General features: G+C 44.9%; 225 protein-coding genes, 5 tRNA genes, 1 rRNA gene, 1 other RNA gene, 1 riboswitch and 1 other annotated feature (1 of these 234 cut by a window edge). Of the genes, 173 read left to right on the top strand and 59 right to left on the bottom strand.

Features of this window, described 5'->3' with window-relative positions:
* The first annotated feature begins 225 nt into the window (after window positions 1-225).
* Together rrf and DRW07_RS16350 are read left to right on the top strand one after the other, a co-directional pair.
* Window positions 226-341 (top strand): 5S ribosomal RNA (gene rrf / locus DRW07_RS16345).
* Window positions 342-591: 250 nt separating this feature from the next.
* On the top strand, window positions 592-987 hold the full coding sequence (locus DRW07_RS16350; RefSeq protein WP_124029028.1) for a DUF3718 domain-containing protein: 396 nt from the start codon (window positions 592-594) through the stop codon (window positions 985-987).
* 94 nt (window positions 988-1,081) lie between these two features.
* Here the strand turns inward: DRW07_RS16350 and DRW07_RS16355 are convergent, their stop codons facing one another.
* Window positions 1,082-1,543 (bottom strand): energy transducer TonB, encoded by a 462-nt coding sequence (locus DRW07_RS16355; RefSeq protein ID WP_124029029.1) that lies wholly within the window; start codon window positions 1,541-1,543, stop codon window positions 1,082-1,084.
* Between the two features lie 213 nt (window positions 1,544-1,756).
* Here DRW07_RS16355 and DRW07_RS16360 point away from each other — a divergent pair, with 213 nt between their 5' ends.
* The 10 genes from DRW07_RS16360 to DRW07_RS16400 all read left to right on the top strand — a co-directional run bounded on the left by DRW07_RS16360 (window position 1,757) and on the right by DRW07_RS16400 (window position 12,719).
* The gene (locus DRW07_RS16360; protein ID WP_124029030.1) at window positions 1,757-2,626 is read left to right on the top strand and encodes a class I SAM-dependent methyltransferase; all 870 of its coding nucleotides are present in this window, start codon (window positions 1,757-1,759) and stop codon (window positions 2,624-2,626) included.
* 129 nt (window positions 2,627-2,755) lie between these two features.
* Window positions 2,756-2,884: a hypothetical protein gene (locus DRW07_RS18555; RefSeq protein WP_276310724.1), complete on the top strand. Its 129-nt coding sequence runs from the start codon at window positions 2,756-2,758 to the stop codon at window positions 2,882-2,884.
* 14 nt (window positions 2,885-2,898) lie between these two features.
* The gene (gene apt / locus DRW07_RS16365; RefSeq protein ID WP_124029031.1) at window positions 2,899-3,435 is read left to right on the top strand and encodes an adenine phosphoribosyltransferase; all 537 of its coding nucleotides are present in this window, start codon (window positions 2,899-2,901) and stop codon (window positions 3,433-3,435) included.
* 9 nt (window positions 3,436-3,444) lie between these two features.
* Window positions 3,445-5,493: a DNA polymerase III subunit gamma/tau gene (dnaX, locus tag DRW07_RS16370; RefSeq protein ID WP_124029032.1), complete on the top strand. Its 2,049-nt coding sequence runs from the start codon at window positions 3,445-3,447 to the stop codon at window positions 5,491-5,493.
* Window positions 5,494-5,520: 27 nt separating this feature from the next.
* A complete protein-coding gene (locus DRW07_RS16375) occupies window positions 5,521-5,847 on the top strand; it encodes a YbaB/EbfC family nucleoid-associated protein (protein WP_124029033.1) in 327 nt (108 codons plus the stop codon).
* 2 nt (window positions 5,848-5,849) lie between these two features.
* Complete coding sequence (recR, locus tag DRW07_RS16380; protein ID WP_124029034.1) at window positions 5,850-6,449, top strand: recombination mediator RecR; 600 nt, start codon at window positions 5,850-5,852, stop codon at window positions 6,447-6,449.
* Window positions 6,450-6,532: 83 nt separating this feature from the next.
* Window positions 6,533-8,455, top strand: coding sequence for a molecular chaperone HtpG (htpG, locus tag DRW07_RS16385; protein ID WP_124029035.1), 1,923 nt, complete (start codon window positions 6,533-6,535; stop codon window positions 8,453-8,455).
* Window positions 8,456-8,589: 134 nt separating this feature from the next.
* Complete coding sequence (locus DRW07_RS16390; protein ID WP_124029036.1) at window positions 8,590-9,381, top strand: crotonase/enoyl-CoA hydratase family protein; 792 nt, start codon at window positions 8,590-8,592, stop codon at window positions 9,379-9,381.
* 117 nt (window positions 9,382-9,498) lie between these two features.
* Window positions 9,499-11,826: a PAS domain-containing protein gene (locus DRW07_RS16395; RefSeq protein ID WP_124029037.1), complete on the top strand. Its 2,328-nt coding sequence runs from the start codon at window positions 9,499-9,501 to the stop codon at window positions 11,824-11,826.
* Between the two features lie 62 nt (window positions 11,827-11,888).
* Window positions 11,889-12,719 carry an HAD family hydrolase gene (locus DRW07_RS16400; RefSeq protein ID WP_124029038.1) on the top strand — a complete coding sequence of 277 codons (831 nt, stop codon included), beginning with the start codon at window positions 11,889-11,891 and terminating at the stop codon, window positions 12,717-12,719.
* Window positions 12,720-12,776: 57 nt separating this feature from the next.
* Here the strand turns inward: DRW07_RS16400 and DRW07_RS16405 are convergent, their stop codons facing one another.
* Window positions 12,777-13,259: a BamJ family beta-barrel-assembly machinery protein gene (locus DRW07_RS16405; protein ID WP_124029039.1), complete on the bottom strand. Its 483-nt coding sequence runs from the start codon at window positions 13,257-13,259 to the stop codon at window positions 12,777-12,779.
* Between the two features lie 179 nt (window positions 13,260-13,438).
* On the opposite strand from DRW07_RS16405, the gene DRW07_RS16410 reads away from it, so the two are divergent.
* Both DRW07_RS16410 and DRW07_RS16415 read left to right on the top strand, forming a co-directional pair.
* Window positions 13,439-14,473: an efflux RND transporter periplasmic adaptor subunit gene (locus DRW07_RS16410; protein WP_240630694.1), complete on the top strand. Its 1,035-nt coding sequence runs from the start codon at window positions 13,439-13,441 to the stop codon at window positions 14,471-14,473.
* Window positions 14,474-14,475: 2 nt separating this feature from the next.
* Window positions 14,476-17,541: an efflux RND transporter permease subunit gene (locus DRW07_RS16415; RefSeq protein ID WP_124029040.1), complete on the top strand. Its 3,066-nt coding sequence runs from the start codon at window positions 14,476-14,478 to the stop codon at window positions 17,539-17,541.
* Between the two features lie 7 nt (window positions 17,542-17,548).
* Here the strand turns inward: DRW07_RS16415 and DRW07_RS16420 are convergent, their stop codons facing one another.
* From DRW07_RS16420 to DRW07_RS16430, 3 genes are all read right to left on the bottom strand, one after another.
* On the bottom strand, window positions 17,549-20,413 hold the full coding sequence (locus tag DRW07_RS16420) for a hybrid sensor histidine kinase/response regulator (RefSeq protein ID WP_124029041.1): 2,865 nt from the start codon (window positions 20,411-20,413) through the stop codon (window positions 17,549-17,551).
* A complete protein-coding gene (locus DRW07_RS16425) occupies window positions 20,410-21,609 on the bottom strand; it encodes an ABC transporter substrate-binding protein (RefSeq protein ID WP_124029042.1) in 1,200 nt (399 codons plus the stop codon). The genes DRW07_RS16420 and DRW07_RS16425 overlap by 4 nt, the downstream gene beginning before the upstream one ends.
* A gap of 110 nt (window positions 21,610-21,719) precedes the next feature.
* Window positions 21,720-22,355 carry a hypothetical protein gene (locus DRW07_RS16430; protein WP_124029043.1) on the bottom strand — a complete coding sequence of 212 codons (636 nt, stop codon included), beginning with the start codon at window positions 22,353-22,355 and terminating at the stop codon, window positions 21,720-21,722.
* A 343-nt stretch (window positions 22,356-22,698) separates the two neighbouring features.
* Between DRW07_RS16430 and adk the strand changes: the two genes are divergently transcribed.
* Both adk and DRW07_RS16440 read left to right on the top strand, forming a co-directional pair.
* On the top strand, window positions 22,699-23,343 hold the full coding sequence (gene adk, locus DRW07_RS16435; protein ID WP_124029044.1) for an adenylate kinase: 645 nt from the start codon (window positions 22,699-22,701) through the stop codon (window positions 23,341-23,343).
* A gap of 89 nt (window positions 23,344-23,432) precedes the next feature.
* Window positions 23,433-23,834 carry an MAPEG family protein gene (locus tag DRW07_RS16440; RefSeq protein ID WP_124029045.1) on the top strand — a complete coding sequence of 134 codons (402 nt, stop codon included), beginning with the start codon at window positions 23,433-23,435 and terminating at the stop codon, window positions 23,832-23,834.
* A 39-nt stretch (window positions 23,835-23,873) separates the two neighbouring features.
* Here the strand turns inward: DRW07_RS16440 and hisIE are convergent, their stop codons facing one another.
* From hisIE to hisG, 8 genes are read right to left on the bottom strand one after another with little or no spacing between them, the layout of a single operon-like run.
* Complete coding sequence (gene hisIE / locus DRW07_RS16445) at window positions 23,874-24,491, bottom strand: bifunctional phosphoribosyl-AMP cyclohydrolase/phosphoribosyl-ATP diphosphatase HisIE (protein ID WP_124029046.1); 618 nt, start codon at window positions 24,489-24,491, stop codon at window positions 23,874-23,876.
* A gap of 1 nt (window position 24,492) precedes the next feature.
* On the bottom strand, window positions 24,493-25,281 hold the full coding sequence (gene hisF, locus DRW07_RS16450) for an imidazole glycerol phosphate synthase subunit HisF (protein ID WP_124029047.1): 789 nt from the start codon (window positions 25,279-25,281) through the stop codon (window positions 24,493-24,495).
* Window positions 25,263-26,000 (bottom strand): 1-(5-phosphoribosyl)-5-[(5-phosphoribosylamino)methylideneamino]imidazole-4-carboxamide isomerase, encoded by a 738-nt coding sequence (gene hisA / locus DRW07_RS16455; RefSeq protein WP_124029048.1) that lies wholly within the window; start codon window positions 25,998-26,000, stop codon window positions 25,263-25,265. The genes hisF (DRW07_RS16450) and hisA overlap by 19 nt, the downstream gene beginning before the upstream one ends.
* A complete protein-coding gene (gene hisH, locus DRW07_RS16460) occupies window positions 25,997-26,605 on the bottom strand; it encodes an imidazole glycerol phosphate synthase subunit HisH (protein ID WP_124029049.1) in 609 nt (202 codons plus the stop codon). Before hisH (DRW07_RS16460) ends, hisA begins: the two co-directional genes overlap by 4 nt.
* A complete protein-coding gene (gene hisB / locus DRW07_RS16465; protein WP_124029050.1) occupies window positions 26,605-27,675 on the bottom strand; it encodes a bifunctional histidinol-phosphatase/imidazoleglycerol-phosphate dehydratase HisB in 1,071 nt (356 codons plus the stop codon). Before hisB ends, hisH (DRW07_RS16460) begins: the two co-directional genes overlap by 1 nt.
* Window positions 27,672-28,751 carry a histidinol-phosphate transaminase gene (gene hisC / locus DRW07_RS16470; RefSeq protein ID WP_124029051.1) on the bottom strand — a complete coding sequence of 360 codons (1,080 nt, stop codon included), beginning with the start codon at window positions 28,749-28,751 and terminating at the stop codon, window positions 27,672-27,674. Before hisC ends, hisB begins: the two co-directional genes overlap by 4 nt.
* Window positions 28,735-30,057 carry a histidinol dehydrogenase gene (gene hisD, locus DRW07_RS16475; protein ID WP_124029052.1) on the bottom strand — a complete coding sequence of 441 codons (1,323 nt, stop codon included), beginning with the start codon at window positions 30,055-30,057 and terminating at the stop codon, window positions 28,735-28,737. Before hisD ends, hisC begins: the two co-directional genes overlap by 17 nt.
* Window positions 30,058-30,059: 2 nt before the next feature.
* Window positions 30,060-30,962 (bottom strand): ATP phosphoribosyltransferase, encoded by a 903-nt coding sequence (hisG, locus tag DRW07_RS16480; protein ID WP_124029053.1) that lies wholly within the window; start codon window positions 30,960-30,962, stop codon window positions 30,060-30,062.
* Between the two features lie 33 nt (window positions 30,963-30,995).
* Window positions 30,996-31,115 (bottom strand) — a sequence feature (His leader region).
* A 176-nt stretch (window positions 31,116-31,291) separates the two neighbouring features.
* On the opposite strand from hisG, the gene DRW07_RS16485 reads away from it, so the two are divergent.
* Window positions 31,292-31,540, top strand: coding sequence for a hypothetical protein (locus DRW07_RS16485; RefSeq protein WP_124029054.1), 249 nt, complete (start codon window positions 31,292-31,294; stop codon window positions 31,538-31,540).
* A gap of 33 nt (window positions 31,541-31,573) precedes the next feature.
* Complete coding sequence (locus DRW07_RS16490; RefSeq protein WP_124029055.1) at window positions 31,574-31,852, top strand: peptidylprolyl isomerase; 279 nt, start codon at window positions 31,574-31,576, stop codon at window positions 31,850-31,852.
* A 21-nt stretch (window positions 31,853-31,873) separates the two neighbouring features.
* Here the strand turns inward: DRW07_RS16490 and DRW07_RS16495 are convergent, their stop codons facing one another.
* The 6 genes from DRW07_RS16495 to DRW07_RS16520 form a co-directional block, all read right to left on the bottom strand.
* Window positions 31,874-32,272: a hypothetical protein gene (locus DRW07_RS16495; protein ID WP_124029056.1), complete on the bottom strand. Its 399-nt coding sequence runs from the start codon at window positions 32,270-32,272 to the stop codon at window positions 31,874-31,876.
* Between the two features lie 51 nt (window positions 32,273-32,323).
* Window positions 32,324-32,551 carry a DUF4177 domain-containing protein gene (locus tag DRW07_RS16500; RefSeq protein ID WP_124029057.1) on the bottom strand — a complete coding sequence of 76 codons (228 nt, stop codon included), beginning with the start codon at window positions 32,549-32,551 and terminating at the stop codon, window positions 32,324-32,326.
* A 108-nt stretch (window positions 32,552-32,659) separates the two neighbouring features.
* Window positions 32,660-32,950, bottom strand: a complete 291-nt coding sequence (locus DRW07_RS16505; protein ID WP_124029058.1) for a hypothetical protein — start codon at window positions 32,948-32,950, stop codon at window positions 32,660-32,662.
* A 242-nt stretch (window positions 32,951-33,192) separates the two neighbouring features.
* Window positions 33,193-35,925 (bottom strand): M16 family metallopeptidase, encoded by a 2,733-nt coding sequence (locus tag DRW07_RS16510; protein WP_124029059.1) that lies wholly within the window; start codon window positions 35,923-35,925, stop codon window positions 33,193-33,195.
* A 178-nt stretch (window positions 35,926-36,103) separates the two neighbouring features.
* Complete coding sequence (locus DRW07_RS16515) at window positions 36,104-37,033, bottom strand: glycoside hydrolase family 17 protein (protein WP_240630695.1); 930 nt, start codon at window positions 37,031-37,033, stop codon at window positions 36,104-36,106.
* Between the two features lie 228 nt (window positions 37,034-37,261).
* Entirely contained in the window at window positions 37,262-38,173 is a 912-nt protein-coding gene (locus DRW07_RS16520; protein WP_165870536.1) for a GGDEF domain-containing protein, read from the bottom strand.
* Window positions 38,174-38,279: 106 nt separating this feature from the next.
* Here DRW07_RS16520 and DRW07_RS16525 point away from each other — a divergent pair, with 106 nt between their 5' ends.
* Entirely contained in the window at window positions 38,280-40,247 is a 1,968-nt protein-coding gene (locus DRW07_RS16525; protein WP_476692363.1) for a monovalent cation:proton antiporter family protein, read from the top strand.
* A gap of 18 nt (window positions 40,248-40,265) precedes the next feature.
* On the opposite strand, the gene DRW07_RS16530 is transcribed toward DRW07_RS16525, so the two are convergent.
* Entirely contained in the window at window positions 40,266-40,499 is a 234-nt protein-coding gene (locus DRW07_RS16530) for a hypothetical protein (protein WP_124029061.1), read from the bottom strand.
* 217 nt (window positions 40,500-40,716) lie between these two features.
* Here DRW07_RS16530 and tadA point away from each other — a divergent pair, with 217 nt between their 5' ends.
* A complete protein-coding gene (gene tadA, locus DRW07_RS16535) occupies window positions 40,717-41,244 on the top strand; it encodes a tRNA adenosine(34) deaminase TadA (protein ID WP_124029062.1) in 528 nt (175 codons plus the stop codon).
* A gap of 252 nt (window positions 41,245-41,496) precedes the next feature.
* Here tadA and mltF read toward each other — a convergent pair whose 3' ends face one another.
* Window positions 41,497-42,921 carry a membrane-bound lytic murein transglycosylase MltF gene (gene mltF / locus DRW07_RS16540; protein ID WP_124029063.1) on the bottom strand — a complete coding sequence of 475 codons (1,425 nt, stop codon included), beginning with the start codon at window positions 42,919-42,921 and terminating at the stop codon, window positions 41,497-41,499.
* A 60-nt stretch (window positions 42,922-42,981) separates the two neighbouring features.
* Between mltF and purL the strand changes: the two genes are divergently transcribed.
* A complete protein-coding gene (gene purL / locus DRW07_RS16545) occupies window positions 42,982-46,875 on the top strand; it encodes a phosphoribosylformylglycinamidine synthase (protein WP_124029064.1) in 3,894 nt (1,297 codons plus the stop codon).
* Between the two features lie 319 nt (window positions 46,876-47,194).
* On the opposite strand, the gene smrA is transcribed toward purL, so the two are convergent.
* Entirely contained in the window at window positions 47,195-47,773 is a 579-nt protein-coding gene (gene smrA, locus DRW07_RS16550) for a DNA endonuclease SmrA (RefSeq protein ID WP_124029065.1), read from the bottom strand.
* Between the two features lie 317 nt (window positions 47,774-48,090).
* Here smrA and hppD point away from each other — a divergent pair, with 317 nt between their 5' ends.
* From hppD to DRW07_RS16565, 3 genes are read left to right on the top strand one after another with little or no spacing between them, the layout of a single operon-like run.
* Complete coding sequence (gene hppD, locus DRW07_RS16555) at window positions 48,091-49,182, top strand: 4-hydroxyphenylpyruvate dioxygenase (RefSeq protein WP_124029066.1); 1,092 nt, start codon at window positions 48,091-48,093, stop codon at window positions 49,180-49,182.
* Window positions 49,179-49,727: a VOC family protein gene (locus DRW07_RS16560; RefSeq protein ID WP_124029067.1), complete on the top strand. Its 549-nt coding sequence runs from the start codon at window positions 49,179-49,181 to the stop codon at window positions 49,725-49,727. Before hppD ends, DRW07_RS16560 begins: the two co-directional genes overlap by 4 nt.
* Window positions 49,724-50,734 (top strand): fumarylacetoacetate hydrolase family protein, encoded by a 1,011-nt coding sequence (locus tag DRW07_RS16565; RefSeq protein WP_124029068.1) that lies wholly within the window; start codon window positions 49,724-49,726, stop codon window positions 50,732-50,734. Before DRW07_RS16560 ends, DRW07_RS16565 begins: the two co-directional genes overlap by 4 nt.
* 4 nt (window positions 50,735-50,738) lie before the next feature.
* On the opposite strand, the gene DRW07_RS16570 is transcribed toward DRW07_RS16565, so the two are convergent.
* Complete coding sequence (locus DRW07_RS16570) at window positions 50,739-51,215, bottom strand: Lrp/AsnC family transcriptional regulator (RefSeq protein WP_165870537.1); 477 nt, start codon at window positions 51,213-51,215, stop codon at window positions 50,739-50,741.
* Between the two features lie 213 nt (window positions 51,216-51,428).
* On the opposite strand from DRW07_RS16570, the gene DRW07_RS16575 reads away from it, so the two are divergent.
* The 4 genes from DRW07_RS16575 (at window position 51,429) to DRW07_RS16590 (ending at window position 55,788) form a co-directional block, all read left to right on the top strand.
* Complete coding sequence (locus DRW07_RS16575; protein ID WP_205665414.1) at window positions 51,429-53,189, top strand: aromatic amino acid hydroxylase; 1,761 nt, start codon at window positions 51,429-51,431, stop codon at window positions 53,187-53,189.
* Window positions 53,190-53,191: 2 nt separating this feature from the next.
* Window positions 53,192-53,794: an NADPH-dependent FMN reductase gene (locus tag DRW07_RS16580; protein ID WP_124029070.1), complete on the top strand. Its 603-nt coding sequence runs from the start codon at window positions 53,192-53,194 to the stop codon at window positions 53,792-53,794.
* A gap of 38 nt (window positions 53,795-53,832) precedes the next feature.
* A complete protein-coding gene (locus DRW07_RS16585) occupies window positions 53,833-54,750 on the top strand; it encodes a substrate-binding periplasmic protein (protein WP_124029071.1) in 918 nt (305 codons plus the stop codon).
* Between the two features lie 171 nt (window positions 54,751-54,921).
* The gene (locus tag DRW07_RS16590) at window positions 54,922-55,788 is read left to right on the top strand and encodes a delta-class carbonic anhydrase (protein ID WP_377923173.1); all 867 of its coding nucleotides are present in this window, start codon (window positions 54,922-54,924) and stop codon (window positions 55,786-55,788) included.
* 77 nt (window positions 55,789-55,865) lie between these two features.
* Here the strand turns inward: DRW07_RS16590 and DRW07_RS16595 are convergent.
* Together DRW07_RS16595 and DRW07_RS16600 are read right to left on the bottom strand one after the other, a co-directional pair.
* Window positions 55,866-55,941, bottom strand: a tRNA-Arg gene (locus DRW07_RS16595).
* Window positions 55,942-55,988: 47 nt separating this feature from the next.
* Complete coding sequence (locus tag DRW07_RS16600; protein WP_124029072.1) at window positions 55,989-57,149, bottom strand: flagellar assembly protein T N-terminal domain-containing protein; 1,161 nt, start codon at window positions 57,147-57,149, stop codon at window positions 55,989-55,991.
* Between the two features lie 178 nt (window positions 57,150-57,327).
* On the opposite strand from DRW07_RS16600, the gene DRW07_RS16605 reads away from it, so the two are divergent.
* On the top strand, window positions 57,328-57,786 hold the full coding sequence (locus tag DRW07_RS16605) for an LPP20 family lipoprotein (protein ID WP_124029073.1): 459 nt from the start codon (window positions 57,328-57,330) through the stop codon (window positions 57,784-57,786).
* On the opposite strand, the gene flgN is transcribed toward DRW07_RS16605, so the two are convergent.
* The 3 genes from flgN to flgA form a co-directional block, all read right to left on the bottom strand.
* Complete coding sequence (gene flgN, locus DRW07_RS16610) at window positions 57,783-58,220, bottom strand: flagellar export chaperone FlgN (RefSeq protein WP_124029074.1); 438 nt, start codon at window positions 58,218-58,220, stop codon at window positions 57,783-57,785. The genes DRW07_RS16605 and flgN overlap by 4 nt on opposite strands.
* A 9-nt stretch (window positions 58,221-58,229) precedes the next feature.
* A complete protein-coding gene (gene flgM / locus DRW07_RS16615; protein WP_124029075.1) occupies window positions 58,230-58,571 on the bottom strand; it encodes a flagellar biosynthesis anti-sigma factor FlgM in 342 nt (113 codons plus the stop codon).
* 70 nt (window positions 58,572-58,641) lie between these two features.
* Window positions 58,642-59,358, bottom strand: coding sequence for a flagellar basal body P-ring formation chaperone FlgA (gene flgA / locus DRW07_RS16620; protein WP_124029076.1), 717 nt, complete (start codon window positions 59,356-59,358; stop codon window positions 58,642-58,644).
* A gap of 147 nt (window positions 59,359-59,505) precedes the next feature.
* On the opposite strand from flgA, the gene DRW07_RS16625 reads away from it, so the two are divergent.
* The 13 genes from DRW07_RS16625 to flgL all read left to right on the top strand — a co-directional run bounded on the left by DRW07_RS16625 (window position 59,506) and on the right by flgL (window position 72,085).
* A complete protein-coding gene (locus DRW07_RS16625) occupies window positions 59,506-60,429 on the top strand; it encodes a chemotaxis protein CheV (protein WP_124029077.1) in 924 nt (307 codons plus the stop codon).
* 12 nt (window positions 60,430-60,441) lie between these two features.
* Window positions 60,442-61,272, top strand: coding sequence for a CheR family methyltransferase (locus tag DRW07_RS16630; RefSeq protein WP_124029078.1), 831 nt, complete (start codon window positions 60,442-60,444; stop codon window positions 61,270-61,272).
* Window positions 61,273-61,367: 95 nt separating this feature from the next.
* A complete protein-coding gene (flgB, locus tag DRW07_RS16635; RefSeq protein WP_124029079.1) occupies window positions 61,368-61,769 on the top strand; it encodes a flagellar basal body rod protein FlgB in 402 nt (133 codons plus the stop codon).
* Window positions 61,769-62,191, top strand: a complete 423-nt coding sequence (flgC, locus tag DRW07_RS16640) for a flagellar basal body rod protein FlgC (RefSeq protein WP_124029080.1) — start codon at window positions 61,769-61,771, stop codon at window positions 62,189-62,191. Before flgB ends, flgC begins: the two co-directional genes overlap by 1 nt.
* 26 nt (window positions 62,192-62,217) lie before the next feature.
* Window positions 62,218-62,907 (top strand): flagellar hook assembly protein FlgD, encoded by a 690-nt coding sequence (locus DRW07_RS16645; RefSeq protein WP_124029081.1) that lies wholly within the window; start codon window positions 62,218-62,220, stop codon window positions 62,905-62,907.
* A gap of 14 nt (window positions 62,908-62,921) precedes the next feature.
* Window positions 62,922-64,295 carry a flagellar hook protein FlgE gene (gene flgE, locus DRW07_RS16650; protein WP_124029082.1) on the top strand — a complete coding sequence of 458 codons (1,374 nt, stop codon included), beginning with the start codon at window positions 62,922-62,924 and terminating at the stop codon, window positions 64,293-64,295.
* Between the two features lie 138 nt (window positions 64,296-64,433).
* A complete protein-coding gene (gene flgF / locus DRW07_RS16655; RefSeq protein ID WP_124029083.1) occupies window positions 64,434-65,177 on the top strand; it encodes a flagellar basal-body rod protein FlgF in 744 nt (247 codons plus the stop codon).
* 33 nt (window positions 65,178-65,210) lie between these two features.
* Window positions 65,211-65,999 (top strand): flagellar basal-body rod protein FlgG, encoded by a 789-nt coding sequence (gene flgG, locus DRW07_RS16660; protein WP_124029084.1) that lies wholly within the window; start codon window positions 65,211-65,213, stop codon window positions 65,997-65,999.
* 5 nt (window positions 66,000-66,004) lie between these two features.
* On the top strand, window positions 66,005-66,691 hold the full coding sequence (gene flgH, locus DRW07_RS16665; protein WP_377923172.1) for a flagellar basal body L-ring protein FlgH: 687 nt from the start codon (window positions 66,005-66,007) through the stop codon (window positions 66,689-66,691).
* 11 nt (window positions 66,692-66,702) lie between these two features.
* Window positions 66,703-67,821: a flagellar basal body P-ring protein FlgI gene (locus DRW07_RS16670; RefSeq protein ID WP_124029282.1), complete on the top strand. Its 1,119-nt coding sequence runs from the start codon at window positions 66,703-66,705 to the stop codon at window positions 67,819-67,821.
* A complete protein-coding gene (gene flgJ, locus DRW07_RS16675; protein WP_124029086.1) occupies window positions 67,821-68,723 on the top strand; it encodes a flagellar assembly peptidoglycan hydrolase FlgJ in 903 nt (300 codons plus the stop codon). The genes DRW07_RS16670 and flgJ overlap by 1 nt, the downstream gene beginning before the upstream one ends.
* Window positions 68,720-70,858: a flagellar hook-associated protein FlgK gene (flgK, locus tag DRW07_RS16680; protein WP_124029087.1), complete on the top strand. Its 2,139-nt coding sequence runs from the start codon at window positions 68,720-68,722 to the stop codon at window positions 70,856-70,858. Before flgJ ends, flgK begins: the two co-directional genes overlap by 4 nt.
* Before the next feature lie 6 nt (window positions 70,859-70,864).
* The gene (gene flgL / locus DRW07_RS16685) at window positions 70,865-72,085 is read left to right on the top strand and encodes a flagellar hook-associated protein FlgL (RefSeq protein ID WP_124029088.1); all 1,221 of its coding nucleotides are present in this window, start codon (window positions 70,865-70,867) and stop codon (window positions 72,083-72,085) included.
* 3 nt (window positions 72,086-72,088) lie between these two features.
* On the opposite strand, the gene DRW07_RS16690 is transcribed toward flgL, so the two are convergent.
* Entirely contained in the window at window positions 72,089-73,027 is a 939-nt protein-coding gene (locus tag DRW07_RS16690; protein ID WP_124029089.1) for a hypothetical protein, read from the bottom strand.
* Between the two features lie 230 nt (window positions 73,028-73,257).
* Between DRW07_RS16690 and DRW07_RS16695 the strand changes: the two genes are divergently transcribed.
* The 32 genes from DRW07_RS16695 (at window position 73,258) to DRW07_RS16850 (ending at window position 106,630) form a co-directional block, all read left to right on the top strand.
* The gene (locus DRW07_RS16695; RefSeq protein ID WP_124029090.1) at window positions 73,258-74,088 is read left to right on the top strand and encodes a flagellin N-terminal helical domain-containing protein; all 831 of its coding nucleotides are present in this window, start codon (window positions 73,258-73,260) and stop codon (window positions 74,086-74,088) included.
* Between the two features lie 350 nt (window positions 74,089-74,438).
* On the top strand, window positions 74,439-75,272 hold the full coding sequence (locus DRW07_RS16700) for a flagellin N-terminal helical domain-containing protein (protein WP_124029091.1): 834 nt from the start codon (window positions 74,439-74,441) through the stop codon (window positions 75,270-75,272).
* A 408-nt stretch (window positions 75,273-75,680) separates the two neighbouring features.
* Entirely contained in the window at window positions 75,681-76,517 is an 837-nt protein-coding gene (locus DRW07_RS16705; RefSeq protein ID WP_124029092.1) for a flagellin N-terminal helical domain-containing protein, read from the top strand.
* Window positions 76,518-77,109: 592 nt separating this feature from the next.
* Window positions 77,110-77,940, top strand: coding sequence for a flagellin N-terminal helical domain-containing protein (locus DRW07_RS16710; protein ID WP_124029093.1), 831 nt, complete (start codon window positions 77,110-77,112; stop codon window positions 77,938-77,940).
* Window positions 77,941-78,027: 87 nt separating this feature from the next.
* Window positions 78,028-78,453: a flagellar protein FlaG gene (locus DRW07_RS16715; protein WP_124029094.1), complete on the top strand. Its 426-nt coding sequence runs from the start codon at window positions 78,028-78,030 to the stop codon at window positions 78,451-78,453.
* 12 nt (window positions 78,454-78,465) lie between these two features.
* Window positions 78,466-79,914: a flagellar filament capping protein FliD gene (gene fliD / locus DRW07_RS16720; RefSeq protein WP_124029095.1), complete on the top strand. Its 1,449-nt coding sequence runs from the start codon at window positions 78,466-78,468 to the stop codon at window positions 79,912-79,914.
* Window positions 79,915-79,928: 14 nt separating this feature from the next.
* A complete protein-coding gene (gene fliS / locus DRW07_RS16725) occupies window positions 79,929-80,357 on the top strand; it encodes a flagellar export chaperone FliS (RefSeq protein ID WP_124029096.1) in 429 nt (142 codons plus the stop codon).
* Window positions 80,354-80,671 (top strand): hypothetical protein, encoded by a 318-nt coding sequence (locus DRW07_RS16730; protein ID WP_124029097.1) that lies wholly within the window; start codon window positions 80,354-80,356, stop codon window positions 80,669-80,671. The genes fliS and DRW07_RS16730 overlap by 4 nt, the downstream gene beginning before the upstream one ends.
* Before the next feature lie 2 nt (window positions 80,672-80,673).
* Entirely contained in the window at window positions 80,674-84,135 is a 3,462-nt protein-coding gene (locus tag DRW07_RS16735; RefSeq protein WP_124029098.1) for a 6-hydroxymethylpterin diphosphokinase MptE-like protein, read from the top strand.
* Window positions 84,136-84,145: 10 nt separating this feature from the next.
* Complete coding sequence (gene pseB, locus DRW07_RS16740; RefSeq protein ID WP_124029099.1) at window positions 84,146-85,150, top strand: UDP-N-acetylglucosamine 4,6-dehydratase (inverting); 1,005 nt, start codon at window positions 84,146-84,148, stop codon at window positions 85,148-85,150.
* Window positions 85,147-86,292 carry a UDP-4-amino-4,6-dideoxy-N-acetyl-beta-L-altrosamine transaminase gene (gene pseC, locus DRW07_RS16745; RefSeq protein WP_124029100.1) on the top strand — a complete coding sequence of 382 codons (1,146 nt, stop codon included), beginning with the start codon at window positions 85,147-85,149 and terminating at the stop codon, window positions 86,290-86,292. The genes pseB and pseC overlap by 4 nt, the downstream gene beginning before the upstream one ends.
* A complete protein-coding gene (gene pseF, locus DRW07_RS16750) occupies window positions 86,285-86,983 on the top strand; it encodes a pseudaminic acid cytidylyltransferase (protein WP_240630701.1) in 699 nt (232 codons plus the stop codon). Before pseC ends, pseF begins: the two co-directional genes overlap by 8 nt.
* Complete coding sequence (gene pseI, locus DRW07_RS16755) at window positions 86,980-88,032, top strand: pseudaminic acid synthase (RefSeq protein WP_124029102.1); 1,053 nt, start codon at window positions 86,980-86,982, stop codon at window positions 88,030-88,032. The genes pseF and pseI overlap by 4 nt, the downstream gene beginning before the upstream one ends.
* On the top strand, window positions 88,032-89,042 hold the full coding sequence (gene pseG, locus DRW07_RS16760) for a UDP-2,4-diacetamido-2,4,6-trideoxy-beta-L-altropyranose hydrolase (RefSeq protein WP_124029103.1): 1,011 nt from the start codon (window positions 88,032-88,034) through the stop codon (window positions 89,040-89,042). Before pseI ends, pseG begins: the two co-directional genes overlap by 1 nt.
* A gap of 83 nt (window positions 89,043-89,125) precedes the next feature.
* Entirely contained in the window at window positions 89,126-89,422 is a 297-nt protein-coding gene (locus DRW07_RS16765) for a hypothetical protein (protein WP_124029104.1), read from the top strand.
* Window positions 89,423-90,130 carry an SDR family NAD(P)-dependent oxidoreductase gene (locus DRW07_RS16770; protein WP_124029105.1) on the top strand — a complete coding sequence of 236 codons (708 nt, stop codon included), beginning with the start codon at window positions 89,423-89,425 and terminating at the stop codon, window positions 90,128-90,130. It abuts the gene before it with no gap.
* Window positions 90,130-91,488 (top strand): ANL family adenylate-forming protein, encoded by a 1,359-nt coding sequence (locus DRW07_RS16775; protein WP_124029106.1) that lies wholly within the window; start codon window positions 90,130-90,132, stop codon window positions 91,486-91,488. Before DRW07_RS16770 ends, DRW07_RS16775 begins: the two co-directional genes overlap by 1 nt.
* A 22-nt stretch (window positions 91,489-91,510) precedes the next feature.
* Window positions 91,511-92,068 (top strand): UDP-4-amino-4,6-dideoxy-N-acetyl-beta-L-altrosamine N-acetyltransferase, encoded by a 558-nt coding sequence (gene pseH, locus DRW07_RS16780; RefSeq protein WP_124029107.1) that lies wholly within the window; start codon window positions 91,511-91,513, stop codon window positions 92,066-92,068.
* A 346-nt stretch (window positions 92,069-92,414) separates the two neighbouring features.
* Window positions 92,415-93,359 carry a glycosyltransferase family 2 protein gene (locus DRW07_RS16785; protein ID WP_124029108.1) on the top strand — a complete coding sequence of 315 codons (945 nt, stop codon included), beginning with the start codon at window positions 92,415-92,417 and terminating at the stop codon, window positions 93,357-93,359.
* A gap of 26 nt (window positions 93,360-93,385) precedes the next feature.
* Window positions 93,386-94,522: a hypothetical protein gene (locus DRW07_RS16790; protein WP_124029109.1), complete on the top strand. Its 1,137-nt coding sequence runs from the start codon at window positions 93,386-93,388 to the stop codon at window positions 94,520-94,522.
* Between the two features lie 3 nt (window positions 94,523-94,525).
* Window positions 94,526-95,653 carry a glycosyltransferase family 4 protein gene (locus tag DRW07_RS16795; RefSeq protein WP_124029110.1) on the top strand — a complete coding sequence of 376 codons (1,128 nt, stop codon included), beginning with the start codon at window positions 94,526-94,528 and terminating at the stop codon, window positions 95,651-95,653.
* A gap of 5 nt (window positions 95,654-95,658) precedes the next feature.
* Window positions 95,659-96,732 (top strand): glycosyltransferase, encoded by a 1,074-nt coding sequence (locus DRW07_RS16800; protein ID WP_124029111.1) that lies wholly within the window; start codon window positions 95,659-95,661, stop codon window positions 96,730-96,732.
* 114 nt (window positions 96,733-96,846) lie between these two features.
* Window positions 96,847-97,884 carry an N-acetylneuraminate synthase family protein gene (locus DRW07_RS16805; protein ID WP_124029112.1) on the top strand — a complete coding sequence of 346 codons (1,038 nt, stop codon included), beginning with the start codon at window positions 96,847-96,849 and terminating at the stop codon, window positions 97,882-97,884.
* Window positions 97,881-99,017, top strand: coding sequence for a UDP-N-acetylglucosamine 2-epimerase (gene neuC, locus DRW07_RS16810; RefSeq protein ID WP_124029113.1), 1,137 nt, complete (start codon window positions 97,881-97,883; stop codon window positions 99,015-99,017). The genes DRW07_RS16805 and neuC overlap by 4 nt, the downstream gene beginning before the upstream one ends.
* Window positions 99,014-99,775, top strand: coding sequence for an imidazole glycerol phosphate synthase subunit HisF (gene hisF, locus DRW07_RS16815; protein ID WP_124029114.1), 762 nt, complete (start codon window positions 99,014-99,016; stop codon window positions 99,773-99,775). Before neuC ends, hisF (DRW07_RS16815) begins: the two co-directional genes overlap by 4 nt.
* Window positions 99,772-100,410 (top strand): imidazole glycerol phosphate synthase subunit HisH, encoded by a 639-nt coding sequence (hisH, locus tag DRW07_RS16820; RefSeq protein WP_165870539.1) that lies wholly within the window; start codon window positions 99,772-99,774, stop codon window positions 100,408-100,410. Before hisF (DRW07_RS16815) ends, hisH (DRW07_RS16820) begins: the two co-directional genes overlap by 4 nt.
* Entirely contained in the window at window positions 100,407-101,633 is a 1,227-nt protein-coding gene (locus DRW07_RS16825) for an N-acetyl sugar amidotransferase (protein WP_124029116.1), read from the top strand. The genes hisH (DRW07_RS16820) and DRW07_RS16825 overlap by 4 nt, the downstream gene beginning before the upstream one ends.
* On the top strand, window positions 101,617-102,315 hold the full coding sequence (locus DRW07_RS16830; protein WP_124029117.1) for an acylneuraminate cytidylyltransferase family protein: 699 nt from the start codon (window positions 101,617-101,619) through the stop codon (window positions 102,313-102,315). Before DRW07_RS16825 ends, DRW07_RS16830 begins: the two co-directional genes overlap by 17 nt.
* Before the next feature lie 99 nt (window positions 102,316-102,414).
* On the top strand, window positions 102,415-103,311 hold the full coding sequence (locus DRW07_RS16835) for an FkbM family methyltransferase (protein ID WP_165870540.1): 897 nt from the start codon (window positions 102,415-102,417) through the stop codon (window positions 103,309-103,311).
* 49 nt (window positions 103,312-103,360) lie between these two features.
* Window positions 103,361-104,350: a class I SAM-dependent methyltransferase gene (locus DRW07_RS16840; protein ID WP_124029119.1), complete on the top strand. Its 990-nt coding sequence runs from the start codon at window positions 103,361-103,363 to the stop codon at window positions 104,348-104,350.
* Window positions 104,351-104,384: 34 nt separating this feature from the next.
* Complete coding sequence (locus DRW07_RS16845) at window positions 104,385-105,209, top strand: phytanoyl-CoA dioxygenase family protein (protein ID WP_124029120.1); 825 nt, start codon at window positions 104,385-104,387, stop codon at window positions 105,207-105,209.
* 71 nt (window positions 105,210-105,280) lie between these two features.
* On the top strand, window positions 105,281-106,630 hold the full coding sequence (locus DRW07_RS16850) for a class I SAM-dependent methyltransferase (protein WP_165870541.1): 1,350 nt from the start codon (window positions 105,281-105,283) through the stop codon (window positions 106,628-106,630).
* On the opposite strand, the gene DRW07_RS16855 is transcribed toward DRW07_RS16850, so the two are convergent.
* From DRW07_RS16855 to DRW07_RS16865, 3 genes are read right to left on the bottom strand one after another with little or no spacing between them, the layout of a single operon-like run.
* Entirely contained in the window at window positions 106,617-107,693 is a 1,077-nt protein-coding gene (locus tag DRW07_RS16855; RefSeq protein WP_124029122.1) for a polysialyltransferase family glycosyltransferase, read from the bottom strand. The genes DRW07_RS16850 and DRW07_RS16855 overlap by 14 nt on opposite strands.
* Before the next feature lie 21 nt (window positions 107,694-107,714).
* A complete protein-coding gene (locus DRW07_RS16860; protein WP_124029123.1) occupies window positions 107,715-108,479 on the bottom strand; it encodes a phytanoyl-CoA dioxygenase family protein in 765 nt (254 codons plus the stop codon).
* Between the two features lie 2 nt (window positions 108,480-108,481).
* Window positions 108,482-109,303 carry a class I SAM-dependent methyltransferase gene (locus DRW07_RS16865; protein WP_165870542.1) on the bottom strand — a complete coding sequence of 274 codons (822 nt, stop codon included), beginning with the start codon at window positions 109,301-109,303 and terminating at the stop codon, window positions 108,482-108,484.
* 440 nt (window positions 109,304-109,743) lie between these two features.
* Between DRW07_RS16865 and DRW07_RS16870 the strand changes: the two genes are divergently transcribed.
* The 34 genes from DRW07_RS16870 to metH all read left to right on the top strand — a co-directional run bounded on the left by DRW07_RS16870 (window position 109,744) and on the right by metH (window position 144,941).
* Window positions 109,744-110,541: a flagellin N-terminal helical domain-containing protein gene (locus DRW07_RS16870; protein ID WP_124029125.1), complete on the top strand. Its 798-nt coding sequence runs from the start codon at window positions 109,744-109,746 to the stop codon at window positions 110,539-110,541.
* 144 nt (window positions 110,542-110,685) lie between these two features.
* A complete protein-coding gene (locus DRW07_RS16875; protein ID WP_124029126.1) occupies window positions 110,686-112,134 on the top strand; it encodes a sigma-54 dependent transcriptional regulator in 1,449 nt (482 codons plus the stop codon).
* Between the two features lie 120 nt (window positions 112,135-112,254).
* Window positions 112,255-113,277, top strand: coding sequence for a sensor histidine kinase (locus tag DRW07_RS16880; protein WP_240630702.1), 1,023 nt, complete (start codon window positions 112,255-112,257; stop codon window positions 113,275-113,277).
* Between the two features lie 3 nt (window positions 113,278-113,280).
* Window positions 113,281-114,624 (top strand): sigma-54-dependent transcriptional regulator, encoded by a 1,344-nt coding sequence (locus DRW07_RS16885; protein ID WP_124029127.1) that lies wholly within the window; start codon window positions 113,281-113,283, stop codon window positions 114,622-114,624.
* A gap of 102 nt (window positions 114,625-114,726) precedes the next feature.
* Window positions 114,727-115,065, top strand: coding sequence for a flagellar hook-basal body complex protein FliE (gene fliE / locus DRW07_RS16890; protein ID WP_124029128.1), 339 nt, complete (start codon window positions 114,727-114,729; stop codon window positions 115,063-115,065).
* Between the two features lie 12 nt (window positions 115,066-115,077).
* Window positions 115,078-116,775 (top strand): flagellar basal-body MS-ring/collar protein FliF, encoded by a 1,698-nt coding sequence (fliF, locus tag DRW07_RS16895; RefSeq protein WP_124029129.1) that lies wholly within the window; start codon window positions 115,078-115,080, stop codon window positions 116,773-116,775.
* A gap of 12 nt (window positions 116,776-116,787) precedes the next feature.
* A complete protein-coding gene (gene fliG, locus DRW07_RS16900; protein ID WP_124029130.1) occupies window positions 116,788-117,825 on the top strand; it encodes a flagellar motor switch protein FliG in 1,038 nt (345 codons plus the stop codon).
* On the top strand, window positions 117,825-118,607 hold the full coding sequence (fliH, locus tag DRW07_RS16905; RefSeq protein WP_124029131.1) for a flagellar assembly protein FliH: 783 nt from the start codon (window positions 117,825-117,827) through the stop codon (window positions 118,605-118,607). The genes fliG and fliH overlap by 1 nt, the downstream gene beginning before the upstream one ends.
* Window positions 118,600-119,943 (top strand): flagellar protein export ATPase FliI, encoded by a 1,344-nt coding sequence (gene fliI / locus DRW07_RS16910; RefSeq protein WP_124029132.1) that lies wholly within the window; start codon window positions 118,600-118,602, stop codon window positions 119,941-119,943. The genes fliH and fliI overlap by 8 nt, the downstream gene beginning before the upstream one ends.
* A complete protein-coding gene (gene fliJ / locus DRW07_RS16915) occupies window positions 119,936-120,370 on the top strand; it encodes a flagellar export protein FliJ (RefSeq protein WP_124029133.1) in 435 nt (144 codons plus the stop codon). Before fliI ends, fliJ begins: the two co-directional genes overlap by 8 nt.
* Before the next feature lie 135 nt (window positions 120,371-120,505).
* Window positions 120,506-122,371, top strand: coding sequence for a flagellar hook-length control protein FliK (locus DRW07_RS16920; protein WP_124029134.1), 1,866 nt, complete (start codon window positions 120,506-120,508; stop codon window positions 122,369-122,371).
* Window positions 122,372-122,432: 61 nt separating this feature from the next.
* Window positions 122,433-122,966, top strand: a complete 534-nt coding sequence (gene fliL / locus DRW07_RS16925) for a flagellar basal body-associated protein FliL (protein WP_124029135.1) — start codon at window positions 122,433-122,435, stop codon at window positions 122,964-122,966.
* 12 nt (window positions 122,967-122,978) lie between these two features.
* Window positions 122,979-124,037, top strand: a complete 1,059-nt coding sequence (gene fliM, locus DRW07_RS16930) for a flagellar motor switch protein FliM (RefSeq protein WP_124029136.1) — start codon at window positions 122,979-122,981, stop codon at window positions 124,035-124,037.
* Window positions 124,038-124,053: 16 nt separating this feature from the next.
* On the top strand, window positions 124,054-124,476 hold the full coding sequence (gene fliN, locus DRW07_RS16935; RefSeq protein ID WP_124029137.1) for a flagellar motor switch protein FliN: 423 nt from the start codon (window positions 124,054-124,056) through the stop codon (window positions 124,474-124,476).
* Window positions 124,477-124,588: 112 nt separating this feature from the next.
* Entirely contained in the window at window positions 124,589-124,921 is a 333-nt protein-coding gene (gene fliO, locus DRW07_RS16940; protein ID WP_240630704.1) for a flagellar biosynthetic protein FliO, read from the top strand.
* On the top strand, window positions 124,914-125,660 hold the full coding sequence (fliP, locus tag DRW07_RS16945) for a flagellar type III secretion system pore protein FliP (RefSeq protein ID WP_124029139.1): 747 nt from the start codon (window positions 124,914-124,916) through the stop codon (window positions 125,658-125,660). Before fliO ends, fliP begins: the two co-directional genes overlap by 8 nt.
* A 2-nt stretch (window positions 125,661-125,662) precedes the next feature.
* Window positions 125,663-125,932 carry a flagellar biosynthesis protein FliQ gene (gene fliQ, locus DRW07_RS16950; RefSeq protein WP_124029140.1) on the top strand — a complete coding sequence of 90 codons (270 nt, stop codon included), beginning with the start codon at window positions 125,663-125,665 and terminating at the stop codon, window positions 125,930-125,932.
* 2 nt (window positions 125,933-125,934) lie between these two features.
* Complete coding sequence (gene fliR / locus DRW07_RS16955; RefSeq protein WP_124029141.1) at window positions 125,935-126,720, top strand: flagellar biosynthetic protein FliR; 786 nt, start codon at window positions 125,935-125,937, stop codon at window positions 126,718-126,720.
* 9 nt (window positions 126,721-126,729) lie between these two features.
* Entirely contained in the window at window positions 126,730-127,854 is a 1,125-nt protein-coding gene (gene flhB / locus DRW07_RS16960) for a flagellar biosynthesis protein FlhB (RefSeq protein ID WP_124029142.1), read from the top strand.
* Window positions 127,855-128,092: 238 nt separating this feature from the next.
* On the top strand, window positions 128,093-130,192 hold the full coding sequence (gene flhA / locus DRW07_RS16965) for a flagellar biosynthesis protein FlhA (RefSeq protein ID WP_124029143.1): 2,100 nt from the start codon (window positions 128,093-128,095) through the stop codon (window positions 130,190-130,192).
* Window positions 130,193-130,202: 10 nt separating this feature from the next.
* Window positions 130,203-131,528 carry a flagellar biosynthesis GTPase FlhF gene (gene flhF, locus DRW07_RS16970; protein ID WP_124029144.1) on the top strand — a complete coding sequence of 442 codons (1,326 nt, stop codon included), beginning with the start codon at window positions 130,203-130,205 and terminating at the stop codon, window positions 131,526-131,528.
* Window positions 131,525-132,388, top strand: a complete 864-nt coding sequence (locus tag DRW07_RS16975; protein ID WP_124029145.1) for a MinD/ParA family protein — start codon at window positions 131,525-131,527, stop codon at window positions 132,386-132,388. Before flhF ends, DRW07_RS16975 begins: the two co-directional genes overlap by 4 nt.
* Window positions 132,388-133,116 carry an RNA polymerase sigma factor FliA gene (locus DRW07_RS16980; RefSeq protein WP_124029146.1) on the top strand — a complete coding sequence of 243 codons (729 nt, stop codon included), beginning with the start codon at window positions 132,388-132,390 and terminating at the stop codon, window positions 133,114-133,116. Before DRW07_RS16975 ends, DRW07_RS16980 begins: the two co-directional genes overlap by 1 nt.
* A 51-nt stretch (window positions 133,117-133,167) precedes the next feature.
* Window positions 133,168-133,551: a chemotaxis response regulator CheY gene (gene cheY / locus DRW07_RS16985; RefSeq protein WP_108567833.1), complete on the top strand. Its 384-nt coding sequence runs from the start codon at window positions 133,168-133,170 to the stop codon at window positions 133,549-133,551.
* Window positions 133,552-133,584: 33 nt separating this feature from the next.
* Window positions 133,585-134,328, top strand: coding sequence for a protein phosphatase CheZ (locus DRW07_RS16990; RefSeq protein ID WP_124029147.1), 744 nt, complete (start codon window positions 133,585-133,587; stop codon window positions 134,326-134,328).
* A gap of 12 nt (window positions 134,329-134,340) precedes the next feature.
* Complete coding sequence (locus DRW07_RS16995) at window positions 134,341-136,611, top strand: chemotaxis protein CheA (RefSeq protein ID WP_124029148.1); 2,271 nt, start codon at window positions 134,341-134,343, stop codon at window positions 136,609-136,611.
* A gap of 18 nt (window positions 136,612-136,629) precedes the next feature.
* Window positions 136,630-137,775, top strand: a complete 1,146-nt coding sequence (locus DRW07_RS17000; protein ID WP_124029149.1) for a protein-glutamate methylesterase/protein-glutamine glutaminase — start codon at window positions 136,630-136,632, stop codon at window positions 137,773-137,775.
* A gap of 4 nt (window positions 137,776-137,779) precedes the next feature.
* Window positions 137,780-138,541 (top strand): ParA family protein, encoded by a 762-nt coding sequence (locus DRW07_RS17005; RefSeq protein ID WP_124029150.1) that lies wholly within the window; start codon window positions 137,780-137,782, stop codon window positions 138,539-138,541.
* Between the two features lie 7 nt (window positions 138,542-138,548).
* On the top strand, window positions 138,549-139,286 hold the full coding sequence (locus DRW07_RS17010; RefSeq protein WP_124029151.1) for a chemotaxis protein CheW: 738 nt from the start codon (window positions 138,549-138,551) through the stop codon (window positions 139,284-139,286).
* Window positions 139,287-139,301: 15 nt separating this feature from the next.
* Window positions 139,302-139,793: a chemotaxis protein CheW gene (locus DRW07_RS17015; protein ID WP_124029152.1), complete on the top strand. Its 492-nt coding sequence runs from the start codon at window positions 139,302-139,304 to the stop codon at window positions 139,791-139,793.
* Window positions 139,790-140,212, top strand: coding sequence for a DUF2802 domain-containing protein (locus tag DRW07_RS17020; RefSeq protein ID WP_124029153.1), 423 nt, complete (start codon window positions 139,790-139,792; stop codon window positions 140,210-140,212). The genes DRW07_RS17015 and DRW07_RS17020 overlap by 4 nt, the downstream gene beginning before the upstream one ends.
* Window positions 140,213-140,308: 96 nt before the next feature.
* Entirely contained in the window at window positions 140,309-141,265 is a 957-nt protein-coding gene (gene metA / locus DRW07_RS17025; protein WP_124029154.1) for a homoserine O-acetyltransferase MetA, read from the top strand.
* A complete protein-coding gene (locus DRW07_RS17030) occupies window positions 141,237-142,307 on the top strand; it encodes a homocysteine S-methyltransferase family protein (protein ID WP_124029155.1) in 1,071 nt (356 codons plus the stop codon). The genes metA and DRW07_RS17030 overlap by 29 nt, the downstream gene beginning before the upstream one ends.
* Before the next feature lie 9 nt (window positions 142,308-142,316).
* Entirely contained in the window at window positions 142,317-144,941 is a 2,625-nt protein-coding gene (metH, locus tag DRW07_RS17035; protein ID WP_124029156.1) for a methionine synthase, read from the top strand.
* A gap of 40 nt (window positions 144,942-144,981) precedes the next feature.
* On the opposite strand, the gene DRW07_RS17040 is transcribed toward metH, so the two are convergent.
* The 3 genes from DRW07_RS17040 to DRW07_RS17050 all read right to left on the bottom strand — a co-directional run bounded on the left by DRW07_RS17040 (window position 144,982) and on the right by DRW07_RS17050 (window position 149,493).
* The gene (locus DRW07_RS17040; protein ID WP_165870543.1) at window positions 144,982-146,091 is read right to left on the bottom strand and encodes an ABC transporter substrate-binding protein; all 1,110 of its coding nucleotides are present in this window, start codon (window positions 146,089-146,091) and stop codon (window positions 144,982-144,984) included.
* A gap of 112 nt (window positions 146,092-146,203) precedes the next feature.
* Window positions 146,204-148,282 (bottom strand): M13 family metallopeptidase, encoded by a 2,079-nt coding sequence (locus DRW07_RS17045; protein ID WP_124029158.1) that lies wholly within the window; start codon window positions 148,280-148,282, stop codon window positions 146,204-146,206.
* Window positions 148,279-149,493, bottom strand: coding sequence for a GNAT family N-acetyltransferase (locus DRW07_RS17050; protein ID WP_124029159.1), 1,215 nt, complete (start codon window positions 149,491-149,493; stop codon window positions 148,279-148,281). The genes DRW07_RS17045 and DRW07_RS17050 overlap by 4 nt, the downstream gene beginning before the upstream one ends.
* 50 nt (window positions 149,494-149,543) lie before the next feature.
* Between DRW07_RS17050 and DRW07_RS17055 the strand changes: the two genes are divergently transcribed.
* The 9 genes from DRW07_RS17055 (at window position 149,544) to DRW07_RS17095 (ending at window position 156,899) form a co-directional block, all read left to right on the top strand.
* Window positions 149,544-149,996 carry a regulatory protein RecX gene (locus DRW07_RS17055; RefSeq protein ID WP_124029160.1) on the top strand — a complete coding sequence of 151 codons (453 nt, stop codon included), beginning with the start codon at window positions 149,544-149,546 and terminating at the stop codon, window positions 149,994-149,996.
* A 59-nt stretch (window positions 149,997-150,055) separates the two neighbouring features.
* Window positions 150,056-152,653, top strand: a complete 2,598-nt coding sequence (gene alaS, locus DRW07_RS17060) for an alanine--tRNA ligase (protein ID WP_124029161.1) — start codon at window positions 150,056-150,058, stop codon at window positions 152,651-152,653.
* A 131-nt stretch (window positions 152,654-152,784) separates the two neighbouring features.
* Window positions 152,785-152,988, top strand: coding sequence for a carbon storage regulator CsrA (gene csrA, locus DRW07_RS17065; RefSeq protein ID WP_124029162.1), 204 nt, complete (start codon window positions 152,785-152,787; stop codon window positions 152,986-152,988).
* Between the two features lie 132 nt (window positions 152,989-153,120).
* Window positions 153,121-153,211 (top strand) — tRNA-Ser (locus DRW07_RS17070).
* Between the two features lie 14 nt (window positions 153,212-153,225).
* Window positions 153,226-153,302 (top strand) — tRNA-Arg (locus DRW07_RS17075).
* Window positions 153,303-153,328: 26 nt separating this feature from the next.
* Window positions 153,329-153,405 (top strand) — tRNA-Arg (locus tag DRW07_RS17080).
* A 273-nt stretch (window positions 153,406-153,678) separates the two neighbouring features.
* Entirely contained in the window at window positions 153,679-153,945 is a 267-nt protein-coding gene (locus tag DRW07_RS17085) for an OadG family transporter subunit (protein WP_124029163.1), read from the top strand.
* A 16-nt stretch (window positions 153,946-153,961) separates the two neighbouring features.
* Window positions 153,962-155,764, top strand: a complete 1,803-nt coding sequence (gene oadA / locus DRW07_RS17090; protein ID WP_124029164.1) for a sodium-extruding oxaloacetate decarboxylase subunit alpha — start codon at window positions 153,962-153,964, stop codon at window positions 155,762-155,764.
* A gap of 4 nt (window positions 155,765-155,768) precedes the next feature.
* Complete coding sequence (locus tag DRW07_RS17095; RefSeq protein ID WP_124029165.1) at window positions 155,769-156,899, top strand: sodium ion-translocating decarboxylase subunit beta; 1,131 nt, start codon at window positions 155,769-155,771, stop codon at window positions 156,897-156,899.
* A 37-nt stretch (window positions 156,900-156,936) separates the two neighbouring features.
* On the opposite strand, the gene DRW07_RS17100 is transcribed toward DRW07_RS17095, so the two are convergent.
* The 6 genes from DRW07_RS17100 to pspF are packed head-to-tail and all read right to left on the bottom strand — an operon-like array spanning window position 156,937 to window position 163,324.
* The gene (locus DRW07_RS17100; protein WP_124029166.1) at window positions 156,937-157,692 is read right to left on the bottom strand and encodes an ATP-binding cassette domain-containing protein; all 756 of its coding nucleotides are present in this window, start codon (window positions 157,690-157,692) and stop codon (window positions 156,937-156,939) included.
* The gene (locus DRW07_RS17105) at window positions 157,689-158,684 is read right to left on the bottom strand and encodes an oligopeptide/dipeptide ABC transporter ATP-binding protein (protein ID WP_124029167.1); all 996 of its coding nucleotides are present in this window, start codon (window positions 158,682-158,684) and stop codon (window positions 157,689-157,691) included. The genes DRW07_RS17100 and DRW07_RS17105 overlap by 4 nt, the downstream gene beginning before the upstream one ends.
* Window positions 158,684-159,577, bottom strand: a complete 894-nt coding sequence (locus tag DRW07_RS17110) for an ABC transporter permease subunit (protein WP_124029168.1) — start codon at window positions 159,575-159,577, stop codon at window positions 158,684-158,686. Before DRW07_RS17110 ends, DRW07_RS17105 begins: the two co-directional genes overlap by 1 nt.
* A complete protein-coding gene (locus DRW07_RS17115; RefSeq protein ID WP_124029169.1) occupies window positions 159,564-160,595 on the bottom strand; it encodes an ABC transporter permease in 1,032 nt (343 codons plus the stop codon). The genes DRW07_RS17110 and DRW07_RS17115 overlap by 14 nt, the downstream gene beginning before the upstream one ends.
* Entirely contained in the window at window positions 160,592-162,199 is a 1,608-nt protein-coding gene (locus tag DRW07_RS17120) for an ABC transporter substrate-binding protein (RefSeq protein WP_124029170.1), read from the bottom strand. Before DRW07_RS17120 ends, DRW07_RS17115 begins: the two co-directional genes overlap by 4 nt.
* 6 nt (window positions 162,200-162,205) lie before the next feature.
* Window positions 162,206-163,324 (bottom strand): phage shock protein operon transcriptional activator, encoded by a 1,119-nt coding sequence (gene pspF / locus DRW07_RS17125; protein ID WP_124029171.1) that lies wholly within the window; start codon window positions 163,322-163,324, stop codon window positions 162,206-162,208.
* A 192-nt stretch (window positions 163,325-163,516) separates the two neighbouring features.
* Between pspF and pspA the strand changes: the two genes are divergently transcribed.
* The 5 genes from pspA (at window position 163,517) to maiA (ending at window position 167,470) form a co-directional block, all read left to right on the top strand.
* Complete coding sequence (gene pspA, locus DRW07_RS17130; RefSeq protein ID WP_124029172.1) at window positions 163,517-164,227, top strand: phage shock protein PspA; 711 nt, start codon at window positions 163,517-163,519, stop codon at window positions 164,225-164,227.
* A gap of 55 nt (window positions 164,228-164,282) precedes the next feature.
* Window positions 164,283-164,525, top strand: a complete 243-nt coding sequence (pspB, locus tag DRW07_RS17135; RefSeq protein WP_124029173.1) for an envelope stress response membrane protein PspB — start codon at window positions 164,283-164,285, stop codon at window positions 164,523-164,525.
* Window positions 164,522-164,971: an envelope stress response membrane protein PspC gene (gene pspC / locus DRW07_RS17140; RefSeq protein ID WP_124029174.1), complete on the top strand. Its 450-nt coding sequence runs from the start codon at window positions 164,522-164,524 to the stop codon at window positions 164,969-164,971. The genes pspB and pspC overlap by 4 nt, the downstream gene beginning before the upstream one ends.
* 216 nt (window positions 164,972-165,187) lie before the next feature.
* The gene (tyrR, locus tag DRW07_RS17145; protein WP_124029175.1) at window positions 165,188-166,744 is read left to right on the top strand and encodes a transcriptional regulator TyrR; all 1,557 of its coding nucleotides are present in this window, start codon (window positions 165,188-165,190) and stop codon (window positions 166,742-166,744) included.
* A 72-nt stretch (window positions 166,745-166,816) separates the two neighbouring features.
* Window positions 166,817-167,470 carry a maleylacetoacetate isomerase gene (maiA, locus tag DRW07_RS17150; RefSeq protein ID WP_124029176.1) on the top strand — a complete coding sequence of 218 codons (654 nt, stop codon included), beginning with the start codon at window positions 166,817-166,819 and terminating at the stop codon, window positions 167,468-167,470.
* 5 nt (window positions 167,471-167,475) lie between these two features.
* On the opposite strand, the gene DRW07_RS17155 is transcribed toward maiA, so the two are convergent.
* Entirely contained in the window at window positions 167,476-167,943 is a 468-nt protein-coding gene (locus DRW07_RS17155) for an Lrp/AsnC family transcriptional regulator (protein ID WP_124029177.1), read from the bottom strand.
* A gap of 172 nt (window positions 167,944-168,115) precedes the next feature.
* Between DRW07_RS17155 and DRW07_RS17160 the strand changes: the two genes are divergently transcribed.
* Both DRW07_RS17160 and ffs read left to right on the top strand, forming a co-directional pair.
* On the top strand, window positions 168,116-169,165 hold the full coding sequence (locus DRW07_RS17160; RefSeq protein ID WP_124029178.1) for a Glu/Leu/Phe/Val dehydrogenase dimerization domain-containing protein: 1,050 nt from the start codon (window positions 168,116-168,118) through the stop codon (window positions 169,163-169,165).
* A gap of 78 nt (window positions 169,166-169,243) precedes the next feature.
* Window positions 169,244-169,340, top strand: an RNA gene (gene ffs, locus DRW07_RS17165) — signal recognition particle sRNA small type.
* Window positions 169,341-169,368: 28 nt separating this feature from the next.
* On the opposite strand, the gene DRW07_RS17170 is transcribed toward ffs, so the two are convergent.
* Window positions 169,369-169,647: a late competence development ComFB family protein gene (locus tag DRW07_RS17170; RefSeq protein WP_124029179.1), complete on the bottom strand. Its 279-nt coding sequence runs from the start codon at window positions 169,645-169,647 to the stop codon at window positions 169,369-169,371.
* A gap of 510 nt (window positions 169,648-170,157) precedes the next feature.
* Between DRW07_RS17170 and DRW07_RS17175 the strand changes: the two genes are divergently transcribed.
* The 6 genes from DRW07_RS17175 to DRW07_RS17200 are packed head-to-tail and all read left to right on the top strand — an operon-like array spanning window position 170,158 to window position 175,124.
* Complete coding sequence (locus DRW07_RS17175; protein ID WP_124029180.1) at window positions 170,158-170,922, top strand: DUF3450 domain-containing protein; 765 nt, start codon at window positions 170,158-170,160, stop codon at window positions 170,920-170,922.
* A gap of 6 nt (window positions 170,923-170,928) precedes the next feature.
* Complete coding sequence (locus tag DRW07_RS17180; protein WP_124029181.1) at window positions 170,929-172,287, top strand: MotA/TolQ/ExbB proton channel family protein; 1,359 nt, start codon at window positions 170,929-170,931, stop codon at window positions 172,285-172,287.
* Window position 172,288: 1 nt separating this feature from the next.
* Window positions 172,289-172,813 carry a MotA/TolQ/ExbB proton channel family protein gene (locus DRW07_RS17185; RefSeq protein ID WP_124029182.1) on the top strand — a complete coding sequence of 175 codons (525 nt, stop codon included), beginning with the start codon at window positions 172,289-172,291 and terminating at the stop codon, window positions 172,811-172,813.
* Window positions 172,814-172,824: 11 nt separating this feature from the next.
* Entirely contained in the window at window positions 172,825-173,223 is a 399-nt protein-coding gene (locus DRW07_RS17190; RefSeq protein ID WP_124029183.1) for an ExbD/TolR family protein, read from the top strand.
* Window positions 173,224-173,229: 6 nt separating this feature from the next.
* Complete coding sequence (locus tag DRW07_RS17195; RefSeq protein ID WP_240630705.1) at window positions 173,230-173,838, top strand: energy transducer TonB; 609 nt, start codon at window positions 173,230-173,232, stop codon at window positions 173,836-173,838.
* A gap of 2 nt (window positions 173,839-173,840) precedes the next feature.
* A complete protein-coding gene (locus tag DRW07_RS17200; protein ID WP_124029184.1) occupies window positions 173,841-175,124 on the top strand; it encodes a tetratricopeptide repeat protein in 1,284 nt (427 codons plus the stop codon).
* 48 nt (window positions 175,125-175,172) lie between these two features.
* Here the strand turns inward: DRW07_RS17200 and DRW07_RS17205 are convergent, their stop codons facing one another.
* Window positions 175,173-177,188 (bottom strand): GNAT family N-acetyltransferase, encoded by a 2,016-nt coding sequence (locus DRW07_RS17205; protein WP_476692364.1) that lies wholly within the window; start codon window positions 177,186-177,188, stop codon window positions 175,173-175,175.
* A gap of 52 nt (window positions 177,189-177,240) precedes the next feature.
* On the opposite strand from DRW07_RS17205, the gene DRW07_RS17210 reads away from it, so the two are divergent.
* The 11 genes from DRW07_RS17210 (at window position 177,241) to DRW07_RS17260 (ending at window position 186,812) form a co-directional block, all read left to right on the top strand.
* Window positions 177,241-177,660: an acyl-CoA thioesterase gene (locus DRW07_RS17210; protein WP_124029186.1), complete on the top strand. Its 420-nt coding sequence runs from the start codon at window positions 177,241-177,243 to the stop codon at window positions 177,658-177,660.
* 37 nt (window positions 177,661-177,697) lie between these two features.
* A riboswitch (TPP riboswitch) is annotated at window positions 177,698-177,807 on the top strand.
* 53 nt (window positions 177,808-177,860) lie between these two features.
* Window positions 177,861-180,014 (top strand): TonB-dependent receptor, encoded by a 2,154-nt coding sequence (locus DRW07_RS17215; RefSeq protein ID WP_124029187.1) that lies wholly within the window; start codon window positions 177,861-177,863, stop codon window positions 180,012-180,014.
* Window positions 180,015-180,024: 10 nt separating this feature from the next.
* Entirely contained in the window at window positions 180,025-180,291 is a 267-nt protein-coding gene (locus DRW07_RS17220; protein WP_124029188.1) for a YkoF family thiamine/hydroxymethylpyrimidine-binding protein, read from the top strand.
* Window positions 180,291-180,896, top strand: coding sequence for a nicotinamide riboside transporter PnuC (gene pnuC / locus DRW07_RS17225; protein WP_124029189.1), 606 nt, complete (start codon window positions 180,291-180,293; stop codon window positions 180,894-180,896). The genes DRW07_RS17220 and pnuC overlap by 1 nt, the downstream gene beginning before the upstream one ends.
* Complete coding sequence (locus DRW07_RS17230; protein WP_124029190.1) at window positions 180,838-181,662, top strand: phosphotransferase; 825 nt, start codon at window positions 180,838-180,840, stop codon at window positions 181,660-181,662. Before pnuC ends, DRW07_RS17230 begins: the two co-directional genes overlap by 59 nt.
* Window positions 181,663-181,690: 28 nt before the next feature.
* Window positions 181,691-181,767, top strand: a tRNA-Trp gene (locus DRW07_RS17235).
* Window positions 181,768-181,938: 171 nt separating this feature from the next.
* Window positions 181,939-182,334 carry a hypothetical protein gene (locus DRW07_RS17240; RefSeq protein WP_124029191.1) on the top strand — a complete coding sequence of 132 codons (396 nt, stop codon included), beginning with the start codon at window positions 181,939-181,941 and terminating at the stop codon, window positions 182,332-182,334.
* 3 nt (window positions 182,335-182,337) lie between these two features.
* Window positions 182,338-182,805, top strand: coding sequence for a ribosomal protein S18-alanine N-acetyltransferase (gene rimI, locus DRW07_RS17245; protein ID WP_124029192.1), 468 nt, complete (start codon window positions 182,338-182,340; stop codon window positions 182,803-182,805).
* A gap of 74 nt (window positions 182,806-182,879) precedes the next feature.
* On the top strand, window positions 182,880-184,466 hold the full coding sequence (prfC, locus tag DRW07_RS17250) for a peptide chain release factor 3 (protein ID WP_124029193.1): 1,587 nt from the start codon (window positions 182,880-182,882) through the stop codon (window positions 184,464-184,466).
* A gap of 12 nt (window positions 184,467-184,478) precedes the next feature.
* Window positions 184,479-186,212, top strand: coding sequence for an arginine--tRNA ligase (gene argS, locus DRW07_RS17255; RefSeq protein WP_124029194.1), 1,734 nt, complete (start codon window positions 184,479-184,481; stop codon window positions 186,210-186,212).
* A 24-nt stretch (window positions 186,213-186,236) separates the two neighbouring features.
* Window positions 186,237-186,812, top strand: coding sequence for an NADPH-dependent FMN reductase (locus tag DRW07_RS17260; RefSeq protein WP_124029195.1), 576 nt, complete (start codon window positions 186,237-186,239; stop codon window positions 186,810-186,812).
* Between the two features lie 422 nt (window positions 186,813-187,234).
* Here the strand turns inward: DRW07_RS17260 and DRW07_RS17265 are convergent, their stop codons facing one another.
* The 4 genes from DRW07_RS17265 to DRW07_RS17280 form a co-directional block, all read right to left on the bottom strand.
* On the bottom strand, window positions 187,235-188,101 hold the full coding sequence (locus DRW07_RS17265; protein WP_165870544.1) for a TraB/GumN family protein: 867 nt from the start codon (window positions 188,099-188,101) through the stop codon (window positions 187,235-187,237).
* A gap of 96 nt (window positions 188,102-188,197) precedes the next feature.
* Window positions 188,198-188,446: a DUF6482 family protein gene (locus tag DRW07_RS17270; RefSeq protein ID WP_124029197.1), complete on the bottom strand. Its 249-nt coding sequence runs from the start codon at window positions 188,444-188,446 to the stop codon at window positions 188,198-188,200.
* A gap of 70 nt (window positions 188,447-188,516) precedes the next feature.
* Window positions 188,517-189,737, bottom strand: a complete 1,221-nt coding sequence (locus tag DRW07_RS17275) for a saccharopine dehydrogenase family protein (protein ID WP_124029198.1) — start codon at window positions 189,735-189,737, stop codon at window positions 188,517-188,519.
* Window positions 189,738-189,748: 11 nt separating this feature from the next.
* Entirely contained in the window at window positions 189,749-190,252 is a 504-nt protein-coding gene (locus DRW07_RS17280) for a DUF2244 domain-containing protein (protein ID WP_124029199.1), read from the bottom strand.
* 86 nt (window positions 190,253-190,338) lie between these two features.
* Here DRW07_RS17280 and DRW07_RS17285 point away from each other — a divergent pair, with 86 nt between their 5' ends.
* The 13 genes from DRW07_RS17285 (at window position 190,339) to DRW07_RS17345 (ending at window position 202,620) form a co-directional block, all read left to right on the top strand.
* Window positions 190,339-191,229, top strand: a complete 891-nt coding sequence (locus DRW07_RS17285; protein WP_124029200.1) for a sulfite exporter TauE/SafE family protein — start codon at window positions 190,339-190,341, stop codon at window positions 191,227-191,229.
* A 68-nt stretch (window positions 191,230-191,297) separates the two neighbouring features.
* Window positions 191,298-192,605 (top strand): alpha-amylase family glycosyl hydrolase, encoded by a 1,308-nt coding sequence (locus tag DRW07_RS17290; RefSeq protein WP_124029201.1) that lies wholly within the window; start codon window positions 191,298-191,300, stop codon window positions 192,603-192,605.
* A 43-nt stretch (window positions 192,606-192,648) separates the two neighbouring features.
* Window positions 192,649-194,568 (top strand): DNA repair helicase YoaA, encoded by a 1,920-nt coding sequence (locus DRW07_RS17295; protein ID WP_124029202.1) that lies wholly within the window; start codon window positions 192,649-192,651, stop codon window positions 194,566-194,568.
* Entirely contained in the window at window positions 194,565-195,245 is a 681-nt protein-coding gene (gene tsaB, locus DRW07_RS17300) for a tRNA (adenosine(37)-N6)-threonylcarbamoyltransferase complex dimerization subunit type 1 TsaB (RefSeq protein WP_124029203.1), read from the top strand. Before DRW07_RS17295 ends, tsaB begins: the two co-directional genes overlap by 4 nt.
* A gap of 59 nt (window positions 195,246-195,304) precedes the next feature.
* A complete protein-coding gene (locus DRW07_RS17305; RefSeq protein ID WP_124029204.1) occupies window positions 195,305-195,574 on the top strand; it encodes a hypothetical protein in 270 nt (89 codons plus the stop codon).
* A gap of 97 nt (window positions 195,575-195,671) precedes the next feature.
* Window positions 195,672-196,325, top strand: a complete 654-nt coding sequence (locus DRW07_RS17310) for a Slp family lipoprotein (protein WP_124029205.1) — start codon at window positions 195,672-195,674, stop codon at window positions 196,323-196,325.
* Window positions 196,326-196,412: 87 nt separating this feature from the next.
* Window positions 196,413-197,282, top strand: coding sequence for an alpha/beta fold hydrolase (locus DRW07_RS17315; protein WP_124029206.1), 870 nt, complete (start codon window positions 196,413-196,415; stop codon window positions 197,280-197,282).
* Window positions 197,283-197,396: 114 nt separating this feature from the next.
* Window positions 197,397-199,049: a long-chain-fatty-acid--CoA ligase FadD gene (gene fadD / locus DRW07_RS17320; RefSeq protein WP_124029207.1), complete on the top strand. Its 1,653-nt coding sequence runs from the start codon at window positions 197,397-197,399 to the stop codon at window positions 199,047-199,049.
* Complete coding sequence (rnd, locus tag DRW07_RS17325) at window positions 199,042-200,193, top strand: ribonuclease D (RefSeq protein ID WP_240630707.1); 1,152 nt, start codon at window positions 199,042-199,044, stop codon at window positions 200,191-200,193. Before fadD ends, rnd begins: the two co-directional genes overlap by 8 nt.
* Complete coding sequence (locus DRW07_RS17330; protein ID WP_124029209.1) at window positions 200,193-200,495, top strand: YcgL domain-containing protein; 303 nt, start codon at window positions 200,193-200,195, stop codon at window positions 200,493-200,495. Before rnd ends, DRW07_RS17330 begins: the two co-directional genes overlap by 1 nt.
* A 4-nt stretch (window positions 200,496-200,499) precedes the next feature.
* A complete protein-coding gene (locus tag DRW07_RS17335) occupies window positions 200,500-201,465 on the top strand; it encodes a lytic murein transglycosylase (RefSeq protein ID WP_124029210.1) in 966 nt (321 codons plus the stop codon).
* 4 nt (window positions 201,466-201,469) lie between these two features.
* A complete protein-coding gene (locus tag DRW07_RS17340) occupies window positions 201,470-202,132 on the top strand; it encodes a fumarylacetoacetate hydrolase family protein (protein WP_124029211.1) in 663 nt (220 codons plus the stop codon).
* Window positions 202,123-202,620, top strand: a complete 498-nt coding sequence (locus DRW07_RS17345; protein WP_124029212.1) for a YcgN family cysteine cluster protein — start codon at window positions 202,123-202,125, stop codon at window positions 202,618-202,620. Before DRW07_RS17340 ends, DRW07_RS17345 begins: the two co-directional genes overlap by 10 nt.
* Here DRW07_RS17345 and DRW07_RS17350 read toward each other — a convergent pair.
* A complete protein-coding gene (locus tag DRW07_RS17350) occupies window positions 202,617-203,168 on the bottom strand; it encodes a GNAT family N-acetyltransferase (protein WP_240630709.1) in 552 nt (183 codons plus the stop codon). The genes DRW07_RS17345 and DRW07_RS17350 overlap by 4 nt on opposite strands.
* A 3-nt stretch (window positions 203,169-203,171) precedes the next feature.
* Window positions 203,172-203,693 carry a disulfide bond formation protein DsbB gene (dsbB, locus tag DRW07_RS17355; protein WP_124029213.1) on the bottom strand — a complete coding sequence of 174 codons (522 nt, stop codon included), beginning with the start codon at window positions 203,691-203,693 and terminating at the stop codon, window positions 203,172-203,174.
* A gap of 234 nt (window positions 203,694-203,927) precedes the next feature.
* Between dsbB and DRW07_RS17360 the strand changes: the two genes are divergently transcribed.
* The 5 genes from DRW07_RS17360 (at window position 203,928) to DRW07_RS17380 (ending at window position 208,081) form a co-directional block, all read left to right on the top strand.
* On the top strand, window positions 203,928-205,469 hold the full coding sequence (locus DRW07_RS17360; RefSeq protein WP_124029214.1) for a response regulator: 1,542 nt from the start codon (window positions 203,928-203,930) through the stop codon (window positions 205,467-205,469).
* Between the two features lie 143 nt (window positions 205,470-205,612).
* Entirely contained in the window at window positions 205,613-206,185 is a 573-nt protein-coding gene (locus DRW07_RS17365; protein ID WP_124029215.1) for a substrate-binding periplasmic protein, read from the top strand.
* Between the two features lie 120 nt (window positions 206,186-206,305).
* A complete protein-coding gene (gene fadR / locus DRW07_RS17370) occupies window positions 206,306-207,016 on the top strand; it encodes a fatty acid metabolism transcriptional regulator FadR (protein ID WP_124029216.1) in 711 nt (236 codons plus the stop codon).
* Between the two features lie 110 nt (window positions 207,017-207,126).
* Window positions 207,127-207,480: a phasin-related domain-containing protein gene (locus tag DRW07_RS17375; protein WP_124029217.1), complete on the top strand. Its 354-nt coding sequence runs from the start codon at window positions 207,127-207,129 to the stop codon at window positions 207,478-207,480.
* Window positions 207,481-207,541: 61 nt separating this feature from the next.
* Window positions 207,542-208,081: a hypothetical protein gene (locus DRW07_RS17380; protein WP_124029218.1), complete on the top strand. Its 540-nt coding sequence runs from the start codon at window positions 207,542-207,544 to the stop codon at window positions 208,079-208,081.
* Window positions 208,082-208,097: 16 nt separating this feature from the next.
* Here the strand turns inward: DRW07_RS17380 and DRW07_RS17385 are convergent, their stop codons facing one another.
* Complete coding sequence (locus tag DRW07_RS17385) at window positions 208,098-208,295, bottom strand: type II toxin-antitoxin system antitoxin (RefSeq protein WP_124029219.1); 198 nt, start codon at window positions 208,293-208,295, stop codon at window positions 208,098-208,100.
* Window positions 208,296-209,165 (bottom strand): SPFH domain-containing protein, encoded by an 870-nt coding sequence (locus DRW07_RS17390; protein ID WP_377923171.1) that lies wholly within the window; start codon window positions 209,163-209,165, stop codon window positions 208,296-208,298.
* Between the two features lie 111 nt (window positions 209,166-209,276).
* Here DRW07_RS17390 and DRW07_RS17395 point away from each other — a divergent pair, with 111 nt between their 5' ends.
* On the top strand, window positions 209,277-209,891 hold the full coding sequence (locus DRW07_RS17395) for a sugar O-acetyltransferase (protein WP_124029220.1): 615 nt from the start codon (window positions 209,277-209,279) through the stop codon (window positions 209,889-209,891).
* On the opposite strand, the gene DRW07_RS17400 is transcribed toward DRW07_RS17395, so the two are convergent.
* Both DRW07_RS17400 and DRW07_RS17405 read right to left on the bottom strand, forming a co-directional pair.
* Window positions 209,815-211,221 carry a hypothetical protein gene (locus DRW07_RS17400; RefSeq protein WP_124029221.1) on the bottom strand — a complete coding sequence of 469 codons (1,407 nt, stop codon included), beginning with the start codon at window positions 211,219-211,221 and terminating at the stop codon, window positions 209,815-209,817. The two genes, DRW07_RS17395 and DRW07_RS17400, sit on opposite strands and share 77 nt — an antisense overlap.
* Window positions 211,222-211,248: 27 nt before the next feature.
* On the bottom strand, window positions 211,249-212,721 hold the full coding sequence (locus tag DRW07_RS17405; protein WP_124029222.1) for a DUF3336 domain-containing protein: 1,473 nt from the start codon (window positions 212,719-212,721) through the stop codon (window positions 211,249-211,251).
* A 143-nt stretch (window positions 212,722-212,864) separates the two neighbouring features.
* On the opposite strand from DRW07_RS17405, the gene DRW07_RS17410 reads away from it, so the two are divergent.
* Genes DRW07_RS17410 through DRW07_RS17420 form a run of 3 tightly spaced genes read left to right on the top strand, consistent with a single transcriptional unit; the run spans window position 212,865 to window position 216,203 of the window.
* On the top strand, window positions 212,865-214,073 hold the full coding sequence (locus tag DRW07_RS17410; RefSeq protein WP_124029223.1) for a DUF445 domain-containing protein: 1,209 nt from the start codon (window positions 212,865-212,867) through the stop codon (window positions 214,071-214,073).
* Window positions 214,070-214,729 (top strand): TetR/AcrR family transcriptional regulator, encoded by a 660-nt coding sequence (locus DRW07_RS17415; RefSeq protein ID WP_124029224.1) that lies wholly within the window; start codon window positions 214,070-214,072, stop codon window positions 214,727-214,729. The genes DRW07_RS17410 and DRW07_RS17415 overlap by 4 nt, the downstream gene beginning before the upstream one ends.
* A gap of 1 nt (window position 214,730) precedes the next feature.
* Entirely contained in the window at window positions 214,731-216,203 is a 1,473-nt protein-coding gene (locus tag DRW07_RS17420) for a wax ester/triacylglycerol synthase domain-containing protein (protein ID WP_124029225.1), read from the top strand.
* Here DRW07_RS17420 and DRW07_RS17425 read toward each other — a convergent pair.
* Complete coding sequence (locus tag DRW07_RS17425; protein WP_124029226.1) at window positions 216,176-216,895, bottom strand: YceB family lipoprotein; 720 nt, start codon at window positions 216,893-216,895, stop codon at window positions 216,176-216,178. The two genes, DRW07_RS17420 and DRW07_RS17425, sit on opposite strands and share 28 nt — an antisense overlap.
* A gap of 110 nt (window positions 216,896-217,005) precedes the next feature.
* Between DRW07_RS17425 and DRW07_RS17430 the strand changes: the two genes are divergently transcribed.
* Both DRW07_RS17430 and DRW07_RS17435 read left to right on the top strand, forming a co-directional pair.
* A complete protein-coding gene (locus DRW07_RS17430) occupies window positions 217,006-218,619 on the top strand; it encodes a GMC family oxidoreductase (RefSeq protein ID WP_124029227.1) in 1,614 nt (537 codons plus the stop codon).
* A 120-nt stretch (window positions 218,620-218,739) separates the two neighbouring features.
* The gene (locus DRW07_RS17435; RefSeq protein ID WP_240630711.1) at window positions 218,740-219,960 is read left to right on the top strand and encodes a LysM peptidoglycan-binding domain-containing protein; all 1,221 of its coding nucleotides are present in this window, start codon (window positions 218,740-218,742) and stop codon (window positions 219,958-219,960) included.
* Between the two features lie 8 nt (window positions 219,961-219,968).
* On the opposite strand, the gene DRW07_RS17440 is transcribed toward DRW07_RS17435, so the two are convergent.
* Genes DRW07_RS17440 through DRW07_RS17450 form a run of 3 tightly spaced genes read right to left on the bottom strand, consistent with a single transcriptional unit; the run spans window position 219,969 to window position 222,198 of the window.
* On the bottom strand, window positions 219,969-221,051 hold the full coding sequence (locus DRW07_RS17440) for a retropepsin-like aspartic protease (protein WP_124029228.1): 1,083 nt from the start codon (window positions 221,049-221,051) through the stop codon (window positions 219,969-219,971).
* Entirely contained in the window at window positions 221,048-221,488 is a 441-nt protein-coding gene (locus tag DRW07_RS17445) for an acyl-CoA thioesterase (protein WP_124029229.1), read from the bottom strand. Before DRW07_RS17445 ends, DRW07_RS17440 begins: the two co-directional genes overlap by 4 nt.
* Before the next feature lie 5 nt (window positions 221,489-221,493).
* A complete protein-coding gene (locus DRW07_RS17450; protein WP_338067775.1) occupies window positions 221,494-222,198 on the bottom strand; it encodes a DUF8198 family protein in 705 nt (234 codons plus the stop codon).
* A gap of 114 nt (window positions 222,199-222,312) precedes the next feature.
* On the opposite strand from DRW07_RS17450, the gene DRW07_RS17455 reads away from it, so the two are divergent.
* The 6 genes from DRW07_RS17455 (at window position 222,313) to DRW07_RS17480 (ending at window position 226,510) form a co-directional block, all read left to right on the top strand.
* The gene (locus tag DRW07_RS17455) at window positions 222,313-222,849 is read left to right on the top strand and encodes an elongation factor P hydroxylase (RefSeq protein ID WP_124029230.1); all 537 of its coding nucleotides are present in this window, start codon (window positions 222,313-222,315) and stop codon (window positions 222,847-222,849) included.
* Window positions 222,846-223,982, top strand: a complete 1,137-nt coding sequence (locus DRW07_RS17460; protein ID WP_124029231.1) for an ATP-NAD kinase family protein — start codon at window positions 222,846-222,848, stop codon at window positions 223,980-223,982. The genes DRW07_RS17455 and DRW07_RS17460 overlap by 4 nt, the downstream gene beginning before the upstream one ends.
* 9 nt (window positions 223,983-223,991) lie before the next feature.
* Complete coding sequence (locus tag DRW07_RS17465) at window positions 223,992-224,300, top strand: YfcL family protein (RefSeq protein ID WP_240630713.1); 309 nt, start codon at window positions 223,992-223,994, stop codon at window positions 224,298-224,300.
* Between the two features lie 121 nt (window positions 224,301-224,421).
* Window positions 224,422-225,066 carry a FlgO family outer membrane protein gene (locus tag DRW07_RS17470; protein WP_124029232.1) on the top strand — a complete coding sequence of 215 codons (645 nt, stop codon included), beginning with the start codon at window positions 224,422-224,424 and terminating at the stop codon, window positions 225,064-225,066.
* A gap of 18 nt (window positions 225,067-225,084) precedes the next feature.
* The gene (locus DRW07_RS17475) at window positions 225,085-225,831 is read left to right on the top strand and encodes a FlgO family outer membrane protein (RefSeq protein WP_124029233.1); all 747 of its coding nucleotides are present in this window, start codon (window positions 225,085-225,087) and stop codon (window positions 225,829-225,831) included.
* Between the two features lies 1 nt (window position 225,832).
* Window positions 225,833-226,510 (top strand): FlgO family outer membrane protein, encoded by a 678-nt coding sequence (locus DRW07_RS17480; RefSeq protein ID WP_124029234.1) that lies wholly within the window; start codon window positions 225,833-225,835, stop codon window positions 226,508-226,510.
* On the opposite strand, the gene mnmC is transcribed toward DRW07_RS17480, so the two are convergent.
* Window positions 226,507-228,396: a bifunctional tRNA (5-methylaminomethyl-2-thiouridine)(34)-methyltransferase MnmC2/FAD-dependent 5-carboxymethylaminomethyl-2-thiouridine(34) oxidoreductase MnmC1 gene (mnmC, locus tag DRW07_RS17485; protein ID WP_240630715.1), complete on the bottom strand. Its 1,890-nt coding sequence runs from the start codon at window positions 228,394-228,396 to the stop codon at window positions 226,507-226,509. The two genes, DRW07_RS17480 and mnmC, sit on opposite strands and share 4 nt — an antisense overlap.
* Window positions 228,397-228,527: 131 nt before the next feature.
* On the opposite strand from mnmC, the gene fabB reads away from it, so the two are divergent.
* Together fabB and DRW07_RS17495 are read left to right on the top strand one after the other, a co-directional pair.
* Window positions 228,528-229,742 (top strand): beta-ketoacyl-ACP synthase I, encoded by a 1,215-nt coding sequence (gene fabB, locus DRW07_RS17490; protein ID WP_124029235.1) that lies wholly within the window; start codon window positions 228,528-228,530, stop codon window positions 229,740-229,742.
* A 23-nt stretch (window positions 229,743-229,765) separates the two neighbouring features.
* Window positions 229,766-230,686, top strand: the 5' portion of a protein-coding gene (locus tag DRW07_RS17495; protein WP_240630717.1) for a 4-phosphoerythronate dehydrogenase. Its footprint extends 189 nt past the window's final position; the window shows 921 of its 1,110 coding nt (coding positions 1-921); the start codon lies at window positions 229,766-229,768; the stop codon falls past the right edge of the window.

Genomic DNA, 230,686 nt, shown 5'->3' on the forward strand with positions numbered 1-230,686 from the left:
CTAAGACGTTGATAGGCAGGGTGTGGACGCGTTGTAAGGCGTTAAGCTAACCTGTACTAATTGCCCGAGAGGCTTAACCATACAACGCCTAAATGGCTTTGTATGCTGACAAGCTAATCAAAAAGATTGGATCAAAATATAGAGTAGCGTTACTCAAAGATTGAGCACGGTATCAGACTTTCCTAAATTGTTATTACTCCCCAAAGGGGATTGAAAAAGTTTATGTCTGGCGACAATAGCGACGTGGTACCACCTGAATCCATTCCGAACTCAGAAGTGAAACACGTTAGCGGCGATGGTAGTGTGGGGTTTCCCCATGTGAGAGTAGCACATCGCCAGGCTCCTATTCGAAGAACCCCGGTCTTATGGCCGGGGTTTTTTACTTTCTGGCTACGCGTATACAGGGTTTCCTCTTGTGAGCGTAGGGCATTGTCCCTGCCGGCTACGGGCGTCTTATTAGTTATCATCCCACATACCTAAGTATTACCTCTGCTGTTTTTTTAGTCACCTCTGTGCGCTTTAATACATCCAACGACAACGCACACCGCGTTACCAAATTTAACTTAATTAACTACTACAGAGGACTTAACCATGTTGAAAATAGTTAAAGCTTCACTAATCGTTACCGCCGCTACTGTTGGATTCGCTATGCCTGCACAAGCAGACATTAACGAGGCCCTTGCTAACATCTGTACCATTGTACAAGCTGATGACAAAGGTGAGCTTCGCAAGAAAATGCGTACAGTACAGTCTGACTACAAACTGAAATTACGCGACTACTACGACGGTATTACGTGTAACGGTCAAAGCCTTATCCGCACAGCGCTATTGAGCAACGCGGTAGAAACTGGCACCTTGATGGTTAAGAAAATGCCCAGCAAAGCCTTAGGCAACCCAGAGCAAGACGGCAAAACATTGAGTGCCTGGATTGCTGAGCAAGGCCTAGATTCAAGTCCAATCGCTGCTGAACTTCAAGAGCGTTTGTAAGAGAACTGACAACAACCAGTTCAACATGGTTGCAGAGTGAACGCTCTGCATAAAGAAAAAGGGGCAGTGTTATTTACACTGCCCTTTTTTTCGTTCAAAGTGAAAATGTTAACTCAACGGTTGTTGTAAGATCAGATAAGGGTTGCGGGGCATATTTCCACTGTTCCAAAGCGTCTTTAGCGGAATCATCAAAAACGCCTTTAGGATAAGCATCTAAGATTCGAATATTTTTTACCGTACCGTCCATCGCTCGGCTAAATTCAAGAATGACCCAGCCCTCTATGCCTTTCGCCTTTGCTTCTTTAGGGTAGGTTGGTTCGACTCTGGTTATCGGTTGTGCTAGCTTTTGGAGTTTGCGTGTTGCGAGTTCTTCTTTAGTGTAGAAGGTTATATTGTCAAAAGCTTTTTCTTTTTTGTTTGAAGATAATGAAACGGGTTTGTCGGAAGCCAAGTTTGCGTAGGCTGTTCCACCATAAGCCAACAAAAACACACACAGTGAACGAGCAAAATGTAATGATAAAGCCTTGTTATTTTCGCCTTTGATCCGTTTAATCATGTCACTGTCCTTTTTTTAAGCGTCATTAAGTCATAGCACTGCAAGTTTGGGACGTAGCATAGTTCATCGTTTCCAATAATGACATACATCCGTTCACATCCTCTTTCTGTTAAATAGTCCCTTAAAAAAGTCCGGTCGTCTCAAAGTGTCTATTTTTATTTACATCTCTGGTACTGTTCGTTAGAACATTGTAAACCTACACAGGACAAAACTATGCTTATGCGTCACCTAAGTGTTGTACTCGGTTCTACCTTATTAGCAATAACTCTTTCTTCGTATGCTGGTCATCATGACATGCAAGTCGATAAAAACGCTTTGAAACAGGTTGTTGAATCACGAAGTGCTGATGATAAAGCGCGCGATAAATTTAGGCACCCAGCTGAAACTTTGGCATTTTTTAAGGTAACTCCAGGTATGACAGTTGCAGAAGCACTTCCTGGTGGTGGGTGGTATAGCAAGATTATCGTTAACTACTTAGGTGAATCCGGGACCATTTACGGGGTAAATTATGCTGACGATATGTGGGCGCGGTTTGGATTTTTTACGGAAGAAGGCATCAAAGAAAGAATCGCAAGTACTAATGCATTTCCTACAAAAGTCGCAGAGTTGACCAATAATGGCATTTCTGCGAGAGGGTTTACGTTTGCTGATGTGCCTGATGAGCTTGCAGGTACAGCCGATCGTGTCTTGTTTATTCGGGCGTTACACAATCTCAGTCGCTTTGAATCTGAGGCCGGAAAGTTAACTGAGGCGCTGGCATCAACACATAAATTGCTGAAGAAAGGTGGCATGGTCGGGGTTGTTCAACATCGTATTCCTGAATCGGCCACTGAAGAAAGTGCGTCTGGTGATCGTGGCTACCTTAAACAGTCTTTCGTTATAGACGTTTTCGAAAAAGCAGGGTTTACATTAGTAAATTCGTCTGAAATTAATGCAAATCCTAAAGATCAACCCGCGGATACTGATTTGGTCTGGCGTTTACCGCCGACGTATTTCCAGACCAGAGAAGATACAGAAAAAAAGGCTGCTGTAGATGCGATAGGGGAGTCGGATAGAATGACTCTGTTATTTAAAAAGAAATAGTACATTACTCTTTGATTGAGGTGGGTTAAGCCCACCTTCTTTTCATGCAATTCTCTTAAATCCTGTTATTCTGACGGGCTTTCTATTACCATTCGGGTTTGTTTTAAATGGTTACCTTTGGAGCTCAATATGGCAGATAATTCCGAATTCAAAGAAGTGTACAATGTATGGTATTTTCTCGCAGCCGTCGTAACATTACTTGCATTGCCATTAATGCACATTGTTCTTGGTTGGTATACGTTCGTTATTAGTCAGTAAGCAAGGACGAGTTAGTGTCTTCGGATTATATAAAATCAGTTGTAAAAACTGTACCTGATTATCCCAAACCAGGGATCATGTTTCGCGATGTCACCAGTGTATTGGAGGATCACAAGGCTTTCAGCAGCACTATTGATATTCTATTAAGTCAATACGGCAATATGGGTTTTGATAAGATAGCCGGTACAGAGGCACGTGGGTTCTTATTTGGTGCACCACTTGCCATTCAGATGGGGGTGGGTTTTATCCCGGTGCGCAAACCAAACAAGTTGCCCAGAGCAGTGATCAGTGAGAGCTATCAGTTAGAGTACGGTACTGACACCTTGGAAGTACATAAAGATGCCATAGATAAAGGCGACAAGGTGCTTTTGATAGACGATTTACTGGCAACCGGTGGGACAATTTCAGCCACTGCGAACCTGATCCGCAACCTAGGTGGTGTGGTAGAGCACGCAGGGTTTATTATTGACCTTCCAGATTTAGGCGGAGCAGCTCGTCTGAGAGATAACGGTATTACACCCTTTGCTATTTGTGAATTCGAAGGTGATTAATTAGGTCCTATGAGTTATCAGGTTCTTGCACGTAAGTGGCGACCTCAGCGGTTTGCCGAATTAGTAGGGCAGCATCATGTTGTGTCGGCAATTACGCATGCATTGAACAATGACCGTTTGCACCATGCATATTTGTTCACAGGAACGCGTGGTGTGGGAAAAACCACCATTGCGCGTATTTTCTCAAAAAGCTTAAATTGTGATGTGGGGCAGTCAGCTGACCCATGCGGCAAGTGTGATACATGTGTTTCTATCGAACAAGGCAACTACGTCGATTTGCTTGAGATAGACGCAGCATCGCGCACCAAAGTCGAAGACACTAGAGAGCTGTTAGACAATGTGCAGTATAAGCCAACACGAGGTCGGTTTAAGGTTTATCTCATTGACGAAGTGCACATGTTGTCAAAGCACAGTTTCAATGCTTTGCTCAAAACACTGGAAGAACCTCCTCCACACGTTAAGTTCTTATTGGCCACAACCGACCCACAAAAGTTACCTATCACCATATTGTCGCGCTGCCTTCAATTCAATTTAAAGGCGCTTTCTCGGGAACAAATTACTGACCAGCTTACGCGGGTACTTAATCATGAGAATATAGACGCTGAACCTCAGGGTATAGAGCTACTAGCACGGGCAGCAAACGGCAGTATGCGTGATGCACTGAGTCTTACTGATCAGGCAGTGGCACAAGGGAATAATAGTATTAAGGCCGCAGTGGTTTCTGACATGCTTGGGCTGATGGATAAGCAAATTCTACTGAAACTATTAAATGCCGTGGTTAGTGGGGATAAAGACGGTATTCAAGCTTATATCCAGGCTATTTCAGAGCAGGCTCCTGATTACACGCAAGTGCTTGGAGAACTGAGTAGCTTGTTACATCAGGTCGCACTGACACAGTGGAACCCCGAATCTTGCAAGCTTGAGACAACCAGTGCGAGAGCCATATACGCATTAGCAAAAAAGCTGACGCCGGAACATGTACAATTACTGTATAAGTTTGTTTTAGAGGGTAAAAAGGAGCTGCCTTTTTCTGTCGACGGTAATACTTGTCTGCAAATGACAGTGATGCGAATGACGCATTTTGCGCCTGATACAAGTAATATTGATACTTACAATGTTATACGTAATCCTCAGGATCACGTTACTTCGCCTATCAAAGACGCATCGCAGGCGCATGACATTAATGTCGAAACTACGCAGACGAGCGACGGGGCGGACGACCTCAATCCACCGCCTAATTATGACGACCATGATGTTGCCGCTATGCACAGTGAGCAATCTATGCTCGAAGCGCAACGACATGATAGCTTAGACGCAGAGGCTTCTCCTGAAAGTCCCGCAGAAGCGCCTAACACATTGGCAAAAACACAAGCTTTACTGGCGTTAAAAGAAAAGCTTAACGCTGAGCGCTCGTCTGAGGAGGGCGCGCAAAAAGCAAAAAAGTCTGAGTCTGCTCAGCACAATGACGTTCCGCCTCCGTGGATCACCGAGCCCGCGGATGAGCCTGTGATCAATACAATGTTTTCACCTGATTTATCAGAGCCTGACATTGACGATGAACGAGTTACTGAAGAAGTAGCCGATGAAAACTGTGAACGTAACTCTGAAGCTGACCTTGTAGAAGTGGCGGTAGTTTCAGAATTACGCGCCTACCTCGACAATGGTGAAAAACTCGTCCATGCCAAGCAAATTGACCACTGGGCGAGTCTTATTGAGGCGACCGGCCTCAGTGGTTTAACCAAGCAGATAGCTTTGCACTCAGACTACAACCGAAAAGAAAATCAAATTACGCTACTGATGGACGAGTCACAGGCTCACCTGTTAAATGATGCTGCGGTGTCGCAAATACGCAGTGAGCTAACAGGTGTATTGGGAAAAGACATCAGTATTGACGTAGCTATAGGAAAACCACAACAAACCCCCTATATTATTCAACAACAGGTGAATGAGATGCGTGAGGCTCATGCAAAGCATATCGTGAGTAGCAACTCAGATATCCAAACCCTTATGACTACGTTTGAGGCGCATGCTGACGAGGCATCGATCAAACCCCGTTAATTCAATTGAAAGTAGAGAGAAAATATTATGTTTAAAGGCGGCATGGGAAATATCATGAAGCAAGCGCAGCAAATGCAGGAGCGTATGGAAAAGACGCAGGCAGAGCTCGCGAACTTAGAAGTTACCGGCGAGGCAGGCGCAGGTATGGTAAAAGTTATCATGACTTGTAACCACAATGTTCGTCGCGTAGAAATTGATGAAAGCTTAATGGATGATGATAAAGAAATGGTTGAAGATTTGGTTGCCGCTGCCATCAATGATGCCGCGCGTCGAGTTCAGGAAACCAGCAAAGAAAAAATGTCAGAAGTGACCGGTGGTATGGCAATGCCTCCAGGTTTCAAGATGCCATTTTAATCATGCAGTTCAGCCCATTACTAAGTAGATTGATTGAAACGCTCACCTACTTACCTGGCATTGGTAAAAAGGGCGCGACACGTATAGCGTTTCAAATGTTAGAGCGCAATCGCGAGGGAGCAATGGCATTAAGTCATGCACTCCACGACGCAATGGAGCACATTAAACATTGTAGAATGTGTCGCACATTTACCGAAGATGAAATATGTGCAATCTGTGCCAACACAAGGCGAGTGGATAGCGGTGTTCTGTGCATAGTAGAAAGCCCGCAAGATGTTGTTGCGATTGAACAAACGGCGTCTTTTGAGGGCACCTATTTTGTCCTGATGGGGCACCTTTCTCCCATAGACGGTATAGGCCCTGAAGACTTAGGGCTGGATGAGCTGGAAGCGCGGCTCGCAAATGGCAAGCTACAGGAAGTGATTCTAGCTACTAATCCTACGGTAGAAGGCGAAGCAACCGCACACTATATTTCTCAGTTATGCCAGAAGCATAATGTTGCCGCTAGTCGCATCGCCCACGGTGTGCCAGTAGGTGGTGAATTAGAATATATAGACGGCAATACGCTCATGCATGCCTTTTCAGGGAGAAAAACACTATAAATTTGGTAGGCAGCGCTTGAATTTTGACGCGCTGCCCTTACTTCCTAGCACATAGAGTCAATAGTGATTAGGAGTACTGCGTTATGGCCGAAGCCGTACAGACAGAAAAACACGGTTTTCAGACTGAAGTGAAGCAATTGCTTCAGTTGATGATCCACTCATTATATTCAAACAAAGAAATTTTTCTGCGTGAGCTGGTGTCCAATGCTGCAGACGCGGCGGATAAACTTCGCTTCAAAGCCCTCGAAAACAATGCCCTGTATGAAAATGATGGGGAACTTCACGTTAAGATTAGTACTGATCAAGACGCGGGCACAATTACCATTGTAGACAACGGCATTGGTATGACTCGCGACGAGGTAATTGAAAACCTCGGCACAATCGCAAAGTCAGGTACCAAAGACTTTTTTAGTAAGCTGTCGGGGGATCAGGCAAAAGATTCTCAGTTGATTGGTCAATTTGGTGTTGGCTTTTACTCTGCGTTTATTGTTGCAGACAAAGTGACCGTGAAAACCAGAGCTGCAGGCTCAGAAGCAAGTCAGGGCGTATTGTGGGAGTCTGAAGGCGAAGGTGAATTTTCTTTAGGTGAAATTGAAAAAACACAACGCGGTACCGAAATCACATTGCATTTACGCGATGATGAGAAAGAGTTTTTGGATGCCTGGAAGTTGCGTTCAATCATTGGTAAATACTCTGACCATATTAGTATTCCGGTAAGGATGTGGAAGGATGAGATCCCCGAATCAGAAGGACCTGACGGTGAGAAAACGCCAGCCCAACCAGGTGAATGGGAAACCGTAAACAAAGCAACAGCATTGTGGACCCGTGATAAATCTGATGTATCTGACGACGAGTACAAAGAGTTCTACAAACATGTATCTCACGACTTTGCCGATCCTCTTATGTGGTCTCACAACCGTGTAGAAGGCAAAAACGAATACACCAGTTTGTTGTACATTCCGAGTAAAGCACCGTTTGATTTGTGGAATCGCGATCAGAAACACGGGTTAAAGCTTTATGTTCAGCGGGTTTTCATTATGGATGATGCTGAGCAGTTCATGCCAACCTATCTGCGCTTTGTCAAAGGGTTACTTGACTCTAATGACTTGCCGCTAAATGTTTCACGCGAAATTCTCCAGGACAACAAGGTAACCCAGTCTCTTCGTACAGGCTGTACCAAACGTGTTCTGCAGATGCTTGAACGCATGGCCAAAAATGATACAGACAAATACCAGTCGTTTTGGACTGAGTTTGGTAATGTATTAAAAGAAGGCCCTGCCGAAGATTTTGCCAACAAAGACAAAATTGCTGGCCTATTGCGTTTTGCTTCAACACACAATGACGGCGACGCGCAAACGGTGTCACTGGCTGACTATATTTCTCGAATGAATGAGGGACAGGACAAAATTTATTACGTGACTGCAGACAGTTACGAAGCTGCCAAAAACAGCCCTCACCTGGAAATCTTTAAGAAGAAAGGTATTGAAGTGCTGCTGATGGGTGAGCGCATTGATGAATGGCTAATGTCACACCTTACCGAGTTTGAAGAGAAATCATTCCAGTCAATCGCCAGTGCAGATATTGACTTGAGTGAGCTAGATGACGAGGACACGAAAAAAGCGCAGGAAGAGGCGAAGAAGCAAGTCGAAGGTGTTGAAGCTCGGGTAAAAGAGGCGCTTGGCGATAAAGTCATCGATGTTAAATTTACGCACAGATTAACAGATTCGCCTGCAGTTATAGTGGCTGATAACAATGGCATGACAACGCAAATGATGAAGTTAATGCAAGCGGCAGGGCAACCTGTGCCAGACGTTAAGTATCACTTTGAGTTAAATCCAGAGCATGCATTGATTAAAACTTTAGCTGATTTGCAGGACGAAGACACCTTTAAGAAATGGTCAGAAGTGTTGTTTGACCAAGCTGCACTTTCAGAACAGGGCAGCCTAAAAGATCCCGCTCAATTCGTAAAAAACCTAAACGGGTTGTTGATGACCTTAGTGAAGTAATCCATCACATAAATTATCCTTGAAAGCCCGTCACTTTGTGCGGGCTTTTTTATTGATACTTTGATCTGCGAAGCTTGTCTGAAACCCTAAGTTGCTGTTAAATTGGTAAGACCAGTAGTCAAGAAACCTTGTTTATGACAACCCAAATCGTCACGCTACACACAGACACCGACGGGATTGCGCACGTGAAATTGAACCGGCCAGAAAAGCATAACGCGCTCAACATGGAGATGTTTTTTGCTATTGATAAGGTTATTAGGCAAATAAAAAAAGATCCTGCTATCAGAGTAGTCATACTATCTGGAGAAGGTCCTAGCTTTTGTTCGGGTTTGGATGTGCAAGGTGTGCTAACGAAACCTGCAAATGCCTTAAAGCTGCTATGGAAATGGCTACCTGGAAACGCAAATTTAGCCCAGCGCGTAAGTATAGGGTGGCGGCGACTTAATGTTCCAGTGATCGCTGTTCTACACGGAAACTGTTGGGGTGGTGGTATGCAAATCGCACTAGGCAGTGACTACCGCATCGCGTCGCCGGATTGTCAGTTAGCGATCATGGAAGCCCGGTGGGGCCTTATTCCTGATATGGGCGGAACACCGGGATTGTTAGCTTGTGTATCTGGCGATCACGCTATGCGTTTAGCCATGACTGCTGAATCTATTTCTGCTCAACAAGCAGAAAAAATTGGGTTGATTTCACAGGTTTCAAACACGCCACTTGATGACGCACAGGCAATGGCGAAACAGCTTGTAGCGCGCTCACCAGATACCAACGGGGTGATTAAACGGGTTTATCATGGTTTATGGGCTGGGAATGAAAGACGGATCCTGGCAAAGGAAACACTCAATCAAATTAAGATTTTGTTTGGCAAAAACCAGCGTATTGCCGTAAAACGGGAACTAGGAAAAACTGATATACCTTTTCAGTAATAAAATCTATTTAGAACGTCAGCGCTTCTTTAATCTCTCTGCTATGCTTATTTAAAGTGCCCGTTTGTCGCAATTTTGGGCGCTTAGGTTTATGGATGTGTGCGTTGAGAATTCCAAATGAAATTGAACCACTCTGTCTCTGCAGACTTAGGTCTGGCTATCGCTGAAGCATCATCTGTCCTTGTTTGGCTGTCAGATAAAGAAAAACAATGTATCTATTTTAACAATGCTTGGCTCCAATACCGTGGAAGAACATTAGAACAAGAATTTGGGTTCGGCTGGGCTGAAGGGGTACATGCTGACGACTATGACAGGTGTGTGCAGATTTACGAACAGGCGTTTGATGCCAGACAGCCATTTTCTATGGAGTATCGCCTGCAAAAAGCCAATGGCGAATACGGCTGGATTCAAGACGACGGCGCGCCTTATTATGATAATAATGGAGAATTTAAAGGGTACATTGGCTCTTGTTATGACATCACTCAGACGAAATCTTTACTCGATGAACTTGCCCAGCAAAAAAATAAACTTGAGAGCAGTAATCTTAGGCTAACGACGTCGATTAAAGCTGGTCAAGTAGGGATCTGGGATTGGGATATCGTCTCAGACGAATTGTTTTGGGATGAGCAAATGTTCAACATCTATGGTTTGCAACCTTCTACCAAAACGAACACTGTAGAACTCTGGGAAAGTGCATTACATCCTGAAGACAAAGCCAGTGCGACACGAGCCTTACAAGATGCGCTTAACGATATAAAGCCGTATGACATTAAATTCAGAATAATTAGACCTACTGATGATGTTCGTATTGTAAAAGCCAGCGCAATTGTCATGCGTGATGAATCTGGCCGTCCGTTGCGTATGTTGGGAACGAACCTAGATGTCACTGCACAACATCAAGCTGACGAGAAGATACGCCATCTAGAGAAACGGAATCGGGCATTACTCGATTATTCGCCTGTTTGTCATAAGATTGTTGATCTAGATTTCAACTTGCGCTTCATGAATGCCAATGGTTTTAACATGTTATCTTTACCACAAGATGATTCATGGTTTGGCAAACCTTACCCATTTAGCTTTTTTCCAACGGATGCAAAAGCACAGATGCAGGAAAAGCTCGAGTGGGTCAAACAAACTAAACAACGAACCAGCTTTGAATCGATAACCTGCGACAGCATGGGCACAGAGGTGTGGTTATTTCACACTATAATCCCTGTGTTTAAAGACGACAATAAAGCATTGGATTACCTAACGGTAGTATCTGCAGATATTACTGAGCAAAAAGAAGTACAAGAGCAGTTGCAACACAGAGAAAAAATGGATGCAATTGGACAGCTTGCCGGCGGTGTTGCCCATGATTTTAACAATCAATTGGCGAGCATATTGGGCTATACAGAGTTATTGGCAAATGAAATAGTTAGTGAAAAAGGACAAAAATATCTATCAAAAATCATATCATCGGCAGAACGGTCCAGTACCCTCACCAAGCAATTGCTCACGTTTTCACGCAAACAAAAATTGATAAAAGAACCGGTAGATATTCATGAAGAATTACATGAAACAGTTGATCTATTGTTGCATGCCGTCGATAAGCGAATCACAGTTGAGCAGGCGCTTGACGCCACAAATCCGATTGTTCAAGGTGACAAGTCACACTTGCAAAGTGCCTTTTTAAATTTGGCGATCAATGCGGCAGATGCCATGAATGATGGTGGTATTCTGCAAATATCAACCCAAGATGTGCTAGCCGAAGACGACGAGCAACTGAAAGAAGCTGACGACTTAACCGCCGACGAATATGTGAAAGTGACATTTAGGGATAATGGCGAAGGTATTGATGAATCGACCATTTCAAAGATTTTTGACCCCTTCTTTTCTACAAAGCTGCCAGGAAAAGGCACTGGTATGGGACTGGCGTCTGTATACGGTGCAGTTAAACACCACTCAGGCTATATTTTTGTTCAAAGCAAAGTCGATAAAGGAACTGTGTTTACTTTGTATTTTCCCGCTGTCAGAAAACAGGAGCAGGTGAACAATAAAACGGTGCAGAAAACATCTGAGATAGGTACAACAGTTACAAACAGGACAGTATTGGTCGTTGATGACGAACCGCTTATCAGAGAACTGTGTCATGATGTATTAACTGCAAATGGCTATCAAGTCTTGCTGGCAACTAATGGTCAAGAGGCCGTAGATATGTACGCACAGCAGGGCAAGGAAATCGATGTAGTTATACTGGATTTGATGATGCCTGTGCTAAACGGTGATGATGCGTTTAAAAAGTTAAAAGCGCTGAATCCAGCGATAAACGTCATTATCAGCTCTGGCTACGACAGTAATGCTTCAATGGGAGACCTGCTTAATATGGGGGTTGCTGGTGTACTGGAAAAGCCCTATAAGTTGGACAAAATGTTGACAACACTTGCTGAAATAGTGAGTCAGTAGAGGCCCTTTAGCATTAGACTATGCGTACAAATTAAGAAAATCACAATACGCAGTGGAATACGATGGAACTAATCGTTTTTGATTTAGATGGTACGCTTTTAAACGAATCTTCAGAGTTGAGCGCCTACACAGTCGAAACACTCAACCTTCTGAGGGAACAAGGTATCGCCCATACTGTGGCGACTGGCCGAACGATGCTTTCGGCAAGGCGAGTTATTGGAGATCATGGTTTTGAGCTACCTCATATCTACAGCAATGGCGTTACCATGTGGGACCCAAGAAATAATGCTCTTAAGGTCGATAATCAGCTTGATAACAAAGAAGTAACCTATACTGTTGAATGTGCGCTAAAGCATGGTTTGGCGCCATTTATAAATACGGTATTACTGGATAATCTCACTCATTATCATGCGATTTTCCACGGTAACCTTGCCCACAGTATTGAGCGCGATTTATTGGATAATTTTTTCTGTAAAGCAGATGTTGAGATCCTACCCCTGGCGGCACTGACACCCGAATATCATGTCACGAATATCAGTATGATTGGCGAGACACAGGCTATTCAGCGTGTTCATCAGGAAATAGGGCTTGCAGACAGCTTGATGGCCTACTCGGGCTATACTATGGAGGGCAAGGCATTTAGCTGGATTGATATTCACCATAAAAAGGCAAACAAAGGTAGCGCAGTTGATTACCTTAAAACCCAACTTGGCGCGAGCAATGTGATTTGTTTTGGTGATAGCGATAATGACCTGAGTATGTTTGCCTTGTCGGATGAATGTTACGCACCAGCCAATGCCAACGACCGAATCAAATCAGCAGCCAGTGCTGTTATTGGGCACCACCACGAAGAGGGGGTTGCCCGCTTTTTGAGAGAAAGGTTTTCACTTTAAGATGCTTTAGTGGCAAGTTCCCCAAGAGTTAGTCAAATACAAGTACCAAGTAGACAATTACGGGTTGATTTGAATAAGCTCAACGTCGAATATTAGCGCTGAACCCGGTTCAATCTTGCCTGCACCGCGATTGCCATAGGCAAGATCAGCAGGGATAAAAAATCGGAATTTATCACCGGGTGACATTAACTGGAGTCCTTCAGTCCATCCTTTTATCACTCTGTTTAGCGGGAAACTAATGGGTTCTCCGCGCTGTACGGAACTATCAAATACCTCGCCATTTAACAAGGTACCATGATAATGCACAAGCACGACGTCTGTCGCCTTGGGCTTCTCGGTATTGCCGCTCTCTTCGAGTATTTTGTACTGTAACCCTGAATCGGTAGTTTTTACGTCAGGTTTTAATTTATTTTCAGTTAAAAAGGCGTAGCTGATCGCAAGATTTGTACTTGCAGCATCACGTTGTACTTTGGATTTGTAAAAATAATAGCCAATACCCAATACCAGAATAATCAGTAATATAATTTTGCCTGCGCTCATTTTTTGTCTAACTCTAGGTTGCCGATTGTGTTCCGGTGCAGTATACCAACCAGGTGAGAATTCTGAGCACATTATTGCGTTAAATCTGAGACAAATAGTACAGATTGCTAGGTGAATTGCTGATCTGTCAACGCAGCTATACAGTAAAAAACGCTAGCGTTACAGATGGAGTATCCCCTTTGAGACCATTGATTTATTGCCTGCTAGTGGCGGTGGGAATGTATTCAGCTCTGGCACAAGGCCAGTCGCGTGGAAACGAACGTCCTGCTAATGTTGTTGTTCAGCCATTAACATTTAGTCCAATTACCTTATCCATTGAGACAGTGGGAAGTGCAGAAGCATTTCGGTCGGTGTCTCTTTATGCCGCTGTTGGCGATCGCGTCGAGCAGGTTTATTTTACACCCGGTCAACGTGTTTCAAAAGGTGACGTGTTAGTGGCATTAGATGCAAGAAGACAGGAAATTGCCGTCAAGCGGGCAGAAATAGAATTGGCTGACAAAGAGCGCACCCTAAAGCGTGTAAAAAATAGTCTTAAAAAAGACGCTGTAACACAAAGTCAGCTAGACGATGCGCTTACACAGCGCGATTTGGCTCTGGTTGCATTGGAAGAAGCGATCGCTAACCTTGAAGATAGACGCGTTGTGGCTCCTTTCGACGGAATAGTCGGATTAACTAATGTTGAGCCTGGCGATAGAATTGACACCAATACACTCATCACCACTCTGGATGACAGGCAAACGCTTTTTGTTAATTTTGATGCACCAGAATCGGCGTTATCCATGCTAGAAATTGATAATCCTGTTGAGTTACAGCCATGGAATAACCGCGATATTAGCCTCAACGCAGTGATCAAAGAAATGGATTCAAGGGTCAACCTCGACGATCGCACGATACGAGTGAGGGCTTTGTTAGACAACGATGCAGATTTATTCAGGCCTGGGTTAAGTTTTAGAGTGACGCTGACACTTGAGGGTGAATCTTATCCTATGATCCCCGAAGCGGCTCTCAGTTGGGGCGCAACCAGTGCTCATGTGTGGGTGGAAAGGGAGCAAAAAGCGGCCAGAGAAGCGGTCACTATCAAACAAAGACGCAGAGGTTACATTCTGGTTGAAGGCAATATTTCAGAGCAAGACAATTTAATTATTGAAGGGATTCAACAGTTAAGGGCTGGTCAGGCGGTTAGCACATCAACAATGATGAGTCAGGTGCGTTGAGCATGAACGATTTACCCTCCCTTTCAATACGTCGTCCCATTTTAATTGTTGTCATAAACTTGCTTATCATTATTGCGGGTATGTCTGCGATTCTAGGTTTAGAAGTAAGAGAATTACCCGACGTCGACCGACCCATTGTGACTATTCGAGCAAGTTTCCCCGGGGCTGCCCCCGAAACTGTTGATACTGAAGTGACCAGTCGCCTAGAAGGTGCAGCGGCCAGAGTCAGTGGCGTAGCGTCGATAAGAGCACAAAGTGAAGAAGGGTTTTCACGGATCGTAGTGGAGTTTCGTCCTGGCATTGATTTAGAAGACGCCGCGAATGAAACACGCGAAGCAGTAAGTGCGATACAACGAGACCTGCCAAGCGATGTTGAACGCCTCGCCATTGTGAAAGCCGACAATGACGCTGGCACTGTGGTTGATTTAGCTATTTCCAGCAGTGCTGTTGAAACAGAACAACTTACTGAAATGATTCAGACCGACATTGCCCCCTTATTCTTGTCAATTCCTGGAGTGGCTGACGTCAGAATCAATGGTGACAGAGAACGAGTCTTGCGCGTCACTGTTGACCCAGCAAGATTAGTGAGTTTTGGCTTATCGTTTAGCGATGTTGCAGCGGCATTGAGGCTCGCGCCATTTGATGTGCCTGCTGGTAGTTTGCGTTCAACTGATCAACAAGTCATCGTGCGGGCTGATGCCACATCGGTCACTGCTGAAGAAGTGAAAAACATATTGATAGATGGAAACACCCGGGTTGGCGATGTGGCGAGTGTCTACTTTGGGCCAGCTGATGCACGTAGTTTTGTCAGGCTTAATGGCACACCGGTAATCAGTCTTGGTGTAATCAGACAGGCGGGGTCGAATACCATCGAAATTTCCAATGAGGTAATGCGCATGATCGACGACCTCAGGAAACGTTTCCCCGACTTGAACATGACGATAACTGCTGATGATGCACGTTTTATACGAAGTTCAGTCAATGAAGTATTGCTCTCACTGTCGTTTACCATTGGGCTTGTTATTTTAACGTTGTGGTTGTTCTTAGGGTCATTCAAGGCCACATTAATTCCGGCAATATCAATTCCTGTTTCTATCATTGGGGCGTTGGCGTGCATGTGGATGTTAGGGTTTTCAATCAATATCCTCACTCTGCTCGCACTAGTATTAGCCACGGGATTAATCGTTGACGATGCAATTGTCGTATCGGAAAACATTCAAAGGCGAAAAGGAATGGGATTGGGGGCGAAAGCCGCCGCGGTTATTGGGACGCGGGAAGTCTTTTTTGCCGTTGTTGCGACCACCGCAGTCTTGGTAGCTGTCTTTCTGCCTATTGCATTTTTACCCTCGACAGCAGGGCGTCTATTCCGGGAATTTGGCGGGGTGTTAGCTGCTGCAGTGATCATTTCATCTTTGGTCGCATTAACCTTGGTACCAGCATTGAAAGCCAAAATAAAATCAACATCAGCCCATAGCGGGACGCTGGAGAAGCTGGGCAATGTTATTAATCAAGGCTATGTGGGCGCGTTGGGCTGGTGTCTTCGTTTTGGCTGGTTGGTATTGTTGCTTTGCGTGGTTGCCGCAGGTACCGCTTTCCAATTCTACAATCAAATAGAGAAAGAGCTGTTGCCCCCAGAAGACCGCGGCGTGGTAAGGGTCTTTGCACGAGGGCCTGATGGTGTTGATATTTCATTTATGGATCGCCAAGCCAGAAAGATGGAAGATGTTCTGTTGCCTTATATGGCAGACGGCAATATTGATACTATTAATACTGTAGTGGGTCAGTGGGATCCCAATATTGTATTCCTGACGATCAACTTAAATGACTGGGAAGTGAGGAATAAATCGCAGCAGGAGATAATCGACGAAGTTCGGCCTGAACTAGCAGCAATACCCGGTGCACCGGGTAGGGCATTTGGCTCGAACAGTCTCAACCTGCGCGGGCAGGGGGGCGGTATGGAATTTGCCATTACCGGTGAAAATTACGCAGACATGTTCAATGTGGCACAAGAATTCTCCGCATTAGTTGAGCAGGAAATTCCCGACGTCGGGCGCGTGAGAATATCTTATCAACCGTCTCAGCCCCAAATGCGTGTGCACATAGACAGGCGCCAGGCGCAGGAGTTGGGCGTGTCATTTAACGATATAAACGCGACACTTCGGGCCGCTATCGGCGGTAATGATCTGGGCGACTTATATGTGGGAGACCAGGCAATCCCTATTATCTTGCAATCGACATATAAAAATAATGCCGCACCATCAGAACTGACTAACCTGTATGTATCAGCAAGAGACGGGAATCTGGTTCCCTTGTCGAGCCTGGCTTATATCACAGAAGAAGGCATTGCTGCTGAGTTGGAAAGGCATGCCCAACGGCGCGCCATCGAGGTGGATGTTGATCTACCCGACAGTGTCAGTATGCAGCAGGCGGTAGATACTATTCGAACGCTTGCCCAGGACGCATTACCCGATGGTTATGGTTTGGTTTTTCTAGGTGAGGCGAAGACATTCAGGGAAACCGACCAACAGGTGAATATCACGTATCTGGTTGCTTTCTTGATTGTATTGTTGGTATTGGCCGCCCAATTTGAAAGTTTTAACAGTGCCATTGTGGTGATGCTCACTGTGCCCTTTGGTATCGCAGCAGCACTATTCGCTGCGTTCATTACGGGAACCTCAATTAACATCTATTCACAGATTGGTCTTGTTATGTTGATTGGTTTGTTGGCTAAAAATGCAATTTTGCTGGTGGAGTTTGCCGATCAGTTAAGAGACAAAGGGGCCAGCGTTTCAGAAGCGATCATAGAAGCTGGCAAAGTGCGCTTAAGACCTATAATGATGACGTTGATGTCAACCCTTTTGGGCGGGTTACCGCTAATATTGTCAACAGGCGCCGGGGCCGAGGCCAGAAATGCCATAGGTTGGGTAGTATTTGGTGGGCTTGGGATCGCTGTAATATTTACGCTATTTTTGACCCCAGTACTCTATTACTGGCTTGCGCGTTTCGTCAAACCACGAGCCGACCAAGCTAAGCAACTTGAATCAGAACTGGAGCATTTCAACCAATAAATGGACCTCATTGTCGCTTTATGGATGCCCATTTGTTAACTGCAGATAACAGCTCAGAAGACTCGAATGGTTTGCTAATGTAGTCATCCATGCCTGCCGCGACACACAAGTCCCGGTCGCCCTTCATGGCATTTGCTGTAAGGGCGATAATGGGGATTTGTCTTGCTGCGTCTCCTGCCGAACCATTGCGAATGTTTTTGGTTGCTTCAAAGCCATCCATAATCGGCATTTGGCAATCCATGAGAACGACATCAAAATGTGAACCACTGGTTGCGAGAATATCGATTGCAGCCTGGCCATTGTCGCACACCGTCACTTGATAACCATCAAGATGAGACTTTGCAACAGTCTGGTTAATTTCATTATCTTCAACTAAAAGCACATGAATGGTTGCCTTATTGATGATTGAAGAAGTGCCCTTAGGGTTGCTCGACTGTGCTATGACCTGCGGGTTAGAAGCAATATGAACAGGAATTGTAACAGCAAAGACACTACCTTGACCTTTTTGACTCACTGTCTTAACTGAGCCTCCCATGAGCTCGCAAAGCTGTTTGGTAATGGCTAGGCCTAAGCCTGTTCCGCCAAATTGGCGGGTTGTTGACAAGTCTTCCTGAGAAAAATGGTCGAATATATGCTGTATTTTTTCTTCAGAAATACCAACCCCTGTGTCTTTTACAGAAAAGATAAGGGCACCATCACCGCTATCCATTGATAGAGATACGTACACTTCAATTTGCCCTGAACTAGTAAATTTTATCGCATTACTGAGTAAATTCTCAAGAACCTGACGAATACGTGTTGGGTCACCACAGACATAAGTATCAACAGGTAACCTGATATGAGATTCGAACACTAGGCCTTTCTCTTTGGCTAATAAAGCATAAGTATCACCGATTTCTTCAAAGAAGGGCTCAGGAACAAAATAGACTTTTTCGATGTCGAGCTTTCCTGCTTCAATTTTTGATAAATCCAAAATGTCATTCACGATATGCAAAAGGCTCTTTGTACTGCGTATCGCCATTTGCACAAAACCACTTTGTTTATCATTTAGCTTGGTTGCCTCTAAAAGTTGCAATACACCATAAACCCCATTTATGGGTGTTCGAATTTCATGACTCATATTGGCCAGAAAAGACGCTTTCATGCGAGAAGATTCCTCTGCCTTGTTTTTTGCGTCCTGTAAGTATTGAGCAGCTTGTGTGCTCGCCGTGACGTCTTGTTGAATACCGAGATAATGAGTGCATGAACCATCGTCATTTTTAATTGGCGTTAGAGAAAGGTGATTGTAGAACTCAGTGCCGTCTTTTCTGTAATTCAGCAAGGTAACGTCAACCGGTTCACGTTTGTTGATAGCGCTGCGAATATTTTGCACTACCTCGGGATTAGTCTCTGGGCCCTGTAAAAAGCGACAGTTTTTACCAATGAACTCGTCCTCACTATAACCGGTAAGTGTTTCACAGGCCTTGTTGACATAAATAATGGGTTCGTCTTTTTTCGTCAAATCAGAAATTAGGATTGAGGCGCTGGCGCGATCTACAGCCTGTGTTTTGAGTAATAAGTCTGACTCTAGTGATTTGCGAACTGTGACGTCCTCGCCAACTATCACTTGTCCCCGAGTCTTGCCATTCTCATCAATAAGGGGCGTGACGTACCATTCAATAATCTTTCTTTCTTGAGGGCTGTTCAAGGCATAACACTTTTCCAGTTTATCAGCATTGTCTTGTTGACTGAGATTTGAAAATTCAACTGCAATATCAATAAGGTACTGCTCTTCGATATGTGCATTTTGCATAAATTCTCGGCATGCACGGTTGCTCAAAACCAACTTGTTGTCATTGTCAATTACTAGCATCAATTCCAGTAGTGCATCTATTACACCAGTAACACGGTCATTGGTTAACGACAGAGACATGACCTCGTCTTTTAGATGTTCAAATGCCTCATTTATACTGATGAGCTCTTTTATGGCATACCTGTTAGTATTTTGTTTATCGTCGAAACCACTTTTAATTCGTAATTGTAAACGTGATAGAGTTTCTGCTCCCATTTTGGCAACCGACAGGGTGCTTGAAAGGTTGGATACAAGGGCAAAGAAGAGGGTCAGTAACAAAAATGGCAATAAGTAAACAACGGCTGTATAAGCTTGCGCATAAGATTCAAAGCTGACTAATCGAAGGTCATTAGTGGTTTTGATTCGACTGATATTATCTTCTAGAACTCCGCTTTCCAGCTTTTTGCCTATCGTCAAATCTGCATTCTCAGTTGCAAAAAGAACATAGCCTTCACTATCAACAATTGCTTGCTTAGTCGTACCTTGCTCAAACCGGATTAGATTGCCGACATAGGGCGAATAAAATATCAATGCACCTTCAACCAAGTTTTCTGATAAGAAAACAGGTACCGCTAAGGTTACCCCTTTCCCATTAATTAAAATCAGTTCACTGCCAGCCTCAAGCACATCTTTTTTCCAGTGAGTTGTGTTGAGCACCTGATTAAGAGGAGCCACATTTTTTGAGGCAATGATCTCTCCTTCAAAGTTAAAAAAACCGATACTCGCAGTATCATCATTATTGATGCGTAAAGACTGGAAAAACAGTGTGAGGTAGTATTGTTGCTGGTCCATGTCAACCAGGCTATTGACCACAAAATCATTGGCGGCAAGGTTGCGCATTTGGTTGAGCGTTGCTTGCAAACCTGCTTCAAGTGCTTTATCCAGTCGTACTAAATCCTGTTGATGTCGTGCTTCAATTTGCGGTTGGGAATAGAAGTAAAACAGGGTACCTAAGAGGACAAACAGCGCAAACAGGATAGTGGCTTGTCGTGGCAGAGCCGTTTTTAGTAAATATTGTTGTAGACTAACTTCCCCGCTCATGGACTGTCCACAATCGGTGTCAAGAAGCCCGACTGATTATATTCTGTTAGTAGATAGTCTTGGGACCAAAGCGCATCCTGAACGTCAGCGAAAGGCGTTTTGTAAGATTTCACTAGCCCCTTGTAAGCAGTGAGCATCTTTAGTCCCTGCCTGACACTATCAGCGTCGATAGCCTGCGCCTTGATTATTGCTAGCCGCAACATGTGTACAAGGTCATAGGCATGGGCTAATCCGACCGCGCCGGGGATATTGTGACTGGTAGCATCATCATCGAACTGCGCTCGGTAGCTTTCCAGCACACGTTCAGCCAATACGGGATCAGAAGCGTTGGAAAAGTGAAAGGTTTGTAAAACGCGTAAGTCTAGCGACTGAAGAGCTGGAAGGCCCAGCGTCTCCACGAAACTGCCAGCGGCAATGCCCCAATGAGAAACAACGGGAAGAGAGCGCGTTGCATTATTTTGTAATAGGGCGCTAACAGCTACTGCGCCTTCAGGTGCATTTGTTACTAACACCACTGCATCAGGTGCAGACTGCGCAATTAAATGCATTTCATCCTCAAATGTCTTTTGACGCCAGTTAATCCAGCTTACATGCACAATCTCGATATTTAGTTGCTTTGCTATTTGAGTCATAGAGGCTTGGTTAGAACGACCCCAACCTGTTCGCTCCAGAATGAGTGCGACCCGTGATAACCCTCGGGTTTTTATACTATTGAGAATAATTGTGGCTGCTTCTGAATCTCTTATTGAAGCGCGAAAGACAAAATTGGGTGTGTGGCCATTATCAACAATTGCAGTGCCCGCAGCCCAAGGTACCAGCATCAGCATGGATTGTTGGTGAAGGAAGTCCAGTTCTTGCAAAATAACGGGTGTGTGAACACCACCTAGAACAGCAACAAGATTATCCGTTTCAGAAAACGCCTTTAGATTGCGTAAGCCCCTGGCCGGGTTACCTCTGTGGTCCTTGATTTCAAGGCGAAGCGGGCGACCGAGAACGCCGCCACTACGATTAATTTCGTCTACGGCTATTTTCGCCCCTCGGTAGATGGCTTTTCCACCATCAGACGCTGAACCAGACATATCAGCGTCAATACCAATTACGATAGGGGGGCTATCCTCCGCCTGAGATGTGTTAACAAAAGTACACAACCCCAAGCACAAAAACATCAGACCAACAGCTGCTGTAATTTTGCTCACGAACCCGCGTTCCTTTTACTGTCAACATTAACTACGCATGCTGTTAGTGTGGTGCAATAAGTACGATTTGTCATCTTCATGATGACATTCTTTGAGCAAATTTTTTTGCTTTATTCAGCCCAGCGATTTTTCACTTTGTTTTTGACAACCGGGTCTGCAATATCCAGTTTTACCTTGCGATATAGAACAATATCACCTCCTACATTACTACCATTTTTGATGGTGAGTGTTGGTGTATGGCGATGGTTACTGCGCGCTTTTTCGAAAACAATATTACCTGAAACAAATGTATTGCCCTGAAGGGTAATGTCTCCATTCTGAGTAATAACATGCTCGCCTATTTGAGTGCTAGTAAGCTGAATATCACCATTGACTGAGTCGATGCTGCCCTCAATACGGCTGCTGTCGTTAATAGTAATATTGCCGTTTACCGACTCAATATGAGTCGCTACTTTCAATCTTTCCCCAGCAACAATGTCGCCATTGACAACGTCAATACTAAAAACACTGACATCATTAGCCATATCAATATTGCCATTCACTGTGTCTACTTCTTGTGCAGAAACAAATTCCAGAAGCTCAACATTGCCATTAACACTGCTCACATCACCCACAGACTTATGCGCTGAAACAGAAACATTACCAAGAATACTAGACACCCCCGAACTGTCATTTATGTGAATGACGCAGCCTGAAAGCGATAGTGAAAGAAATAAAGAGGCTGCTGCAAGTCTTTTTTTGTACATAATGGTTTTTCTATATTTTCATTAATTTCCATACAGGAAGCAAATCGAGTGCCATTGTTTTACTTTATTTAAAACAAAGAGTTATGTTTTTCGTATTGGTTACAAGGTGGTGAGATTGGCAAACTCTTTGTGTTTTTAACAAAAAGAGAGCGAAATGTGTTACCCAACTGGCTTCATTTAGCGCCTACTTAATTTCTCAGGCTATGACTTCTATTTATTGTTGATCATATTATCTACATCATTAGTCGTAAGCTTGCGTGTATGTTGTGCCATTAGCTTGCCTATAAGAATATGAGTGTGTAAAGTGCCGTCAGACAATTTTTAAAGAATGGAGAACGCCTACATGCGAATCATACTTCTTGGTGCTCCTGGTGCAGGCAAAGGCACTCAAGCGCAATTTCTAATGAAAAAGTTTGGCATCCCACAAATATCAACGGGCGATATGCTTCGCTCCGCCATAAAAGCGGGTACTGAAATGGGCTTAGCAGCCAAAAAAGTAATGGATGCGGGGCAGTTGGTTTCGGATGACATCATCATTGGTTTGGTAAAAGAACGCATTGCCCAAGACGATTGTGCAAATGGTTTTCTGCTTGACGGGTTTCCAAGAACCATACCTCAGGCTGATGCAATGAAAGAGGCGTCAATAGATATTGACCATGTGATCGAATTTGATGTGCCCGATGAAGTGATTGTTGAACGTATGGGGGGGAGACGTGTTCACCCTGCGTCGGGCCGTGTTTACCATGTTGTTTACAACCCCCCAAAAGTTGCCGATGTAGACGACGAGTCTGGTGAAGCCCTTATCATCAGAGATGACGACAAGGAAGAAACAGTAAGAAACCGCCTTGGTATTTATCATGAACAAACCAAACCGCTGGTGGATTATTATCAGGCAGAAGCCGATGAAGATCGCTGCCAGTACCACAAATTAGACGGTACACAAGCCGTGGATGCGGTCAGTGAGCAGCTAGGCGCGTTGTTGAGCTAGCCACATATCAAATGTCATTCTTGTTTAAAAAAGTCGCCCTAGTGGCGACTTTTTTGATACGGTAAAGAAAAAATAACGGGAGATGCGCTATGTCCCTCATGATCACCTCATTTTATGCTGGACTCCTAGGCCTATGTTATTTGTATTTATCAGGTCTAGTGATACACGGTCGAATAAAAGGTAAAGTCAGTTTAGGCGATGGTGGTGATTGCAGTCTTAACAGACTCATTCGCGCCCACAGCAACTTTAGTGAATATGTACCCATTACTCTCATATTACTGGCTTGTCTTGAAGTAAACAGTGCTTACACCTGGCCTTTGCATGTCAGTGCATTATTACTATTGTTTGGACGGATTTTACACGCGTTTGGCTTACGTCATCATGTCGGACCGTCGTGGCAGCGGTTGTGGGGAATGCTTATGACGTTTTTTGCATTGGCGTTCTTGTCTATTGGTAACCTGACGTTGCTTTATTGGGGAAGCGTTATATAGGGTGCGGTGAGGGCTCACCACACCCCATACAATGTGCAATTACTTGTGTCTTTCCCGTAAGATAGATACTACATCAGACAAATTTAGGTCGCTTGCCTGCAACAACACAGTAAGATGGTAAAGTAAATCAGCGGCCTCATTTTTCAGCTCATCAATATCCTTAACCGTGGCCGCAAGGGCCGTCTCTACGCCTTCTTCGCCGACTTTCTGTGCAATACGTTTTATACCTTTGGCATACAGTGATGCAGTATAACTGGAGTCGGGGTCAGCCCCTTTTCGCACCGCAATGAGCGTTTCGAGATCAGCAATAAAGGTCATATCTGACTGCTCACCATCGAACCAGCAGCTCTCGGCGCCTGTATGACATGTAGGCCCCACGGGGTTTGCCAATACAAGCAGTGAATCCAGATCACAGTCGGCACTTACGCTCTGAAGATTGAGCGTATTGCCACTGCTCTCTCCCTTGGTCCATATGCGTGCTTTAGAGCGACTGAAGAAGGTCACATGGCCTGTGTCCAGCGTCGCCAATAACGCCTCTTTATTCATATAACCCTGCATGAGCACTTTGCCGCTAACCGCATTTTGCACTATGGCAGGTAATAGACCTGACATCTTTTCCCAGGCCAGTTTGTCAATTGAATGTTGTGTTACCTGCATATTATGCTCTCTCTAAGATTGGGCGTGTTGCAACTTGAGCGTCAATCAATGCTGCTTTTAAATCAGACATATCAATAATGGCTTTGTGAAACACGGATGCCGCAAGTGCACCGTCAACATCAGCTTGTTTAAACACGTCGATAAAGTGTGTGATGTCACCCGCGCCGCCTGAAGCAATTAACGGCACGCTGCAGATATCTCTTACTGCTTTGAGCTGAGCAATGTCATAACCCTTGCGAACACCGTCCTGATTCATACAATTCAAAACAATCTCTCCAGCGCCGCGTTGTTGCACTTCTTTCACCCAATCCAGCGTATTCCATTGCGTTTGTTGGGTACGACTTTCATCACCGGTAAATTTAAACACTTCGTACTGATTGGTTTTTGCATTGAAGTGGCTGTCTATACCAATGACCACACATTGTTGACCATAGACATCATGGAGTTGATTAATTAAGTCTGGATTCGTCAGTGCTGGCGAGTTTACGGAAATTTTATCCGCCCCCATTTCCAATATACGACCAGCATCTTCCACCGACTTGATGCCACCTGCTACGCAGAAAGGAATGTCAATAACCTCTGCTATTCGGCTAACCCAGCTTTTATCAACAACCCTTGCATCACTGCTGGCGGTAATATCATAAAATACCAGTTCATCCGCACCGATTTGTGCATAACGCTGTGCTAACGGTACTATATCGCCCACAATTTCGTGATTGCGAAACTGTACACCCTTGACTACCTTTCCGTCCCTTACGTCTAGGCAGGGAATTATGCGTTTTGCCAACATGCGATAGCCTCTGATAGTGTGAATTTACCCTCGAGCAATGCTCGCCCCAGAATAACGCCCGATACCTTGGTAGGTTTAAGCGCTGATATGTCGGTCAAAGACCCTATACCGCCAGAGGCTTGCCACTGTACGGTGGGAAACTGCGATGCTACATCTGTATACATCTCGACATTGCTACCTTGTAGGGTGCCGTCTCTACTAATGTCGGTACACAGCACATGTTTAGCCCCACTCTCCAATAAGGTGTTAAGCAGACCTTCAAGGGCCACGCCGCTGTCTTGTTGCCAGCCATGGGTGGCAATCATGCGCTGGCCGTCTGGATTAATGTTCACGTCTAGTGCAAGCACGATGCGATCGCCTCCATAGGTGTTAAGCCATTCAGCAACGCGTTCAGGTTGTTTGGCAGCAAGCGAACCGATGACGACGCGTGAAACACCAGACTCCAATAGCTGTGCAACTTCTCGCTCTGTTCGAATACCACCGCCAGCCTGAAATTGCATGCGCTTGGTATCAACCATTTGTTTTATTAGCGGGAGTTGTCTTTTGGCTGGATCTTTTGCGCCAGTTAAGTCAACAATGTGGAGCCAGCTGGCCCCTGCATCAGCGTAGGCGTGAACCACATCTACAGGGTTCAGTTTGTATTCTGTCTTTTGCGCATAGTCACCTTGGAAAAGGCGAACTACTGCACCGTCTATTAAATCGATAGCAGGAATGATCATACGTAATCTACAAAATTCTTAAGTAATCGGGCGCCCGCATCACCAGAGCGTTCCGGATGAAATTGCACGCCATAAAAGTTGTTGTGATGAATAGCCGCAGAAAATGACTTGCCATAATCACAGGTTGCCAGCGTTTGCTCGCCGACTGCGATACAAAAGCTGTGTACAAAGTAAAAATAGCTCTGACTTGGTATGCCTTTAAAAAGAGGGTTATCATCAACCGGAGCCACTGTGTTCCATCCCATATGCGGCAAGCGCAAATCACCAACCTGCATACGCTCAACTTGTCCAGGCATTAGTTTTAAGCAGTCGATATTACCGCTCTGGCTTTCCTGGGAGGTGTTTACCATGAGTTGCATGCCTAAACACACGCCTAATACAGGTTGAGTTAATCCTTGTACAACTTCAATTAACCCTTTATTGGTAATGCTTTGCATTGCAGCGGCGGCTGTACCTACACCAGGCAGGAATACTTTGTCAGCGCTCTGAATAACCATGGCGTCATCCGATATAGTCACTTGCACACCCAAGCGTTCCAGAGCAAACCGGACTGATGAAATATTTGCGCAACCTGTATTGACGATGACGATATGTTGCTGAGCCATCAAAGTGCTCCTTTACTGCTTGGCAGGTCATCACCTTTAACCGTGATCGCCTGACGTAAAGCGCGTCCAAAGACCTTGTATAAGCTTTCTACTTGATGATGCGCGTTACCTTCTGTGGTTGATAAATGTAATGACAAGCCCATGGACTGCGCCATCGAATAGAAGAAGTGCTCGACCATTTCTGTTGCCATACCACCCACTTTTTCTCTGGAGAAAGGCGCATTGAACTTAAGTGCAGGACGATTGGAGATATCCATAATGCACTCTGCGCGGCACTCATCCATGGGCAGTGCAAAACCGAAGCGCCCGATACCCCGTTTATTGCCTAACGCCTTTTTAAGTGCTTCACCTAACGCTAAAGCTGTATCTTCTACACTGTGGTGATCGTCAATGTGCAGGTCTCCGTCCACTTTCAACGACAAATACAGGCCACCGTGTGTCGCAATTTGGTCGAGCATGTGATCAAAAAATCCAATGCCTGTATGAATATCTGACTTTTCGGTGGAGTCTAAATTCACCATTACCCGTATGTCTGTTTCAGAGGTCTTTCTTACCACACTTGCTATACGCGGTGAGGTTAACAGTTCTGTGGCAATGTGCTGCCAGTTCATGGTGTCGGGATGATACTTTATACCCTTGATACCCATGTTTTCGGCGAGTTGTACATCGGTATCTCTGTCACCAATTACCACTGATTTGGCAAAGTCTACCCGACCTGCCTGAAGGTAAGGTTTTACTAAACCCAAGTGTGGCTTTCGGCAGGCGCAACCCGCGTCAGGAAAGTGGGGGCAGATCAGCACATCATCAAATTTTACGCCCTGGCTTTCAAATATCTGCATCATCAAGTTATGTGGTGCGTCAAAGTCTTCCTGTGGAAAACTGTCGGTACCCAAGCCATCTTGATTTGTCACCATCACCAGCTTGTAACCTGCTTGCTGAAACTTGAGCAGAGTAGGGATGACATTAGGCTCGAACGCCAACTTGTCCAACCGATCCAATTGTTTGTCTACGGGCGGCTCTTCCACTAAAGTGCCATCACGGTCAATAAATAAAATTGCCTCACTCATCAAGCGGCTCTCCGGTCAGTAAAAAAAGTAGTAATTAAATCGATTAGTCGTTTTTGCTGTGCGTCATTGCCCACTGTTGCGCGTAAGCAATTGGATAGACCAGGTTGTTTTGATTGATCTCTAATCAGCATGCCATTTTCAACCAGGTACTGCATCAGGGCATCCTTTTGCTCACAGCGAAACAAAATAAAATTAGCATTGGCACTACCAATAATTTCAAGTTCAGCGTTTTCCTCAATGGCGGATGCGAGGGAGGCGCGTTGCTGGTTGAGTTGAGCAACTTGTGATTGTACCAATTCTATTCCTCTAGAGCTCAAGGCTTGGGAAGCAATCTGTGCGACCGGTGCGGGTACCGGGTAAGGGGCAATCACCTTCATGAGAAAGGCAATAATATTTTCATTAGCCAGAGTAAACCCACATCGAATGCCAGCCAACGCAAAGGCCTTAGAAAGGGTCCTTAATACAACCAGGTTAGGGTAGTTATCAATTTCTCTTGCCCAGCCAACATCACTGGCAAATTCGATATAAGCTTCGTCAACGACCACAATGGCCTTGTCGCGAAAGTGCGTGAGGATCTGACGGATATCATCGGCGTCAACAAGGGTGCCTGTAGGGTTATTGGGTGAGCAAATAAATACCAGGTTTACATCGTCTTGTTGACAAATTGCGTTTACATCTAGAGAAAAATCGGCCTTTAACGGCACGGATTTTATCCCAACGTTACACGTTTCTGCACTAATGGCATACATACCGTAAGTCGGTGGGCAGATAAGGATATTGTCCTCTCCTGGCGTACAAAACGTTCTAATGAGTAACTCAATGCCTTCGTCTGCACCACGGGTAGTGATAACCTGCTCTTTCTTCACACCCGCATAGTTTGCGTAGCCGTTGATGACGGCCTCGGGCTGGCAGTCAGGGTAGCGATTAAAGGTTGAAGCATCTAGATCATAAGTGTTGGCATAAGGTGACTCATTGGCATTGAGCCAATCCTGCCCACCAGAAAACAATCGTCTTGCAGACTCATAGGGCCTTAAGGCGTGCAGGTGACGGTTTAATAAAGTTTCAATCATATTTGCCACTCCAACTGTCTTTGTTGTCTAGTGCGTCAAGCCGCACCTTTACCGCATTTTCGTGTGCAGTCAGACCTTCAGACTTTGCTAGTGTCATAATGGTCGGCCCTAGGTAGCGAATGCCGGTTTGGCTCAGTGTCTGCACCGTATACCGGCGCATAAAATCAACCAAGCCCAAGCTGGAATGGTTTTTGGAATACCCGTAAGTCGGCAATACGTGATTTGTGCCACTGGCATAATCCCCTGCGGACTCAGGCGACCAGGGCCCGACAAAAATAGATCCAGCATTTTTAATGCTGGGCAATAATGCCACCGCATCGTCCAATTGCACGATTAGGTGTTCAGGGGCATAGCGATTACTGACATCAATAGCCTTAGCTACCGAATCGGTAAGTATATAGCGTGCGTGCTGCATGGCCTTGGCGGTTATCTCAGCGCGAGCGAGTTTAGCAAGCTGATTGTCTACTTCTCGTTTAACAGCTCCGATTAATGCTGAGCTGTTAGTAACCAGCACGGCTTGCGAGTCGTGACCATGTTCTGCCTGCGATAAAAGGTCGGCAGCAACAAATACAGGATTAGCGTTTTCATCTGCCAATACAAGCACCTCAGAGGGGCCGGCAGGCATATCGATGGCTGCACCTTCAGGCGTTTGGCTGACTTGTTGTTTGGCTTCGGTAACAAAGCTGTTTCCAGGACCGAATAGCTTATCTGCTTTCGGTATGCTTTGGGTGCCATACGCCATTCCTGCGATAGCCTGAGCGCCGCCGCAAAGGAATATTTTCTGCACCCCGCACAGCTTGGCTGCATAGGCAATCTCTGGTGCAATCAATCCAGAATTATTAGGTGGTGTACACAAAATGCGACGTGGACAGCCGGCAACAGTGGCGGGGATGCCTAACATCAATACGGTTGAGGGCAGTGGTGCTGTGCCACCTGGAACATAAAGACCAACAGATTCCAGAGCGGTGTAGTGCTGTTCGCACACAACGCCTTGTGTAGTATCCATCACCACTGAGTCTGGCATCTGGGCACTGTGAAACGCTTTGATATTATCGTATGCCTCGATGAGGGCCTGTTTGACGGATTCATCAACCTGTGCCGCAAGCTTGTCCCAGTCTGAATCAGAGAGCACAAGATTTTGTAGTGTTGGGCAATCGAACTTTCTGGTGTATTCGAGAATAGCCTCATCACCACGTGCTTTGACCGCTTCAACAATATTGGCGACTGTTGCAGATAAGCCTGCAGCATCGGCATTGGCAGGACGCGCCAGCGCTGCCTGTTGTTCATTTGCTGAGAGTGAAGACCAGTTGATCATGTCTACCCCATCATTTTTTCAATGGGCATAACCAAAATCGAGCTGCAGCCAAGGGCCTTCAGCTTTTCCATGGTTTCCCAGAACAAGGTTTCAGAGCTAACCACGTGAACAGCAACCGTGTCAGGATTGCCTGAAAGTGGCAGTACAGTGGGATTTTCTGCGCCTGGCAAAAGACTCTTTACCTGCTCTATATATTCAGTAGGCGCATGCAACATAATATATTTACTTTCTTTTGCCTGCATCACACCATCGATTCGCGGCACTAAACGGTTTATCAAGGCCCGCTTTTCGTCATCTAATTCCCCGTCGGCACGCTGAATGAGTGCGGCTTTTGATTTAAATATGACGTCTTTTTCTACCAGGCCGTTTGCTTCAAGTGTCGCACCTGTCGAAACTAGGTCACAAATCGCGTCTGCCACACCCGCACGAGGGGCAACCTCTACTGAGCCTGTTAACATGACCGCCTTTGCATTAACGCCGTTCTCTTTGAAGAAGCGTTCCAACAAATATGGATAGGTGGTCGCCACTTTTTTATTTTGCAGACTAGCTACGCCCTCGTAATCCATTTCACTGGGAACGGCAAGGGACAGTCTGCAGCCACCATAGTCAAGTCTTCTCAACGTAATGAAGTTACTCGGTTTTGACGATGCCTGACGCTCAAGCATTTTTTCTTCAAGCTCATTTTCACCAATAAAACCCAAGTCAACGACGCCGTCCATCACTAGGCCCGGAATGTCATCATCACGGACGCGCAACAGGTCGATAGGCATGTTGGTACTATGTGCAATTAATAATCGGTCACGGATTTGCAGTTTGATGCCGATAGCCTTTAATAAGGCAATACTATCATCACTCAAGCGGCCTGATTTTTGAACGGCAATACGAAGCCTGTTTTTATCACTCATTTACATGGTCCTTGATGGTTAAAACGGCACAAAACGAAAAACCCCCCGGAAGTTTCCTTCCGAGGGGTTAGCAAAACTGAGTGCGCCACTGGAAGGAAACAATACCCTTCCAGCACAAACCTGAAAGGCTATGCTTTGTGATGGTGGTGATGAATTGTGGCGCAGTTTTTAGTCATAATTAGTATAAGAATCTTTATCTGCCGAAGAAGGTAACGAAAGTTGAGTGACAATGCAAGCCTTTTGCAAAAGTGTGATTGAGAACAAATGTACGCAAAGATTGTCAATATATTATGAGGTCTGCTGTTTAAGTTGATTGGAGGGATACAAGCATGAGTAATGATTTATTATTTTCAGTGATACCACGACGAGGTACAGTGCCGGTTAAGGATGCATCAGGGGTAACACGCGTTGCTAAAGATGGCGTATCAGAGCGGGTTAACGAGAAAGACCAGGAACAAAAAAATGAAAAAAAACACGCTGATCAGGAAGCGATGCAAAAACGCCATGGCAAAGTAATAAAACCAGAAGAGCCCGAAGAAAAAAAGGACGATGATGGGCATCTCGATACTTACGCCTGATCCTTAGCCGTTTATTACATAAAAGAGAATATTATGCCCAGAGCCAGTGCTTATCACATTCTGGTAAAAACTAAAGAAGAAGCCGCTAAGGTTAAGCAACAGCTAGACAAAGGGGCCAACTTTCAGCAGTTAGCCAAGAAGCATTCGATCTGCCCCTCGCGAAAACGTGGAGGTGATTTAGGAGAGTTTAGTCGTGGTGATATGGTCAAAGCCTTTGACGATGTTGTTTTCAAAAAGGCGCTGTTTGAAGTACATGGACCAATAAAAACCAAGTTTGGTTTTCATTTGATTAAGACGGTTTATCGGAGCTAGGCGTTGTTTACTTATTAACAGCTAAGTAGTTGTTTTACCTGAACCAGGTTTATTCATTATTATGAAAAGCGCGACAAGTAGCGTCACACTAAGTACTGTTCCTATTGGAAAGAGAAATATAACAAAGCTTGAAACGACTACAGAAAACCAAAATATCCATCTAGGTCGATATTGCAGGGCAGTGACAGATACGATTAATAACGCGATGCTAGGAACAGTTAAGCCCATACCCAAGATGGTGAGCGTTCTCCCAATTGATCGTTCATTAGCATTCGCTGGCGCTTCTGACGTTTCAAAAAGGGAGATAGCCTGAAAGTCCGAATACATGGAGAACATAGTACTCGCAAGTCCAACGGGCAATACCAAAAACAATAATACCGCTGTGATGGCAACATATTTTCCAATGGCTTCTTTTTTCATAACTACAATCCTTTATTAGTTAAGTAGCAATATGCTAAGGGTACAAAAGCACTACGCAAAAATGCTGGAACCGCTTATTTTTTTTTGCCTTTTTGCTACACCATGAAAGTGTGTTGGTCCACCGGGCATGGTCGGATCCATTTGAAAATCTAAATCAATCACTTCCCAACCCTCGGCGCCTAATTGATTTAAATATTCCTCAGCACTTTCGATAGTGACACCTTTCAGAAATCCACTTTTTTCAGCTTTTGCAGAATCTATAATTCTATATTCCCACATAAATACTCCTTTTCATTTTGACGCTCACAACACAATGTTCAGTCGGCACTTGTTTATGTCCCTGAAAACGAAGTCAGTGGTATGAGCACTTTATTGTGTAAATTCAACCTATGACCTTATCGGGTTATAAGAGCTTGCTGCATTGCAAAATTTCTTCGTCGCGAGTTTTGACAGGTTTTTCTTTCTGTAAATATGACACTGTTGCTTAAAATAGTTTTTGGCGGCAGACCTGCACCCACGATAATCTAACGAGCCTTTCTGATAGGAGAAGCAAACAGTACTGTTTACTATCTTACCTGAATCTTCTTTCCATTTGATGTCATATTGTTCTCTCTGTTTGTAGGCATGAGCAGAAACAGAAAAAGAAATTGCGATGATATAGGTCAGTGTTTTTTTCATAGTCTTCCCTGAGTACACAACAACTTAATACCTTCCTGAGCCTTCTAAAAAAACGGCTTTAGTTATTTTATTGCTGTGCTTATTAACAACGTCCTTCCTTTTAATAAAAACACACATTGCAGACAATGAAAAGTGCAGTTTTTCTGTGTTTGCGGATCAAGTGGACTGGTGAGGTTTATCATCTGTATTCGGGCAATAAAAAAGGCACCTAAAGGTGCCTTCTTATCGTGAACTTAAAAGTGTTATTCAGCTTTCGCTTTATTCATATCGCCCGCTGAGATGATAGTGAACTTCTCTATATCTAAATGAGCGCGAACCACTTTATTAAGATCTTCAACCGTGAGATTTGCTAAACGCGAATCATAATCCTCATACCATTGCATAGTACGATCGAGGAATAGGTTTCTGCGCAGAGTACCCACTAACTCACCGTCCTGAGAACGGCTCACTTTTTTCTGTTGTAACAGACCCGCTTTAGCACTTTCCACCTCTTCTGCGGTAAAGCCATCTTGGACTAGTCTGGCAAGTTCTTCTCTGAAACCCTGCTCAACTTTTGCAAGGTTTTGAGGCGCTGCTATAGCGTATGCCCCCATAGTGGCTTTTTCGTCTTTTGACTCAAAGCTAATGAAGGATCCAGCGCCATAACTCAAGCCATCTTCTTGGCGTAATCTGGTTGCCAAGCGACTACTTAAGAAGCCACCACCAAATATGTAATTGGCCAGCTCAAGTGCGGGTGCATCAGCATGATTTTCACCGACAGGCAGCATAAGTGCGGCTACAAAAGTCGCGTTTTCCTTGTCTGGCGTATCAAAGGTAAGCACAGAAGGCTTCACCTTAGTGAATGGCTTTTCGATGTTTTCAAATGTAGTGGGGCTCTTCCAGTCAGTGAAGTGCTGCTTGAAGATATCCGTCACCTGAGCTACATCAAAGTCACCAATTACACCCACTTCCATGTTACTTGTGCCATAGAAATCATTGTAAAAGGCCTTAACTTGATCCAGTGTCACACTCTCTAGTGCAGCCAACGACTCTTCAAACGTATTGACATAGAAAGGGTGACCTTTCGGATAGGGGTTTTGAACACGAGAATAGGCATTAAACGCGAGACGCTGTGGGTCTTGCATATTCTGCTCGATATCTACTTTACGTGTTGCTTTTAGCTGCTCGAATTCTTCTTTGCTGAAGCTGGGCTTCTTCAGAATTTTTGACAACAATTGCAACGTAGCAGGTAGGTTTTCGCGAGTCGTTGTGATGCGGGTAAAGCCAAAGTCTACGCCACCGAAAACAGAAACTTGCGCTTTTAATTTGTCAAACTCGTCTTGTATTTGCTGGCGCGTAAGGCCTGCACCACCACGCAGCAACATTGAGCCGGTGATACCTGCGATATCAGCTTTGCCATTCAGCGCTGATTCATTACCGAAGCGCATCAGCAGATTAACGGAAACCGATTCACCACGAGTCTTTTTCGACAGCAGTGACAACTCGGTCCCATTTTCAAGAGAGACGGTCTCTGTACGCGCATCGATATTGTCATAGGAAGGCTCAAACACCTCGCCCTGTGCTATGCTTTCTCTGCCTTTATAGCCTTCAAGCATATTGGCTACATCATCAACTTTAGGAATTTCAACACGCTCAGGTTGCTCTGAAGGCACGAATTTACCCAAGGTACGATTATTGCGAACAAGATAGGCTTCTGCCACACGCTGAACATCTTCAATCTTCACCGCCTCAACACGGTCTCTGTTTAAGAAATATAAGCGCCAGTCACCCATTCCAACCCACTCGCTAAGTCCAAGAGCGATACGTTGTGAGGAGTTGAAACTCAATTCGATATTCTTAAGAATGTTACGCTTGGCACGTTCAACTTCTTCTTCGGTTACTGGTGTACCTGCGATACCTTCAACAGTTGAGAGTAACGCCTCTTGTGTTGCTGTGATATCGGCTGCTTTGTCCACTTCAGCAAAGAATAGGGCAAATCCGGGTTCTTCCCATTGGAAGTTAAACCCATAGGTGCGACTGGCTAATCCTGCTTCCACAAGGTTTTTGTACAGTCGGCCATTTGGTGTATTACCAATGATTTGGTTGAGTACAGAGATAGCCGCAAAGTCGGTGTGTGAACCGGCTGGGATGTGATAACCCGCTCCAATAAACTGCGCATCGCCAACACGTCTGACAATTACACTTTTTTCACCCGCTTGAGCAGGTTCTTGCGTGTATACTTCAGGTAACACTCTTTCAGGTTTAGGTATTGGACCAAAATAGTTCACCACGCGTTTAAGCATGTCTTCTTCTTCAAACTTTCCCGCGACGATCAAAGTGGCATTGTCAGGTTGATAATACTTGGTGTAGAAAGCTTTCAACCGGTCAATTGGCACATTCTCAATGTCACTTCTTGCACCAATCGTTGATTTACCGTAATTGTGCCATTCGTATGCAGCCGCCAGCATTTTTTGCAGAGTGACACGAAATGGGCTGTTTTCGCCGCGCTCAAACTCATTTCTCACTACTGTCATCTCGCTGTCTAAATCTTCCTTGCGGATGAATGAATTCACCATGCGGTCAGATTCCATCGACAGCGCCCACTCAATATTGTCTTCGGTCGCGTTGAAGGTTTCAAAGTAGTTGGTTCTGTCGGTCCAGGTGGTACCGTTCGGTCTGGCACCTCGTTCTGTCAACTCTGCCGTGATATTGGGGTGCTTGGTCGAGCCCTTGAACACTAAGTGCTCTAGCAAGTGAGCCATACCCGTCTCGCCATAGTTTTCGTGCTTAGAGCCAACTCTGTAGGTCACGTTAACGGTAACGGTTTCCTGAGTCTGGTCAGGAAATAACAACACTTGGAGGCCATTATCGAGCCTGTATTCGCTGATGCCTTCAACATGGTGTATTCGTTCAGGCAACTTGTCTGCATGCACAGTAACGCTCAATAATAGAGAGCTGCACAGCAGAAGTAGGGAAGTGACTTTTACTAATCGCATCAATTTTCCTTATGCTTCGACTTGGTTTTTCGCGCACTGTTATAACGGTACTGCGAACAATACACAACTAAAGTGGCAAACTTTAGTGCAACAAAATAGTTACAAAAGATTACATATTTAACGGAATGTAATAGCGTAAAGCGATAAGAACAGTGGATAAAAACAAAAAAGCTCGACCTTATTGGACGAGCTTGTCTGCGATAACCTTTTTAGGCGTGCGGTCTGAGCGATACAAACCCCAGTTTTTTTCGGCAATGCCGTCGGGCTTTTCTTCACCGCCTTTCCATTTTTCATCAAAGGCTTCGAAATAAAAAGAAACAACTTTGTTTTCTTTCAGCCAAGCGTGGTAAGCAGTAAAAAAAGCGCTTTGCGCATCTTCGCTTGCCTCAGCGATTATTAAACGTTCATCGCCATTTGTTGGGATCGAACTGGTGGCCCATCCCGCTTCTCCAAGTGCAATTTGCTTGCTGGGATGTCGCTTGGCAATGTCATTGTACACATCAGCCGTCCACTGAACCGCTGAATCCAGGGGTTGTGAGTTCCACATTGCGTAAGCGTGCAACACAATAAAGTCGAGTTTCTCTGCAACCTGTTGACTCCATGGTTTGTTCCAGAAATTGTAGTCATCAGCCAGTGTAACGGGTACATCAACCTTGGACTTTACTTCGTCAACCCATTCTAAATATAGAGGGATTTGATCGATCTCAAACTTGTGCCAGGACCAGTCGACAAAAATTTCATTACCCAAATTGACGGCTACCACAATGCCTTTGTATTCATTAGCCAGTCTAATTACATTGTCTAGCTGGGCCCGGTTGTCTTCCATAGGATCTTTACCGGACAGCCAAGCGCCAAGCATAACTTGCACGGGCAATTGGTGTTTTTTAATGACACGCAATACTTGTTCACTGGCGGCGTCGGCACCGTACATTCGAATCAAATGCCATTTATGAACGCCATTGTTTAATAGTATGTCCATATCTTCAAGGATATGCGTCTCGCTGGTCACACTGTTTTTATCAGGACTTTCACCGTCGCGGTAGGGGCCATAGGAAATGCCAAGTCCTATCCATGTACCGTTTATTGTGGGGTTAAAAATAGTTTTCATAGTACTGGCTGCGTCATGTGTTGATTGGGCATGCGCGTTTTGTATTGCGCTAAGCACTGTAATAAATAAAAAACAGATCAAAAAGCGGGATGATTTCATACAACACCTCTTGGTTAATTTTACAACTACATTGAATTGAAGAGGGGATGTCAAATCGGAGTCGTTGACATGGTCTTTAGGCAAGTCAACTTGGGCATCAACAAATACGAAGAGAGATGACCTAGTACATTAGGCCATCTGATAGCCGTATTTTCCTTGCTTTTTAACGTTATAAAGTGCTTCATCTGCTCGTCTGAACAAGTCGATTGGCGAGTCGTCTGGCATAGAAATAGACGCCCCGATACTCACAGTAACAGCGTGTTTGCTTAACAGCACACTTTTGTCGAACTTACCTGATATTCTCTGTGCAATTCTGTCGACAGTTGCACTGTTAAAGGTATCTACAATGCAACAAAATTCATCGCCGCCAAATCGATATGCCTTATCATTGGCGCGCAGTGCACACGCAATGCACGCGGCTGCTTCACTCAACACTAAATCGCCAGTTTCATGGCCAAAATTGTCATTTACGGATTTGAAGTTATCTAGGTCAAACATTACTAGGGCAAAAGCAGAGTCTTTTCGTTTGACTGCACTTAATTTATTACAGATATCTTCGTCAAAAGAGGCGCGATTCCCAAGCCCTGTTAGGCTATCGCGCGTAGCTAGACTGGCGAGTCTGCCCAAATGCAAAGCATGATCAAGGGGGTGACAAAATACCCCATGAAGCTTTTTCGTCAATTGCTGTTCACCGGCACTCAGGTCCCGTGAAAACCAATAATATAAAGTGGGACTATGAGCACTCTTACCTGTTTTCACTGGAGAAGGTAATGTAACGCTTGCAGGATTCTTGGCACCTGTACTATGCGCGCCTCTGAACAAATCAATTTCAGCACAGCGAAGTGAAATTGCCGTTAGTGGTAAAAAGCGCTTTATTTGCTGGTAGTATGTAGTGATAAGTTCTTCTATATCGATGGTTTTTATCAGATGCAAAAGGACCTGGTTAATCAGGCTGACATCATCTGCTATGGTGTTACTATGAAAAGGTAGCACAGCTTCTGGGGCTGTATTTTCAAAGTGGCTGGCAGTGTAGGTGTCCACATTTTGCTCCTGTATCTTGCAGTAGGATCGGGTCTTAATAAAGAATGATAAGCACAAACTGTGCCGTTAATAAGTGTTGGATTTCTGACAGGTACTAAGGGAGTGAGTGGTGGAATATAGTTTGCTATTCAAGGTCATTGCCTTATTAGGCTTAGCAGTAATAAGCGTCGCTTTGTTTAGGCGAATGCACCTTCCTCCGATCCTAGCATTTCTGTTCGCTGGACTTCTCTCCGGGCCGGAAGTACTGGGGTTATTCTCGCATCCGGAGCAGATGCATTTAATCGCCGATATCGGCATCGTTTTTCTATTATTTTCTCTAGGACTTGAGTTTTCTTTGCCCAAATTGGTGGCTATGCGCTCTTTGGTGTTTGGCGTTGGCACCCTACAAATGGTCGCTACCACGGCAATTTTTAGCCTTATCGCATGGTTACTCGGATTTTCTATTGCCGCTTCTGTCATTATTGCCGGAATGTTGGCGCTAAGCTCAACCGCTATTGTAATTAAACAGATTAGTGAGATGGGGGTCATTAACCAAAAACGCAGCCAGATGGCAATCAGTGTGCTCTTGTTTCAAGATCTGGCCGTGGTTCCCTTTCTCATTGTTATCCCTTTATTAGCGATTGAAGAGAGCAATATAGGGATAACGTTATTAGAGGCGTTGGGAAAAGGTGTGTTGGTTGTGGCGTTGCTTATGTCGATTGGTAAGTGGCTCTTGCCGAGGTTGTTCCGAGAAGTGGCCCGTACCCGAACAGATGAGCTATTTGTTATGTGTACTCTGTTGGTCGCGTTACTGGCTGCAGGGGTAACGTACTCTGTTGGACTTTCCATGGCACTTGGGGCTTTCCTAGCTGGGATGATGCTGGGAGAGAGTCAGTATCGTTATCAGTTAGAAGCTGATATCAGACCCTTCCGAGATATCTTGATGGGACTCTTTTTTACCACTGTTGGTATGCAGCTTGATATACATTTGCTGGCATCACAAGGGCATTGGGTCATTATTGCTGTCATTGGGACCATGGTGGTTAAAGTATTGTTGGTCAGGTTGGCTGCTATGGTAGTCAGGGCTGACAGCGGTGACGCTTGGGCTGCTGGTTTAAAAGTATGCCAAGTAGGCGAGTTTAGTTTTGTCATTGCCGCGTTGGCAGCCTCCAACCAGATTATTAGTTCACAGGCCGCATCCTTCCTTATTGCCATAGGTATTATATCGATGGCTTTCACCCCCTGGCTGGTGAACCACAGCCAACAATTTGCAGAAAAGCTTACTAAGCGGCCTTTGCCCGGCAATAATGAACAGGCCAACGTACCTGATGACATCAAAAATCATATAATCATTGCAGGTTTTGGTCGTGTTGGGCAAACAGTGGCGAGGCTACTACGCATTGAAAAAGTCCCTTTTATTGTTATTGACAGCGATCCTACGCGAGTCCAGGAGTCCCGCTATGCCGGTGAGCCTGTTATCTTTGGTGATGCTAGCAGTGCAGATATCCTCAAAGAAGCGGGGGTATCCCATGCAAAGCTGGTTCTGGTCACCTTTGACAGTACAGCCCATGCAAAACAAGTGATCAGTAGTTGTAAGCGTCTAAATCCGACAATGCAGGTGATGATCAGGACAAAGCGAGATTACAGTATGGATGCCTTGTACGAAGCTGGGGCATTTCAGGTGGTGCCAGAACTCCAGGAAGGTAGCTTAATGCTGGTCACTCAGGTGCTACACAGTGCTGGTGTTCCTATGTCACGAATTTTAAAAAGGGTGAGGGCCGAGCGAAAAGGGCGTTATGACCACATGCATGGGTTCTATCCGGGAGAAACAACAGAGATTACCTACGACACGCAGGACAAATTGGAATTTATCCACGCTATCGTATTACACAAAGATGCTTGGGCAAACGGCAAGACGTTAGGTGCCTTAAATATTTCAAGGCGCCGAGTGACGCTAAAAGGCCTGCGTAGAATGGGAACAGAATTCAGTGATCCAGACGACACCACTCAGTTGGTCGCAGGTGATGTCATCGTAATTGCAGGTAAGCCACGTCGTGTTGAGCGCGCAGAGCGCTATATACTTGAAGGTGACTAACGGGTGTAAGACGAGACTTTATGCGGCTCTGTCTTTGTCCAGTGCCTCAATTTCTTTTTTCAAATTATAACTTTCGTCAGTAACAATTTTTTCCAGCGTCTCTACACGATCTTTCAACGATGAAATTTCACCCTCTAATCTCGCCTTTTCTTTATCGTTGAGTTTTTTCCCTGACTTATCGGCAAATGCCGTAACGATAGAAACCAGAGCCCAGCATGACAATGCAACGATAGCGATAGCTGTTAAATTCATTTGGTCTACTCCCTAATGTATAACCTAATGTCTTAGTGTAGGATATTGAAAGATGAAGCGCTTGTGACAAATGTCACAATATACAGGTTTTACGCCCTTCACTCTATTTATGAGTAACGAATGCAAGCATATTGCCAAAAATTTAAAAGTTATTATAAACAATGGGTTATGTATCCTTCTTTTCATTTTTGGCGAAATATACGAACTATAAATAGCTATGATTAGTCAATTTGACCAAAAAATCACATCTGAAAATATAGGTCCTGATGCTGACAGCTTTTGGATGGGGAAGGCCATAAGACTGGCCAAACGCGCTGAAAAGCTTGGGGAGATCCCCGTCGGGGCTGTACTCGTTGGCGAGGGAACATTGCTAAGCGTTGGGCATAACTTGTCAATAACACACAATGATCCATCAGCACATGCAGAAATGATTGCTATACGACGGGCGGGTCAAAAGTTAAGAAACTATCGATTAGTAAACACGACCTTGTATGTCACACTAGAGCCTTGTCCCATGTGTGCCGGTCTTTTGGTTCACAGTAGAGTAGGACGTATTGTGTTTGGCGCATTTGACAGCAAAACAGGGGCGGCGGGTACGGTGATGAACATCTGTCACAACAGTCAACTCAATCACCAAATTGACATAACGTCAGGGGTTCTGGAGAAGGCATGCAGTGAGTTGTTATCGAATTTTTTTAAAAGACGCAGAGCAGAAAAGAAGGCGTTAAAAAAACACTCTGGTTAACACGCCTTTGGCCATTGCTCTGACAGCTCTGCATTTTGGTAATGCTTACGCCTTTGTAGGACTTTTTGATGGATGCGCTTAAGCAAAACGCGTCGACGATTACTGTTTTTCAATCGGGTTTCCTTTTTATAAAATCTTCGTTGCTTCAATGTAACTATGCTCTTTACTTGTGGTAATGCAGCATTCTTAGTTATGACCAACATTACATGAATAAAGTTTCAAAAATAAGACAATTGAAAAGTAGAGATGGGGTTAGGGTGCCAGATTTTCAACACTCGGGGTTTTTCTCCATGGCGGTGACTGGCTGTCTAACCATACTAGGGTGTCATAGTAGCGGCGAATATTCTCGACATACTGCAGAGCTTCGTTGCCTCTAGCATATCCAAATCGAGTTTGTCGGTAATAGCGTTTTTGTTGCAGCATAGGTAACCGTTTTTTAACGTCCATCCATATGTCTGGGTTGCCGCCTTGCTTTTGTGTTAGCACACGCGCGTCTTCTAAGTGACCTAGCCCAATATTGTATGCGGCTAGTGCCATCCATATTCTGTCTGGCTCCCCGATTCTGGCAGGAATGCGTTTCATCAAACTAGAGAAATAACGTGCGCCCCCTGCGATGCTTTGCAGCGGGTCAACTCTCGACTCAACATTCCAGTCCTTTGCCGTGTCAAGTGTCAGCATCATTAGCCCTCTTACGCCGGTCGGCGATACGGCATTGGGGTCCCAATGAGATTCCTGATAACTCAATGCCGCCAACAGACGCCAGTCGACATCTAAACTCAGGGACTGAAATGCATCAACATAGTTCAGTAAGGTGGTATTGGCAGCATCAATGAAGGCTTTTGTATCCACAAAATCAAATGAACGCACATGACCAAAATAGCGTTCTTCCAAACGGTCTAGGAAACCGGTTTTTCTGATGTGTGCAAAGTAATCAAGTAGGGCTACCTGCAATACTGCATCATCCTGTGCGTGTAATTGCCAAGCTAATGGAATTGTTTCTGACACTGTGAAGCCTACACTTATGTCAGGGTAGCGGCGTCTGACTATGCTAAGCGTATTTGAGTCTGTTATGGTGTAATCGATATTTCCTTCGGCAATTTGTGTTAGCAGCTCCTCTACATCCATATCATTGGCTGTTGAAAAGGTGAAGTCAGGGTTTTCAGGCAACACTGACATGGCGGTGTCAAAATGGCTAGTACCTGGCACCACAGATAAAGTGCCTTGCAAGTCAGCTAGCTCTCTTGGCCGGGTGTTGCCCTGTAAATAAACCAGTTGGTGACTGACGATTTGATAGACGGGGCCCCATCGGGCGCGTTCTGTTTTCGTTTGCGGTGACGAAAGCCCAGCAGCAATGAAATCAATGCCGCCTTTTTCTAGTTCCTCCTGAAGATCCTCAAAATTAAAAAAAGGCATGACTTCAAGTGGTAAGCCTATGTAGTCAGAAAATCCTTTCGCCAATTCGTATTCGAAGCCTGTAGGGCCTTCAGGGCCGATATAAAAGGTATGTTTGCCGTAAACGGTACCCATATGCAGGACGCCATCACTCACGACGTGTTGCCTGCCTTCTATAGCAGATTGCCCAGCAGGTTGGGATTCTGTCTGCATTTTCGGCTGGCATGCAGAACAAATCATCACAAATGCTACAGAAACCAGCCTCACTTTATTACTTATTCTCACGTTTTGCTCTATAATGCGCCCGGTTCAAATACTTCACTGCATCTATTCAGGGATCCGCCTATGTTGGTTGTTCGCGGCGCGCCTGCGCTATCCGAGTTTCGTATAAAAAAACTCCAGTCTAAACTTGTCCAAGATAACATCAACCTATCGTCTATTTATAGCGAATTTGTGCACTTGGTCAAACTTGTTAACGACACAGATACTCTGTCCGAGTCAGAAGAGCACGTATTAGAAAAGTTGCTGACCTATGGTCCAACTAATCATAAACAAGACGCTAAAGGTGAACTGTTATTTGTCACGCCGCGCGCCGGCACTATCTCTCCGTGGTCTTCGAAAGCAACAGATATTGCACATAATTGCGGTCTCGGCAAAATAGACCGGATTGAACGAGGCTGTGCTTTTTACATCCAAAGCGATGAACCGCTGACAGAGCAAGACAAAACATACGTCTTGAGCGCTATTCATGACAGAATGACAGAGCAGGTTTTTTCCGATTTTGCTGACGCAGAATCTTTGTTTCATCATCATGCTGCCAAGACGTTTTCAACGGTAGATGTAATTGAAGGCGGGCGGAGTGCGCTTGAAAAAGCGAATGTTGAGCTGGGATTAGCGCTGGCGGAAGACGAAATTACCTATCTTGCCGATAGCTTCAAAACCCTTGGCAGAAACCCGAGCGATGTTGAACTTTATATGTTTGCGCAAGCAAACTCCGAACATTGCCGCCATAAAATCTTTAATGCCAGTTGGACAATCGACGGTGAAGACCAACCTAAGTCGCTGTTCAAAATGATTAAAAACACCTACGAGACAACACCTGAGTATGTACTTTCTGCATATAAAGATAATGCAGCGGTTATGGAAGGTAGTTACGCAGGGCGCTTTTATCCAGATGCAGGAAGTAAACGTTACGAATATGTTCCACAAAATATCGATATCTTGATGAAAGTGGAAACGCACAATCACCCTACTGCCATATCGCCATTCCCGGGCGCGGCCACGGGGTCAGGCGGTGAAATTAGAGATGAAGGTGCGACCGGACGTGGTTCTAAACCCAAAGCTGGGCTGGTCGGTTTTAGTGTCTCAAACCTTAAATTACCTAACGCAACGTTGCCTTGGGAAAATGAGTATGGAAAACCGGCCCGCATTGTAAGTGCACTGGATATAATGACGGATGGTCCTCTCGGGGGCGCGGCATTTAACAACGAGTTTGGCCGACCAAACCTGTTGGGCTATTTTAGAACATACGAACAGGATATGGGGGATGCCTCGGATATTCGTGGGTATCACAAACCCATAATGATTGCCGGTGGCTTAGGCAATATTCGTCGTGATCACGTGGAAAAGGGCGAGATCACGGTAGGTGCGAAGCTTATCGTATTAGGCGGGCCTGCAATGAACATTGGATTGGGCGGTGGTGCCGCTTCGTCCATGACTTCTGGGCAATCAAATGAAGACTTAGATTTTGCCTCAGTGCAGCGAGACAATCCTGAAATGGAAAGACGTTGTCAGGAAGTTATTGACGCTTGCTGGCAGTTAGGCGATGACAACCCGATTCAGTTTATTCACGATGTTGGTGCCGGTGGATTGTCCAATGCACTGCCTGAACTGGTTAATGATGGTGGACGAGGCGGCAAGTTCCAGCTGCGCGACGTATTGTCTGATGAACCCGGTATGACACCTTTGGAGCTTTGGTGTAATGAGTCTCAAGAGCGTTATGTGCTGTCTGTTGCACCAGAGAACCTCTCCACGTTCACTGATATATGCGAACGAGAAAGGGCACCCTATGCGGTTGTGGGAGAAGCAACACAAGAGCAACACCTTATTGTTGAAGATAGTCAGTTTGATAACAACCCTATTGATATGCCGTTGGATGTGTTGCTTGGAAAGCCACCAAAAATGCATAGAGATGTTACGCGTGTAACACCTAATAAGCGTGAATTTGATACCGCTTCATTGCAGCTTGATGAAGCCGCCGAGCGACTGTTGAAATTGCCGACTATTGGTGAAAAAACCTTTCTTATTACCATTGGCGATCGGTCAGTAACCGGTCAAGTGAGCCGTGATCAGATGGTGGGGCCGTGGCAAGTGCCTGTGGCAGACGTCGCTGTAACGACTGCTGCCTTTGATACTTACGCTGGTGAGGCCATGGCCATGGGAGAGCGCACGCCCGTTGCTATCCTCAATGCAGGTGCTTCGGCGCGGTTAGCCGTGGGTGAAATGTTAACCAATATCTGTGCTGCTGACATTGGTGCCCTTAACAAAGTGAAACTGTCTGCTAACTGGATGGCAGCGGCAGGCCATGACGGTGAAGATGCTGCTCTGTATGAGGCAGTAAAAGCGGTGGGCGAGGAACTTTGTCCTGAACTAGGGTTAACAATCCCTGTGGGTAAAGATTCAATGTCAATGAAAACAACCTGGAATGATGGTTCACAGCAAAAGTCAGTTGTTTCTCCATTGTCATTGGTTATCAGTGGTTTCGCACCCGTTAAGGATGTACGCAAAACAGTAACACCGCAGCTGCGCACTGATGTCGGCGATACGACTCTTTTGCTGGTTGATTTAGGCAGTGGCAAGAATCGATTAGGAGGTAGTTGTCTTGCACAAGTGTATAACCAAATTGGCCATGAAACACCTGATGTAGAATCTGCTGAAGTGCTCAGAGGCTTCTTTGATGTTGTTCAGTCATTAGTGAGCGAAAAGCTGATTTTGGCGTATCACGATCGTTCAGACGGAGGATTGTTTACAACTGTTGCTGAAATGGCATTTGCTGGAAAAACAGGGGTTGATATTGCGGTAGATGGTCTGGGTGATGACATAGCTGCCGTATTATTCAGTGAAGAGCTGGGTGCGGTAATCCAAATCAAAGCAGACTTGGTCGATAAAGTGAAAGCTAAGTTTGTCAAAGCCGGTGTTGAGCATGTCCACGCTATTGGCAAGCTCAACGGCGATGACGCAATTCGCTTTAGTCACAACGGTCAAAGCATTCTGGGCGCAACGAGAACAGAATATCGCTTACACTGGGCTCATACCACTCACAATATGCAGCGTTTGCGTGACAACCCAGTGTGTGCTGATCAGGAACACGAAGACAAGAAAGATGTAAATAATCCGGGTCTTCACGCCAGCTTAAGTTATGACGTTGATGAAGACATTGCTGCGCCGTACATTGCAAAGGGCATAAAACCCAAGGTTGCCATACTCAGAGAGCAAGGGGTTAACTCACACTATGAAATGGCTGCCGCGTTTACACGTGCAGGGTTTGATGCCATTGATGTTCATATGAGTGATATTCTTTCTGGCCGAATTGGGCTAGAAGATATGCAAGGATTGGCTGCTTGTGGCGGATTCTCATATGGTGACGTGCTTGGGGCTGGAGAGGGATGGGCCAAGTCCATCTTGTTTAATCAGCAAGCAAGTGACATGTTTCAGACTTTCTTCTCGCGCGCAGAGACCTTCTCTTTAGGTGTATGTAATGGCTGTCAAATGCTGTCAAATCTGCATTCGTTGATACCCGGTACAGAACACTGGCCGCATTTTGTTAGTAACCTGTCTGAGCGATTTGAAGCTAGGGTGGCCATGGTTGAGGTGCAAGAGTCATCATCGATTATGTTTGATGGTATGCAGGGGTCGCGTATGCCGATAGCCGTCTCGCACGGAGAGGGTAGAGCGGAGTTTACGTCGGCGGCCAGTTTGGCTGCGTTGAATACTTCTAAGCAGGTTGCTCTTAAGTATGTTGACAATTATGGCCAAGTGACAGAGCGCTATCCTGCTAATCCCAACGGCTCTCCGGACGGCATAACAGGACTCACTTCCAGTGATGGTCGTTGTACAATTATGATGCCACACCCTGAACGTGTCTTCCGCGCCGTTGCTAATTCCTGGCGCGATGAACGTTGGCAGGAAGACAGTCCATGGATGCGTATATTTAGAAATGCACGAAAATTTGTCAATTGAGCCATTTTTTTGGCGTTTTATGTCAAAAATATGAATTTGGGGGTTGTTAATAGGCCAAACCTTGTTTACATTTGATTACATATGGAAATACGCTGTCTGGGCAAGGACTTAGTTGTAATCAAAGTAATAAAAAGAGACGACGATGAATCGTTCCTCAAAAGGTTTTGGTCTAATGGGCGTCGCTGTTGCAGTAGTGCTAATGTTCGTCACTGCTGTATTTAGTAGCTCAGCAAGTTCACATGAACTTGCGCAATCAACGATAATACAAAAAAGTTAGAAAAATCCGTCTTTAGGCGGATTTTTTGTATCCGCCCTTTATTTATCTTCTCCTGTTTAATTCTCTGTTAATAAGCTTTTGATTAGGATGCTTTTTTAGAAGTACATAGGTTGCACCTAAACCACCGTGCACGGGCAATGCACTATGATACGCAATGACTTGCTCGAGTTCGCTTAGCCAGTGCTGTACATGACTCTTTTTGAACCCAGGAAATGGCTTGCTGTTTTCACCTCTTCCATGGCGTATGAGAATTGCTCTGAAGCCATTTTCATGGCCGTTAACAATGGCATGATAGAGCGAACTGGCAGATTCTTTGATCGTCAAACCCGATAAATCTACCCGCTTATCTATGTGATATTTACCCAAGCGCAGATTTTTAAATACTCCGTCCTGAATGCCTGCCTGTTTATAGCTAAGAAAGTCGTCAGGCTGCACAGGTTTGATATTGTTGAACGACAATGGGACAGCGGTGACATCTTGTTGACTAGCGCGTTCAGCTACTTTCTTCTTTTTCTCAATGGCAAGCGAAGCAGAGTGGGGGTTGACCTTGTCTTGTGACAAGGGTTTTACATCAGCCAGTTCGGCGAAAAAGTCTTCTTCGAAAAAGTCGTTATCTTCCATAGTTTTCTCTGCCCTTTGGTTTATAGGTATATACGATTGAAGGGCCAATCTTGATTGCTATTTTATGACGCAAAGCGCTGAATAGTAATGAACTTAGCACCTAAGTGCCAACCTTTTGCGACGGTATACAAGGTTGAAAAAGAATCTGTTGGTCAAGGTGGATTCTGTCTCAAAATTAGTCATTTAGGGCTGTATAAATTAAATTCTACCCATATTAATGGAAGGAAAGCAGATAAAACCTCAAAAAAACTATTATTTTATGTCAGTTGATTTAACGCATTATTTGCATCTTAAATACAGTGTCGCTTGGAGGGCATATGGCAGATTTATTTGAAAATCCGATGGGACTTGATGGCTTTGAGTTTGTTGAGTTCACCGCGCCGAAAAAAGGCATCATAGAACCTATATTCGAAGCTATGGGATTTAGTAAAGTTGCTGTTCATCGCAGCAAGGCTGTTGAGCTATGGCGTCAGGGTGATATTAACTTTATTACTAACTATGAGCCTAATAGTCATGCGTCTTACTATGCAGAAGAGCACGGTCCATCAGCATGTGGACTTGCCTTTCGAGTAAAAGATGCGCAGTTTGCATACAATGAAGCGATCAAAAAAGGTGCACAACCCGTTGACGTATTCACCGGCCCCATGGAGCTACGCTTGCCAGCTATTAAGGGCATCGGCGGCGCGACATTATATCTGATCGACCGTTATGAAGAGGGAAAGTCTATTTACGACATTGATTTCGAATGGCTTGAAGGTGTTGACCGCCACCCAGAAGGTTGCGGCTTCCACACGTTAGATCACCTAACACATAATGTGTATCGTGGACGTATGGACTACTGGGCTGACTACTACACCAAGTTATTTAACTTCAGAGAAATCCGCTATTTTGATATCAAAGGTGAATATACCGGCTTGCTGTCAAAAGCGATGACTGCGCCAGATGGCAAAATCAGAATTCCGCTCAATGAAGAAGCAGCAGGTGGCGGTGGCCAAATAGAAGAGTTCCTCATGGCATATAATGGTGAAGGTATTCAGCACATTGCTTTTGCCTGTGACGACCTTCTTGCATGTTGGGACAAACTTAAAGCGCGTGGGACTAAGTTTATGACGGCGCCTCCCGGTACTTACTATGAAATGCTAGAAGAGCGTTTACCTGGTCATGGGGAGCCCACAGATGAACTCCGAGCTCGCGGCATCTTACTTGACGGTACAACGGAAGGTGGTCAGCCACGATTACTCCTACAGATTTTCTCTGAGGCTGCACTAGGGCCTGTTTTCTTTGAGTTTATTCAACGCAAAGAGGATGAAGGTTTTGGTGAAGGTAACTTTAAAGCCTTGTTTGAATCAATCGAACGCGACCAGGTTGCTCGCGGTGTAATTGCGTCAAAAGAAGAAGTGGCATCATGAATATCAAACGTATTCATCATGTGGCATACCGCTGCATTGATGCAAAAGAAACGGTCAATTTCTATCGCGATTTATTGAACATGGACTTTCAACTTGCAATAGCGGAAGACAATGTGCCCTCTACAGGCGAACCCGACCCATATATGCATGTATTTCTCGATGCGGGAATGGGAAATGTACTGGCCTTTTTTGAGCTGCCTAACTCACCCAAAATGGGGCGTGACGAGCAAACGCCAGAGTGGGTACAGCACATCGCGTTTGAAGTGGAAGATATGGACGCATTACTTGCAGCAAAAGCGCGCTTGGAAAAGGCTGGAATAGATGTTTTAGGGCCAACCAATCACACAATTTTTAAGTCGATTTATTTCTTTGACCCCAATGGCCATCGTATTGAGCTAGCGGCAAATACTGCACAACCTGGTATGCTGGAAGAGCTCAAGCGTGTTGCACCAGCTATGCTTGACGAGTGGGCAGAAACCAAAAAAGCGCCAAAGCATGCTGACTGGTTACACAGTGGTCAACCATTTAAAGGAACACAATCATGAAACTGGCATCAATAAAAGGTGGTCGTGACGGCCAGCTTTATCTTGTAAATAAGCAGCTGAGTGAGACGGTTTCAGTTGCTGACATCGCGCCTACATTGCAAGCTGCGCTTGATGACTGGGCAACTGTAGCGCCGCAATTAAAAGAACGTGCTGACGCTCTAGAGCGAGGAGAGCTGGACACGAAGAAGTTTGAGCAAAGCACATGTGAATCGCCATTACCGCGGGCCTTTCAATGGGCTGATGGAAGTGCCTATGTGAATCATGTTGAGCTTGTCCGTAAAGCTCGCAACGCTGAGATGCCAGAGAGCTTCTGGACTGATCCGCTTATGTATCAGGGTGGTTCTGATAGTTTCCTTGCGCCTCACGCACCAATCGTCATGCCACAAAGTGATGGTTTCGGCATTGATTTTGAGGCTGAAGTAGCCGTGATCACCGGTGATGTGCCTATGGGCGTTTCAGCTGAAGACGCGTTGGATCATATTAAGCTGATTATGATTGTTAACGACGTTTCGCTGCGCGGTTTGATACCAGGAGAGTTGGCGAAGGGATTTGGTTTCTTTCAATCTAAACCTTCCAGTGCGTTTAGTCCTGTTTGTGTGACACCTGATGAACTCGGTGCAGCATGGAAGGAGGGTAAACTGCATTTACCTTTATTATCTCACCTCAATGGCGAGACATTTGGTAAGCCAGAAGCGGGTGTGGATATGACATTCAATTTTGGTCAGTTGATTGCTCATGCAGCGCGCACTCGTCCGCTCACTGCGGGCACTATTATCGGGTCAGGTACAGTTTCAAATAAACTTGATGGTGGCCCTGGCAAGCCGGTGAAAGAAGGCGGTGTAGGCTACAGTTGTATTGCTGAAATCAGGATGATTGAAACTATCCAGCAGGGCGCACCTGTTACGCCCTTTATGGCCAATGGTGATCACATTAAAATAGAAATGCTGGATGAAAGCGGCCAGTCTATTTTCGGTGAGATCAATCAAACGGTGGCTATCACAGGGTAATGAGTTATTTTTGCACGGTACTCTCAAGATAGGGTACCGTCGCATTCACTTTTATTTCTTTTAAAACCACACATGACGATACGTCCTTAACAATTGAATTGCGCAGTAAGCCATTGAAAGTAAATTCACTTAAATCGTCGATATCCTTTGCCACCACGCGCAACATTAAATCTGAAGTCCCTGTGATAGCTAAGCACTCGATAACCCGAGGTTCTTTGGAGATAGCATCAAAGAATTCAGAAGCAACAACATCAGTTTGATTCAGATTGACCATAACCATTGCGGTTATATGGCAACCCATTTTCTTAAAATCGACAACAGCTTTGTATCCTTTTATGTAGCCCTCCTCCTCTAAAGCCTTTGTTTTTCGTAGACAAGGTGATTCTGACAGACCAATCTTTTTTGACAGTTCAACATTGGAAAGTCTGCCTTCACTCTGTAACACATCGAGAATTTGCTTCTCATATCTTTCTACTTTCATTGGTTGAATCCATCTAATTAGCGGAAAACGTAGCATTTTTATTGCGGTTATTGTGCGGATAGTAGCAATTTAGAAGGAAATTGCCCCGGTTTTATTGGTATTTTATTGCGATTAGTCGTGTAAAAGTGCGTTGACATCTTACCTAATAGCGCCCTAATTAACTCACAATAAAAAGCGGATTTACCGACATAAAAGAATCAAAGGAGCCACCCTATGCTGTCTCAGCAACAAGTTATCGATAGCTTACCTGTTCACCTAAGGCCTTTTGTGGCTAAGCAGGATTACGCTATGTATACGCCCCGTGACCAGGCTATTTGGCGTTTCCTTCTTTACCAACTGGTTGAAAATCTCACCGAGACTGCGCACCCCCTTTACTTGGATGGGTTAAAAGGTACGGGGATCAGTACTGAATATATTCCAAAAATAGAAGAGATGAATGCACGCCTCGAGCGCATTGGATGGCGAGCATGTGTGGTTGATGGTTTTATTCCCCCGGCGATATTTATCGAGTTCTTGGCTCACCGGGTATTGGTTGTGGCAGTAGATATTCGCTCTATCGATCATATGCTCTATACGCCTGCGCCTGACATCATTCATGAGTCAGCAGGGCATGCACCCTTTATCATTGACGTGGACTATGCGGAATACTTGGAACGCGTAGGCGATTTTGGCCGGCGGGTTATTGCAAATCGTGGTGACATAGAAACGTATGAAGCAATTCGGTCACTGTCGATCGTAAAAGAATCGCCGCTAGCCACTAACGAAGAGATTGCTGCATCAGAAGCGGCACTTAACGCCTGTATTGAGAAATACAAGGACGATAAGCCTTCTGAGTCCACTTTGCTATCAAGGCTGCAATGGTGGACTACCGAATACGGCCTGGTCGGAGAGGTTGATAATTATAAAATCTACGGTGCCGGACTCTTGTCTTCATTAGGAGAAAGTGTCAATTGCCTGGATGATAAAAAGGTTAAAAAAATTCCCTTAACCATAGACGCTATTGCTACCACCTATGACATTACTAATGAACAGCCTCAACTCTTTGTTGCAAAAAACTGCCGGCATTTATCACAAATTGCTGAAGAATTTGCGCGTAGTACTTGCTTCTTTAAAGGTGGCGCTGAATCAGTGCGTGTTGCCATAGACGCAGAAACTGTTAACACAGCCGTATACAATTCAGGTTTGGAAGTCAGTGGTGTATTTAGTGCCGTGAAAACAGACGCAACAGGCAGCTTAACGTATATAAATACAACAGGGCCGACACAACTTGCTTATAAGGAAAAAGAGTTAAGAGGACATGGTACAGACTATCACGCCCACGGCTTCGGTAGTCCGGTTGGCAAAGTGCAGGCCATGGACCGCTGCCTGTCTTTGTACAGCATTGATGATTTGAAATTATTTGATATTGAAGTGGGCAAACCCGTTGTGCTGGAATTCTTGTCTGGTATTACAGTAAAAGGTTTACTCACGAGTATTTATCGAAGAGACGGCAAAAATTTGCTGTTCACATTTGAAGATTGTACTGTCAAAAATCTTGCTGGAGACGTGCTGTTCTCACCTGATTGGGGGACGTTTGATATGGCCGTGGGAGAGGAAATTGTCTCAGTATACGGTGGTTCAGCTGATCAAGCTGCATTCCCGCTGTATAAAGAACCTTCCAACAAAGCAACCATGTCTGTTGACTATGATGAGGACACAAAAACACTTTTTACTTATTATCAAAACATCAGAGAGTTGCGGAATGACTCTGGTAACAGTGCTAGTCAGGTCAATGACCTTTGTAAGCAAATTCTGGCCAGTACACATGATGAATGGCTGTTATTGTTTGAGCTGGCGGAGCTTTGCCAAATGAAAGGTGTCGACTTTGCTGCAGTCAGACAAAAACTGAATTTACAAGAAACCTCTGCTGAGGGTCAGAAGAAACAGTTGCTGGCCTATGCATTTAGCAGAATAGACAATTGGGGCACACAATAATTATGAACAGAGTCGCGATTATCGTTGGCAGTCACAGAGACAAATCACAGAGCCTGAAAGTAGGGCAAATGGTTGAACAAAAGCTGATAGCACATGACGCTTGTGCTTCAGCGGTGTTAATTGATTTAGCCAGCCTGGAGTTGCCATTTTGGCAGGAAAACTACTCCGAGAAAGAGCAAAAGGCTATCGATCGTACGAGAGATCTGCTAGTCAACGCTGATGCTTTTGTACTGGTTGTCCCAGAGTGGAATGGTATGGTGCCGTCAGCAATGAAAAATCTATTTTTATTGTATTCGGCCAATGAATTTGCGCATAAGCCTGCGCTAATTGCCAGCGTATCTGCCGGAATTGGAGGAACCTATCCGGTCACGGAAATGCGCAGTACAACCTATAAAAATTCGCGCATTTGTTATATCCCTGAACATTTGATTTTCAGAGATATAACGACTATTTTCAATGATAGTGATGAAGACGATAAAGAAGCTGAGAGATACATGTCAGACAGAACTGACTTTTGTTTGGATTACTTGACACTGTACAGTGACGCGTTAAAAGCTGTTCGTGACCATGGACCAAGTAACCCTGAGTTTGGTAACGGTATGTAATCGCGTTGCGCGCGTCTTTAGTAAAACCTAGAAAGAGTATGTCCAGTGCGGGCATATTCTTTTTTTTATCTCTGACTTTTGCTTTTTCTGCTTATTCGCAAACCATTGAAGTAACGTATCCGTTCGGCAAGGGGGTAACCGTTGTTGGCGAACAACAGGGTACTGTCTATCGTTTTTCACAGGGTAATCGCAATACGCTCAGAGGGGTAACTCTTGACTGGCCGCCCTATATCGCCCAATCACTGTGTGACAAAGGCTGGGTGTTTCGGCTGGCTGTTGCCACTGTACTTGAAAGTGGATTTGATCTAGAAATTGTTTTTTTGCCATGGGCAAGAGCAGTGCGAGAGGCGGAACAGGGTAAAGCAGATTTTTTGTTTCCTGAGTACTTTATTGAAGAAACAGCTCCATCCGACAATTTTGACAGCAAAACAAGACGTCAACTTCTCGCGCTGTCTTTACCGTTCCCGGGCGGCCCAATTGGTTTAACAAAAAAAAGTAGTAATGATTTTGTCTACAATGGCGATCTTCTGTCGCTTCAAACTAAGTTGGTAGGTGTTGTGAGGGGCTACCAGAATACGCCGGCGTTTGACAAGTTAATGGACAACGGCATACTCAGAGTGACAGAAGCGACGGATGACAACCATTTGTTGCGATTACTGTTAAACGGCAGGGTGGATGTGGCCGTGGGTGATCCGCTTGTATTTGATGATTTATATCAAGAAATAGTTAATGGTTCTGAGCCCACAACGTTACCGTCGATTACCCACTTAACGCCCAGTTTGGGGGTTAAAGATTTGTACTTTGCTTTCAGTAAACAAACACCGGACTGGCAAGCCACAATTCAATTGTTCAATCAGACACTGTTAAAATTCACAAACAATAGCATCATCGAACGCTTAAGAGCTGAGAGTGAAGAGCAATGTCAGCGGACGACTCAATACCAGCCTCAACCATAAAATAAGACCTATTAATAACGCGTTTAACTTGACGCAAAAACACAGGAATTATGGATCCGATTTACCTATCTCTTTCGTAAACACCAGTATCGTGCCTGCGATAGCATTAGGTCAGGTACATACTCTATTTACAGTTAACCCATTGAGATATAAATCAACCTGGAGAAATACATTGTGAATCAAATCACTCAACATTATAAGAAACATATTCTTGCTGTGAGTCTTTTCGGTGCCGCAACTGCTGCAGGCTATGCGCTGGCCGATGATCATGGTGACATGCTTGCAAAGCAAAAAGCGGCACTTGAAGCCAACACCGCAGGCAAAGGTTTTGGTCCTCAATCTCCTAGAGATATTGATCAAGACTACGGCACCAATAAGCGCGTGTTTGGTATGGCGCCTAATCGTGCTGAAATGAACCTATGTAACATTCACTTTCACCGTTTTGCCGAGCACAAAGGCGGAAACTTTACCACTTGGGCAGGCCACGGCGACGGCAAAGGCACTAATACGGGCTATGTATGGGATGGCAAACTGGCTGATGCTCAAATGAAGCCGGTCAATCGTCAGGTTTGCGCATCGAAAGGACAATCACTTCAAGTCGGTGACACTATCGAAGTGCACTATGTTCACTCTGCCGCAATGGTAGAACCAGGCCCAACACTGGGGGCTTGTTTACAGGATAACCAAATGAATCCAGGCTTGCGCGTTGAGGCCCAAGTTTTTGTGCTCGCCAACGATGACAATGCATTGGACTTTAAACAGCTTGCTCATATTGAAACTGTCAATGGTTATGCACAAGCACCTAATATACCCAGTGACACAGGCGTGCCTGTACAATATTTAGGTTCAACAACCGGTCCAGCATACAATGAAAAGGGCTCTCCATTACAAGTTACTTGGAGCGTGCGTCCAGAGGTAGCTGTGGTAGATATCAATTCAGTCGCTGACTGGTGTGATGACAATGTATTTAATGAAGACTACGCGCACGGCGTAAGAAATTTGGTCACTAATCCGAAATTACTGTCTACTATTGAGTAATGTTGGACTGAGGTGAAGCAACCTAAAAATACTGTCTGGAAAGTGTGGTTACAGCACTTTTCAGGCAGCCTAATCACTGGCGTCCCCACCGCGACTCGAACGCAGATCTAAAGCTTAGGAGGCTCTTGTTTTATCCAGTTAAACTATGGGGACATACCTCAACCCCGATATTATAACGGGGAAAACTGGAAGGAAAAGTGCTAGTTATGGATAACAAAATCATTTGGTTGAATATTACCCAATAGACCACCGTTTTCTGCCACCATCACCGCGTTATCGTAATTTATTTGTGTGACTATCAACTTTTCTGGATGCAAGTTGTATTGCTGGTAATGTAACCCGCGATCGTCGGTAAGCGTCTGCATTTGATAGAGCGACAAAATATCTCCCATCTCAAGTCCGTGCATTTTTCCCAAGTTAATTGATATTTGATTATTGGCGACTGATAACACCCTGCCTGTAGTAGGCTGACATTCTACTGCGTGCGCGACGTCTTCAACGATAAGGCTAATTTCTCTTTGAATGGTTTTTCCATAAGCGCTTTGCCAAAAAAAATCTGAGCCAGTATCCACTTTTTCATGCACTTTATACTCCCAAGCCGACTTCATCTGATAGGCTTTATCCAGTAATACTGCATTATTAATGGTATCTATGAGCCTGATCCTAAATGCTAAACGTCTCTCGGCCTCGGGTTGAGTGAATGGATTCCAGGTCGATACAGTACGAACAACGGATACGTCTTCTATGTGTCCAAATAAGGCAAGTTGTGCATCGTACTGTTTGCCTAGTGAACTGGCTTGCTGCTGGTTACGGCTGTTTACCCAACTAACGGTAAAAGGGGTAATATGATCAAGACTCACGTTGCCATTATAGTGTTTAATAGCATTCTGCAATTGCAATACGAGGCTATGATTGAAAGCTTGAATATCACCATCTAAAAATTGGCTTGGGTCACGCACACTGAAAGGCGCTGCGACAATTGACTTTAACGCGTCAGACTGCAGGCACTGTCGCTTCTTGGGAAAGATATCGGCACGAATTGTGACCGTGACATAGTCATCGTGCCAGCGTTCACTGACTTTCTCGACTCGTTTTACCTCACCGCTAGCATTAACCTGCAATGCATCACGCTGCAACAAACCGTTGGTAAGAGTTTGGGAGCTGGTGATAGACGCACCGGCAAAAAGCAATGCTTGACGAATGGCTTCTTCCGTTGCTTGTTGCTTGGCTAATTGTTTATCACCATTGATTATCAAAGCTTGCCCCTGTGCCTGATACCAAGCGGCATAAACTTGCCCACTACTTATCAGTGACAGGCTAATCAAACCCATTAATATGTTGCCAATTATCTTATCAATCATGCTTCCAAAAGCCTCATAACCTGCTTAAAAGCCATAGGTGCTGCGCCTTTGTGTTCACTTGCCGCAGCTTTTCAAACAATAACTATGCATGATTAATACCTACTTTTTAGTTGGCATGGCTTTAGCATACAAACATTAACAGACAGAAGGTGCAAGTGACCCCTTAGGAGGGTAATTTATGCATAAAATACTATTAGCGCTAGCGTTAATAATTGGCACTACCAGCTGTGCCAAGTTATTCGATGCGCATATTGAATATGAAATTGTTGAACCTGATCACTATCCACAATTACATGCAGTTGGCTATGCACCCATCTCTTCCCAGCCAGGACAAACTGAGGATGAACGTGTTTTGCTGGCAATGCGGGCCTCTAAACTGGATGCCTACCGTGAACTTGCCGAACAGGTGCACGGGCAACAATTAGAAGGCATGCAAACGTTGGGAAATCTGATGATGCAAAACAGTGAACTCAATGCCTCTGTGGCAGGCGTCATTCGCGGCGCTAAAATAGTCAAAAGTTATCCTGTAGGCCAAGACACATACGCCACTGAGATGTCATTAGATATGCAAGAAGTGCATCAGATATATTTGTCAGTTGCCAAACCACAGAGACTTAAAGACGTAACGTATTATTAGGCGCTGACGCCTTTACCCAAGGTGCCGCCTTTGGTGGCGCCACTCTTATCATAGGTCAAAGATTCTTTTGCGCGCACATCCATGATGAGTTGACGCAAATGCGCTAACTTTAGTTGTCCCTGTTCAACGGCTTTTTCATTAATAGATGTATTGTATTTACACTGCTCAAGCAGCCGGGAGTTTTCGTCAAGGAGACGCTGCTCGTCATCGCTCAACGATGCTTTGTTGTCACCCGTCATGTGCTCAGCGTAATAGGCGGCGATATCACCGTCTAGTTTTTGGATAGCATCCAACAGCTGGTTTTTTTCTTCTACCAACCGCATGAGTTCATCTGGCTCACGTGCACTGATCAAGTGTAGCTCTCTGTCGAGAAGCATTAACAGATTATTTAACTGTTCACATTGTGTTTCAAATAGACCACTGAGCTCGGACATCAAATTCTCTTAAGACTTAATACCAAAAATCTGTGCTTCAAGTTTAGCAATTTTAGACGCCAGCGCTTCAGGATTAACTCTGTACTCGCCATTTTGAATAGCTTTCTTGAGTTTATCGACTTTTTCCTGATTAACAGGGGCGTCGCCCGCTTTTTTCTGTACTTGATTCAACTGCTGTGCAGATTGTGTCAATGACACAGAGTCCTGACGCGGTGCTTGCTGCGCTGCCTGAGCCTGCTTTGCTACATTTTGTGATGCAGCCTGGTTTTGCGCTTGTTGCGCGTTCTGCTTTGCATTGTCAACGGCAGGCTTGTTGGGCACTCCGCCGTTATTCACATTGTTGATAGCCATATCGTTTACTCACTACCTTTCTAGACCTCACAAAGGATATCGGCCTGTCGCGCACAAACTTTAGCCCTAATTACAAATTAACCACGACTTCCTGCGTATTTTTCACCTGTGCAAAAACAGATTTGTTAGAACGCGCATTTTTGACTTCTATCGTTTCGCCTATAGTACCATCTTGTTGGGCTATACCGGAAGTTTTCACTTCCATGCCGCCAACTCTCGCTGCAATAGTGATCCTGTCACCTTCGCAAACATAACACAACATGCGTCTTTGAATAGGTTGTCCGCCTCTTACCCGATATTTCATTCTTGCGCCAATAACATCATCGACAGAAGTAAATCCAGTGTGTCTTGCTTTGTTAACATCTACCTGTTCAACACGTACGTTTGAAGCAGTCAGCACTGTATCAGGGCTAATGGTGCCACTTGTTACAACCATACTTTTGGTAAAAGATACCCGCACGGAAGCATACGTAAACCAATTGACCTCGCTACAAGCAATTCTGAGCGAGAAAAATGCTTTGTCTAACGCATCTGGCTCGGTGGAAAAATGAAATGGGCTGTTACAAGCTGGAATATTGATTCTTGGGTCGATTTCGTTGACATCAATCTCAAGCTCACCGTTATCAGGAATACGCAGTTCGTCATTAAAACGCTGTTCGATGTAATCTAAGGCCTGCTCGTGTATTTGTGCATGCAGGTTGTTCTTCGCCAATGTTGAGAAAGAAAAGCAAAGACTTCCTGCAGTTGCGCAAATTAGAGAAAATAGTATGCATGGCTTTTTTTTCATATTAACGTAGACTCTTTATTAACAATGATCGTTGGGCCGTAAAAAAGATCGCCAAAAAAATGTCGCTTTCTGGCTCAAATCAGCAGCACGACCTATAGTATTAAGTAACTACGCAAAGTTCGTGCCTAATGTTAAAAGGGGTAAACCATGTCGGGCATTTTAGACTCAGTCAATCAGCGCACACAGTTAGTCGGCCAAAACCGGCTGGAGTTGCTACTTTTCAGGTTAAACGGACGCCAGCGCTTTGGCATCAATGTATTTAAGGTACGAGAAGTACTGCAATGTCCACCTTTAACATCTATTCCTAAACTCAATACCTTGGTGCGAGGTGTAGCGCATATTAGAGGGCAAACCATTTCAGTCATTGACCTTAGTATGGCGACGGGGGGGAAGCGTATTGAAAACCTTGAAACCGCCTTCATTGTTATCGCCGAATACAATCGCTCTGTGCAGGGTTTTTTGGTTGGTGCAGTTGAACGCATTGTGAATACCAACTGGGATGCAATCATGCCGCCCCCACAAGGTACAGGCAGAGCAAGTTATTTGACCGCAGTAACAGAAGTCGAAAATGAACTGGTAGAAATACTGGATGTGGAAAAAATCCTCAACGAGATTTCGCCGCTCAATACTGACGTGAGCGATGATGTCGCGGCAGGTTTGGATACAAAGGGTAGCGAAGGAAAAATTATCTTTATCGCTGACGATTCTGCTGTAGCCAGAAATCAGGTTAAAAAAGCACTAACAACACTGGGCTTAGAAATTGAAATGGCGAAAAACGGTCAGGAAGCGCTTGACCGATTAAAAGAAATTGCGGCTGAAACAGGTAAAGTGACTGACAAAGTCGGTGTACTGGTATCCGATATCGAAATGCCCGAAATGGATGGCTACACCCTTACCGCCGAAATTAAAAACACCCCGGAATTGCAGGATTTGCATGTCGTGCTGCATACTTCTTTGAGTGGCGTATTTAATCAGGCGATGGTACAAAAAGTGGGCGCCGACGACTTTATTGCTAAATTTCATCCAGACGAGTTAGCTACCGCAGTTCAGAAGTGGTTGACAGCTGATTAGGAGCCTGGCCTGGTGCAACGCAAAGACGTCACTGACCAACATTACAGTGCCTTTACGGCCTATTTACAGACAAATGCCGGTATCGTTTTAGGGGAGGGGAAGCGTTACCTTGTGAAAAGCAGGTTAACATCCTTGCTTTTTGAAACCGGTATGGACGATATCAACGACCTTATAGATAAGGTTTTGTCTGGACGCGACAGACAGCTTACTCAAATGGCTATCGACGCGTTAACGACCAACGAAACCTTGTGGTTTAGAGATAACTACCCCTTTGATCTTCTCAAGTCTACGCTGTTTGCATCGATGACCCAAAAAAAGTCTAGCCTGACGATGTGGAGTGCCGCATGTTCGTCGGGACAAGAGCCTTATTCTATTGCGATGACGTACAAAGAGTACCTGCAAAGTCACCCGAGTAAATCGTTTAGGCTATCCATTGTGGCGACGGATTTGTCGAGCAAAATGATAGCTAGGTGTAAGCTTGGTGAATACGATGAGTTGTCCCTTTCTAGGGGCGGTCTTACGCCAGAACGCAGAAAGCGATTTTTCACTGAAACAGGAGAGGGTACGTTAAAAGTCGTTGATGACCTCTCGCGACTCATTCAATTTAAGCAGCACAATTTACTTGATGGGCGTATGCCTGGGCAAACGTTTGACATGATCTTTTGTCGTAATGTGCTTATCTATTTCTCTCCTGAGGTAAAGGCAAAACTACTGCAACTGTTTGCCGCTTCACTTTCCCCAGGCGGCATTTTGTTCCTTGGTGCGTCTGAGTCTATCACTGGAGCCAGTGAGTATTTCAATATGGTTCGGTGCTCTCCTGGTCTCTATTATCAGCTTAAATAGCTTTTAAAACATGTAGTTAGGCTGTCTCTATTTATATTCTTTTCTTTTTGGCACCTACTTTGCTTTAGTTTTCTTGTTAGAAAGAGGAGGCAATCGTGGCCATTAGTTTAGACAGACTTGCAGGTTTTCATCACAAAGCAGTGACTTTGCGCCAAGACCGTATGGAAATTATCGCCGGCAATTTAGCCAATGCAAACACCCCGGGATACAAAGCTCGAGATATCGATTTTCAGCAGGCGATGCAAGCCGCGCAAAACAAAACCTCTCACAGCCTCACTAGAACGCACGAAAAGCATTTTCAAGTTCAGGTGAGTGGCGGCATTGAAGAGCAGTTTCGCATACCTAATCAACCGGATACAGGCGATGGGAATACTGTTGAAGTGCAAACTGAACGTAATGCTTTTCTCGACAATGGGATGAGATTGCAGGCCGCAGTACAGTTTCTCGATGGCAAATTTAAAGGCATGAAAAAAGCCATTAGTGGAGGGCAGCAATAATGAGTTTGTTTAATGTAATGCGCATCTCAAGCACGGGTATGCATGCGGAAAGCGTCCGTTTGAACACCACTGCAAGCAACATCGCCAACGCAAACAGCGTCAGTAGCAGTTATGGCGAAACTTACAAGGCCAGACATCCGGTTTTTTCAGCCACCATGAACGAGGCAAATCAGCAGCAATCGAAAGGCGATGGTGTACAGGTACTCGGTATTGTGGAGAGCAATAAGCCGCTACAAATTGAATACGCGCCACATAATCCCCTTGCTGACGAAAACGGCTACATCTATAAGCCTAATGTAAATGTAGTGGAGGAGATGGCGAATATGATGTCGGCGTCCAAAGCATACGAGACCAACGTGCAGGTGGCTGATACCACTAAACGTATTTTCAGGCGTGTATTACAGCTAGGTCAGGGTCGTTAATCGGCTGAGTAAATGAGGACAAAATTGTGAGCACCTTAAGTACAGGTCCTACCGGACTAGGCAGTGATTATTACGTGCAGGAAGATACTGTTCCCATCGTTGATGGTACAGAGCAAAACCTGACACAGGAAGATTTCTTCGCCATTTTAACAGAGCAGCTGGCGAATCAGGATCCGACAAAGCCCGTTGATAACGACCAGATGGTATCCCAAATGACGGCGTTTACGACGGCCGATGGTGTGACCAAGCTCAATGAACAATTCGAGAACTTTGCCGCATCCATGACGTCGAACCAAGCGCTTCAGGCATCGGGTTTGATTGGCCAGGATGTGCTGGTGCCAGGCAATATCGGTTATACCTCAGACGGTTCAGGATTTTCAGGTGTTGTTGTCGCTGATGAAACTGTGCAGCAACTGACCATAACCATAGAAAACGGCCGTGGAGAAGTGATAAGAACCATAGACGCAGGTACTAATTCAGCTGGCAATATCGCGTTTAATTGGGACGGAACTGACAGCAACGGCAATACAGTGCCACCCGGTGACTACGCCATTTTTGCCGAAGGAACGGTACAGGGTGAAAATCAGTCTATTCCCACTGCAGTTAACCGTCACGTACAAAGCGTGTCGTTAGCGGCGAGCAACCAAGGGGTTATTCTGAATCTCGCGGGCGATGTCAGTATCAATTTAAATGAAGTTATTCAGATAGGCAGTTAAGAGGAGAATAAAGCATGTCTTTTAATATTGCTTTAAGTGGTGTATCAGCCGCGCAACGAGACCTAGATGTTACTGCAAATAATATTGCAAACGTTAATACGGTCGGTTTTAAAGAGTCACGTGCTGAGTTTGGTGATATCTACGCCGCCTCACTGCTGTCTGGTGGAAGAACAAAAGTCGGTGACGGTGTCCTTACCCAGGAAGTGGCTCAGCAGTTTTCACAAGGTAGTTTGCAAATTACGCGAACCTCGCTAGACATGGCGATCACCGGTAATGGGTTTTTTGCCACGACACCGGATTTAACGTCGCGAGATTTTTCATTTACCCGTGCTGGTCAGTTTAAGTTAGATCAAGACAATTTTGTGGTGAACTCAAACGGCGACAACCTAATGGGTTTCCCTGTCAATGATGATGGAACCTCTGCTTCTGTTGCATTGAGTACCACGGTTCCAGTGCGAATTCCAGATTCTTCAGGTTCACCACAACGTACCACGGAAGTATCGCCCCGCTTTAACTTACCTGCAGGTGAGGAGGCAGTGGATATTGATTTGTTTAACCCTGATGATCCGCTCACTTACAATGCGGCTACCTCAATTACCGTTTACGATTCTTTGGGTGATAGCCATGTAATGACCTATTACTTTATGAAAGACAATTCGGCTACTAATGAGTGGGTTGTTGCAACGTATATCGATGATACGCCCATTAACACTGCGGGTGATGACGGGGTTACCGCCGGGGTTGGTGCTAATGTGGCAGGGACAACAGCGGGTAACACCATTTCGGGTTTCCGTTTGATTTTCGACGAAAGTGGTGATTTCACTGGTATCCAAAACGGAGATGGAACCGCTGTTGCGACAGGTGATATTACGACCGTTGCATTGGGCGATCCACCGCTAACAAATGGCTCAGATCCCACTCAGCAGATCACGACTAATTTTGTGTTAGATCCGACGGGTGCTACACCAGATGAAATTACACAATTCGCGTCTGGCTTCGAGGTAACCTCACTGGAGCAAGATGGTTTGCCGGTAGGTCGTTTGACCAGTATCGACATCGGTCCGGATGGATTGGTAAGAGCGACGTTTTCTAACGGAACGTCAGATCCAATAGTGCGTGTTGCACTGGTACGGTTTGCCAACGAACAGGGCCTCACTCAACAGAGTAATACCACCTGGAAAGAGAGTATTCTTTCAGGCGAGGCACTAGCGGGTGAAGCAACCACGGGGACCTTTGGAGAAATTAATTCATCGGCGCTTGAATCAGCGAACGTTAATTTGACCAATGAACTTGTTGACCTGATCATTGCACAGCGAAACTTCCAGGCCAATTCGAGGGCGCTGGAGGTAAACAACCAGCTCAATCAGACTATTCTAAATATCCGATAACGGAATTAGCCAAGCAAAAAACCAGCCTCAGCGCTGGTTTTTTTGTGTTGTTAGCGTTAAATCTGGCTTCTACATAAACAATTGGCATCAACTTTGCTGCTTTATTAAATAATAGAGTTTAACTGTCAAAGAAGTGTCATGGATAAATTACTATACATTGCCACAAGCGGCGCCAAACAGGACCTCCTTGCTACTAGCGTACGCGCAAATAACCTAGCCAATGCGCAAACAACAGCATTTAAAGCGCAGTTGGAGCAGGCAAGGGCAATGCCGGCATACGGCGAAGGTTTGCCGACTCGCGTCTTCTCAATGACAGAAAGCCCAAGTAACAATTACGAGTCAGGTCCACTTGCACCCACAGGACGCGACCTTGATGTCGCCATTCAAGGTAACGGTTGGTTCGCTGTTCAGGATGCTAATGGCAACGAGGCTTACTCACGCAATGGTCGTTTTCAACTGGGTGCAGACGGTGTGCTCGAAGACAGCTTGGGCAATATGATCATGGGTGAAACTGGCCCTCTGTTTCTGCCTGTTCCTTTGGAAAACTTAAACATTGCTACTGACGGCACAATATCAACCCGGCCTCAGGGTGCACCGGAAACCGTGCTACAGGAAGTCGGCAGGTTGCGCTTGGTGAATCCAGACTACGACCAGTTGCAAAGAGGCAGTGATGGTTTATTCAGGATGCGTGACGGCAGTCAGGCTGAGTTTGATGAAAATGTCAGGATACAGTCGGGGATGCTGGAAGGGTCAAACGTGAATGCGATTGATGAAATGGTATCCATGATCAGCCTACAGAGACACTATGAAATCCAAATAAAAATGATGAAGAAAGCCGAGCAACTGGATCTGCGCGGCAATATGTTACTGAGAATTATTTAAAGCCACTGATTAACCAGTGACGAGGAGAGATGTATGCATCCAGCATTGTGGATTAGTAAAACTGGCCTTGATGCCGCACAGACTGATGTATCTGTGGTATCGAACAACCTGGCCAATGCGTCTACCATCGGCTTTAAGAAAGACCGTGCGGTATTTGAAGACTTGCTCTATCAGAACATAAATCAGCCGGGCGGACGCTCATCGGCAGACACAGAACTGCCCTCTGGGTTGATGATAGGTGCGGGTTCAAAAGTGGTAGCAACGCAAAAGGCTCACACCCAAGGTAATATGCTAACTACCGAAAATGCATTAGATATGTCCATTCAGGGGCGGGGATTTTTTGAAATTCTCCAGCCCGATGGCACCTTGGCTTATACCCGAAATGGCCAGTTCACATTGAATGACCAAGGGCAAATTGTCACGCCAGGCGCAGGTTTTTTACTGCAGCCAGAGATCACTGTGCCGGAAGATGCGCAGCAAATTACTGTTTCTCAGGATGGTGAAGTGTCAGCGACTGTGCGCGGACAGCCTGAACCACAAGTACTCGGCCAGCTGAATGTCACTGATTTTATCAACCCCACTGGGTTGCAACCTATCGGTCAGAACCTGTTTGTGGAAACCGCCGTGAGTGGTGCGCCTATTCAGGGGATCCCAGGTTTGGAAGGGCTTGGTAGCGTGATCCAAGGTGCGCTTGAAACCTCCAACGTCAATGTGACAGAAGAACTGGTTAATTTAATCGAAAGTCAACGCCTGTATGAGATGAACTCGAAGGTTATCTCTTCGGTGGACCAGATGCTAGGTCAGGTAATTCAACAGTTATAGGTGACATTGTGAAGTCGGCATTTTTCGTTGTTTTGGTGACAATTTGGTTAGTGGGTTGCAAAAGCACCTACGAGCCGCCTGTGCAAGCTGGCGATCCAAGGTTTGCGCCCATAATCCCTGATTATCCAAGGGAAGAAGTCGCGCAAAACGGTACACTATTTCGTCCACAACTGGCGAACAGTCTCTACAGTGATGTCACCGCGCGCAGAGTCGGTGATATTATCACTGTTCAACTGCGCGAAAACACCAATGCAACTAAATCTGCCAATACTACCACCTCAAAAGAGTCGACCATTGAGCTGGCCCCTATTACTGGTCTTGGCAATGCTCCAGTAAATTTAGGCGGCGACTCTATTCAGCTAAATGTAGACTCCAGCAATGACTTTAGCGGCGATGCACAGTCTAACCAAAGCAACAGTCTCACCGGTAATATTTCCGTTACCGTTGTTGAAGTATTACCTAATCAGAACTTGGTGATCCGGGGTGAAAAATGGCTAACCTTGAATAAAGGCGATGAATACATTCGTTTGACCGGCATAATTCGTCCTGCCGATGTCAGCCCGGCAAACATTATCGAGTCAACAAAAATTGCAAACGCACGCATTCAATACAGCGGCACAGGCCGGTTTGCAAGAGCCCAGGAAAAAGGTTGGTTAATGCGTTTCTTTGATTCCAAATGGTGGCCCTTGTAGGAGCAGCAATGATGAAAAGTATCTGTGCCATTATCGTTTTTATACTAAGTTTTTCACTCCTTTCCGGCGATGCTAATGCGCAGCGCGTTAAAGATGTCGCAAGTATCCAGGGCGTACGCAGCAACCAGTTAGTGGGTTACGGTTTAGTAGTTGGTCTTCCAGGAACGGGTGAACAGAGCCCGTTTACAGAACAAAGCTTTCGCACCATGTTGTCTAACTTTGGCATTAGTGTGTCACCCAACGTAAAGCCAAAAATTAAGAATGTTGCAGCTGTGGCGGTACACGCAGACCTGCCAGCTTTCGCAAAGCCAGGTCAAACCATAGACGTTACCGTGTCCTCTATGGGGGAAGCAAGTAGCCTACAGGGGGGCACCTTATTACAAACCTTTCTCAAAGGTTTGGACGGAAAGGTTTATGCTGTGGCTCAAGGTAGTTTAGTTGTAAGTGGTTTCGGTGCAGAAGGGGGTGACGGAAGCCGCATCGTAGTGAATACACCTACTGTCGGACGTATTCCCAATGGTGCGTTGGTTGAGCAAACCGTTCAAAGTGGTTTTGCTAACGGTGACTACCTGACCTTGAATCTGCATCACCCAGACTTTTCAACTGCAAAACGTTTGGCCGATACCATCAATCAGCGTTTAGGGGCAGACCCCGCCAAGGGCTATGCCATTGCAACACCTTTAGACGCAGCCTCTGTGAGAGTGACGGCGCCACGAGATCGTGGCCAGCGGGTCGGCTTTTTGGCTACTTTAGAAAACTTTGAGTTTACGCCTGCAGATGCGCCTGCCCGTGTAGTGATCAATAGCCGTTCTGGCACCATTGTGATAGGTCAGGATGTTCGATTGTTACCTGCCGCCATAACCCATGGCGGGCTCACCGTGACCATTTCTGAGAACCAACAGGTAAGTCAGCCCAATGCTTTTGCAGACGGCGATACTGTGGTGACTACACAATCTATTGTTGATGTTAACCTCGCTGATAGCCGCATGTTTAAGTTTGACCCAGGGGTGACACTGGACGAGCTTGTCAGGGCTGTGAATGAGGTTGGCGCTGCTCCGGGTGACTTAATGGCAATTCTTGAAGCCTTGCAGCAGGCTGGTGCCTTGCGCGGTGAGTTGGTTGTGATCTGATGGAACTCAAAAATATCGCCAATGACCAGCTGGATTTTGCCCGCAATGCTACTGACATTGCAGGCTTAGATTCATTGCGTCAGGCTGCGCACAGCGGTAATGGTGAGGCACTTGAAAAAGCCGCCCAGGAGTTTGAAGCCATCTTCGTACGTATGATGCTCAAATCTATGCGGCAGGCGCAAGAAGCATTGGCCGATGAAAATAACCCCATGAACTCCCAACATGTAAAATTTTACCGAGACATGCATGATCAGCAAATTGCTTCAGACCTAGCCGCGGGAGAGGGCATGGGCTTAGCTAAGCTTATTGTGCAGCAGCTTGGTCCGCAACAAGAAGGATACATGCCATCCTCTGCGATTCGACAAGGGGCAAATCTTCCGACTCAGCAGCATACATCCACCGTTCAAAGAGGTCAGAAGGCTGCGGGTTTTGATAACCAGCAAGCATTTGTAGACCAACTTTTACCAGCGGTTAAGCCCGTGGCTGATGCACTAGGCATAGACGCCAGTGGACTGGTTGCGCAGGCAGCTTTGGAGACAGGCTGGGGCCAGCATATGATCCACTCTGCGCAAGGCAAAAACAGCCACAATTTATTTGGTATTAAAGCCAGTAATGGATGGCAAGGAGAGCAAGCGACCGTGCCAACATTGGAGTATAAAAACGGCGTTGCTAACAAAGAATCGGCGGCGTTTCGGGTGTATTCCTCTATTCAGGAAAGCATTCAGGATTATAAAGACTTCCTTCAGCACGGCCGATATTCAAAAGTACTGGAGCAAGCCGGTAATACAGAAGGCTTTTTCAGTGCACTGCAAAAAGCAGGTTATGCGACAGACCCTCAGTATGCTGACAAGGTAATGGGTATTATGAAACGCCTCAAAAGTGAATTCGGGGCTGGTTTATGAGTTTTATTCGAAACACAGACCTGTTTAGTATTGCCACTTCTGGCGTGGCCGCAAGCACGCGTCTACTTCAGACGACAGGTAATAACATTGCTAACGTTAATACTGAAGGTTATGTTAGAGAGCGCACATCACTTTCTACGCCGCAAATTGGCGGTGTAGAAGTCGCTTATACAGAGCGGGTTATTAATCAGTTTGCCGTGAATCAACGCAGAAGAGACCTGACTGAGGTAGGTGAATGGCGCACTTATGATGAGAAAGCTAACGCCATCGACAATTTGCTTGCCAATGAAGCAAATTCCATTTCAACAGGCTTAAGCGATTTTTTTGCCTCTGTACAAACAGCGGCTGACGACCCTTCAAGTTTATCATCGCGAGACGTGGTGTTGGGAGAGGCTCGACAATTGTTAGGACAAATGTCCACCATGTCTGACTTTCTCAGAGCAAAGGAGAAAGAGGTCAACCTCGAATTTACCAGTGCAGTTAACAGAGCGAATTCGTTGATTGAACAAATTGGGGAGCTGAATAAAGCGATAACATTTGTGACCAGTGCTAATCTCAAGGAAGATCCTGGCTCGCTCTTAAATGAACGAGACAATGCGATTAACGAGTTGGCGGGGTTGCTGTCGATTGAAGTCCGTGATGGCGGTAATGCAGGTGGCAGTGGTCTTGCCGTGAACCTCACCACAGGTGAATCTCTGGTATTAGAAGACGGTGATTTTAATATTTTAGAGTTGGGAAGCGATGCCGATCTGACCTTCAAAGAAATTCAAGTTGGTACCAATTTTACCAATAAAGGTAACACCAGCATTAACGTACTGGAAAATGATTTAGGCGGTGTCTTAGGAGGGCTGTTTCGCTACAGGGACGAGATTCTTGGACCAGCACAACGTGATCTTGGCCAACTCGCTGTCGCTATCGGTGATGCCATCAATAGCCAAAACCGGCTAGGAATGGATATGGATCAACAGCTGGGTGGTGACATTATTGCTCTGCCGACTTTTTCAGGATTACCTTACACGGATACGCCGGGAAATCTGACTGTAGAGGGGCGCTTTACGCCAGGTAAAGGGGCTGAAATCACCGATGCGGATATCAAAATTACTGTGACGGCAGTAAACGGAGCAGACCAGCCCACTGAAATAACGATAGAGTATTTGGAAGGCAATGGTGAGCCGAAGCGCGATGCTACGGGCAATCCTATTGTGTTAACGGGTATAACGGTGGGTGCAGGTTACAATGAAATCCAAGGTGGTATTGAAATAGAATTTGACCCCTCGGATACCTTTAGTGTCGATAATGAATTTTTATTACAACCGACAAAATTTGCTGCCAACAATATTGAAATGGCAACCATGCGCCCTGAAGACCTTGCCTTTGCATTGCCCGTTAGAGTCGAGCCTGATGGCGAAAACTTAGGTGATGCGATTGTCTCGTTTACGAAAGTCACCAACACCACACTTGGAACTGGAAACGACAGGTCTGCCTTCGATGGCAATGGAGGCCTGCATGATGTAGCTGGCTCTCCCAGTGCGACACAGGGTGCACCTGTACAAATTGTATTTGTATCAGAGACTGAATTTCAGGTACTCGATGGTGAAAATCCAGCCAACGTTATTACCAATGTAACTGGAGTGACCAACTACGAGAACCTACTTGAACAAGCTCAGAACAGTGGTGCTGCGCCAGCATGGCCAGCCTCGTTTGCAGCGCTTGATGACTACCCCGGTTACGATTTTAGCTTAAGCGGAATTCCCAAGCCCGGTGACAGTTTTACCATTCAATATAACACTGACGGGATTGATGATAATCGCAATGCCGTTATTATGGGTGGACTGCAGGAAGGTGCATTTGTGCAATTGAGCAGTGAAAGTACGAATCAAGCTCGCACTTTTCAGGAAGCATACTCCTCTATGGTAGGACGTGTTGGCGAACAATCGGCGAATGCCGATATTACACTTAGAGCTTCTGAGGCAACACTGGCTAGTTCAGAAAAGTGGTTTCAGTCGGTATCGGGTGTCAGCCTGGATGAGGAAGCAGCTAATTTAGTACGTTTTCAGCAGTCCTATGCAGCGTCTGCACAGATTTTGCGGGCGGCTCAGGAGTTATTCGATACTATTCTGGCTGCGGCGAGGTAATAACATATGCGTGTCCCAACGAGTTTGCTTTTTGACCAAAATATTCGCGCAATTATGAATAACCAGCAACAGCTGGCGGATGTCCAAGAGTCGCTTTCAACCGGGAAAAAGATCAATCGGCCTTCCGATGATCCCGTTGGCGCGGCCAAGGTGTTGCGTATTACTGAGTCGTTGGACAAGTTGACTCAGTATCAAAGGAATAACGACCTGTTAACCAATTCGTTGGAGCAGCAGGAAGTGGTTCTGCAAAATGTCAATGATGCCGTTCAGCGTGCGCGCGTGCTGGCAATTCAGGCCGGTTCCGGGATTTTGGCATCTGCAGACAGAAAAGCAATAGCCACTGAAATCGAGCAAATTCGCAATGAGGTGTTCGACCTAATGAACACGCGAAATGCTAATGGCGAATATATCTTTTCCGGATATCAGTCTCAGTCACAGGCTTATGAATTTAATCCGTCTTCCGCTACACCGTTCACCTATTTAGGTGACAATGGTACTAACAACGTGAAGCTATCAGACAGTGTTGAGGTTCGCAGTACAGTAACGGGCGCACAAGTGTTTGACAATGCGCTTGCGCGCTTCGATTTTGAGATCACGGGTACTACGGGGGCGACCATTGAAGAGGCCAGCATTCTTCAGCAGGGCACATTTGATAAGTTTTATGATAACAACTATGACTTGGTCACTGCGGCAAACAATGATTTTCGGTTTACTGTGCTTGCCGGCAACCAAATACAACTGACGAATCAAGGTACGGGCGCGACAGTAGCCACCTTGGGTTTTACCTCTGGAGAAAGTTTTTCGTTTCAGGGGGCGACCTTCCGTTTCAATGCTGGTGTCGGTGATACGGTAGATTTTTCGCTCCAGCCACCCGACAAAAAGAATATTGCTGAAACACTTAACGATTTTGTTAATGCATTAAAAAATGACGCTACTGACGCTGATTTGCGCGAAGCCATTTCTGATGTGGTGGTAGGCATTGATAACGCCAAAGAGCTCATAGGCAATGAGATTTCATCCATTGGTGGCCGAAGGAATATTGCCACTTCTATTTATGAAACAAACCTCGACCTTGAAATCGTCAACAAGGAAGCGCGTAGTAAAATCGAAGACACAGATTATGCAGAGGCCTCGGCTGAGTTTGCTAAACAGGAAACTGCCTTGGAAGCAACTCTAGCTACGTTCCCGCGTATATCTAATCTGTCATTGTTTAATTTTATTTCTTAAGGCTCACTGCAACGTAAGGTGTGCCAGATAGACACGGCTTTGTCGGTCAATGTGCATTGAGTAATAGGCTATCCACAGATTATCACCTTCTGTTACAAGGCCGGGGTAACTATTGTCGCCAGCACTGGGTAATACCAATTGCTTTTGTAATGAGGCCGATGAGGGCGAGAGTAACCAAACGGCCGTTTTTAGTCGGCCGCTTTCTATTGTTCTACCTGCAACTATGAGAAGGTCTGGGTCCAACTCAATTAATACTGGCCCACCGATATAAGTAGATAAATCTGTCCATTGCCAGCGTGTGTATGGAAAAGCAGCGCGGCCCCACATGGCTGAATAGGTGTCAGCATCTCGACGCACTAGGGCATGTAATACGCCCTCACCATCGAACCAAATGTCACTTTCGTTAGGATAACCTTTACCGTGTTTTTCAAGAGACAATATGCCGTGCTTGACACACTCCATGCTACCAAGCGGGTTGCCCCTATAAAGATCTACTCTGTTTGCTGCACGATTATAAGCAATGCCGTAAGCAAGCTTTTCATGCCAACGCAAGCGCCATAGCCACCAGCCCGCAGGACCAAAATAGCGGGGCGATGACCAGGTTTTCCCATTATCACTAAACCAACAAACGCTTTGTGAAAATGTTGTTTTATTGTTCTGATCGTGATGCCTTGCATAAGCTATCAGTAGTACTTTGCCGTTTGGCATCAATGATAATTTGGGGTCTCGTAGGTCCACTGAGGGAAAGCAAAGTTGTTGTCGATGAGATATTCGGTTGTCAGCTTCGATCAATGCAGTCTCAATTGTACCCGCACTACTCACATGATTGACTGCTTTTCGATAACAAACGAGAAGCCCATCTGCAACGTTGAGTAAATCCACAAACGCGCAGTGTGGCCCTTTTGAAGAAACTTGTAGAATTTGCTCAATTTTAAATCGCATCTTATTTTTCAAAGTAATCTTAATTATTTCAATAGTATAGGACTCAATAAAAGTTCTGTTTTGGATTTTTTTGCATTTTTTGCTCAAGGGAATTTTTCTATCGACGATAACAAAAACGAGAGAGCCAGTTCATCAGTCCAATTTTAAGCGGTCTGGTGGTCTACTAAGTAAAAATTGCCGGACAAATCCGGTCGCCAGCCAACGCTGGACTGAGAGTGTAGGAGAGTCACATGACTTTATTCGTCAATACCAATGTATCTGCGATCAATGCGCAGCGTCAGCTTTTCGATGTGGGTAACCGGTTGAACGTATCTTTTGAGCGTTTGTCTTCAGGCTTTCGCATCAACAGTGCAGCCGATGATGCCGCAGGTTTACAAATCACCGACCGTTTAACATCACAGGTTCAAGGCCTTAATCAAGCGGTGCGCAACGCCAATGACGCGATTTCTTTGGCGCAAACGGCAGAAGGAGCCTTGCAGGAGTCGACCAATGCGCTTCAACGTATTCGTCAGCTAGCAATTCAATCACAAAACGGCATTAACTCATCTGCTGACCGAGCTGCACTTCAGCAAGAAGTCACTGCGTTGGTGAGTGAATTGTCAAGAGTGGCAACAGACACCCAATTCGGGGGCTTGAGCATCCTAGACGGTAGCTTCTCTACAGCATTCTTAGTGGGTGCAAATGCGGGGCAAACAATCAGTGTTAACCTATCTAGCTCAAACGGTGCATCGTTTGGTGCCTCTGGTTTGGGCGTCGGCACGGTTGACGTTACCACAACAGCGAATGCTTCAAGTGCACTTGCATCTATCGATACTGCAATATCAGCAATTGGTGCACAGCGTGCTGAACTGGGTGCCTTGCAGAATCGTTTCCAGTCTACTATACGTAACCTTAGTAACATCGCTGAAAACGTATCTGGCGCACGGTCTCGTATTAAAGATACAGACTTTGCCGCAGAGACTGCTGAATTGACCCGTAATCAGATTATACAGCAGGCGAGTACTACTGTATTGTCTCAGGCGAATCAGCGTCCTCAGAGTGCACTTCAGCTACTAGGTTAATCGGGATAGTGGATGATGACCCACTGCCTGAGACGCCAGGAGTGCTAATGAGAGGTCAGGTAGTCCGGTTTTCGCTCAATCTCCTAACGTAGAGCGGTTGGTCGGGGCAATTCTTGCCTCGGCCTTTTTCATTTAAAAACCTATAAAAAACAAACGCTTAATAATTTAGCAAAAAATTCGCTAAAGGATTTTTTGTGCCTGCACGATAAACAAAACAAAGGGAACGGAAAAAACAAAAATAAGCCGTCAATCCCTAAAGCTACACGCACCAAAAATAATAATAGCGTGAGCAAAAACAGGCCTAAAAACAATAACAACGCCTGGTTAAAAAAAATCGTTAGGAGATTACAATGAGCTTGTTTGTTAGCACGAACGTGTCGTCGCTGAATGCGCAACGACAACTGTTCACCTCTAATAACAACCTGAGCACGGCATTTGAGCGCTTGTCATCAGGTTTTAGAATCAATAGCGCCAAAGACGACGCGGCAGGTCTACAGATTTCTGACCGTGTAACCTCACAAATTATGGGCTTGGATCAAGCTGTTAGAAATGCCAACGACGGTATTTCTCTTGCGCAAGTGGCTGAAGGTGCCATGCAGGAGATCACCAATGCGTTGCAGCGGATCCGTGTACTTGCTATTCAGGCCCAAAACGGGATCAACACCTCGGCTGACCGCCTTGCACTTCAAAAAGAAGTGTCAGCACTCAAGCTAGAAATTAGTCGAATTGCTGTTACGTCGCAGTTTGCTGGTGGTGATATCTTAACGGGTGCGTTTTCCACTGCCTTTCTCGTTGGTGCACAAGCGGGACAATTCATCAGTTTTAATCTTTCAAGACCTGGTGGATATGGGTTCTCAGGGCTGACTAATGGTCAAACTGATTTAAGTGTCGCCACTACTGCACTGGCATCGGCTGCGCTGCCCATCGTTGATTCAGCGATATCGGCAATCAACGCTAAACGGGCCGACTTGGGTGCTATTCAAAATCGGTTTCAGTCCACTATTCGAAACCTTACCAATATTTCAGAAAATGCAGCAGCGGCACGTTCTCGCATACGTGACACAGATTTTGCCACAGAAACGGCAGAATTGACCCGTTGGCAGATTATTCAACAAGCCAGTGTATCGGTTCTGGGACAAGCTAATCAGCGTCCTCAGGCAGCACTGCAGCTACTGCAGGGATAACAATGACATGATGAGGCTGTATACGCGGGGGCAGACTGCAGCCAGTAATGAATAACGATTGAGTAGATAAAAAGAAAACGGTCGGAATGCAATTTGTGGGGCAGACTGCAACCGACCGATGAGTAGAGTGAATTTGCAAGACAACGTGTAAAAAAAGTAGTGCTTTGTGCTGTTTAAGCTGCCGACTGACAGGTAAGACGCCAGGAGGTAGTGAGAGGTATGAGGTCTGGTACGCCAGACCTGCCCGTCAGCATTAAACTTACTTTTAAACGGCAACACCGAGCAAAAGCGTCGGCATTCCGCCGACCATTTGAGAGATGCATAGGTTGTGCCAACACGTTGATTTAGTAAAAACTGCGCAATAAAAAAAGCAATAGCGCATGAATATCAACTGTTAGGAGAAACCTTATGAGTCTTTATGTTAATACCAATGTTTCATCGATTAATGCGCAACGTCAGCTATTTACTTCTGGAAATGGGTTAGATACGGCATTCGAACGCTTGTCTTCCGGATTTCGTATCAACAGTGCTGCTGATGATGCTGCTGGTCTTCAGATCGCTGACCGTGTTACTTCACAAATTCTAGGCCTTGACCAGGGTGTGAGAAATGCCAATGATGGTATATCACTTGCCCAGGTTGCAGAAGGTGCTTTATCTGAGACAACCAATGCACTCCAGAGAATCCGGGTACTGGCAATCCAGTCACAGAACGGTATCAACAGTTCTTCAGACCGTATCGCACTGCAAAAAGAAGTGTCAGCACTGAAATTGGAAATCAGTCGAATTGCCTCTACTACTCAATTCGCTGGGGTAGAAGTTCTCAATGGAACGTTTTCAACCGCCTTTTTGGTTGGCGCAAACGCAGGGCAAACGATTAGCGTCAATATTTCCAGTACGAATGGTGCTTCATTCGGTTTCTCAGGGTTAACCAATGGGCAAACTGACTTGAGTGTGGAGACAACCGCGCAGGCCTCTACGGCACTAACTGTTATTGACAGTGCGATTTCTGCAATCGGCGGTATTCGTGCAGACTTAGGTGCCATTCAAAACCGCTTTCAGTCGACTATCAGGAACTTAAGTAACATTTCTGAAAATGCACAAGCGGCAAGATCGCGTATCCGTGATACAGACTTTGCCGCCGAAACGGCATCATTAACCCGCTTCCAGATTATCCAGCAGGCAAGTACATCCATACTGGCACAGGCGAATCAGCGACCGCAGGCGGCATTGTCTTTACTTCAGTAAAAAAGCAGGGGAACAATTGAATCAATAATCTCGATGAGAGGGTGGAACTGAGAGGCCAACCCTTGCCAAGGAAGGCGGCCGCAAGGCTTGAAACCTAGCGGCCACACTACATAAAACGCCGACTAACAGAACCGAGAGTGTAGAAGTTATGGTTGAGAGGCCAGTATTTTTCTACTAATTCTGCCAGCCGACTGAAACAGTATTTGCTCCAATCTCCTAACGTGAGCAAGCTGGCCGGGTCTTATGACTCGGCCTTTTTTATTTTTATGCCGCGTCAAAAGTTTGTCCCTTCAGACTTACCTAATAATAGTTAGCACACCCCGTGCCAAAATGTAAATCTTTTCACGAAATACTTCTTTTTCTTCCCTAAGAGGGTTTTTTCTCAATTTTAATTTCTTTAAAACCTAATAAAAACAGATAGATAAAAATAATTTGAAAAAAAATTAAAAAAAAAGCTAAAGCTCCTTTAGGGAATGCCGATACCCATAGTTGAGGGGTAATTTAACTTGAGGTGATTTGGCCGGTGTAGTGACTTGTCAAATCAGGTATGTAGGCGTTAAGTGTGAGAGCTTTTCGCCCCAGGAGGTAGAAAATGACTTTATTTGTAAATACTAACGTCTCCGCCTTGAACGCACAGCGTCAGTTATTTGATGTCGGTCAGCGTTTGGGCACATCTTTTGAGCGTTTGTCATCTGGTTTTCGTATTAACAGTGCGGCAGATGACGCAGCGGGTCTTCAGATTTCTGACCGACTCACTTCACAAATCCAAGGCTTGAATCAGGCAGTACGTAACGCTAACGATGCTATTTCGCTGTCGCAGACTGCTGAAGGTGCTTTGTCAGAATCAACTACGGCATTGCAACGGATCCGCCAGCTAGCGGTGCAATCGCAAAGTGGTATCAACAGCTCCTCTGACCGTGCAGCACTTCAGCAGGAAGTTACTGCGTTGGTCAGTGAGTTGTCACGGATTGGTTCAGACACGCAGTTCGGTGGTGTTAGTCTGCTAGATGGTGGATTCTCCACAACCTTCTTAGTAGGAGCCAACGCAGGGCAAACAATCAGTGTCAATTTGTCTAGTGCAGACGGTGCTTCATATGGTGCGTCTGGCCTGGGTGTCGCCACTGTAGATGTGTCAACATTAACTGGGGCGTCTAGTGCACTCACTGCTATAGATACCGCGATTTCTTCAATCGGTGCTCAGCGTGCTGAGTTAGGTGCATTGCAGAATCGATTCCAGTCAACGATACGTAACTTGAGTAACATCTCTGAGAACCTTTCAGGGGCGCGTGCTCAGATACGTGATACTGACTTTGCTGCTGAAACTGCAGAATTGACGCGTAATCAGATTATTCAGCAGGCTTCAGTTTCTGTGCTGAGTCAGGCGAATCAGCGTCCGCAGACTGCGTTGTCGTTGCTTGGATAAGCTATAATAAAAATATAAATTTAGCGATAACGGGTGTCTGCAGATGCAGAGCCCGTTTTGTTGTTTATACTTTGTAGGAGGTGAATTGTGGAGATTTCAAACGTACAATTTGGCCAGAATGTTGCACAAAGCAACACGCTGCAGGATGCAGCCGATCAGTCAGCCCAAGTTCAGCAACGCGTACTTGAGCGTGACTTAGCCACAAATACGGTTACAGAAACTCAAGAAAATTCTGCTCAGGCCGATAGCCAAGAGAGAAGAGGGGAAGGCAGTCGCCCACTTGAGCAAGCGGTACAAGAAGTTCAGGAGTTTGTGCAAAGCCAGGCAAGAAATTTGGCTTTCGACATAGATGACGGCACAAATCGTTCTATTGTTACCGTGAGCGATACAGAATCCGGTGAGGTAATACGGCAAATTCCTTCCGATGAGGTGCTGAAATTGGCCGAACGCATTCAGTCATTGCAACAAGACATTGGCGCAAGTGTTGGAGTGTTCGTCAACAGGCAAGTGTAAATGAGGTAAGTTATGTCAATTCAATCATTAGGGGTTGGCTCAGGGCTTGCGCTTGATGATTTGGTCAAGCAGCTCCTAGAAGCCGAGCGCAAGCCAAAAACCGACAGGCTAGATGCGCGAGAAGAAAAAAACGAGGCAGAACTGTCTGGCCTTGGTCAGTTAAAGTCTAAATTATCAGACTTTAAAGATGCTGTTGATGAGCTTCGCAGAGACACTGATATCAGTGGAAGAGAGCCGGTAATTACCGACCCTGATGCTGATACCAGTATTATAACGGCTGAAGCTGCTAACAGTGCTTTGACCGGTGACTATGAAATTGCTGTTTCGCAACTTGCCTCAGGCAGCCGCATTATTACAAACGATGGCGATTTCGCTTCATCGTCAGATTCTGTGTTATCCGCGGGTTCTGGATCAGGCTCACTGACTTTCAAGATAGGCAATACCGGCGATACATTCTCGATTAACGTTGCAGAAGGGACGACCCTCGCTCAACTCAGAGAGCAAATAAACAACGACGAAAACAATTTTGGTGTTAAAGCCAATATTATCGAAACGGGTACTGCAGCGGGCGCTAAACTTGTCTTTACATCAGAGATAACAGGCACCAATAACGATCTGACCATCGTAAACGACAATGACCTGGCCGATTTGGAGAGACTGGCAACCACCAATTCTCTCGAGGCGGCTACTTATTTGGTTGCTGCAGAAAACGCTAAAAACGCAATTGCCACCATTGATGGTCTCACCGTTCAAAGTGCGACAAACGAATTTGAAAATACCATTCAGAATGTTTCTTTCACTGCTGAGAGAGAGTCGCCATTTGACACCGATGGCACCACAAGGCGCACGTCAACATTATCTATCGGATTTGATCGCGAAGGTTTAGATGGAAAAATTCGCGACTTTGTCGATAACTTTAATAACTTAATATCAGAAATTAAAACGCTTACCAAGTACGGTGAATCTGATTTGGAAGAAGACGGTGCTCTTGCTGGCGATGCATTGGCCCGAGGCATTCAAAATACACTTACCGGGTTAGTCGGCGAAAATGTATCAGCGTCCAAACTTGGCGGCTTGTTTCAACTGGGTATTGAGTTGGATGAAGACGGTAAATTAGAAATTGGCAGTGTTGACTTTGGTCTCGGCTCTGGCGAAGACAGACTGAAAGAGGCAATGGACGACAATTTCGATGAGATCGCAAAACTTTTTACTGACTCAGAAGAAGGTATTGCTGTTAGATTGTACGAAACGTTAAAGCTCTACACCGATTCTGGTGGTTTACTGCAGTCGAGAGAGCGAAATGCGAAGGACGAACGCGACAGAATTCTTGATGACAGAGCGGCTCTTGAACTGCGTCTTCTTAGTACAGAACAAATTTTACGAGATAAGTACCTTAATCTTGACCTTACAGTGGCAAGGTTAAATCAGACAGGATCTGCTTTATTAGCAGCATTAGGCTAGGTTAGGAGAGTGGTATGGCTTTAAAAGGTATCAATGCATATAAAAAAGGAAACCTGAAGCAGGATGTATCGACGGCTGACCCTCACCGCCTTACACTGATGCTAATGCAAGGGGCATTGGACAGGCTAGCTTATGCAAAAGGCGCTATGGAGCGCAGAGAGTATGAGGCAAAGTCTGAATATCTCTCAAAGGCAACGGCAATCGTCATGCACTTAAGAGATACGCTTGATATTGAAATTGGTGGCGAAATGGCGCAAAACATGTATGCCCTGTACGACTATATGGTTGAGTTAATTACAACCGCGAATGCAAAAAATAGTTTGCAGAGCATAGATGAAGTGATTAGCCTGTTAACACCTATTCGAGACGCATGGGTTCAAATTCCTGAGTCGGCTAAACAGGAAGCATTTGAAGCTCAACGTCAAAAACATGCAGCTGTGTGAAAGTAGAATCTTTATATCACCAATTCAGTACTGAGACTCTGAAACAGCTAAATATTGATATTTATGACGCTATCAAGGCTGTTTCGGAGCCAGAAAATGACTATCAAAAAGTGCTTGCTCTTGTTGAGAAACGAGATTTAGAAATTGTCACAATATTATCCAGCCTACGCGAGTCAGAGAAGCCCCTTTTTGCCCGACTTGAATCAGATATAAACGCCTTCTTTGTTGACGAAATTGCAAATTTGAAACAGGCTGTTGTTGAGGAAACAAAAACTTTTCTGCTTAGACGGAATGCAATTAAGAAGTACAAATAATAATGTTAAAAAATGTCTATTTGCATATTCATTCTGATGATGACGAACAACAGCTGATTGAGAAAGAACGCGTTGGTGAAATGACAGCGCTTGAGCGCTCCAATCTCAATACATTGCAAAGACGAATGCCTGGTCTTTATGAATTAGCCTGTATGGATGAATCATCTACGTCATCCATTATTTGTAATAAACATGGCGAGCTTAATATAGTTGACCAAAAAACAGGACGAGTTCTTTACGGAGAACACCCGAGACAAGAAATTTCAAAACACGTTGATTGGTTTTTGGAATACCCTTTTAGAATAACTTGCTCTGATACCCAAAGTGGAAGAACAGAGGCCCAAACAAACCGCTTTTTAGGCTTCGATTCACCAATCGCAGTTAAGTTGAGCGAACATGATAGCACTGTCAGTAATATGGATATTGTAGTGGTTTTGGGGTTGGGGTTAGGGTACCAACTTGACATGCTCATTGACCGGGTTAATCCCAGGCATATTATTATTTATGAACCAGATATTGGTTATTTGAAGAGCTCTTTGTTCGCCATTTCCTATAAAGCATTATTGGAGCGTGCAAACAAGCAGGGGGTAGGGCTTTATTTTCAGGCCGGTAAAGATGGGCGAGACATAAAAGCAGATATCACGGAGTTATCCGAAGTAACTCCTGCTGATGCCTTCTATGTATATAAACATTACAACCATCCTGTTTTTGATAAAGTGGTTAAAGATTTGGCTCTTGAAGCTTGGTGCGACATCCAACAAATTGAGCCATCTGAAAGCGAATTAACTAGTTTTATTGACTATGTTCCACCGTGGACACAGCCTTTTTACAGTCATCAGTGGACCCGAGCAGGTTTGAATCTCGCGTTATTCGAGAGCAATTTAGCTGCTTTAAAACGTTATTTTCCTGATATCCATGAGTCCATGGTGAACTATTCACCCAAAAACTGGTGGCCGGTTTCAAATAGTGATGGGATTGTAAATTTAGCATATCATCCAACAATGTCTCTACTGTATGGTGAAAATCCCTGTGTAGAGAGCAAGTTGAGTATTGAGGCCTTTAAAAAAAGGCCCAATATAGACGGCTTAGTGTTGGGCTACAATGGAAAAAAACTAAGAAAATATCAGCACTATCAACTGGTAAATAAATGTGAAGCAGTGCTAAACGAGCTTGAAGAAAGCAATGGCGATTTACCCGAGTCAGTAAAGTCAATGATTATTTTTGGCTTAGGAGTGGGCTATCAACTGCCACATTTATTTGAAAATCACACAGTCGAAAAACTGTTTATTTGCGAGCCCAACCCGGATTATTTTTTTGCTTCGCTGTTCTCAATTTCATGGTCAGAGGTTTTTGAGCGTTTCGATGTAGATGGCGGTCACTTATATATTAATATTGGCGATGACGGTTCGCATTTAATTGAAGATCTCCTTAAGCAGTTCCACACAGTGGGGCCTTACGTTTTGGCCAGTACCTATTTTTATCAGGGCTACTACAACGCAAACTTGGTTAATGCAATTGCGAGGCTGAGAGAGCAACTTAAAGTTATTATTGCAATGGGCGACTACTATGATCATGCAAAATACGGTATTGCTCATACTACTTGGTCCATAAACAACAATATCCGATACTTGACAAAGACGGGAATCAACTGTCTAGCTGAAAAAGTCAAAAGAATGCCTGTCATATTAGTAGGTAATGGTCCTTCTTTAGATACTTCAATAGAGTTTTTAAAGTCATCAAATGACAAGGCATTAATAGTTTCTTGTGGTACATCACTGCAAACATTGTATAAGTGGGGAATAAAGCCTGATTTTCACGCCGAAATAGAACAGAATCGCTCTACTTACGAATGGGCGACAAAAATTGACGGGTTTGAATACCTTAAAGATATAACGCTGATTAGTTGCAATGGGATTCATCCTGATACATGTCGCTTATATAAGCAGACCTTTCTAGCATTGAAAGAAGGTGAGGCCTCAACTGTTTTTTATACTGAGATGTTTCCTGATCACGATTTTGAAATCCTCACAAAAGCATTTCCGACAGTTACCAATCTAGCCTCAGATATAGTTAATAAAATTGGTTTTCAATCGATTTATCTTGTCGGTATTGATTTGGGGTTTGTGGATGACAAGTATCATCATTCCAAAGCGTCAGCGTACTATGATGATGATGGTGAGGAAATGTATGAATACGCGAAGGAAAATGACGTTACTCTTCTAGTCGAGGGTAATATAAGACCGTTTGTATATACAAAATATGAATTTAAGATAGCGCAAGCAATGCTTGAGCAAACTTTCACTAATCAAAATAGTGTTTACAACTTAAGTGACGGAGTAAAGTTCAGCTTTGCGTCAACTCTGGCTTATAAAGATGTTCTTTTTGACAAATTTGAGGGAAGTAAAGAGGTTCTATTCGAAGAACTTTGTAGTTCTTGTTTTGCTGAGGCCAATAAGTCTGAATTTAATGAGAAAAAGGAGAAGAGATTTAGTCACGCTTCACTATTGGAAGAATTAGAGGCGTTATCTCATCTTTTAGAAATTACGACATTTGACACTAAATGCAGCGTTATGGAGTTTGTTGATAAACACAGAGACTTACTTGTGAAGTCCTATCAGAGGAAAAAGAGCTTTCTGTTCTTTTATCTCAATGGAACTGTAAATTTTGTCAATAGTGCTCTAAGTAAAGTGGTAAACGTTGATAATGATTGGCTCATGCCTGCCACTGAAATCATTAGACTTTGGAAGGATTCTCTTAAAAAGATCACTTATCAGTTGACTCATGATGAGATGAGCTTCGATTTTGTCTCTGCTCATACCGTAGACAGAAGAAATATAGTCGCAAAAAGAAACTTCATGATTTGTCCAAAAAAAATTAAAATGGCGTCGAGTAAATATGAGCCTTTATTAAATACTTCTCTTAGCTATTTTGGGTTAGATCCCGACGCAACAATCGGGGCCAATGAAGAATACTTGATTCGGTTTAGCGAACAATGTGACGTCAGTTCCTATTCGAGAATATGCACTATTCACCAGCGTTCAGAGAAAATTGACTTAGAATGCATTGCGAAAAATGAATCTTTAGTTGTTTTACCTGGAAATTACTTAGACACAGGAACAGTTTCTGCGGCGAATGATTATGTGCGTATTCGATGTGCAATTTTTGCGCTATTCTCAAGCAAAAAAATAAAAGTGGTATTCCCAAAATTGCCTCTCGATAGCAAGACCCAGAGTATCACAGACTACTATAACTTAGATCTGGTATCTCATTGTTTTGCCTATGAATTAGAACATTGTGTCTTGTTTAGTATTGAGCCCTTGCCAGAGGAAGAAAAGCTGACTTTGGCTGGCGATAGATTAAAGTTGATACCACTAATTGCAGAAAGAGACCTTATTTATTGTGAACTACCATACGAACAACAATTAGATGAAAAAGACTACTACAGCAACATATTGGCGAGGTAGAGACATAGTTATGGAAAGTTTTGACGGTACAAGTATATTAATTACAGGCGGCACTGGGTCTTTCGGAAACAAGTTCGTGGAAGAGCTTTTGAATCAGTGTTCTCCGAAAAAAATAATTATTTATTCTCGTGATGAATTGAAACAATTCGAAATGCAACAGCGTTTCGACAACCCGTGTATGCGCTATTTTATTGGCGATGTTCGCGATAAAGAACGACTGAAAGTCGCCATGAACGACGTTGACTATGTAGTGCATGCGGCTGCTTTGAAGCAGGTTCCAGCGGCTGAATACAACCCTAATGAGTGCATAAAAACAAACATAAATGGTGCGCAGAATGTGATTGATGCGGCAATCGCAAATAATGTATCACGTGTGGTGGCCTTGTCTACCGATAAAGCAGCAAACCCAGTTAACTTGTATGGTGCAACCAAACTTGCATCAGATAAATTGTTTGTCGCCGCAAACAATATTTCTGGTGCTAGTGGCACCCGATTCTCGGTTGTTAGGTATGGCAACGTAGTTGGTTCAAGAGGCTCTGTTGTTCCCTTGTTCAGAAAGCTTTTAAATGAAGGGACCACTGTCTTACCTGTCACCCACCCAAGTATGACAAGGTTTTGGATTACTCTAGACCAAGGCGTGGCTTTTGTATTTAAGAGCTTTGAACGCATGCGGGGAGGCGAAATTTTTGTACCTAAAATTCCATCGATCAAGATTACCGATTTAGTACAAGCAATGAGTGGAAACGAGGAATATGAGATCATTGGCATTCGTCCGGGAGAAAAGCTGCATGAAATCATGGTGCCAGAAGAAATGGCGCATCATTCCATTGAGTTTGACGATCATTTTGTTATTGCACCGGCCATTACTTTTTTTGATAAAAACATTAATTACAAAACTAACCGCTTGAAAGAGAAAGGTAAGAGTGTTCCAGATAACTTTGAATACCACAGCGGAACTAACCCAGATTTTTTGTCAATCGACGAATTGAAGGCGCTAGATAAAGGCCAGTCATGATCCCTTATGGCGCTCACGATATAAGTGAACTAGATATAGAGGGTGTCGTTGATGTACTCAAAAGCGGACTCTTGACCCAAGGCGATAAAGTTCCTGCATTTGAGCAAGCACTACAAAACTATACCAATGCGAGTTATGCAGTTGCTGTTAATAGTGGCACCTCGGCTCTTCATATAGCCTGTCTAGCTCTGGGGGTGGAAAATGGAGATATAGTGTGGACAACGCCTAATACCTTTGTCGCCAGTGCAAACTGCGCCAGATACTGCGGTGCAGATGTTGATTTTGTTGACATTGACCCAGCAACAAGACAGATATGTATTGAGTCGTTAAAACATAAACTGTTAGTTGCTAAAGAATTTAATAAGCTCCCTAAGGTGTTGGTTGTGGTGCATTTTGCCGGCCACATGTGCAATATGAAAGCCATTGCTGAACTGGTAAACCAATTTGGCGTTAAGTTGATAGAAGACGCCGCACATGCACTAGGGGCGAGTTATCTTGGGCAATACAAAGGAGGTTGTCCGGCTTACTCTGACATCACCGTTTTGTCTTTTCATCCTGTGAAATCTATTACAACCGCTGAAGGCGGAGCCGCCCTTACTAACAACAAAGCACTGGCGCATTTACTGCGTCTATTTGCTTCGCACGGCATTACTAAAGATAGTCAAAATTTCGTTAGCAATAGTGTTGCTGCGGCACATTACGAGCAGCAAGTGCTAGGGTTTAATTATCGCTTAAGCGACGTACATGCCGCTTTGGGCATAATGCAGCTAAAGCGATTAGACAAATTTGTTGAAAAAAGGGCTGCATTAGCTGCTAGGTATGATGAAGAGCTTAAAGACTTACCCATCACATTGCCCCAGTTTGACCCTTTCAGCGCATGGCATCTGTATGTTATTGAGCTCAATCATCACGACAGAGATGCGTGTTTTGAAGCCTTACGAGCCAAAGGGTTAGGTGTTAATATCCACTATATCCCGGTGCATTGGCACCCCTATTATCAACAGCTAGGGTTTACAAAAGGGCAGTTTCCTCATAGTGAGCGCTATTATTTAAATGCAATCACTCTGCCTTTATTTCCTGCATTGACCGCCGATAACCAACAATATGTCATAAATGCACTGCGCGAGGTTTTGCGTGACTAAAAAATCCATTGCCGTTATTCCTGCAAGAGGCGGAAGTAAGCGAATAAAAAATAAGAATATTAGAGAATTCGCAGGCAAACCACTGATTACTTATTCAATTGCGGCTGCATTAAAATCTGAGTCCTTCGATGAAATTGTCGTGTCTACCGACAGTCAAGATATTGCAGAGATAGCGTTGGCTTATGGTGCATCAAATATAATTATGAGGCCAGAGGAATTAGCCAATGATCATGTCGGGACAACGCCAGTAGTTATCCATAGCATAAAGCAAATGGAAAGGGATTTAGGCGAGTTAGATTATGTCTGTTGTATATATGCTACGGCCCCCTTTCTTTCTGAAGAATTGCTTCGAAAAGGGCTTGAAGCCTTAAAAGCAAACCCACAAAAGAAGTATGCATTCTCTGTTACTACCTTCGACTTTCCAATCCAAAGAGCACTGAGGATGGAGAAAAATGGTGTTGAGCCACTCGATCGTTCAATGATGATAAAACGTTCTCAGGATTTAGAGGAGTGCTATCATGATGCAGGCCAATTTTATTGGGGAACAAAAAAAGCTTGGATCGAAGGAGCCGGTGTTTTTTGTCCGCATAGCTTGCCGGTAATTTTGCCAAGGTATTTGGTACAAGACATTGACACAGAAGAAGATTGGGTGAGAGCAGAACTTATGTACAAGGCCTATGTAGCATCATGAGTGTTATCAGCATTGCCAATCAATTCGTAGGGCCTGGACATCCTCCTTTTGTGATTGCTGAACTAAGTGGTAATCACAATCAAAAAAAATCCCTGGCAATGGCAATGATAAAATCCGCCGCAGAGTGCGGTGTTAATGCCATAAAGCTACAGACCTATACAGCTGACAGTATGACCTTGGATGTTGATTCAGCCGATTTTATGATTAAAGACAAAGACAGCCTTTGGCATGGAGAATCTTTACACTCTCTATACGAAAAGGCCGCTACTCCCTATGAATGGCATGAAGACCTGTTTCGCTATGCGAAGTCTTTAGGGCTGATTGCGTTTAGCTCACCATTTGACAATGAAGCTGTGGATTTTCTCGATGAACTTGGAGTGCCATGCTTTAAAATTGCCTCTTTTGAGTTAACGGACCTCCCTTTGATTGCTCATGCTGCCAGCAAAGGCAAGCCGCTGATCATGTCAACGGGTATGGCGAGTTTAGCAGAAATCGAAATGGCGGTTTCAAGTGCTAACAAGGCAGGATGCAGTGATATTATTTTGCTTAAATGCACAAGCACTTACCCGGCTGAGCCGGTTAACACTAACCTCAATACGATTCAAAACATGCGCTCAACTTTTGGTTATCAGGTGGGGTTGTCTGACCATACTAAGGGCATAGGCGCAGCCGTTGCCTCGGTCGCTTTGGGGGCGACTGTGATAGAAAAACACTTTGTCTTAGACAGACTCGCTGGAGGCGTTGATGCTGCCTTTTCGCTGGAGCCTAATGAACTGAAGTCATTGGTAGAAGAAAGCTACCGCGCTTGGCAGTCGCTTGGTGAGGTAAGGTATGGTGGCTCAGTAAGTGAAACTAAATCTAAACAATACCGGCGCTCAATTTACGTCGCAAATAACATAAAAGCGGGTGAAATGTTGTCTGATAGCAATCTTCGCATTGTTCGCCCAGCTCATGGCCTAGCCCCGAAACATTGGTCGCAAGTGTTGGGCAAAAAAGCTAAAACAGATCTTGCAGTGGGGCATGCATTGTCGTGGCAGGATGTTGAATAATGCACATAGCTTTTATTGTGCAGGCATCGGAATCTATAGGAATAGGGCATTTGATGCGCTGCCTTGCATTCGCTCAACATTTAGTAAAAGTGGGTCACAAGGCAAGTTTTTTACTCGATGGCCCCAGTATTGAAATTGCTAGATCTAGACAAGATTGGGATGGCCATATCATTCCCTTTGACTATGCTCAGTTGAACCAAGAGCTTGAAGCAATGATAGCGGAGAGCTCAACAGTAATTGACTGGTTTGTCGTTGACGGCTATCAGTTTTGTTCATCTTTGTTACAGATGCTAAACAAGCATGAATACAAAGTTGCTTTGTTTGATGATGGCGTGCGTTCGTCTTTTGAAGGTGCCACAGCGGTTATAGATTCTTCTAGGCCTCAAGTCCAAGGGGAGGAACACTTTTTGTTTGGGGCCGCATTTCGTTTGTTACGGCAGGAGTTTACTGAACAATATTGCTTGCCGGTCAAGAAGCGCACCACTCTTACCGTTAGTTTTGGGGGCAGCGATCCTTTTTCGCTGACGCTGCCCATATTGAAGGCACTGGAAGCAACTACAAAGTTCAGTGAGGTGACAGTTGTTATCGGGCCCGGCAATCGTGACACCATGGCAATAGAGCATTTCAGCGAACAGTCAAAAATGAAATTACATTGTTTGCACAATGCGCAAAATATGGCATCAGTATGGTCTAATGCTCGATTGGCTATTTCGGCAGCAGGAGGCAGCCAATTTGAACTGGCAGTGTGTGAAACACCTTCACTGTTAGTCGTTGTGGCTGATAATCAGAAGCAGGCTAGTCGTATTGCAGAGCAGGAAGGCTGGGCAAAGACATTTGTATTAAACAGGAATAAAGACGAGCTTGTAGAAGCAATAGCAGATGAGGCTTTATCTCTATGGTTTACCGAAGAAAGGCTAGAGGAAATGCAAAGCGCGGTGAGTGGAAAGTATGATGCGTTGGGAGCAATGCGCATCACTGAGTGCTTAGAAAAACTGTCGGTAAATCATTAAATTCACGTAGAGGGTGCTGTTTCTTTTCTGCTATGCGCATGTTAAGTTCAGTAATCTCTCATAACAAAAAATGTAAGAAAATCATGTCTATGCGAGAAACACTACTATCAATCATTGAGCAGTCATTTGAAGAACTGAACGACACACGAGAGCCAGGCAACCTGCTAAGCTTTCACCCTGAAGTGGCACTTTATGGCGCTAACAGTTCACTCGATTCTGTTGATTTGGTCAACTTATTACTTGCCATTGAAGAGCGCATTGAAGATGAACTTGATATTAGCTTTACGATAGCGAATGAAAAGGCTCTATCGCAAAAAAACAGTCCATTTAAGACGGTCAAAAGTCTGTGTGATTACTTGCAAATTGAGTTAGCAAAATAAATGAACCCAGTGACGACGCCTATATATCTCATTACTGGGACTAGCAAAGGGATTGGTGAAGCTTTAGCCAATTACTATTTACAGCAAGGGGTCATTGTTGTTGGTTGCAGCCGCAGTCACTCAAACATAGAACACGAGTCTTATTACCACCACAGCGTCGATGTGACAGACGAGCAGTCAGTTAAACACCTATTCACCTGGGTGAGAAAGACATTTGGCCGTTTAGACGTTTTGATAAACAACGCAGGCATTGCTGCAATGAACCACGCAATTTTAACACCAGCATCCAGCGTAGAGCGAATTCTACAAACCAATGTGTTAGCCAGCTTTATTTGTTGTAGAGAAGCGGCAAAAATAATGAAGAAAAAGGCATTTGGTCGAATAGTCAACTTCTCTACTGTCGCTGTTCCTCTAAATTTAGAAGGCGAGGCAGCCTATGCAGCTTCAAAATCTGGGGTAGAGACGCTTACCAGAGTACTCGCGAGAGAATTTGCTGAATTTAATATAACGGTTAATGCAGTTGGACCGACCCCAATTCAAACTGAGCTCATTAAAAATGTTGGCGATGACAAAATTAACGCCTTACTTGCACGACAAACACTAAAGCGAATGGGCACATTTGACGATGTAATAAATGTGGTCAATTTTTTTGTTGATGAAAAAAGTGACTTTATTAGTGCTCAAGTGGTGTATTTAGGAGGCGTATAGTGTTTATCGATTTTCTAGAAAACATTTTTTTATCCAATCAGTCTAAAGAAGCCATAGTCTGGAAAGAGCAACCTTACACTTATGCTAACCTGGTAGAGCAACTCCGTCTGTGGCAAGAAAAATTGAATCAACATAATGTGCAACCGGGAACGGTCGTTATGGTCCAGGCAGATTACTCGCCCGCTTCAATCGCCTTGTTTTTGGCTCTAATTGAAAAGCAATGCATTTTTGTTCCTATAACGTCTTCTGTCGCAGCGCAAAAAAAAGAGTTCATTGAAGTATCTCAAGTGGAGCTAGTGATTACCATTGATGAAAGTGACAATGCAAGGTTCGAAAACACAGAAATTAGTTCAGCGCATACATTTTACGAGACATTAAGGGAAGAAGCAGTCCCTGGTTTAGTACTTTTCTCTTCTGGCTCAACAGGAAAAAGTAAGGCCGCGGTGCATGACCTAGCCAAACTGCTCGATAAATTCAAGGTGCCACGTCATGCCATGCGAGCCATTAGTTTCCTGCTATACGATCACATAGGTGGAGTAAACACCCTCTTGTATACACTTTCCAATGCAGGGTGCTTGATAACGCTTGAGAACCGTCAACCTGATTATGTGTTGAGAATGGTGGAAAAATTTGCCGTTGAGTTACTGCCAACGTCGCCCAGTTTCATTAACCTCATGCTTATCAGTGACGCCTACAAGAACTATGATATCAGCAGTTTGACTACTGTTACCTATGGGACAGAACCCATGCCTGAGTCAACGCTTGCTCAGTTTCACAGGTTATTTCCCGATATTCGACTATTGCAAACCTATGGTTTGTCAGAACTTGGGATAATGCGCTCAAAATCAAAAGATTCTTCTTCACTGTGGATGAAAGTAGGGGGCGAAGGCTTTGAAACTCGCATTGTCGAAGGCATTCTTCACATCAAAGCATACTCTGCCATGCTGGGGTATTTAAATGCACCTAGCCCATTTACAGCAGATGGTTGGTTTAATACTGGTGATATGGTCGAACAGGATGGCGAATATATTAAGATTCTTGGGCGCGAGTCTGAAATTATTAATGTAGGAGGACAAAAGGTATTCCCAGCCGAGGTCGAGAGCGTCTTGCAGCAGTTAGACGAAGTTGCTGAAGCACAGGTGTTTGGTCAAGAAAATGCGATTCTTGGCAACGTAGTATCTGCCAAGATACGGCTCAGCAATAGTGTTAATGACTGGGATAAATCGCAAGCGAAGAAAATGCTCAAAAAGCACTGTATGGGCCACTTAGAGTCTTTTAAAATTCCAGCTAAGTTCTACTTTGACGATGCTGAGCAATTCAGTGCCCGATTCAAAAAGCAGCGAACTAAAGTTGCCTAACAGTTCGAGAGTCACTCGGTAGATGTTTCGTTTTCGCAGAATGACCAAAAGTGATCTTGTCAAGGTAATGCACTGGCGCTTGAATGAATCTGTAAGCCAATTTATGCAAACTGAGATTAAGAATGATATTGGCAAACAGAAGCAATGGTTTCAGCATATTTCAAATGATCCTAGTTTTGTCTATTGGGTAATTGAGTACAAACAAGCTCCAGTGGGTGCTCTGAACCTTGCAGATATAGATTTGAAAAAGAACGAATGCAGCTGGGGGTTTTATATTGGAGAACCCAGTTGCCGCAACTTGGGTGGTCTTATTCCCCCATATCTATATAACCATCTATTTAGGCAGTGTCGAATTGAAATGTTGAAAGCCGACGTCATGGATAACAACCATTTGGTTAAAAAGCTTCATGGCTTACATGGCTATCGGTATAAAGGCACTGTTGGATCTGACATTATTAAAGGAGATGAAAGCATACCTTTATGTCGGTTCACCTTAGCAAAACATGATTGGTTGGCTAAAAAGCGCTTTGCAAAGTTTAATGCTCAATTTGAAAATACACCGCAGACACTGCTGCTATAGAATCCAAAGCTTTGCTGATATTTTTGAATATACCTTAAAAGTAAGGCGTCAATAGCTTCGCTCACATCGTAAAAGTCTTCATTTAGTTTTTGCAAAGGTTCATATTGAGAAACTTGAAACGCAACCATAGTCCGCCAAAAAGGGTGAGAAGCGTCTTATGGTGTGCACCTCCCCTAATATGAAACAGACTTAATTGGAGTTTTCTGCAATGACAGACATGATGAAGCGTGATGTGGAGTCATTTTTATTTGTGTATTGATAAGACCCTGCCGGCTCTGTTAGGTTAAAGCTGGTGAGATAACCGCCGATAAACAATATTAAGGCGAAAGAGGTCGCAGAGGTTCACGTGAAAGTCAGTGTTATCGTCCCGGTCTATAATTTAGAACATTATGTAGGGCCCTGTTTAGAGGGATTAGTAAGGCAAAAGACATCTTTTGATTTTGAAGTCATTGTTGCAAACGACTGCTCAACGGATGCTAGTTTGTCCGTCATTAATAGTTATCTCACGGCTTACCCATATATTATCAAGGTAATAGAGCAACGTGAAAACAAAGGCTTAGCTGCGAATATGCTAAAGCTACTTTCTTCAGCAACGGGCGAGTATATTGCTTATGTAGATGGCGACGATATGGCGCTACCAGGAAAGTTACAATTGCAGGCAGACTATCTAGACAATAACCCAGATTGCAGTATGGTCTACCATGAATCTGAGGTGTTTGATTCTCAGTCAGGTAACATTACCGGTCATTACGTTGCTGACTACTACAACCACAAATATATTCCAGATAAAGCTGATATTACCCATCTAATACGCTATGGTTCATTTTTTCAAGCTAGCAGTTTAATGCTTAGAAATCACCCCAATACAGACAAGACCGTTGATGCCAAGTGTAAAATTATTCTTGATCAACCATTTCAAATTCTCAATGCAGGCTATCTAGGAGGCAGTATAGGTCGTATTGACAAAATACTAGGTCAATATCGCATTCACCCTGATAGCTTTGGTGCAAAAACACTCAAAGACTATGCCAGGCGGGAACAGGTGTTGCGTGACCAGCTACAAGCTATTAGCCACGGAGCTGACTTCTATATCGAGCAAAGCTGTATTGAGCAAGGCCAGGCTCATTATTATCTTGCCACTGCTATGTATTTCCTAAAACTGGGAGAAATATCTCTGTTCAATAAATACATAAGCTTGTCAGCGCAAACTGACTGGCGCTTTGATAAACGGCACGAGTACTTGGTTGAAAACAGAAGTGATGTGGAAGGTTGTCTGCGTGTCTTGTCATAGCCACAGGGTAGAGGTTTTCAACTGATATGAAGTATAAGCAAATTGTTTGCATTGACGACCTTGTGCGTCAAGATTTTGAAAAAGCGAAAACCTTTTTTTACAACTTAGTCAGAGAACCTATTTTTCAGGCAACTGCTTTGTCTTTAGGCGAATCACCGCGATTTAAGGGCAGTGCGCATAACTTAAAGAAGGGGTTTGATCCAACAGTCTTTCTGTCTCTCTTAGATAGTCCGTTGTGGCAGGAAAATTATTTTGGTGTTTGCAGTGCCGCCAAAGACTACTTAGTTCAACATATACCTGAAAAGACGTTGGTTATTTCTTATGAAATGCCGGTTTGGCTTGAAAATATACTCAGTGAGAGCGGTATCGATTTTATCGATATTCGTATAAGCCCAATACGTTTTGCACGCGATTTGTATATTGTACTTAAATCAAATAATTCCAAAATACTTAAACGTTTAGATAAATATCAGGTGAAAGAGGAAGAGTTGCGCCTAGAATCTGCACTTGCAACAGCATATGCGCGCAACAAAGTAGAACCAGATGTAGAGGGCAATGGATTGGTATTCATTGGACAAACAGCAGAGGATGCTTCTTTAGTTGACGAATCTGGCCGATTTAAATCCATAGATGATTACGATCTGTCATCACTTATTGGCAATAGACCTTTGTATTACCTTGCTCACCCTTTAGCTGGTGAGCACAGTGAGAACGAGTATAGAAAACTATCTGAGTTAACTCAGGTAAAAAAAATTGACTACAACATCTATAACTTAATGGCTTCTATTCGCGAAATTGAGTTTTTGGCTATCTCATCTGGCGCGATTCAAGAAGCCAAGTATTTCAATAAGAAGGGGACGCATTTATTTCGGCCTGTAGCTCAAATTGAGGCTGAGTCTTTTAGACACATACATTTTTCTAATCTGATTAAGCCCATTTTCTGGCACAAAATTCTCAAAATTAAACAAGCTAAACCGATTATAGATGGCCTACCTAACTTACAAGTTGACTGGCTCAGAAGTCTTCACAATGTATGGTGGGGCTACGCTTACTTTAAAAAGCAAAACTGTTATTTGGACAAAGAAGCATTTGATATTTCAGGTGGCAATGAACTGAGAGGCCAGCTCACTGAACTCGCTGAACACATTAAAGGCACAAGTTGAATAATGCGAATCTGTTACATACTGCAAAGTTTAAATAGAATTGCGCCAAATACCGTGATAATCAACTTAGCACTCAACCTCGTGGACAAGGTTGAGGAAATTTATGTTATTAGCCTTTACAAATCCAAGGAAGACAATTTTAAACAATTACTAAACGCAAACAATATTCGGTTTAAAGAATATGATTCTCAGTTAGATGCATTTAAAGATTTGTCATTTTTAAGTATCTTAATTCAACGCTTCGACATCTTGCATCTAAATCAATATAAGTCCAATGAGATTGGTAATATTCTGCACAAATACAAAACTGACTTAAAGGTCGTGTCTACATGTCATTCTGAGGAGGATTGTGAAGCAGAAGCATTGAGCTTTGTTGGTAATGCCAAGACGGCCTCAATTGTTAGGCAAAGAGAGCAACAAAACTTCTATAAAAAGCACCATAGGGTGTTTGCTGTATCTCGTGCTGTTAAGGAATATTTGGCAAGAATTGACTGCCTTAATGTCGATGTTATCTACTCTGGTATAGACTACGCTCGTTTCCCTTCTTTCAAAAACAAACTAGGTTCAAAGAGCATAGAATTTTGTCAAGTTGGGCATCTTATGCCCCTAAAAAACCAAATTTACTCTCTTGAACTCATCAAATTTTTGAAACAAAAAGGACTAAACGTTAATCTTCACTTTTTTGGTAAAGACGAATACGCCGAGGACTACGTGCGTTTTCTTCACAGTTTTATAAGTGACAATGACCTAGCTAACAACGTTGTATTTCATGGAGAGGTTAGTTGGAAAACTCTGTTTGAAGCATTGCAAAAAATGCACCTTTTACTTATGCCTTCCATTACGGAAGGACTTCCACTTGCATTACTAGAAGCGTTTTATTTCGAAGTGGCCGCTATTGTTTCCAAAAATGGTGGAATGAATGAAGTGGTATTAGAGGGGGTAAACGGGATAACTGTTGATGTAAATAATACACATTCAGAGTTTGAAAGAATCTTAGCCCTCTGTACTTCAAAACGTTACCTAGAGCAAGGTAAACAGGCTAGAGAAATTGCCTTGGAAAAATACACTAGTCATGTCATGGCTCAAAGCTATCAAGCGCAATACTTGAGGCTTTTATCTGATAGCAATTAACACATATGACTAGCTCTCGCGAACCGCTTATTTCCGTTGTTATTACTACGTGTAATCGGCCCAACACTCTTAAACGAGCTATTCTATCTGTTATCAATCAAACCTATCCAAACATCGACTTGATTGTGGTAGATGATGCAAACTCTGCAAGCGCTCAAAAGACAGTTTCTGCTCTTAGTATGAAAGGAATACCTATACGTTATTTAGCAAATCAACAACGGATGGGGGCGAACTATTCCAGAAACCTAGGGATCCGAAACGCGAGAGGCGAGTTTATTGCAGGTCTTGACGATGATGATGAGTTTTTGCCAGATAGGCTCGCATTGCTCATGCAACACTACGATGATTCGTTTGCCTTTGTCACTAGCCTAAATATTATTGTTAGCGACGCCGCTGAAACCCAAAATATCTGCCCAAGAGAAGTGTCGTTGGATCATATGTTGCGCCGCAACGTGTTAATGAATCAGGCACTAGTTGAAGTTAAAAGACTAGTGTCTGTTGGGTTGTATGATGAAAGTCTTGTCTCCTGTCAAGACTACGATATGTGGGTGAGATTGATGGCTGCATTCGGCAATGTATTGGTGGTGCAAAGTGCAACACAGAGAATTTATATGCCAGAAAATACTGAGCGTATTAGTTCTTGTTCGCGCAAAAAAAAGTCAGGTCGATTTCAGTTCTACAGAAAACACAAAAATCTGATGAACACGACACAGCGTTTAATTCATCTCTCCGCAATTAAAAAATATAAAAATCCAGCACTTAGTAAAAACTCAATCGCTATTGATGCAATCTTAAAAAAGTTGGACACTGTAGGTTGCAAAGCGGTAGCTGCCTACGGAAAAGGTGAGTTTTTGCAGGAACTCTATCCATATTTAGCATCTAGAGGCATAGAGTTAACCCATGTTATCGACTCTTATACACAAGGCGGGACTGTATTCGGAGTTGATATTTTGTCGCCGTCTGACTGGGTTAAAACCAACAGTCAATACGTTGTCATTGCCTCAACGGAATATAGAGAAGAAATGATATCGACCTTGCGTCAGAGCTCACAGCATGCTCACCACATCACTATCATCTGATTGCGATAGGCTGAGCTTGCTGCTAAGACAATATTGAGATGAGCCGATAACCCAAGTAGATCCAGAATATTCACGGCAAACAGTTTGATAAAGCAGTACAAATAGGGGGAAGTTGTGAACGACATAGAAATAAATGGCCGAAAGATAGGCTCTGAGCATTCTCCTCTAGTCATTGTGGAAATTGGCATTAATCATGGCGGTTCTCTGGACGTCGCTAAGCAAATGGTCGATGCTGCTCTTTATTCAGGTGCTGAAATTATTAAGCACCAAACTCACGTTCTTGACGATGAAATGAGTCAAGCGGCCAAACAGGTTGTACCCGGCAATGCGTCTGAATCTATTTATGACGTCATGAAAAACAACTCCTTAACAGAACAACAAGAATGGGAGCTTCAAGAATATGTTGAGAGCAAAGGGTTAACTTTTATTAGTACACCTTTTTCCAGAGCTGCTGCCGATAGGTTACAGGAAATGAAGGTTCCAGCTTTTAAAATTGGTTCCGGAGAGTGCAACAACATACCACTGATTAAACACATCGCCCGTTTCAAAAAACCGATGATAGTTAGCACCGGTATGAATAGTTTAGAAAGCGTTCGTGCCACTGTTGAAGCAATAGAATCAATTGGAACCCCTTATGCTTTAATGCACACAACTAACTTATATCCAACGCCTAGTCATTTAGTGCGCTTGGGCGCTATGCAAGAACTAATGCGCAACTTTTCGAACGTACCCATAGGTTTATCTGATCACACTACGTCAAATTTGGCCTGTTTTGCTGCTGTTGCTCAGGGTGCGTCAATTGTTGAACGACATTTCACAGATCATATGTATCGCTCTGGTCCAGATATAATTAATTCTATGGACAGCGTTGCACTGCGGGAACTCATTGTTGGTGTGTCTGAAATCCACAAAATGTTAGGTGGTGAAAAACGTCCTGCAGCCGAGGAAAAGGTTACCAGTGATTTTGCATTTGCTACAGTAGTTGCCATTGCACCAATTGCAAAAGGCGAGAAACTCAGTGCCGACAACATATGGGTGAAACGACCAGGAACAGGGCATATCCCAGCAGCTGACTATGAAAAATTAATCGGTAAAACAGCCCTCACAGATATAGATAGTGATATGCACCTTTGCTGGGAGCATTTTTCTTGAGAAAAATAACCTTTATTACCGGGACGCGAGCAGACTTTGGCAAACTCAAGTCACTAATTACCATTCTTCAGAATGACCCGAAATACCATGTTGATGTGTTTGCTACAGGTATGCATTTAAACACTATGTATGGCGGGACCATTGATGAAATACACAAATCTGGGATTAAAAATGTCTTCCCCTATATTAACCATAGCTCTATTGAGCATATGGATAGGACCCTTGCCAAAACAGTAGATGGATTATCCTTGTTTGTTGAAACTCATCAACCCGATTTAATTGTTGTGCATGGAGATAGAGCAGAGGCTTTAGCTGGCTCAATTGTAGGCAGTTTAAATAATATTTTGGTTGCTCATATTGAAGGCGGTGAAGTGTCAGGAACAATAGATGAGCTGATAAGGCATGCAGTGTCAAAAATGTCTCATATTCACTTTGTCGCCAATGATGAAGCAAAAGGCCGATTGATTCAGTTAGGCGAATATGAGCAGGCTATACATGTCATTGGCTCGCCTGATTTAGATTTAATGCGGCCGTCTAATTTACCTGAATTAGGTTATGTTAAACGTTGGTACGACATTCCGTTTGAGCATTATGCCATGGCTATTTTGCATCCTGTTACAACAGAACATGAGCAGACAAGAGAGCAAGCAAGACAGTTTGTAGATGGGCTAATTGAGAGCAAAAAGAACTATATTGTCGTGTATCCAAACAATGACCTGGGCAGCAATGAAATCATTGATGAATACAAGCGCATCAAGTGTCACAAAAACTTTCGTGTGTTTCCGTCAATTAGATTTGAGTTTTTCTTGAAGTTATTGGAACAGTCGGAGTTTATTATCGGTAATTCAAGTTGCGGTATCAGAGAAGCGCCCTATTACAATATTCCCGCTATTGACTTAGGCAATCGACAAAAAAATCGCTGTAGTTTGCCTTCTATTCACAACTGTCCCTGCGAAGCAAATCACATGCTTGAAGCTTTAAAATTATTGCCAGTAATGAGAAGGAATGCCCAACACGCAACAGACAAACCCTTCGGGACTGGTGATAGTGACGCAAGGTTCAAAACAGTGTTGGACTCCACTTCTTTTTGGGAAACGGGCAAACAAAAGTATTTTCAGGACTTGGTTGGATGAGAAAAGTCAGAATAATTGCGCGAATTGATATCAAGAATGAATTTGCTATCAAGGGAATTCAATTTGAAGGATTAAGAAAGGTTGGCAATCCCAATGAGCTTGCAAAACGATACTATGAAGCGGGCATTGATGAAATTATTTACATGGATGCAGTTGCTTCTTATTACGAACGCAACAGTTTACAAGATGTGGTCGCCAGCACTTGTGAAAACATCTTTGTGCCAATAACGGTAGGAGGTGGTATTCGTACCGTTGAAGATATTCAACAGATGCTGCTTGCTGGCGCGGATAAAGTCGCAATCAACTCACAAGCAATTAAAACCCCTGATTTTATCCAAAAGGCGGCACAAATCTACGGCTCACAATGTATAGTCGGTTCGGTTGAAGCTAAGAAGGTGGCTGAGGGACGATGGGAAGCTTATATCGAAAATGGCAGAGAGCCTACCGGGATAGATGTTGTTGAATGGGTAAAAAAGCTGGAATGTTTGGGGGCGGGGGAAATTTTACTGACTTCTGTAGACAAAGATGGCACCAAAAAAGGGTGCGACCTCGAATTGATAGATAGCATACAAAAGACGTGCAGTTTACCTTTGATTGTAGCTGGAGGCGTGGGCAAGTTAGCTGATACTAGGGATGCTGCGCAATACTCTGGGGTAGATGCAATATGTGTTGCCTCAATGCTCCATTACGGAATGGAAAGTATCGACAATATAAAGAAGGAAATTGCTCAAATTGACAATGTAGAGGTGAGGTGTTGAACAATATTTTCATCTTAGATATCGGTTTAGGTAATGTGAAAAGTATTGCAAATGCGTTTTCTGTTTTAGGTCATACAACTACCCTAAGCTGCGATAAACAGGCTTTGCTCAATAGTGCTCAGGGGCTAGTTATTCCTGGAGTAGGAGCGTTTTCTGAGGGCATGAAACGGATAGCGCAAAGAGACTTAATAGACACTATTATAACGTTTGCTAACTCGGGAAGACCCACATTAGGTATATGTTTAGGTATGCAAATGTTGTTTGATGGCAGCGATGAATTTGGATACTGTCAAGGGCTTGGTTTAATCCCAGGGCAGGTACAAAAACTCCCTCTACCCAAAGGGAGTAAGCTGCCAAATATTGGGTGGGGAAGGCTTAAGCCAAATAAGGCTTATAAGGGCTCAAATTCAATTGTCAGCGAAGACATTGCGTCGCAGCCGTTCTATTTTGTCCACTCTTATGCGGCCAAGCCAAAAGACAACTCCCATACAGCGACTTACAGCGATTATTGTGGAGTCGACTTTTGTTCTACAGTCAACAACAACAATATCTGGGGATGTCAATATCACCCGGAAAAAAGTGGGCCTAATGGTCTTCAATTACTAAAACGATTCGCACAACAGGTAGTAAAATGACAGAGTTAAGTGCTTATTATGGGTTGCCTTCAGAGGTGAAGTTTTGCAAAAAATGCGTAATTTCTAATCAGCGGCCCAATTCAACAGTTGAGTTCAATAGCCAGGCTGATGAAGCCAAAAAAGTCATTAATTTCTCTGCAGATGGTGTGTGTTCTGCTTGCCGATACCATGAGGAAAAAGAGTTAGGCATTAATTGGGAAGAGAGAGAGGAAAAGCTAGAAAAACTGCTTTCTCAGTTTCGCTCCAATAACGGCGGCTACGATGTCATTGTTCCGGGCAGTGGCGGCAAAGACAGCGCCTTCACGGCTCATGTGCTCAAATACAAATATGGCATGAACCCGCTGACGGTGACATGGGCTCCTCATTTGTATACAGATATTGGATTTAAGAATTTTCAAGAGTGGATGCATACAGGTGGACTGGACAATATTCTCTATACTCCAAATGGTCGTTTACACAGAGAAATGACGCGAAACGCTTTTCACAATTTACTGCACCCATTTCAACCTTTTATTATCGGGCAGCGTATTATCGGGCCTATGATGGCTAAGAAATTTGGCGTTAAACTGGTCATGTACGGCGAAAATCAAGCCGAGTATGGCAACCTTATTGAGGAAAATACCAATCCCCTCATGAAAATGGACTTCTTCTCAGTATCTAACCCGTTGGACATGAAGTTTGGCGGTAAGAGCATGGCAGCTTATATTAACGAAGGAGGCTATTCACTGTCAGATTTTGAACCTTATATTCCATCTTCACAAGAACAGCTGATTGAAGCTGGAGTAGAAGTGCATTATTTAGGGTATTACTTAAAGTGGGATCCTCAAGAGTGTTATTACTATGCCTCTGAACACACAGGCTTTGAAGCCAATCCAGTGCGAACTGAAGGCAGCTACTCAAAATACAGCAGCATAGACGACAAAATCGACCCTTTTCACTACTTCACTACCTTGATCAAGTTTGGCATAGGGCGTTGTACATATGACGCTGCACAGGAAGTAAGAAATGGTAAAATAACACGCGATGAAGCAGTGAATTTAGTCAAGAAGTACGATATGGAATTTCCCCAGAAGTATTTTAAGGAGTTTCTAAGCTACATTGATACTAGTGAAGATGAGTTTTGGCAGGTAGTTGATCGTCACCGCTCACCACACCTTTGGGTCAAAAAAGGTTCACAATGGCAATTGAGGCACACGGTATCGGAGGATGGCGTTGACGACTAGTAATATAGTTTCAATCATTCCGGCTAGGGGCGGCTCGAAAGGTTTGCCGAGAAAAAATGTGCAGATGCTGGCTGGAAAAAAACTCATAGGTTGGACGATAGAAGCTTCCTTAGGCGCCAAGATGGTCACTCGAACAGTGGTAAGCTCTGATGATATAGAAATTCTGTCATATGCAAGTGAGTATGATGTTGAATGCATAAGCCGACCGAGTGAATTAGCCACAGATACTGCAAGCAGTGAGAGTGTGATCTTACATTCAATTGAACATCTTGAACTCAAGCATTCAGATACATTGGTATTACTTCAGCCTACTTCTCCTTTGCGCAACGCTGCGCATATTGATGCCGCATTGCAGTCTTTCACTACTTCAATTTGTGATTCACTTATTAGTGTTAAATCAATGGATAATAAGATCCTCAAAGGGTTCTATGAAAATGGGGATGGTTTTATTGTTCCCTTGTCAGACCCAGCGTTTCCCTTTATGGCACGCCAACAGCTACCAAAAACATTTATGAGTAATGGCGCTATTTACATAGTTAACGTTGGCAATTTTGTGAAAACCGGTTCGCTAATGTCACAAAGAACGGGCTATTTCCTAATGGATGACGCAGAAAGTGCCGATATAGATACACAATATGATTTAGAAAATATTGAAAACACACTCCAAAGCATGCAGCGTTAGTTTTCTTGTAATAGAAAAGTCAGCAAAGAGTTAAGCCTCACAAACAGGTTAACTAGACGCGCCAAACCACATAAAGGATGTAAAATGAACAATGCCATAATGAAAGATAAGTTTATCTCTTCTGATTTATTTAAGAGTTTCGGCATAAAAATCTGTTTTTGTGACATTGGTGCAAGTGAGGGCTTAGGTGGGCCCTGGAAGCTGTTAGATGAGGGTATTATAACAACTATTGGTTTCGAACCAGACAAGAAAGAGTACGAAAAACTGGTCGCTAAATATCCCGACAGTACATACTACAATATTGGTTTATGGTCTGAACCATGCACTAGAAACTACTATCTAACCCAGCAAGATTATTACAACGATTTCAAACATGGGACTTCTGGTATGTATCCCCCAAATGTCCCCAAGATATCGTTAAATTATGGCGATATTGATAAAGGCCGCGCTGTAGAAAAAATAGTAAAAGTGCCCTGTGATGCACTTGATAATGTGCTAGGTAACAACCCGGTTATCCCGGATTTTGTCAAAATGGATACCCAAGGTGCAGAGTATGAGATCCTTAAAGGTGCAAGGGGGTTATTGTCACAAAATGCACCGATTGTCACACTAGAAACTTGGAATGAAGATATTTATAAAGATGTGCCTTTAGTACACAAGGTGATGGCACTTATGGATGAGTATGGTTATCAGTTGTACAAAACCGCCATTGCCGTTGGAAGGTTTTATGCCACAGACAAGAGCGTACATTGTATATCAAGGGACTCTGGGCACGAGTTATTCTATGTGAAAAAATACGATCAGATGCACATGATGACTGATGAGCAACTTATCAAACAAATTGCCATTTTGGAGGTGTTTGGTTTCAGAGATTACTCAGTATTTTTGGCAAAAAACCTCAAGATTATCAACGAAAAAACAGCCGCCAAAATTTTGGATAACTTGTACACAAATGGTCAAAATATGAATCAAGAATACGCAAAGATTCGATACTAAAAGAGCATGTTTAAAGGCGCTTTTTGAGCATTAGTTGGAATAGACATTCATGAATAAATATGACTCTTATAACGACAATCTTACCGAAGAGGCAGAGGCATTTGACTCTCAAATCAAAGAGAGAGTGGCCAATGGACACTTACCTGATTTAACACATGCGAAAGATTGTAACTATTTTTATAACAACCCTTGGCGCAGAAAGGCCTATGTAGACCTTGATTTTGGTGAGCAATTTAAACTCATTAACGCGTCACTTAAAAAGCATAGTTCGACTCAAGACGGTCAGTTGAATATATTGGAAATGGGATGTGGTCCTGGCTATTTGAGCTTGGAGTTGGCAAGAGCCGGCCACAAGGTGACAGGGGTCGACTTGTCTGATGACTGTATCGAGGTCGCGCTCAACACAGCAAAACAACATTCGCCTGAATTACTTGGCACTTCGCTGAATTACTTTTGTGATGATTTCTTTGCCAAAGATTTCTTTGAGCATTTTGACGCGATTGTTTTCTTAGGCGCCCTGCATCACTTTCCCCAACAACAGCAAGTCCACGAAAGATGTATAGAACTGTTGAAGCCCAACGGCTTATTCGTTTGCCACGAACCTGTTCGGGATAGGGTTACCAAAGGGAACGCTATCTTTTTTAGCCTTCTGACAAGCCTGTTAAAGTTCACCGGGAATTATTATCAGAACCAAGCCAGTTTACCTCAAGGACAGGCATTGAAAAGCGAGGTAGATAGGGTGTTCAATCAGATTCGTTATGAATTGGAAGACGGTGAAAAACAGCAGTCTGTGAACGACAACGAAGCTGGGTTTTCGGAAATTCAGCCAATGCTAAAACGCTACTATGATGAGCTAGATTTTCAATGGCGTTATGCTTTTTTCCATGAAGTTATAGGTGGGCTAAGACTGAACAGTGAAGAGCAAAATGCTCAGTTGGCGAGGTATCTTCGAGATATGGACAAACTTCTATGCGAAGAAAAGGTATTGTCGCCAACAGAATTCTTTTTTATTGGCACGCCCAAAAACAGTGACAACTGAGTTTGAAGTGAGAGTTTAATTTACGGGTAACACTATGAGTAATTACCGTTTTCATTTGCATGATGCTAACTCAATATCTGAGAGCTATGAAAAAAATGGCTTTGTGATTATTAAAGACTTTTTTCCGACAGAGCTAATTGAAAATGTGGAGTCTGATATTGCACAGATAATTCAGATTTTCTTGCGTCGGGCAAATATTTCTAAATCCTTCGATTCTGTATTTGATGATGCCATGGAAGCGCTGGAAGCAGTTGATCACAAATACATTGAGTATATTTATGACAGCATATATCAGTCGACTTCTTTTCTGCGCTTAGTCAGTCATAAAAACATCGAAGACTTAATAAAGCAGCTTTTGTGTAGCCAGTCTCCTTTGTATTGCTATACAAACCGCTGCAGAATAGATCCTCCGCAAGATGAACGTCGAACTTATGGTTGGCACCAAGAGGTCTTTTATACAATTCCCAAAGGGAAATATATTCAATCATGGGCACCGCTGGTCAGAAACAGTACCAATCAGAATGGAACCATTCACGTTGCTGTGGGCTCTCACAAAAATGGCATTCTTGAGCAAGATTGGAATGAAATTGAAGGGCGAGCAACACAAATCATTGTGCCTGAATCGGCTATTCAAACCTGTCCTAAAATAGTTGTAGAAGTTGAACTCGGTGAGCTGCTTTTATTTTCAGGTTACCTTGTACACAGGTCGGGTGAAAATATTTCGAAGCAGCATAGGTACAGTTTAGTCGGTATGTACCATGACATGGATGCAACTCACTTTATTCCTCCCAAGCTAGATTTTGCCTATAGAGAGATTTCACCGAGAAGCTTTTACGACAGGGAAAAACTGAAGTGGTAACCCTCTCATGTTTGGACGTTGACGGCGATTCGATAGAAACATGTTTTGCTAAAACTCGCCTGGAACAACTCTTGTCTTCTCTTACAGCAAATTGTGAAGATTTGGTTGAGATTGTTTTTCGTGACACTGATTCCTTCATCGATGAGAGTATCATTCTTGATGTACTCAAACAGTTTTCTGGGCGTTCAATAACAGTCACCTTTAATGGAGGTATACTAGGTTCAGTCCCGCTGTCTATTTCACTTAATGGGGGGGCAGAGGCGCGTTCAATGTATGTGAGTAAGCAGTCGATTTCCGGCGTCAATTTTTCGTTAAATAGATCGTTGAGAAAGGCAGTGTTTCGCTCGCTAATTGAGGCGTTTCCATTTCTGAGAACGGCGACATTTGCCGAGGTTAGCCAAAAGTTAAAATGTGAAGACGCCAGAGATCTCATTTTGACATACGGCGATAAGGACAAAACCCTCATTAATCAACCAGTATGCCCAAATTGCGGTTTCAGTGGGCTAACGCCTCTTTATCACTCTGAAGGTAATACCATTACTGGTTTTTTGTGCAACGAACACTCGGTGTATTCGCGTTGCAATGAGTGCGAATTGGTGTTTTTAAAACGTCAGTTAGGTTCGTCAGATTTACATACTTATTATCGTGAAGAGGTCTACCCAAGGAGCGACGCAAGCGTTATGCACCTTGAGAGGTGGCAGAATCTAGATTCAAAAACGACGTCGCACTATGACAATTACACACATACACTTCCGCTGCTAAATTCAGCTCCAAAGGTACTGGACCTTGGCTGTGGGAATGGCGATTTTGTTGCTTTTATCAAGCATAAAATTCCCGGGTCTTTGGTAACCGGTGTAGATTGGTTCATACCTCAAGGGTTGCAAGATGCATTCGAACAAATAGGGATCGAATATTACAATGCAAAATTAAGTGAATTTGCAGAGCAGACTCATTTGTCAGGCTATTTTGACCTTATTTCTCTTTGGGAGGTTATTGAACATCTAAACATAGACGACTTAAAAAGTATGCTGTGTTCATTGAAAAAAGTAATGTCAAAACAGTCTGTTCTAATACTTTCTACCCCAGATTTTGACGATCCATTTTGTCAGAGTTTAGATTTTTGGAATATGGCTGCAGGCGAGCATATTTCAGTGTTTAACTTCAATTCACTTTCCCGTCTTTTGGCTGAATGTGGGTTTAAAATTGATAAGATAGAGCGTGAATCTGTTACTACCAAGAAATCCAACGCTTGGTACCAATATGGGGCAGAGACGAATAGTTCTTTAGCAGGTAAAGGCAATGCTCAAATAATGGAAGTACTATTAGATAATGACACTTTGCGTGAACCTTTTAAGCGAATGTGTAGAGATAAAAAATTGGGGAGTGAATTGATTGTGTTTGCCAGTCTCAGTTTTGCATGAGATGGGACTCATATCGCACCACTTTTTCAGGTAGATAGTCATAAGCAAGTGCAAAAGCTTCTTTATTTGTAAATAAATTACTTCCAAAAACGTGAGTTTCTTCCGCTTTGTCAAGCATGTTTTGGGTAAATGCTATGCAAGTTAAATTTATTTGCGGGAAGGCTAAGTTGGCGATGTAAAAGGCAGTAGAATAAAAACCAACTATGTGACCAGGTGGCTTATGCTGTTCATGAATCCATAGTTCTAACGGCATGTCCAGAGTCAAGAATTCTACAGTAGGAAATTTGCTCTTAAACAGTTCGTTGTTCTCTTTAGACTGACCTCTATGGGGAATATAAATAACTTTCTTATTCGTAGACTGAATAATTTCCTTAACAATAGAGTGATACTGATCTGCTGTACTCATGCCTAGCTCAACCATATTGGTTCCAATAAATACCATGCTTGACGAGTCTACAGCGTCGAACAGCTTGTAGATACAGCGCAAGTTATTTGGTTGAGATACTATTGAATTGGGTACATGGGCATGGAACATAGTGAATAGGGATAGCTTGGCTGGCTCACCCGTAGAAAGGTTCATCGACTGCTTTATCCTATTTGCTTCAGCTTGCCTCTCTTCTGTTCCTGTTTGGGGCAGGCTAAACTGTTTTTTTGCTGGTACGTGAAAGAAGAGATAACAAAGGGTTGCTGCGCCATCGTCCAACAACCAAGTGTCAATATGAGAAAGGGTTGCGGCTATGTCTTTTTGCCACTGCGAGCGATACTCGCACAAGAGTAATCTGTCAAATTGGTCGTGGTCCAATTCATTGAATAAATCAGCATACAGCCCAATGCGTAATTCAAGGCTTTCTCCGGCGACAGACGACAAATCTGCTACAACAAATTGATATTTTTCGCTGCTAAAATCCCTAAACCAAGACCTAAGCTTTGTTAGTTGAGTATATGAATTACTGCGTAAATCGCTAACAACAAACACAGTTACACTAGTTAACTCCATGGCGTCTGCGGCTTCTTTCACACAAAGTAATTGAAGGGGAGTTTCGACTAACGCTAATGCTTTCATTTTGCAGGCCCTACCAAACTACTAGTTAACATAAGGTTTAATATGTGCGGGTATCTTTGATTCTGGTGGCCAATAATAGTTGGTTAATGCGTATCTGGTGCCTTTTGTCAATGGCTTTCCTCTGTGTATTCCTCTGGTGTTAACTATGATTAACGTTCCTGCACTGGCAATAAGCTCAACTAATTTAGACATATCGAAATACTGTTCATATTCATCCAATCGATTAGCATCTAAGTCAATATTATGTTGTGCACAAAAGCGGGCCATTTCGTCCCTGTTACCGCTCTTTTTTATGTACTGGAAGGGGCCTTCCTCAGCAGAAACATCGGAGAGATACAAGATTGCTTTGAATTGAAAAGGAATGCAGCTATCTCGATGCCAGCCGTACCCAGAACCTTTGTTGCCTTTTAGGGCTTGGATTTTGGCTGACATAGTAAAGCCAACTAAGGAATTGACATCGTAAAGTGTGTGCATCCAATCTTGCACTTTTGGGTCGTTGATCAGGTCAAGATTCGGTGAAAGATTATTGCTACCCATTATCCGGATATCGGCTCCAATATCATCTCTCCAAACCTTTACACCGAGTTCAGCTTCCCTTTCTAATAGTTTCTCAATTTCCTGTACGGCTTGTTGACATTTACGAGAAGACCAAAAGTCTGGAATGATGCAAAAACCATCTTCTATTACCCGCTGTAATTCCTGGCTCGCTAACAATTCTGGAAGGTGGGTACCGTACTTAGCCTCATATCGAGTCAGTCTTTCTAGCGGGGATTGATCATCAAACATGGTTACTTTTTCTTCCTATGAGCTTTGGAAAAGTTGATCTCGATTGAGTAGTATTTCCCTTTGTCCCTTGGCATCCTGTAGGTCTGATATCCTGCGTCTTCAAATCGATTGATGAGCTTTCTCAATTCTTCGAAAAAATCAAGAAAGTCGATTATTGAAGATGTGGTCGGTCGTTCAAATTCAACAAGAACTTGGTCAGGGTAAACGCCAATATCTAGCATATGATTGAGAATTCTAGGTGCAGCGCCCTCAATGTCCATTTTCAGAACATCCATGCTAGTGTGTTGGTTGGCTTTCATTACCGATGCCAGCTTTTTACAGTGAGCGGTGAATTGGCGCCCTGCATATTCAAAGATCATAGAAGGTGAACCGCCATAAACAGGCGTATAAAAAAGCATATCTTCGTCCTTGTCCCAAATACCAATTTGTTCAAATTTGAATTTTGGGTGATTGATGCGGTTTATATGCCTAGTGGCAATTATTGAGGGATCGTACAAGTAAATCGGACATTCGTGTTTGTTGGCAACCGCTTGGTCAAAGCTTGTGTTGCTAAGCACACCTAAGGAGTAGACAATACTCTCGTGATTTAGTGGAAACCGTTTATCCAAAAAATAGTTCCCGTATTTTTCAAAGTTGTCATCTATCAATGGGATAGTTTGTTCAAATTGCTTGGTTAGTACTCTAAAAGGGCTAAGAAAATAGTGCCAGTTAGCATATTGTATTTTTTGAATAATTCTTTGATAAAGTCTTGCCTTTACGAAAAAAGAAACACCTGCCCACCGGTCCTTTTTGTAGTAGAAAATAAAACCTTGTACTAAGTTCATAAATGCAACCCTGAAAGTGGAGCCTGTCTTTTTCGGCATAATATACTACTTGCGCTCTATCTTTGTATCGGTAAAGACACTGATCGCTTGAGCGCTTTATATTCCCAAGGACTCAAAAAGATGCTACTAACAAAGTTCACTCTTGTGAATTCTTCCAGCAATCGCATTACAGTGATGGATGTTATCAAGGAGTTAACGTCGACATTTGGGTCGTATCGTTTTAAATACAACAAAATGAAATTATAAAAAACGCCAACTTACATTTTTGTCGGTCATGTCTATATTTGAACTGAGATTGAAATTCCGAGCTAGTTTTTTAATGCTTTTTTTGGTGGTGCTTTAATTATTGGCTACTTATGTATATTCATACCATGTTATCTATCACCCTGTTTGAGTAGTTTTTGTACAAGTGCTATACTCTATAAGGTGAGAGGTGACTTATGATTGGCTTAAATACAGATTCCAACACGTCGTTGTTGCAGCAAATTCAGCAGCGTCAGAACGAACGCTTAGAACAACTGGCTTCAGGGCGTCGGATAAACAGTGCTGCTGATGGTGCGGCTGCACAGCAAATAATTGACCGCCTAACGTCTCAAGTAGAAGGTAACAGACAATCCATTTCTAATGCCTACGATGGTGTGTCATTAGCCCAAGTCGCTGAGGGTGGCCTCTCTGGAATCACTGAAGATGTAAACCGTATTCGGGAGCTGACTATACAAGCAGGAAATGGCTTACTAAACGATTCTGACCGAAGTGCTATTCAGCAAGAGATTTCTCAGCTTCAAGACAACATTTCACAAACTGTGGAGCAAACCACCTTTGCGGGGCAGCCTTTGTTGTCTGAAGAGGGCAGCATCAGTTTTCAGGTGGGCGCAAACGCCGGTCAGCAAATTAATGTAAATACACAGGATATTGGCAGCCAACTAAGCGATGTTTTGAATATCGATGTCACTTCACAATCGGTTGATGATGCTTTGGCTGCTGCTGATGCTGCAATAGAAACAGTCGGTGCGGCAAGGGGCGAACTGGGGGCGACGCAGAATCAGTTTGAAAGTCGTGCCAGAAGTTTATCTCAAGCAGATGTAAACGTTACAGCGGCGAGAAGTCGTATCGCCGACACTGATTTTGCTCAGGCAACGTCAGAGTTGGCTGCGGCAAATGTATTGAATCAAAGTTCAATCGCTGTGCAAGCTCAGTCCAATCAACAGCAGGGCGCTGTACTTTCTTTGCTCAGTTAGTTGTTAAGTTGTAGCAAAAAGCAGCTTCGGCTGCTTTTTTTATGCCTTAAAAAAACACTTACAGTTGCCATTCCGTCCCTAAAAGTTACAATCAAGACATAGGCGATAATTAAAATTAAAAAACGCATACATACTGGGGAGCTAATGAAGGATATCCTGCTCGTGTCTGATAATCAGACGTTTAAGCAAGAATTAACGACTATCCTCACTTTTATGGGAGAGCCGAGCGTTTCCCTTAGTTTCTCTGAAGCGCATGCGCACCTGTCGCGCCAAAATCCAGATTCTGTGCTCATAGACGGTAGTGACTCAGCACAAATGTTAGTGCTGATTAACGCGTTTCCTGCCATTGCTTTTGTCAGTGTTGGCGAGCCATCATTAGACGATATTCATCATAAAAACTTGGTATGCCATCTTGTTTTGCCTGTAACTTATCCTGCGTTGACACAAGCTTTGCACCGCTGTCAGGAATACACCCGTAAAAATCCTAATAAAAAACAGTCGCAAAATGCAAAAACGATGCTGTTTAGAAGTTTGGTAGGCCAAAGCGAACAAATTCAATCTGTGCGCAAGTTGGTAGAACAGGTCGCCCCTACAGATGCGAACGTGTTAATTCTCGGTGAATCAGGCACAGGTAAAGAGGTCGTAGCTCGTAATGTCCATTATTTATCGGAACGCAAAGACGGGCCTTTCATCCCTGTTAACTGCGGCGCGATCCCTGGCGAGTTGCTGGAAAGTGAATTGTTTGGTCATGAGAAGGGAGCATTCACTGGGGCAATAACATCTCGAAAGGGCCGATTTGAATTGGCTGAGGGCGGAACGCTGTTTTTAGATGAAATTGGCGATATGCCTCTACAGATGCAGGTCAAAATACTGCGAGTATTGCAGGAGCGTACCTATGAACGAGTTGGGGGAACCCGACCTATTCAGTGTGATGTTCGAATTATCGCTGCCACCCATCGCGACTTGGAAAAGATGATAGAGGCCGAAAAATTCAGAGAAGACCTTTTTTATCGTCTTAATGTGTTTCCAATAGAAAGCCCTGCGTTAAGAGAGCGTAAAGAAGATATTCCGCTCCTATTACAGGAGCTGATAAGCCGCTTAGATAAAGAAGGCGCGAGTGGCCTGAAGTTTACCGAACAGGCACTGGCTTCGCTTATGGAACACACGTGGGCAGGCAACGTCAGAGAGCTGTCTAACCTCGTTGAACGGCTAACAATCCTGTGTCCTGGCCAGATTGTTGATGTGTCAGACCTACCCACTAAATACCAATACGGTGATTTTACCGCCTATGAACCTGACTATCCGGAAGAGGTACTAGAACGTCAGGCTTTCAATGAGTTGTTTGCTGAATCTGCTGCACACGATTTTGATGATGAGGAGGATCCGCAAGAGGCTCTCAACGTCGATGGAAACCTACCAGAGGAAGGTGTGAACCTGAAAGAGTACCTTTCTGAACTTGAAATCAATTTGATCACTCAGGCACTGGAACAAACCGATTGGGTGGTTGCCCGCGCCGCTGATAAACTCGGGATGCGACGTACTACATTAGTCGAAAAAATGCGCAAGTACGACATTCAACGTCAGACTGACTAGCTGCCAATTTTTTGGCGCAAAAAAGCCAAAATTTTTGGCACACCTTCTGCAATTGCTTCTTACAAATAGCCATAAACACAAATTTGTTGACGTATATGGCGCAATTAAGAGGTATTTATTGTGCAGGTTTCCAGCGAGCAACAGGCCACTTCGCGATTTGATAGTTTACTAAAAGCTATGCCAGCCGGTGTCGTTTTGATAAACGGCAAGGGTGTTGTCATGCAAAGTAACCCCCAAGCCCGACATCTACTCGGTGAACCGCTTGAAGGGCAAGCATGGCGCACCATCATCAAACGTGCATTTAACCCACGTGCCGATGACGGCCACGAAGTCTCTTTGACTAACGGCAAACGTGTCAAATTAGACATCTCGCCACTGGAAGGCGAGCCAGGCCAGATCATTCTGATTACTGACCTGACTGAAACGCGTCAGTTACAGGCGAGAATAAGCCATATGCAGCGCTTATCTTCTCTCGGAAAAATGGTTGCATCGCTGGCGCACCAGATTCGTACCCCCCTTTCTGCAGCTATGTTATACGCAGTAAACCTGAGCCAGAAATCAGTTGCCGAAACTGTGCGTACCCGGTTCAGTGGCCGCTTGGTCGACAGACTGAAAGAGTTGGAAAGTCAGGTTAACGACATGTTGTTGTTTGCCAAAAGTGGTGATCAGCAGGTGTTGTCGACTCTTACCCCACTGGACTTGTTAGAAGCAGTAGAAGCAACTTCCCAAGCAATAGGCAATAAAAAAGGGGTGGCTATCAGCTTCAGTGGTTTTGAGGTTATGGCTGAATTCAAGGGTAATTTGCCAGCGCTACAGGGCGCCTTGCTGAACTTGATAGACAATGCCATTCAGGTCAGTAACCCCGATGATATTGTCAACGTGTCAGCCCATTTCCAGGGTGATGCGGTGAGCGTTAAGGTTTCTGACAAAGGGCAGGGCATCGCCAAGTCATCACTAAACAAAATATTCACGCCCTTCTTTACCACTAAGTCAAACGGGACAGGTTTAGGTCTGGCTGTCGTTAACTCAGTGGCTCAGTCACATGGTGGGCAGGTTTCTGTCGAATCAGAGCTGGGCAAGGGTACGCAATTTACTTTTTCAATCCCCGCGCAGCGAGCGCTTTTACAAGCAGCAGGAGAATAACCCATGCAAACAACACTACTGATTGTTGAAGATGACGCAGGTTTAAGGGATGCATTGTGTGACACTTTGCTGTTGGCAAACTACAAGGTAGTGGCTTCTGAAAGTGCTGAATCAGCGATGGTTGAACTGGGTCGTCAACACATAGATTTGGTGATCAGTGATATACAAATGGAAGGGATGAATGGCTTATCTCTGCTTAAAAATATCAAAGCAAAAGACAAAGCCATACCCGTAATTCTAATGACAGCGTACGCAAAGATTGATGATGCCGTGCAGGCCATGCGTGACGGTGCTATTGATTACTTATCAAAACCTTTTGCGCCAGAAGTGTTGATTAATCTGGTTGAGCGCTATGCACCCGCACAGCAGGTGGCGTCGACCAAGCCTGTCGTAGCTGATGAGACCAGTTTGCAGTTATTGCAACTGGCTCGCAAAGTTGCGAAAACTGAGGCGACTGTCATGGTGTTGGGTCCAAGCGGTTCAGGTAAAGAGGTGATTTCTCGCTATGTACATGATATGTCTCCCCGAGCTGAGCACCCCTTTGTGGCTATTAACTGTGCAGCCATTCCAGAAAATATGCTTGAGGCCACTTTGTTTGGATATGAGAAAGGTGCTTTTACAGGCGCAGTTCAGGCCTGTCCGGGTAAATTTGAACAGGCGCAAAATGGTACCCTGTTACTAGACGAAATAACCGAAATGGACCTAGCGCTTCAGGCCAAGTTACTGCGTGTGCTGCAGGAAAGAGAAGTAGAAAGACTGGGAGCACGTAAAACTATCGACCTTAATGTCAGAGTCATTGCTACTAGCAACCGTGACTTAAGACAAGCCGTTGCTGAAGGCAGTTTTAGGGAAGATCTTTACTACAGGCTAAACGTTTTTCCCTTAATATGGCGCCCGTTAAGTCAGCGTCAGGGTGATATTTTACCTTTAGCTGAGCATTTGATCAGTCGTCACTCTGCCATCCAAAATACAACGCCAGCACAATTAAGTGCCGCCGCGCGAAACAAGTTATTGCAACACGAGTGGCCTGGAAATGTCCGCGAATTAGACAATGTAATTCAGCGAGCGTTAATACTCTCTGAAAACGGCACTATTGAATCAAATGACCTCTTATTGGAGACCGATACAGCATGGCATTCAGCGCCCGCGCATGAAGATAAAGGTGAAGAGCCCGACAGTTTACTGGGCTCAGAACTGCGCCAGCAAGAACACCAGATTATTTTGGATACCTTGCAATTGTGTAACGGGAAGCGAAAAGATGTGGCGGAGAAGTTAGGAATTAGTCCCAGAACACTGCGTTACAAACTGGCAAAAATGCGTGAGTCTGGCATTGATGTGCCCGCTTAAAGCTAGCGTTGGCCTGCAAATTGCAGAGTCATTGTATAGACGAGTTATCCACTGATTTACGCCAAATTTTTGGCTGTAGCATGAAGTAAAAGAGAGGCATGAATGGAGATTAAAGCAGACAGCTTATATCAGGAAATGCAGGCGATGATCGCGCAAGTGAATCAGCCAGGTGCAGGCAATGATATTCCAAACATGACTCAGATGGTCAATCCATCACAGCAAAACTTCGCAGACATGCTGAACAATGCCATAAACAATGTGAATGATTTGCAGCGCACCTCCCGTACTATGCAGCAGCGTTTTGATATGGGCGACCCTAATCTAAGCCTGGCTGATGTCATGGTGGCTAAAGAGAAGTCGGGTATTGCATTTGAGGCAACGATGCAGGTGCGTAATAAAGTACTTGAAGCCTATAAGCAAATTATGAATATGCCGGTATAGGAGTAGAGTAGGGTGGCTGACGCAACGGGAACCAATATCGCTCTGGCAGAAAACAATTTTGCCGGAGACAATGAACCTGAGCAAAAATCGGGGTTTCTGGATACGTTAGGCAGTGCTGACATGATGCGTCAGATGACGTTGGTGGTGGTACTGGTTATCTGCGTCGCCATTGCTGTCTTTATTCTGATTTGGGCACAAGAACCCGATTATCGTCCACTGGCAAAAATGGATACTGAGCAGCTCATCGAAACCCTTGATTATCTCGATGCCAATACCATTGATTATCAGCTTGAAGGCAACACAGTCCTGGTCAGAAGTGACCAGTTTCAGGAAATCCGTCTGGGAATGACACGACAGGGGGTTTCACAAGCCAGTTCCTCTGGTACTGATATCATAATGACAGACATGGGGTTTGGTGTTAGTCAGCGTTTGGAGTCAGAACGTCTTAAACATGCCCGTGAACAACAAATCGCTGCCACGATCGAAGAAATGTCAAGCATCGCCAGGGCCAAGGTGCTATTGGCAATGCCAAAAGAAAACGTGTTTGCGAGGCGCGAGCGAAAAGCCAGTGCTACGGTTGTACTAACCGGTAAGCGCGGTCAGGTGATATCCGGAGAAGAAGTCGATGCTGTAGTCGATATTGTCGCTTCTGCTGTTCAAAATATGGACCCGTCACGTGTCACAGTGACAGACAGCAATGGTCGGTTATTGAATTCTGGATCGCAGGATGCGATGAGTGCCAGGGCGCGCAAGGAATACGAACTAGAGAGAAAGCGTGAGCAGGAGTACCTAGATAAGATCGATGCCATTCTTATTCCGGTTTTGGGTATTGGTAACTACACGGCTCAAGCCGATGTCAGCATGGACTTCACCGCGGTTGAACAAACTCAGCGCAGATTTAATCCGGATTTACCTGCCGTACGCAGCGAAATGATCTCTGAGGAAAGCAGCACGGGTTCAGTCAATGGCGGTATTCCAGGTGCCTTGACCAATCAACCTCCGCTTGAGTCTAATATCCCTGAGAACGCTACCGGTGGCAACGGTCCCGTACCTGTGCCCGGACGCAGTAGCAAAGAACAGACACGTAATTTTGAATTAGATACCACTATTAGTCACACTAAGCAGCAAACAGGGGTTATGTCTCGGTTAAGCGTGTCAGTCGCGGTAGATTATCGCGCTGTTACGGGAGAAGATGGCACGGTCACTCAGGAGCCTAGAACCCAGGAAGAATTGCTTAACCTACGCAGATTATTGCAGGGCGGCATTGGTTTTGATGTGACCCGGGGAGACTCGTTGGAAGTGGTCAATATGCCATTCACTCGTATGGACGTTGGCGAGGTTGAAGAATTGCCACTGTGGGAGCAACCATCGTTTTTGCCTATACTTAAACTGGTTGTAGGGGGTCTGGTTATTATTGCGCTAATTGCCTTTGTCATCCGACCCATGCTGCGCAAACTTATTTATCCTGATGAAGTCTCTGATGGAGATAGCTTTGACGCAGACGAGCAGCTTGATTTGGGTGATGAAACCATCAGCATGTTGAGCAACGAGTTTGATGAAGGTCAGGTTGGTTTTGCAGCAGATGGTTCTCTCATGCTACCGGATCTGCATAAAGACGAAGATGTATTAAAAGCAGTAAGAGCATTGGTAGCGAATGAACCAGAACTGTCAGCCCAGGTTGTGAAGGGCTGGTTGATGCAAGATGAATAGAGAGTAAGCACTGTGGCGGAAGAATTAGAAGCAGTCGATACGGGTTATGATGTCGGTAAACTAGAAGGCGTTGAAAAAGCAGCCATTCTGTTATTGAGCCTGTCAGAAGAAGACGCAGCACAGATCTTAAAGCACTTAGAGCCTAAACAGGTACAAAAGCTGGGCTCTGAGATGGCGAAAGTCGATGACATGACACAGACCAAGATAACGGCTGTGCACAAACACTTTATCGATGAAATTCAGAATTACAGTACCATCGGCTTCCAAAGCCAGGACTTCGTTAAACGCGCCTTAACGGCTGCGCTAGGTGAGGACAAAGCCGCCAATCTGATTGACCAAATCATGATGGGATCAGGGGCGAAAGGTCTTGATTCATTGAAATGGATGGACTCTAAGCAGGTTGCCAGTATTATCCGCAATGAGCACCCGCAAATCCAAACTATCGTATTGTCGTATCTGGAACCTGAGCAATCCGCCGAAATTTTGTCACAGTTCCCTGAAAAAGTACGGCTCGACCTGTTAATGCGTGTGGCCAATCTGGAAGAAGTGCAACCCGCTGCGTTACAAGAGCTCAACGAGATCATGGAGAAACAGTTCGCAGGACAAGCGGGCACGCAAGCGGCTAAGATGGGCGGCCTGAAGTCAGCGGCTGACATAATGAACTACCTCGATACCAACATTGAAGGCCAGTTGATGGACGCTATCCGTGAGCAAGACGAAGAAATGAGTCAACAGATCCAGGATCTTATGTTCGTCTTTGACAATCTTGTTGATGTTGATGATAGAGGCATTCAGGCGATTCTGCGTGAAGTTCAGCAAGAAGCACTTCTCAAGGCGATTAAAGGTGCTGACGAAGAGCTTAAGAACAAGATCACCAGCAATATGTCGAAACGCGCTGCAGAAATGCTGCTTGATGACCTAGAGGCAATGGGCCCTGTGCGGGTGAGTGAAGTGGAAACGTCACAGAAAGAGATTCTTTCCGTGGCACGTCGTTTAGCTGATTCGGGTGAAATTATGCTTGGCGGCGGCGGTGGCGATGAATTCTTATAATGAGCAATGCGGATCAAATTGACAAGAGTGACATCGATGACTTTGTTCGTTGGGAAATTCCTGTCGTTGAAGATACCAATCGAACCACAGAAGACAAACCTACCAATGCGTTAAACAAACGATCAGATTGGAAGTACGAGCCGCCAGAGAAAGATGAGGAAGTGCGTCCGCCCACAGCAGAAGAAATTGAAGCCATTCGGCAAGCCGCGTACGACGAAGGGCTCGCTCAGGGCAAAGAAGAGGGTCATGCAGAAGGGTTTGAGGAAGGCAAATCGGAAGGGTTTGAACAAGGTTTAAAGGAAGGTCAAGAACAGGGCAGTCAGTCTGGATTCGAAACAGGTAAGGCCGAGGTTGATGCACTCATTGAACAATGGCAATCTATGGTTGAGCAGTTACATCAGCCACTACACAAACTGGATGATGAAGCAAAGCGACAACTAACCAAATTATCCGTGACGCTGGCCAAGGCGGTAATCCACACGGAAGCGAAAACGAATCACGACGTAATTGTCAGTGCAGTCGAGAAAGGCATAAATGCTCTGCCGATCAATGAAACCCAAATACAAATTTTGCTAAACCAGTCCGACATCGATGTTATTGAGCAGCATTTTGGTCAGGACAAAATAAAAGAAAGAGGCTGGGAAATTGTTCCTTCCGCTTCAATTACTCAAGGTGGCTGTGAGGTTGTGTCTCACAATAATGCAGTAGATGTGAGCGTTGAAAAGCGTTGTCGAACAGTACTGGAAACGTTTTTGTTAAATCATGGTTTGAGCGATGAATGATTTGGCTGAATATTTTTCATCTCTGGCTGAGAAGGTGCCCACAGCCCCTGTCGTCGCAGCTGGAAAACTGGTACGCGGGATTGGGCTAACATTGGAAGCCATTGGCTGTCAGTTACCCGTTGGTAGTCACTGCTTAGTACAAACCATTGATGGTGAAATTGAAGCTGAAGTGGTGGGTTTTGGCAACGACATTACTTATTTAATGCCCACTGAAGCGGTCAGAGGGATTATACCCGGCTCGCGTGTTATGCCATTAGCCAGACAAAATGGCTTGGGTGTGGGTATGGCGATGCTAGGCCGTGTAGTTGATGGCAATGGCCAGCCCCTCGATGGAAAGGGACCGATTGAAACAACACACAGAGTGCCGTTCACCCGCCCTCCTATTAATCCGTTGAATCGCCGCCCTATTAACCAACCCATAGACGTAGGTGTGCGATCAATCAACAGCATTATTACTGTTGGGCAAGGTCAGCGAATGGGTTTATTTGCAGGAAGCGGGGTGGGTAAAAGTGTACTCATGGGCATGATGACCCGTGGCAGTAGCGCCGATGTGGTCGTGGTGGGCTTGGTTGGAGAACGTGGTCGAGAAGTGAAAGAGTTTATCCACGATATTTTGACTGAAGAAGAGCGAGAGCGTGCTGTTGTGGTGGCGTCTCCCGCAGATACCTCTCCACTTATGCGCCTAAAAGGTTGTGAAACAGCAGTGAGTATCGCAGAATTTTTTCGTGATCAGGGCATGAACGTCCTGTTGCTAATTGATTCGTTAACGCGATATGCCATGGCACAACGAGAGATTGCATTAGCGGTGGGAGAGCCGCCAGCTACCAAAGGCTATCCGCCGTCAGTATTTGCGCGTCTACCTGCTTTGGTCGAGCGTGCGGGTAACGGCAGTGAAGGGCAAGGCTCGATTACCGGTTTTTATACCGTACTGACTGAAGGTGATGATCTTCAGGACCCCATTGCCGATGCGGCGAGGGCAATATTGGACGGGCATATTGTGTTGTCAAGAGAATTGGCCGACGCGGGGCATTATCCCGCCATTGACATTGAAAAGTCCATCAGCCGCGTTATGCCACAGGTTACCAGCGACGAACACGAGTTAGCGGCACGAAAGATTAAGCAAGTGTATTCCACCTATCAGCAAAATCGTGACCTCATCACTATTGGGGCCTACACAAAAGGCACGGATAGTCGAATTGATTTGGCGATAGCCGCAGAGCCTGCAATTAATGCCTTCTTACAGCAATCGATGAAGTCAATACTACCCTATGACGAAAGCCTTGAAGCAATGCAAACACTGGCAACAGGTTTGACGGCGGGGGCAACGCGTGGCTAGGGATCCCCTGCAAACTGTTTTGCGTTATGAGTCCGATAAAGAGCAAAAGCTGGCTGAATATTTTTATCAGGCGCAACGCAATGTTGAAGCACAGCGTCAAAAATTGACGCAGCTTCAGCAATATCGGGTTGATTACATTGAGCAGATTAAACAGACTGCCGCGTCTGGCGTTCAGGCCACCCGATATCAGCAGCATTTGTCTTTTGTTGGAAAGTTAGACCTGGCTTGTGAACAACAAACACAAGCTATCACACAAGCCTCATCGGTTGCTGAACAACGAAAGGTCACCTGGTTGAAACAGCAACAGCGCAAAAAAGCTATCGAAAAGCTCATTCAAAAACAGCAGGCGATTGCCGTTCAACGCGCCAACCGCATTGAACAGTCAGAAATGGACGAATTTGCCAACCAATTGTTTTATAGACGTTAAAACGCAAAAAATTCACATCAGAAGAAAAATTCTCCTATGCGTAGAATAAAGTGGAACAAGTTTTGCTGAAGCTAAAGCAGTTTCTTGTTACCACGGCGCCAGTAGCCCTGTTTGCCGTAAAATGAAGGCGGAATTATGCAACAAATTGCCACATCGCAGAAAGAGATTGCCGCAGGTGCACTGCCCATAGACATTAATGTTGAAACGCAGCCAGAAGGCCAAGCATTTCAATCCGTGTTGCAGTCGGCGACGTCGGCTAAGCCCAAAGCGAACGAGCAAAGCATGCCCGCAACGTCAAAGCAACCTGTTGACAATCAATCGCAAAATCGCGTGTATGAACAAGAGGTAGATGAAGGTGTTGTATCCCTCGATAAGGCAGAGATGAGTAATCAAAAGCCCGATGTTGAGGAAGCGCCCATGGTACCCACTAAGGTCTCCGATAAGACTGAAAAAGCCGACCAGAGTCTGACTGAAAATGAGCAAGTCCAGGCAGAAATTGACGAAATTCTTGGCAACAATGACGTTGCAGATATTGATTGGGTGAGCTTTGTTGAAGCTATTGACAAGCAATTGGCACCTGAGTCTAAAAAGATAAATGATCTTGCACAAGATGACGTGTCATTTGACAGTGACATTGAACAACAAGAGGCTCAGAGTAAGACAGAAGACACAGAATCAGCGCCCGTTTTATTTATTGAGTCTGACGAGGCTGTGATCGACATTCCCATTGAAGATGCCATTATTGAAGCTATCCAACAGCCAGCAGAGCAGGTAAGTGAAGAGTCAAAAGTGATTATTGCTTCCTGGTCAAATAAAGTGGCGGAATTACTAGAGTCCGAGCAAACAGAGGGTAGCAAGGAGCAAATGAACCAGGGTGCTGATGCGTTGTTGTTGCAAGGCCTGGTACTGAACACGGTTGATCAGAGTTCTGACCCTGATGCAGGAGAGACGGATCTCAGTGAAAAGGATGTTGCTGATTTATTGTTGGATCAAGCGGTTACGTCGGAAGAGGTTGTGGCAGAAGACAGTGGACACATTATCTTCCCTATTGTTGTCGATAATACGGAGAAAGAAATTAAGACTGAGGCATTAACTGACAAAACGGTTCAGCCAGTCAACGTTGAGCCTCTTATCGTTAGTGATGAAGTCATAATGCCACTTGCAGAACATGTTGCTTCTGTTTTAGATAACGCGGCACAAGAAAAAGCGGCGGTTAAGGCTATCTCAGGTGAACTCGCTGCTATGATTAAAGAATTCACTGCACAGAAGTCTGAGGGAAGAGAACCAGGTATCAGTCTCAAGAAAGCTGTTGCTGCGGCAATTGATAAAGGCGAGCTAAGCCTTACCGCTGAGCAGCAGCAAGCCGTTGCTCATCAGGTGAGCCGTGCAGAGCAAATGGTGAATGTAATAAAAGCAGTGGCTGATTCTTCACCTCAACCCTTGCACTCAGTGCTAGGACCACAGTCTTCTAGCACCAGCGAACAACAACTCTTTGCAGCTGCTGAGCGTCTTACCGCAGAGGGAAGCACACAGGTTTCAGATCAGATAAAAGCCGCACAAACGACACAGGGACAGATAGATAAGCCGGTACCAGTGCATCAGCCGGAAGGGCAAAAGCAAGTCGCAGAAAAGATTCGCTGGATGGTCAACAGTCGAACGACCGCTGCTGAAATTCGTCTAGATCCGCCTGAGCTCGGTAGTATGCAAATACGAGTTAACATGTCTGGTGACACTGCCTCAGTGAGTTTTGTTGTGCAATCTGCACAAGCCAGAGATGTATTGGCGGATGCCACCCCGCGATTGAGAGACATGCTCGCTGAACAAGGTATTGACCTAGGGGAGTCTTTTGTAGAGCAGCAAGACCAACAACAGCAGTTTGAGGGTGATGAGGGCGGTTCAGGCGGAAGCCCCGCAAACTTTGGTGTTGAAGAGGAAGAGATGACTGTTGTTGAACAACCCATCAATCGGCCTTCTGTTTACAACATTGATGCGTATGTTTAATTGTCGTTCGTCGTTGCTTGAATCATAATAAGCAGTATGTACAAACGTAGAGACCCGATAAATGGCTGAAGAAGAGTTACAGATAGAAGAAGGTGGAAAGAAAGGCAAAATGATGATCATCATCATTGCTGTTGTTGTCCTTATAGTGAGCGGGGCAGCGGCCTACTTTTTCTTGTTTAGCAGCGATGATACGCCCGTCGAAAGCACAGCAACTGAAGCCGCTCAGGGTGGTGAAGGTGACGCTGCGTCAGCCGCACCTGCATCTGCATCGACGGGTACAGCATTATATGTTGCCATGCCTAGGCCGTTTGTCTTCAACGTGCCAGGAACCGGAAGAGATCGCCTCGTGCAAATAAAGGTTCAGTTAATGGTGAGAGGGTCCGATAACGAGGAGACTGCCAAGTCGCACATTCCTCTAATTGAAGGCACGCTGTTACAGACTTTTAGTGCGAGCAATGCTGACGATTTGGTCACCGAAGCCGGTAAGATGGCCTTAAGAGAGGATGCGCTTTCAGCGGTCCGTGGACGGTTGCAAGAAATTACTGGCAAAGATGTGGTTGAGCAGGTGTTGTTTACCGGCTTTGTGATGCAATAACGAGGAATTTGCGTGAGCGATTTACTTTCACAAGACGAGATCGATGCCCTATTACACGGGGTTGATGATGTAGAAGAAGAAGACGTTTCCGAATCCGAAGCGAGTTCTTCTGCGCTTGAATACGATTTTTCGTCGCAAGACAGAATTGTTCGTGGACGCATGCCTACACTTGAAATTGTGAATGAACGCTTTGCCCGACATATGCGCGTGAGTTTATTCAACATGATGCGTCGTTCTGCTGAAGTGTCAATTAATGGCATTCAGATGATCAAGTTCGGCGAGTATATCCACACGCTTTTTGTTCCGACTAGCTTAAATATGGTTCGCTTCAGACCACTTAAGGGCACTGGCTTGATCACGATGGAAGCCAGGCTTGTGTTTATTCTGGTCGATAACTTTTTTGGTGGTGATGGTCGCTATCACGCTAAAATTGAAGGCCGTGAGTTTACGCCAACAGAACGTCGAATTATTCAAATGCTGCTCAAAATCATTTTTGAAGATTACAAAGAAGCCTGGGCTCCCGTGATGGATGTGTCATTTGAATACCTGGATTCTGAAGTTAATCCGGCCATGGCGAACATTGTAAGCCCGACCGAAGTGGTGGTGATTAGCTCCTTTCACATCGAGCTGGATGGTGGTGGTGGTGACTTCCACGTTTCTTTGCCCTATTCGATGCTTGAGCCCATTCGTGAGTTACTCGATGCCGGTGTGCAAAGTGACAAAGAAGATACTGATTTACGTTGGAGCAAAGCATTACGTGATGAAATTATGGATGTGGATGTGTTGTTGACTACCCATATGCTTGATTTTGAACTGAGCTTGCAAGAACTTATGGACGTCAAAGCCGGTGATGTGATCCCGGTCGAAATCCCAGAACATATCACTGTATTAATAGAAGGCTTACCAACGTTCAGAGCGAAGATGGGTCGCTCTCGGGACAATTTGGCATTACAGATTGTTGAGAAAATTCCACGTCCAACTTCAGTGAAGTCTGAATTGCAATTACTGACCCGAAATGGTCGGATTATTGACAACGATGCTGAGCTGCAAGTATTGGAAGAAGATTTGTAGTAAATAGGGGGAACCTATGAGTGAAGAAGAAGGTTTAGACGATTGGGCGGCAGCAATGGCCGAACAGGCCGATGCAGAGGCTGATGAACAAGCAGGCGAAAACGCAAGCGATGGAGACGATGTTCAGGTTGCTGAACTCGACGAGTTTGGTGAATCTGCGCCTATTACCAGCGAAGAAAAGAAAAAACTTGATACGATTTTAGATATCCCTGTGACTATCTCTATGGAGGTAGGGCGCAGTCATATCAGTATCCGAAATCTGCTGCAATTGAACCAAGGTTCGGTTGTAGAATTAGACCGCGTGGCGGGCGAACCACTTGATGTGCTAGTAAATGGCACGTTGATTGCTCATGGAGAAGTAGTAGTAGTCAACGACAAATTCGGTATACGCCTGACAGATGTTATTAGCCAAATCGAGAGAATCAAAAAACTTAGATAAATCCTATTTAAAATCAATAGGATATTATTCCTTATTTAGCCTTTTCTCCACTCGAGTAAGCGCACAGGAAAGTGCCTCTCCCTCAACAAGCGTCAGTGATTTTGGCACCCTGTTGTCCATTTCTCTGTCGCTTTTTGTTGTTTTAGCCCTTATTTTTGGTCTTGCCTACCTAATGCGTCGGTTTACTGTCACTTCCTCGGGGAATGGCCAGATGAAGGTGGTCGCCAGCATGATGGCTGGGGCTAAGGAGCGCATCATGGTGCTTCAGGTAGGTGATGAGCAACATTTGATTGGCATCACACCTAACAATATTAATCACTTATCCACGCTAAAAGCCCCTCTGGAGACGCAAAAGCCTACTTCGTTGCCTGCTGACGGTACCTTTAAAGATAAGTTAGTGGAAGCCATGGCTGCCAGAATAAAGCCGGAGAAGAAACATGATTAAGCTTCTTCTATTTATTGTACTGCTCATCGTTATTCCTGACAGTTACGCCCAGCAGGGCATTTCTGCCGTTACTGTCACTACAAACCCCAACGGAAGCCAAGAATACTCCATGACCTTGCAAGCGCTGTTTATCATGACAGCGCTGAGCCTGATCCCAGCATTCGTCATGATGATGACATCTTTTACTCGCATCATCGTAGTTTTGTCTATCCTTCGTCAGGCCATTGGGCTTCAGCAGTCTCCGTCAAGCCAAATACTGATAGGCGTAAGCTTGTTCCTTACCATGTTTATTATGGCACCAGTCTTTGAAGAGGTGAATGAGCGAGCTCTGCAACCGTATCTTGAGGAAGAGATGACCTCCATAGAAGCATTTGAACAGGCCAAGGGACCAATGCGTGAGTTCATGCTCTCGCAAACTCGGGTTAAAGACTTGGAAACCTTTGTGCAAATTGCTGGGCAGGAGGGCGTTTACGCAGATCCTTCTGAGGTGCCTTTAACCATATTGATCCCAGCTTTTGTGACCAGTGAATTGAAAACTGCCTTTCAGATTGGCTTTATGCTGTTTATTCCGTTTTTGATTATTGATTTAGTGGTGGCTTCTATCCTGATGGCGATGGGTATGATGATGTTGTCACCTATGATTGTCTCTTTACCATTTAAGCTCATGTTGTTCGTATTAGTCGATGGCTGGAACTTAATTTTTGGCACATTGGCGTCTAGTTTTGGAATGGGGACATAGCAATGCAACCAGAAGTGTTTGTTGAAATTTTGCGCGAATCAATGTTTATGGTGATTTTGCTGGTCTCCGCGGTCATTCTGCCGAGTTTGGTGGTAGGACTAGTGGTTGCTGTGTTCCAAGCTGCGACATCAATCAATGAGCAGACCATGAGTTTTTTGCCAAGGCTGATTGTTACGCTGCTGGCGCTGAGCTGGGGTGGAAACTGGCTACTGACCAAGATAATGGATTTCACTTATCACATGGTCGATCTTATCCCGCAGGTAACGGGCTAGTTATGATTATTCCCTTAGATAGCATAACGCAGTTTTTGGCAGATTTAATGCTGCCTTTTATGCGTATCTCTGGGCTATTTGCTGCCATGATTGGGCTTAGCGCAAAGTCTATACCGCCAGTTGTAAGAGGGCTTCTCGGCATAATATTAGCTTTTATGATCATGCCGCTTATTCCTCCCGTGCCAGTTGCTGAGCTGGTGAGTGCGAAAACCTTTTTGCTTTGTATTCAGCAATTACTTATCGGTATTGCTATTGGCTTTATTTCCATGATGGTTCTTAATACTTTTGTGCTAGCCGGTCAAATAGTCGCGATGCAGACTGGATTGGGTTTTGCCAGCATTGTTGACCCAGTGAATGGTATCAACGTCCCCGCCGTAGGCCAGTTTTATTTGATATTGGCAACCTTGCTTTTTTGGTCCTTAGACGGCCACCTTGCCATGATCCAAATGATAGTGATCAGCTTTGATGCCTTTCCTATTGGCGAAGCTTTTCTTACGGCTGAAAATATGAAAGATATTGCCCACTGGGCCTCATGGATGTTTGTGTCTGCGGTGACCCTTTCTCTCGCGCCTATTGTGTCTTTGTTGATTGTAAATCTGGCGTTTGGTGTCATGACTAAAGCTTCACCGCAACTAAATATCTTCAGCATTGGGTTTTCAATATCGCAAATTATGGGACTTATTATTATATGGATAACACTAGGAAACTTTACTTCACATTTTGAACTTCAGTGGGGGAAGGCACAAGAATTTATGTGCGAACTTTTGGTTATTTGCCCCTCTCCCTAGGAACAGAAAATGGCAGAGTCATACGAAAAAACAGAAGAACCCACGTCCAAAAAGCTGGAAGATGCCCGAAAAAAGGGGCAGCTTGCCCGCTCAAAAGAGCTATCTACTACATTGGTTCTCATTGGTGGGGCCTTGGCCATTTTAATATTTGGCGGGTGGATCGCTGAGAGCCTTTTTTACACCACACAACGCATGTTTTCTTTATCCAGAGACGAAACCTATGACCCTTTTCATATGTTTCAGGCTATTGCTGACGTGATTCAAGCTGTAGAAGCACCTGTTCTGCTGTTTATGCTGGTATGCATGGTTGGCGGCATATACGGTTCTATTGCATTGGGCGGGTATAACTTCACCTGGGAGTCAGCATCACCCAAGTGGTCGAAGATGAACCCAGTACAAGGCTTTAAGCGTATGTTTGGTGTGGAGGGCATGGTTGAACTGTTAAAAGCCATTGGGAAGTTTATTGTTATTGGCGGAATGGCATTGGCGGCTTTGTATATGTATCGCGATGAAGCGTTGCACTTAGACTTGGAGATATACCCCGCTAACTTATTTCATGCGCTTGAGATGATTGAATGGGCATTTTTACTCATGTGTCTAGGCATGATCCCAATTGCTATCATTGATGTGCCATTTCAAGTGTATAAACACAATAAAGAAATGAAAATGACCAAACAAGAGGTCAAGGATGAACGTAAAAACGCAGATGGCGACCCTCAGGTTAAGGGCCGTATTCGGCGTCTTCAATATCAAGCCGCTGCAAATCGAATGATGCAAGCTGTGCCTGAGGCTGATGTCGTAGTGACTAACCCCACACACTTTTCAGTAGCATTAAAATACGCAGAAAATGGCAACCTAGCCCCAATCTGTGTTGCAAAAGGTGCAGATGAGCTTGCGATGCACATTCGTAAAATTGCAACGGCCCATGAGGTACCACTGATTCCATCACCCATGTTGGCAAGGGCAATCTATTATTCCACAGAAGTTGACGAACAAATCCCTCACGGTTTGTTTATGGCGGTAGCACAAGTGCTTGCTTATGTCTTTGCCTTAAAACGTTATAAAAAAGGCAAAGGTGAACGACCTAAACCACTATCAAAAAATCTGCCAATACCGCCAGAGCTAAGGCGGTAATGTACTGCATATGACGTTCAAAGTAAGTATGCAGTAAGGAGTGAGAAGAATAAATAAACCACACCATGACCCATGCCTGAGGGGGGGTAATTTGTTTACCCCTTTTTTTACTGAATCACATTGCTGCGTTCATCTGTTTAAAAGAAATTTAAAACTTGGCACAGTTGTTGAAATTAATCTCTTTACAGGAAGACAAGCGTCAAAGTTTTGATTCCGTTTGAATAAAGAGAGGTATTCATTGCAGTTACCAGCCGTTTTTCAGCGCTTCGATAAGACCCAGGTGCAACAGTTTTCTGGCGGTTTAGGTGCGCCACTCATCTTACTGGCATTGATGGGCATGGTTATTCTCCCCATGCCGCCCTTTCTTCTGGACGTCTTGTTTAGCTTCAACATTGCGCTTTCTCTGGTGATCATCTTGGTGGCGGTGTTTACACAACGCCCGGTTGATTTTGGTATTTTCCCTTTAGTTCTCTTGATCGCCACCGTACTTCGACTAGCACTCAACGTGGCCTCGACGAGGGTTGTTCTGCTCTATGGGCACGAAGGTGAAGACGCCGCAGGTAAAGTCATACAGGCCTTCGGTGAAGTCGTGATAGGTGGCAACTATGCCGTAGGTGTGGTCGTATTTGCGATTTTGCTTATCATTAATTTTAAAGTCGTTACTGCGGGTGCAGGCCGCATCTCAGAAGTAAGTGCCAGGTTTACTCTTGATGCCATGCCAGGTAAACAAATGGCAATCGATGCTGACCTAAATGCCGGGTATATCGACCAGGAAGAAGCGCGCAAGCGACGCGAAGATATAACCACAGAAGCCGACTTCTATGGCTCTATGGACGGTGCATCAAAATTTGTGAAAGGTGATGCCATTGCCGGCCTTTTTATTATGCTTATCAACATAGTTGGCGGTCTGTTTATTGGCATAATCCAGCATGATCTTGCATTCGGACAGGCCATAGAGGTCTATACCATTTTGACGATTGGTGATGGTTTAGTGGCTCAGATCCCATCACTGTTATTGTCTGTAGCGACAGCGATTATCGTTACTCGTGAAAATGAAACTCAGGAAATGGGTAGCGAAATACGCTCTCAGTTGGGTAACCAACAAGCGTTGTATGTGGCTGCAGGTATTTTATTTGTCATGGGTATTGTTCCTGGTATGCCACATTTTGCTTTTTTAACGTTTGCAGTGTTTATTGCCAGTGTCGCTTACTATCAAACCTACCGCCAAAAACAAGAAAAAGAGCAAGCCAGTAAACCGGATGTAATAGACACTGAAAAAGTGGCGCCACCTGAAGTCAAAGAGTTGGGCTGGGATGATGTGCAGCCGGTTGACACTATTGGTCTGGAAGTCGGTTATCGGCTTATCCCACTCGTAGATAAAGCGCAAGGAGGCGAATTACTTACTCGCATAAAAGGCGTGCGCAAGAAGCTTTCGCAAGACTTGGGTTTTTTGGTGCCACCCGTCCATATCCGCGACAATTTAGACTTAGACCCCAACGCCTATACCATCTCTATGTTGGGGGTGACTGTGGGTGATGCCCAGATAAGTCATGACGAGGAACTGGCGATAAACCCCGGGCAGGTGTTCGGTAAACTGGAGGGGCGAGCAACGAAAGATCCTGCGTTTGGCCTGGATGCTGTGTGGATTAAACCGACCCAACGTGAACATGCGCAAACACTGGGCTATACCGTTGTAGACGCTGCTACCGTAGTCGCTACACATCTAAGTCAACTATTGACCAACAATGCTTATCAGCTATTGGGTCATGAGGAAGCTCAGCAACTACTCGACATGCTTGCTAAGAGTCAACCCAAATTGGTTGAAGGGTTAGTGCCCGACATATTGCCTTTGAGTACCGTCGTAAAAGTATTGCAAACATTGCTGTTTGAGGGCGTACCCGTTAGGGACATGCGTTCTATTGTGCAAACGTTGTCTGAATACGGGCCTAAGAGTCAAGATCCTGACGTTCTAGTCTCAGCCACACGAATTGCACTCAAACGCCTGATTGTTCAGGAAGTCAGTCAGGGCGCTCAGGAAATACCCGTTATTACATTGGCGCCAGAGCTGGAACAGATGTTGCATCAGTCACTTCAGGCCGGTGGAGAAAGTGGTGCGGGTATCGAACCTGGATTGGCTGAGCGATTACAGCACTCTCTACAGGAGGTTAGTCAGCAACAAGAGCTGGCAGGTGAACCTGCCGTGTTACTGACTTCTGGGATGCTGAGGCCGGTATTGTCTCGCTTCCTGAAAAGTGCCGTTGCCGGGTTGCATGTTCTGTCATATCAGGAAATGCCCGAAGATAAACAAATAAAAATAGTCAGTGCTATTGGTCAATAGGTAATAGGTTATGAAAATCCGTCGTTTTTTTGGTAAAGACATGCGAGAAGCATTACGTCTCGTAAAAGAAGAGCTTGGTGAAGAGGCTGTTATTATGTCTAATCGCAAGGTTGCTGACGGTGTTGAGCTTGTCGCGGCATTTGATAAAGAACCCGCGCCGCAGTTTAAGCCCGCGGCAACATCAACAAAAACAATGCCGAGTTTGAGTGACATAATCGGTGAGAGCGGCCCAGATAGCCTTAAAGCATTGCTTGAAATACAAAAAAAGAAACAAGCTGAGGCCAAATCCGCAAAGGTAACGCCAACAGATGCGTCCAATGTGCCACCAAAGCAAAATCCCGATATTGTGCAGCCCCCGCATGTTTCGCAGGTCAATAAACCAGAAACACCAACCAATGACGCACCACGCACGGCCCAAGATCTTGAACCCATCAAAGAGGAATTGGCTTCATTGAGGCACATGCTTCAGCATCAGGTAGCCGATTTAATGGACGCAAAACGTCAACGTCAAAAGCCAATGCATGCTTTCATTAGCAAGCAGTTGGTTGGAATGGGGTTGAGTTATACACTAGCAAATCAACTGGCAGACTTTGTGCCAAGTGATGCTAATGAACGTGAATCTTGGCGCTATGTGTTACAACTTATGGTAAATCGCTTGTCGTTACACGGTAATCAACTACTGTCACAAACTGGCGCGGCTGCTTTTGTTGGACCTACGGGAACGGGTAAAACCACAACAATTGCGAAATTAGCGGCCCGTTATGCGCAAAAATACGGTCCCGATTCTGTGGCCCTTGTTACTGTGGATACCTACAGAATAGGTGCCTTTGAGCAATTACAGACCTATGGAAAAATCATTGGCTGCATTGTGAGACAGGCGCAAAATGCTCAGGCTTTAGCTGATCTGCTTTTTCAGTTACGCCACAAACGAATGATTTTTATAGATACGGCAGGGTTTAGCCAAAGAGACAGTCGACTTATTTCACAGTTAGAACAGTTTAACAACCCAACTATGTCGGTAAAACGTTATTTGGTACTGCAAGCAAATACACAATACCCAGCGCTAGAACGTTGCTTGGAAGCCTATAAAGGACTAAATATGGATGGGTGTGTACTGACTAAGCTGGATGAGTGCTATAGTTTAGGTGAAGCGTTGAGCGTAGCCATTGAGCAGCAACTTCCTTTGAGTTTTGTTACCGATGGACAACAGGTTCCTGAAGATATAAAGCCAGCTGATGCAAAATCTTTAGTAACTATTGCTGCAAAGCTTTATAAAAAGTATGGTTTGTCTCATACTAATAACCATAATCCTATTACAACAACACAAGCAGTATGATTGTTGACCAGGCGAGCAGCTTACGAAATATGAATCAATCACGATTAATTAAGGTCATTGCTGTGACCGGCGGTAAAGGGGGAGTTGGTAAAACCAACATCACACTGAATACCGCTATTGCTATGGCAAAGCAAGGCAAGCGAGTGATGGTACTCGATGCTGATTTAGGCTTGGCTAATGTTGACGTGATGCTGGGCCTGCGCGTAGAGCGAAATTTGTCACATGTTCTCAGTGGTGAATGTACGCTTGATGAGGTGCTTGTAACCGGTCCCCATGGTATTAAAATTGCACCCGCAACATCAGGAACGCAAGCCATGACCGAACTTACGCCCACAGAGCATGCAGGGTTGATCCGCGCATTTAGTGAACTGCGTTCAGAAATCGACGTCCTCATTGTGGATACTGCAGCAGGGATCTCTGACATGGTTCTGAGCTTTTCCAAAGCCTCTCAGGATATTATGGTAGTGGTATGTGATGAACCCACATCATTGACAGATGCGTACGCATTGATAAAGCTGTTAAACAGAGAACACGGCGTATTCCGTTTCAAGGTTGTGGCTAATATGGTGAGAGACTTGCGCGAAGGCAGAGAATTGTTCAGTAAGTTGTCAAAAGTGACAGGGCGATTTTTAGATGTTGCTCTTGAACTGGTTGCAACCATTCCGTTTGATGAGAACATTCGAAAATCTGTGCGCAAACAAACGGCTATTGTTGATGCTTACCCCGCATCGCCTGCTGCTGTTGCTATTACGCAACTTGCAACACAGGCATTGCGATGGCCAATTCCCTCTCAACCAGGTGGACATTTAGAGTTTTTTCTTGAACAACTTGCGTCGAGCAAAGCTGTAGGAAACCAGTAGTGGCAGGAAAAGCAGCTGCTTATCAGCAGCAGGCAGATAAAACACAATTAGTAGAGCAACACGCACCATTGGTGAAAAGGATTGCACATCACCTGATGGCGCGTCTGCCTGCCAGTGTTTTAGTCGACGATCTAATCCAAGCCGGCATGATAGGGCTACTGGAAGCTGCACGGAATTTTGATGGTTCAAAAGGCGCGAGTTTCGAAACCTTTGCCGGCATTCGCATTCGCGGTGCCATGCTCGATGAAATTCGAAAGGGCGACTGGACGCCGCGCTCGGTGCATAAAAACAGTCGTGCGATAACTGAAGCCATTGCCGAAGTAGAGCGAGAAACAGGGCGAGACGCTAGGGACGCAGAAATTGCTGCTAAACTTAATGTAAGCCTTAACGATTATCACCAAATGTTGAACGATGTAAACGTGGGTAAACTCGTTGGCATTGAAGATCTTGGCGTCTCTGAGGACGTTATTACGACCGATGCCGAAAGGGGCACCGATGCACCGTTAGAAGATCTTATGCAAGGCGCGTTTCAAAAAGCGTTAGCTCAGGCGATTACAACATTGCCCGAACGCGAGGCGATTGTGCTATCGTTGTACTATGATGAAGAACTGAATCTTCGCGAAATCGGAGAAGTGTTGGAAGTCAGTGAGTCAAGAGTAAGCCAGATACACAGCCAGGCCATGCTCAAATTGAAATCTCGCATGCAGTCGTGGCAAAAAAACGATTAAAGTAAATTAAAAACAATTAGATAATAATTATTTACCTCATCGGAGGCGATTTTGGATAAAAACATGAAAATTCTCGTTGTTGACGACTTTTCAACAATGAGACGAATCATTAAGAATTTGCTTAAGGACCTTGGATTCTCGAATATTCAAGAAGCAGATGATGGCAGCACAGCGCTTCCTATGTTACAGCAAGGTGATTTCGACTTTGTCGTTACGGACTGGAATATGCCAGGTATGCAAGGGATCGACTTGCTCAGAGCCATTCGTGCCGACGATAAGCTCAAGCATTTACCTGTATTGATGGTAACCGCTGAGGCCAAAAAGGAGCAAATCGTTGCCGCTGCCCAAGCTGGTGTGAATGGCTATGTGGTTAAGCCGTTTACTGCTGCAACACTGAAGGAAAAACTCGATAAAATCTTTGAGCGGTTAGGTTAACCCAGCACTCTACATACTATAAGGAGCGGCTGGATGACTGAAAAAGACAACGTACCTATTACACTCGATGAAGCCAAGCAGCTAGTGGCGTACCTTGAGGCCGGTGACAATGCGTCTGCAAACGCTATGTTAGAGGCTATTTCAATGAAAGAGTCTATTGAGCTTTTCGCTGAAGTAGGCAAGTTAACGCGGCAGCTGCACGACTCATTAAATAACTTTCAACTCGATGACCGTATTGCCGATTTGGCCTCGGAAGATATTCCCGATGCGCAAAGCAGACTTACATATGTAATGGAAGAAACTGAAAAAGCGGCTAATACTACAATGGATGCGGTTGAGGCAAGCATGCCTATCGCTGAGCGGCTGTCAGAAAAGATTGAAGCCATTCAGCCAGACTGGAAAAAGCTTATGTCTAGGCAAATTCAGTTGGGTGAATTCAAATCTCTCTGCCATGATTTAGATGAATTACTTCAGGGCGCATCTGAAGATTCAAATAAATTGATGGGCTTGATGACTGAGGTGCTAATGGCCCAAGGCTATCAGGATTTGACCGGTCAGGTAATCCGCCGTGTCATAGAGTTGGTAAAAGAAGTTGAGGACAGCCTGGTAAATATGCTGACGATGTTTGGTGAACCAGATGCTGTGAAAACTCAGAAAAAGAAAAAGCCTGTCGATAAAGAGGAGGCCGAAGGGCCAATTATCGACGCAGATAAACGCGATGACGTTGTCAGCGGTCAAGATGATGTTGATGACCTACTGTCGAGCTTAGGGTTTTAGGAGAACGGGCACATGTCGTTCGATGTTGACGAGGATATACTCCAGGACTTCCTGGTTGAAGCTGGCGAAATATTAGAGCAGCTTCAGGAGCAGTTAGTTGATTTGGAAAACAATCCAGAAGATGCTGACTTACTCAATGCAATCTTTCGTGGCTACCACACTGTTAAAGGTGGGGCGGGCTTCTTATCACTAACTGAACTGGTTGAAATTTGTCACGGCGCGGAAAATGTATTTGATGTCATGCGCAACGGACAGCGTTCCCTCACACCAGAATTGATGGATGTCATTTTACAAGCCACTGATGTGGTTGTTGAGATGTTTGAACGGGTCAAAGCCCGTGACCCCCTTGAAGCTGCTGACGCCACCCTTGTTGACGTACTCCACAAACTGAGTCAGCCAGAGAAACCAGGCGAAAATATTTTTCCTGGTGCTGATGACAGTACAAATCATGGAGAATCAGTTACAGCACCTGAAGAAGATGAAATTGCATTTGTAGAAGAAGAGGCTCCGGCAGAGGTACAGCCTCAAACTGCGACTGTGTCCGCAGAAGGCGGCAACATCGACGAAATTACAGAGGACGAGTTTGAAGCCCTACTCGACGATCTGCATGGAAAGGGCACAGGCCCTGGGGCTGCACCAAATTCAACTGCAACAGACTCACAACCAGCTGAAAATAGCAGCGCTTCCAGTGATTCAGAAGACATTACCGATGATGAATTTGAAGCGTTGTTAGACGAATTACACGGCAAGGGTAAATTCGTGGCATCGGAAGAATCTAGCGCCACAGCCTCTTCCTCTGATAGTGGGGCGAGTGAATCGGCTGAAAGCAACGACGAAGAAATAACGGATGATGAATTTGAAGCTTTGCTTGATGAGCTGCACGGTTCGGGCAAAGGTCCGACAGTAGATACTCCTGAAAAAGCGCCTGTAAAGTCCCCAGAGCCGCCTAAAGAGACGCCTAAAGTTGAGTCAAAAGCAGAGCCAAAAGCCGCACCTCAGTCTGAACCTGCTACAAATAAACCTGCTGCGGCAGCAACTGCAGCAAGTAAGCCAGAAAGTAAGCCTGCTGCATCTGCTGCTAAAAAGCCCGCGCCTGCAGCACCGCCGGCTGAAACTACAGTCAGGGTTGACACTAAGCGACTTGACCAAATTATGAATATGGTGGGTGAGCTGGTATTGGTGCGTAACAGACTACTCAGTTTAGGCATAAATACTAACGACGAGGCCATGTCAAAAGCTATCGCTAATCTGGATGTGGTTACCGGTGACTTGCAGGGCGCGGTTATGAAAACCCGCATGCAGCCAATTAAGAAAGTATTTGGCCGTTTCCCTCGCGTGGTCAGAGACCTTGCCCGATCGCTCAAGAAAGAAATTACCCTTGAGCTTCACGGTGAAGAAACCGATCTCGATAAGAACTTGGTTGAAGCACTTGCTGATCCGCTCGTTCACTTGGTTAGAAACTCTGTTGACCACGGCATTGAAATGCCAGATGAACGACAGGCCGCTGGTAAGCCGCGGATGGGAACAGTAACCTTGGGTGCCTCTCAAGAAGGTGATCATATTCTTTTAACCATTGAAGATGATGGTAAAGGTATGGACGCCGAAAAATTGAAGCAAATTGCAATTGATCGCGGTGTATTGGACGCAGACGCAGCGGCAAGAATGTCAGATGTTGAAGCGTTTAATTTGATATTTGCACCCGGTTTCTCAACCAAAACAGAGATCAGTGATATATCCGGCCGCGGTGTCGGCATGGACGTGGTTAAGACAAAAATTAACCAGCTCAACGGTAGCGTCAATATTGACTCTCAGCTGGGTAAGGGGACTCGACTTGATATAAAAGTGCCCTTAACGCTTGCCATTCTGCCAACCTTGATGATTGTTGTGGGCGAGCAAACCTTTGCTTTACCGCTCGGTGCAGTTAACGAGATTATCAACGTAGATACTAGTAAAACCAATACTGTTGATGGTCAGCTAACTATGATAGTTCGATCAAAAGCTATTCCTCTATTTTTCTTGGGTGAATGGTTGATCAGAAACAAAACTAAGCCTATTGAAAAAAACAAGGGGCATGTTGTTGTTGTACAAATAGGGACACAACAGGTGGGCTTTGTTGTGGACTCACTAATAGGCCAAGAAGAGGTGGTCATTAAACCTCTCGATGCTTTGTTACAAGGCACGCCCGGCATGGCGGGTGCAACGATTACCTCGGACGGTGGTATCGCTCTTATACTCGATATCCCAAGCTTACTTAAACGCTATGCGAAAAAGGCATTAAAATAACAACAACCTGGAGTATTCATGGCGTTTAAAGTCTTGGTGGTAGATGACTCGACCTTTTACCGCCGTCGCTTAAGAATGATCCTTGAGGAGGATCGTGAACTGCACGTTGTCGGGGAAGCTAAAGACGGGCAGGAAGCTATTCGCCTGATAAAGGAGCTCTCCCCAGATGTAGTGACTATGGACGTTGAAATGCCAGTTATGGACGGTATTTCAGCTGTTAAGTCCATCATGAAAACCACACCCGTGCCCATTTTGATGTTTTCATCGCTGACGCATGCTGGGGCGCAAGCCACTTTAGATGCCCTAGAAGCTGGGGCGCTGGATTTCTTACCTAAAAAATTTGAAGATATTGCTAAAAATACCAAGGAAGCGGGCCAGGTACTGAGAACTAAAGCTCGGACATTAGCCCGCCGAAAGGCATTTATGCGAGCGAGCACGCCAGCCGCTCCACCCCGAAATTCCGGTTCAAGCAGAGATTCAATAAAGCCTCCCAAGCAGACATTTATGCGCAGCAGCAGTGTGCTCACTGGCCAAAAACACACTGCAGCACAAGTCTCTGTCACAGACATCACCCGTTCCGGGAAGTTTTATCGCTGTGTTGCTATTGGTGCATCCACGGGTGGGCCTGTTGCTTTGCAAACAGTACTTTCAGGGTTGCCAAAGCACTTCCCTTTGCCCATTTTAGTGATTCAGCACATGCCGGGTACATTTACTAAAGCCTTTGCTGAGCGGTTAAATGGTCAGTGTGAGATTGATGTGCTACATGCGGCCAGTGGTGATGTTTTAAAACCCGGTGTAGCCTATATTGCCCCTGGTGGTAAACAGTGTGTTGTGCAGAGCAAAGGTACCAGCTCCAGTCTTGTAATAAGGGATGCGCTGAATAACGAAATCTCTGCATACAAACCCAGTGTCGATATTACCTTTACCAGTTTAGAGCAGACGTATGGTGGTGAAGTGCTCGGCGTTATTCTTACAGGAATGGGGTCTGACGGTATGCTGGGCAGTGAAAAACTAAAAGCTGCTGGCGCAACAATATGGGCCCAGGATCAGGCCACATCTGTAGTCTATGGTATGCCACAGGCAGTGGCGTCAAAAGGAATCTCTTCACACAGTATTAGCCTGAGCAATATCGCACAGTGCCTGCGTACTGAATTGGGTTGTTAGTACAATGAAAATCTGGACGGTGGCTAATCAGAAAGGTGGAGTAGGGAAAACGACAACGACGGTGACCCTTGGAGGCCTACTGGCACAACAGGGGCATCGTGTTTTGTTAATTGACGTCGACCCGCATGCGTCTTTGAGTTATTACTTTGGAATAGATTCAGAAGAACTCTCGTCCTCCGTATACGACCTGTTTATTCACAAAGGAACCTTAACCTCAGACGTAACTATGGACTGCTTGTGTCCCACGAAATTAGACAGCCTTTTTGTTTTGCCAGCGACCATGAATTTGGCCACATTGGACAGAACTCTGGGAACGCAAAATGGGATGGGCTTAATTATCAAAAAAGCCCTTAAGCTGATTGAAAATGAGTTTGACTATGTACTGATGGACTGTCCGCCAGTATTGGGCGTGTTGATGGTCAATGCACTCGCAGCGTGTGAGCGTGTTCTTGTACCCGTACAAACCGAGTTTCTTGCACTTAAAGGGTTGGACAGGATGATGCACACCCTAGAGATAATGGGTACATCTTTGAGTAAAGAATTTAACACTACTATTATTCCTACAATGTTTGATAAGCGAATTAAAGCTGCCATGGATGCGTACGATAAATTAAAAGAAGATTACGGTGATCAAACATGGGATGGCCACATTCCTGTAGATACGCGTTTTAGAGACGCAAGCCAAGCACAGTCACCAGCATCCGTTGCGTTTCCGCGTAGCAGGGGCGTGTATGCCTATAAAAAGTTGATTAAGGAATTAGGGTAGTTACATCATGGGAAAGCAATCATCCTTCGCTAAAGAAGAGGTTATGGAAGCGTACTTGGAGAGCTTGCTTGCTGGGCATGATGACGTAGAAGAACATCAGGTTAACGCTGCAAAGTTACTGGCTAGTGCAGAGCTCATTGATATTCCTGTACCTGTCGAGGCTCCGCCAGAACCGCCACAGCCTGTGTCAGATATACACGAAGAGCCTGTTATTACAGAGGTTCCTGAGGCAAATGAACAGGTCACGCAGGAGCCCGTGCCCGTTGTAACTCAGCCCGTTGCCGACGCCTTGGAAGAGACCTTTCAAGCCCTGTTTTTTGAAGTCGCTGGTCTTACGATGGCTGTTCCGCTCATTACTTTAGGGGGGATTCATCGGTTAGAAAAGGTGGGCCCTTTGTTTGGCAAGCCGGATTGGTTTATGGGGGTCATGCTGCATAGAGATGAAAAACTCAGTGTGGTTGATACTGCTAAGTGGGTTATGCCTGAGAAAGTAACTGCTAAACTTCAGGACTCGCTGGACTATCAATATTTGATTATGCTCTCTGACAGTCAATGGGGGCTGGCCAGTGACAAGCTAGTGAATACGGTGACTTTGCAAAAGAGTGATGTAAAGTGGCGACAAAATGATACTAAGCGACCATGGTTGGCAGGTATGGTCAAAGAAAGAATGTGTGCGTTAATTGATGTTTATCAGTTAATATCTATGCTTAACAGAGGGTTGGGCAGAGACGATGCGCAAGATTAAACGGGAGTCGAGTAAATGAGTGACGATAGAAATACAAACCCGATGAGTGATAGTAACGATGAGATACTGCAGTGGGTAACCTATCGCCTAGGCGAGGAAACTTACGGTATCAATGTAATGCAGGTACAAGAGGTATTGCGATACACTGAAATTGCCCCTGTGCCAGGCGCGCCAGATTATGTACTTGGCATCATTAACTTGCGTGGCAATGTTGTCACTGTAATCGACACGCGCGCACGTTTTGGTCTCGATTCTACAGAGATAACGGACAACACCCGTATCGTTATCATAGAGTCAGATGAGCAGGTAGTAGGCATTCTAGTGGACAGTGTTGCCGAGGTGGTTTATCTGCGTTCTTCTGAAATCGACAGCGCGCCAAATGTCGGAACCGAGGAAAGCGCTAAGTTCATTCAAGGTGTTAGCAACAGAGAGGGTGAACTGCTCATCCTGGTTGATTTGAACAAATTGCTAAGCGACGAAGAGTGGGACGAGATCAGTAATCTGTGATTGCGTCTTCTCATGTACTGGTGGCAGCATTTGTTTTGGCAAGTGCTGCGCTGGTAATTACTGTTTTTACCCTGTTTAAGCTCAAAGCCGTTAACGCTATGCTAAAACAGGCTTTGAATCAGCATCAAACTACGATTGATGATTTAACGTCAATGTGTCAAGAGGCACAACTGCGTGTTGAAGAAAGTCACGCCGCTTTGATGACACTTCACCAATCTGTTACGCCTTTGCATCAAAGAATTGAATCTTTGGAAGGACAAGTGCGAGAACAGGCTCCCAATGACCCCCAAATAAAGCTGTATCAGAAGGCAGCAACCATGGCGCAAGACAATGCATCAGCAGAAGAAATTGCCTCTGCCTGTGAATTACCGTTCGCAGAAGCACAAATGCTGGTAAACCTATATACACCAAAAGCATAAGACAGCTTGAGAAGTTTAGACGTCTAGACGTAAAAAAGTTGACTTTTAATGTGGTTTGGCGACAATGGCGTCCATTGTTAACAAGGGACTTTCGCTATGCCTATTCGTATTCCCGAGCAGCTTCCGGCTCAAGATATCCTCTTAAAAGAGAATATTTTTGCCATGGATTCAGGTCGTGCTGCCACTCAAGATATTCGACCGCTTGAGGTGGGGATCCTGAATTTGATGCCAAATAAAATTGAAACAGAAGTACAGTTATTACGTCTTCTTTCCAATACACCGCTGCAAATTAATGTGGACCTGATCCGCATAGATGATCAAGCTCCTAAGCACACTCCGCAGTCGCACATGGATGCGTTTTACACTCTTTTTGAAGATATCGCACATAAAAGGTATGACGGTCTTATTATTACTGGTGCACCCTTGGCACTGCTGCCTTACGAAGAGGTCAAATACTGGGACAAAATCAAAGCAGTTTTTGACTGGTCCCAACGGCACGTTCAATCTACACTTTATTTGTGTTGGGCTGCACATGCCGCCATGTACCACTTTTATGGTATTAATCGTCAATTGCGCGAGGAGAAACTTTCTGGCGTGTACCCACATAAGGTGCTCGCGCCACATAATGAGTTAATGAGAGGCTTCGACTCTGTCTTTTATGCACCACACTCTCGCTATGGAGAGATAAGTCCTACAACATATGCAAACGTCAAAGGTCTTGATGTTTTGGCGTGTTCTGAAGAAGCGGGTGCTTATATTGTTGCGTCAAAAAACAAACGAACTGTAATGATAACGGGTCACCCTGAGTATGATCCTGAAACTTTACGGGATGAATATGTGCGTGATTTAGGGCAGGGGTTGTCACCACAGATCCCCTGTAATTACTTTGAGGCAGACGATCCTAAGTGCGAGCCCAAAGTAACATGGCGGTCTCACGGCACACTGCTTTATACTAATTGGCTAAATTACTACGTATATCAAACGACACCGTATGATTTGGCAACACTGAATCCAAAAACAGACAATGAGGCTGAGAGTGACAAAAGCAAGTAGTAAAGCTGACCTGGTAGAACAAGCCAAGAAGCGAATTTTGATCCTTGATGGTGCCATGGGCACCATGATCCAGCGTCACAAACTTGAAGAAAATGACTACCGTGGTCATCAATATGCAGATTGGCACTGTGATATCAAAGGCAATAATGACTTATTAGCGATAACACAACCCGACGTAATACGACAAATCCATTGCGATTATTTGGAGGCGGGTGCAGACATTATAGAAACCAATACCTTCAATGCCACCACGATTTCCATGGCAGACTACGATATGCAAGCCCTCTCGAAAGAGATTAATCTGGCTGCCGCCAGACTGGCGAGGGAGGCTGCGGATTTATACACGTCTAAAACGCCTGATAAACCTAGGTTTGTTGCTGGTGTACTGGGTCCAACCAGCAAAACTGCGTCTATTTCGCCTGATGTGAATGATCCTGGCAAGCGCAACGTTACCTTTGACCAATTGGTTGATGCATATAAAGAGTCGACTCTAGCTCTTATTGATGGGGGCGTTGACTGCATTTTGATAGAAACTATATTTGATACCTTGAATGCAAAAGCTGCGGCGTTTGCCGTAGATAGTGTGTTTGAAGAGAGGCAATGCGAGTTACCGGTAATGATTTCAGGCACGATAACCGATGCCTCTGGCAGAACGTTGTCAGGTCAGACTGCTGAAGCCTTTTACTACTCCATGCGTCACATTGAACCCGCTTCATTTGGACTCAACTGTGCACTTGGTCCCGACTTGTTAAGACAATATGTCGAAGAAATAGCAAATGTTTCTGAGTGTTTGGTATCAGCTCACCCTAATGCAGGTCTTCCCAATGAATTTGGCGAATATGATATGACGCCCAATGAAATGGCGGTGCATATAAAAGAATGGGTCGAATCAGGCTTGGTTAATATCGTTGGGGGCTGTTGCGGCAGTACACCTGAGCATATAAGTGCTATTGCCAAGGTGGTTGCCAGCCTTGCACCAAGACAGGTGCCCACTCTGGACAAGCGAATGCGCTTATCTGGCCTTGAACCTTTCGTGCATTAGGAGTCTGACATGAATGAAGGTTTTTCTACGTTCGTCAATGTGGGTGAACGCACAAACGTTACAGGTTCAGCAAAGTTTAAACGTCTCATCTTAGAGGGAGACTACGAAACGGCATTAGACGTTGCTCGTCAGCAAGTTGAAAACGGCGCGCAGGTTATTGATATCAATATGGATGAAGCAATGCTTGATTCTGTTGAGGCCATGCGAACTTTTTTAAATCTGATTGCTTCTGAGCCAGACATAAGTCGTGTGCCCATTATGATAGACAGCTCCAAATGGGAAGTGATCGAAGCCGGTTTGAAATGTGTGCAGGGCAAAGCCATTGTTAACTCGATCAGTCTTAAAGAAGGTGAAGCGCTATTTTTGAATCAAGCCAAACTCATAAAGCGTTACGGTGCTGCTACTGTAGTGATGGCTTTCGACGAAAAGGGGCAAGCAGATACGCAGGCTCGTAAAGTAGAGATTTGCCAACGCAGTTATAAACTTTTAACAGAACAAGTTAATTTCCCTGCTGAAGACATTATCTTCGACCCTAATATCTTTGCGGTAGCAACTGGTATTGAAGAACATGATAATTATGCCGTTGATTTTATAGAGGCAACACGTGAAATAAAAAGAACCTGTCCTTATGTTCATGTGTCAGGTGGATTGTCCAATATTTCTTTTTCGTTTAGGGGTAATAACCCCGTACGAGAAGCCATGCATTCTGTGTTTTTATATCACGCTATCAGAGCTGGCATGGACATGGGTATCGTTAATGCTGGGCAACTGGAAGTCTATGACGAAATTCCAACTGAGCTTAGGGACGCTGTCGAAGACGTTATCTTAAATCGCCACCCACAGGCCACCGAGAGGTTGCTTGATTTAGCGCCTAAGTATCAAGGCGATGGCAAAGCGCAGGTAAAAGAGGACCTTAGCTGGCGTGAACTTCCAGTAAATAAAAGACTTGAACACTCATTGGTAAAGGGTATTACCGACTACATTATTGAAGACACAGAAGCGGCTCGCCTTGAAGCAGAAAAACCACTGCACGTAATAGAAGGTCCTTTGATGGACGGTATGAACGTAGTGGGAGATTTATTCGGTGAAGGGAAAATGTTTTTACCTCAAGTGGTCAAGTCGGCCAGGGTAATGAAAAAAGCTGTAGCCCATCTTCAGCCATTTATCGAAGCAGAAAAAACAGAAGAGACAAAGAGCAATGGAAAAATTCTGTTGGCGACGGTGAAAGGTGACGTACATGATATAGGTAAAAATATTGTTGGCGTGGTCTTGCAATGTAACAACTTTGAGGTTGTTGATCTGGGGGTAATGGTTCCCGCAGCAACCATTTTACAAAAAGCCAAAGACGAAAATGTCGATATGATTGGTTTGTCGGGGTTAATTACTCCGTCTTTGGATGAAATGGTTCATGTAGCCAAAGAAATGCAGCGGCAGAATTTTGATTTGCCTCTATTAATAGGCGGTGCGACCACGTCAAAGGCGCATACAGCGGTAAAAATTGAGCAGAACTACGATCATCCTGTTGCGTATGTACCCAATGCCAGTAGAGCTGTGGGAGTCTGTCAAAAGTTACTCAACGCCGAGTCGCGACGAATTTACGGCGAGGAGCTTAAAAAAGAATACGACAAAGTGCGTGAACAACACGCCAGGAAACGGCCCAGAAGCAAAGCTGTTTCGCTTGAATCTGCCCGGAAAAATGCGTTTTTGCCTGACTTTTCACAACAGCCCGTAAAGCCCAATAAGTTGGGTGTAACACCTGTCTCAGTGTCTTTAGATACGCTTCGCCATTACATTGACTGGACCCCTTTTTTCCTGACCTGGTCTTTGGCGGGTAAGTATCCACGTATTTTAGAAGATGAGATAGTGGGTGAAGAGGCGAAAAAGTTATTTGCTGATGCCAACAATATGCTTGATAAAGTAATAGCCGACCAGTCACTTGAAGCCAAAGGGGTAATTGGTTTGTTTGATGCAGCCAGGGTTGGTGATGATATTCAGATCTACGCTGATGATTCCAGAAACTCCGTGCTCGGCGTGGCCCATCATTTGCGTCAGCAAACCGAAAAAAGCGAGTTTGCGAATTACTGCCTGAGTGATTTTATTGCCCAGAAAGAGAGCGGAATTAATGACTATATAGGTGCGTTTGCGGTAACTGCAGGCATAGGCGAAAACGAATTAGCGGCCTACTATGAAGCACAAGGTGACGATTACAATGCCATCATGGTTAAAGCCGTGGCTGATCGATTGGCCGAAGCTTTTGCTGAATATTTGCATGAGCAGGTGCGCAAAGTCTACTGGGGATTTTCGCCCAATGAAGACCTTTCCAATGAAGACCTCATCCGCGAAAAATATCAGGGCATCCGTCCTGCTCCAGGTTATGCTGCTTGTCCTGAACATACAGAGAAGCAGCTGATATGGGATTTACTAGACGCAGAAAAGCATACAGGCATGTCGCTGACGGAGAGCTATGCAATGTTCCCAGGTGCATCCGTTTCTGGTTGGTACTTTTCTCATCCGCAGTCTAGGTACTTTGCTGTAGCAAAAATACAGCAGGACCAATTGCAGGATTACGCGCAGCGCAAAGGGTGGTCGGTAGAAGAAGCAGAGAAGTGGCTAGCGCCTAATCTTTCTGATTAAGCTTTGTAGCGGGGGAGCCTCCCCCGTGTCAGCTTGAACGCTATTCGCATGATAATCGCGGTGGCTGTTCTTGTGCTGTGGGGTAATGGCGAGTCACAAACACATCAATATCAAACTCGCTGTATGCGGTACTGGTTTTGCTGAAACGCTCAAAATTAAACGTGTCGAGGTTATTGGGTGTCGTATTTTTGTGAAACGCGTCCAGTTCATCGGTACTCAGTGGTTTAAACACATCCATCACAATATGACGTTCACATTGCGTCAACAATCCTTGGTGAAGGTCCTTTAGCATAACGAGCGCTTTTGCACCCAAGGTTACGTGTCCGCCAAACGAAATATCGATTGGGTATTTTTCGCTGCGCTTGTCCCAATTAAATCCACCTATGGTGATCTTGTGTTTACTACCCGATGATTTTACTGCCCGGCTGGCTCCAGTCGCAATAGCGTCATTAGCAGACCAAATGAGGTCAATTCGCTCGCGCTTAAGCAAGCCCCTTGTCTTATTGTAGCCTTCTCGTTCGGACCAATTAGCAACGGTAGCATCTATGAGAGCAAGATTGCTGTTTTCACTCATATAGCTCAGCATACCTTGTTGACGTTCCAATGCCGCGGGGGATGTGTAGTCGCCCAATAACGCAATTGTATTGAGGTTGCCAACATGTCCGGTTTTTTTTCTGTGAGTCCTGACCAACGCACCCATGAGGGCTTTTCCCGCACTATGGTTATTTGGGATAAGGCTACCCGCAATAAGCGCCTTTTCATGTCGTTTTAAAGCGGCAATGTCTGTCTGATTTAGCGTGTTTAGCAAAAAAAACACCGGAATGTTTCTTTGAGCGATCCTAGCAAGAAGGTCGGTGCCGACGCCTTTTTCGTTAACAACAATTGCATAGTCAGGCGCGTATTTGTGCACCTCATCAGCAAGCCGCTTCATGGCTAAATGATTTCGCTCTGCGTGAAGTATGGTGAGCTCAATATCGAGGTCGCTGGCTGCAGCACGCATAAACTTATCAACGTTAGACCAAAATGCGCCGGATTTATCACCGGTTGGGTGACCGGGATTGAGAAATACAACATTTAATGAGGCACCATAAGCCACCGTGGGCATTGACAATGCCAAACACAATAGCAATGTATAAATACGACGATGCATAAGTATCATTCAGTGATTCTGCTCAATAACGAATAAAGTTAAAAAAAAGGGACCTGTATTGACAGATCCCTGATTTCTAAATGACCACCATTGTAGGTGGATTAACCTAGTATTACCATATACGTACGCGATCTTCGGGCGCTAAATAAAGCTCATCACCCGGTTGTACGTTAAACGCTTCATACCACGCATCATGGTTTCTAGGCGCCTGGGCTCTGAAACGACCCGGTGCGTGTGTCCCTGCGCGAAGCTGATTAAGCATACTTTGTTCTGTGCGTTTTTCTTTCCACACTTGCGCCCATGCTAGGAAGAAGCGCTGATCACCAGTCACACCATCAATCACAGGGGCTTCTTTTCCATTGAGGCTTAGCTTGTAAGCATGGTAGGCCATGGCTAAACCACCGACATCACCAATATTTTCACCCAAGCTATTTTGTCCGTTGACAAAGTTGCCTTCAATCGGTGAATACTGGCTGTACTGCTCGACTAATTTATCAGTACGCGCTTCGAAAGCGGCTCTGTCTTCTTCGGTCCACCAGTTACGCTGGATACCATTCGCGTCAGATTTAGAACCTTGGTCATCAAAACCATGCCCCATTTCATGACCGATAACCGCACCAATGGCGCCGTAGTTTACTGCAGGATCTGCATTAGGATCGAAAAAGGGTGGTTGCAATATCGCTGCCGGGAATACGATCTCATTGAAAGACGCGTTGTAATATGCGTTAACGCGCTGCGGTGTCATACCCCAACGATTCCTATCAGTTGGCTTAAGCTCATTTTCAATGTCTTTGTTCTGGAAGAACTGTCTCAGGTTTTCAACGTTTTGTACCAGATTATCTGGTGAGATTTCTAACCCCTCCAAACTAACCCAAACATCCGGATAACCAATTTTGGGGTTGAACGCAGCCAATTTTTCGCGCGCACTTTTCTTGGTTTCTTCTCCCATCCAGTCAAGTGAATCAATGCGTTGTCCCAAAGCGGTACGCAAATTCTCTACCAATTCTGCCATTTGAGTTTTTGAGCTCTCAGGGAAGTGTTTGTCAACATAGATCTTACCTATAGCAAAGCCTAGCGACTCGGTCCCAGACATTTGTGCAATAGCACGCTTCCACCGCGGTCTAGGCTCTTGCTGACCATACAGGGTGCGTCCCTGGAAGTCGAAGCTGGTGTTGTATACCTCTTCTGCTAGCAAGGAAGCATTGTTGCTAATGGTGTGATAGGTCAGATAAGCTTTCCAATCATCCAACGGTGTTGTGTTGATAATTTTGATAACATCTCTGACAGGTTCAGGTTGAGAAATGTTCAAGTGTGGAACCTTCAGACCCGAAGATGCAAAAAACGTATCCCAGTCGAAGTTAGCGTAGTCATCGGTTAATTTACTACGTTCAATCTGGTTAAGCGTGAGGTCGCGGTTACGGCGCTTCTCTCGAGGCCACTGAGCCTCAGCAATTCGCGTTTCTAACGCGAGAATAGTGGCCGCTTGCTCTGCAGCATTCTCGACACCGGCAAAACCAAGCATTTTTTCAATGTGGGTAAGATAAGCGGCGCGGATATCAACAAAACGTTGATCTTCACTCAAATAGTAATCGCGATCGGGTAAGCCGATACCACCCACGCCCACGCTGAGCTGGTATTCATTAGGATCAAGGCGGTTATACCATAGGCCACCCCAGATAGGTGTGTTAGTACTTTTGAGCCAAGCTTCACCGAAAACTTCTGTTAGTGCGGTAATACTGTCAATATTACTGATTTTATCCAGCGTGCCTTGGATAGGCGCAATGCCTTTTGCGTTTATTGTCTCAACATCCATATACGCTGTGTAGAAGTCTTTAACCAGTTTCTCTTCTGCGGTTAAGTCTGTCTTATCAACTAACTCTTCTACAATGGCCTTAACTTGCGCTTCGCTTCTGTCTGCCAATGCAGTGAATGCGCCAAAGCGGGTTTTGTCTGCGGGTAGCTCATAATTGTCATACCAAGTGCCACTCGCATACATAAAAAAGTCATCACCGGGTTTTACGGCTTCATTGCGCGCTGTTAAATCAACGCCGAAGGTGCCCAGCTCTGGCGCAGCAGCTTCTACTGGAGCGGGTGCAGATGCCACTTGCTCTTCACTTGTTTGTGGTTGACTACAACCTGCTAGCCCCAGTGCAGCAGCGATGCAAGTGGCAATAATGTGTTTGTTTGTCATAGGTTCTCTGTCTCTTTTTGTTCTGTTATTAATAGTGGATGCAGCCGGTCTAGTGCCGTTCTTGCTTCCATAAATGATGCGTTAAAAGGTAACGCCAACTCAGCTTGTTCATAATAACGCGCAATAGCGGGTTTCTCTCTTAACAAAAAATCTGATACGGCTGAGTGAAAGCGAGGATCTTTCAGTCGATGGGCAGAATAACAGACCAAAGGTTCAAAGCCACGCAGCAATTTATGTTCACCTTGCGTTCCAGGATTGAACAAAGGTAAACCACGTTCAATGGCAAATTCAATACCTTGATAGTAACAAGCTTCAAAATGCAGCCCATCCACGTGCTCAAGCGCCCCCCAATAACGCCCATATAAGCCTGATTGATCGAACAAGAAAAGTGAGCTCGCTACCAGTCTGCCTTGTTGCTTAGCATAGACCAGAAGTATCTTGTCACTCATCTCAGAAAAAATTGTGTTAAAAAATGTTTCAGTGAGATAACCCTCATGCCCACTGCGTTTTAAATACGTCTGTCGGTAGCACTGGTAGAAATGGTGTTGCAAGTCTGACGTGATGTCTTTTCCCGTTACACGGTGTAGTTCAACTTGTGCCTGAGTACGGGCTCTTTCTTTTCGAATGTCTTTACGCTTTCGCGATGTAAACATAGATAAGTAGTGGTCAAAATCACTGTAGTGCTTATTGTGCCACTGAAATTGGACAGAAAAACGTCGCAAATAATTAATATGACAGAGTGCTTCTTGTTCCTCTGGCTGACAGAACAAAACGTGCATTGATGAAAACGTGTTTTCGCGTTCGAACTCTCTAAGCGCCGCAGTCAGCTTTGATAACGATATGCCGTAGCAGGTAAGTAATTTAGCGGCCGTAACAGGGGTAAAAGGGATAGCCGCCACCCACTTGGGGTAGTAGTGTAAGCCATATTGCGCGTAAGCGTTTGCCCATGCGTGGTCAAACACGTACTCGCCATAGCTATCCAACTTCAGGTAACCCGGTACTACTCCCAGTAGCGTTTGACCTTCCCAAATAGAAATAAAAAGCGTACTCCACCCAGTTTCTAACGCAGAATCTGTCTCTGAACCAACCGAACCGCTGGTCTCGAGTGCCAATAGAAAGTCGTAAGACAAGAACGGCCCTGCCCCGTGACAAAGCGTTTGCCATTGGTCTTTTGTGAATTCGCTAATTGAGTGGTGTTGTTTTATTTGCATAAGGCCTTATAAGTAAATAATGGACCAGTAGATCGAAAATAACCATTACCATGTCTGATGACGTAGCAAAAGTTATTCGTCACACCGTCACCCGACTTTTGGCCAGACGAGAACACGGTTTTTGGGAGCTTATTGATAAACTCAGGCAAAAAGGTATCGAAGAGCAGGCGGCCATAGACGGTGTCATGCAGTTTCAGGAAGCCGGCTTGCAGAGTGATGAAAGATTTGCAGAAACCATTGTGAGAAATACGGCAGCCAAAGGGCAGGGGTTTCGCAGAGCCAAGGCACATTTGTCTTCGCTAAAAGTAGACGATGGCATAATTTCACAAGGCTATAACGAAGCTGATATCGATTGGTACGCCGTTGCCCTTGCAGCCAAGCAAAAAAAGTTTGGTATTGAAACTGCGACAGATCTTCAGCAAAAGGCCAAGCAACAACGCTTTCTCGCTTACAGAGGGTTTTCCCAAGAAGAAATTAATCATGCTATGACATATCGTGATTAATGCGCTGTTCCATGATACCTTTAGCCCAATTTTTACCAGACCAGTAGGATGTAGCGTTAATGACACTCTCAACTGCCGACATACGTCAAAAGTTTATAGAATTTTTTAAACAAAACGGCCATCAGGCGGTTGCCAGTTCGTCGCTCGTTCCGGCAGATGATCCCACTCTATTATTTACCAATGCCGGAATGAATCAGTTTAAAGACGTATTTCTTGGCAAAGATAAGCGCAGTTACAATCGAGCTGTGAGCTCTCAGCGTTGCGTGCGCGCCGGCGGAAAACACAATGACCTTGAAAACGTTGGGTATACGGCCCGCCATCATACGTTTTTTGAGATGCTGGGCAATTTTTCCTTCGGAGCTTACTTCAAGCAAGAAGCAATCGAATATGCCTGGCAATTTCTTACGGACCACTTAGGGTTGCCCAAAGAAAAGCTGCTAGTGACTGTTTATTCGGAAGATGATGAAGCATTCGACATTTGGGAAAACAAAATTGGCGTGCCGGCTGATCGGATTATCCGTATCAGCACGTCTGATAACTTCTGGTCAATGGGGGATACAGGGCCGTGTGGGCCTTGCTCTGAGATTTTTTACGATCATGGTGAGCACATTTGGGGAGGCCCTCCAGGTTCGCCAGAAGAAGACGGTGACAGATTTATTGAAATCTGGAACTTGGTTTTCATGCAATACAACAAGCAGGCTGATGGCACAATGCAACCATTGCCTTCCCCGTCTATTGATACTGGAATGGGTTTGGAGCGGATTTCTGCAATATTGCAAAATGTGCATTCGAACTATGAGATTGACCTATTTGTTAATCTCATTGACGCAGCGGCCCATATAGTTGGGACTGACAATAAAGATGACAAGTCTTTACGCGTTATTGCTGATCATATCCGCAGTTGTGCGTTTTTAATCTGCGACGGCGTGATGCCATCCAATGAAGGCCGTGGTTACGTGCTACGCCGTATTATCAGACGAGCAGTGCGTCATGGTTATAAACTGGGTGCAAATGACATTTTCTTCTACAAATTGGTTGATGCGCTTTGTACGCAAATGGGAGACGCCTATCCTGAACTTGTAGAGCAAAGGCCTGTAATCGAAAAAGTGCTGCGAGTAGAGGAAGAGCAGTTCAGTAAAACGCTTGACCGCGGTATGGCGATACTGAATGAAACACTTCACGATCTTGACGGTGACATTTTGCCAGGCGACGTCATCTTCAAACTTTATGATACCTATGGCTTTCCGGTCGATCTGACTAACGACATTGCCCGTGAACACAATATAACGCTAGATGAGAAAGGGTTCGAGTCTGCCATGCAAGCCCAGAGACTGAGGGCGCAACAAGCATCGAGCTTTGGCGTGGATTACAGCAAAACGGTTTCAGTTGACGCGCACACTGCATTCACCGGGTACAGTGATGAGCAGGGCGAAGCGGTTATTCTGGATATCATTAAAGGAGAAACACTGACCGATCAAATCAATGACGGTGAAGAAGGTGTAATCGTGTTGGATAAAACACCCTTTTATGCCGAGTCAGGTGGTCAGGTAGGCGATGCTGGTGTGCTTTCCTTTGGCAACAACATGTTCATCGTTTCTGATACGCAAAAGCTGGGTAATGCTTATGCGCACAAGGGAGTGGTGAAAGGGCGTTTCTCAAAAGGGGATAAGGTATCTGCACAGATAAACAGTGAGCAGCGAGCGGCAATAAAGCTTAACCACAGTGCCACGCATTTGCTACATGCGGCCTTACGTGAGGTACTCGGCGAGCATGTTACTCAGAAAGGATCCCTGGTCGAAGCGCAAAAACTACGTTTTGACTTTTCGCATTTCGAGTCTGTTACGCCTGAACAACTGAAGCGTGTTGAACAGAGAGTCAATGAAGAAATTCGAGCGAATCACGAGTTGACTACCAAACTGATGGACCTCGACGAAGCTAAGGCCTCGGGAGCAATGGCTTTATTTGGCGAAAAATATGACGAAAAAGTCCGAGTTGTGTCTATGGGACCTTTTTCCGTTGAATTATGCGGTGGCACACACGTTAAACGTACTGGGGATATTGGTCTATTCACAATTCTTAGCGAGAGCGGCATTGCGTCAGGAGTGCGAAGAATTGAAGCCATTACGGGCGCGCAGGCGTTAGAGTATACTCACAATCAACGCACACAACTAAGCAATGCAGCGCAATTGTTGAAAGCTGACGCAGACTCTCTTGTCGACAAACTAAAAGTCTTACAAAGCCAGCAAAAACAGTTAGAGAAGGAAATAGAAAAGGCCAAGGGTAAACTAGCCAGCCAGCAGGGAGCAGATATGCTAGCAGGCGTTCAAATGATCAACGACACCAAGGTACTCATTGCTAAGCTTGAAGACGTAGAGTCGAAAGCGTTGAGACCTATGATGGATGATCTTAAAAACCGTATCGGAAGCGGAGTGGTTGTGCTTGGTGTTGCCAATGGTGCGAAAGTAGGTCTGATTACCGGTGTAACAAAAGACCTGACGACAACAGTGAAAGCAGGTGAATTGGTTAACTTTGTCGCGGCTCAAGTTGGCGGTAAAGGCGGTGGACGTCCGGATATGGCACAAGCGGGCGGTGATAATCCAGAAAATTTAGATAAAGCATTGAATAGCGTTAACGAGTGGCTGAAAGATAGGCTATAATTATAACTTCGTAGTAAGGGACTCAGGTTTTAGCAGACTTGAGGAACAACAAGGACACACGAAGTGTCAGCCGGGTCGTGTCGGCTGAACGTTGAACGAAGGGACGCCATACTAAGGAATAGGAGCAAATTATGCTTATACTAACGCGCCGAGTAGGCGAAACACTTATGGTTGGTGATGACGTGACAGTCACTGTTTTAGGTGTCAAAGGTAACCAAGTTCGAATTGGTGTGAATGCGCCAAAAGAAGTTTCGGTCCATCGCGAAGAAATCTACATGCGAATTCAAGCTGAGAAGGGTGGTTCACCAGCTAGTGGAAACACTGCTGGCGAATAAAAAAAAGGCCAGTTAACTGGCCTTTTTTTATAGATTTTGCGCAATCTGCATAAAAACTCGGCAGACGCGCAAGAGTCTATAAAAAAGCGTTGACTTCCCAACGTGAATCAGTAAACTTCGCTCCCACATTCCGGAGAGGTGGGTGAGTGGCTGAAACCAGTTCCCTGCTAAGGAACCATACGTATTACACGTATCGAGGGTTCGAATCCCTCCCTCTCCGCCATTTGTTTTTATTGCGCGTGCGTAGCTCAGCTGGATAGAGTACCTGGCTACGAACCAGGCGGTCGGAGGTTCGAATCCTTCCGCACGCGCCATCTTTAAAAGATGAAAAACAAACTTCGCGTGTGTAGCTCAGCTGGATAGAGTACCTGGCTACGAACCAGGCGGTCGGAGGTTCGAATCCTTCCACACGCGCCACCTCCTAAAAACCCGCTACGGCGGGTTTTTTTACGCCTAGTGCTTTTTATTTTGTGTCTGTTCAGGATGCGTTCCGCATGTTTCTTTCAAAGGATGATATCTCTGACTAAAAATCACTGACCTTTAGTATTTTAGGGAATAAAACACCAGTATAAATGCATAAATAGTCGGATTATGGCGAGTAAAGTGAATTAAAACGTTGTTTTTTTACATTTTGCATGGTACCAATGTCGGTCGATAAAATCTGTGCATCAGCATGTTTAAGGAGACATCATGGAAACCAATGCAGTAACAGCTCAATTAACAGAAGCGGCAACGCTTATGTTTGTGGGCATGGTCGTGGTGTTCGTGTTTTTAGCTATTCTTATCGTGGCGGTTAAAGCATTAACATGGTTTTGCAATCAGATTCCTCAAAATAACAATAATAAGCGCCAAGAGACAGAATCCTCTACGATGACGATGGCAGAGACTCAGGTACTACCAGAGCACATTGCGGCAATCACAGCAGCCATCGCATTACACCATAAAAAAACACTGTAAATTACGAGGATAAATCATGAGCAAACCTCTTGCACTAACAGAATTGGTGCTGCGTGACGGTCACCAGTCTTTGCTGGCAACTCGATTGCGCATTGAAGACATGCTACCCATTGCAGAAGAGCTGGATAAAGTGGGGTACTGGTCGGTAGAGTCTTGGGGAGGAGCTACATTTGATGCTTGTATTCGCTATTTGGGCGAGGATCCCTGGGAACGGATACGTCTATTGAAGAAAGCAATGCCCAATACGAAACAGCAGATGTTACTGCGCGCCCAAAACTTGCTCGGCTATCGCCATTATGCTGACGATGTGGTCAGCAAATTTGTTGAGCGGGCACATACTAATGGCGTTGATGTTTTTCGTATCTTTGACGCGATGAATGACGTGCGTAATTTACGCACGGCCGTCGACGCTGCCATTGAGTGTGGTGCGCATGCTCAGGGCACCTTATCTTACACCGTAAGCCCAGTGCACAACCTCTCTACCTGGCTGGATATGGCTAAGAGAATTGAAGATTTGGGTGTGCACTCCATCTGCATTAAAGACATGGCAGGTTTGTTAAAACCTTATGAATGTGAACGCTTAATCCGAGGGCTGAAAGAAAATGTGACCGTGCCAATTGCTATGCAATGTCATGCTACAACAGGGTTGAGTACCGCAACCTACCAAAAAGCGGTTGATGCAGGTATTGATATGCTGGATACCTCAATATCGTCTATGAGTATGACTTATGGGCATACGGCAACGGAAACCATGGTCTCTATTCTAGAAGGCTCAGAACGCGATACAGGCCTTTCTCTTGAACAAATGGCGCCTATCGCAGCTTATTTCAGAAAGGTCAGAGAAAAATATGCCAAATTTGAAGGAAGCCTAAAAGGCGTTGATGCCAGGATATTACTAGCGCAAGTACCTGGAGGCATGTTAACCAACATGGAAAATCAGCTCAAAGAGCAAGGTGCAGCTGACAAGTTCGATGAAGTACTGCAAGAGATCCCACGTGTTCGCGAAGATCTTGGTTATATTCCGTTGGTAACCCCAACCTCGCAGATTGTGGGTACGCAGGCTGTGCTAAACGTGCTGACCGGTAAGCGTTATAAGAGTATTTCAAAAGAAACTGCAGGCGTGTTGAAGGGGGAATATGGTGCCCCTGCTGCTCCGGTTAATGAGGCATTGCAGCAACGAGTATTAGCCGGTGATGAAATGATTACCTGTCGTCCTGCTGACCTTCTGGAGCCAGAAATGTCCTCTTTAGAATCGGAAGTGGTCGCGTTGTCAGAGGAAAAGGGCTTTTCGCTGGCAGAAAATCTCATTGATGATGTACTCACCTATGCGTTGTTCCCTCAAATAGGACTAAAGTTTTTGCAAAACAGGGGCAACCCAGACGCTTTTGAACCCGCGCCTGAAAGAGCGGTTAATAGTGCACATGATGCTTCAGCCTCAAAATCAGACCCGGCAACCTATGATGTCAGTGTTGACGGAAAAGTCTACCAAGTAACGGTGGGGCCAGAAGGCACCTTGTCGTCAATAGTACCAGCTACCTCCCAATCTCAGTCTCAACCTTCACCTGTCGCTGCTGAGTCCCAAGCACAATCAATCGGATCTCAGAAGAGTATTGCCATCAAGGCACCACTCGCTGGCAATGTCTTCAAAGTGATGGTAGCACCAGGCCAGCAGGTTAATGAGGGTGACGTTGTAATTATTTTAGAAGCCATGAAAATGGAAACTGAAATACGCAGTCAGGCTAGTGGGACAGTAAGCCGGATAGACGTTAAAGAAGGCGATTCAGTGTCTTCGGGTCAAGCACTGATTATGTTGGGATAACGTCATGGATAAATTCGTTACGCTTTGGCAAAGTACATCGCTGCCGCACTTCGAGCTCGGTCAAATCATAATGATGTTAGTCGGCTGTGGTTTGTTGTATCTGGCCATTGCGAAAAAATTCGAACCGTTATTGCTTTTCCCTATTGGCTTTGGAGCTATACTTACCAATATTCCATTAGCTGGCTTCAGTGAAGTAGGTGGCTTGCTTCACTATGTCTATTACGTCGGTATAGACACGGGTGTCTTCCCCTTACTGATCTTTATGGGGGTGGGCGCAATGACAGATTTTGGTGCGCTCATTGCTAACCCCAGAGTATTGTTATTAGGTGCGGCTGCGCAGTTTGGTATTTTTGCCACACTCTTTGGCGCAATTGCACTCAATGTTATGCCGGGTTTCGAATTTAGCCTTCAGGATGCCTCAGCAATAGCGATAATTGGAGGGGCTGACGGACCAACCGCCATCTTTTTGGCATCCAAACTCGCACCTGAACTTTTGGGGGCAATCGCCGTGGCTGCCTATTCTTACATGGCGCTGGTTCCTATTATTCAACCGCCGATTATGAAGCTCCTGACAACTGAGGCCGAACGGAAAATTGAAATGGCACAACTGCGGGACGTGTCTAAGTTGGAAAAAATACTTTTCCCTTTGGCCGTACTTTTACTGACTATTTTATTCTTACCCACTGCAACGCCCCTTGTCGGTATGTTTTGCTTCGGCAACCTTATGAAGGAATGTGGTGTGGTTGACAGATTGAGTAAAACTGCACAAAACGAACTTATCAATATCGTTACGATATTTTTGGGACTTGCAGTAGGTTCGAGGCTATCCGCTGAGAAATTCCTAACGCTTGAAACACTAGGTATACTCGCTCTAGGAGCTGTTGCATTTGGTATAGGGACGGCGGCCGGCGTGATAATGGCCAAAATCCTGGGGCGTTTTTCCTCTACTAATATCAATCCGCTCATTGGCGCTGCAGGTGTATCTGCTGTACCAATGGCTGCGCGTGTAGTAAATAAGGTTGGGCTGGAAGCCAATCCTCATAACTTTTTACTGATGCATGCAATGGGACCCAATGTTGCAGGTGTTCTCGGTTCTGCAGTCGCAGCAGGTATTTTGCTTGCTTTAGTAGGGTAAAGGATTAGCTAAATAGGCCTTGCGTTGCAGGGCCTTGTTATAAAGTTTGTTGCGGGACTAGGGACTGGTGAGACATGATAAGCCGTTTTGTAATATCGTGCTGTGGCCATTTGAACACAGTATCAGTTTTACCCGACTCAATGATTTGACCTTTATCCATAACCAAAATTTTATCTGCAATGTGCCTGACAATACCTAAGTTATGACTGATAAAGACAAATGACAACCCCATCTCTTTTTGTAGTTTAAGGAGCAAGTTGACGGTTTGTGAGCGAATTGAAGGATCAAGAGCGGCAAAGGGTTCGTCGGCAACTAATACGTTTGGAGACAAAATAATCGCACGAGCAAGCGCTATTCGCTGTTGTTGACCATCGGAGAGCATGTGCCGGTAGTGATAGGCATGTTCCCTTAGTAGGCCCACTTTAAGTAATGTCTCTTCAATAAGCTGCTCACGTGATACCTTGTCCATGTCGGTATTTCGAAGCAGCGGTTCTTCAAGTATTTTAGCCACAGAAAGCGCTGGATTGAGAGCATGCGAACTAAATTGAAACATCATGCGAATGCTTTGATCTCTGGGGCCTGTTTTTCCATCATGACAGTGCAGCGAAATGCGCCCGCCATGTGGCTCTATCGCCCCGACAAGTAGCTTTGCCAGCAATGATTTACCCGTTTGGTTTTCGCCTATGATCGCGATGGATTCACCGCGGGCGATTTCTAGCGATATCGGTCCTAATTTAAAGCCTGGATCAGCACATCGATATTCCAAGTCTTCAACGGTCAATACATTACTCATCGTTTGTCCCTGTGCAGTGGATAATGACAGCTGTAGGTGTGATCATGGATATGACGAATACCCGGCACATTAACACATGCCTTTTGTGCACGAGGACACCGTGGGCCCAATCGACAGCCAATGGGCAGATGTTGTAGTGTCGGAATTGACCCTCCCAAATTAGGCAGCATAGATTTTGGCGGCAAATCATTCCGAAAGCTCGGGGCACTGTCTATTAGCGCTTTTGTGTAGGGATGCAATGGCCGTTTTCTGAGGTGTTTCATTTTGCCCGATTCAACTGTTTGGCCGCAGTATAGTACCGTCATAGTGTCTGCCATACTCGATATGGCGAGCAGATCATGGCTCACAAATAGGATTGCCACTGACCGCGTTTTATTCAGCCTTGTAAGAAGCTTAAGAATTTGTGTTTTAGTGGTGGTTTCCATGCCACGGGTGGGGTCATCAGCGATAATGATTTTGGGCTGCGCAACTAAAGCCATTGCTAGCATAACGCGTTGACCAACATCATAGGGCATCTCATGGGGGTATGCTCGCATAACGTCACCGTGTGCCCTTATCCCCACTTTATGCAGTGTCTTGATGGTGGTTTGGCGGCGGCTTGCATTGCGTTGCCAAAACCACTTGCCGTCAACCAGTCTAGAGGGAATACTCTCCTGAATTTGCTCACCCAAGGTCACAGAGGGGTCAAGCGAGGACAGCGGATTTTGAAAAACAATAGCGATGTCTTCATTCATAATTTGCAGGCGACGTGACTTGCTCAAATTAAGTAAACTTTCTCCGTTCCATGTCATGCGATCGGCGGTGATACGCCAGTGTTTTGGAATACTGCCTGAAACTGCAGAAACAATGAGACTTTTCCCCGAGCCAGACTCGCCGACTAGGGCTCTGACTTCGCCTTCATTAACACTTAAGTTAACTTTATCCAATGCACGAATGTAGTCGCCTTCATGGGGGATTTCTAGGGTCAGGTTTTTAATGTCTAACAAAGCCATTAGTTTTTCACCCTTTTGCGGATCGCAGAACGTAACCCGTCGCCAACGATATTAATAGACAATACCAGAAAAAAAATACACAAGCCGGGAAGCATTACGTTCCACGGTGCCAGATAGGCAATATCGATACTCGATGCCAATAAAGCGCCTAACTCTACACTCGGCGGGTGTGCCCCCAAATTGAGAAATCCTAGGGCGCTGATGTCGAGCACGGCGATCGACAATGCCAGTGTTCCCTGAACGACTAGCATTTCTAGCATATTTGGCAAAATAGAATAAAAGAACAACTGTCGCTTCGTCGACCCGTCTAATTGTGAGGCACGAATGTAATCTTTTTTCATTTCTTCGCCCACGTAATTACGAGTATAGTGCACAAATTGTGGAATCAGCGCGAGCGTGATGGCCCACATACTATTGACCAGTCCACTGCCCATAATAGCAACAATGACAATGGCGATGAGTAGCGTGGGTATGGCCATCAGTGAGTCGAGTAAGTGATTTACAACCGATGAACTTACCCCTCTGAGCATGCCCGCAATTGCGCCAATAGTAACACCAATTAGCATAGCCACTACGACCACGATAACCGAGGTTATCAGGGTGGTACGCGCTGCATAAAGCAGGCGTGAAAAAATATCTCTACCCAGTGCATCGGTGCCGAGTAGATAGGTGAGGCTGCCACTCGGGTCCCATACGGGAGGAAGTAAAAGTACATCAGGGTTTTGAAGCAATGGCGAGTGCGGCGCAATAACGGGTGCCAGCAACGCAAGTAACGATATACTTGCCAGTACCATCAACCCTGCAAGCGCAATGTGACTGGCTTTAAAAGCCAACCAGGTTTGTTGCCAGGGTGAGGGATGAAACTCCTCTTGATAAAGGTTAAGTCGTGGCATTGGTAGGCATCCGTTTTCTCGGATCGACAAGTCTATTTAGAATATCGACAAAAATCGTGAGTGAGACAATAAGCGCTGCAACGACCAGCATGCCCATACGAATGGCGGTATAATCGCCCTGATAAATAGCCTGCAATAGCCAATCGCCTATGCCAGGCCAAGAAAAAAGTGTTTCTACTATGATTGCGTTGGTCATCAACGTTGTTATCTGAATGGCCAGTAAAGGTAGTATTGGAAGTAGCGCATTGCGCAACACATGGTCAAAGAAAATACGACTGGAAGATAAGCCCCTTGAACGTGCTGACGCGATATAAGGCTTATCCAGAATATCAATCACAGAGCGCCGAAGCAGCCTAACAAGGGCAGCACCAGAGATAAGCGATACTGCCAACACAGGCATTGCCAGGTGCGCGATGGCATTGGCGATAGCTTCACCTTTATTCAGCGAATTAGAAAGTAAAATATCAATAAGGATAAACCCGGTAACTGTGGGGATATCAAATAGTAACGATATGCGCCCAGACAGCGGTAGCCAATTAAGTTGTAGGCTGAAAACGAGTATAAATGCGAGTCCTAACCAAAACACAGGTAATGAGTAGTTGACGATAGCCACTGCGTTTATGGTGTAATCGAGTTTAGTGTAAGACTTAAGCCCTGCTAGGCACCCAATAGGTACACCGATAACTACTGCTACCACAGCAGAATAAAAACTCAACTCAATGGTAGCGGGAAGTGTTCGCCTTATCTCATCATAAAGGGGAAGGCCAGAACTGATACTGACGCCCCATTCGCCGCTAAAAATCAAGGAGCAATAGCGAAAAAAGCGAAAGAAAACGGATTGGTCAACGGCCCAAAGGGTTGCGAGTAACTGTCGCTCTTTTTCATCTTTAGGGGCAACACCTGATAGATTTGTAAGTAGGTCCCCAGGAAACAAATGGGCCAGTAAAAAAGACAAGGATACGAGCGAGAATAACGTTAAAACAAACAAGGTGCCATATCGAAAAAATGAAATCATCATTGTGCTTTAATGACCCCTGCAAAACGAACTCCGCCATAAGGGTTAATTCGCAATCCTTTCAATTCATTTCTGTATACCTGATACCTCAATGCATGAGCAATTGGAATCAAAGGAAGGTTTTCATACAAAAGTTCGTTCACGTCTTCATAGATCGCCTGGCGCGCTTCGACGTCGTCAGTTTGTAAGGCTGAGTAGATAAGTCGATCGTATTCTTCGTTGCACCACATTGCACGATTAGTACCTGATGGAATGGCATCGCAGCTCAGTAAAGGGCGATAAAAGTTATCCGGATCGCCATTATCAGCTGACCAACCAATTAACACGCTCTGATGTTCACCTTTGCCAAGCTTTTCTCGAAAGGTATTCCAATCATAGGTGATGATTTGCGCATTGATACCTACGTCGGCCAAATATTGCTGCAATAGCTCAGCCATTTTTCTTGCATTTGGGTTATAAGAACGTTCTACCGGCATCGCCCAAATCGTCATGGTAAACCCGCGCGGAATTTTTGCTCGGTCTAGCAATTGGCGCGACAACACGGGGTTATAAGCAGTGTCATGAGAGGATTCGTGAAATGCCCAGCTTGCACTCGGTACCAGAGTCTTTGCTCGGGTAGCATTGCCCAAATAAACGGTTTCAAGAAGCGTGTTTTTATCGATTGCGTAGGCCAATGCGCGTCGCACATCAGGGTTATCAAACGGCGGCTTCTGTGTGTTAAAAGCCCAAAAACCAATGTTTAAGGCGGGCTGCTGGGTTAAAGTTAAATCTGCTCTCTCCCTGATAACACTTAACTCCGACTGTGACGGAAATGCGATCGCATCACATTCTCCAGTAATCAGTTTGGCCATCCGAAGTGAACTTTTTTGTGTGATATCAAAAATGAGGGTGTCAGCTGTTTGTGTCTGCCCCCAATAGCCAGCATGGGCTCGGTAACGTATAGCCTGCCCACGTTGATATGAAACAAACTTAAACGGGCCTGTGCCAATGGGAAATCTGTCAATCTTTTCCGGTTTGTTCTGACTGAGTAAATGGTCACCATACTCGGCCGACAAGATAACTGAAAAGTCTGTGGCAAGGTGGGCAATAAAAGAGCTATCGCGCTGCTTGAGGTGTATTTCAATTCGATAGCCATTAATCCGTTTTATGTCTTCAATATTGTCCGCTAACCCCAAACTATCAAAGTAGGGATACTGACCGCCAGAAACGCGATGGTAAGGATGAGCAGGGTCGCGCCAGCGATTAAAACTGAAAATGACATCATCAGCATTAAATGTTCTTGACGGTGTAAAGTAACGCGTCATATGAAAGTTAACGTCTTTACGCAGTTGAAATATATACACCAAACCATCATTGGATATGCTCCAGCTGCTGGCTAATGCTGGAACGATTTGACCTGTTTCAGGATCAAAGTCCAATAGTCGGCTATAAATTTGATGCGCTGTAGCATCCGAAGTGGTGGCTCCTGTATCTAACTGAGGGTTAAAAGTAACAGGATCGCTTTCAGAGCAGTAAATAATCGCGCTTTGTGCCTTCACCCAATCAGATTGTTCGGTACATCCCAACAGCAAAAGCGTCAATACGATACCGAATGTAACGTTTTTCAAAAGAAATTATTCCTCGTTACCTGGTTGCTCGGAGGCAGAGTCCAGCAAACTGTATTTCTTGAGATATCCTCTCAATTGATGGTAGGTAAGTCCAAGCTTTTCTGCCGTTCGTTTTTGATTGTACTGGCAATGCGCCAATGCTTCTTTTATCAGGTCAATCTCAAAGTCCTGCGACGCTTTTTTAAGGTCAATAGGGAAGCTCGTACTTTGTGCTGGTTGCAATGTATGAGAGGGCACATTGTCAGTGGACTCAATATCTTTTTCTGTATTGGGTTTGGCGGCTTCAGGTGTTTGAACTACAGGCGTTATTCTGTCGGCAGTTTTCACCCGTGTATTTGGTCTGAAAGGCGATTCAAAAGGGTCAAGTATAATGTCGTGTACGGGAACATGAGGGTTGTTATTTCGATATACTGCACGCTCCACAACGTTTTTGAGCTCTCTAATATTGCCGGGCCAGTCATACTCCAAAAGGATGCGCTTGGCTTTTTCGGTGAAGCCACTAAAGAGCTCAAGTTCAAGTTCTCGGGCCATGGTGATCGCAAAGTGTTCAGCAAGTAAAAGAATGTCTTCCCGCCTTTCCCGCAGTGGAGGGATGGTAATCACGTCAAAAGCGAGCCTGTCGAGTAAGTCTGCTCTAAATTCACCACTATCTGCCAGTGTTGGCAGGTCTTCATTGGTAGCTGCAACAAGCCGAACATCAACTTTAACCGAGCGGCTCCCTCCTACTCTTTCAAATTCACCATATTCAATGACCCTTAACAATTTTTCCTGAATAAGTCCGGATGTATTGGCCAGTTCATCGAGAAATAAAGTGCCATTGTCAGCCACTTCAAAACGGCCCTCGCGGCGTTTACTGGCACCAGTAAACGCACCCGCTTCGTAACCAAAAAGTTCCGATTCCAATAAGCTTTCATTCAATGCTGCGCAGTTTAGTTTGAGGTAAGCCTGATCCCAGCGTTTAGAAAGGTAGTGCAGACGGGCTGCGATAAGTTCTTTACCTGTACCACGTTCCCCGATAACTAACACGGGTTTGTCCAGCGGGGCGATGTGAGATATCTGCTCAAGCACTTCAAGAAAACTGTTGGCTTGGCCAAGCAAATTATCCTGTTGACGGAATCGACTCACTAAGGTTCCTTAATTTTTAGTCAAAATGGCTAATTAATAGTGTAGATTAAACCTTTCTACAGTTCGATAGTTTTTTGGTTTTTGAAAAAGGCATTCTAAAACATAGGGTTACTGATACTTTTAGAGTTGGCAAGCAATTTGAATAAGATTAAATACATGAACCATTCATCAATATGTAAGAGGAATCAGATTATGGGAATCTTTTCGCGCTTTACTGATATAGTTAACTCAAACATTAATTCTCTACTGGATAAGGCTGAAGATCCAGAAAAAATGGTACGCCTTATTATTCAAGAAATGGAAGACACCTTGGTAGAGGTTCGGTCTACTTCAGCTAAAACCATCGCCAGTAAAAAAGATATAGGCAATCAAATTGCCAAATTTGAAGCTGATGCTGCTGATTGGGAAGCGAAGGCTGAATTGGCAATCAGCAAAGAGCGTGAAGATTTAGCGCGAGCGGCTTTGCAAGAAAAGCAAAAAGCCTCTGAAGCTGCTGAAGCGCTTAAAGCTGAGTTAGCCATTGTAGAAGAACAAATCGCCAAGTTGCAGGATGAAATTGGTCAGCTACAGGACAAGCTAGCCGATGCTAAAAGTCGTCAGAAGACGATTATTATGCGTCAAAAAACGGTAAGTTCGCGTCTTGAGGTCAAGAAAACGCTGGATAGCGGCAAAGTTGATGCTGCTATGGAACGATTTGGCCAGTATGAGCGAAAAATTGATGACCTTGAGTCTCAAGTTGAGGCTTATGATTTGGGGAAAAAGTCGCTTAATGATGAGTTTGCAGAGCTTCAGGCAGATGACAAGATCAATGACGAACTTGCTGCACTCAAAGCTAAAATGCAAAAAAAGTCGCAACCAAAGCCAGCTGCTAAGGCATCTGCGAAAAAGTCTCAAAAAGCGTAAAATATGTTTGTATCGTGGCTCAAGCGTTCTGTGAGCCACCCTGAGTAAGGAGAATATGATGGACAGTGACGTAATCGGATTTATGGTTGTGCCCTTAATTCTGTTTATGATTTTTGTGGCGCCCATCTGGTTAATTCTGCACTACCGAAGTAAGAAACAGGTTAGTCAGGGATTAACCGCCGAAGAGCACACGACCCTTCGTGAATTAACGGTAAAAGCTGATGTCATGGCCGATAGGATACAAACGCTAGAAGCTATCTTGGATGAAGAGGCACCAGACTGGAGACGCAAAGCATGAAACCGAGCAAAACCCTTTACAGAAATACCGAAAACAAACGCATCGCCGGTGTATGTTCGGGGTTAGCTGACTACTTTGGCATGGAAGTGTGGTTGGTAAGAATATTAACCGTCACGGCTTTCTTTTTGCTAGCTCCCCCATTTGTCGTAGTCAGTTACATTGCTGGTTGGTTTATTCTGGACACCAAGCCTTCTTCTACCGCAACGGACTACACGAACTCAGTGCCCTTACATGGTAGAAAAGGTTGGACAAACAGTTCGGTTGCCGGAAGCAGCAATGCTACTGTCGAGCTTAAAACTAAGGTATGGCAGGCCGGTGAACCGCCTAAACAGGCTTTTAGAGATTTATGTGACCGCTTCGCTCAAACTGAACAGAGATTGCGAGATATGGAAACTTTCGTTACTTCTAAAGAGTTTCAGTTAAAGCGAGAAATTAATAAGTTATAGCTATACGAGTCATAAAGGCGTCAACTATGAATAAATAGCGGCGCTTTTATGTTTTTACCCTCCACCGCTAACGCGACGACTCTTCTAGCTAACAATGAACTCGCAAACGTTAAAAGTTCATTGCTCACTGATCCTACCAAACAAAAATTTCGTTTTAAGTTTTGTCACATTTAGTGTTTTATACGCTTTCTTAAGAACTTAGGCATCATCATTATTATGCGTTTGGAAATTAGTTGTCAGGACCGTTTAGGTATTACACAAGACATTTTGGATATTCTCGTTGATCACGAAATCGACCTGAGAGGGATAGAGATTGACGGAATAGGCAAAATTTATCTTAGTTTTCCAACAATGGACTTTACAGAGTTCCAAGATTTAATGCCCAAAATTCGCCGTATTGACGGCATTGATGACGTTAAAACCACGGCATTTATGCCAGGAGAACGGGCGCGACATCAACTTTCCGCAATTTTGCAAACATTGCCTGATCCGGTTTTTGCCATAGACACTAAAGGCAATCTGATCTCTTGTAATAATGCAGCAGAAGCATCATTAGAACTGCGTCAAGCTGATCTCATCGGAACTGAGATCGCAGACTTGGTGACGGGTTTCAGCTTTACCCGCTGGTTGGACGGAAAAGAAGTCTTACCACAGTCAACGAGGGTTAAGTTCATTCAGCAAGATTATTTGGCAGACATTCTGCCAGTAACTGTGCCGGATGGTCAGAGCAACCCAATTCTGGCGGGCGGGGTTATCATGCTTAAGTCCGAATTACGTATCGGACAACAAGTAAACGCATTCCATCGACCCTCTAGTGACAGCTTTGATTTATTAGTCGCACAATCTACGTCCATGAAAAAACTGGTCAAAGAAGCAAAACAGATTGTTGATCTTGAAGCGCCCATTTTGATTTTTGGTGAGACCGGAACAGGTAAAGAACTGTTCGCACAAGCGTGTCAGCAAGCCAGCAGGCGCGCGGATGCACCACTTGAATCAATAAAGTGCATTTCATTCACGGACGACATAGTTGAAGCAGAACTATTCGGTCAAACGGAAGCCGATGGTTCGGCTAAAGGCAATGAAAAAGGCATGCTAGAACGCGTTCAGGGTGGGACATTGCTACTTGATGAGATTGGCGACATGTCTGAACATTTTCAACAGGTGTTATTGAAGGTACTTGAGCATGGAGAGTATACCCGGACCGGTAGTGAAGAAGCCACTGAACTCGATGTCCGGATCATCTGTACTACGGCAAAAGATTTGGGCCTGATGGTCGAAGAGGGACGGTTCTCCAAAGCACTATACTATCGCCTCAATGTGTTAAGTCTGGTCATGCCATCGTTGCGGGAACGTAAGCCCGATATTGTGGCCCTAGCGGAGACATTTATTGCGCAACACAGTACAAAATTGGGTAAGCGCCCAGCTAAGCTGAGCAAATCGTGCGTTGACTTTTTGCAGCAATATCCTTGGCCTGGCAACGTTAGACAGTTGGAAAATGCACTTTACCGAGCAGTGTCCTTGGTTGATGGTCACGAGATTACAAAGGAAGATGTCCAGCTACCAAGTTGCGCACCGACTGTCACCTACATTGACGAAAACTTTGAGGGCACACTTGACCAAGAAGTGAAAAAATTCGAGAAGGATTTGTTAAGACGCTTGTATCCGTCTTATCCGAGCACGCGCCAGTTGGCAAAAAAGCTTGGTCTGAGTCATACTGCAATCGCAAATAAACTTCGCGAATACGGTATAAACAAAGGAACCGTGAAAATTTAGCCAGCTAGAATTGGATTCGGGTTTCAGATGTTTTTCCGTTGCGAACAATAACAACAAAAGACGGATATGAAGATGGACTATATTTTACATGGTTACTGGCGTTCTTCAGCGACCTATCGTGTGCGAATTGCGCTAAACCTAAAACAGATCCCCTATAGATATGTGCCAGTTCATTTAGTGAAAGAGGGAGGGGAACAATACTCTGCAGACTATACAGCACTGAACCCCGCTCAGTTAGTCCCAACATTAATAAATGAAGCCGAAGATGTGATGCTCAATCAGTCGCTCAGTATTATTGAGTATTTAGATGAGACAGTTCCTGATATTTGTCCCTTGATACCCTCTCACAGGGTTGAACGGGCCAGAGTAAGAGCTTTGGCACAGGATATAGCGTGCGATATGCAACCCATTGTGAACCTGCGTGTGCTTAACGCTCTGAGAGACGGATTCCAAGCGAACGATGATGATGTTAAGCGTTGGGCGCAAAAGTGGGTCGTTAAAGGCTTTGACAGCATTGAGAAGCGGCTACAGACACAAGCGGGTAAGTTTTGTTTTGATTTTAATGTCAGCTTGGCAGATGTTTGTCTCGTCCCACAGGTTTATAATGCCAAGCGGTTCGGCGTAGACATGACAATGTACCCGCTGATTAGCAAAATTTACGACAACTGTCAGGCGTTAGATGCCTTTCAAAAGGCTGCGCCTGAAGCTCAGTCTGATGCTATTTAGAGGTATTATTGACTTTTTATGGGTAACGCAGTGGTATTTTTCACCTGTTTCAGTGCAAAGGTTGAGCTTAGATGATCAACCAAAGGCAAATGGGTGAGTTTACTCTTTAGCAGATGCTCGTATTCTTCTATGCTGGCGACAATTACTTTGAGTAAATAGTCTTTGTCGCCACTGGTTGTGTGACACTCTACGATTTCTTCAATTGACTGAACGGCATTTTCAAAATCAGTTAACGAATCACCGTCGTGGTTTTTGAGTGTTACATAGATAAATACAGACACACCCAAATTTAACTTTTTGTTATCTAACAGGGTAACCTTTTGTTTGATGATGCCATCAGCTTCCATGCGTTTCACCCGACGCCAGCAAGGCGTATGCGACAGGCCTACACGTTGGCTGAGTTCAGCCATCGAAACGGTGGCGTCTTTCTGTAGTTCGCGCAGAATTTCGCGGTCAAATTTATCAAGTTTCATTTATCATAATTATTGTAGATACTTTAGGATGTATATCCTAACACTGCCCACTGAATAAACCTAGCATTTCAGATGGCAAAAGTGCAGGTAAAGAAAAAGCCAAGTCTGTCCTCCCGTCTATGCATTACCATCATACGTCTAATAATTAATAATACTCTGCACGGGAAGCGATATGGCTTTGTTTGAACATCCTGAATTTGATAACCATGAACACGTCTCTTTTTATCACGATAAAGACGCAGGTCTAAAAGCGATTATTGCTGTACATAATACCAATCTGGGACCGGCATTGGGTGGCTGCAGAATGTGGCCTTATGCGAACAGCGAAGAAGCATTGACTGATGTTCTGAGGTTGTCAAAAGGGATGACCTACAAAGCTGCAATGGCAGAGGTGCCGCTTGGTGGCGGTAAATCGGTTATTATAGGCAATCCCCGAGCGGATAAGTCCATGAATATGATGAAAGCGATGGGGCGTTTTGTCGATACATTTGGCGGAGCTTACTATACTGCAGAAGATTCTGGTATCAGTGTGCAGGACCTACAATATATGGCTGAAGAGTCACAGTATATTGCAGGGACCCAAGCCAAATACCATGTAAGAGGTGAGGTTGCTGACGGTAATCCGGCACCGTCCACTGCTTACGGTACATTCGTAGGATTGAAAGCGGCTGTAGAATCAAAACTCAAATCGGATCTGCAAGGTGTGAGAGTCGCTATACAGGGTGTGGGTCATGTAGGTCTGCGGTTGGCCAGACACCTGCACGAAGCGGGAGCTGAACTTGTTGTCAGTGACATATTCCCGGAAAATGTCGAACAAGCCGAAAAGCAGTTCAACGCCAAAGTAGTATCACCAGATCAAATACTTAGCGCAGACGTAGACGTAGTTGCGCCTTGTGCAATGGGCGCCATTATCAATGAAAAAACGCTGGCTGAAATGAAGGCCAGAGTTATTGCGGGTGCGGCCAACAATCAATTGTCTGAAGAGCGAATTGGAAAGCTTTGCCAACAAGCAGGTATTCTTTACGCGCCAGATTACGTACTCAATGCAGGTGGCATCATTGATATCCATCATCAGCGTATGGAAAGTTCCGATGATGCGTTACGTAGTCACATTGAAAAGATTGGCGATACACTAACGGCTATCTTTAACCGCTCAGACCGTGAACAGCAGGCAACGAATATTGTTGCTAATAATATGGCTGAAGAGCGGTTTTCTAAATAGTCGGCAAAAGCACTTGCATCGGCGCACGTCTATGTAGATAATGCGTCGCCTCGCAAAAATGCGATTTCAATGGTGGGCCTTTGGTCCTCTCGCAATGATAGTTTGTGAACCCGGTCAGGCCCGGAAGGGAGCAGCCGCAGCAAGCGACTCATGTGCCGGGATGCGGCTGAAGGTCTGCCACCCAATTTCTCACTGTTTAATTATCAGGCTTCTTTTTTGTTCGCGGCCGCTTGGTCTAAATAATGAATCGACTTAGTGACGGCTTGTTCAACATTCATTTTCATTTGTAAGCGCTCGGTTTGTGGCAAATAAAATGCCATATCGACCTCATACCGAATGTACCTTGGCGGCACTTGATTCAGTGTCAAACAGCATAGATCCGCCAGATAGTCAGGTGATTTGTTTTTGTCTAAACCCAGTTCCGAAATGTATTCTACTACTAAGTGTTCGTAATAATTGTGAATATCGTCATCAAGCTTCATTCTGATACCTTACCCTTTGCGTTATTAGCATAAGCATTGAGCAAACTGAACGAACATGCAAGTTAAAGTCTCGCTGACCTGCCTTTGTTAGCGTATTCATCTAGGCGCAGTGAGCGTTGTATTTACTGGAGGCACGAAAATAAAGGAACTTTCATAGATAAAATTACACACCATTAACACGGTAAAAAAGAATTATGGTTGTCAATAATGGTTGAAAAATAGCCATATAAACAGGGTGGAACCCCGAGTTCTGGTGCCTTGTTGAGCGATTAATAATCAAAATGCGACGAGTGACAGTAAATTTGACAGGATTGTAACCTTTGTTAAGGGTGTGTTGCTTGACGACCGGCTGACAAACATGTGACTATACTAGGCTGATAGAAACAGTTTGTTACTGTTTTCTGTAATCATAAACTAGAACATTAGTAAAGCTTTAACAAAGCCCCTGCGCCGGAACCCTTTGAGTCGGCGAGGATTCTAAATAGAAATTGGTTGGGAACTATGTCCAAAATGAGCAAAAGAACTCTTATTGCTTCTACCGTTGCTGGCGTCTTCGCCTTTTCAGGTAGCGCGGTTGCATCTTTAGAGGAGCTAAATGAGCTTCATAAAGAACAGGCCAGAATTCAAAAAGCTGCAGTGAGCTCACAAGAAAAAGTGAACGCATTGTTTGAACAGTCACAAGATTTATTGGTTGAGTATCGTGCGGTAGTTGATCAGTCTGAAAATCTAAAGATTTACAATGACTATCTAGCGAGCCTGGTTGCTGACCAGCAGCGCGGAATCGATTCTCTACAGCGTCAAATTGACAGTATTGAAGCGACAAAACAGGGTATCGTTCCACTTATGTTCCGCATGATCGATAGCCTTGAACAATTTATCGAGCTAGATATCCCGATTAACTTGGAAGAGCGTAAAGCGCGTGTCGACCGCCTACGTGATCTTATGGCTAATTCTGAGGTTACCGTTTCTGAGCAGTTCCGCCAGGTTATCGAAGCGTATCTGATAGAAAATGAATACGGCACGAAAATCGACTCTTATCAGGGTTCAATCGAAGCTAACGGCACTGAAGTGACAGTTGACTTCTTTAACCTAGGCCGCACAGCCTTGCTAGCGCTTTCATTAGATCAGTCGTCTGCGTGGGTTTTTGATAAAGCTACTCGCACTTATCAGCCACTAGGTGATGAATACCTTTCATCAGTTGTAGATGCAGTGAAAATTGCCAATGGCCAAATTCCTGCCGACCTAATTAAACTACCTATTGCTGCAGCGGAGTAATAATTAATGAAACTAGCAATCAAATCATTAGTAGCTGCTGCAACGCTAGCAGTTGCCTCTACAGGTGCGGTAGCGCAACAAGCAAACACGCTTGAAGAGCTACTCGAGCAAGTCAAAAAGAATCGCGTTTCTGAGGCGCGCATCAACGAACAACGTGAAGCTGAGTTCCGTTCAGCACGTGCAGACAAGCAAGCTTTACTTCGTCAGGCTCAGGCAGAGTTGAAAGCCGAGGAAGAACGCGGTGAACGTTTACAGGCTCAATTCTCTCAAAATGAGACTACGCTAAACGAAAAAGCGGCTGAGCTAGACCAAGCGACTGGAACACTGGGTGAAATGTTTGGTGTGGTTCGTCAGGCTTCTTCTGAAGCATTTGGCCGTATTTCAACCTCTATAGTGAGTGCTGAATTCCCTGGCCGTGGTGAGTTCCTTGAGCAAATGTCTTCTGAATCAAAAGGTCTACCTAATATTCAGGAACTTGAAGACCTATGGTTTGCACTACAAACTGAAATGACTGAATCAGGTCAGGTTTCACGCTTCACCACAGAAGTGGTTAGCCTTGATGGCGGAACAACAACGCAAGAAATCGTGCGTGTTGGTACTTTTAACCTAATCGGTGAAGAAGGTTACTTGGCTTACGACGAAGAAAATAAGGCAGTTCAGCCACTTGGCAGACAGCCTGATGGTTACTTAGTTGCGAGTGCAAGTGATTTGCGCAGTGCGACTAGCGGCGTTGTACCTTTTTATGCCGACCCTTCACGTGGACAAATCCTTGGTTTGCTTAAGCAAAAAGCTACTATGTCTGAGCGTTACCACGCCGGTGGCCCGGTTGGTTACACCATCACTGCGATGTTAGCCATTGGCCTACTAATCGGATTGTATAAACTGATTACTCTATCTGCGGTTGGCGGGAAGATTAAGTCTCAGCTTAAAAATACAGGTAGTCCTTCTGACAAAAACCCACTGGGTCGTATTCTAAAGGTTTACCAAGAGAACAAAACTGCAGACGCTGAAAACCTTGAGCTTAAGCTTGACGAGGCTATTTTGCGTGAACTTCCACGGATCGAAAGTGGCATCAATGTAATCAAGATTTTTGCTGCCATTGCACCGTTGCTAGGTCTATTGGGTACAGTTTTGGGTATGATTGAAACTTTCCAGACCATTACGCTATTTGGTACGGGTGACCCAAGAATGATGGCAGGCAGTATCTCTATGGCATTGGTAACAACTGCCCAGGGTATCATCGCAGCATTACCACTTATTTTGACGCACAGCATTGTAGCGTCTAAGAGCAAAAACATTGTTCACGTATTAGACGAGCAAACTGCTGGTATCATTGCAACTCACGCAGAGTCGGAGAACGCATAAGATGACTAGCCTGATTGGATTATGGGAATCTGTCAGGGACTTTATCGCAACCGGTGGCGACGTATTGTACTTCGTTGCTGCCGCGCTCTTCTTAATGTGGGTATTAATGATTGAGCGCTATTGGTATCTAACGTCAGTATTTCCCAAGGTGAGAAAAGACATCATCGCCAAGTGGGATGCAAGACAAGATACTACTTCATGGTATGCGCATAGAATCCGTGATGCATGGATTTCTCAAGCGTCAGATGATCTGAATGCAAGAATGCTAATTATCAGAACATTGGTAGCTATGTGTCCTTTAATAGGGCTACTAGGAACGGTTACCGGGATGATTAACGTATTCGAAACGATGGCAACTCAAGGCACAAGTAACGCTAGACTAATGGCCTCGGGTATTTCTATGGCAACAATTCCCACTATGGCGGGGATGGTTGCAGCGTTGTCAGGCCTTTTTGTGAGTTCTCGTTTAGAGGCGAAGGCAAAGATAGCGCGTGAAAAGCTAGTTGATAGCTTGCCTCATCACTAGAGAGAGAAATTATGGCTCGAAAAGTCAGAACCGAAGAAGAAGATGCTGCAATTGATATGACGCCCATGCTGGACATCGTATTTATTATGCTTATCTTCTTCATCGTCACTACTGTTTTCGTAAAAGAAGCAGGGATAGAGGTTAATAAGCCTGATGCGAGCCGCGCGGTACTTCATAAAAATGCCAACATTTTCATCGCGATTACTGAGGATGGAAGTGTGTGGCTGGACAAACGTGAAGTATCTCCGGACAGTGTCAGAGCGAATATTGAACGTTTGCTTACCGAGCAGCCTACTGATTATGTAATCATTCAGGCTGATATAAAGGCTAAACATGGCTTGGTGGTTGAAGTAATGGATCAGGTGAAAGATTCAGGCGTTCAGCGTATTTCTGTAGCAGCAAGAGGGTAGTTAGTAATGAGATTTATATTTTCTATTCTCATTGGCGCTGCGATAGCATTCGGTTTGTTTGTATTAATGGCAAAGCTCATTGAAAACTCAAATCGGCCTGCTGACGAAATTCCTGAAGTGCCAGTGATCGACATTGTGATGAGCGAGCCGGACGATGATACGCAAACGCGTACACGTGTGCCTCCACCGCCGCCGCCGCCACCTCAGCAACCGCCAAAAGTTCAGCCTACTGAACCTGATGTGGCTGAGCCAGACAATGTTGGCTTTAGCTTGAGTGTTCCAGATATAGGCACTGGGAATATGGGCGTAGATATTGGTGGTGTAGGAGCCATGAGGCAGGACGGTGAAGCAACACCTATCGTTCGTATCGAACCCAAGTATCCCCCTCAGGCCGCCCGTGATGGCAAAGAGGGCTGGGTGAGGTTGTCATTTACCATAAATGAACAAGGTGGCGTTGAAGACATTAAAGTTATCGACGCTGATCCTAAGCGGGTATTTGACAGAGAAGCAAGACGCGCGCTTGCGAAATGGAAGTACAAGCCAAAAATTGAAGGTGGTAAGGCAGTGAAGCAATTCGCGCAAACCGTTCAGTTGGACTTTAAGCTGGAGCAATAAATATGAAAAAGTTTAAAGTAGTAAGGTCTGTTTCTTTAGCTATCGGGCTTAGCACCGCCGTGTTGTCTGGTAACACCATGGCGCAGCAACAAGCTGGAGCCACGCAGCCAACCGGTCCTGTCATTTGTCCTGGTTACGTAAAGGGTAAATCGGGTCTACCGGGTCAGCGTGTAGGTAAAAAAGTGCAAAACGCTTTTGAAGCCTATAACGAAGACGATGTGGCAGGCGCTATTGATATTCTGTTAGACATCGAGGCAAAAGACAGTTTCGATCGCGCGTTTGTCGACAACTTCATTGGTAAGATGATGATAGGTATCGACGGTAGAGCGGCTGAAGCCTTTACCTACCTCGAGCGTGCCGTTAAGGAAAAGCAGCTCAACGATTCTGATCACGCCAATACACTTAAGTTGCTTGGGCAGCTTGGAATGCAAGAGAAAAAATACGAAAGTGCTATCGGCTTCTTTAAAAAGTGGATGGACTTTACGTGTAAAGAAGATGCAGAAGTGTACACGCGTATCGCCCAAGCTCATATGGAGCTTAAACAATACGCTGAGATGATCGAGCCTGCTGATAAAGCTATCGAACTGTACGAAGAACCGAACAAAAACCCCTATATTCTAAAATTGTCATCTTACTTTGAGCGCAAGATGATCAATGAGATGGTTGATATCGGTGAACAGCTCGTTGTACTTTTTCCTGAAAACAAGCAGTGGTGGACCCAGCTAGGTAGTTTTTATCTTCAGATAGAAGACTACGACCGCGCTTTGTCCGTTATGGACGCTGCTTATTTGCAAGGCTTTTTAGATAAAGAATCGCAAATTAAGTTGTTAGCACAACTTTATGCTGCAACTGGTGCTCCTGAGAGGGCTGCTCGCTTAAAAGAAAAGCATCTGGGTGAGTTACTCCAGCGTGATGCAGATATGCTGACATCTGTTGCCAAATCGTATCATCAAGCCAGAGAGTTCAAGACGGCTGCTAAGTATTGGGGTGAGGCTGCGAAGCTCAGTTCAGACCCTAAACACTTTGAAGAACAAGGCACATTGTTGTTAATAGCTCAGGACTACCGTGGTGCTATCACTGCGCTAGGCCAAGCACTCGACCGGGGCGCTGAGGACGTAGGTGGTATTCATTACACACTTATGGAAGCTAACTTCCACAGTGGAAACTTTAAGGCTGCCCACGTGCACGCCAAAGAGGCCAGGAAGGACCCAAGTGTTAGAAGAAACGCCAATGCGTGGATCCCTTATATCGAGACTAAAGCTAAAAATAGAGGCATAAGTCTTTAATAAGTGTCTATATTGAAAAAGGCTCCCCTCAGGAGCCTTTTTTATTACTCAGAGTTTATGTTGCCAGTAGAGTATTTCAAAAGCTTGTTTTACTTTGGCAAAGAGTTCCTTTCTTCCTTTGTACTTAAACCGCTTAATCAATTCTATTTCTTCGCATTTTTCACACCAGAGAGCGCTAAGCAACGAATTGATGAATTTGCCTTGTTTCTTTAATACATGGATGTACCACTCAGGGGCCTTGCCAAGATGGTGTAACGAGCGTGTACCATTGATATAGTCGAGAATTCTGGCCTGGTATACTGCGATAACCTCGGTAGATATATGGTCAAAAGAAGCTGACATTTCGCTTGCAAATACAGCCTCAAGTTTTGACTGAATATTCCGCCTATTAGGACTTAACGCCTTGATGCAGGTAGTACTTTTTTCACCACTAGCGGCGTCTGTTTTTTGACCCAATCGAATTGGTTTATAGCGAGCCTTTTCCCAAAATGAAGATAACGCAGCTGTATAGCCAAATGCAGTGCCTAGTATTTCAATGTGTCGCTGTCGCGCTAATCCTTCGATATCGCGCAGTAATAACGAACCAATGCCTTGATTTTGCCATTTTGGAGAGACTGCAATCCTGTTTATACGCCAACATGTTAGGGTAGCTGCTTCGGGCTCACTTAAGAGTAATGCCATGGATTGAGGCAACAAATGCCCTTTTAGCCGTCTTTCTCCACAGGCAATGTCGTGGGATAGCGTGCGTAATAGCTGGCCGCCTTCGACAATAATAACCGCTGCAGCAATTGGTTTATCCTGGAAGTATGACACGAGCAACAATGTATCTGGCATGTCCAGAATACGCATAGTGTCTTCTGGGCTCGTCTTGTAATGCGCATCCGTTAAAATACCGATGATATCTGGCAGATCAGCGCTGTTAATCAGCGAATCCTGTTTCAGTATACGTGTGTAAACGTTGTTGATGTTTACTATGCCTGGACAGGGTATTCCAGGTGGGCTCTTAAGCATGAATATATCTGTAAGGTGCTGCTCTAAACTGTCCGAGGGGTAATAGCGGACAGGCGTTTCCATTTTATACACCTGAAGTTTTGGTCGAATTTCTTTTAGCTTAGGTAACAGCTTATTAGTAAAACCCTTACCGGTACCCTCGTAACCTTCTACTGTTGTGCCAACTAAAAACAAAGCCGCTTGTTGGCTAATTCTGAGACTGGTTGGCACGGGGAGGCTGGCAATTTCGTCAATTATCAATACATCAAGCGAATCGGAAAGACGCGGAGAATCAGGGGGTACCCATTGAATCGCGTGGTCAGGACCATTGTAATATTTTAATAGGGTGTCGCAGCCGCCTTTAAGTGGGCTACAAAGTGTGATGTGCCTGCCTTTTTTTGCATAGAAGCTGGCAATCAAGCCCATCAATGCAGATTTACCCCGTCCCCGTCTTGCAGTGATGACATGACAGCCGTGATCAGATGCAATGATTAGATTGTAAAGCCTTGCCTGATCAGCGGATGCGAAACAGGCCTCTTTAAGCGTTTGGTCTTCGGAGAATGGATAACCGGTTATGGGTAACGTGGCTAGGTGCTCGGACCCTTGGGGGTATATGGCAACACCTTCAGACCGTGAAAGTTCTGCTATCCACCTTTTTATAAATTGGCTTTCTGTTAACGTACTGCCATAACTCACTAATCGTTGTTCGGTTCTTGCATGATGGCCAGACCACTCCGACAAGTGCGGTACGCACAATACGAGAAGCCCATGGCGTCTTACGGTACCTGACAGCGCGAGAAATGCACTGGCATTAAAATAACTCTGACCGTCATAAATGGCGATATCACATTCGACACCTAAGCATTTTTGGTATTGTTTAACAGGGTAACCTCGAGACGTAAAAAAGTCATCATCGCCCAGCCACAGATGTTTTTGACCAAAAAGGGAGCAAAGCATTAACGCCATATTGTGGCTCCACGCTTTGTCTCCGCTTAAAAGGAGCAATTGGCGGTGAGAATTTGCGCTTATGCGCTGGGTAAGCCAAGTTTCTAAAGGGTTCAAGGCAAAAATCACCTATAATTAATAACAACTTTGCTATGGTAGCGATTAACCTGAAGGAATTCGAATGCGTTTTTTATCTCGTCGTTTGGTTATGCCAAATGATCTTAACTATGCCAATTCACTTTTTGGCGGAAGAGCTCTCGAGTGGATTGATGAAGAGGCAGCGATTTATGCCATTTGCCAACTCGAAACAAATTGTCTGGTAACGAAACATATTGGCGAAATTAGTTTTGATTCTCCGGCGACGCAAGGAGATATTGTAGAGTTTGGTCTAGCGACTAAACGGGTAGGTCGAACTTCTATTACTGTAACGTGTCTGGTCAGAAATAAGGCCACTAAGAAAACAATATGTCTGGCTGACGATATCGTGTTTGTAAAAGTCGATCCTGATACACGCTTGCCCGTGGCGCATGGAAAGACTGAATCTTTGCTAAAAGAACAAACGGATAGAGAGTTGAGAACACTTAACTTAATGCAAGATTAAGGCTTGACCTCATCAAGTAACTTGCTAGACTCTGCCTCTCATTACCAAGGGGTGCTGAAACTGACAGTTTTGGCTGAGATCCAATAAATGGAAACCCTTAAACCTGATCCGGATAATACCGGCGTAGGGATGGTGCGAAGGACCGATTTCCTGCCGTAATTTGACGGGTCAATTTTTTTGTTTTCAAAAAAAGAGACTCTATGAACAAACCATTTATAAAAAACGCCGTTGTAAGTGCGTTATTCCCCTTATCTGTTGGTTTTGCACAAGCCGAAACTGTTGACGAGCAAGCTGATGTAGAGCGGATCATAGTCACGGCCGATTTTCGTGACAGTGCGCTATCTGATGTTGCTAACAGTGTCAGTGTTTTTGACCAATCAGTATTAGAACGCCGTCAGGCCAATCATCTTCAACAGGTATTAAACCTGGCTCCAAATGTGAATTATTCTGAGGGTGCGTCAAGAGGACGCTTTTTCCAAATTCGCGGTATCGGTGAGCGCTCACAGTTTATTGACCCTGTTAATCCATCAGTAGGCCTTATTATCGATGGTATTGACTTCACCGGCTTGGGATTAGCGGCCAGTACACTGGATATTCAGCAAGTAGAAGTGTTTCGAGGCCCTCAAGGTACTTTGTACGGAGCAAACGCACTGGCCGGCCTAATTAGTCTGAAGAGTAATGAACCTTCCGCTGACATGTATTCTCAACTGGGCATTGAGTTATCGCAATATGGTGGCCAGGTGATTGACCTAGTCAACAGTGCTGCAGTAAATGAAAATCTTGGCTATCGGGTTGCGGCGCGCAAACAAAAGAGTGATGGGTTTATTCAAAATACATTTTTGGGTAGAGACGATACCAACGATATAGATGAAACAACATTCAGAGGGAAGTTGAATATCCTTGCCGCTGACGATTTGAGCGTGGAGTTAGTGGCTTTCTATTTGGATGCTGACAATGGTTACGATGCCTTTTCATTACGCAATACCCGCGTTACAACTTCCGATCAGCCAGGTACAGACAAGCAGCGCTCTAAAGCAGCGGCAACAACAGTCACTTACACTGCACCGAGTGCATTTTCTGTGGAAGCGTTAGTCAGTTTCGCCAACACAGACTCTGAGTATAGTTTCGACGAAGACTGGAGCAACACCGGTGAGTTCTCTGCTGATCTTTTTCCTTACAGTTCTGCTGACAGCTATCAGCGCGACAGAAACAACCTGACCGCCGATGTTCGCCTGATATCTTCAGAAACTGCAACACTTTTTGGCGACAACATTGACTGGGTGCTGGGTGTTTATTACCGCGAAGACAACGAAGACCTGCTTAGAATACGTTTTGCAGACTTACAATTTGACGGCGGCTTTTCTAACCAGTTTGATACAGAAAACCTTGCATTGTACGGCCAGGTATCGCATCACTTATCAGAGCGCTTTACCGTGACAACGGGGCTGCGTCTGGAGCGCAGAAAAGCAGACTATGCAGACAGCGTTGGTGTAGCACGGGACACGTCTGAAAATGCATGGGGAGGGAAGCTAGTGCTTGAATACAGAGCTAATCCCGATGTATTAGTGTATGGCTTGGTGTCAAGAGGTTACAAGTCTGGTGGCGTGAACGGTCAAATAATTTCAGCCGCCGCGTTGAATGACGCAATCCCTGAAAGTACCTTTACTTTTGAAACAGAAACCCTTCTGAATGCTGAAGTGGGGGTAAAAGGAGCGTGGTTTGATGGCGCGTTGACGTCACAGATTTCGGCCTTCTATCAGGACAGAAAAGATGCCCAGGTTGGTCAATCTATTTTTAATCCGGAAGATTTCAGTTTTGATGAGTATTTGGGCAATGCGCCCGCAAAGGCACATGGTGTTGAAATTGAAAGTGTGCTCCGTGCTGCAGATAATGTAGAACTTTATGCTAGTGTTGGTTGGTTGAATGCCGAGTTCGGTGAATTCTCCAGCTTTGCCCACGTTGATGCTCAATCTACCGGTGTGGCGTTTGACATGAATGGACGCGATATCGCTCAGGCGCCCAGATATCAATTTGCATTCGGTAGCAATATTTACTTTTTCGAGCGCCTTTGGTTGAACGTTGAAGTTGAGGGTAAAGATGATTATTTCTTTTCTAATACTCACAACGATAAATCAGAGGCCTATGAGTTAGTCAATATGCGCTTGAATTATCAATTTGATCAATGGCAGGTTTCTGTATGGGGTAGAAATTTGACTGACGAAGATGTACAAACGCGCGGTTTTTTCTTTAGTAACGACTTTGGTAACAACCCTGGTAATGGCTATGCGCCAGAGCCATATTATCAGCTAGCTGAACCCCGTATTTTTGGGGTATCAGCAAGTATCGAGTTTTGAGGTCTCCTGTATGCAAGTAATGGTTGAAATTTCGCTTTATCCGTTGGCAGAACAGTTCGTCGAGCCGATCCAGTCTTTTATAGACAGGCTCAACGGTTACTCGGAAATAGATGTGCAGACTAATCAAACCAGTACACATGTGACGGGCGACTACGGCAAGGTATTGTCAGTACTAGCCGAGGAAATGCAACGGACTCATGAGTCGGTCGGGCAGGCAATTTTTGTCGCCAAATTCCTCAACTTTGATGCCATGCAAGCTCGGGCTGAAAACAACTGATGACGTTACTTGACCAGATAGCTGCAACATCCGCAGCCGAATGGGTAGCTGTATTATTGGCAGTGGGGTATGTTGTACTCGCTGCCAAACAGCACTGGCTTTGCTGGCTATGTGCTTTTATCAGTACAGGCATTTACGTGGTCCTTTTTTGGCGGGTCACACTGCCGTTTCAGTCTATGCTAAACGCCTATTATATGTTGATGGCCGTATATGGCTTCTGGCAATGGCGAGGAAAGCATGCAGTGGATAAACCCCTGCCTGTGACAAGCTTGTCACTGTTTATCCATGGCGTGATTATCGTGGGCGGATTGAGCCTAGCTTTTGCTTTGGCTCATATCTTTGCTGAACAGTTTAACAATGACTATCTGTGGCTTGACGCCAGTATTCATATCTTGAGCATGATCACGACATTGATGGTAACGCACAAAAAGATAGAAAACTGGCTTTATTGGATGGTGATCAATAGCGCGGCAGCCTGGTTATACTGGCAGTCTGGGCTACTTATGACCAGTCTACTTATGGTGTTTTACGTAGGGTTTTCCATTTATGGCTACATGCAATGGAAAAGAGAGCTGGCTTCTACAGACGCTCTCTCAGCCACTTAGTCTTTCCGCTCACTGTAAGCTTGAGTCTGTTGATAATCAGCAGACTCACGCTGTTTATCGCCTATCCGACGGAGCCAGGCATTTTGCCGTTAAACTGATTCAAAGTATTAATCTTTCTATGAATTCGCGCGAGGAACAGTTTGCTCTTCAACAAATACTCGCTAACAAGGGCATTGCGCCACAACCCCTTTTTTTGGATCAAGAAAAGGGCATCTGGGTAGAGCAGTGGTCTGAGTTACCCTATTGGGCACACAAACATCCCGTAGAGCATGTATTGGCGCTAGCCTTAACTCGAATACATTCGACAACGATTGATCAGTGTGTGCCTACTCTCGATTTAAAAGCAGAGTGGCTACATTACATTGACCTGGCAAACCTCCGTAATAATAGTAAGGTGATGCACACATTTAATGCACTTCAACCCCTACTTAATTGTCATGCAGACAGAGCATACAGCGTGCTTTGTCACCACGATTTATCAATGGCTCACGTTGCCACAGATGAAGCGGGGGCCATTTTAGACTGGGAGTATGGCGCAATAGGTAACCGTTATTTTGATATTGCTGCGGCAGTCAGTGCCAACGCACTAAGTCGTCAACAACAAATTGTGGTTGCGCAAAAATACGCCAAATTAAATGGTCTCTCAGGGCAATACGTTTTAAAAATGATTGCTGATTTTGAGCCCGCTGTGTATTTTACGAGCCGTTTGTGGGAGGCGGCAAGAAACGAATTACTGGGTTCGTTACAAAGTACTTTACCTTTATAATTCCATACGTATAATGCTCTTCCGCGTTAGGGGTGTAGTTCGAATTGGTAGAACAGCGGTCTCCAAAACCGATGGTTGGGGGTTCGAGTCCCTCCACCCCTGCCAACGCACTTCCCTCATGACCATACTTTAAATACGAACATGCATTGCAGTTGAATCCAAGGATGCTTGATTTGTAGTACTACCAGCTCTTTCTAGCAGCCTACAACCTTTAGGCGGTGATCTTAATCCGACTAGCGGTTATACTATTCGCAAGTACAAACACCACAATTTAGCATGCTCAACAAGTATCAACAGGCAATCTTACAGGAAATGGGAATTCCCATACTTAGACCACAGATACCAGAAGATAGTCAAGACACTCATCCCGAGTCTTTCTCACAAAAGGCAGTAAGTAAACAAGAAGCGTCACTTTCTCACATTGAGAAACTCAAATCCGTGCATGTGCAGAACAAGCCAGTAACTTTAGACAAGTCGTTTTTCTTAAAAGATCTTGAATACATTTTAGTATCCATGGAATTACTGAAAACGACCGATGTTCAGTGGGTACTGGATGAGTCTTGTCCAATCGCTATAAAAGGCAATTCAGTTAGCCTACCCCTGCAAACCAAAGCATATACCGCACAAGAAAAACGTATGCTTTGGAAAGAGATAGTAAAACTAAGCTCGTAAAAGATGAAGCTTCACGAACTCGGCCCCGATGATGAACGTGATATTTTTGCGTGTTTTCAAATCCATTGCGTTTCTCAGCCCAACCCATGGTCACAGGCTGTATTTTATGACCAGGTTACTTCACCGTATCGCCTGATTGCTGCAAAGCACAATAACGACGTACTCGGTTATATCAATACGCTGACTGTGCTTGACGAAATCACTATCATGGATATTGCCGTTTGTGAACAGTACAAGCGACAGGGCATCGCTCAGGCGCTGTTAACATTCATTATGCAGGGAAAAGACGAAGGCTGTTCTGTTTTACTGGAAGTGAGGGAAGGGAACGAGCCCGCCGTTGCGCTTTATAAAAAATTGGGGTTTGCAAATATTGCCCTTCGCAAAAATTATTACCCGGGTATTGGCGATTCCACGCAGCGAGAGTCAGCAATTATTATGCAAACCAAGACTTCGTCGCTGACAAATGTATAATAGCGCCCTATTTTTGAAAGCAAGTCACGCATTAACATAGTGCGCGTGCACGCACTGTTCAGGATTGCAGAGTCATGGCAAACGCCGAAAGTTTAAAACAGATTAAAAAGCGCAGAACATTTGCGATTATTTCGCACCCCGACGCGGGTAAAACGACCATTACTGAAAAGGTTTTATTGTTTGGTAACGCCTTACAGACCGCGGGTACCGTAAAGGGAAAGAAGTCCGGTCAGCATGCTAAGTCAGACTGGATGGACATGGAGAAAGAACGGGGTATCTCCGTGACCACATCTGTTATGCAATTTCCTTATCACGATAAGCTGGTTAATTTGCTCGATACCCCTGGGCACGAAGATTTTTCTGAGGACACTTATCGTACGTTAACGGCGGTTGATTCCTGTTTGATGGTGATTGACGCAGCAAAAGGGGTAGAGGATCGAACGCGTAAACTAATGGAAGTAACTCGGCTTCGCGATACCCCAATAGTCACCTTCATGAATAAACTGGATCGCGATATTCGTGATCCAATGGAGTTGCTTGACGAAGTAGAGACCGAGCTCGATATTTTATGTGCACCTATCACTTGGCCTATCGGTTGCGGAAAGTCGTTTAAGGGTGTTTATCACTTGCATCGCGACGAGACTGTCCTCTATCAAACAGGTATGGGACATACCATTCAGGAAGTTCGCATTATCAAGGGGCTAGAGAATACTGAGTTAGATAGCGCTGTTGGCAGTGACTTAGCACAGCAACTCAGAGATGAATTGGAATTGGTCATAGGTGCATCTAATGAGTTTGATGAAGAGTTATTTTTGCAAGGACAACTTACGCCTGTTTACTTTGGTACGGCACTGGGCAACTTTGGTGTAGATCACATGCTTGATGGCTTGACTGAGTGGGCTCCAGAGCCTCAGTCTCGCGAAACTGATCAAGGCGAAATAAATGCCGAAGATGAGGGCTTTAGTGGTTTTGTCTTTAAGATCCAAGCGAATATGGATCCAAAGCATAGGGATCGTATTGCCTTTTGTCGGATCGTCTCAGGGAAGTATGAAAAAGGCATGAAAATGCGTCATACGCGTATTGGCAAAGACGTGCGTATTTCAGATGCATTAACCTTTCTAGCCGGCGATCGCGCGTTGTTAGAAGAGGCTTATGCTGGCGATATTATTGGGCTTCACAACCACGGTTCAATTCGCATCGGTGATACCTTTACATCAGGTAAAGAGTACAGGTTTACCGGCATCCCTAACTTTGCGCCTGAACTGTTCAAGCGTATACGCCTTAAAGACCCACTGAAGCAAAAACAGTTGCAGAAAGGTCTTATTCAGCTATCAGAAGAAGGCGCTGTGCAGGTATTCAGGCCTTTGATGAATAACGACCTCATAGTCGGCGCGGTTGGCGTACTTCAGTTTGATGTGGTTGTTGCGCGGTTAAAGTCAGAATACAACGTTGATGCTATTTATGAGCATGTCAATGTGTCTACTGCGCGCTGGGTGTACGGGGACGATAAAAAAGTGGACGAGTTTAGACGTAAAGCACAACAAAACCTTGCCCTTGATGGCGGCGACAACCTGACTTATATCGCGCCCACAATGGTGAATTTACAGCTAGCGCAAGAACGCTATCCTGACATTCAATTTGCTAAAACTAGAGAGCACTAAAAGAGCAACACTATGAATATATCTGCATTATTGGTTGAACGTTTTACTAAAGCATTGCAAAAAATGGGCGTAGAAAACGCTCCTGTACCTGTTGCTCGCAGTGCTCGACCAGAGTTTGGCGAATACCAGTTTAATGGTGCTATGGCGTTAGCAAAGCAGCTAAAGCAACCACCACGCAATATTGCCCAGTCTATTCTGGACAACGTTGAGCTTGGTGACATTGCTCAAAAGGTCGATATTGCCGGGCCAGGTTTCATCAACATTCACCTAAGTGACGCATGGCTAAATGATCAGTGCAAACAAGTACTTGTTGATAAGCGTTTGGGTATCCAAGCTGAAACTGAGCAAACTGTGGTGGTTGACTATTCATCGCCTAATCTGGCCAAAGAGATGCATGTTGGTCATTTGCGCAGCACTATTATTGGTGATGCTGTTGTAAAAACACTGGAGTTCTTGGGTCATAAAGTGATCCGTCAGAACCACATGGGCGACTGGGGAACCCAGTTTGGTATGTTGCTTGCGCACTTTAGCGACCAGCTTCAACAAAATGCCATTGCAGAAACCGCATTGAGTGATTTAGAAGATTTTTATCGTCAAGCAAAAGTACGCTTTGACGAAGAAGAAGGGTTTGCTGATCGCGCCAGAGAATACGTTGTAAAACTACAGCAGGGCGATACGCACTGCCTTGCCCTATGGCAGCAGTTTATCGATGTGTCAATCGCGCATTCGGAAGAAGTCTATGAACTGCTGAACGTGTCTTTGACTCGCGAGCATGTAATGGGTGAAAGCGCCTATAACCATGACTTGGCTAATGTTATAGCTGACTTAAAAGCCAAGGGGATTGCAGTGGAAGATCAGGGGGCCCAGGTGGTGTTTATCCCTGAGTTGGCTGACAAAGAAGGTAATCCTGCAGTTTATATCGTGCAAAAGTCGGGAGGGGGTTATCTGTATGCTACTACTGACCTCGCCGCTATTCGTCACCGCTCTGGTACTTTGGGGGCTGACCGGACGTTAATATTTACTGATGCACGTCAGGCGCTTCACTTTAAACAAACGGAGATTGTAGCCCGCAAAGCTGGCTATATTGGCCAAGAGCAGACCTATGAACACTGTCCATTTGGTATGATGTTAGGCGCTGACGGCAAACCGTTTAAAACCCGAACAGGCGGAACGGTTAAACTGGCCGATTTACTTGAAGAGGCTGTAGAGCGGGCTGGAAAACTGATTGCTGCTCGCGACAACGCTTTATCCTCTGAAGAACAGCACTCTGTTGCAAAAACCGTAGGCATAGGTGCGGTGAAATATGCTGATCTAAGTAAACACAGAACCACAGACTATGTATTTAACTGGGATAGCATGTTGGCGTTTGAGGGTAACACTGCCCCTTATTTACAATACGCGTTTACTCGCGTAGAAAGTTTGTTCCGCAAGGCCGGTATCGATAGCAGTGAACAATCAGCCAAAATTAGTATTGAGCATACCAACGAACACCAGCTTGCAGTTCAGCTTTTGCAGTTTGACGAAACGCTTCAAATTGTCTCAAGAGATGCTACGCCCCATGTTTTGTGTACGTATCTCTACGAACTGGCTAGTGCGTATATGTCTTTTTATGAAGCATGTCCTATTCTAAAAGACGGCATTGATGACAGCATAAAAGCCAGTCGGCTTTCCTTGTCTGCGTTGGTTGCAAAAACAATGGCACAGGGGCTATCGCTGTTAGGTATCGAGACATTAGACAGAATGTAATTCACATACTCAAAAGGCATCAGCATGGTTAAGGTTTTAGCGTTTGCAGGCAGTACACGTAAAGGGTCATTCAATCAGGCAATTTTGGATATTGCTGTGCAAGGGGCAAGAAGTGCAGGAGCCGATGTAACCGTCATCAATCTTGCTGATTATCCGATGCCGCTTTTCAATCAGGATGAAGAAGCGGATCAGGGGATTCATGAAAATGCACAGGCATTCAAAACCTTACTGACGGCGCATGATGGCTTTTTGATAGCGTCACCGGAATACAACTCAAGTTATCCTGCGTTACTGAAAAATGTCATAGACTGGGCATCGCGCTCAGCAGAAGGCGAAAAGCCTATGCAGGCATTCAAGGGCAAAGTTGCCGCCATTATGGCATCTTCTCCCGGTGCTTTGGGCGGTCTACGAGTGTTAGTACCACTTCGCATGCTGCTGGAAAATATAGGTACGCTGGTGTTGCCTAATCAGCGAGCCATTGCCAACGTGCATACCTTGATGGATGACAACGGACAAATTTCAGATGCACGTACAGTTCAGCAGTTACAAGGCTTAGCTGTGGAGTTAGTAGAGACACTTCAAAAACTTAAGTCAAAGTAAAATCATATAGGCAGAATAGGCCATAGTGACCTAAGAACACTGGCTTTGCTGTATACAAGAGGCTAAAAAGTGAGCTCTATTGATTTTGACCGCGTATATATATTGGTTAATAGTTACGAGGTCGGAAGCATGTCAGAGTGTAAATCCTTCATTACCTATTTTTTCATCACGGCGCTAGCAGCCTGTTTATTATTTAGCGGGCTTGCCAATCTCCTTTATCTATTTATCGTCCCGCCGCTGATAGGAGTGTTATTTGCCGTATTAGGTGCGCGCTTTCCTCGCACTAAAGAGGCTTACGAGCTAACGTACTTAACGCGCAAATATAAAAAGCACTACCCACCTGTTCCGCCACACAAGCCATGCTAGCTAGGTGTCACTTGCCCAAAAGCATTGATTATGGTGTACACACAATAGGTGCAGGACTATTTCAATTGCGTAATGGTATAGCCCTGTTGACTTAGTTGAGTAAGTAAACCATGTTCTCCCGGCATATGGAGGGCACCCACAAGTACCATTTCCGTTTTGGGCGTCGTCAGCATTTCTTTTATCTCTGGTACCCAATTATTATTGCGTTCCACAAAAATTGCTTGATAGATATCTGCATATTCTTCTATCCAGGGAGTCAGTCCTATTGCTGCAAGGGTATCCATGTCACCCGCACGCCACGCTTCTTTTAGTTCACCCATTCTGGATGGGAGGGATTCAAGATCTTTCAGTGTATACAGAATCATTTCATCTTCATCACCTGTCGCCATATTGGCAATAAAGTTTAGCTGTTGTTCTGGCGTTTCTAACCACTTACGCATTTTGCCATCACCCATTGCCGTGGTGTAATAAAATGCATCCACGCCCTGAGTCGTCAGTCCGATAGCCTGAAACTCTATCATAGTCAGCGTCAGAGAAAGTAAGGTCGGCTTAAATGTTTCCAGGTTTGCCAATGGTACACCACGTTGCATTAGGTGAGAATTCAGTTTATTGAGCGTCTCTTTTTGCAACACTTGGTCAATGGTTGTGCCATCGGTATAGGTAAGCATCTCCATGCTTTTCTGTTGCATATCCGGGGAGTTCATTGCTGAAATGTCGGTTTCAAAAACCATCACCTCGGATGCCTCGTAGGCGGACTGAAATTGTGCTGGTAGAGGATAATCGTCTGGACTTAGGATGTGGATGGTGCCTGCCAGATAAAGTGTATTCTCACCGTTTGTCACTTTCCATACTGATGCAGCATGGGAAGACTGATACCCGAAAAAACAAAAAATGAGAGTTAGAGCAATACCAAGTGAACGCATCGCCAGTCCTTTTGCCAAAAAATAACGAGGGCAAACTATGACGTTGTCAGCTGCAAATAGCAATATGCAGCTGACCATCCACACCAAAAAAGCGTGTTATCGCCAGTCTATTTCAATTTCCAGTTTTTCTGTTCCTGCTTCCATGCCACACATTTCGTCATAGGGAGTATTTTGCTTGAGCCACACTTTGTCGAATTGTTGACCCGAAAAGTGAGATTTGATTTCGCTAATGCAATGAAATGCTTTGGGGCGACTGTGGTTGTCGCGGATATATTGCCGGGCTTCACCATCATCAAACGCCACCAGATATGTGCCGCCTTCGATTGATTCAATAAATAGATTCATAAATCTGCCTCCAAGCTACCATGTATTAAACGGGCTTGGCGGCAGTAGAGTTCACTTTATGTACGCTTTTTTACCCTATAACGTTAAAGGTTAGCCCTGCATGGGTAGTCAGCGGGGTAAATAACGCATCGTCAAACACACTAGCGGGGGTATAAAATCCACCGGGCTTTTTTCTGACTACTTCATTCTGAGCCAGGCAAATAGCGGCTTCACTCAGCATTTTTGCCGTTGAACCGTAACCTGGATCTCTGTCGCCTGTTACCTTCGCAACCAAGCGTTTACCCGATTCTGTATATCCGTAAAATCGAATATCAAACAAGCCGTTTTGCTGTTCCATAGGTGACGGCCCTTCGCCAGGTTTAGGTAACCATTTTTGCTCCAAAATATTTCTCAACACCCTTATATTTGCAGCAAACATAAAACCACCCAGTCCGAGCGCCATGGTGGTCGCTCGCCACGCTCCACCGAGCCCTTTTCCGGTAAGCATGGCTTCACCATAAACGAAGCGTTTACCATATTTTGCGTCGAGTAAAGCGTTACTGCGGTGCACAATTCGGCTGTTGATGGCTTCCATAATAAAGGGTGCCATCCAGCGATTTGTTTCCTGATCGAATTTGGCAGATTTTACAGTGGGTTGGTATGCTTTTAATTCGTGTCCGGCAGGACACAGCGCATAAGGACTCCCAATCACTTTGCGCAGTGAAGGCTCCTTTTTAACCTCATCGAGTAAGTTCAGCATGCTGGCTATTGTGCCACCAGATGCTCCACCTTTGATCCTGTGCACGCGCATGGCTACGCGCTGGCATGTTTGTCCATATTTTTCTTGCGCCTGCTGCTGGAGAAAATACACGCCGAGATCAGAAGGGATCGAGTCAAACCCGCACGAGTTAACCAATCTAACGCCCGCCTTAGTCGCGGCCTCGCTGTGCCGGTCGAGCATGCGTTTTATCCATTGTGGTTCACCGGTTAAATCAACGTAATCTGCGCCTGAGGCAATGCAAGCCTTGATCAGGGGTTCACCATAAAGTGCGTATGGTCCTACGGTGGATATAATGACCTTAGCTTGCTCGCACATAGCATTGAGAGAATCAGCATCGCTGGCATCTGCAATAATGCTATTGGGGCGTGTTGATTCGGGAAGATCATTAAGTAGCGCGTCTAGTTTTTGCTGAGACCGAGCGGCAATGGCCCAAGTGAAACTGTTATCTTGCCGCTGCGCTAAATAGTGGGCTGCTATTTTTCCTACAAAACTGGTTGCGCCAAAGAGCACAACGTCATATTTCTGTGTCATAGTTGTCCTGTTTAATTATCTGATTTCCACCAATACGTTCGGCATGTAGGTACACCTTGTTGTTTTAACATGTTTCGCAGTGCTTGTCGGTCTTTTAAGTTGAGGAACTCACCTATACTGATGCGTTTGTCATCATTCACTAAGTATAGCAGCGGAAGGTGCCAGTCTCTTTCCGTCTCTACTACCTGTAAAAAGCAGCCGACCCTGCTTAGGTCAGAAATGACGAACCTACTACCCATTCGGTTGGCAACAAGGATTTTGTTTTCCGTTAGCGTGATTTCCTGAATGCGATAGGTATGCCGGGAGACTAAATACATCAGAAGAGCAAAAAGTCCCACTTCTAGACCGGCAAAAGGCAAAATCATCCATACGCCAACTATCAGCCAGCCAATTGCGATGGTTAGCACCACTGCCACCATAAAAAAAATCATCAACTTTGACTCAAACCAGGTAGCTGACCGATTGGGTGTCAATGTTAATTTACAATTTTGTTCAGTGTTCGCGCACGTAATCATAAATATTTAGTACGTATTTTTTTTCACTAGCGTTCACCCAATCGTTCTGGCAGAGTGCAAGTTTTTTAGGGTCGTGAGTAGCAGTCATGCCGGTGTGGTTAAAACGGTTTTTAGTGGTGTTTTGCTTATGGAGTACTTTGATCGCAGTGTGGCAAACGCCAATTCACTGGATAAGCGATTATTTCGGCTACGCTTTTTTGGGAGTGCTCGGCGCTATTTTTGCCAACTCTACAGGTGCCGGTGGGGGCGTTGTTTTCGTGCCGTTTTTCAATCATTTGGGGTTCGATGAAACGCAAATTGTAGCGACCAGTTTTGCCATTCAGTGCTGCGGAATGACAGCAGGTGCCTTAACCTGGTTTTTTCACTATAAGCACAATCACAAGGGTGAAGATGAATGGGCAATGTTCACCCCAAGCATCGTCTGGATAACCCCCGGTGCAATCCTAGGCATATTGCTCGTTCAATGGGGTAAGTTTATCCATCCTACGTTGTCAGCGATCAGCGTAAACTCAAGCTTGTTACACCTAGCTTTTGGGGTGTTTTCCATACTGCTTGCTCTGGCTATATTTATTACCATTCCGCGCTACAGCAAGGCGACAACTTCACATTGTTTAGCAACACTTGACGGGCCTGTGCTGTTTGTCGTCAGTCTAATTGGCGGCGTGGTGACAGCGTGGCTTTCTGTTGGCGTTGGCGAACTAGTGGCTGTTTATCTAATTATGAGAGGATTCAGTGTGAAAGCGGCCATTGCTGTGGCTGTAATCATTTCTGCTTTTTCTGTATGGAGTGGGGTGGTTTACCATCTTGTCGTCTCCGAAGCCATATATGCGCAGGTGGTAACCTTCGCTGGATTGGGAGCCATTCTGGGCGGTCTGATTGCTAAATATGTTGTGCTTGTATTTTCACCCGTTAGATTAAAAATATTCTTTGCCAGTTGGGTCATGATCCTTGGTGTAAGCGGCTTGCCTGTATTTTAGGCTGATTTTATTGTGGTCCGGGTCTATGCTTTTTGCATCACTGTTTCATCGTTGAAGAAAAAAACGCCATGCCCCTTTACAACCTGCAGCAGCCCGATTGGAGCAAAAATGCGGTTATTTATCAGGTTAATACTCGACAATTCAGTAAGCAAGGTACGTTAGAACAAGTCACGAGTAAGCTGGAGAACATCAAAGCGCTGGGCATCGATATTGTCTGGCTCATGCCACTGCATCCTATAGGGGAAGTAAATCGAAAAGGGCAATTGGGAAGCCCTTATTCAGTGAAGGATTTCCTAGCCATTAATCCAGAGTTGGGCGATGCTGAACAACTCAAAAAACTCGTTGCAAAAGCGCATTCACTCTCTCTCAAAATCATTATTGACTGGGTACCCAATCACAGCGCATGGGATTGCCCTCTTACAGCATCTCACCCTCAATGGTACGCCAAGGATTTACAAGGTAATTTCAGGCCATCTCCGTGGTGGGATTGGTCAGACATAATCGAATTCGATTATAGCCAAGAGGGTTTGCGAGATTACATGCTCAATGCGATGGCGTATTGGGTGAAAACCTTTGATATAGATGGCTTTCGCTGTGATGTTGCTGGCTATGTGCCCAATGATTTTTGGCGTCAGGTCAGGGCATCATTAGACGAGATTAAACCGGTTTTTTTGCTCGCTGAATGGGAAAGTCGTGATATGCATAGAGACGGGTTTAATATGACCTATGCTTGGAGCTGGAATGAAACGTTACACGCCATTGCTAAAGGTGAAGCGAGCCTTGATAAGTTGCGTAAATACTATTCTTGGAATGAACGAGCCTGGCCTGCCTCTGCATATAGAATGACCTTTGTCAGTAACCATGACAAAAATGCTTGGGATGGCACCCAGTTTGAACAGTTTGGTGAACTAGTTGATGCCTGCATTGTATTGTCTGTTCTGGGTGAAGGCGTGCCCTTGATATACAACAGTCAGGAATGTGGTGAGCCAAAGCGTTTGGCTTTTTTTGAACGCGACCCTATAGCATGGACACCGCATTATATCGGTGATTTATACAAGCAACTTATCGCAATCAAAAAGCAGTACTCTGCACTATTCAATGGTAATTTTGGCGCCACTATGCATCAGGTTGACAACAATCACCCAGATAAAGTATTTAGTTTTATCAGACAAAATGACGCACATCAGGTGCTGATTTGCTTAAATTTATCACACGAAAAAATCCAAGTGGCCCTTTCAGGGTTTCTGGTGCAGGGTTATCGTTACGCTGAGCTAGCGGCCAAGTGTGATAGTGCAGACAATGCCTTGTCTTTTGTACTACCTGCGGGAGGCTATCGCGTGCAATTAGCCTCACTTGGCCAGTATCGAAACGACTAGCTTTTTGGCATACTTGCGCCATTGCGTATTATGTTTGTGAACTATGCCCGCTAAAATTTCTGTTAATCAGGTTTTTTCCCAAGATGGTGAACTGTCTAAGGTCCTTACAGGCTATACCCCTCGGCAGCCGCAAATTGATATGGCGGAAGCGATTGAAACGATTATTGAACAAGATGGTGAACTGATCGTAGAAGCCGGTACGGGCACAGGCAAAACCTTTGCCTATTTAATTCCTGCGCTTTTGTCAGGCGGAAAGTCTATCGTATCGACGGGTACAAAAAACCTACAAGAGCAGTTATTTCACCGCGACTTGCCATTAGTCAAAAAAGCTCTGTCGAGCAGAAAAAAGACTGCCTTGCTGAAAGGGCGGGCGAATTATTTATGTATTCATCGATTAGCCCAACACAAGGGCGGTGCAACCTTGGTTGACAAAGAAACCCTGTCGGAACTTTCTGTTGTTAGGTCGTGGGCAAATACTACCAAAACCGGCGACATCGGCGAAATCAGCACATTGCCAGAAGACGCCAGAGTGATCCCATTTGTAACGTCTACCGTGGATAATTGTTTGGGCAGAGACTGTCCTGATTATGACGATTGCTATTTGGTTCATGCCCGAAAAGAGGCGATGGAGGCCGACGTAGTGGTGGTAAATCACCATCTGTTTTTTGCCGACCTTGCGCTAAAAGACACCGGTTTTGGTGAATTGATCCCTGAGGCAGATACTGTCATTTTTGATGAGGCCCATCAGATACCTGAAATTGCGGCAGACTACTTTGGCGAGACGCTCTCAAGTCGGCAATGCGCTGATTTAGCAAAAGATATAACGTTGCTATACAGAACCGAACTAAAAGACATTGAGCAGTTAGAGCGCGCCGCCCAAAAGTGTCAGACCGCAGTGAGCGATTTGCGCTTGTGTTTTTCGGTTAACCCCAGCAAAGGTAATTGGCGAGAAGCCATGGCGGAACAGCCGGTGCAGCTTGCCATTGAAAAGCTGCGAGATGCTTTGTCAATATTGTATGAAGTTGCCAAGATCCACGTGGGGCGTCACAAAGAGCTCGATGCTATTTTTGAGCGCATCTTGCAGCTCAAAGGACGCTTGGACATGTTGTGTGATCTTGAGCAAATGGGTGTGAGCCTATGGTATGAAACAACGCAAAGACACATCATATTGCATTTGACACCCCTTAATATCGCAAAGAAATTCAGAGCCATAATGGATATGCATGAACGAAGCTGGGTTTTTACCTCGGCAACACTGATGGTAGATGGGGGATTTACGCATTTTCAGCGACGTATGGGACTAAAAGACGCGCAAACGCTGATGTTAGACAGCCCATTTGATTATCTCAAACAAGCTGTACTCTGTGTGCCCAGGGGAATCCCCGAGCCCAATAAGTTTGCTATGTTACAAACGCTCATTGATACTTCTGAGCGATTAATTCGCGCCAGTAAAGGGCGCTGCTTTCTGCTGTTTACCAGTCATGCCATGCTGCGAAAGGTGTCTGAAGGGTTGCAATCTAAAGTATCAAACCCGCTATTAGTTCAGGGGACAACGTCTAAGCAGGCACTATTATCTCAGTACATCAATCAACCGGATGCCGTGCTTCTGGGAACCGGGGCTTTTTGGGAAGGTGTAGACGTTCGGGGCAGTGATCTTGTTTGCGTACTAATTGACAAGCTGCCTTTTGCATCTCCGGATGACCCACTACTCCAGGCTCGTATAGAAGATTGTCGTAAACAGGGTGCAAATCCTTTTGATACTATTCAAATTCCGCAAGCGGTAATCACGTTGAAACAAGGTGCGGGAAGGCTCATCCGTGATCAGGAAGACAAAGGTGCACTAGTGATTTGTGATACCCGATTAGTGACTCATCCCTATGCAAAAACCTTCATAGCTAGTTTGCCACCAATGAAACGAACACGAGATATGTCAGTTGTTGAAGACTTTTTGGAGAATTTATGACCTGTGTAACTTTACTTGCTATTGATACCGCAACGGAAGCGTGTTCTGCAGCTATTTCGACAGAAAATAAGGACTTTACACGGTGGGAGGTATGTCCACAGCAACACAGTCAAAAGGCTCTACCTATGGTACAAGATGTTATGCATGATGCGGGTATGACAATTGATCAGGTCGATGTTCTTGTGTTTGGACGAGGCCCCGGCAGCTTTACTGGGGTTAGGATAGCGACGGGGTTAATTCAGGGATTAGCCTTAGGGGCTGAAAAACCCGTTGTGGGGGTGAGTACACTTGCTGCAATGGCACAGGAGGCGCAAGGAGAACGCATTGCAGTTGCAATTGACGCGAGAATGGGCGAGGTGTACTACGCAGAATATATTCGCTGTGATGGTCTGGTTTCGATGTTCAGTGATGAATGTGTTATTCCTCCTGAGGTTGCGATTGAAAAAGTGACGCAATTTAAACCTGACGGTATTGCTGGCAGTGGTTGGGAGGCTTATCCTGACTTGAAAAATGCCGTGCCAGACTGCAACGCATCGCCGCGTTTTCCTAGCGCACAATTCATGTTACCTCTGGCCCGGGCTGAATTTGAACAAACCGGAGGCCAAGCGGTTCAGGATATAGAGCCTACCTATTTACGTGACAAGGTGACGTGGAAAAAACTACCTGGCAAAGAATGATCCATTAACGGCATGTAGTTTGCTTTGGAATTGTGTTGTTCTACTAACGCTTTGACTTCATGCATATAGATGGTCTTAGTGGGGCGCTGACCGCACCTCACAAAGCAAAATATACTGAACCCTCAAAAGCGCCGGAGACTCAATCTCCAGCGCCACCTGTTTCCGTTGTTGCTCAAGCGCGAGTGACTGACGCAGGCATACGTGCTTCTATCAATAGGGATTTGCCAGAGCCTTCTCAGAATAAAGCGCTCAATGCTTACAATGAGATAGCGATCGCAGAAAAGAAAGACAATCTAACTGCACTACTGGGCATTGACGTTTACGCTTGATAAACAAGTAATTGCACTCAGAATTGAACGGATTCAGGTTTCATTCATCTATTGTTAAGATACTATTGTTAAAACCGCAAATCAGGATTTTGTTGTCATGCGCCACTTATTATTTATTGCAGTCATTTTTGCATCAGGATGCGCCATAGTACCGGAGAACATTAAAGTCGCCGACGAGACCGCACTGGTAAGCTATGAGCAGGTTGTGTCTACGGGCGACACAGCATTAACTAAACCCGCGCGCTGGGGAGGGATCATTGCCGGTGTGGAGAATAAACAAGGTAGCAGCGAAGTAGAGGTCGTTCATTTTCCATTAAATGGATACGGTAAGCCGGCTGTGGCCAATGAAAGTGCGGGGCGATTCAAAGTGAAAATGAAGGGCTTTTTGGACCCAGTGGTATTTGAACAGGGCAGAACGATTACCTTTACAGGCACTGTTGAAGCCCCTACAAAGGGCATGATTGGAGAACAGGATTATGTGTTTCCTACATTACAGGGAAACAGCTATCACTTGTGGAAAAAAGAAACGGTCTATGATGTCTCTTCTATACACTACAATTATAGTAGTGGATGGTATTCACCTTTTTGGTACAGCACGTTTCCTCACAGGTCTCGCTGGGGGGTGACCAATTCAAGGATCAGGATGGTCGAACGGGCTCCAGAGTCGAACCCAAAATCGGGGTCTACCCAGCAACAGCAAACTAGAAAAAGTGATTCAAAGCCGCCAAACACTATTAACAAGTCGCAGTAGGCAGTTTAGTCAGCGGCATTACAATTCCTTGAAAGCGGCAACTAATTGCTTTAAAAAGGCAAAATGTTGCCGCTTTTGAATTAACCTATGTGTTCAAACTCACCTTTAACTTTAGCGCCTTGGTCATGTGATTTAGGGTATATGACCTTGCGAGGCTTAAGTCGTGATGTAGCAGGTGCCCCATACACGGTTCTGGCAGTTCATGGTTATCTCGATAATGTAAATAGCATCAGGCATCTGGTTAATGCGTTCGACAATGCCAACTTTATAGGCATGGACTTAGCTGGACATGGTCATTCCGACCACCGGCCTCCGGGGGTGCACTATAATCAGCTTGATTATGTACAAGATATCGTGGGCGTTATTAATGCGTTAGCACTGAGCCGGGTAATTTTGCTCGGGCACTCGCTGGGCGGCATACTGGCATCTATTGTGGCCGCTGTTTTGCCCGAAAAGGTACATGCTGTAATAAGTATCGATGCTTTTGGGCCACTCACTGAAGAGGCGTCATCAACACTGTCTCAAATTACAGAAGCACTTTTTTCTCGCCAGCAAAAAATGATAAAGACGGACGCTAAAAAAGCCGATTTAGACAGCGCGGTCTTAGCGAGAGCCAACATGACAGACTTGTCGGCAGCCCATTGCCACACAATTTTAATGCGCAATATAAGCCGTGAAAATGGCAAGACTGTGTGGCGCAGTGATCCTCGGTTACGCACCAAATCTCTGTTGCGAATGACGCCTGAACAAGCGCAAACCGTCATGCAAGGTATTGATTGTCCATTTTTAGTGATAGGTGCCTCGAGCAGCTTTAAAAAGATGTCAGAGACCTTCGCTTCACGTCATACATGGGTTTCACAGGCTCAGTTAAAAGTGATCGAAGGTGGTCATCATGTGCACATGGAGCAGCCTGAGGAAGTTATCGCGCAAATCCGACATTTTGTTAGCAATATGTAAGCTAGATTGTGTATATTTATGAAATCTTCATATAGTATTAATCACCATAAACACACAAAGCAGTAAAGCCCTACTTCACAGCAACTGCCAAACAATAATAATTTAGGAGAGATTGTGGACAAAACCTGGCTGAATTTTTATGACCCCCGTGTTAATCCAGACATTGATCTTTCAAAATACAACTCATTGCTAGATATTCTCGAACAATCTATTGAAAAATATGGTGATTCAACAGCATTTATCAACATGGGTCACGCCATAACATTCAACGAACTGGATACCTTATCCAAGAAGTTTGCCTCTTATCTCCAACAGTCCGGCCTGAAAAAAGGCGACGCCGTTGCCATCATGATGCCAAATCTAATTCAATATCCGGTTGCTATGTTTGGTGTATTGAGAGCAGGTATGGTGGTTGTTAATGTAAACCCACTTTACACCGCCAGAGAACTGAAGCATCAGCTCAATGACTCAAAGGCCAAAGCTATCGTTATTGTTGAGAATTTTGCTTGTACGCTTGCTGAGGTAATAGATGATGTCGGTATCGAGCAAATTCTGCTTACCTCTTTGGGCGATATGCTACCAGTCCCTAAGCGTTGGATAGTAAACGCTGTTGTCAAGCATGTTAAAAAAATGGTGCCCGCATACTCATTACCTTCAGCCAAGTCGTTTAAAAGTTCGGTATCCAGTGGTGTTGAGAGTCAATATGAAAGGCCTGATATGACGCTGGATGATATTGCGTTTTTGCAATATACCGGTGGAACAACGGGCGTATCCAAAGGGGCCATGCTTACGCACAAAAACATGTGTGCGAATTTAGAACAGGTATCGCAGATTCTTGAGACGTGTTTAGAACCGCAGCAAGATTTTGTGGTGACTGCGTTACCGCTCTATCATATTTTTGCTCTTACAGCGAATTGTCTGACGTTTATGAAGTACGGCTGCCCTAATCTGTTGATTACCAATCCAAGAGATATGCCAGCCTTTGTTAACGAACTGAGTAAGTATCCATTTACCGTTCTGCCTGGTGTAAACACGCTGTTTAATGGTTTATTAAATACTCCAGGCTTTGCTGAACTGGATTTTTCCAAATTCAAATTTGGTTTAGGCGGCGGTATGGCTGTGCAGCGACCGGTAGCGGAGAAGTGGCAAGAGGTCACAGGTACAGTCCTCCTAGAAGGGTATGGACTGACTGAATGTAGTCCAGTGGTAACAGTGAACCCGCCTCAACTCGAAAAGTATAAGGGTAGTATTGGCATGCCAGTGCCCTCAACTGATGTGAAATTACTTGATGAAGAGGGCAATGAAGTTGCTCTGGGTGAGGCTGGTGAGCTTTGGGTGAAAGGACCGCAGGTTATGGCGGGGTATTTAAACAGGCCAGAGGCGACCGCAGAAATTATTAAAGATGGTTGGCTAGCAACCGGCGATATCGCTAAAGTTGATGAGCAAGGTTACTTCTATATCGTAGATCGCAAGAAAGATATGATACTGGTATCAGGCTTTAATGTGTTCCCTAATGAAATCGAGGAGGTAGCGGCGATGCATGAAGATGTTCTTGAAGCCGCTGCTATCGGCGTACCCCACAATGTCAGTGGCGAAGTGGTTAAGTTGTTTATTGTTTCTAAATCAGGGAACTTGACTGAAGAAATGGTGATCACCCATTGTAAACAGCACCTAACAGGGTACAAGGTGCCTAAGCACGTTGAGTTCAAAGACGAATTGCCGAAAACAAATGTCGGTAAAATACTGCGTAGGGAGTTACGTGACTGATTATATCGACAGTGACGAACAGTTAATTAAGGTTTGTGAGCGCGCGTCAAAGCGCGCTTTTGTTATTCTGGATACCGAGTTTGTTCGTACAAAAACACTTACACCGTTATTAGGACTGATTCAGCTCAATGATGGCGAGCATGTGAGTCTCATTGACCCGCTTGCGCTGTCAGATATGAGCCCTTTTAAAACACTGTTGCGCAATGAAAAGTGTGTAAAGGTGCTGCACGCATGCTCTGAAGATCTCGAAGCGTTCCTGGCCAGTTTTGGTGTTGTGCCTGCTCCAGTATTTGATACTCAATTTGCAGCGCATTTGACGGGAATTGGCACCACTATGGGATACGCAAACCTTATTGAGCAGCTTTTGGGCATTGTGTTGGATAAGGGTGAATCAAGAACCGATTGGCTTGCCAGACCACTTAGTCTCCGCCAGTGCGAATATGCAGCTAATGATGTTATTCATTTGCTGCCAGCTTATAACATCATTCTCGAGAAGCTTACACCTGAGCAAGTCAACATCGTGTACGCTGAATCAGCGTTAATAGCAGAGAAGAAAAAAGCCCAGCTACCTGACGACTTTGCTTACCTCACCGTCAAAAATGCGTGGCGTCTTAATGGAAAGCAACGCTTTGTGTTAAGAGCCCTTGCAAAGTGGCGGATAGAGCGTGCAAGAGCCAAAAATATGGCATTAAACTTCGTTTTACGGGAAGGCGCTATGTTAAATATTGCGACCTACTTACCCCAGAGTAAGACGGCGTTGGCCAAAATTCATGGGCTTACGCCTATGGAAAACAGAATGGTCGGAGCTGCTGTATTACAGATAGTTGCAGACGCGCTCAAGGATTTCGAAACGCGAGGCGAGCAGCAGGGCGTGCCGCCAGTGAAAAGACTATCAGAAATCAAAACATACAAATCGGTGATGGCGCAGCTTAAGCAATGTGTCGATGGCATTGCAGCCGAAACAGGCATACCCAGTGAAATACTTAGCTCAAAAAAGCAGTTACATCAGTTGCTGAAATTTAGTTGGTTCGATATTGACGAAACCCGTTTACAAAACCTTAAACCCGATGTTTTAAGTGGATGGCGTAAGCCACTTTTCGAGGATAAAATCCACGCCATTCTTGAACAGGTAGCAAAGCAGTAATGAAGTATTGTGCTATATACAAAACAGCAAAAAAAGACGGACTTTATCTGTACGTTCCAGAAAAAGGTAAGTTTGACTCAGTGCCAGATACATTGATGGCTCAAATTGGACAACCCAAGTTGGTTATGATGTTACCGCTTGATAATGATAAGTCGCTTGCATCTGTCGATAAGCAAACCCTGATTGATCAACTTAATGAGAAGGGGTTCTATTTACAATTGCCGCCTCAATCAGAAGATTGGTTGGCAGAGCATCGCATTGCACTTGGGTTATCACCTCAGCCAACGAAACGAAATAGGTAATTCAATGCGCTTTTTGCTCTTTGTGTTTTTGTTACTGTGTTGTTCCTCAGGATTCGCTGACGAGACATTTGAACGATACCTTGACGGTCTGATTCTGGAGGCCTCAGAAGCCGGCATTAGTCAGGTGATTATTGACAAGGTCAGACCCACCATTAAGTATCGCCCCTCGGTTGTGAAAGCCGATAAAAATCAGCCAGAGAAAAAGATAACTCTAGACACATACCTTGCAACCCGTGTGCCCGACTGGAAGGTGTCACAGGCGCTCGAAAAAATGCAGGTGCACCATGAACTGCTCACTAAAATCAGCAGTGAATATGGCGTCCCTGCGCGTTTTATTGTGGCGTTATGGGGAAATGAATCCAATTTTGGTCGCATTCAGGGGAAACATCCTGTTGTATCTTCGCTGGCGTCACTGGCGTTTGAGGGAAGACGGGAAGCCTTGTTCAAGCGTCAGTTTATTGCCGCACTTACCATTTTGCAGCAGGGGCATGTTTCTGCAGACAAGTTTTTGGGGTCGTGGGCCGGTGCAATGGGGCAATCTCAGTTTATGCCAGCCACTTTTTTGGACTTTGCCGTGGACTATGATCAGGATGGTAAGAAGGACATTTGGAATACACCGGCTGACGTGTTTGCGTCCATTGCAAATTTTTTGGCGCGCCATGGTTGGGACGGAGACTATACCTGGGGTAGGCAGGTCAAACTTACCCAACCCATTAGCAGCAAGGATGTAGGGTTAAAGCAGACGCAGGCAAAGCCACTATCTGTCTGGTCCAATTATGGAATTACGCGCTTTAATGGTGAAGCCTTGCCGAACGCCGCTATTGATAGCTGGTTGATCATGCCTGACGGCACGGAAGGGCGTATCTATCTGGTATATAATAACTTTCAGACGTTGATGCGTTGGAACAGGAGCAGTTACTTTGGCATTTCCGTGAGTTATCTGGCTGAGCGTATAAAGAAAGGTGTGTAAGGGTATGTATAAACATATTACAACAAACCGAGAGGCAATTGGTTTACCCGTAGGCAAAGTAGTATGTGTCGGCAGAAACTATCATGATCACATTAAAGAAATGGCGTCCTCTGTGACAGATGCGCCCTTGCTATTTATGAAACCGACGAGTGCAATGTGTCATTTTGATACAGAAATTGCGATACCTCAGGAAAAAGGGGAATGCCACAATGAGATTGAGGTCGCTTTACTGATAAAAGACAAAGTCGATCGCCACACTGAAATAGATATGCCTTCACAAGTATGGGGCGTCGGTCTCGGATTAGACCTTACCCTCAGAGACATTCAGGCAGCGGCAAAACAACAAGGGCATCCGTGGGAAGCCGCTAAGAGTTTTGATAACAGTTGCCCGCTAAGTGGTTTTGTACCGTTTGCGGATATCAGGCTACCTTTGCGCTTCTCATTGCGGATCAACAACCAAGAAAAGCAATCAGGGTCGACGGAACATATGATTTTTGGTTTGCGTGAATTACTCTCTGCTATTGCTTCGTCTTTTACGTTGTTGCCTGGTGATGTCGTGTTAACGGGCACGCCGTCAGGTGTAGGTCCGTTGTTTACAGGTGATAAACTGCAAGCGACTATGGATAATTATCTCAATGCAACAGCGAGTGTGACAGCATGCCGTTAGAAAAAGCGTTTTGGGAAAAAAAATCCCTTCAAGACATGAATACCGAAGAGTGGGAAGCACTGTGTGATGGCTGTGCTAAGTGCTGTTTACACAAGTTTATTGACGATGATGAATCAGAAGAGGCAAAACCCACCGATGTAATAAACGCAGGTGAGACGATTGTCTACACCAACATTTCCTGTCACTTGTTAAATACCAAATCATGTGAATGTACTGCTTACCAAACCCGCACCGCGCTGGTACCGGATTGTGTTAAACTCACTAAAGATAACCTAAAAGACATTTTTTTCATGCCGCCGAGTTGCGCTTATCGCTTGTTGTATGAAGGCAAAGCGTTACCAGACTGGCATCCTCTGTTGAACAAGGGAAAGAAGGCTGCAATGCACAAGGCTGGCCAATCTGTTCGCAATAAAACTATCAGTGAAAACGATGTCGATCTTGAGTCATTTGAACACTTTATTGTTACTTGGCCGCTGGATACGCCTTAGCGTGTGATTGCATAGAGTAGGGCGTCTCTACCAAACACCCGCTTTCTGCATAATCCTTCTTTGACCGCATTCAGTTTGTGAGCAAGGTGGATGCTGGCATCGTTGTCAGATTCAATATATAACTCAAGGCGGATCAGGCTCATCTGCTCAAAGGCAAGGGTGATAAGTCTGTTGCAAAGCGCCTTTGCCAATCCCTGTCCTCGGGCACTGGGGTGCATCCAATAACCTAAGTTAGCGCATTGGTGTATTGGATGAATATAATTAATTAACCCCATTCCGAGACATCTACCCTGATACATTAATAAATAAGTTATGCCAAAACCTAACTGGCGCGAATGCTCAAGCTGTTTGATAGTATGGTGCGCATTACGCAACGAAACCGGGCACAGCGTTTTGCCCAGCCAAGGATGTACACTGGGCGCAGCGTCTACACCCGCCTTATGCAAAGGCTCTGCATGGTGTGATTGAATGCGCTCGATACTCACTGCACCCTGATTAGTGAGAATTGGCGGCAATCTTGAGGGAAGGGTACTTAATTCATTCAGCATGGATTAGGGGCGCTTAGCCATCCAGATTCTCGTGGTAAATACTACCGCAAAAGTCAAAATGTAGAGAGAAAACACCACAATCATCCATTGTGCCATGCCCCAGCCCATAAACTGCCAACTGTCATCGTTGCAAAAACCTGTGGCTTGAAACACCTGGGGTATCCATTCATGTAATGGCATGAATTCAGGAAAACGCGGCTCTATCTCGCAGGGTATAAAAGGGCTTGCCGTAGTGATAATGTCAAGGTGTTCTCTCGCCAGAATTAGGCCCCATACGGCAGAGGTGATCCAACCAAGATACCCGATTAATCGAGTGATCATAGTGTTTGCAATAAGAACCAAAAGACCTGCCAAGAGTATTCCAAAAATAGCGTTGCGCTGGTAAATACACATTACACAAGGCGCATACCCTTGCACGTGCTGAAATATTAATGCGGCCGCCTCTAGGGCAGTGGCGGTAAGTAATAAAACCAGCCAGCTACTGCGTTTGCTAGACCATTCACTTAACCAAGAAAAAAAAGCCATAATAAAACCTGTGTGGAAAGGTGACTAACTGCATCTGTGTGACAGTGAAAAAACCTTTATGTTCAATGCTATGCATATCATAAAGGGCTAGGTTGTCTTCTGCTAGTCAAAACTGTGAATTGAAATTTCAAATTATTTCAATTTAAACATGTGCAGAAATTGAAAGCCCGCATTTTCAGGTCTAATGTTGAGTATAGAGAGGCGTACAGATGGCCGATGTTTGCGGAGTGGCAAATGAACTTAGTCTTCCTCGATGAGGATACACCAAATGAGGAACCTGCTGAGTCATGGGCTGTGTTAGTAGTGGATGATGAGCCCGAAGTGCATACAGTCACAAACCTGGCGTTGGGCAGCTTGAGGTTTCAGGGAAAAGGACTTGAACTCATCAGTGCGTTTAGTGGTCAGCAAGCTAGGGAAATTCTGCAAAACAGAGGCGACATTGCCGCGGTTCTCCTTGATGTCGTTATGGAAACTGAAGATGAAGGCCTAAAAGTCGCCGACTTTATTCGCAACCAAATCCACAATAAAGTGACCCGCATCGTATTGAGAACCGGCCAGCCGGGTCTGGCGCCCGAAAAAGACGTTATCATTAACTATGACATCAATGACTATAAATCAAAAACTGAGCTCACCGTAGACAAACTCTTTACCGCGATGTATACCGCACTGCGCTCATACAGCGATTTGGTCACCATTGAAGCGAGCCGTCAGGGTCTTGAAAAGGTTATACAGGCGTCGGCAGATCTATTTTGTATACGAACCCTCGAAACCTTTATTAAAAGTGTGGTTCAGCAACTGAAACTTTTATCTGGTGAGAGTATGGGCGATGGTTATACAACAACCGCTATTGCTTGTCCCAGACCCATGCACCTAGATCAGGCTGATGAATTTTTTGTGTTTACCGGTGATGGTAACTACAGCCATAAGACAACCAGTTTGTTGTCTGAGACTATTCAAAATAGCCATATTACATTGTGTCAGCGAGCAATCGACTCTCAGTCATTGGTGCATCAGCAATCGCTTATAGCTGCCTATTGGAAAAGCGGCGCTAGTGGTGGTTCATTGCTCTTTCTTTCTGAGCTGACACATCAACCCAATGACGTTGAGTTTCGCTTGTTTCAAATACTGACACAAAATGTTCAGATCGCGTTTGAAAATGTTCTGCTTACCAGAGTGGTAGAAGACACCCAAAGGGAAATTGTTGAACGATTAGGGCTCGCTATTGAAAAACAATACGGGACTGGTCGTCACATACAGCGAATGGTGACACTCTGTGAATTTTTGGCAATAAAATCTGGTATGACCGATCGGGATATCGAATTGCTGAAGTTGGCGATCCCATTGCACGATATTGGCAATTCACGAATTCCTTATGCGATTGTCAGTAAACTTGGCAGGTTAACACCTGAAGAAGCGGACATCGTAAAAGTGCATGCTGAACGCGGCTATAACCTTTTGAAGGACTCGTCGCGGCCGACGATAAAAATGGCTGCACTACTTGCCAAGGAACATTACGAACACTGGGATGGAGGCGGGTATCCACATGGGTTAAAGGGAGAAGAAATTTCACTCGCTAGCAGAATCAGTACCTTAGTCGATGTTTATGACGCGCAGCGAAACATGCGTGCCAGAGACGCATTAATAACTAAAGAAAAAGTCATATCGCTTTTTCAGCAACAGCAGGGCAGACAGTTTGACCCTGATTTGGTTACATTACTTATGGATAACTTTGATTCTTTTGAACGTGTTATGACTGAGTTTACTGATTCAGCATGAGCGTATGCGTTTTTGCTAGAGGTATGGAACTGCTACCCTGATTCTCTTTTTTATAAGAGCGCGTTGGGAAGCGTGTTGTTGAGATATGTTCGAAGTATGCTTTAATGTTAGTGGTTTGAGGCAGCAGCGAGAAACTGTTATTCATGAAAGAGTTAGTTGGCGTATCTATAGGGTTATCGGCACCGGCAAAGCAGGAAGCTCCAACGTTAATTTACCCTTCTATCCCAATTGGCATCCAGCGAATGTGCTTTTTTGTGAATCGAACATCGAGTTGGGAATATACAGGCATCGACTCTCTGGAAGGTGTGGTTATTGGAATAGCGCATGACACCTCTATTGAGGAGCTCAATCAGTATGCCAAACAGTTTCCAAATAACTTTCAATATCAACCCTATCACGAGCGCTTCATCAGTCAAAACGTCAAAAAACTACAAAAAAATAGAATCGATACGTTTATTTCCACGCGAAACTCAACACTTTATACCTTGAAAAAACTCGATGCGATTGAAGATGTCAAAATCGCGGGTTGTGTCTCTTCAGCACCGGTTTATATCGCGTTTACGCCATCTAAGCTCATGGGATCTTTAATATCAGAACTTGTTAATCATTTCGACCAAGGTATGTCACGGCTGATTAAACAAGGATATGTCGATACTATTTTGCAAAAATACGATGTTGGCTTTTCTTCAGAAGACTTACTTAAATACAATCAGTAACTCGTTTGCAGTTCGAAGTCTCCGCGTTAATCACTTGTGAATAACTGTTTGTGAACCAAAACTCATCTGGTACAATCAGTTTGACAACAAGAAAAATTACACTAAACCGAGCATGACGTTATGATTTACAAAGCGCAGAGCCCAGCCGGGTTTGCAGAAGAATATATTGTTGAGTCTATTTGGAGTGGCCGTTTCCCACCTGGCACTATTCTTCCTGCAGAGCGAGAACTTTCTGAGCTCATCGGCGTTACCCGCACTACATTGCGTGAAGTACTGCAGCGTCTGGCCCGAGATGGCTGGTTGACAATACAGCACGGAAAGCCAACCAAAGTGAACAATTTTTGGGAAACCTGTGGTCTCAATATTTTAGAAACGCTGGCTCGGTTAGACCAAGCCGGTATTCCTGAGCTAGTTGACAACTTGTTAGCAGCAAGGACCAACCTAAGTGCGGTATTTATTCGTGGTGCAATTCGCAATAACCCCGAAAAAGCGGCTGAAATTATTGCGCGTTATAAAGCAGTTGGCGATGACGGGAAAGAGTTTGCCGACTTTGATTATCAGATGTCTCATGATCTGGCGATTGCCTCTAACAATAACGTATATGTGCTTATGATGAATGGGTTCAGAGGATTGTATTCGCGCATTGGTGGTTTCTTTTTCTCTCACAAACGTGCGCGTGACGTTGCGCGTGGTTACTATCAAAACTTGTTGGAAGTGGCAGAGAGAGGAGAGTATGACGGCGCACTGCTAGTGATAAGAGAATACGGAATCGAAAGTGGTAAAGTGTGGTTTGAAGTTCGTGACAGCATGCCCAAAGACCTTGTAGATTAAGGTCTTCCCATTGCCATACTAATTTATTTTAAACTTTTTTATAAATTAGTATGCGCTTTCTAATTTATCTTCCTAGAATGCACTCATAGTCTGCTACGGAGGATAACCAAATGACTAAAGTTGATATCAAAAATACGGTAAATACCGCTGAAGAGTTTGCACGTAAAATCTGGTTAGCCGGTTTGGGTGCGTATGGTAAGAGTGTTGACGAAGCACAAGGCCAGTACGAAAAAATCAGCACTGAAGCAAACAAATTGTTTGATGAGTTAGTAGCAAAAGGTGAAAACCTAGAAAGCGAAGCTAAAGGTAAAATCAAGCAAACAACGACTGACGTAGAAGCCCGTGTTGCTGACGTTCGTAAGAAACTTGGTCTTGATGCTGACAACAGCGACCAAAAAATCGAAGAATTGTCTGCAAAAGTAGACGCTTTGACTGAAGCTGTTGCAAAACTAGCTGCAAAGTAATGTTCTTTCAGAGCCGGCAGTAGCCGGCTCTTCCATCTTGTTCGTTCCAGGGAGATCACTCATGGAAAGCAAACAAAAAAAACAATCTCAAATTGATCAGACCGTAGCGCAGTTTATTGACGCTGGTATTGGTGTGGCAATGTTGCCTTTTTCTCTTGTTCAGCAAACCTTTGAGTCTACAAAAGACAGTACAAGCGCAAAGTTTGATGAATTGCAGGCAAGAGGCGAGAAAGTAGAGTCTGAGTTGTTTGGAAAAATTGATCCTGCTCGACAAAAAGCTAACCTGGCCAATATCTGTAATCAGGTTTCAATGATGTTGTCACCACGAGCGAGCAGAGAGGCCAAACTGGATACCTTGTCTAAAAAGGTCGACACCTTGGTAGAGTTAGTGTCTACATTGGCTGCAAAAAAAGCCGCAGAAGCGGAAGCAAAACCAAAGACAACAACAAAAGCTGCTGATGACAAGCCTAAGACAACGCGTCGTAAAACCACGACGGCATCAAAGGCAACGGCAGCCAGTAAGCCCACCGCTACTAGAAAGCGTACAACAACCAAACGTACGACGAAAACCAGTACATCGGGCGACAAAAAAGAGTCCTAAACCTTAAAAGCGCCAGTCATTTGTCTGGCGTTTTTGTTTCCTCTATTTCCGTTATCACTTTCTGCACTAACTTTACCCTTCCATTGTCAACTAAAGCCTTGCGCAATACATATTCAATCTGAGCATTGACGCTACGTAGTTCATCGTCGGCCCATCGTTGCATCGCATTGAGTACGTCTTCATTAATTCGCAGTGGGTAGGCTTTTTTGGGCATCTAGTACAGTGTCCCTGTGTTAACAATAGGCTGCGTAGCTTTATCGCCGCACAATACGACCAATAAGTTACTGACCATGGCTGCCTTGCGCTCCTCATCTAATTCGACAATTTCTTTTTCGGATAAACGTATTAGGGCCATTTCTACCATACCTACAGCGCCCTCTACAATGCGGTTTCGAGCGGCGATGATTGCAGATGCCTGTTGCCTTTGCAGCATCGCACTGGCTATTTCTTGCGCGTAGGCCAAATGGCTTATTCTGGCTTCATGCACAGTGATACCTGCCTTGCCCAAGCGTTCCTGAATGCCCGTCGCTAACTGATCTGCGATTTCAACAGGGTGACTCCTAAGCGCGATTTCGGCCTCATCGTCGTCACGAGGATCGTAAGGAAAGGTGCTGGCGAGAATGCGTAGTGCCGATTCACTTTGAATAGTGACATAGCTTTCGTAATCATCAACTTCAAAGACGGCTTCTGCAGAATCAGTCACGCTCCATACTACGATAGCTGCAATTTCAATAGGGTTACCCTGATTGTCATTGACCTTAATCTTGGCGCTTTCAAAGTTTCTGATGCGTAACGATACAGTACGTTTTTTGAAGAGCGGTATTGTCCAACGCAGACCACTGCGTTTTTCAGTACCCACGTAGCTACCAAAGAGTGTCATTACCTTGGCCTGATTGGGCTGAACCATAAAAAATCCCAACCAGCCAGAGGCTGCAATCACAGTTAATAGTATCTCCAATGAGTCGAATATACTCACAGGCGTGTCCATTACCCATAAAAGAAAAATACATACTGCTGTCAGTGCCATTAGAACGGCTGCCGCAACATAACCATTAAACGAAAATGCTTGTTTTTCCATATTTATATCCAATAAAAAAGATATCAAAGTGATATCACTCTAGTTTTGTTGGAAATGAATAGCAAGTTTTATTTAAAATGAGGCGTTAACAAATAACACCATGAAGTCGTTGATGTGATGTCAGAAAAACAAAAAATGCAGGAAGGCTTGGTCTATAATCCGCTGGATAAAGAACTGGTTGCATTGCGCATGCGTGCCAGGCGAATAGTAGACCGTATAAACAGTACTCCAATGACCAAAAAAGGTGACAGGAAGTCACAGTTTGAATCATTGTTTGGAAGCACGGGTCGTGGCTTTTATATTGAATCGCCGTTTCACTGTGATTACGGAGAAAACATCACAATTGGCGACAGGTTTTTTGCTAATTTTGGCTGTGTTATTTTAGATGCTGCGCCGGTCACAATTGGCAACAATTGCAAACTTGGCCCCCAAGTCGGACTGTATACTGCCACTCACCCTGTAGAACCGGAAGCTCGGATTCGGGGCGAAGAATATGCTTTACCCATTATATTAGGCGATAACGTGTGGATAGGCGGCAATGCTACCATCAACCCTGGAGTTCGCTTGGGGGACAACGTGGTTGTAGGTGCCGGTGCTGTCGTTACGCGTTCTTTCGATAATAACTGTGTGATCGCTGGCAATCCAGCTCGGCTGATCAGGAAAGCTTGTTCCAAAGATTTTGATGTTTCTTGTCAGCAAAGTAGTCACTCGGTTCCCAGAAGCGAGGAATAGTGGTTTCATCTTCTTCAATGCTTAGTTGAGATGATAGCTGAGCTCGAATTTCTTTGAGTCGCGCTTCACTGGTGTGAATGAGCTTTTTGTGATTACTCTGAAAGTAAAGGTTCTGATGCTTTTTTACAATGAGGTCTTTGCCCGATCGAATAAAAGACAAGTGACGAGTAACTGCTCTACATTGTGGCTCGGCAGGGCTTGCTGGGCATAGCCGATTAACAATGGCGTACTCATAAATATCTCGTGCTGTTCCTGTATCATCAAAGGGGATATAGCTAATACCGAAACCTTGCGGGAAATAACCAACCAACGCCAAAAAATATTCAGCCATCTTTGGGTTCAGTTTGCCGTTTTTAGCAAGTTGTTCAATGACCATGTAGCCTTTAGGCAATTCAGCGCGGTTGTAACCCTGTTTGGTAGATAATACAAAAGAGGCATATATCTGAGGGATCTTTATTAGTTCACCGACGTTGTGTTTAGCGGTAAACGCCTCAGCAATAACTTCTGTACAAAAATCCAATGCATCTTGCTCTTCTGCATAGAACTTATCTCTTTCTGCTTTGGAGTTACCCACATATCCCGGTAACCCCAAACCATTTTTTATATAGTCTAACGTGTAGTGATAATTGAGCTTTAATAGTTGCTTACGTTCTTGTTCATCAAGTACTCGAAACGGGTCTTTATTATTGTCAATGCCGTAGAGTATTTTTTGTGCTTGCGGATGTTGCAAACCTATGTCTTGAAACATGGCAGCCTTGATAAGTGGCCTAGCAATACCCGTTAGCCATTTTTCCTGCCAGTGTCGGTTGCCAGAAAACCGGCTGTGACTTTCAGTATACTGGCTTAAATAACCGTGTTTTAAGCTTCCTGATTTGAGTATGGCGTCACATAATCGCAAACTCAATATCGCTTTATAAGCAGGCTTTAGGGTTTGATGTACGTTGGCGAGCTGGTTGCTTGCAGCATCGCTGATGAGAAAGATGGTGCCGAGGCTTTTTGCACTTTGTTCTAGCGTTTCTTCCTCGGATTGGCCCTCAGAGAGCTTCATAAGATTACTGATTACATCATTAACCCGTGAGAGTCGCTCAAGGCGTTCATTATCGATGTCTCTTTTGAGTGATTTTAATTTGCTTTCAAAAGCATTGATATCGTTATCTTCGGCATTAGCAATATCACTTTGAACGGCGGCAAGTGAAGCTTCATTATCTTTACTCGCTTCAAAATACGCTTTTGCATCATTAAGCAGAGTTTGGGGTTTTGAACGGTGATCCCCGATTAAAGCGATAAGTTGCTTAACTTGTCTGGTATGTGCGCTATCAGTACCGCTCAATGCATTCCTTCCTATGACATCTTTTAATTAACCGACTTCGCGAAGTTTAACCCCTTTTAACATGCGGGCTTCCCGCTGCTTGAGCTGCTTCAGATAAGATCTGAGTGTTTCGCTGATTTTAGTATTGCGTTCAATTGCATCCAGTTGCGACCAAGTCGCTTTTTCACCCTGTTCGATGAGGTTACTAATGCCCTCCAACGTGGGGTTAGCCAGTATCTTACCCACGTTTCGCAGGTGATTTTCAGGTAAAATATTGATATCGCCAACATATTGTTGATCAATAATAGACCGGCATTTGTGTAGCGCCAGCTTGCTGCCCTTACCTGGGACGAGTTGCTCAAGAACATCAAACGCGAATATACCATTTCTTTTTGCTAAGTCACCAATATGTCGCCACATCATAGAACGCAAAGTGGTAGGGTCAGTGCGTTCTGTTGATAAAAAGGGCACGGCCAAAGGATTAGTCTGACTGACGATACTGTGATTTACGCCATATAGCCTAGCAAGCCGCTCAAAGGGTAAATCCGCCATCAGGGAGCCATCAGCAAAACGTCGATTAGGGATATAGGGAATGATGTCTCCCTTGGCATTTTTCGCTCTTAACTGAACGGGGTTAAAAATAACAGGTACGGCACAAGACGCTCTTACTGCCTGGGTGATAATAGCATTCGGCGAAGTTTTAGCGTTTAGCAGTCTTGAGTGTTGATGCAAGTCAGCGGGTGACACAGTAACCGTAACATGGCGACCTGTGCGCTCGAAGGCTTCCTCAAAGGTAATAACATCAAAAAGCTTGATGAGGGCATTTTCTAACGTGCGAGGATCAAACAAGCCCTTTTTATTAAACCCTTGCCAAGTGCGCCAGCCATTGAATGTTTCATGAATGAACTGTGGGTCCATGCACTCAAGTAATTCGTCGTGGGTGCGCGTAGCAAGCATAGCGGCAATAATAGAGCCTGCACTGGCGCCTGAAATAACCGTCGGCAAAACCTTGTGCTCGTTGAGCGATTTCACCACACCTGCGTGAAAAAAGCCCAATCCAGCACCGCCGGACAACATAAGGCAACTGCGACCGAAAGCGTGACTGGTCTCTTCAAAAAAGTGAAGCTTTTCGTAAAAATCTACTTCCTTTTCGTCTGCATTGTAAATGGCGTCGAGAGCTTTTTTGACTTGCTCGATAAAACGCTCAATAAGTACCTTAGTACCAATTTTACACTGTGTACGTAATACGGGTGACGCAATATTTCCTAGGTTTCCATGCAAGCCTTCGTGCAGAATAGACATAAGTCCAGAAATATCATCCTGGCTTTGTGCCAGTTGCATCCGCTGGACGCGTTTTCGAATGAGTCGATAGTCATAGTCGCGGCAGGGGTCTTTCTCTTTCCATTCCTGCGCGCCAGAAAGTTCGTCATGCTCCAGACAGGCTTCTGTATATTCTTTGTAGCTCGTTGCATGGGCAATCGCATCATCCAACTCGGACAAGCGATTATTAAAAATGGCCATAACTACCTCTCAGGCTTTCTTTACTACCGATATAAGTTTACTCAATGGAATTAGAAAGCACTACCCAATTATTGCATTGACCAATCCCCAAGCAGCCAGTAGCCTAGATATCAGAATAAAAAACTGAGAAATGCTTACCGAGTATGCAATGGAATGGTGAAATGTTGTTGTTGTTAACTATCCCTGTAGTGAGCGCTGCAGTAGGGTGGCTGACTAACTATATGGCCGTGAAAATGATGTTTTACCCCATTGAATTTATAGGGATTAAACCTATTTTTGGCTGGCAAGGTGTGATCCCAGCAAAACGACGGGAAATGGCAGAGATTGAGGTTGAACTGGTACTGGGCAAGCTGCTAAGTGTGGAAGAGTTAGCTGGTCGTTTAGATCCCGATGAACTAGCAACTGCAATGGACCGGCGCCTTAAGCAAGTGATCCGCAAAGTCGTCAATAAAGTGATGCAGGAGGCGGCACCGCAATTGTGGGCGTCACTTCCCGCGCAAGGCAAAAACCTCGTTTATATGCGCGTTGAGAATGACATGCCCAATGTTGTTCGCAAACTGGTGAACGATTTTCAGCACAATATTAATGAGATATTAAACATTAAGGAGCTGGTGGTTGAGCAACTGGTAAAATCGCCAGAGCTCATCAATGAAATATTTCTTAAATCAGGCGAAAAAGAATTTCCTTTTATCATTCGGTCCGGATTTTATTTTGGTTTTCTGTTTGGTATACCTACCATGTTGCTATGGATGGTTTATCAGGCTTGGTGGATTTTACCTGTAGGCGGACTTCTGGTGGGGTATGCCACTAACTGGATTGCCTTAAAAATTATCTTTGAACCCCTCAACCCTATTAAAATTGGGCCTTTCACGTTACAGGGTATGTTTCTTAAACGTCAGGATGATGTCTCTCGTGTGTATGCTGATTTGATTGAGCGAAAGCTCATCACTTCACAAAACATAACGCACAGCATTCTTCATGGTTCAGGCTCTGAGGCCTTGTTGGAGCTAATTGAGTTGCACGTCAACGATGCTATAGAGCGCTACGTGGCGATTGCTCAGCCTTATTTTGCCATTGGCGTTGGCTCAGAAAACTATTACAAAATGAAAGAGCTGGCGGTAAGACAAATCTTTGAAAACTCTGAGAGCACTTTGTTCTATGCTTATGATTATGCGGCCAGAGCGTTAAATGTTGGTGACGATTTGTGTGAACGCATGAGGGCGTTATCATCGAGTGAGTTTGAAGGTGTTTTACGTCCTGCCTATCAGGCGGATGAGTGGAAGCTAATAGTGGCAGGCGCTGTGCTTGGCATGCTGGCAGGGTTTGCGCAACTTTATTGGGTGTTTATGTGAAGACGGCTGAACGCATACTATCTACGGCCTTAGCCTTGTTTAATGAACACGGTGAGTCGTCAGTCAGTAGTGTTGATATTGCCAATGAGTGCGATATTAGCCCGGGTAATCTTTATTACCATTTCAAAGGTAAAGCACAGTTGGTTGATGGTCTTATGAAGCTTCATAAGGCACAAATGGACGACCTCCTCGATACTAAAAAGCTGAGCACACTGCATATTGATGACGTGTTTTATTATTTTTTCCTTGTCATTCAGAAGCTCAATTTATTCCGTTTTTTGTATCGCAGCCCTGCCGATCTAATGGAAAAGTACCCGCACTTTGCTAAGTCGCATGCCCGGTTGCTTAAGCAGTTGGAAGACACCATTCAGTTCGTGTTTGAACAGTGCGAAGCTAAACAGACATTCAGCACCCAGGGTGCTACTATCATGCACATCACACAATTATCTGCACTCATCATCACGCAATCTTGTCAGTATGACGAGCTCATTCAATATGGTAAAAGGGGAGGGATGTCGTCCCATCCTGAAGAAGCACAGTATCACGCGCTATCGTTGCTTATCACCGCATTACTGCCACGTTGTGCTTTGTCAGATAAGGTATTAGCCCAATTAATGCGCGCTATTGAACTTCACCAGCTACCCAGCGGAGGCTAGTATGAGTCGCTCCTTAACATTCCTGGATAAGACCTTTTGGATCACAGAATCAGAAGCGAATCCGAAACACGTCAGTTCAATTCAGTTATTGGATATGCCAGATGATGCTGATCCGAGTCAGTATGTTGAGTCGCTAACGAAAGAATTGCGAAGTTTCAACAAGGCAACGGCGCCTTGTAATTGTGTGGTGAAGACATTCCTTGGCTATCCGGTAGGACTAAAGCCCATTATGTCGCTGGATATGCAATACCATGTTCAGTTTCATAAGATTGACGATGTCCATGACAAAGAAAATGTAGATAATACTGTCGCTAGGATGCATGAGTCACGATTGGACCAAGACAAACCACTTTGGCAATTTCACCTTATTCACGACGGGAAATCGAAACGCTATGTTATTTATGCCCGCGTTCACCATATGTACGGTGATGGTGCAACCCTGATACGCTGGTTTCAGTCAGGCTATCTTGAGCAACCCGAAGTCGATAATTTTAAGCCTATTTGGGCAATATCTTCTTCAAAAAGAAAACGCACACCATCGCCTTTGATTAATCGGTTTGCCCGCGCTTTGCTAACCGTGTTTCATGTAACAAAAGATTTAATCGTGATTGTTTTGCGACTTTTGCTGCGAATGGTGAGGGTTAATCGTCACTACATGCCTGTTCCATTTAGCGGCACCAGGACGGTGTTAACCGGCCAAGTCAAAGCAGGGCGCGCTGTTGCGAGCATGGATATTGACTTCAATAGAGTACAAAAGCTGGGTAAACGGTGTCGGGCAACCGCCAATGAGGTGTTACTTTGTGCATTTGATATTGGTGTGCATCGCTTACTGCAAGATTATGGTCATACGTTTAAAAAAGCCCTCCTGACGAATATGCCAATTAATCTGAGGAAACCGGGCGAAACAACAGGCGGTAATAAAATTGCTATCGTGCCTGTGCAACTGGCACATGGTGAACAAGATCCTTATCTTCGTTTACGGCAGATTATTAATAATCATAGGATAGTCAAAAATGCTGCACAGCGCGCCAATCCTGCCTCTTTTAGTGTTTATACCATCATTATTCAATCAGTTGCATTAGTGTTGGAATGGGTAAAGTTGTCCGACTATGTTAGGCCAATTGCTAATATTCTCGTGTCCAACATGCCAGGACCGCAAGAAGTCAGGTATTTTAGAGACAGTAAATTAATTGGTAACTATCCAGTGTCTACCATGACGCCAGGCGGTGGCGTAAATATCACGCTAATCACATACGCCGGTGTCGCGAATGTTGGTATGGTGTGCTGTAACAAGCACATTAAAAGCTTACAACCTCTAGCGGGTTACATTGAAGAGGCGTTTGAAATGCTCGAAAAGAGCGCTGAAGATCCTACCTTGAGCATTGCCGATATTGGAGAGCATGAAGAGGACGTCGCGGTGTCCATCGTGACTGATACACTTCAGGTTCAAGACAGCCAGAACTTAAGCAGGTGATCGTCCACGCTAACCCTATCTCCAAAGCGTGAAAATAGATATTCACGCCAGTGCGTATCGCGCATGGTAAAGTGCGTGTCTATAGTATGTAGCTTGGCTTTGAGCGCTTTTTCAATCGCCGGCTTGTGCTGTTCCAGTAGCTTCTGTTTATTGCCCTGAGTAAAGCTTTGTAAATAATGCAGAGCCGCATTTGATAAGCCTCCTGTAACAGAGTTTACGATACTTTTGAGTGGCGAGGTGAAGCTGCCTGCAATAGCCAATGGGCCGAGTTGTTGTATGAGTGAAGATGTGTCTTTTACCATGCTGTACTCATCATGCACCAACGCCAGAGTGTTAAGACTGATATCTGTTATTTCTACTGTATGTGTTGAAGCATCATAGTGAGGTGTGCCCTTTATCACCGCGAGTATGTGAGCTCGATAAACCGGGTTGCCGAGAACGTCAACATGAAATTCGGTCAGCAGGTTAAGCTGAAGTTCATTGACATCGGCAGGCATACTCACTTCAGCCTCAACACAGTTTAACTTGGCATTGCCTACGGGCACTTCTACATGCATTTGCAATGGGAAATAAGGTGCCAGAAGTTGATTGAGCTCATCTTCGGTGAACGCATCGAAGCTCAGGCGGCCGGTTTTGATTAGGAACCAGCCTCCAATAAACCGGCACTTATCCATAAAGCTTAAATTTTTCATTGAGTTACAGATTCTCTCTGTGTGTTAACAAAAAACTAACGTCAAAACGACTTTTTTTGGTAAACTGGTCTGACGTCAGAGTAGTAGTAACATGGATATTCTTGCCTATTATGCAGCAGTTTGATCAAGAATTTGACTACATTATTGTAGGCGGTGGCTCAGCAGGTGCTGTGCTTGCCTCACGATTGAGTGAAGATCCCACATTAGAAGTCGCGTTAATCGAAGCGGGGAAACCTGACAATAACCCGTTAATCCACATTCCTTTTGGCCTTTCATTACTGACCCGTTTAGAGGGGATCGGCTGGGGCTACCACACTGAGCCACAGGCTCATATGGGAGAGAGGGAGATGTTCTGGCCAAGAGGCAAAACCCTGGGTGGCTCAAGTTCAGTTAATGCTATGTGCTACATAAGAGGGCAGGCAGAAGATTACGACAATTGGGTAAAACAAGGTGCTGAAGGCTGGTCATTTGACGACGTATTACCTTATTTCAAGCGCGCGGAGGACTATTGGGGTGGTGAGGATGAATTCCATGGTGTTGGAGGCCCTCTGAGCGTCAATAAACTGCGCCACGTAAGTCCGCTTTCTAAAGCCTTTGTGAACTCCGCCAAAGAGGTATCACTCGATGAAATAGCCGATTTTAATCGGCGCGAGCGAGTGGGGTTGGGGCTGTATGATGTCACGCAGCGAGACGGACAACGTTGCTCGTCCGCTAAAGGTTATTTAACCGGTGTTCGCCATCGTATTAATTTACATGTTTTTACCCGAACACTTGTTGAAAAAGTGTTGTTAAAAGAAAAAACGGCAACCGGTGTATTAGCCAGAAAACAGGGCAAGGCGATGCGACTGAATGCGCGTCGAGAGGTAATCCTCAGCGGTGGGGCTATAAATTCGCCGCAACTGTTGATGTTGTCAGGTATCGGTCCGGCTGCACATCTGAGAGACAAAGGCGTTCATGTTCAGCATGAGCTTAAAGGCGTCGGTCAGAACCTTCAGGACCACCTTGATGCCATTGTTCAGTATGAAAGTAAGGCTAAAGAGGGGTACGCTATTGCGGCGTCAGCGGTTCCGCAATATGTTAAGGCGGCATTCCGCTACCTGTTTCGACGCGATCACATATTCTCATCAAACGTAGCAGAAGCTGGTGGTTTTGCCTGTTCGCGGCACGCTAATGGGATACCTGATTTACAGTTTCATTTTTTACCTGCTCGTCTTAAAGATCACGGCAGAGAGTTTGTGACCGGATATGGATTTGGCCTACATGTTTGTTGTCTCTACCCCAAGAGTCGAGGCTATATTGCGCTGCAAAGTAGTCATCCGGCAGATCATGCAGTGATTCAGCCCAACTACCTGTCAGATGGTCACGATATTGAAGTGATGCTCGATGGATTGAAAATGGCCAGAAAGATTCTAAAGTCAGAACCATTCAGTCAATACGGTGGAACCGAAGTGATGCCCGGAGACGCTGTGCAAAGTGACGACGCTTTACTTGCCTTTATCAAAGAGCATGCAGAGACGATTTATCACCCCATAGGCACCTGTAAAATGGGTGCAAATGGCGATCCTATGAGCGTTGTTGACACCCAATGTCGTGTTATTGGTACACAGGGACTGCGTGTAGTAGACGCGTCTGTTATGCCGTCATTAGTTGGTGGTAATACTAATGCGCCCACGATTATGATAGCCGAGCGTGTTGCTGACTGGATTAAACAAGGCCTTGCATGATCTAAGAGCGCTGTATATTCTGCTGTCAATTCAATGCGTTGGTAGTTTTGGTTGTACGTAGTGCGTAGTATTTTCATTGTTTTAGCAATTTTTTTAACAGGTTGTGTTAGTACTGATCCGGTGACATCACAACAGGTCTCCAAACCGACCAAGACTCACGAGGTTGCTAAATCGCTACCCACTGTCACTTCGCCCCAAAAACAGGCAAAAGACACCCGAGAGGGCCTTGAACCCTGGGAGGTTGGTGATGTGTGGCAACGGATCCGCATGCAGCTAAGCTTTCCTCTGTCTGAACATAAACGCGTATCAGACAGAATTCGTTGGTACAAACAACAGCCCCATTACATGACGATTATCAGCGAGCGCGCTGAGCCGTTTTTGTATTACATTGTTACGGAGGTTGAAAAACGGGGACTGCCCCTTGAACTGGCGTTAGTTCCACTATTTGAAAGCGACTTCAACACGCGTGCCTATTCCAACAAGCATGCCTCGGGGTTGTGGCAACTCACACCACTTATCGCAAAGCACTATGGTGTAATAATTAATGACTGGTACGACGGGCGGCTTGATATTGTTGAATCGACGCGCGCCGCCCTGGATTTTCTAACTTATCTGCACACCCGATTTGATGGAAACTGGTTTCACGCTATAGCAGCCTATAATGCCGGCGAAGGAAGAGTAGCTCAAGCCATCAGGCGTAATCAACGCGCCGGTAAACCAACAGATTTCTTCAGCCTGAGGTTACCTAAGGAAACACGTCATTTTGTGCCCAAGTTACTGGCAGCTGCCGCGCTTTTGCATGAAGGCGAAATTGACTTCCCGACTATTGCCAATCAGCAGGTGATTGAGCTGGTACCCATGAGAGCAGGTGTTGTGATTGATGACCTGGAAACTTGGCGCGAAGTAGGTGAATTAAACCCTGGTTACCGTCGTTTTCCTGCTATGCTTAGTGGTTCACAACATGTCTTGCTAAGACTTAACCATGCGCAAAAATGGCAGCAGTATCTGGATTCTATGCCGCAAATACACAGCGAACAGTGGCAAAGCTACACCATCAGAAATGGTGACAGTCTCAGTGTTATAGCTGAAAGGTTTGCACTCTCTGTTACAGATATTAAAACGTTTAATCAGCTGAAAACATCGCGAATTAGGGCAGGGGACAAACTTATACTCCCTATTCCAGCTGAACAACAAATTGAATATCAGGTAAAGTCAGGCGATAGTCTTTGGCGCATTGCTCGGGCGTTTAATGTCAGTGTTCAAAAGCTCAAGCAATGGAACGGGTTATCACGCAGTAATCTGAGTATTGGCGATACGCTCACAATATTTTTGGCGCCTTGATGCACCTTTTATAATTCTTGGACAACCAGCATGGCAGCGCGCTGGTCAATTCTAAAGTCAAACGCTTTAAGCAGGTTCATTCCCAATAATCCCTCTGCTTGGTCAAAAGGATCGGTAGGAATGATAATGATGGTCAGGTCGCGAAATTCATAGTCACCTAACGATACCTTACTGAAGGTAACCATAGGTGCACGGATATTCCCTGCGGCTGTTTTCACGTCAAAAACACCTAAAAACTGACTGTCGTATGTTTCACTGAGACGCTCATAAGTACGTGCCGATAGGGCGGAAATACTGGCTCCAGTATCTACCAGCATACGCACCGGAGTTTGTTCAACAACGAGATCAACTAAAAACTGGTCGCCAGACCTAATGAGCGGGATCCGTTGGTTCGATTTTCCCGATGAGGTGCCTGTGTATTTATACTGGGCGTGGGCGACGCCATTGTCGCTGGATTGGTTATAGGCAATGTCTCTGATGCGCTTTGCTTCGGGATCGTTCTCGTCTATTTCGGCAAGCGTATTTTCCATCAGAGTGTAATTTTCCTGGCGTCCATAAGCTTCCGCTAATTGTAAGGTATAAAATTTATGTCCAGGCTTACGTTGAAATAAAGGCTCTAAAAACTGAGCAAGCAAGTCCCATTGCTGTTCCTGTTTTAGGGGAGTAATGGCATGCTTGACTAAATTGTCTATTCTCCCCTGAATAAGGGTTTGGGTACTTCTGTCAATGGGACGATCTAGCAAGGTATAGTAATTTAAGATTGCATCGGGCAAGGGTTTAGTCTTTGCAAAATATTCGGCTTCCATAAGCAATAGTTCAGTGTTATTGGGAAGCGCGCGTAACGCATCATTAAGTCGACGACCTAATTCAACATACTCACCGTTCTTGAGTAGTCGCCTTAGTGGTTCTATGTCCAATTCTGCGCGAACTTCGGAGAATGGGCGATATTCATCTTCTTCCTGTTGTGATGCAGGTTTACTTTCTATCATTTCCAAAGGGGTGGTAGTTTTGCTCTTTCCGTACCAGAGGAATAGGTTAAAACCCACTGATGCTAGCAGTATCACGATCAGCCAAATAGTGAGTTTATTCATGCCTCTATCCTAATTAATGCACTACCATATATATCGCGAAACACTTCTGGCATCCTTGCAGGTTTACCCGTTGATAAGGTGGTACAGACAAACGTTGTTTGCGCTTTATACACGGTGGACTGTCTTTTCTTACAAATGTACTGAAAATCGCGCGTCAACGTAAGCCTATTATCACATCCTGTTATCCATGTTGCACACAGCACAATGTCATTTTCAAGGCAAGGCTGCAAATATTTTACCTTGTGTTCATGCACAACCATGGCGCGGTCAAGCTTTTGGTAATCGTTAAAGGATAATCCCAACGCTTGTGAATGTGCCCAAGCAAGTTTTTCTTGTTGCGCGATGTAAGCCACATTGTTGACATGCTGGTAATGGTCTAGATGGGACTTATCTATTATCCAGGTCTCGATGTGTGGAGTGGGAAAATACCAATTCATGCCGCTCACACTTCGGGAATGGGATTATTTGTTGCGAGACAGACTGACTCATCTAACAGTGCATGCATAATTTCGCGTTCTTTACTCAAAACGGGATTAATGAAATCGTGGACATCGCCAATTTTCTTGAAGGACTGAAAACCCTGCTCTAAAAATTCATGTAATGAGAGCAGTCCAGCAAGTTGAGCCGGCTTTCTGGCCAGTTTGATGATCATCGATACCCCCCTGATATGAACTACGTCGGCCAGTTGTTCGCCCAAATGATAGATAATGTCAATTTGTCGCTTACGATCGTCAAGTCTATTACTTTTGCGGTACGCCGTCGCATAGTTAAACGCATTTAACGGGCCATCCAAGTGATTTATCAGGTCCAAATCCAGATCAAAAGACAGGGTGTTGACGGCAACGGCATCTTTCAGTGCCAACATGGCCTTTTCAGGCAAGACGGCGGCAAGTTTTGGAACTACTCTGGCGAGGTCGGCATCTCTTTGACTAAAATCTTTAGGGCCGTATAGTTCGTCCACGAAAAACTGCATTGCTGCTTGATACCGTGACTCCTTAGCCAGTGTGTCGTGCGTGACAAGTAGACGAGCACACTGCCATTCCTGTAAGCGTTTAACCGGCTCCAGAGTACCCATTTTTTCGGCCAATTCTCTCTGTGCTTGTATCCGCCTAAGGTCAGCAATAATGATGTCGGCGATTGATGACAATGAAAACATTCCTGTTACAACTCATGCCCGATAGCATAGCGGAAAGTGGGGTTAATTTGCTACACTCTCGCGCCATTAACCATTACATCGCTTGAAACGTGAATAGAAACGGCAATGCACGAACATAACAACGTCGAAAGGTTGATTGCGCTGTTCAATCGTACCTTTAGCGCCTACAACACACGCCTGATTAAAGGCGAAGGTGAACCCGTCTATATACCTGCCAATGAAACAGTGCCTTATCATCGCATAGAGTTCGCCCATGGCTTTTTTGCAAGCGCATTGCATGAGGTTGCTCACTGGTGCATTGCGGGTGCATCGCGGCGATTGCTGGAAGACTATGGGTACTGGTATTGCCCGGATGGTAGGGACCATTTGCAACAAAAGGCGTTTGAATCAGTGGAAATAAAGCCTCAAGCACTGGAATGGGCGTTTTCTCTCGCCAGTGGACAACCGTTTCGGGTCAGTACAGATAATCTGGATGGTGCAGAGCCCGATAGAGAAACATTCACCAGCAATGTCAAAAGTCAACTACTTACCTATATGGCTGAAGGATTTCCTCCTAGAGCCGCAATCTTTATTCGGGCGTTGGAGACAGAATTTAACAGACCACAAATAGGCGAACATTCTCTGATGGAGTGTGCTGCATGAGTGTCCGACGGTTTAAATTAGGACTCATTGTTAATCCCTATGCCGGTATCGGAGGTGCATTGGCGCTCAAGGGAAGTGACGGACAAGAGATTCGACAGAAAGCGCTGTTGGCCGGTGCTAAAAAACTGGCTAACGAAAAAACGGGCAGAGCACTAAAACAGTTATTGGCTGACAAAGCGTCTATTGACATCTACACAGCGTCTGCAGAAATGGGTGAAACCATTGCCAAAAGTATGGGATTTGAAACCCACTGTGTGTACTACCAGGCCAACCCTCAAACAGAGCCTCAAGACACTGTTAATGCAGCGCGCGCATTAGTGGAACAGCAGATTGATTTACTTTTATTTGCAGGTGGCGATGGCACGGCAAGGAATATCTTTGACGAAGTGGGGCTGTCTACACCTGTTATCGGCGTGCCTGCCGGATGCAAAATCCATTCTGGTGTCTATGCAGTGACACCCGGCGCGGCTGGTGAAGTGGTACAAAAAATGGTGCGCGGTGAAATTGTCAGTGAAGTGGTGGGTGAAGTGAAAGACATTGATGAGCACGCGTTCAGAGATGGCGTTGTGCGTGCACAGTACTACGGTGAAATGCGTGTACCTCATGCGCTCATGTATGTGCAATCGGTTAAAATGGGTGGTAAAGAAAGTGATGAGCTTGTGCTTGATGACATCATTGCTGAGGTTGAATCTGAAATGGAAGAGTACCCAGATCACTACTTTGTTATGGGTTCGGGATCAACAGTTGCAGCCCTAATGGCGTCTTTGGCATTGCCCAATACATTACTCGGTGTAGATGTGGTTTTCCAAGGACAGCGGGTGCTAACTGATGCAACCGCTGAACAGCTTGAAGCCTTGGTAGCTCAATACCCGAATAAGATAAAGGGTGTTATTACCCTTATAGGCGGTCAAGGACATGTTTTTGGGCGGGGTAACCAGCAACTTAGCCCTGCCTTTATACGTGCCGTTGGCAAACAGAACTTTTATGTTTTAGCCAGTAAAAGCAAACTCGAAACGTTAAACGGCAGACCCCTGCGCGTAGATACCGGTGACGAGGATCTCGATGCTGCATTACAGGGGCCGCTATCGATTATCACCGGATACAAAGACAGAGTACTTTACCCCATCGCATAAGGAGAACCGTTGTTGCAAAACTCACCCAATATAGCTGCATTTGAAGCGCACGTTTTGGCCATTGAAGCCGATTTAGACGGCGTAGTTGACACCGGAACCGATGATGATTTATTTATTGCCAGTTATTTGCAAGGACATGTGGCCGTTGTAGCCAAGCCCATGGAAGTTCAGCCTGATGCTAATCTGATTAAGCTCGATCAGGCAATAATGCGCAGTCTTGAGGAGGCATTTGACAACAATGAACTAGACGTAGTCGATCAGGAAAAAGTGATTGCTTTGTGGCAAAGCTTGCTCAGTAAACGCCAGTTAAATAAATAAATTGGCAATGTTTTGCCGCCTCTCTACACGCAAGGTAAGTTAAAGCGAGCCGTTGGCGTCTTCAACAATGAGGCACGATTTTTGCGAGTCCGCTATTATAGATTATTGGCGGAATACGATTATGCGACCTCTGTTTACTTCGATGGCAACGTTTGTCAGCTGGTTTTGTTTGTTTGTCGTGGTATGGGGCCTGTTAGGTTGTGCGAGCCAGGAAGACATGAACCTACAGGCCGCTACGTCTTCTCGGGACCCAGTTCCACCTCTTGGCAATGTGGAATATCATACCTTCCAGTTGGCCAATGAACTTTTTTCTCAGGTGCAGCCAGCCAGACAAACCCGTTATGCGGTCGTCGGCTTTGTGCCCATTCCTACTCATAAATTCGATGCTGACAACAATCATCCACTACAGTTGCTAGGACATCAAATAAGGGAAGGGATGATAACAGAAGCGACAAAACGCGGATTCACCGCTCAAGAATTTTTAATAAGTAGCGATATAAAGTTAACAGCAGTGGATGACCGCGTGCTATCCCGCAGCGTTGACGAATTGTCAAATGTGCAACGGGTGGACTATTACATTACGGGAACGATACTGCATCAGCAGGAAGGCGCAGTAGTTAATGCCAGGATTGTCCATGTTAGGAATAAGGAAGTTGTTGCGGCAGCAACACGCTTCTTTCCTGGCACGCTTTTTTGGCGTGAAGAGCAGGTTACCACCAGACAAGGGCGGCTTTACCGAATGGCAAAGTCAGATCCCCAACAGTAAAAAGAGTTGAGTAGGACCATGAATCAAAAATTTGCCAGGTATCTATTATGTGCCGGTGTTGCCACTTTAGCTGCATGCACCACGTATGATGGCGAACAGGCTGAATCCTTATCAGCCAAGCCTCAGCTCAATGTTATTGATATTACAACGGTAGATTCAGACGGAGGTATGCATTACAGCAAACCAAATTATGATCAAGAGGATAACTTCGGTGCGCCGGGACAACCACCGCTTTATTCCAGTGTTCAAGGGGCTTATAAGGGAAGACCGTTAACCAAGCACGTCGGAGATTATGTGCAAAACCTGACTCAGGACTTGGTCTCCAATATGGACTATGTTACTCAGAAAACGCCGATTGGTGTTACGCATTTCGCTTTATTGGACAGTGATTTACAGCAAACAAATTTACTCGGCCGGCAAATGGCTGAGTCGTTTATGCATGAGTTTCACAAATTTCGTATACCTGTTATCGACTTTAAGACCACAGAGTATATCCGCGTGACTGATCAGGGCGATTTTGTGCTGACAAGAGATTATTTAGAGCTCGATAATGCGGCAGCGATCCAATATGTGCTAACAGGAACAATGGCCAAACACCAAGGTGGCTATTTTATCAATGCCAGACTGATTGGTATGCAGTCGAGAGCCGTAGTGGCGTCGGCGCAAACGCTGATCCCCTTCTATGTGGTTGATGCCATCATTCCCAGTGATCTGGATTCAATGAGCACCATGCAGGATGGCATTAAGCTGTCTCAGGGCGAGTAAGATGATTGACGTTTATCGTTTTCTTTCACTTGTTGCTGTGGGGGCAACCCTTAGTGCATGCAGCACATTGGTGCCTCATGTTTACCAGCCAGTTCATGAGTCAAATATCGTTAATGATACTGCTGCAATTTCTGAACAGCTGGCGGCGGAAAAAGGACTGGATTATCGACCGGAAACCTCCGAATCAATTGACGCTGATGTAGTTGCTTTTGGCAGACCAAAAACCGTGCACAAATATGTGGACGATTATGCTGACCAATTAGCCATGTTACTGATGGAGCGTGCTTTTTTACTCAAACAAAGCGACAAAATAGCAGTCGCCAGTTTTGTCCGCTTTAATCGCTCATTAAGAGAACCTACTGTCTTTGGCAATCGTTTGGCGGAGGCACTTGGCATAGAGTTACAGCAATATGGCATGTCCATTATAGAAACCAAACTTACGAAAGATTACGCCATTACCCATTACGGTGACCTGGCGTTGTCACGCAACGTTAAGCATTTACCAAGAGAACTTAATGTTGATTATATACTCACTGGCACCTTGATAGAGCGCGGTGAGGGGGTAACGGTTAATGCGAGAATTGTTTCTATTGATTCACAGTCAGTGGCGGCAGCAGCCAGTTTGTACATCCCGCAATTTATTGTGTCTAACGAACATTTTTACATTCATGGACGCTAATCAGGCGCATAACGCTCTGGCGAGACTGCCTCGACAAGAACTTTACTGAGTGGCACAGGTTGCTGCGTTAACTTACTTGCCAGTATTTCTGACATCAAGGGAGCAGTGGTCAGTCCTCGCGAGCCCAAACCACTCAAAATGCTGACGTGACTGTCTATACCTTTTTCAACAAGTTTACCTACTATAGGCTGATGATCCGGCAATGACATTCGGACCGATGCGCGTCCTGTTTGGTCAAATTGTAGTGTGCTGGCCCATTGCGAAGCAGACAACGCTTTTTGATGAACCTCCCTGTTCATCTGCTCTTCCTCAATTCTGTATGTGGTGTCAGTATCTTGCCTGACATACGTTGACCCCAGTGCATGGCGCTGCTGATATACCGGTGTTAAATAACCCTTATGGCAAACCACAGTTTGCAATTTGTTCAGTGGTGACTGCGTAGGAAGGTATTCCACCTGACCTCTTGTACGCCTGAACGGCAACGACGTAATGGCGTCTGTTAAATGAGACTCCGCGCCCGTGCAGAGCACTAAATGATCGTAGGTGGCGCTTGAAACGTCAGTATTGATGATTACCCCGTGGGCAGTCGACGTGATACTGTTTACTCTTGTTTTGTCTACCAGCCTGAAACGTCCACTTGATTCACAGGCCTGAACTAGTGCGTTAACCAGCTCGGGTGGGCAGATCCAACCGCCATGCGGAAAATATAGGGCTGGATAGTGTAAATCGATTCCCGTTATCTCCGCTGTACGATCAGCCTGTAAACCTCTTACTAACGAGTCTGGCCAAACGCTATTTGATAACAATTTTGTCTGGCGCTTTATAGTTTGGTCTGAGAAAGCAAGCTGTACTACACCACACCAGTCATGCGCAAAATGAAACCCGGCATCAAGTAGCTGCCTGTATCGTTGAATAGCAAAAAGGAAGCTGTGTGCCTGTATCCTGGCTGCGTGACTGCCTTGTGCATGTAACTGTGGGTAAAAACCGCCTTGCGCATTGCCTGATGCTCCACTGGCCAATTGTTTGTCGCAAAATAAGGTAACCTGAAGCCCTTTTTGGATTAATGCATAGGCCATGTTTGCACCCGCAAGTCCTCCGCCTATGACAGCGATGTGTTCAGGTATGCTGGTTCGCATCTTTGGTTCACTTTTAGACTCTGTTGTACTTAATTCGCCTCGCAGCATTTCTCTCTTACGGCCAAACCCCGGGGATTTATGCATAGTGAAACCCGCGTCAATTAACCCTCTCCGCACAAATCCTGCCGCTGTGAATGTTGCTACTGTGGCTGAAGCTTTGGATAGTCGAGCCATATTGTCAAACAAGCTCTGACGCCACATCTGCGGGTTTTTGCTCGGTGCAAAACCGTCCAGAAACCAAGCGTCGACAAGGCCGTCATCCTTTATGTCCCATTGCGCCATCACATCATCGACGTCACCGAGCCATAAATCTAAGGTAACCTGCGGAAAAACCAGTCTGTGAGCACCAGCTAAGTCAATCGGATACTGGTTTACGAGCATGTCTGCGTAGATGGCAAGAGACGGATGCTTAGCCAGTGCATCTGATAAGTCTGTAACTGTTAAAGGAAATTTTTCACAGGACAATATAGTTAGTGTTTTCAGCGGAGCTTGGGGAAACTGCTGACGGAACGTTAAAAAAGTTGCAATCGTTAGCAAACAGTTTAGGCCTGTGCCAAATCCAGTCTCTGCAATACAGAAGTGTGGTTGTTGCCATGTTTGCCAGCGTGACACCAGAGCATTGCCGTTTAGGAAAACATGCTCGGTTTCGGCCAGTCCATCGTCATTTGAGAAATATACATCATCAAAGGCGTCTGCTACAGGGGTACCGCTTTCGTTAAAGCGAACTTTGGCGGGTTGAATTTTCATCATTTAGGAGGACCGACTACTTTAATCTGGGTTGCAATATTATGAGCATTGATTCACAGTGTACACTTGTACGCTGAAATGAGAATAAACCTCGTAATGCTACGATTTCACAACAAATTTGCAAAGGGTAACATATGAAACGAGTAGTCATCACTGGCATGGGTATTGTGTCGAGTATTGGCATCAACAAACAGGACGTACTGGCCTCTTTAAAAGCAGGCAAGTCGGGGATCACTTTTTCAGAATCATTTGCTGAAATGGGCTTGCGCAGTCAAGTATGGGGTGATGTCGACATCGATATGTCCGAGCATGTTGACAGAAAGCAGCTGCGCTTTATGGGTGACGCCGCGGCTTACGCATATGTTGCAATGAAACAGGCTGTTGAAGACTCAGGTTTAACGGAAGCACAAATCTCTAACCCCCGCACTGGCATAGTGGCAGGGTCGGGCGGTGCTTCATCTGAGCATCAGGTCGCGTCTGCAGATATTCTAAGAGAAAAAGGGGTGAGACGCGTTGGGCCTTATATGGTGACACGTTGCATGGCTTCAACGGTTTCTGCCTGTTTAGCGACACCGTTCAAAATCAAAGGCGTTAACTATTCGATTGCATCAGCATGTGCTACCAGTGCGCACTGTATTGGTCACGCAATGGAGCTGATTCAATTAGGGAAGCAGGATGTAGTATTTGCTGGTGGTGGTGAAGAGCTTCATTGGACCCTGTCTGCACAGTTTGATGCTATGGGGGCATTGTCGTCTAAGTACAATGACGATCCGACAGCGGCGTCGAGAACCTATGATGCAGACAGAGATGGTTTTGTAAGCAGTGGTGGCGGCGGTATGGTCGTGGTCGAGTCACTAGAGCATGCGTTGGCCCGCGGTGCCCATATATACGCAGAAGTCGTGGGGTACGGCGCAACGTCGGACGGTGTTGATATGGTTGCGCCCTCAGGTGAAGGTGCTGTGCGTTGTATGCAAATGGCACTGGAGAACGTTGAAGGGGATATCGACTATTTAAATACACACGGTACATCCACACCAGTGGGTGATGTAAAAGAATTGGAAGCGATCCGAACTGTGTTTGGTGATAAACGGGTTCCGATAAGCGCCACTAAGTCTCTAACTGGACATGCTTTGGGAGCAGCGGGTGTCAATGAAGCAATTTATTCTTTACTCATGCTGGAAAATAGCTTTATATCGCCGTCAATAAATATTTCAAACTTGGATGAAAAAGCAGAAGGTTTGGATATAGTCACTGAGACCAGAGATGCAGAGTTAAATACTGTAATGTCTAATAGTTTTGGTTTTGGTGGAACCAACGCAACCTTGGTCATGCAAAAATATAAAGGCTAATGCGAATACTTTATGAAGACACTATGCCCCACGCAGGGGCATATTTCTCTGCGTTGGGGAACGCCAGTGCCTACAAATGGCAAACGCTTTCCCCAAACGACTTAGTCAATGTAGACATTCTGGCTGTTCGCTCAACCACAAAAGTCGACCGTCATCTCATTGCTAAGGCTAATCAGTTAAAATATGTGGCTACCGCAACAGCGGGGACAAACCACATGGATACCCATGCGCTCACTGAAGCTGGCATTCATTGGTCATCAGCTGCGGGTTGTAATGCCGTAGCCGTGGCGCAGTATGTAGTCAGTGCCCTGTGTTATGCGCATCTATCTCATTCCCTTAACCTCGACAATATAACCGTTGGCATTGTTGGTGCTGGTCATGTTGGTACAGCAGTCAGTAGCATGCTTGATGCATTAGGAGTTTGCTATGTGCTTTGTGATCCGCCAATCGCATCAGCCGACAGCCGAACCTTTGTCTCTTTGCAAGAAGCGCTAAAATGTGACGTCATTACGTTACATGTGCCCTACACGAAAGAAGGCCTATATCCTACAGAGAACCTGTTGAGCAGGGAACTGCTGGCAAAGCTGGAACCTCGCCAATGGCTGATTAATGCGTGTCGTGGCGAGGTGATAGATGAGGACGCGATCATTGCTCTTAAAAAAGCGGGTGGTGGTCCCAATTTGGTATTAGACGTTTTTGCGAATGAACCTCACATTAATCAGGTACTATTGCCCTATGTTCAAATCGCAACACCTCACATAGCTGGCCATACACTTGAAGGCAAGGTAAGAGGTACGCAGATGGTTTATGACTGGCTGCGAAATACTGTGCCGTCGTTTAATGGCGCAGCAAGTAAAAATATGGATAACATGTTGCCAAAGGTTGATCCTATTACTGCCAAAGATTTAGCAATGCCATTTCAGCTGATGCCATTTTTATTGCGA

This window comes from Paralteromonas sediminis, from assembly GCF_003820355.1.
Lineage (GTDB): Bacteria > Pseudomonadota > Gammaproteobacteria > Enterobacterales > Alteromonadaceae > Alteromonas_F > Alteromonas_F sediminis.

Excerpts from the sequence above, each read along its gene's own strand:
- DRW07_RS16625 (WP_124029077.1), top strand. The coding sequence starts at position 59,506 with ATGTCGGGCATTTTAGACTCAGTCAATCAGCGCACACAGTTAGTCGGC.
- DRW07_RS16700 (WP_124029091.1), top strand. The coding sequence starts at position 74,439 with ATGAGCTTGTTTGTTAGCACGAACGTGTCGTCGCTGAATGCGCAACGA.
- DRW07_RS17455 (WP_124029230.1), top strand. The coding sequence starts at position 222,313 with ATGCACGAACATAACAACGTCGAAAGGTTGATTGCGCTGTTCAATCGT.
- DRW07_RS16405 (WP_124029039.1), bottom strand. The coding sequence starts at position 13,259 with ATGAGCGCAGGCAAAATTATATTACTGATTATTCTGGTATTGGGTATT.
- hppD (WP_124029066.1), top strand. The coding sequence starts at position 48,091 with ATGGCAGATTTATTTGAAAATCCGATGGGACTTGATGGCTTTGAGTTT.
- DRW07_RS17460 (WP_124029231.1), top strand. The coding sequence starts at position 222,846 with ATGAGTGTCCGACGGTTTAAATTAGGACTCATTGTTAATCCCTATGCC.
- oadA (WP_124029164.1), top strand. The coding sequence starts at position 153,962 with ATGAGCAAACCTCTTGCACTAACAGAATTGGTGCTGCGTGACGGTCAC.
- DRW07_RS17290 (WP_124029201.1), top strand. The coding sequence starts at position 191,298 with ATGCCCCTTTACAACCTGCAGCAGCCCGATTGGAGCAAAAATGCGGTT.
- pnuC (WP_124029189.1), top strand. The coding sequence starts at position 180,291 with ATGACGTTACTTGACCAGATAGCTGCAACATCCGCAGCCGAATGGGTA.
- DRW07_RS16505 (WP_124029058.1), bottom strand. The coding sequence starts at position 32,950 with ATGAAAAAAACACTGACCTATATCATCGCAATTTCTTTTTCTGTTTCT.
- DRW07_RS17310 (WP_124029205.1), top strand. The coding sequence starts at position 195,672 with ATGCGCCACTTATTATTTATTGCAGTCATTTTTGCATCAGGATGCGCC.
- DRW07_RS16835 (WP_165870540.1), top strand. The coding sequence starts at position 102,415 with ATGAAAGATAAGTTTATCTCTTCTGATTTATTTAAGAGTTTCGGCATA.
- purL (WP_124029064.1), top strand. The coding sequence starts at position 42,982 with ATGTTGGTTGTTCGCGGCGCGCCTGCGCTATCCGAGTTTCGTATAAAA.
- DRW07_RS16585 (WP_124029071.1), top strand. The coding sequence starts at position 53,833 with ATGTCCAGTGCGGGCATATTCTTTTTTTTATCTCTGACTTTTGCTTTT.
- maiA (WP_124029176.1), top strand. The coding sequence starts at position 166,817 with ATGGACTATATTTTACATGGTTACTGGCGTTCTTCAGCGACCTATCGT.
- flgE (WP_124029082.1), top strand. The coding sequence starts at position 62,922 with ATGTCTTTTAATATTGCTTTAAGTGGTGTATCAGCCGCGCAACGAGAC.
- fliE (WP_124029128.1), top strand. The coding sequence starts at position 114,727 with ATGGAGATTAAAGCAGACAGCTTATATCAGGAAATGCAGGCGATGATC.
- DRW07_RS16670 (WP_124029282.1), top strand. The coding sequence starts at position 66,703 with ATGAAAAGTATCTGTGCCATTATCGTTTTTATACTAAGTTTTTCACTC.
- hisD (WP_124029052.1), bottom strand. The coding sequence starts at position 30,057 with ATGATCAACTGGTCTTCACTCTCAGCAAATGAACAACAGGCAGCGCTG.
- DRW07_RS17185 (WP_124029182.1), top strand. The coding sequence starts at position 172,289 with ATGACTAGCCTGATTGGATTATGGGAATCTGTCAGGGACTTTATCGCA.
- DRW07_RS17470 (WP_124029232.1), top strand. The coding sequence starts at position 224,422 with ATGCGACCTCTGTTTACTTCGATGGCAACGTTTGTCAGCTGGTTTTGT.
- pseB (WP_124029099.1), top strand. The coding sequence starts at position 84,146 with ATGGAAAGTTTTGACGGTACAAGTATATTAATTACAGGCGGCACTGGG.
- DRW07_RS17350 (WP_240630709.1), bottom strand. The coding sequence starts at position 203,168 with ATGCTGAATGAATTAAGTACCCTTCCCTCAAGATTGCCGCCAATTCTC.
- DRW07_RS17030 (WP_124029155.1), top strand. The coding sequence starts at position 141,237 with ATGAGGCTGAGAGTGACAAAAGCAAGTAGTAAAGCTGACCTGGTAGAA.
- argS (WP_124029194.1), top strand. The coding sequence starts at position 184,479 with ATGAATATATCTGCATTATTGGTTGAACGTTTTACTAAAGCATTGCAA.
- pseC (WP_124029100.1), top strand. The coding sequence starts at position 85,147 with ATGATCCCTTATGGCGCTCACGATATAAGTGAACTAGATATAGAGGGT.
- DRW07_RS16765 (WP_124029104.1), top strand. The coding sequence starts at position 89,126 with ATGTCTATGCGAGAAACACTACTATCAATCATTGAGCAGTCATTTGAA.
- fliL (WP_124029135.1), top strand. The coding sequence starts at position 122,433 with ATGGCTGAAGAAGAGTTACAGATAGAAGAAGGTGGAAAGAAAGGCAAA.
- DRW07_RS17315 (WP_124029206.1), top strand. The coding sequence starts at position 196,413 with ATGTGTTCAAACTCACCTTTAACTTTAGCGCCTTGGTCATGTGATTTA.
- fliR (WP_124029141.1), top strand. The coding sequence starts at position 125,935 with ATGATTATTCCCTTAGATAGCATAACGCAGTTTTTGGCAGATTTAATG.
- pspB (WP_124029173.1), top strand. The coding sequence starts at position 164,283 with ATGATGGACAGTGACGTAATCGGATTTATGGTTGTGCCCTTAATTCTG.
- DRW07_RS17405 (WP_124029222.1), bottom strand. The coding sequence starts at position 212,721 with ATGGCCATTTTTAATAATCGCTTGTCCGAGTTGGATGATGCGATTGCC.
- DRW07_RS17170 (WP_124029179.1), bottom strand. The coding sequence starts at position 169,647 with ATGAAGCTTGATGACGATATTCACAATTATTACGAACACTTAGTAGTA.
- DRW07_RS16390 (WP_124029036.1), top strand. The coding sequence starts at position 8,590 with ATGACAACCCAAATCGTCACGCTACACACAGACACCGACGGGATTGCG.
- DRW07_RS17445 (WP_124029229.1), bottom strand. The coding sequence starts at position 221,488 with ATGAATTGGTATTTTCCCACTCCACACATCGAGACCTGGATAATAGAT.
- DRW07_RS16860 (WP_124029123.1), bottom strand. The coding sequence starts at position 108,479 with ATGTTTGATGATCAATCCCCGCTAGAAAGACTGACTCGATATGAGGCT.
- tadA (WP_124029062.1), top strand. The coding sequence starts at position 40,717 with ATGATTAGTCAATTTGACCAAAAAATCACATCTGAAAATATAGGTCCT.
- fliP (WP_124029139.1), top strand. The coding sequence starts at position 124,914 with ATGATTAAGCTTCTTCTATTTATTGTACTGCTCATCGTTATTCCTGAC.
- DRW07_RS17335 (WP_124029210.1), top strand. The coding sequence starts at position 200,500 with ATGCGCTTTTTGCTCTTTGTGTTTTTGTTACTGTGTTGTTCCTCAGGA.
- DRW07_RS17260 (WP_124029195.1), top strand. The coding sequence starts at position 186,237 with ATGGTTAAGGTTTTAGCGTTTGCAGGCAGTACACGTAAAGGGTCATTC.
- DRW07_RS17385 (WP_124029219.1), bottom strand. The coding sequence starts at position 208,295 with ATGCCCAAAAAAGCCTACCCACTGCGAATTAATGAAGACGTACTCAAT.
- pspA (WP_124029172.1), top strand. The coding sequence starts at position 163,517 with ATGGGAATCTTTTCGCGCTTTACTGATATAGTTAACTCAAACATTAAT.
- DRW07_RS17480 (WP_124029234.1), top strand. The coding sequence starts at position 225,833 with ATGATTGACGTTTATCGTTTTCTTTCACTTGTTGCTGTGGGGGCAACC.
- htpG (WP_124029035.1), top strand. The coding sequence starts at position 6,533 with ATGGCCGAAGCCGTACAGACAGAAAAACACGGTTTTCAGACTGAAGTG.
- tyrR (WP_124029175.1), top strand. The coding sequence starts at position 165,188 with ATGCGTTTGGAAATTAGTTGTCAGGACCGTTTAGGTATTACACAAGAC.
- flgA (WP_124029076.1), bottom strand. The coding sequence starts at position 59,358 with ATGAAAAAAAAGCCATGCATACTATTTTCTCTAATTTGCGCAACTGCA.
- dnaX (WP_124029032.1), top strand. The coding sequence starts at position 3,445 with ATGAGTTATCAGGTTCTTGCACGTAAGTGGCGACCTCAGCGGTTTGCC.
- DRW07_RS17380 (WP_124029218.1), top strand. The coding sequence starts at position 207,542 with ATGGAAAGCAAACAAAAAAAACAATCTCAAATTGATCAGACCGTAGCG.
- flhF (WP_124029144.1), top strand. The coding sequence starts at position 130,203 with ATGAAAATCCGTCGTTTTTTTGGTAAAGACATGCGAGAAGCATTACGT.
- flgG (WP_124029084.1), top strand. The coding sequence starts at position 65,211 with ATGCATCCAGCATTGTGGATTAGTAAAACTGGCCTTGATGCCGCACAG.
- DRW07_RS16415 (WP_124029040.1), top strand. The coding sequence starts at position 14,476 with ATGAACGATTTACCCTCCCTTTCAATACGTCGTCCCATTTTAATTGTT.
- hisG (WP_124029053.1), bottom strand. The coding sequence starts at position 30,962 with ATGAGTGATAAAAACAGGCTTCGTATTGCCGTTCAAAAATCAGGCCGC.
- DRW07_RS17410 (WP_124029223.1), top strand. The coding sequence starts at position 212,865 with ATGCAATGGAATGGTGAAATGTTGTTGTTGTTAACTATCCCTGTAGTG.
- DRW07_RS16865 (WP_165870542.1), bottom strand. The coding sequence starts at position 109,303 with ATGAACTTAGTACAAGGTTTTATTTTCTACTACAAAAAGGACCGGTGG.
- DRW07_RS17430 (WP_124029227.1), top strand. The coding sequence starts at position 217,006 with ATGCAGCAGTTTGATCAAGAATTTGACTACATTATTGTAGGCGGTGGC.
- DRW07_RS16885 (WP_124029127.1), top strand. The coding sequence starts at position 113,281 with ATGCAAACAACACTACTGATTGTTGAAGATGACGCAGGTTTAAGGGAT.
- DRW07_RS17155 (WP_124029177.1), bottom strand. The coding sequence starts at position 167,943 with ATGAAACTTGATAAATTTGACCGCGAAATTCTGCGCGAACTACAGAAA.
- pseI (WP_124029102.1), top strand. The coding sequence starts at position 86,980 with ATGAGTGTTATCAGCATTGCCAATCAATTCGTAGGGCCTGGACATCCT.
- DRW07_RS16510 (WP_124029059.1), bottom strand. The coding sequence starts at position 35,925 with ATGCGATTAGTAAAAGTCACTTCCCTACTTCTGCTGTGCAGCTCTCTA.
- fliD (WP_124029095.1), top strand. The coding sequence starts at position 78,466 with ATGTCAATTCAATCATTAGGGGTTGGCTCAGGGCTTGCGCTTGATGAT.
- DRW07_RS17280 (WP_124029199.1), bottom strand. The coding sequence starts at position 190,252 with ATGATTACGTGCGCGAACACTGAACAAAATTGTAAATTAACATTGACA.
- DRW07_RS16565 (WP_124029068.1), top strand. The coding sequence starts at position 49,724 with ATGAAACTGGCATCAATAAAAGGTGGTCGTGACGGCCAGCTTTATCTT.
- hisIE (WP_124029046.1), bottom strand. The coding sequence starts at position 24,491 with ATGCAGGTAACACAACATTCAATTGACAAACTGGCCTGGGAAAAGATG.
- DRW07_RS16560 (WP_124029067.1), top strand. The coding sequence starts at position 49,179 with ATGAATATCAAACGTATTCATCATGTGGCATACCGCTGCATTGATGCA.
- DRW07_RS17345 (WP_124029212.1), top strand. The coding sequence starts at position 202,123 with ATGCCGTTAGAAAAAGCGTTTTGGGAAAAAAAATCCCTTCAAGACATG.
- flgC (WP_124029080.1), top strand. The coding sequence starts at position 61,769 with ATGAGTTTGTTTAATGTAATGCGCATCTCAAGCACGGGTATGCATGCG.
- DRW07_RS16690 (WP_124029089.1), bottom strand. The coding sequence starts at position 73,027 with ATGCGATTTAAAATTGAGCAAATTCTACAAGTTTCTTCAAAAGGGCCA.
- DRW07_RS17440 (WP_124029228.1), bottom strand. The coding sequence starts at position 221,051 with ATGAATAAACTCACTATTTGGCTGATCGTGATACTGCTAGCATCAGTG.
- DRW07_RS16875 (WP_124029126.1), top strand. The coding sequence starts at position 110,686 with ATGAAGGATATCCTGCTCGTGTCTGATAATCAGACGTTTAAGCAAGAA.
- DRW07_RS17220 (WP_124029188.1), top strand. The coding sequence starts at position 180,025 with ATGCAAGTAATGGTTGAAATTTCGCTTTATCCGTTGGCAGAACAGTTC.
- DRW07_RS16360 (WP_124029030.1), top strand. The coding sequence starts at position 1,757 with ATGCTTATGCGTCACCTAAGTGTTGTACTCGGTTCTACCTTATTAGCA.
- hisA (WP_124029048.1), bottom strand. The coding sequence starts at position 26,000 with ATGATCATTCCTGCTATCGATTTAATAGACGGTGCAGTAGTTCGCCTT.
- DRW07_RS17395 (WP_124029220.1), top strand. The coding sequence starts at position 209,277 with ATGTCAGAAAAACAAAAAATGCAGGAAGGCTTGGTCTATAATCCGCTG.
- DRW07_RS16800 (WP_124029111.1), top strand. The coding sequence starts at position 95,659 with ATGACTAGCTCTCGCGAACCGCTTATTTCCGTTGTTATTACTACGTGT.
- DRW07_RS16845 (WP_124029120.1), top strand. The coding sequence starts at position 104,385 with ATGAGTAATTACCGTTTTCATTTGCATGATGCTAACTCAATATCTGAG.
- DRW07_RS16975 (WP_124029145.1), top strand. The coding sequence starts at position 131,525 with ATGATTGTTGACCAGGCGAGCAGCTTACGAAATATGAATCAATCACGA.
- DRW07_RS17240 (WP_124029191.1), top strand. The coding sequence starts at position 181,939 with ATGCTCAACAAGTATCAACAGGCAATCTTACAGGAAATGGGAATTCCC.
- alaS (WP_124029161.1), top strand. The coding sequence starts at position 150,056 with ATGACACTCTCAACTGCCGACATACGTCAAAAGTTTATAGAATTTTTT.
- DRW07_RS16605 (WP_124029073.1), top strand. The coding sequence starts at position 57,328 with ATGCATAAAATACTATTAGCGCTAGCGTTAATAATTGGCACTACCAGC.
- DRW07_RS17215 (WP_124029187.1), top strand. The coding sequence starts at position 177,861 with ATGAACAAACCATTTATAAAAAACGCCGTTGTAAGTGCGTTATTCCCC.
- DRW07_RS17180 (WP_124029181.1), top strand. The coding sequence starts at position 170,929 with ATGAAACTAGCAATCAAATCATTAGTAGCTGCTGCAACGCTAGCAGTT.
- DRW07_RS17210 (WP_124029186.1), top strand. The coding sequence starts at position 177,241 with ATGCGTTTTTTATCTCGTCGTTTGGTTATGCCAAATGATCTTAACTAT.
- DRW07_RS16790 (WP_124029109.1), top strand. The coding sequence starts at position 93,386 with ATGAAGTATAAGCAAATTGTTTGCATTGACGACCTTGTGCGTCAAGAT.
- DRW07_RS17005 (WP_124029150.1), top strand. The coding sequence starts at position 137,780 with ATGAAAATCTGGACGGTGGCTAATCAGAAAGGTGGAGTAGGGAAAACG.
- DRW07_RS16395 (WP_124029037.1), top strand. The coding sequence starts at position 9,499 with ATGAAATTGAACCACTCTGTCTCTGCAGACTTAGGTCTGGCTATCGCT.
- flgF (WP_124029083.1), top strand. The coding sequence starts at position 64,434 with ATGGATAAATTACTATACATTGCCACAAGCGGCGCCAAACAGGACCTC.
- DRW07_RS16530 (WP_124029061.1), bottom strand. The coding sequence starts at position 40,499 with ATGAATTTAACAGCTATCGCTATCGTTGCATTGTCATGCTGGGCTCTG.
- DRW07_RS16770 (WP_124029105.1), top strand. The coding sequence starts at position 89,423 with ATGAACCCAGTGACGACGCCTATATATCTCATTACTGGGACTAGCAAA.
- DRW07_RS17015 (WP_124029152.1), top strand. The coding sequence starts at position 139,302 with ATGAGTGACGATAGAAATACAAACCCGATGAGTGATAGTAACGATGAG.
- fliQ (WP_124029140.1), top strand. The coding sequence starts at position 125,663 with ATGCAACCAGAAGTGTTTGTTGAAATTTTGCGCGAATCAATGTTTATG.
- hisF (WP_124029047.1), bottom strand. The coding sequence starts at position 25,281 with ATGTTGGCAAAACGCATAATTCCCTGCCTAGACGTAAGGGACGGAAAG.
- DRW07_RS17085 (WP_124029163.1), top strand. The coding sequence starts at position 153,679 with ATGGAAACCAATGCAGTAACAGCTCAATTAACAGAAGCGGCAACGCTT.
- DRW07_RS16355 (WP_124029029.1), bottom strand. The coding sequence starts at position 1,543 with ATGATTAAACGGATCAAAGGCGAAAATAACAAGGCTTTATCATTACAT.
- DRW07_RS16375 (WP_124029033.1), top strand. The coding sequence starts at position 5,521 with ATGTTTAAAGGCGGCATGGGAAATATCATGAAGCAAGCGCAGCAAATG.
- DRW07_RS17105 (WP_124029167.1), bottom strand. The coding sequence starts at position 158,684 with ATGGCTTTGTTAGACATTAAAAACCTGACCCTAGAAATCCCCCATGAA.
- DRW07_RS17365 (WP_124029215.1), top strand. The coding sequence starts at position 205,613 with ATGAAAGAGTTAGTTGGCGTATCTATAGGGTTATCGGCACCGGCAAAG.
- DRW07_RS17115 (WP_124029169.1), bottom strand. The coding sequence starts at position 160,595 with ATGATGATTTCATTTTTTCGATATGGCACCTTGTTTGTTTTAACGTTA.
- DRW07_RS17160 (WP_124029178.1), top strand. The coding sequence starts at position 168,116 with ATGGCTTTGTTTGAACATCCTGAATTTGATAACCATGAACACGTCTCT.
- DRW07_RS17305 (WP_124029204.1), top strand. The coding sequence starts at position 195,305 with ATGCATATAGATGGTCTTAGTGGGGCGCTGACCGCACCTCACAAAGCA.
- DRW07_RS17375 (WP_124029217.1), top strand. The coding sequence starts at position 207,127 with ATGACTAAAGTTGATATCAAAAATACGGTAAATACCGCTGAAGAGTTT.
- DRW07_RS17330 (WP_124029209.1), top strand. The coding sequence starts at position 200,193 with ATGAAGTATTGTGCTATATACAAAACAGCAAAAAAAGACGGACTTTAT.
- DRW07_RS16920 (WP_124029134.1), top strand. The coding sequence starts at position 120,506 with ATGCAACAAATTGCCACATCGCAGAAAGAGATTGCCGCAGGTGCACTG.
- DRW07_RS16490 (WP_124029055.1), top strand. The coding sequence starts at position 31,574 with ATGCCCAGAGCCAGTGCTTATCACATTCTGGTAAAAACTAAAGAAGAA.
- DRW07_RS16500 (WP_124029057.1), bottom strand. The coding sequence starts at position 32,551 with ATGTGGGAATATAGAATTATAGATTCTGCAAAAGCTGAAAAAAGTGGA.
- DRW07_RS16830 (WP_124029117.1), top strand. The coding sequence starts at position 101,617 with ATGGCGTTGACGACTAGTAATATAGTTTCAATCATTCCGGCTAGGGGC.
- dsbB (WP_124029213.1), bottom strand. The coding sequence starts at position 203,693 with ATGGCTTTTTTTTCTTGGTTAAGTGAATGGTCTAGCAAACGCAGTAGC.
- DRW07_RS18555 (WP_276310724.1), top strand. The coding sequence starts at position 2,756 with ATGGCAGATAATTCCGAATTCAAAGAAGTGTACAATGTATGGTATTTT.
- DRW07_RS16580 (WP_124029070.1), top strand. The coding sequence starts at position 53,192 with ATGAACAGAGTCGCGATTATCGTTGGCAGTCACAGAGACAAATCACAG.
- pspC (WP_124029174.1), top strand. The coding sequence starts at position 164,522 with ATGAAACCGAGCAAAACCCTTTACAGAAATACCGAAAACAAACGCATC.
- pseG (WP_124029103.1), top strand. The coding sequence starts at position 88,032 with ATGCACATAGCTTTTATTGTGCAGGCATCGGAATCTATAGGAATAGGG.
- rimI (WP_124029192.1), top strand. The coding sequence starts at position 182,338 with ATGAAGCTTCACGAACTCGGCCCCGATGATGAACGTGATATTTTTGCG.
- fliI (WP_124029132.1), top strand. The coding sequence starts at position 118,600 with ATGAATGATTTGGCTGAATATTTTTCATCTCTGGCTGAGAAGGTGCCC.
- fliN (WP_124029137.1), top strand. The coding sequence starts at position 124,054 with ATGAGTGAAGAAGAAGGTTTAGACGATTGGGCGGCAGCAATGGCCGAA.
- DRW07_RS16705 (WP_124029092.1), top strand. The coding sequence starts at position 75,681 with ATGAGTCTTTATGTTAATACCAATGTTTCATCGATTAATGCGCAACGT.
- flgL (WP_124029088.1), top strand. The coding sequence starts at position 70,865 with ATGCGTGTCCCAACGAGTTTGCTTTTTGACCAAAATATTCGCGCAATT.
- DRW07_RS17095 (WP_124029165.1), top strand. The coding sequence starts at position 155,769 with ATGGATAAATTCGTTACGCTTTGGCAAAGTACATCGCTGCCGCACTTC.
- tsaB (WP_124029203.1), top strand. The coding sequence starts at position 194,565 with ATGACCTGTGTAACTTTACTTGCTATTGATACCGCAACGGAAGCGTGT.
- DRW07_RS16575 (WP_205665414.1), top strand. The coding sequence starts at position 51,429 with ATGCTGTCTCAGCAACAAGTTATCGATAGCTTACCTGTTCACCTAAGG.
- DRW07_RS17175 (WP_124029180.1), top strand. The coding sequence starts at position 170,158 with ATGAGCAAAAGAACTCTTATTGCTTCTACCGTTGCTGGCGTCTTCGCC.
- DRW07_RS16515 (WP_240630695.1), bottom strand. The coding sequence starts at position 37,033 with ATGAAAACTATTTTTAACCCCACAATAAACGGTACATGGATAGGACTT.
- csrA (WP_124029162.1), top strand. The coding sequence starts at position 152,785 with ATGCTTATACTAACGCGCCGAGTAGGCGAAACACTTATGGTTGGTGAT.
- DRW07_RS17045 (WP_124029158.1), bottom strand. The coding sequence starts at position 148,282 with ATGACAAACAAACACATTATTGCCACTTGCATCGCTGCTGCACTGGGG.
- DRW07_RS17010 (WP_124029151.1), top strand. The coding sequence starts at position 138,549 with ATGGGAAAGCAATCATCCTTCGCTAAAGAAGAGGTTATGGAAGCGTAC.
- smrA (WP_124029065.1), bottom strand. The coding sequence starts at position 47,773 with ATGGAAGATAACGACTTTTTCGAAGAAGACTTTTTCGCCGAACTGGCT.
- DRW07_RS16795 (WP_124029110.1), top strand. The coding sequence starts at position 94,526 with ATGCGAATCTGTTACATACTGCAAAGTTTAAATAGAATTGCGCCAAAT.
- DRW07_RS17270 (WP_124029197.1), bottom strand. The coding sequence starts at position 188,446 with ATGAATCTATTTATTGAATCAATCGAAGGCGGCACATATCTGGTGGCG.
- DRW07_RS17055 (WP_124029160.1), top strand. The coding sequence starts at position 149,544 with ATGTCTGATGACGTAGCAAAAGTTATTCGTCACACCGTCACCCGACTT.
- recR (WP_124029034.1), top strand. The coding sequence starts at position 5,850 with ATGCAGTTCAGCCCATTACTAAGTAGATTGATTGAAACGCTCACCTAC.
- DRW07_RS16440 (WP_124029045.1), top strand. The coding sequence starts at position 23,433 with ATGTCCCTCATGATCACCTCATTTTATGCTGGACTCCTAGGCCTATGT.
- DRW07_RS16840 (WP_124029119.1), top strand. The coding sequence starts at position 103,361 with ATGAATAAATATGACTCTTATAACGACAATCTTACCGAAGAGGCAGAG.
- DRW07_RS17285 (WP_124029200.1), top strand. The coding sequence starts at position 190,339 with ATGCCGGTGTGGTTAAAACGGTTTTTAGTGGTGTTTTGCTTATGGAGT.
- flgK (WP_124029087.1), top strand. The coding sequence starts at position 68,720 with ATGAGTTTTATTCGAAACACAGACCTGTTTAGTATTGCCACTTCTGGC.
- DRW07_RS16485 (WP_124029054.1), top strand. The coding sequence starts at position 31,292 with ATGAGTAATGATTTATTATTTTCAGTGATACCACGACGAGGTACAGTG.
- DRW07_RS16695 (WP_124029090.1), top strand. The coding sequence starts at position 73,258 with ATGACTTTATTCGTCAATACCAATGTATCTGCGATCAATGCGCAGCGT.
- flgJ (WP_124029086.1), top strand. The coding sequence starts at position 67,821 with ATGGAACTCAAAAATATCGCCAATGACCAGCTGGATTTTGCCCGCAAT.
- DRW07_RS16710 (WP_124029093.1), top strand. The coding sequence starts at position 77,110 with ATGACTTTATTTGTAAATACTAACGTCTCCGCCTTGAACGCACAGCGT.
- DRW07_RS17110 (WP_124029168.1), bottom strand. The coding sequence starts at position 159,577 with ATGCCACGACTTAACCTTTATCAAGAGGAGTTTCATCCCTCACCCTGG.
- metH (WP_124029156.1), top strand. The coding sequence starts at position 142,317 with ATGAATGAAGGTTTTTCTACGTTCGTCAATGTGGGTGAACGCACAAAC.
- DRW07_RS16825 (WP_124029116.1), top strand. The coding sequence starts at position 100,407 with ATGACAGAGTTAAGTGCTTATTATGGGTTGCCTTCAGAGGTGAAGTTT.
- DRW07_RS16735 (WP_124029098.1), top strand. The coding sequence starts at position 80,674 with ATGTTAAAAAATGTCTATTTGCATATTCATTCTGATGATGACGAACAA.
- DRW07_RS17000 (WP_124029149.1), top strand. The coding sequence starts at position 136,630 with ATGGCGTTTAAAGTCTTGGTGGTAGATGACTCGACCTTTTACCGCCGT.
- hisF (WP_124029114.1), top strand. The coding sequence starts at position 99,014 with ATGAGAAAAGTCAGAATAATTGCGCGAATTGATATCAAGAATGAATTT.
- DRW07_RS17265 (WP_165870544.1), bottom strand. The coding sequence starts at position 188,101 with ATGCGTTCACTTGGTATTGCTCTAACTCTCATTTTTTGTTTTTTCGGG.
- DRW07_RS16400 (WP_124029038.1), top strand. The coding sequence starts at position 11,889 with ATGGAACTAATCGTTTTTGATTTAGATGGTACGCTTTTAAACGAATCT.
- fliH (WP_124029131.1), top strand. The coding sequence starts at position 117,825 with ATGAGCAATGCGGATCAAATTGACAAGAGTGACATCGATGACTTTGTT.
- DRW07_RS17295 (WP_124029202.1), top strand. The coding sequence starts at position 192,649 with ATGCCCGCTAAAATTTCTGTTAATCAGGTTTTTTCCCAAGATGGTGAA.
- DRW07_RS17340 (WP_124029211.1), top strand. The coding sequence starts at position 201,470 with ATGTATAAACATATTACAACAAACCGAGAGGCAATTGGTTTACCCGTA.
- DRW07_RS17200 (WP_124029184.1), top strand. The coding sequence starts at position 173,841 with ATGAAAAAGTTTAAAGTAGTAAGGTCTGTTTCTTTAGCTATCGGGCTT.
- metA (WP_124029154.1), top strand. The coding sequence starts at position 140,309 with ATGCCTATTCGTATTCCCGAGCAGCTTCCGGCTCAAGATATCCTCTTA.
- fliS (WP_124029096.1), top strand. The coding sequence starts at position 79,929 with ATGGCTTTAAAAGGTATCAATGCATATAAAAAAGGAAACCTGAAGCAG.
- DRW07_RS16430 (WP_124029043.1), bottom strand. The coding sequence starts at position 22,355 with ATGTACAAAAAAAGACTTGCAGCAGCCTCTTTATTTCTTTCACTATCG.
- DRW07_RS16855 (WP_124029122.1), bottom strand. The coding sequence starts at position 107,693 with ATGAAAGCATTAGCGTTAGTCGAAACTCCCCTTCAATTACTTTGTGTG.
- DRW07_RS17100 (WP_124029166.1), bottom strand. The coding sequence starts at position 157,692 with ATGAGTAATGTATTGACCGTTGAAGACTTGGAATATCGATGTGCTGAT.
- prfC (WP_124029193.1), top strand. The coding sequence starts at position 182,880 with ATGGCAAACGCCGAAAGTTTAAAACAGATTAAAAAGCGCAGAACATTT.
- hisH (WP_124029049.1), bottom strand. The coding sequence starts at position 26,605 with ATGGCTCAGCAACATATCGTCATCGTCAATACAGGTTGCGCAAATATT.
- DRW07_RS17420 (WP_124029225.1), top strand. The coding sequence starts at position 214,731 with ATGAGTCGCTCCTTAACATTCCTGGATAAGACCTTTTGGATCACAGAA.
- flgM (WP_124029075.1), bottom strand. The coding sequence starts at position 58,571 with ATGGCTATCAACAATGTGAATAACGGCGGAGTGCCCAACAAGCCTGCC.
- DRW07_RS16495 (WP_124029056.1), bottom strand. The coding sequence starts at position 32,272 with ATGAAAAAAGAAGCCATTGGAAAATATGTTGCCATCACAGCGGTATTA.
- flgN (WP_124029074.1), bottom strand. The coding sequence starts at position 58,220 with ATGTCCGAGCTCAGTGGTCTATTTGAAACACAATGTGAACAGTTAAAT.
- DRW07_RS16600 (WP_124029072.1), bottom strand. The coding sequence starts at position 57,149 with ATGATTGATAAGATAATTGGCAACATATTAATGGGTTTGATTAGCCTG.
- mnmC (WP_240630715.1), bottom strand. The coding sequence starts at position 228,396 with ATGATGAAAATTCAACCCGCCAAAGTTCGCTTTAACGAAAGCGGTACC.
- pseH (WP_124029107.1), top strand. The coding sequence starts at position 91,511 with ATGTTTCGTTTTCGCAGAATGACCAAAAGTGATCTTGTCAAGGTAATG.
- DRW07_RS17195 (WP_240630705.1), top strand. The coding sequence starts at position 173,230 with ATGAGATTTATATTTTCTATTCTCATTGGCGCTGCGATAGCATTCGGT.
- fadR (WP_124029216.1), top strand. The coding sequence starts at position 206,306 with ATGATTTACAAAGCGCAGAGCCCAGCCGGGTTTGCAGAAGAATATATT.
- DRW07_RS17425 (WP_124029226.1), bottom strand. The coding sequence starts at position 216,895 with ATGAAAAATTTAAGCTTTATGGATAAGTGCCGGTTTATTGGAGGCTGG.
- DRW07_RS17040 (WP_165870543.1), bottom strand. The coding sequence starts at position 146,091 with ATGCATCGTCGTATTTATACATTGCTATTGTGTTTGGCATTGTCAATG.
- DRW07_RS16995 (WP_124029148.1), top strand. The coding sequence starts at position 134,341 with ATGTCGTTCGATGTTGACGAGGATATACTCCAGGACTTCCTGGTTGAA.
- DRW07_RS17230 (WP_124029190.1), top strand. The coding sequence starts at position 180,838 with ATGGCTACATGCAATGGAAAAGAGAGCTGGCTTCTACAGACGCTCTCT.
- DRW07_RS17360 (WP_124029214.1), top strand. The coding sequence starts at position 203,928 with ATGAACTTAGTCTTCCTCGATGAGGATACACCAAATGAGGAACCTGCT.
- DRW07_RS16570 (WP_165870537.1), bottom strand. The coding sequence starts at position 51,215 with ATGAAAGTAGAAAGATATGAGAAGCAAATTCTCGATGTGTTACAGAGT.
- DRW07_RS16420 (WP_124029041.1), bottom strand. The coding sequence starts at position 20,413 with ATGAGCGGGGAAGTTAGTCTACAACAATATTTACTAAAAACGGCTCTG.
- DRW07_RS17050 (WP_124029159.1), bottom strand. The coding sequence starts at position 149,493 with ATGCAAATAAAACAACACCACTCAATTAGCGAATTCACAAAAGACCAA.
- DRW07_RS16350 (WP_124029028.1), top strand. The coding sequence starts at position 592 with ATGTTGAAAATAGTTAAAGCTTCACTAATCGTTACCGCCGCTACTGTT.
- DRW07_RS16870 (WP_124029125.1), top strand. The coding sequence starts at position 109,744 with ATGATTGGCTTAAATACAGATTCCAACACGTCGTTGTTGCAGCAAATT.
- flhB (WP_124029142.1), top strand. The coding sequence starts at position 126,730 with ATGGCAGAGTCATACGAAAAAACAGAAGAACCCACGTCCAAAAAGCTG.
- fabB (WP_124029235.1), top strand. The coding sequence starts at position 228,528 with ATGAAACGAGTAGTCATCACTGGCATGGGTATTGTGTCGAGTATTGGC.
- DRW07_RS17190 (WP_124029183.1), top strand. The coding sequence starts at position 172,825 with ATGGCTCGAAAAGTCAGAACCGAAGAAGAAGATGCTGCAATTGATATG.
- adk (WP_124029044.1), top strand. The coding sequence starts at position 22,699 with ATGCGAATCATACTTCTTGGTGCTCCTGGTGCAGGCAAAGGCACTCAA.
- DRW07_RS16990 (WP_124029147.1), top strand. The coding sequence starts at position 133,585 with ATGACTGAAAAAGACAACGTACCTATTACACTCGATGAAGCCAAGCAG.
- DRW07_RS17475 (WP_124029233.1), top strand. The coding sequence starts at position 225,085 with ATGAATCAAAAATTTGCCAGGTATCTATTATGTGCCGGTGTTGCCACT.
- DRW07_RS17275 (WP_124029198.1), bottom strand. The coding sequence starts at position 189,737 with ATGACACAGAAATATGACGTTGTGCTCTTTGGCGCAACCAGTTTTGTA.